206 protein-coding genes, 2 tRNA genes, 1 other RNA gene and 2 pseudogenes (1 of these 211 only partly in view) are annotated in these 226,415 nt (G+C 66.4%); 91 read left to right on the forward strand and 120 right to left on the reverse strand.

Features of this window, described 5'->3' with window-relative positions; all coding sequences use genetic code 11:
• Positions 1-88: 88 nt before the first annotated feature.
• The 6 genes from ACW179_RS18840 to ACW179_RS18865 form a co-directional block, all read right to left on the reverse strand.
• Positions 89-385: a UvrB/UvrC motif-containing protein gene (locus ACW179_RS18840; protein WP_492060983.1), complete on the reverse strand. Its 297-nt coding sequence runs from the start codon at positions 383-385 to the stop codon at positions 89-91.
• Between the two features lie 48 nt (positions 386-433).
• The gene (locus ACW179_RS18845; protein WP_492060984.1) at positions 434-1,495 is read right to left on the reverse strand and encodes a Leu/Phe/Val dehydrogenase; all 1,062 of its coding nucleotides are present in this window, start codon (positions 1,493-1,495) and stop codon (positions 434-436) included.
• 60 nt (positions 1,496-1,555) lie between these two features.
• A complete protein-coding gene (locus tag ACW179_RS18850) occupies positions 1,556-2,593 on the reverse strand; it encodes an alpha/beta hydrolase (protein WP_492060985.1) in 1,038 nt (345 codons plus the stop codon).
• Entirely contained in the window at positions 2,590-3,174 is a 585-nt protein-coding gene (locus tag ACW179_RS18855; protein ID WP_492060986.1) for a uracil-DNA glycosylase family protein, read from the reverse strand. Before ACW179_RS18855 ends, ACW179_RS18850 begins: the two co-directional genes overlap by 4 nt.
• Before the next feature lie 158 nt (positions 3,175-3,332).
• Positions 3,333-3,965 carry a glutathione S-transferase family protein gene (locus ACW179_RS18860; RefSeq protein WP_492060987.1) on the reverse strand — a complete coding sequence of 211 codons (633 nt, stop codon included), beginning with the start codon at positions 3,963-3,965 and terminating at the stop codon, positions 3,333-3,335.
• Between the two features lie 73 nt (positions 3,966-4,038).
• Entirely contained in the window at positions 4,039-4,341 is a 303-nt protein-coding gene (locus tag ACW179_RS18865) for a DUF3253 domain-containing protein (RefSeq protein ID WP_492064355.1), read from the reverse strand.
• Between the two features lie 120 nt (positions 4,342-4,461).
• Here ACW179_RS18865 and ACW179_RS18870 point away from each other — a divergent pair, with 120 nt between their 5' ends.
• Complete coding sequence (locus ACW179_RS18870; protein WP_492060988.1) at positions 4,462-4,911, forward strand: PaaI family thioesterase; 450 nt, start codon at positions 4,462-4,464, stop codon at positions 4,909-4,911.
• Positions 4,912-5,045: 134 nt separating this feature from the next.
• On the opposite strand, the gene ACW179_RS18875 is transcribed toward ACW179_RS18870, so the two are convergent.
• The 3 genes from ACW179_RS18875 to ACW179_RS18885 all read right to left on the reverse strand — a co-directional run bounded on the left by ACW179_RS18875 (position 5,046) and on the right by ACW179_RS18885 (position 8,098).
• Positions 5,046-5,663 (reverse strand): glutathione S-transferase family protein, encoded by a 618-nt coding sequence (locus tag ACW179_RS18875; protein WP_492060989.1) that lies wholly within the window; start codon positions 5,661-5,663, stop codon positions 5,046-5,048.
• Positions 5,664-5,725: 62 nt separating this feature from the next.
• The gene (locus ACW179_RS18880) at positions 5,726-7,006 is read right to left on the reverse strand and encodes a NupC/NupG family nucleoside CNT transporter (RefSeq protein WP_492064356.1); all 1,281 of its coding nucleotides are present in this window, start codon (positions 7,004-7,006) and stop codon (positions 5,726-5,728) included.
• A gap of 210 nt (positions 7,007-7,216) precedes the next feature.
• The gene (locus ACW179_RS18885) at positions 7,217-8,098 is read right to left on the reverse strand and encodes an EF-hand domain-containing protein (RefSeq protein WP_492060990.1); all 882 of its coding nucleotides are present in this window, start codon (positions 8,096-8,098) and stop codon (positions 7,217-7,219) included.
• 227 nt (positions 8,099-8,325) lie between these two features.
• Here ACW179_RS18885 and ACW179_RS18890 point away from each other — a divergent pair, with 227 nt between their 5' ends.
• From ACW179_RS18890 to ACW179_RS18915, 6 genes are all read left to right on the forward strand, one after another.
• Positions 8,326-9,540 carry an ABC transporter permease gene (locus tag ACW179_RS18890; protein ID WP_492060991.1) on the forward strand — a complete coding sequence of 405 codons (1,215 nt, stop codon included), beginning with the start codon at positions 8,326-8,328 and terminating at the stop codon, positions 9,538-9,540.
• Positions 9,537-10,286, forward strand: a complete 750-nt coding sequence (locus tag ACW179_RS18895; protein ID WP_492060992.1) for an ABC transporter ATP-binding protein — start codon at positions 9,537-9,539, stop codon at positions 10,284-10,286. Before ACW179_RS18890 ends, ACW179_RS18895 begins: the two co-directional genes overlap by 4 nt.
• A gap of 19 nt (positions 10,287-10,305) precedes the next feature.
• Positions 10,306-11,310: an HlyD family secretion protein gene (locus ACW179_RS18900; RefSeq protein WP_492060993.1), complete on the forward strand. Its 1,005-nt coding sequence runs from the start codon at positions 10,306-10,308 to the stop codon at positions 11,308-11,310.
• Between the two features lie 126 nt (positions 11,311-11,436).
• On the forward strand, positions 11,437-12,711 hold the full coding sequence (locus ACW179_RS18905) for a hypothetical protein (RefSeq protein ID WP_492060994.1): 1,275 nt from the start codon (positions 11,437-11,439) through the stop codon (positions 12,709-12,711).
• Positions 12,712-12,788: 77 nt separating this feature from the next.
• Positions 12,789-13,694, forward strand: a complete 906-nt coding sequence (locus ACW179_RS18910; protein WP_492060995.1) for an SDR family NAD(P)-dependent oxidoreductase — start codon at positions 12,789-12,791, stop codon at positions 13,692-13,694.
• Between the two features lie 234 nt (positions 13,695-13,928).
• Positions 13,929-15,218 (forward strand): outer membrane protein transport protein, encoded by a 1,290-nt coding sequence (locus ACW179_RS18915; RefSeq protein ID WP_492060996.1) that lies wholly within the window; start codon positions 13,929-13,931, stop codon positions 15,216-15,218.
• A 39-nt stretch (positions 15,219-15,257) separates the two neighbouring features.
• Here ACW179_RS18915 and ACW179_RS18920 read toward each other — a convergent pair whose 3' ends face one another.
• A complete protein-coding gene (locus ACW179_RS18920) occupies positions 15,258-16,370 on the reverse strand; it encodes an Mrp/NBP35 family ATP-binding protein (protein WP_492060997.1) in 1,113 nt (370 codons plus the stop codon).
• 101 nt (positions 16,371-16,471) lie between these two features.
• On the opposite strand from ACW179_RS18920, the gene hflK reads away from it, so the two are divergent.
• The 3 genes from hflK to ACW179_RS18935 are packed head-to-tail and all read left to right on the forward strand — an operon-like array spanning position 16,472 to position 19,511.
• Positions 16,472-17,569 (forward strand): FtsH protease activity modulator HflK, encoded by a 1,098-nt coding sequence (gene hflK / locus ACW179_RS18925; RefSeq protein WP_492060998.1) that lies wholly within the window; start codon positions 16,472-16,474, stop codon positions 17,567-17,569.
• Complete coding sequence (gene hflC / locus ACW179_RS18930; RefSeq protein WP_492060999.1) at positions 17,566-18,417, forward strand: protease modulator HflC; 852 nt, start codon at positions 17,566-17,568, stop codon at positions 18,415-18,417. Before hflK ends, hflC begins: the two co-directional genes overlap by 4 nt.
• Positions 18,418-18,470: 53 nt before the next feature.
• Entirely contained in the window at positions 18,471-19,511 is a 1,041-nt protein-coding gene (locus ACW179_RS18935) for a purine nucleoside permease (protein WP_492061000.1), read from the forward strand.
• A 55-nt stretch (positions 19,512-19,566) separates the two neighbouring features.
• Here the strand turns inward: ACW179_RS18935 and ACW179_RS18940 are convergent, their stop codons facing one another.
• The 3 genes from ACW179_RS18940 to ACW179_RS18950 form a co-directional block, all read right to left on the reverse strand.
• Positions 19,567-20,232, reverse strand: coding sequence for an HAD family hydrolase (locus tag ACW179_RS18940; protein ID WP_492061001.1), 666 nt, complete (start codon positions 20,230-20,232; stop codon positions 19,567-19,569).
• A complete protein-coding gene (serB, locus tag ACW179_RS18945) occupies positions 20,229-21,089 on the reverse strand; it encodes a phosphoserine phosphatase SerB (protein ID WP_492061002.1) in 861 nt (286 codons plus the stop codon). The genes ACW179_RS18940 and serB overlap by 4 nt, the downstream gene beginning before the upstream one ends.
• A gap of 62 nt (positions 21,090-21,151) precedes the next feature.
• A complete protein-coding gene (locus ACW179_RS18950) occupies positions 21,152-21,607 on the reverse strand; it encodes a hypothetical protein (RefSeq protein ID WP_492061003.1) in 456 nt (151 codons plus the stop codon).
• 57 nt (positions 21,608-21,664) lie between these two features.
• Between ACW179_RS18950 and miaA the strand changes: the two genes are divergently transcribed.
• The 4 genes from miaA (at position 21,665) to ilvN (ending at position 25,710) form a co-directional block, all read left to right on the forward strand.
• Positions 21,665-22,564 (forward strand): tRNA (adenosine(37)-N6)-dimethylallyltransferase MiaA, encoded by a 900-nt coding sequence (miaA, locus tag ACW179_RS18955; protein ID WP_492061004.1) that lies wholly within the window; start codon positions 21,665-21,667, stop codon positions 22,562-22,564.
• Positions 22,565-22,568: 4 nt separating this feature from the next.
• Positions 22,569-23,054, forward strand: a complete 486-nt coding sequence (locus ACW179_RS18960; protein WP_492061005.1) for a CinA family protein — start codon at positions 22,569-22,571, stop codon at positions 23,052-23,054.
• A gap of 261 nt (positions 23,055-23,315) precedes the next feature.
• Positions 23,316-25,121, forward strand: a complete 1,806-nt coding sequence (locus tag ACW179_RS18965; RefSeq protein ID WP_492061006.1) for an acetolactate synthase 3 large subunit — start codon at positions 23,316-23,318, stop codon at positions 25,119-25,121.
• Between the two features lie 43 nt (positions 25,122-25,164).
• The gene (gene ilvN / locus ACW179_RS18970; protein WP_492061007.1) at positions 25,165-25,710 is read left to right on the forward strand and encodes an acetolactate synthase small subunit; all 546 of its coding nucleotides are present in this window, start codon (positions 25,165-25,167) and stop codon (positions 25,708-25,710) included.
• A 233-nt stretch (positions 25,711-25,943) separates the two neighbouring features.
• On the opposite strand, the gene ACW179_RS18975 is transcribed toward ilvN, so the two are convergent.
• Entirely contained in the window at positions 25,944-26,606 is a 663-nt protein-coding gene (locus ACW179_RS18975; RefSeq protein WP_492061009.1) for an aquaporin, read from the reverse strand.
• Positions 26,607-26,828: 222 nt separating this feature from the next.
• On the opposite strand from ACW179_RS18975, the gene ssrA reads away from it, so the two are divergent.
• The 5 genes from ssrA to ACW179_RS19000 all read left to right on the forward strand — a co-directional run bounded on the left by ssrA (position 26,829) and on the right by ACW179_RS19000 (position 31,635).
• Positions 26,829-27,194: a transfer-messenger RNA gene (gene ssrA, locus ACW179_RS18980) on the forward strand.
• Between the two features lie 414 nt (positions 27,195-27,608).
• Entirely contained in the window at positions 27,609-28,091 is a 483-nt protein-coding gene (locus tag ACW179_RS18985) for an SspB family protein (RefSeq protein ID WP_492061011.1), read from the forward strand.
• Positions 28,092-28,094: 3 nt separating this feature from the next.
• Positions 28,095-28,565 carry a PaaI family thioesterase gene (locus ACW179_RS18990; RefSeq protein ID WP_492061013.1) on the forward strand — a complete coding sequence of 157 codons (471 nt, stop codon included), beginning with the start codon at positions 28,095-28,097 and terminating at the stop codon, positions 28,563-28,565.
• Positions 28,566-28,574: 9 nt separating this feature from the next.
• Entirely contained in the window at positions 28,575-29,345 is a 771-nt protein-coding gene (locus ACW179_RS18995) for a C13 family peptidase (RefSeq protein ID WP_492061015.1), read from the forward strand.
• Between the two features lie 109 nt (positions 29,346-29,454).
• Positions 29,455-31,635, forward strand: a complete 2,181-nt coding sequence (locus ACW179_RS19000) for a serine hydrolase domain-containing protein (RefSeq protein ID WP_492061017.1) — start codon at positions 29,455-29,457, stop codon at positions 31,633-31,635.
• Between the two features lie 3 nt (positions 31,636-31,638).
• On the opposite strand, the gene ACW179_RS19005 is transcribed toward ACW179_RS19000, so the two are convergent.
• The gene (locus tag ACW179_RS19005) at positions 31,639-32,025 is read right to left on the reverse strand and encodes a RusA family crossover junction endodeoxyribonuclease (protein WP_492061019.1); all 387 of its coding nucleotides are present in this window, start codon (positions 32,023-32,025) and stop codon (positions 31,639-31,641) included.
• A gap of 84 nt (positions 32,026-32,109) precedes the next feature.
• Here ACW179_RS19005 and fumC point away from each other — a divergent pair, with 84 nt between their 5' ends.
• From fumC to ACW179_RS19030, 5 genes are all read left to right on the forward strand, one after another.
• Positions 32,110-33,501, forward strand: coding sequence for a class II fumarate hydratase (gene fumC, locus ACW179_RS19010; protein WP_492061021.1), 1,392 nt, complete (start codon positions 32,110-32,112; stop codon positions 33,499-33,501).
• The gene (locus ACW179_RS19015) at positions 33,501-34,187 is read left to right on the forward strand and encodes a phytanoyl-CoA dioxygenase family protein (protein WP_492061023.1); all 687 of its coding nucleotides are present in this window, start codon (positions 33,501-33,503) and stop codon (positions 34,185-34,187) included. Before fumC ends, ACW179_RS19015 begins: the two co-directional genes overlap by 1 nt.
• 62 nt (positions 34,188-34,249) lie before the next feature.
• Entirely contained in the window at positions 34,250-34,990 is a 741-nt protein-coding gene (locus tag ACW179_RS19020) for an AAA family ATPase (RefSeq protein ID WP_492061025.1), read from the forward strand.
• A gap of 14 nt (positions 34,991-35,004) precedes the next feature.
• A complete protein-coding gene (locus tag ACW179_RS19025; RefSeq protein WP_492061027.1) occupies positions 35,005-35,247 on the forward strand; it encodes a type II toxin-antitoxin system CcdA family antitoxin in 243 nt (80 codons plus the stop codon).
• Position 35,248: 1 nt separating this feature from the next.
• Positions 35,249-35,557, forward strand: coding sequence for a CcdB family protein (locus ACW179_RS19030; RefSeq protein WP_492061029.1), 309 nt, complete (start codon positions 35,249-35,251; stop codon positions 35,555-35,557).
• Positions 35,558-35,651: 94 nt separating this feature from the next.
• On the opposite strand, the gene ACW179_RS19035 is transcribed toward ACW179_RS19030, so the two are convergent.
• The 3 genes from ACW179_RS19035 to ACW179_RS19045 form a co-directional block, all read right to left on the reverse strand.
• Positions 35,652-36,053, reverse strand: coding sequence for a YccF domain-containing protein (locus ACW179_RS19035; protein WP_492061031.1), 402 nt, complete (start codon positions 36,051-36,053; stop codon positions 35,652-35,654).
• 106 nt (positions 36,054-36,159) lie between these two features.
• Positions 36,160-36,693 (reverse strand): hypothetical protein, encoded by a 534-nt coding sequence (locus tag ACW179_RS19040; protein ID WP_492061033.1) that lies wholly within the window; start codon positions 36,691-36,693, stop codon positions 36,160-36,162.
• Positions 36,694-36,743: 50 nt separating this feature from the next.
• Entirely contained in the window at positions 36,744-37,754 is a 1,011-nt protein-coding gene (locus tag ACW179_RS19045; protein ID WP_492064357.1) for a polyprenyl synthetase family protein, read from the reverse strand.
• A gap of 130 nt (positions 37,755-37,884) precedes the next feature.
• Between ACW179_RS19045 and ACW179_RS19050 the strand changes: the two genes are divergently transcribed.
• Positions 37,885-38,628 carry a tRNA1(Val) (adenine(37)-N6)-methyltransferase gene (locus tag ACW179_RS19050; RefSeq protein ID WP_492061035.1) on the forward strand — a complete coding sequence of 248 codons (744 nt, stop codon included), beginning with the start codon at positions 37,885-37,887 and terminating at the stop codon, positions 38,626-38,628.
• Positions 38,629-39,352: 724 nt separating this feature from the next.
• Here the strand turns inward: ACW179_RS19050 and ACW179_RS19055 are convergent.
• On the reverse strand, positions 39,353-39,616 hold the full coding sequence (locus tag ACW179_RS19055; RefSeq protein WP_492061037.1) for a hypothetical protein: 264 nt from the start codon (positions 39,614-39,616) through the stop codon (positions 39,353-39,355).
• A gap of 251 nt (positions 39,617-39,867) precedes the next feature.
• Here ACW179_RS19055 and ACW179_RS19060 point away from each other — a divergent pair, with 251 nt between their 5' ends.
• On the forward strand, positions 39,868-40,353 hold the full coding sequence (locus ACW179_RS19060; protein WP_492061039.1) for a hypothetical protein: 486 nt from the start codon (positions 39,868-39,870) through the stop codon (positions 40,351-40,353).
• 63 nt (positions 40,354-40,416) lie between these two features.
• Here ACW179_RS19060 and ACW179_RS19065 read toward each other — a convergent pair whose 3' ends face one another.
• The 3 genes from ACW179_RS19065 to ACW179_RS19075 form a co-directional block, all read right to left on the reverse strand.
• Positions 40,417-42,744 (reverse strand): methyl-accepting chemotaxis protein, encoded by a 2,328-nt coding sequence (locus ACW179_RS19065; protein WP_492061041.1) that lies wholly within the window; start codon positions 42,742-42,744, stop codon positions 40,417-40,419.
• Between the two features lie 241 nt (positions 42,745-42,985).
• Positions 42,986-45,352 carry a glucan 1,4-alpha-glucosidase gene (locus ACW179_RS19070; protein WP_492061043.1) on the reverse strand — a complete coding sequence of 789 codons (2,367 nt, stop codon included), beginning with the start codon at positions 45,350-45,352 and terminating at the stop codon, positions 42,986-42,988.
• A 46-nt stretch (positions 45,353-45,398) separates the two neighbouring features.
• Complete coding sequence (locus ACW179_RS19075) at positions 45,399-46,916, reverse strand: MFS transporter (protein ID WP_492061045.1); 1,518 nt, start codon at positions 46,914-46,916, stop codon at positions 45,399-45,401.
• A 503-nt stretch (positions 46,917-47,419) separates the two neighbouring features.
• On the opposite strand from ACW179_RS19075, the gene ACW179_RS19080 reads away from it, so the two are divergent.
• Entirely contained in the window at positions 47,420-48,433 is a 1,014-nt protein-coding gene (locus tag ACW179_RS19080) for a LacI family DNA-binding transcriptional regulator (RefSeq protein ID WP_492061047.1), read from the forward strand.
• A 169-nt stretch (positions 48,434-48,602) separates the two neighbouring features.
• On the opposite strand, the gene ACW179_RS19085 is transcribed toward ACW179_RS19080, so the two are convergent.
• The gene (locus ACW179_RS19085; protein WP_492061048.1) at positions 48,603-50,249 is read right to left on the reverse strand and encodes an alpha-glucosidase; all 1,647 of its coding nucleotides are present in this window, start codon (positions 50,247-50,249) and stop codon (positions 48,603-48,605) included.
• Entirely contained in the window at positions 50,225-52,039 is a 1,815-nt protein-coding gene (locus ACW179_RS19090; RefSeq protein ID WP_492061050.1) for an alpha-amylase family glycosyl hydrolase, read from the reverse strand. The genes ACW179_RS19085 and ACW179_RS19090 overlap by 25 nt, the downstream gene beginning before the upstream one ends.
• 311 nt (positions 52,040-52,350) lie before the next feature.
• Between ACW179_RS19090 and ACW179_RS19095 the strand changes: the two genes are divergently transcribed.
• From ACW179_RS19095 to kynU, 3 genes are all read left to right on the forward strand, one after another.
• A complete protein-coding gene (locus ACW179_RS19095) occupies positions 52,351-55,119 on the forward strand; it encodes a TonB-dependent receptor (RefSeq protein ID WP_492061052.1) in 2,769 nt (922 codons plus the stop codon).
• Between the two features lie 103 nt (positions 55,120-55,222).
• Positions 55,223-56,740, forward strand: a complete 1,518-nt coding sequence (locus ACW179_RS19100) for a tryptophan halogenase family protein (RefSeq protein ID WP_492061054.1) — start codon at positions 55,223-55,225, stop codon at positions 56,738-56,740.
• A gap of 107 nt (positions 56,741-56,847) precedes the next feature.
• Positions 56,848-58,077, forward strand: a complete 1,230-nt coding sequence (gene kynU / locus ACW179_RS19105) for a kynureninase (protein WP_492061056.1) — start codon at positions 56,848-56,850, stop codon at positions 58,075-58,077.
• 135 nt (positions 58,078-58,212) lie between these two features.
• Here the strand turns inward: kynU and ACW179_RS19110 are convergent, their stop codons facing one another.
• From ACW179_RS19110 to ACW179_RS19120, 3 genes are all read right to left on the reverse strand, one after another.
• A complete protein-coding gene (locus tag ACW179_RS19110; protein WP_492061058.1) occupies positions 58,213-60,600 on the reverse strand; it encodes an arylsulfatase in 2,388 nt (795 codons plus the stop codon).
• Between the two features lie 31 nt (positions 60,601-60,631).
• Positions 60,632-61,015, reverse strand: a complete 384-nt coding sequence (locus tag ACW179_RS19115; RefSeq protein WP_492061060.1) for a DUF4345 family protein — start codon at positions 61,013-61,015, stop codon at positions 60,632-60,634.
• Positions 61,016-61,082: 67 nt separating this feature from the next.
• Positions 61,083-62,237, reverse strand: a complete 1,155-nt coding sequence (locus ACW179_RS19120) for a glutathione S-transferase N-terminal domain-containing protein (RefSeq protein ID WP_492061062.1) — start codon at positions 62,235-62,237, stop codon at positions 61,083-61,085.
• A 95-nt stretch (positions 62,238-62,332) separates the two neighbouring features.
• Here ACW179_RS19120 and ACW179_RS19125 point away from each other — a divergent pair, with 95 nt between their 5' ends.
• Together ACW179_RS19125 and ACW179_RS19130 are read left to right on the forward strand one after the other, a co-directional pair.
• Positions 62,333-62,998 carry a 2-hydroxychromene-2-carboxylate isomerase gene (locus ACW179_RS19125; RefSeq protein ID WP_492061064.1) on the forward strand — a complete coding sequence of 222 codons (666 nt, stop codon included), beginning with the start codon at positions 62,333-62,335 and terminating at the stop codon, positions 62,996-62,998.
• A 72-nt stretch (positions 62,999-63,070) separates the two neighbouring features.
• Positions 63,071-64,741: a sulfatase-like hydrolase/transferase gene (locus tag ACW179_RS19130; RefSeq protein WP_492061066.1), complete on the forward strand. Its 1,671-nt coding sequence runs from the start codon at positions 63,071-63,073 to the stop codon at positions 64,739-64,741.
• 55 nt (positions 64,742-64,796) lie between these two features.
• On the opposite strand, the gene ACW179_RS19135 is transcribed toward ACW179_RS19130, so the two are convergent.
• From ACW179_RS19135 to ACW179_RS19145, 3 genes are all read right to left on the reverse strand, one after another.
• Positions 64,797-65,198 (reverse strand): DUF2442 domain-containing protein, encoded by a 402-nt coding sequence (locus ACW179_RS19135; protein WP_492061068.1) that lies wholly within the window; start codon positions 65,196-65,198, stop codon positions 64,797-64,799.
• Positions 65,191-65,439: a DUF4160 domain-containing protein gene (locus tag ACW179_RS19140; protein ID WP_492061070.1), complete on the reverse strand. Its 249-nt coding sequence runs from the start codon at positions 65,437-65,439 to the stop codon at positions 65,191-65,193. The genes ACW179_RS19135 and ACW179_RS19140 overlap by 8 nt, the downstream gene beginning before the upstream one ends.
• 187 nt (positions 65,440-65,626) lie before the next feature.
• Entirely contained in the window at positions 65,627-66,532 is a 906-nt protein-coding gene (locus ACW179_RS19145) for a haloalkane dehalogenase (RefSeq protein WP_492061072.1), read from the reverse strand.
• Positions 66,533-66,640: 108 nt separating this feature from the next.
• On the opposite strand from ACW179_RS19145, the gene ACW179_RS19150 reads away from it, so the two are divergent.
• The 5 genes from ACW179_RS19150 (at position 66,641) to ACW179_RS19170 (ending at position 70,754) form a co-directional block, all read left to right on the forward strand.
• A complete protein-coding gene (locus tag ACW179_RS19150; RefSeq protein ID WP_492061074.1) occupies positions 66,641-67,735 on the forward strand; it encodes an MBL fold metallo-hydrolase in 1,095 nt (364 codons plus the stop codon).
• A gap of 72 nt (positions 67,736-67,807) precedes the next feature.
• The gene (locus ACW179_RS19155; RefSeq protein WP_492061076.1) at positions 67,808-68,419 is read left to right on the forward strand and encodes a TetR/AcrR family transcriptional regulator; all 612 of its coding nucleotides are present in this window, start codon (positions 67,808-67,810) and stop codon (positions 68,417-68,419) included.
• A 1-nt stretch (position 68,420) separates the two neighbouring features.
• On the forward strand, positions 68,421-68,768 hold the full coding sequence (locus ACW179_RS19160) for a MazG-like family protein (protein WP_492061078.1): 348 nt from the start codon (positions 68,421-68,423) through the stop codon (positions 68,766-68,768).
• A 3-nt stretch (positions 68,769-68,771) separates the two neighbouring features.
• Positions 68,772-69,431 (forward strand): SOS response-associated peptidase, encoded by a 660-nt coding sequence (locus tag ACW179_RS19165; RefSeq protein ID WP_492061080.1) that lies wholly within the window; start codon positions 68,772-68,774, stop codon positions 69,429-69,431.
• A 186-nt stretch (positions 69,432-69,617) separates the two neighbouring features.
• Positions 69,618-70,754: a calcium-binding protein gene (locus ACW179_RS19170; RefSeq protein WP_492061082.1), complete on the forward strand. Its 1,137-nt coding sequence runs from the start codon at positions 69,618-69,620 to the stop codon at positions 70,752-70,754.
• Between the two features lie 256 nt (positions 70,755-71,010).
• On the opposite strand, the gene ACW179_RS19175 is transcribed toward ACW179_RS19170, so the two are convergent.
• The 5 genes from ACW179_RS19175 to ACW179_RS19195 all read right to left on the reverse strand — a co-directional run bounded on the left by ACW179_RS19175 (position 71,011) and on the right by ACW179_RS19195 (position 74,040).
• Positions 71,011-71,703 carry an FkbM family methyltransferase gene (locus ACW179_RS19175; RefSeq protein WP_492061084.1) on the reverse strand — a complete coding sequence of 231 codons (693 nt, stop codon included), beginning with the start codon at positions 71,701-71,703 and terminating at the stop codon, positions 71,011-71,013.
• A 315-nt stretch (positions 71,704-72,018) separates the two neighbouring features.
• Positions 72,019-72,219 (reverse strand): hypothetical protein, encoded by a 201-nt coding sequence (locus tag ACW179_RS19180; protein WP_492061086.1) that lies wholly within the window; start codon positions 72,217-72,219, stop codon positions 72,019-72,021.
• Between the two features lie 88 nt (positions 72,220-72,307).
• Positions 72,308-73,162, reverse strand: coding sequence for an FkbM family methyltransferase (locus tag ACW179_RS19185; RefSeq protein ID WP_492061088.1), 855 nt, complete (start codon positions 73,160-73,162; stop codon positions 72,308-72,310).
• Positions 73,163-73,284: 122 nt separating this feature from the next.
• Positions 73,285-73,740 (reverse strand): hypothetical protein, encoded by a 456-nt coding sequence (locus ACW179_RS19190; protein ID WP_492061090.1) that lies wholly within the window; start codon positions 73,738-73,740, stop codon positions 73,285-73,287.
• Positions 73,741-73,964: 224 nt separating this feature from the next.
• Positions 73,965-74,040, reverse strand: a tRNA-Ile gene (locus ACW179_RS19195).
• A 143-nt stretch (positions 74,041-74,183) separates the two neighbouring features.
• Between ACW179_RS19195 and ACW179_RS19200 the strand changes: the two genes are divergently transcribed.
• Positions 74,184-74,927 carry an SIMPL domain-containing protein gene (locus tag ACW179_RS19200; RefSeq protein WP_492061092.1) on the forward strand — a complete coding sequence of 248 codons (744 nt, stop codon included), beginning with the start codon at positions 74,184-74,186 and terminating at the stop codon, positions 74,925-74,927.
• Positions 74,928-75,102: 175 nt separating this feature from the next.
• Here the strand turns inward: ACW179_RS19200 and ACW179_RS19205 are convergent, their stop codons facing one another.
• On the reverse strand, positions 75,103-75,567 hold the full coding sequence (locus tag ACW179_RS19205; protein ID WP_492061094.1) for a hypothetical protein: 465 nt from the start codon (positions 75,565-75,567) through the stop codon (positions 75,103-75,105).
• Between the two features lie 2 nt (positions 75,568-75,569).
• On the reverse strand, positions 75,570-75,926 hold the full coding sequence (gene panD / locus ACW179_RS19210; RefSeq protein ID WP_492061096.1) for an aspartate 1-decarboxylase: 357 nt from the start codon (positions 75,924-75,926) through the stop codon (positions 75,570-75,572).
• 184 nt (positions 75,927-76,110) lie between these two features.
• Here panD and ACW179_RS19215 point away from each other — a divergent pair, with 184 nt between their 5' ends.
• Both ACW179_RS19215 and ACW179_RS19220 read left to right on the forward strand, forming a co-directional pair.
• A complete protein-coding gene (locus ACW179_RS19215; protein ID WP_492061098.1) occupies positions 76,111-76,764 on the forward strand; it encodes a hypothetical protein in 654 nt (217 codons plus the stop codon).
• Positions 76,765-76,768: 4 nt separating this feature from the next.
• Complete coding sequence (locus ACW179_RS19220) at positions 76,769-77,668, forward strand: M23 family metallopeptidase (RefSeq protein WP_492061100.1); 900 nt, start codon at positions 76,769-76,771, stop codon at positions 77,666-77,668.
• 9 nt (positions 77,669-77,677) lie between these two features.
• Here ACW179_RS19220 and ACW179_RS19225 read toward each other — a convergent pair whose 3' ends face one another.
• The 10 genes from ACW179_RS19225 to glmU form a co-directional block, all read right to left on the reverse strand.
• Positions 77,678-78,466, reverse strand: coding sequence for an alpha/beta hydrolase (locus ACW179_RS19225; protein WP_492061102.1), 789 nt, complete (start codon positions 78,464-78,466; stop codon positions 77,678-77,680).
• Positions 78,467-78,611: 145 nt separating this feature from the next.
• Positions 78,612-78,911 carry a winged helix-turn-helix domain-containing protein gene (locus ACW179_RS19230; protein ID WP_492061104.1) on the reverse strand — a complete coding sequence of 100 codons (300 nt, stop codon included), beginning with the start codon at positions 78,909-78,911 and terminating at the stop codon, positions 78,612-78,614.
• Positions 78,912-79,147: 236 nt separating this feature from the next.
• Positions 79,148-79,771 (reverse strand): hypothetical protein, encoded by a 624-nt coding sequence (locus tag ACW179_RS19235; RefSeq protein WP_492061106.1) that lies wholly within the window; start codon positions 79,769-79,771, stop codon positions 79,148-79,150.
• A 64-nt stretch (positions 79,772-79,835) separates the two neighbouring features.
• Positions 79,836-81,626 carry a long-chain-acyl-CoA synthetase gene (locus tag ACW179_RS19240; protein ID WP_492061108.1) on the reverse strand — a complete coding sequence of 597 codons (1,791 nt, stop codon included), beginning with the start codon at positions 81,624-81,626 and terminating at the stop codon, positions 79,836-79,838.
• A 92-nt stretch (positions 81,627-81,718) separates the two neighbouring features.
• Positions 81,719-82,621 carry a retroviral-like aspartic protease family protein gene (locus ACW179_RS19245; RefSeq protein ID WP_492061110.1) on the reverse strand — a complete coding sequence of 301 codons (903 nt, stop codon included), beginning with the start codon at positions 82,619-82,621 and terminating at the stop codon, positions 81,719-81,721.
• 90 nt (positions 82,622-82,711) lie between these two features.
• On the reverse strand, positions 82,712-84,091 hold the full coding sequence (locus tag ACW179_RS19250; protein WP_492061113.1) for a class II 3-deoxy-7-phosphoheptulonate synthase: 1,380 nt from the start codon (positions 84,089-84,091) through the stop codon (positions 82,712-82,714).
• Positions 84,092-84,174: 83 nt separating this feature from the next.
• Positions 84,175-85,419 (reverse strand): O-antigen ligase family protein, encoded by a 1,245-nt coding sequence (locus ACW179_RS19255; RefSeq protein ID WP_492061115.1) that lies wholly within the window; start codon positions 85,417-85,419, stop codon positions 84,175-84,177.
• Positions 85,416-86,813, reverse strand: coding sequence for a glutathione-disulfide reductase (gor, locus tag ACW179_RS19260; protein ID WP_492061117.1), 1,398 nt, complete (start codon positions 86,811-86,813; stop codon positions 85,416-85,418). Before gor ends, ACW179_RS19255 begins: the two co-directional genes overlap by 4 nt.
• A 49-nt stretch (positions 86,814-86,862) precedes the next feature.
• Positions 86,863-87,543 (reverse strand): ribose-5-phosphate isomerase RpiA, encoded by a 681-nt coding sequence (gene rpiA, locus ACW179_RS19265; RefSeq protein ID WP_492061119.1) that lies wholly within the window; start codon positions 87,541-87,543, stop codon positions 86,863-86,865.
• The gene (glmU, locus tag ACW179_RS19270) at positions 87,540-88,922 is read right to left on the reverse strand and encodes a bifunctional UDP-N-acetylglucosamine diphosphorylase/glucosamine-1-phosphate N-acetyltransferase GlmU (RefSeq protein WP_492061121.1); all 1,383 of its coding nucleotides are present in this window, start codon (positions 88,920-88,922) and stop codon (positions 87,540-87,542) included. Before glmU ends, rpiA begins: the two co-directional genes overlap by 4 nt.
• Positions 88,923-88,991: 69 nt before the next feature.
• Between glmU and ACW179_RS19275 the strand changes: the two genes are divergently transcribed.
• From ACW179_RS19275 to ACW179_RS19285, 3 genes are all read left to right on the forward strand, one after another.
• Positions 88,992-89,705, forward strand: coding sequence for an HAD-IA family hydrolase (locus tag ACW179_RS19275; RefSeq protein WP_492061123.1), 714 nt, complete (start codon positions 88,992-88,994; stop codon positions 89,703-89,705).
• A gap of 48 nt (positions 89,706-89,753) precedes the next feature.
• Positions 89,754-89,828 (forward strand) — tRNA-Val (locus tag ACW179_RS19280).
• Between the two features lie 363 nt (positions 89,829-90,191).
• Entirely contained in the window at positions 90,192-90,326 is a 135-nt protein-coding gene (locus ACW179_RS19285; protein WP_492061124.1) for a hypothetical protein, read from the forward strand.
• Here ACW179_RS19285 and ACW179_RS19290 read toward each other — a convergent pair whose 3' ends face one another.
• Together ACW179_RS19290 and ACW179_RS19295 are read right to left on the reverse strand one after the other, a co-directional pair.
• A complete protein-coding gene (locus ACW179_RS19290) occupies positions 90,327-90,884 on the reverse strand; it encodes a sugar transferase (RefSeq protein WP_492061125.1) in 558 nt (185 codons plus the stop codon).
• Between the two features lie 146 nt (positions 90,885-91,030).
• On the reverse strand, positions 91,031-91,906 hold the full coding sequence (locus ACW179_RS19295; protein WP_492061127.1) for a LysR family transcriptional regulator: 876 nt from the start codon (positions 91,904-91,906) through the stop codon (positions 91,031-91,033).
• A 149-nt stretch (positions 91,907-92,055) separates the two neighbouring features.
• Here ACW179_RS19295 and ACW179_RS19300 point away from each other — a divergent pair, with 149 nt between their 5' ends.
• Positions 92,056-93,225, forward strand: coding sequence for a CaiB/BaiF CoA transferase family protein (locus ACW179_RS19300; protein WP_492061129.1), 1,170 nt, complete (start codon positions 92,056-92,058; stop codon positions 93,223-93,225).
• Positions 93,222-95,534 (forward strand): enoyl-CoA hydratase-related protein, encoded by a 2,313-nt coding sequence (locus ACW179_RS19305; RefSeq protein ID WP_492061131.1) that lies wholly within the window; start codon positions 93,222-93,224, stop codon positions 95,532-95,534. Before ACW179_RS19300 ends, ACW179_RS19305 begins: the two co-directional genes overlap by 4 nt.
• A gap of 2 nt (positions 95,535-95,536) precedes the next feature.
• Here the strand turns inward: ACW179_RS19305 and ACW179_RS19310 are convergent, their stop codons facing one another.
• From ACW179_RS19310 to ACW179_RS19320, 3 genes are all read right to left on the reverse strand, one after another.
• Entirely contained in the window at positions 95,537-95,701 is a 165-nt protein-coding gene (locus tag ACW179_RS19310; protein ID WP_492061132.1) for a hypothetical protein, read from the reverse strand.
• A gap of 119 nt (positions 95,702-95,820) precedes the next feature.
• On the reverse strand, positions 95,821-96,978 hold the full coding sequence (locus ACW179_RS19315) for a hypothetical protein (protein WP_492061133.1): 1,158 nt from the start codon (positions 96,976-96,978) through the stop codon (positions 95,821-95,823).
• Positions 96,979-97,059: 81 nt separating this feature from the next.
• Complete coding sequence (locus ACW179_RS19320) at positions 97,060-97,848, reverse strand: TOBE domain-containing protein (protein ID WP_492061135.1); 789 nt, start codon at positions 97,846-97,848, stop codon at positions 97,060-97,062.
• Between the two features lie 94 nt (positions 97,849-97,942).
• On the opposite strand from ACW179_RS19320, the gene modA reads away from it, so the two are divergent.
• Positions 97,943-98,701, forward strand: coding sequence for a molybdate ABC transporter substrate-binding protein (modA, locus tag ACW179_RS19325; RefSeq protein ID WP_492061137.1), 759 nt, complete (start codon positions 97,943-97,945; stop codon positions 98,699-98,701).
• A gap of 3 nt (positions 98,702-98,704) precedes the next feature.
• The gene (gene modB, locus ACW179_RS19330; RefSeq protein ID WP_492061139.1) at positions 98,705-99,364 is read left to right on the forward strand and encodes a molybdate ABC transporter permease subunit; all 660 of its coding nucleotides are present in this window, start codon (positions 98,705-98,707) and stop codon (positions 99,362-99,364) included.
• A gap of 7 nt (positions 99,365-99,371) precedes the next feature.
• On the opposite strand, the gene ACW179_RS19335 is transcribed toward modB, so the two are convergent.
• The 4 genes from ACW179_RS19335 to ACW179_RS19350 form a co-directional block, all read right to left on the reverse strand.
• Complete coding sequence (locus ACW179_RS19335) at positions 99,372-101,669, reverse strand: glycoside hydrolase family 3 N-terminal domain-containing protein (RefSeq protein ID WP_492061140.1); 2,298 nt, start codon at positions 101,667-101,669, stop codon at positions 99,372-99,374.
• A 68-nt stretch (positions 101,670-101,737) separates the two neighbouring features.
• Positions 101,738-103,078 (reverse strand): dicarboxylate/amino acid:cation symporter, encoded by a 1,341-nt coding sequence (locus ACW179_RS19340; RefSeq protein WP_492061141.1) that lies wholly within the window; start codon positions 103,076-103,078, stop codon positions 101,738-101,740.
• Between the two features lie 100 nt (positions 103,079-103,178).
• Positions 103,179-103,946: a hypothetical protein gene (locus ACW179_RS19345; protein ID WP_492061143.1), complete on the reverse strand. Its 768-nt coding sequence runs from the start codon at positions 103,944-103,946 to the stop codon at positions 103,179-103,181.
• Between the two features lie 120 nt (positions 103,947-104,066).
• Positions 104,067-105,416: a sugar MFS transporter gene (locus ACW179_RS19350; protein WP_492061145.1), complete on the reverse strand. Its 1,350-nt coding sequence runs from the start codon at positions 105,414-105,416 to the stop codon at positions 104,067-104,069.
• Positions 105,417-105,667: 251 nt separating this feature from the next.
• Between ACW179_RS19350 and ACW179_RS19355 the strand changes: the two genes are divergently transcribed.
• A complete protein-coding gene (locus tag ACW179_RS19355; RefSeq protein WP_492061147.1) occupies positions 105,668-105,793 on the forward strand; it encodes a hypothetical protein in 126 nt (41 codons plus the stop codon).
• A 22-nt stretch (positions 105,794-105,815) separates the two neighbouring features.
• Here ACW179_RS19355 and ACW179_RS19360 read toward each other — a convergent pair whose 3' ends face one another.
• From ACW179_RS19360 to ACW179_RS19390, 7 genes are all read right to left on the reverse strand, one after another.
• The gene (locus tag ACW179_RS19360) at positions 105,816-107,729 is read right to left on the reverse strand and encodes a hypothetical protein (RefSeq protein ID WP_492061149.1); all 1,914 of its coding nucleotides are present in this window, start codon (positions 107,727-107,729) and stop codon (positions 105,816-105,818) included.
• Complete coding sequence (locus tag ACW179_RS19365) at positions 107,726-108,154, reverse strand: GtrA family protein (protein WP_492061151.1); 429 nt, start codon at positions 108,152-108,154, stop codon at positions 107,726-107,728. Before ACW179_RS19365 ends, ACW179_RS19360 begins: the two co-directional genes overlap by 4 nt.
• Positions 108,155-108,156: 2 nt before the next feature.
• Positions 108,157-109,656, reverse strand: a complete 1,500-nt coding sequence (locus ACW179_RS19370) for an NAD(P)/FAD-dependent oxidoreductase (protein WP_492061153.1) — start codon at positions 109,654-109,656, stop codon at positions 108,157-108,159.
• Positions 109,657-109,758: 102 nt separating this feature from the next.
• On the reverse strand, positions 109,759-110,688 hold the full coding sequence (htpX, locus tag ACW179_RS19375) for a zinc metalloprotease HtpX (RefSeq protein WP_492061155.1): 930 nt from the start codon (positions 110,686-110,688) through the stop codon (positions 109,759-109,761).
• Positions 110,689-110,699: 11 nt separating this feature from the next.
• Positions 110,700-111,044: a TFIIB-type zinc ribbon-containing protein gene (locus tag ACW179_RS19380; RefSeq protein ID WP_492061157.1), complete on the reverse strand. Its 345-nt coding sequence runs from the start codon at positions 111,042-111,044 to the stop codon at positions 110,700-110,702.
• Positions 111,045-111,281: 237 nt separating this feature from the next.
• A complete protein-coding gene (locus ACW179_RS19385) occupies positions 111,282-113,066 on the reverse strand; it encodes a DUF885 domain-containing protein (RefSeq protein ID WP_492061159.1) in 1,785 nt (594 codons plus the stop codon).
• Positions 113,067-113,341: 275 nt separating this feature from the next.
• The gene (locus ACW179_RS19390; protein ID WP_492061160.1) at positions 113,342-115,279 is read right to left on the reverse strand and encodes a M61 family metallopeptidase; all 1,938 of its coding nucleotides are present in this window, start codon (positions 115,277-115,279) and stop codon (positions 113,342-113,344) included.
• 242 nt (positions 115,280-115,521) lie between these two features.
• Between ACW179_RS19390 and ACW179_RS19395 the strand changes: the two genes are divergently transcribed.
• From ACW179_RS19395 to ACW179_RS19415, 5 genes are all read left to right on the forward strand, one after another.
• Positions 115,522-116,145, forward strand: a complete 624-nt coding sequence (locus ACW179_RS19395; RefSeq protein WP_492061162.1) for a PepSY-associated TM helix domain-containing protein — start codon at positions 115,522-115,524, stop codon at positions 116,143-116,145.
• Between the two features lie 10 nt (positions 116,146-116,155).
• Positions 116,156-116,668: a DUF2271 domain-containing protein gene (locus ACW179_RS19400; protein ID WP_492061164.1), complete on the forward strand. Its 513-nt coding sequence runs from the start codon at positions 116,156-116,158 to the stop codon at positions 116,666-116,668.
• Positions 116,669-116,679: 11 nt separating this feature from the next.
• Positions 116,680-117,558, forward strand: coding sequence for a DUF4198 domain-containing protein (locus tag ACW179_RS19405; protein ID WP_492061166.1), 879 nt, complete (start codon positions 116,680-116,682; stop codon positions 117,556-117,558).
• Between the two features lie 159 nt (positions 117,559-117,717).
• On the forward strand, positions 117,718-118,710 hold the full coding sequence (locus tag ACW179_RS19410; RefSeq protein ID WP_492061168.1) for an FAD:protein FMN transferase: 993 nt from the start codon (positions 117,718-117,720) through the stop codon (positions 118,708-118,710).
• Entirely contained in the window at positions 118,707-120,230 is a 1,524-nt protein-coding gene (locus tag ACW179_RS19415; protein WP_492061170.1) for a sulfite reductase subunit alpha, read from the forward strand. Before ACW179_RS19410 ends, ACW179_RS19415 begins: the two co-directional genes overlap by 4 nt.
• Here the strand turns inward: ACW179_RS19415 and mobA are convergent.
• The 7 genes from mobA to ACW179_RS19450 form a co-directional block, all read right to left on the reverse strand.
• The gene (gene mobA, locus ACW179_RS19420) at positions 120,224-120,757 is read right to left on the reverse strand and encodes a molybdenum cofactor guanylyltransferase (RefSeq protein WP_492061172.1); all 534 of its coding nucleotides are present in this window, start codon (positions 120,755-120,757) and stop codon (positions 120,224-120,226) included. The genes ACW179_RS19415 and mobA overlap by 7 nt on opposite strands.
• Positions 120,758-120,843: 86 nt before the next feature.
• A complete protein-coding gene (gene rpsD / locus ACW179_RS19425) occupies positions 120,844-121,461 on the reverse strand; it encodes a 30S ribosomal protein S4 (protein WP_492061174.1) in 618 nt (205 codons plus the stop codon).
• A 151-nt stretch (positions 121,462-121,612) separates the two neighbouring features.
• Positions 121,613-121,918: a hypothetical protein gene (locus ACW179_RS19430; RefSeq protein ID WP_492061176.1), complete on the reverse strand. Its 306-nt coding sequence runs from the start codon at positions 121,916-121,918 to the stop codon at positions 121,613-121,615.
• Between the two features lie 38 nt (positions 121,919-121,956).
• Positions 121,957-122,331: a hypothetical protein gene (locus ACW179_RS19435; RefSeq protein WP_492061178.1), complete on the reverse strand. Its 375-nt coding sequence runs from the start codon at positions 122,329-122,331 to the stop codon at positions 121,957-121,959.
• Positions 122,332-122,429: 98 nt separating this feature from the next.
• Positions 122,430-122,702: a hypothetical protein gene (locus tag ACW179_RS19440; protein WP_492061180.1), complete on the reverse strand. Its 273-nt coding sequence runs from the start codon at positions 122,700-122,702 to the stop codon at positions 122,430-122,432.
• Positions 122,703-122,859: 157 nt separating this feature from the next.
• The gene (gene fghA, locus ACW179_RS19445; protein WP_492061182.1) at positions 122,860-123,693 is read right to left on the reverse strand and encodes an S-formylglutathione hydrolase; all 834 of its coding nucleotides are present in this window, start codon (positions 123,691-123,693) and stop codon (positions 122,860-122,862) included.
• 229 nt (positions 123,694-123,922) lie between these two features.
• Positions 123,923-125,032: an S-(hydroxymethyl)glutathione dehydrogenase/class III alcohol dehydrogenase gene (locus ACW179_RS19450; RefSeq protein ID WP_492061183.1), complete on the reverse strand. Its 1,110-nt coding sequence runs from the start codon at positions 125,030-125,032 to the stop codon at positions 123,923-123,925.
• A 116-nt stretch (positions 125,033-125,148) separates the two neighbouring features.
• Between ACW179_RS19450 and ACW179_RS19455 the strand changes: the two genes are divergently transcribed.
• The gene (locus ACW179_RS19455; protein WP_492061185.1) at positions 125,149-126,027 is read left to right on the forward strand and encodes a LysR family transcriptional regulator; all 879 of its coding nucleotides are present in this window, start codon (positions 125,149-125,151) and stop codon (positions 126,025-126,027) included.
• A gap of 203 nt (positions 126,028-126,230) precedes the next feature.
• Here ACW179_RS19455 and ACW179_RS19460 read toward each other — a convergent pair whose 3' ends face one another.
• From ACW179_RS19460 to ACW179_RS19470, 3 genes are all read right to left on the reverse strand, one after another.
• Positions 126,231-127,508, reverse strand: coding sequence for a DUF1254 domain-containing protein (locus tag ACW179_RS19460; RefSeq protein ID WP_492061186.1), 1,278 nt, complete (start codon positions 127,506-127,508; stop codon positions 126,231-126,233).
• Positions 127,509-127,587: 79 nt separating this feature from the next.
• A complete protein-coding gene (locus ACW179_RS19465; RefSeq protein ID WP_492061188.1) occupies positions 127,588-128,004 on the reverse strand; it encodes a host attachment protein in 417 nt (138 codons plus the stop codon).
• Positions 128,005-128,111: 107 nt separating this feature from the next.
• Positions 128,112-128,894, reverse strand: coding sequence for an RNA methyltransferase (locus ACW179_RS19470; protein ID WP_492061191.1), 783 nt, complete (start codon positions 128,892-128,894; stop codon positions 128,112-128,114).
• Between the two features lie 114 nt (positions 128,895-129,008).
• Here ACW179_RS19470 and bla (ACW179_RS19475) point away from each other — a divergent pair, with 114 nt between their 5' ends.
• Complete coding sequence (bla, locus tag ACW179_RS19475) at positions 129,009-130,049, forward strand: class A beta-lactamase (RefSeq protein ID WP_492061193.1); 1,041 nt, start codon at positions 129,009-129,011, stop codon at positions 130,047-130,049.
• Here bla (ACW179_RS19475) and ACW179_RS19480 read toward each other — a convergent pair.
• Complete coding sequence (locus ACW179_RS19480) at positions 130,046-132,562, reverse strand: ATP-binding protein (RefSeq protein ID WP_492061195.1); 2,517 nt, start codon at positions 132,560-132,562, stop codon at positions 130,046-130,048. The genes bla (ACW179_RS19475) and ACW179_RS19480 overlap by 4 nt on opposite strands.
• 202 nt (positions 132,563-132,764) lie before the next feature.
• Between ACW179_RS19480 and ACW179_RS19485 the strand changes: the two genes are divergently transcribed.
• Positions 132,765-133,976 (forward strand): NADP-dependent isocitrate dehydrogenase, encoded by a 1,212-nt coding sequence (locus ACW179_RS19485; protein ID WP_492061197.1) that lies wholly within the window; start codon positions 132,765-132,767, stop codon positions 133,974-133,976.
• A 231-nt stretch (positions 133,977-134,207) separates the two neighbouring features.
• On the opposite strand, the gene ACW179_RS19490 is transcribed toward ACW179_RS19485, so the two are convergent.
• Positions 134,208-135,080: an alpha/beta hydrolase gene (locus tag ACW179_RS19490; protein WP_492061199.1), complete on the reverse strand. Its 873-nt coding sequence runs from the start codon at positions 135,078-135,080 to the stop codon at positions 134,208-134,210.
• Between the two features lie 341 nt (positions 135,081-135,421).
• Between ACW179_RS19490 and ACW179_RS19495 the strand changes: the two genes are divergently transcribed.
• The 5 genes from ACW179_RS19495 (at position 135,422) to ACW179_RS19515 (ending at position 139,979) form a co-directional block, all read left to right on the forward strand.
• Entirely contained in the window at positions 135,422-135,994 is a 573-nt protein-coding gene (locus ACW179_RS19495; RefSeq protein ID WP_492061201.1) for a DUF2939 domain-containing protein, read from the forward strand.
• A gap of 79 nt (positions 135,995-136,073) precedes the next feature.
• Complete coding sequence (locus ACW179_RS19500; RefSeq protein ID WP_492061204.1) at positions 136,074-137,564, forward strand: esterase-like activity of phytase family protein; 1,491 nt, start codon at positions 136,074-136,076, stop codon at positions 137,562-137,564.
• A 69-nt stretch (positions 137,565-137,633) separates the two neighbouring features.
• Positions 137,634-138,397 (forward strand): IS5 family transposase gene (locus tag ACW179_RS19505; RefSeq protein WP_492059466.1). Its coding sequence is split into 2 segments (ribosomal slippage): positions 137,634-137,969 and positions 137,972-138,397, totalling 762 coding nucleotides; the frame shifts between segments, so codons are not numbered across the junction.
• 197 nt (positions 138,398-138,594) lie between these two features.
• On the forward strand, positions 138,595-139,539 hold the full coding sequence (locus tag ACW179_RS19510) for an AEC family transporter (RefSeq protein WP_492061206.1): 945 nt from the start codon (positions 138,595-138,597) through the stop codon (positions 139,537-139,539).
• Positions 139,540-139,601: 62 nt separating this feature from the next.
• Entirely contained in the window at positions 139,602-139,979 is a 378-nt protein-coding gene (locus ACW179_RS19515; protein ID WP_492061209.1) for a VOC family protein, read from the forward strand.
• A gap of 64 nt (positions 139,980-140,043) precedes the next feature.
• On the opposite strand, the gene alaS is transcribed toward ACW179_RS19515, so the two are convergent.
• Together alaS and recA are read right to left on the reverse strand one after the other, a co-directional pair.
• On the reverse strand, positions 140,044-142,689 hold the full coding sequence (gene alaS, locus ACW179_RS19520; RefSeq protein WP_492064358.1) for an alanine--tRNA ligase: 2,646 nt from the start codon (positions 142,687-142,689) through the stop codon (positions 140,044-140,046).
• A 265-nt stretch (positions 142,690-142,954) separates the two neighbouring features.
• Complete coding sequence (recA, locus tag ACW179_RS19525; RefSeq protein ID WP_492061211.1) at positions 142,955-144,022, reverse strand: recombinase RecA; 1,068 nt, start codon at positions 144,020-144,022, stop codon at positions 142,955-142,957.
• A 677-nt stretch (positions 144,023-144,699) separates the two neighbouring features.
• Between recA and ACW179_RS19530 the strand changes: the two are divergent.
• Both ACW179_RS19530 and ACW179_RS19535 read left to right on the forward strand, forming a co-directional pair.
• A pseudogene (locus ACW179_RS19530) lies at positions 144,700-145,629 on the forward strand (beta-1,6-N-acetylglucosaminyltransferase); the annotation flags it as partial.
• Positions 145,630-145,736: 107 nt separating this feature from the next.
• Positions 145,737-147,341: an EAL domain-containing protein gene (locus ACW179_RS19535; protein WP_492061213.1), complete on the forward strand. Its 1,605-nt coding sequence runs from the start codon at positions 145,737-145,739 to the stop codon at positions 147,339-147,341.
• A gap of 37 nt (positions 147,342-147,378) precedes the next feature.
• Here ACW179_RS19535 and ACW179_RS19540 read toward each other — a convergent pair whose 3' ends face one another.
• Both ACW179_RS19540 and ACW179_RS19545 read right to left on the reverse strand, forming a co-directional pair.
• A complete protein-coding gene (locus ACW179_RS19540; RefSeq protein WP_492061215.1) occupies positions 147,379-149,199 on the reverse strand; it encodes a DUF885 domain-containing protein in 1,821 nt (606 codons plus the stop codon).
• 113 nt (positions 149,200-149,312) lie between these two features.
• Positions 149,313-149,699 (reverse strand): nuclear transport factor 2 family protein, encoded by a 387-nt coding sequence (locus ACW179_RS19545; protein ID WP_492061217.1) that lies wholly within the window; start codon positions 149,697-149,699, stop codon positions 149,313-149,315.
• Positions 149,700-149,768: 69 nt separating this feature from the next.
• On the opposite strand from ACW179_RS19545, the gene ACW179_RS19550 reads away from it, so the two are divergent.
• On the forward strand, positions 149,769-150,299 hold the full coding sequence (locus ACW179_RS19550) for a GNAT family N-acetyltransferase (RefSeq protein WP_492061219.1): 531 nt from the start codon (positions 149,769-149,771) through the stop codon (positions 150,297-150,299).
• Here ACW179_RS19550 and ACW179_RS19555 read toward each other — a convergent pair.
• Positions 150,271-153,345, reverse strand: coding sequence for a DUF2339 domain-containing protein (locus ACW179_RS19555; RefSeq protein WP_492061222.1), 3,075 nt, complete (start codon positions 153,343-153,345; stop codon positions 150,271-150,273). The two genes, ACW179_RS19550 and ACW179_RS19555, sit on opposite strands and share 29 nt — an antisense overlap.
• 271 nt (positions 153,346-153,616) lie before the next feature.
• Between ACW179_RS19555 and ACW179_RS19560 the strand changes: the two genes are divergently transcribed.
• Entirely contained in the window at positions 153,617-154,042 is a 426-nt protein-coding gene (locus ACW179_RS19560) for a hypothetical protein (protein WP_492061224.1), read from the forward strand.
• 121 nt (positions 154,043-154,163) lie between these two features.
• Here the strand turns inward: ACW179_RS19560 and cckA are convergent, their stop codons facing one another.
• The 6 genes from cckA to ACW179_RS19590 form a co-directional block, all read right to left on the reverse strand.
• Positions 154,164-156,251, reverse strand: coding sequence for a cell cycle histidine kinase CckA (cckA, locus tag ACW179_RS19565; protein ID WP_492061226.1), 2,088 nt, complete (start codon positions 156,249-156,251; stop codon positions 154,164-154,166).
• Between the two features lie 104 nt (positions 156,252-156,355).
• Complete coding sequence (gene flhB / locus ACW179_RS19570; RefSeq protein ID WP_492061228.1) at positions 156,356-157,441, reverse strand: flagellar biosynthesis protein FlhB; 1,086 nt, start codon at positions 157,439-157,441, stop codon at positions 156,356-156,358.
• A gap of 9 nt (positions 157,442-157,450) precedes the next feature.
• A complete protein-coding gene (gene fliR / locus ACW179_RS19575) occupies positions 157,451-158,206 on the reverse strand; it encodes a flagellar biosynthetic protein FliR (protein ID WP_492061230.1) in 756 nt (251 codons plus the stop codon).
• 16 nt (positions 158,207-158,222) lie between these two features.
• On the reverse strand, positions 158,223-158,486 hold the full coding sequence (gene fliQ, locus ACW179_RS19580; RefSeq protein ID WP_419317750.1) for a flagellar biosynthesis protein FliQ: 264 nt from the start codon (positions 158,484-158,486) through the stop codon (positions 158,223-158,225).
• Positions 158,487-158,632: 146 nt separating this feature from the next.
• A complete protein-coding gene (locus tag ACW179_RS19585; protein ID WP_492061232.1) occupies positions 158,633-158,932 on the reverse strand; it encodes a TonB family protein in 300 nt (99 codons plus the stop codon).
• 95 nt (positions 158,933-159,027) lie between these two features.
• On the reverse strand, positions 159,028-160,404 hold the full coding sequence (locus tag ACW179_RS19590) for a hypothetical protein (protein ID WP_492061234.1): 1,377 nt from the start codon (positions 160,402-160,404) through the stop codon (positions 159,028-159,030).
• 414 nt (positions 160,405-160,818) lie between these two features.
• On the opposite strand from ACW179_RS19590, the gene ACW179_RS19595 reads away from it, so the two are divergent.
• A complete protein-coding gene (locus tag ACW179_RS19595) occupies positions 160,819-161,298 on the forward strand; it encodes a ribonuclease H family protein (protein WP_492061239.1) in 480 nt (159 codons plus the stop codon).
• Between the two features lie 99 nt (positions 161,299-161,397).
• Here ACW179_RS19595 and ACW179_RS19600 read toward each other — a convergent pair whose 3' ends face one another.
• Both ACW179_RS19600 and ACW179_RS19605 read right to left on the reverse strand, forming a co-directional pair.
• Positions 161,398-161,826 (reverse strand): hypothetical protein, encoded by a 429-nt coding sequence (locus tag ACW179_RS19600; RefSeq protein WP_492061243.1) that lies wholly within the window; start codon positions 161,824-161,826, stop codon positions 161,398-161,400.
• Between the two features lie 85 nt (positions 161,827-161,911).
• Positions 161,912-163,372, reverse strand: coding sequence for an alpha/beta hydrolase (locus ACW179_RS19605; RefSeq protein WP_492061246.1), 1,461 nt, complete (start codon positions 163,370-163,372; stop codon positions 161,912-161,914).
• A gap of 106 nt (positions 163,373-163,478) precedes the next feature.
• Here ACW179_RS19605 and ACW179_RS19610 point away from each other — a divergent pair, with 106 nt between their 5' ends.
• Positions 163,479-164,930, forward strand: a complete 1,452-nt coding sequence (locus ACW179_RS19610) for a LytR/AlgR family response regulator transcription factor (RefSeq protein ID WP_492061248.1) — start codon at positions 163,479-163,481, stop codon at positions 164,928-164,930.
• A 60-nt stretch (positions 164,931-164,990) separates the two neighbouring features.
• On the opposite strand, the gene ACW179_RS19615 is transcribed toward ACW179_RS19610, so the two are convergent.
• The 3 genes from ACW179_RS19615 to ACW179_RS19625 form a co-directional block, all read right to left on the reverse strand.
• On the reverse strand, positions 164,991-167,192 hold the full coding sequence (locus ACW179_RS19615) for a tetratricopeptide repeat protein (RefSeq protein ID WP_492061250.1): 2,202 nt from the start codon (positions 167,190-167,192) through the stop codon (positions 164,991-164,993).
• Positions 167,193-167,337: 145 nt separating this feature from the next.
• Complete coding sequence (locus ACW179_RS19620; RefSeq protein ID WP_492061252.1) at positions 167,338-168,936, reverse strand: peptide chain release factor 3; 1,599 nt, start codon at positions 168,934-168,936, stop codon at positions 167,338-167,340.
• 24 nt (positions 168,937-168,960) lie between these two features.
• Positions 168,961-170,583, reverse strand: coding sequence for a tetratricopeptide repeat protein (locus ACW179_RS19625; protein WP_492061255.1), 1,623 nt, complete (start codon positions 170,581-170,583; stop codon positions 168,961-168,963).
• A gap of 179 nt (positions 170,584-170,762) precedes the next feature.
• Between ACW179_RS19625 and ACW179_RS19630 the strand changes: the two genes are divergently transcribed.
• Positions 170,763-170,897, forward strand: a complete 135-nt coding sequence (locus tag ACW179_RS19630) for a hypothetical protein (protein WP_492061256.1) — start codon at positions 170,763-170,765, stop codon at positions 170,895-170,897.
• An 8-nt stretch (positions 170,898-170,905) separates the two neighbouring features.
• On the opposite strand, the gene ACW179_RS19635 is transcribed toward ACW179_RS19630, so the two are convergent.
• Together ACW179_RS19635 and ACW179_RS19640 are read right to left on the reverse strand one after the other, a co-directional pair.
• The gene (locus ACW179_RS19635; RefSeq protein WP_492061258.1) at positions 170,906-171,286 is read right to left on the reverse strand and encodes a hypothetical protein; all 381 of its coding nucleotides are present in this window, start codon (positions 171,284-171,286) and stop codon (positions 170,906-170,908) included.
• Between the two features lie 132 nt (positions 171,287-171,418).
• Positions 171,419-171,748 carry a DUF1491 family protein gene (locus ACW179_RS19640; RefSeq protein WP_492061260.1) on the reverse strand — a complete coding sequence of 110 codons (330 nt, stop codon included), beginning with the start codon at positions 171,746-171,748 and terminating at the stop codon, positions 171,419-171,421.
• 122 nt (positions 171,749-171,870) lie between these two features.
• On the opposite strand from ACW179_RS19640, the gene ACW179_RS19645 reads away from it, so the two are divergent.
• Positions 171,871-172,785, forward strand: a complete 915-nt coding sequence (locus ACW179_RS19645) for a hypothetical protein (RefSeq protein WP_492061262.1) — start codon at positions 171,871-171,873, stop codon at positions 172,783-172,785.
• A 50-nt stretch (positions 172,786-172,835) separates the two neighbouring features.
• Here ACW179_RS19645 and ACW179_RS19650 read toward each other — a convergent pair whose 3' ends face one another.
• Entirely contained in the window at positions 172,836-174,578 is a 1,743-nt protein-coding gene (locus ACW179_RS19650; RefSeq protein ID WP_492061266.1) for a sensor histidine kinase, read from the reverse strand.
• A gap of 199 nt (positions 174,579-174,777) precedes the next feature.
• Between ACW179_RS19650 and ACW179_RS19655 the strand changes: the two genes are divergently transcribed.
• Both ACW179_RS19655 and ACW179_RS19660 read left to right on the forward strand, forming a co-directional pair.
• On the forward strand, positions 174,778-175,563 hold the full coding sequence (locus ACW179_RS19655; protein ID WP_492061271.1) for a sensor histidine kinase: 786 nt from the start codon (positions 174,778-174,780) through the stop codon (positions 175,561-175,563).
• A 40-nt stretch (positions 175,564-175,603) separates the two neighbouring features.
• Positions 175,604-176,029 (forward strand): SufE family protein, encoded by a 426-nt coding sequence (locus tag ACW179_RS19660; protein WP_492061275.1) that lies wholly within the window; start codon positions 175,604-175,606, stop codon positions 176,027-176,029.
• A gap of 12 nt (positions 176,030-176,041) precedes the next feature.
• Here the strand turns inward: ACW179_RS19660 and ACW179_RS19665 are convergent, their stop codons facing one another.
• A complete protein-coding gene (locus ACW179_RS19665; protein ID WP_492061277.1) occupies positions 176,042-176,203 on the reverse strand; it encodes a hypothetical protein in 162 nt (53 codons plus the stop codon).
• Positions 176,204-176,268: 65 nt separating this feature from the next.
• Here ACW179_RS19665 and trhO point away from each other — a divergent pair, with 65 nt between their 5' ends.
• From trhO to ACW179_RS19680, 3 genes are all read left to right on the forward strand, one after another.
• Complete coding sequence (gene trhO / locus ACW179_RS19670; protein WP_492061279.1) at positions 176,269-177,246, forward strand: oxygen-dependent tRNA uridine(34) hydroxylase TrhO; 978 nt, start codon at positions 176,269-176,271, stop codon at positions 177,244-177,246.
• A gap of 66 nt (positions 177,247-177,312) precedes the next feature.
• Entirely contained in the window at positions 177,313-177,618 is a 306-nt protein-coding gene (locus tag ACW179_RS19675; RefSeq protein ID WP_492061281.1) for a hypothetical protein, read from the forward strand.
• 74 nt (positions 177,619-177,692) lie between these two features.
• Positions 177,693-178,145, forward strand: coding sequence for a PA2169 family four-helix-bundle protein (locus tag ACW179_RS19680; protein ID WP_492061283.1), 453 nt, complete (start codon positions 177,693-177,695; stop codon positions 178,143-178,145).
• A gap of 159 nt (positions 178,146-178,304) precedes the next feature.
• On the opposite strand, the gene ACW179_RS19685 is transcribed toward ACW179_RS19680, so the two are convergent.
• The 4 genes from ACW179_RS19685 to ACW179_RS19700 form a co-directional block, all read right to left on the reverse strand.
• The gene (locus tag ACW179_RS19685) at positions 178,305-179,048 is read right to left on the reverse strand and encodes a DUF6456 domain-containing protein (RefSeq protein WP_492061285.1); all 744 of its coding nucleotides are present in this window, start codon (positions 179,046-179,048) and stop codon (positions 178,305-178,307) included.
• On the reverse strand, positions 179,048-179,416 hold the full coding sequence (locus tag ACW179_RS19690; RefSeq protein WP_492061287.1) for a helix-turn-helix domain-containing protein: 369 nt from the start codon (positions 179,414-179,416) through the stop codon (positions 179,048-179,050). The genes ACW179_RS19685 and ACW179_RS19690 overlap by 1 nt, the downstream gene beginning before the upstream one ends.
• Positions 179,417-179,553: 137 nt before the next feature.
• A complete protein-coding gene (locus ACW179_RS19695; protein ID WP_492061290.1) occupies positions 179,554-180,486 on the reverse strand; it encodes a sugar kinase in 933 nt (310 codons plus the stop codon).
• 187 nt (positions 180,487-180,673) lie between these two features.
• Positions 180,674-181,126, reverse strand: coding sequence for a hypothetical protein (locus tag ACW179_RS19700; protein WP_492061292.1), 453 nt, complete (start codon positions 181,124-181,126; stop codon positions 180,674-180,676).
• Between the two features lie 191 nt (positions 181,127-181,317).
• Between ACW179_RS19700 and ACW179_RS19705 the strand changes: the two genes are divergently transcribed.
• The 5 genes from ACW179_RS19705 to ACW179_RS19725 all read left to right on the forward strand — a co-directional run bounded on the left by ACW179_RS19705 (position 181,318) and on the right by ACW179_RS19725 (position 188,313).
• Positions 181,318-182,517, forward strand: coding sequence for an IS256 family transposase (locus tag ACW179_RS19705; RefSeq protein ID WP_492059584.1), 1,200 nt, complete (start codon positions 181,318-181,320; stop codon positions 182,515-182,517).
• A 1,571-nt stretch (positions 182,518-184,088) separates the two neighbouring features.
• The gene (locus ACW179_RS19710) at positions 184,089-185,597 is read left to right on the forward strand and encodes a spinster family MFS transporter (RefSeq protein ID WP_492061294.1); all 1,509 of its coding nucleotides are present in this window, start codon (positions 184,089-184,091) and stop codon (positions 185,595-185,597) included.
• Between the two features lie 172 nt (positions 185,598-185,769).
• Complete coding sequence (gene purB / locus ACW179_RS19715; RefSeq protein ID WP_492061296.1) at positions 185,770-187,080, forward strand: adenylosuccinate lyase; 1,311 nt, start codon at positions 185,770-185,772, stop codon at positions 187,078-187,080.
• Between the two features lie 2 nt (positions 187,081-187,082).
• Positions 187,083-187,823 (forward strand): 2OG-Fe(II) oxygenase family protein, encoded by a 741-nt coding sequence (locus ACW179_RS19720; protein ID WP_492061298.1) that lies wholly within the window; start codon positions 187,083-187,085, stop codon positions 187,821-187,823.
• Positions 187,813-188,313 (forward strand): DNA-deoxyinosine glycosylase, encoded by a 501-nt coding sequence (locus ACW179_RS19725; protein WP_492061300.1) that lies wholly within the window; start codon positions 187,813-187,815, stop codon positions 188,311-188,313. Before ACW179_RS19720 ends, ACW179_RS19725 begins: the two co-directional genes overlap by 11 nt.
• 1 nt (position 188,314) lies before the next feature.
• On the opposite strand, the gene ACW179_RS19730 is transcribed toward ACW179_RS19725, so the two are convergent.
• The 3 genes from ACW179_RS19730 to ACW179_RS19740 all read right to left on the reverse strand — a co-directional run bounded on the left by ACW179_RS19730 (position 188,315) and on the right by ACW179_RS19740 (position 191,221).
• Positions 188,315-188,893 carry a YceI family protein gene (locus ACW179_RS19730; protein ID WP_492061301.1) on the reverse strand — a complete coding sequence of 193 codons (579 nt, stop codon included), beginning with the start codon at positions 188,891-188,893 and terminating at the stop codon, positions 188,315-188,317.
• Between the two features lie 136 nt (positions 188,894-189,029).
• The gene (ilvC, locus tag ACW179_RS19735) at positions 189,030-190,049 is read right to left on the reverse strand and encodes a ketol-acid reductoisomerase (RefSeq protein WP_492061304.1); all 1,020 of its coding nucleotides are present in this window, start codon (positions 190,047-190,049) and stop codon (positions 189,030-189,032) included.
• A gap of 254 nt (positions 190,050-190,303) precedes the next feature.
• On the reverse strand, positions 190,304-191,221 hold the full coding sequence (locus tag ACW179_RS19740; protein WP_492061306.1) for an RcnB family protein: 918 nt from the start codon (positions 191,219-191,221) through the stop codon (positions 190,304-190,306).
• A gap of 100 nt (positions 191,222-191,321) precedes the next feature.
• Between ACW179_RS19740 and ACW179_RS19745 the strand changes: the two genes are divergently transcribed.
• From ACW179_RS19745 to ACW179_RS19755, 3 genes are all read left to right on the forward strand, one after another.
• Positions 191,322-191,876 (forward strand): DUF924 family protein, encoded by a 555-nt coding sequence (locus ACW179_RS19745; RefSeq protein ID WP_492061308.1) that lies wholly within the window; start codon positions 191,322-191,324, stop codon positions 191,874-191,876.
• A 119-nt stretch (positions 191,877-191,995) separates the two neighbouring features.
• A complete protein-coding gene (locus ACW179_RS19750) occupies positions 191,996-192,835 on the forward strand; it encodes a thymidylate synthase (protein ID WP_492061310.1) in 840 nt (279 codons plus the stop codon).
• 83 nt (positions 192,836-192,918) lie between these two features.
• The gene (locus ACW179_RS19755; protein ID WP_492064359.1) at positions 192,919-193,263 is read left to right on the forward strand and encodes a PaaI family thioesterase; all 345 of its coding nucleotides are present in this window, start codon (positions 192,919-192,921) and stop codon (positions 193,261-193,263) included.
• A gap of 102 nt (positions 193,264-193,365) precedes the next feature.
• On the opposite strand, the pseudogene ACW179_RS19760 reads toward ACW179_RS19755, so the two are convergent.
• Positions 193,366-194,389 (reverse strand): annotated as a pseudogene (locus tag ACW179_RS19760) (zinc-binding dehydrogenase).
• 94 nt (positions 194,390-194,483) lie between these two features.
• On the opposite strand from ACW179_RS19760, the gene ACW179_RS19765 reads away from it, so the two are divergent.
• The 3 genes from ACW179_RS19765 (at position 194,484) to ACW179_RS19775 (ending at position 197,340) form a co-directional block, all read left to right on the forward strand.
• Positions 194,484-194,996: a dihydrofolate reductase gene (locus tag ACW179_RS19765; protein WP_492061313.1), complete on the forward strand. Its 513-nt coding sequence runs from the start codon at positions 194,484-194,486 to the stop codon at positions 194,994-194,996.
• Between the two features lie 88 nt (positions 194,997-195,084).
• Complete coding sequence (locus ACW179_RS19770) at positions 195,085-196,245, forward strand: DUF3667 domain-containing protein (protein WP_492061315.1); 1,161 nt, start codon at positions 195,085-195,087, stop codon at positions 196,243-196,245.
• A 183-nt stretch (positions 196,246-196,428) separates the two neighbouring features.
• Positions 196,429-197,340, forward strand: coding sequence for an SMP-30/gluconolactonase/LRE family protein (locus ACW179_RS19775; protein WP_492061317.1), 912 nt, complete (start codon positions 196,429-196,431; stop codon positions 197,338-197,340).
• A 303-nt stretch (positions 197,341-197,643) separates the two neighbouring features.
• On the opposite strand, the gene ACW179_RS19780 is transcribed toward ACW179_RS19775, so the two are convergent.
• From ACW179_RS19780 to ACW179_RS19800, 5 genes are all read right to left on the reverse strand, one after another.
• A complete protein-coding gene (locus tag ACW179_RS19780) occupies positions 197,644-198,735 on the reverse strand; it encodes an NADH:flavin oxidoreductase (RefSeq protein ID WP_492061318.1) in 1,092 nt (363 codons plus the stop codon).
• Between the two features lie 170 nt (positions 198,736-198,905).
• Positions 198,906-200,117 carry an acyl-CoA dehydrogenase family protein gene (locus ACW179_RS19785; protein WP_492061319.1) on the reverse strand — a complete coding sequence of 404 codons (1,212 nt, stop codon included), beginning with the start codon at positions 200,115-200,117 and terminating at the stop codon, positions 198,906-198,908.
• A 5-nt stretch (positions 200,118-200,122) separates the two neighbouring features.
• Entirely contained in the window at positions 200,123-200,413 is a 291-nt protein-coding gene (locus tag ACW179_RS19790) for a putative quinol monooxygenase (RefSeq protein WP_492061321.1), read from the reverse strand.
• A 96-nt stretch (positions 200,414-200,509) separates the two neighbouring features.
• Complete coding sequence (locus ACW179_RS19795) at positions 200,510-200,803, reverse strand: hypothetical protein (protein ID WP_492061322.1); 294 nt, start codon at positions 200,801-200,803, stop codon at positions 200,510-200,512.
• A gap of 166 nt (positions 200,804-200,969) precedes the next feature.
• The gene (locus ACW179_RS19800; protein WP_492061324.1) at positions 200,970-201,665 is read right to left on the reverse strand and encodes a TerB family tellurite resistance protein; all 696 of its coding nucleotides are present in this window, start codon (positions 201,663-201,665) and stop codon (positions 200,970-200,972) included.
• 287 nt (positions 201,666-201,952) lie between these two features.
• Here ACW179_RS19800 and ACW179_RS19805 point away from each other — a divergent pair, with 287 nt between their 5' ends.
• Complete coding sequence (locus ACW179_RS19805) at positions 201,953-202,720, forward strand: hypothetical protein (protein WP_492061326.1); 768 nt, start codon at positions 201,953-201,955, stop codon at positions 202,718-202,720.
• Between the two features lie 4 nt (positions 202,721-202,724).
• Here the strand turns inward: ACW179_RS19805 and ACW179_RS19810 are convergent, their stop codons facing one another.
• Both ACW179_RS19810 and ACW179_RS19815 read right to left on the reverse strand, forming a co-directional pair.
• Complete coding sequence (locus tag ACW179_RS19810) at positions 202,725-204,179, reverse strand: GH1 family beta-glucosidase (protein ID WP_492061328.1); 1,455 nt, start codon at positions 204,177-204,179, stop codon at positions 202,725-202,727.
• 198 nt (positions 204,180-204,377) lie between these two features.
• A complete protein-coding gene (locus tag ACW179_RS19815) occupies positions 204,378-206,576 on the reverse strand; it encodes a bifunctional diguanylate cyclase/phosphodiesterase (protein ID WP_492061330.1) in 2,199 nt (732 codons plus the stop codon).
• Between the two features lie 927 nt (positions 206,577-207,503).
• Here ACW179_RS19815 and ACW179_RS19820 point away from each other — a divergent pair.
• A complete protein-coding gene (locus ACW179_RS19820) occupies positions 207,504-207,758 on the forward strand; it encodes a type II toxin-antitoxin system HicA family toxin (RefSeq protein WP_492061332.1) in 255 nt (84 codons plus the stop codon).
• Positions 207,755-208,102, forward strand: a complete 348-nt coding sequence (locus ACW179_RS19825; RefSeq protein ID WP_492061334.1) for a type II toxin-antitoxin system HicB family antitoxin — start codon at positions 207,755-207,757, stop codon at positions 208,100-208,102. The genes ACW179_RS19820 and ACW179_RS19825 overlap by 4 nt, the downstream gene beginning before the upstream one ends.
• 237 nt (positions 208,103-208,339) lie before the next feature.
• On the opposite strand, the gene ACW179_RS19830 is transcribed toward ACW179_RS19825, so the two are convergent.
• From ACW179_RS19830 to ACW179_RS19870, 9 genes are all read right to left on the reverse strand, one after another.
• Positions 208,340-209,842: a DUF1570 domain-containing protein gene (locus ACW179_RS19830; protein ID WP_492061336.1), complete on the reverse strand. Its 1,503-nt coding sequence runs from the start codon at positions 209,840-209,842 to the stop codon at positions 208,340-208,342.
• Positions 209,843-209,977: 135 nt separating this feature from the next.
• On the reverse strand, positions 209,978-212,659 hold the full coding sequence (gene metH / locus ACW179_RS19835) for a methionine synthase (protein ID WP_492064360.1): 2,682 nt from the start codon (positions 212,657-212,659) through the stop codon (positions 209,978-209,980).
• 162 nt (positions 212,660-212,821) lie between these two features.
• On the reverse strand, positions 212,822-213,223 hold the full coding sequence (locus ACW179_RS19840) for a DUF4259 domain-containing protein (RefSeq protein WP_492061338.1): 402 nt from the start codon (positions 213,221-213,223) through the stop codon (positions 212,822-212,824).
• A gap of 2 nt (positions 213,224-213,225) precedes the next feature.
• Positions 213,226-214,305 carry a homocysteine S-methyltransferase family protein gene (locus tag ACW179_RS19845; protein WP_492061340.1) on the reverse strand — a complete coding sequence of 360 codons (1,080 nt, stop codon included), beginning with the start codon at positions 214,303-214,305 and terminating at the stop codon, positions 213,226-213,228.
• Positions 214,302-215,171, reverse strand: a complete 870-nt coding sequence (bla, locus tag ACW179_RS19850) for a subclass B3 metallo-beta-lactamase (RefSeq protein ID WP_492061342.1) — start codon at positions 215,169-215,171, stop codon at positions 214,302-214,304. Before bla (ACW179_RS19850) ends, ACW179_RS19845 begins: the two co-directional genes overlap by 4 nt.
• Positions 215,168-216,130: a methylenetetrahydrofolate reductase [NAD(P)H] gene (metF, locus tag ACW179_RS19855; RefSeq protein WP_492061344.1), complete on the reverse strand. Its 963-nt coding sequence runs from the start codon at positions 216,128-216,130 to the stop codon at positions 215,168-215,170. Before metF ends, bla (ACW179_RS19850) begins: the two co-directional genes overlap by 4 nt.
• Positions 216,127-217,104: an ArsR/SmtB family transcription factor gene (locus tag ACW179_RS19860; RefSeq protein WP_492061346.1), complete on the reverse strand. Its 978-nt coding sequence runs from the start codon at positions 217,102-217,104 to the stop codon at positions 216,127-216,129. Before ACW179_RS19860 ends, metF begins: the two co-directional genes overlap by 4 nt.
• Before the next feature lie 64 nt (positions 217,105-217,168).
• A complete protein-coding gene (locus ACW179_RS19865; protein WP_492061348.1) occupies positions 217,169-217,546 on the reverse strand; it encodes a VOC family protein in 378 nt (125 codons plus the stop codon).
• A 3-nt stretch (positions 217,547-217,549) separates the two neighbouring features.
• Positions 217,550-218,509 (reverse strand): 2-hydroxyacid dehydrogenase, encoded by a 960-nt coding sequence (locus ACW179_RS19870; protein WP_492061350.1) that lies wholly within the window; start codon positions 218,507-218,509, stop codon positions 217,550-217,552.
• 265 nt (positions 218,510-218,774) lie between these two features.
• On the opposite strand from ACW179_RS19870, the gene ACW179_RS19875 reads away from it, so the two are divergent.
• A complete protein-coding gene (locus tag ACW179_RS19875; protein ID WP_492061351.1) occupies positions 218,775-221,108 on the forward strand; it encodes a tetratricopeptide repeat protein in 2,334 nt (777 codons plus the stop codon).
• A 66-nt stretch (positions 221,109-221,174) separates the two neighbouring features.
• On the opposite strand, the gene ettA is transcribed toward ACW179_RS19875, so the two are convergent.
• On the reverse strand, positions 221,175-222,842 hold the full coding sequence (gene ettA / locus ACW179_RS19880) for an energy-dependent translational throttle protein EttA (RefSeq protein ID WP_492061353.1): 1,668 nt from the start codon (positions 222,840-222,842) through the stop codon (positions 221,175-221,177).
• 305 nt (positions 222,843-223,147) lie between these two features.
• On the opposite strand from ettA, the gene ACW179_RS19885 reads away from it, so the two are divergent.
• Together ACW179_RS19885 and ACW179_RS19890 are read left to right on the forward strand one after the other, a co-directional pair.
• Positions 223,148-225,502 (forward strand): TonB-dependent receptor, encoded by a 2,355-nt coding sequence (locus ACW179_RS19885; protein WP_492061355.1) that lies wholly within the window; start codon positions 223,148-223,150, stop codon positions 225,500-225,502.
• A 153-nt stretch (positions 225,503-225,655) separates the two neighbouring features.
• A protein-coding gene (locus ACW179_RS19890; RefSeq protein ID WP_492061357.1) for an alkaline phosphatase D family protein crosses the window boundary here: on the forward strand, positions 225,656-226,415 show its 5' portion. 353 nt of this gene lie beyond the right edge of the window; the window shows 760 of its 1,113 coding nt (coding positions 1-760); its start codon is at positions 225,656-225,658; its stop codon lies off the right edge, out of view.

Genomic DNA, 226,415 nt, shown 5'->3' on the forward strand with positions numbered 1-226,415 from the left:
TCAGGCGTATGACCCTGCTGGCCATGCCGTTGTTTTTGGCGCTGAACAAGGACGCCGGCACCAACCTCAGCGGACGCACCGCGAGGGACTAGGGCTTGCGCCGCCGTGCCCCCCTGGAGTGGCCGGCGGTCATAGGATCAGGCTTCCGGGGCGCAATCCAGCCGGCCGGCGGGGTATAGACCTGCTGGTCGCTGCCAAGGCCCATCTTTCCCGGGACCTGCCGCTGGAAATAGGAGGCCTGAGGAGGGTGCTCAACGCCGCGCACAAGGTTGTCGTGCCGCACGCCCTCGATCTGGTCGCGAAGCTTGCCGGCGGTTTCGAAATCCTGGGCCGCGACAGCCTCTTCCATCTGGCGCTTCAGGTCGTCTAGGTACGGCGTGGGCATGGCGAGGCTCCCGGGTTGCCCTGGGAGAACGCGCGAGACGGCTTAAGGTCAGCCCCGCGCCGCCGCGATCCTGGCCCGGGCGATCTCGTCGGCCACCAGGTTGGCCGGACGCTTTTCAGCGATCGACTGGTCGATCACCTCACCCAGGGTCTGGGCCAGGCGGTCCAGCTTGGTGGCTACCCACTGGCCGTCGAACGAACCGCCCGCTTCCAGCGCCCGAATCTCGGCCGCCACATTGATGATGCCGCCGCCATTGATGACGTAGTCGGGGGCATAGAGAATGCCGCGATCAAACACGGTCTGGCCAATCATGGCGTCGGCGAGTTGATTGTTAGCGCCGCCGGCGATCACCTTGACCTTCAGGCGCGGCAGGGTCGCGGCCGAGACCGCGCCGCCCAGGGCGCACGGGGCGAAGACATCGGCCTCGACGTCAAAGATCGCGTCGGTTGAAACGATGGTTGCACCGGTCAGGGCCGCGACCTCTTGCAGGGCCGCCTGATTGACGTCGGCGATGGTCAGGACCGCGCCGGCCGCATGAAGCTTTTGCGCCAGATAGGCGCCGACATGGCCCACGCCCTGGATCGCCACATGCGCGCCCTTGAGGTCGCGATTCAGCGCCCGTTCGACGCAAAGACGTACGCCGCGAAACACGCCCTCGGCGGTGACCGGCGACGGGTCGCCTGAGGCGGCCGCATGGCCTTCAAGCCCGGCGACATAGCGGGTGGTCTTGCGGGTGCTTTCCAGATCGGACGGCGAAACGCCGACGTCCTCGGCGGTCCAGTAACTGCCGTTCAGGCTGTCGACGGCCCGGCCGAAGGCCTCAAACAGTTCCGGCGTCTTCTGGCTGCGGCTGTCACCGATGATCACGGCCTTGCCGCCGCCGAAATCCAGATCGGCCATAGCGTTCTTGTACGACATGCCGCGCGACAGGCGCAGAGCGTCAGTCAGGGCGGCGTCAGCGCTGGCATAGTCCCACATTCGACACCCACCGGCAGCCGGGCCGCGGGCGGTGGAATGGACGGCGATGATCGACTTTAGACCGGATTTTTCGTCGAAGAAGGAATGAACGCCTTCATGTCCCTCGAAATCGGGGGAATCGAACAAGGTCATGCCGCAGGTCTCGCCGAAGACAGGAAGAATGCACCGGGGTGTACGCTCACCGGCGCAACCTCACAACCCCGAAGCCGCCTTGCGCGGTTTGGGGACCATCGCCTCCATCGCCTTGACGTTGCGCGGAATGGCCGGAACGCCAGACGGCCAGGGCGCGGCGGGGTCGCGCAGGAAGCTTTCCGCATCACGCCAGACCACCGGCGCCTGTTGGTCAACCAGCAGCAGATGCCAGCCCTGGGCATAGAAGGCCGTGCGATCGCCAGCCTTCAGGCGAGCGGCAGCGTCAACCGTCGCGGCCTTGGGGATGATATGGTCGTTGGCACCGTAGAAGTACCCCGTGGGCACGGGAATCCGGTCGGTCGCCCGCGAGGCCCTCTCCATCAGGCCGACCAGGCCGTAGATGGTGTCGGACCGCGCGCCCCAGATCATCATCGGATCGCGGCCCATGCGGCGAAGTTCGTCGAGATTGTCGCTGGGCATGACGCTGCGCACCAGCCATTCGGGCGGCTCCACCACCCAGCCGCCGACCATGTGCGAGGTTATCCACAGGCTGGCGCGGTTGGGCAGGGGCTGCTCGGACCAGCCCCAGACAGCGGGCGCGAACAGCAGCAGGCGATCCACCTTGGGCGGATCGGGGTCGGTCATGGCCACGATCGCCAGGCCACCGCCCATGCTGATCCCCGCCAGGGCCACCTTGGCCCGAGGATGGCGCTCGCGCACCAGGGCCACGCAGGTGCGGATATCCTCGACCACCATGCCTATCGGTGCCCAGACCCCGCGCTCGGGCGAGCGGCCAAAGCCCCGCACGTCGAAAGCATAGGTCGCGATCCCCTGCCCCGCCCACCAGCCGGCGGCCAGGTGAAAGCTGTTGGAATAGTCGTTCATGCCATGCAGGCCGACGATCACCCACTCGGGCTCGCCATCCCTGGGCATCCAGGTCTTCAGGCCCAGCCGCGCGCCGTCGAAGCTGACGAAATCGTCGCCCTCGAAGCGCGGCCCACGAAAGCCCAGCGGAGCCAGGTCCAGTGTCTGGGTGAGAGGTGCGCAGCCCGAAAGCGTGGCCGCCGAGGCGGTGAAAAGGAGGGCCCTGCGATTCATGCGCCCAGAATGCCCGCCACCCTCTGGCGAAGATAGGGTGTGACCTCTTCCTCAAACCAGGGATTGCGCTTGAGCCAGGCGGTGTTGCGCCACGACGGATGCGGCATGGGCAGGACCTTGGGCCCGAACGTGCGCCAGGCCGCGACAGTGTCGGTCATGGTCTTGCCGACCCGCTCGCCCAGCGCCCAGGCTTGCGAATAGCTACCGACCAGCAGCGTCAGCTCGACGTTCGGCAACTGCTCCAGCAGTTGCGGCCGCCACAGCGCCGCGCAGCGCGGTGGCGGCGGATAGTCGCCGCCCTTGGGATTGGTGCCTGGAAAGCAGAAGGCCATGGCCGCCACCCCGATCTCGGGCCGGCCATAGAAGGTCTCGCGGTCAATCCCCATCCACTGGCGCAGGCGCACGCCGGACGGATCATTGAACGGCAGCCCAGTCTCATGAACCAGCCGCCCCGGTGCCTGGCCGGCGATCAGGATGCGTGTCTGCTGACCGACCCGCGTCACCGGCCGGGGCGTGTGCGGCAGGTACGGCGCGCAGGCCCGGCAGGCGGCGATGTCGGAGAGGAGCGCGTCGAGGGACATGGGGCGAACTTAGGGAACCGCTTGCAATATCCAAGCTGCCCCCGAAACTGTCATCCTGGGCGAAAGCCCTGGAAAGACCCGGGACCGCGACAAGCTCTGAGCTTCTGACGGTCCCGGCTAGCCGCGCTTCGCGCTTGGCTGGGATGACAACCGTTGGGTCAGCCGCCCAGGAAACCCCGCTCCTTGGCGATCACCGCCGCGAACGAGGGCCGGGCCAGGATGGCGTCAGCCCAGGCCTTGGCCTTGGGCCAGTGGGTGAAGTCAAAGCCCGCGTGCATAAGGTTGGCGAACGGGCTGGCCACGGCGATGTCGGCCAGGGTCAGGCGCTCCTCGATCAGGAAACCGCTCTGCGGCGCGATCTTCTCCAGATAGTCGAGCACCGGCGGCATCTCTTCCCGAGTGGCCTTTTCGACGGCCGCCATATCGCTTTCCACGCCCATGAATCGGGGACCGACGACCAGGTTGAAGAAGATCTTGCCCGCCGCCCCGACAAAGATGCTGTCGGCGAACTCTTCGAACCAGATCGTCCGGGCGCGAGCCTTGGGCTCAAGCGGGATCAGGTTGGGCTCGGGATAGGCTGCCTCAAGATAGGTGACGATGGCGCTGGAGTCGGAGATCTTGAAGTCGCCGTCCTGAAAGCCGGGGATCTTCTTGAACGGACTGATCTCCAGGAACTCTGGATCAGGCGAGCCGGGTCGCGCGACCTTGTTGTCGAAGGTCAGACCCTTTTCCGTGGCGAAGGCCATGGTCTTGCGCACGAACGGCGACAGCGACGAGCCGTGAATCAGCATCGGTGAACTCCCCAAAATGTTGGGGCTCATAGTTCACCGATTAAGTTTCGATTCAAGACCTAGTCGTGCCCGATCAGATATCGTCGTCCGCGCCGTCGTCCTTGACTGCGGCCTCGAAGCTGGTCGGATCGCCCGGAAGGCGGGTGCGCAGGCGATAGACACCGCGGAATTTCTCGGGATCGACCGGCTTGTTGTGGCGCAGGATCACGATGGTCCCGGCCTTGGCCAGCTCAATGGCATTGGTGCGCACGTGACCCAGAATCTGCTGCCAGCGCTCGGGCTGCACCGCCTTGGCGACGTTCATGGGGTCGATGGACTTTCCCTCCGGCAGGCCCGCCAGCTGGGAAAGGATGGTCTCTTGAATAGGACTGGTCATGGGGATCGGGGTCGTCATGGACGGTTCCATGCCACGGATCGTCGCCTTACGCGAGGGACGGCTTGCGCACCTTTCGACGCGGCTCTAGCTCAGGCCCGAAGACTTTGAGGGGACAAGCATATGGATGGCGGCAACGACGCGCCCGGCGGACCACGCCTGGTCGAGACCGGCGACTGGGCCGGCTGGCGTACCTGGTCGGGCCTGGACCCGTTCGAGGATCAGTCCGGCCCCTTCTACTTCAAGGACGAAGACGGCGCCGTAACCACCGCTTTTCGCGCAGAGACCCGCCACATGAACGGCGGCGGCTTCATGCACGGTGGCTGCATGATGACCTTCGCCGACTTCTCGCTGTTCGCCATCGCCTGGAAGGAACTGGCCGGACAGCATGCCGTGACCGTCAGCCTGAACGGCGAGTTCATGGGCCCCGCCCGTCCGGGCGATCTGGTGACGGCGACGGGCGAAGTGACCAAGGCCGGCGGCTCGCTGCTGTTCGTGCGCGGGCTGGTCTCGACGGGCAGTTCGCCGATGCTGGGCTTTTCAGGGGTGATCAAAAGGATCAGGGGGCGGTAGGTATTGGGTAGATGCTCCCCCTCTGGGGGAGCTGTCGCGGAGCGACTGAGGGGGCCAATGCGGCCTAGGCAGAGCTGCCCCCCTCCGGCCCTCTAGGCCACCTCCCCCAGAGGGGGAGGATCTACATTGTCTCGCTAAACCCCGGCCTTGGCCGCCGGCCGCTCCATCATCGCCTTAAGCCACCGCCCCACATTCACCAATTCGGCGTCCGGCCGGAACCGCACCATACGTGCGAAGTCGATGCCGGTGACCGCCAGGATGTCGGCGATGGTCACACGGTCGGCGGCGATGAACGCGCTCTCGCCCAGCCGGCGGTCGAACACCTTCAGCGCCCGCTCTGCGGCCTTGCGATTGGTCTCGGCAATCTCGGGCACCTGGGTCTCGATCGCGGCCAGGGCCGGATGGCCATGCCGCACGGCCATCATCAGCGGCGTCGACAGCAGCATCTCGGCCCGCCGCGTCCACATCTCGATGATCGCGATCTCCAGCGGATCGCGGCCAAACAGATTGGGCTCGGGATAGACGCTTTCCAGATAGCGGCAGATCGCCACTGACTCGGTGATCGTCGTGGCTTCGTCGATCTCAAGCGCCGGGACATTGGGCAGGCCGGCCCTGGCCAGATAGTCGGGGGTGCGATGCTGGCCGCTGAAGATATCGATGTCGACGATCTCGACATCCTCGATCCCCTTCTCGGCCATGAACCAGCGGACCCGGCGCGGATTGGGCGCGCGGCGGCTGTCATAGAGCTTCATACGAAAATCCTCCCGGCTTTTGACCGGGAGGATGATCGCGTTTCCCAGGGGAAAGGAAGGGCCTAAAGCCCGAACAGGGACCGGGGCATCAGGCCGATCAGCGAGCCGGTCAGGCAGGTGGCCAGGAATCCGGCCATCATTGCCTTCCAGACCAGGCCCAGCACTTCCTGGCGACGCTGGGGCACCAGAACGCTGAAGCCGGCCACGTTCATGCCGACCGAGCCGATATTGGCGAAGCCGCACAGGGCGTAGGTCATGATCATCCGGGTGCGTTCGTCCAGCAGGGCTCCGCCGGTCTTGGACATCTGGATAAAGGCCGTGAACTCGGTGAGGATCAACTTGACGCCCAGCAGGCCGCCGGCCGTGCCGGCTTCTTTCCAGGGCACGCCCATCGACCAGGCCAGGGGCGCAAAGACCACGCCAAGGCCGCGGGCGATGCTCAGCGGCTGGCCGCCGACGTCGGGCAAGGCGCCCAGGGTCTTGTCGACCATGGTGGCCAGGGCCACGAAGACGATCAGGGTGGCACCGACGTTCAGGGCGATCTGCAGACCGTCGGTCGTGCCCTTCATCACCGCGTCAATGGCGCTGCCATAGGTCTTGTCCTCAGTGGTGAGGTCCAGATCAGCGGCCTTCTCCATCGGGTCAGACGGCACGATGATCCGGGCCAGCAGCACGCCGGCCGGGGCCGAGATGATCGAGGCGGTCAGCACGTGGGCGGCGGCGTTAGGCAGCACGTCGGCCAGGATGGTGGCGTAGGCCACCATGGTCGAGCCGCTGACGCAGGCCATGCCGACAGCGATCAGCATGAACAGCTCGGACCGCGAAAGCTTGTCGAGATAGGCCCGGATGAAGATCGGGCCCTCGATCTGGCCCATGAAGATGGTGGCGGCGGTGGCCAGGGCCGGCGGGCCGCGCAAGCCCAGGGTCTTCTGGAAAACGAAGCCAAAGCCCTTGGCTGCCAGCTTCAGTATGCCCCAGTGCCACAGCAGCGCCGACAGCGCGCAGACCACCAGGATCACCGGCATGACGCGGAAGGCGAACACAAAAGCCGCGCCCGGATTGGCGGCGTTAAAGGCCGTGTCGTTGCCCGACAGAAAGCCGAACACAAACGCCGTTCCGGCCTGGGACGACGCGGCAAGACCTTCGACTGCGCCATTGACGCCGCGCATCATGGCCTGGGCCTGCGGCAGGCCAAACAGCAGCAGGACAAGGCCGACCTGCACGATGACGGCCCCGATGGCGAGCTTCCAGGGGAAGCGCTTGCGATTCTCGGAGACCAGCCAGCAGAGGCCGAGGGTCAGCGCCAGACCGGCAAGGGCCTGAACGTTCTCGGGACGAAACATCAAGACGGAAGAACCTCTGAACTAGGCGACGCCCCCGCGACGTCGGCCAAGCGGCGAGATTGACACCAAGTTTACCGTTAGAGGCAAGCGGCTTGCGCGCATTGCGCCGCAGGAAGGCGCTTGTGCCGTCTGGACGGCAGGGTGTCCCCCTCCCCCGACCATCCCGACGATATCCCGTATCGCCGAAAAGACCGGAGGAAGGGGATGGCCTCAGGCCGTGGCGCTGACGGAGCCGGCGGACGTGGAACCGGAGGTCATCGCGGCATTCAGCTGCGCCAGGAGCTTCTGCATCAGGTCTGAAGCGACGCTGGGCCTGGAGCCGCCGGCGCCAGATGCGCCGGTGTCGCTCTTGGCGCTCGCCTGGGCGCTGTCGTTCGAGTCCTGCACCGCGCTCAGGGCGTCCATCAACACGTCGAACTCGGACGTCGAAAGCGATCCGTCTTCATCGGTGTCCAGAGAGGCCAGAAGTTCGCTGGCCGAGACGGTTCCGTCTTCATTGGTGTCGCGGGTGTCATAGGATGTGCTGGAGCCGCTGGCGGAGGACGACGCCGACGCGCTTTCGCTGGCAGTTTCCGACGGCGTCGGGCCACCCAGCGGCGGGCCCCGCATGCCCTGCATGGCCGATTGCGCGGAAGACAGGCCAGAGGCGATCTCGTCGGTCGACAGCGCCCCGTCGGCGTCCGAATCGAGGGCGGTGATCATGTCCTCGGCCATCTTGCCTTCCAGGCCCAGCCCCTTGGCCTGCTCCGGCGCATTGGCGGCCAGGGCGCTCGAAATCTCGTCAGCCGACATCAGGCCGTCGGCGTCGGTGTCGCCGCTGCTGAGGATCGAACCGGCGTCCGAGCCCAGCATCTGCACCGACATCAGCGAGCGCAGTGTGTCGCCGCTGAAACTCGCGCCGGGCCCGCCCCGCCCGCCCATGGGCGGCGCAGGGGGACGTTCGTCGCCGCCCTGCACATTCTGCCCAATGGATTGGAACTCGCTGAGCGACAGCGACCCGTCGGCGTCGGTATCGGCCGTAGAGAACATTGACTGCTGAAGCTGGCGTAATTGCTGCGTCAGCGTGGATGAACCGACACTGGAAACGGTCATTGGATGCTCCTTGTGTGCTCAGAGCGTCTTGGCCGAAGGACCAGATCGCCCGCTCCGGAAGCCCGGCGCACGAAGCAGCAAGCGAAAAACATTCCACATTTCAGCATGTTGCCGCATCGAAATGTTTCAACAGGGGCGAGACGCAAATTGCCTTACCCCGATTTAACTTGGCCGCTGGCCGATCGCCGTTCATTGCTGCAACCCTTGATTGGGGGAGCATTGTTCGCATGTCGCTGGCCTTGGCCACCTTGTTGTACGAGTGGCGTCGTTATATGGCCGCCGTGGTCGCTCTGGCCTTCTCGGGGCTGCTCGTCCTTGCCCAGGTCGGGATGTTTGTTGGGATCGGCAAGGGCTTTACCGCCCAGATCGACCGGGCCCGCGCCGACATCATGGTGCTTGGCCCCGGGGCCAAGGCCCTGTTCGGCGGCGGCCAGTCGGGCCTGCCACGCCGGATGATCCCCCTGGTGTATAGCCATCCTGAAGTCACCCAGGTCGCCCCGCTGGACGGGTCCGGTGGTCGCTTCCAGAACATCCTGACACCAGAAGAACAGGCCAAGATCGACGCGCGCGCCAAGGCTGCCTCCAAGGGCGAGAAAAAAGGCCAGGGCCGTGAGACCGGCGGGCGGAAGACTGAATTCGTCAACGTCACCGTTGTCGATGCCATTCCGGGCTATGTCACGGTCCCGACGGACTACACCCAGGACATGATCGAGGCCCTGCGCCAGCCCTATGCTGTCGCTGTCGACCAGACCGCTCTCAAGCGTCTCGGCGTCAAAAAGGGCGACAAGGCCATCTACAACGGCAAGACCATCACCATTGCTGTGGTCACCACCGGCTATCCCAACATCATTCAGCCGACCCTGGTGATGTCGCGGGACACGCTGCGGATGCTGGGAGAGGCCGATACAGGACAACGCGTCGGCCCCCTGATGGTGCAGATCCGCGACCCGGCCCGCGCCGAGATCGTCGCGGCCCAGATGAACAAGAAGGCCAACGGCAAGTTCCGGGCCTGGACACGTCAAGAACTGGCCGACGCTAATTCCAGCGCCATGCTGGACGATCAGATCATCGGCATCATGCTGGGCTTCTCGGCCTTCCTGGGTCTGCTGATCGGTGTGGCCATCACCTGGCAGACCCTGCGCGGGGCCATCATGGCCAATATCAAGGAGTTCGCCTCCTTGCGCGCCCTGGGCGTGTCGATGGGCGACCTGCGTAATATCGTCATGGAGCTGAGCTTCTGGGTCGGCATCGTCGGCGTCGGCGCGGCCGGTCTGCTGACCTGGCTGGTCACCCTGCTGGCCAGCGCGGGCGGCGTACCGATGTTTTTCCCGCCCAGCCTGATCGTCATCGTCGCCGTCTTCCTGGTGATCATCGCCATGCTCTCCGGCTTCCTGTCGCTGGGCGTCCTGAAGAACAGCCAACCTGCGGACCTGCTGCGATGAGCAATGATCACAGCCACCTGCGCGGCCAGAGCGCCCTTTCGGCCCACAACCTCGTCAAGCGCTTCAAGACCGGCCGCACCTTCATCGAAGTGCTCAAGGGCGTGGATTTCGACGCCAAGCACGGTGACGTGACCATGGTCATGGGTCCATCAGGTTCAGGAAAGTCGACCCTGGTCGCCGCCCTGTCGGGCCTGCTCAAGCCTGATGAGGGCAAGGTCACGGCGCTGGAAGCCAACGATCTGTGGTCATTGTCGTCCGGCAAGATCGACAAGTTCCGTCTCGATCACTGCGGCTTCATCTTTCAGGGCTTCAACCTGTTCCCGGCCCTCACGGCCAAGCAGCAGGTCATGACCGTGCTGAAGTATCAGGGTGTCGGCCCCGGCGAGGCGGCGCGGCGTGCCCAGGCGGCGCTGGAATCGGTGGGCCTTGGCCCGCGCGTCAACCAGCGCCCGTCCGAGCTGTCGGGCGGTGAGAAGCAGCGGGTCGCCATCGCCCGGGCCCTGGCCAAGAACCCCAACCTGATCTTCGCCGACGAGCCCACCTCGGCGCTCGACGGCAAGAGCGGCGAAACCGTCATCAAGCTGCTGCGCGCGGCGGCGACCGAGCGCGGCGCGGCGGTGATCTGCGTGACCCACGACCCGCGGTTGGAGGCCTATGCCGACCGCGTCATCCACATCGAAGACGGCCGGATCCTGGACGACGTGCGTAGAACGCCCGACGCCAATCCCGTGCCGCTCAGCCACTGAACTTTTGGGGAAAACTGACATGCCCGGCTTTTTGCGGCGTCCCGCCTTCTGGATCGTCATCGTCGTAGTCGGCCTGCTGGTCGGCGGCTTCTTCTATTCGAAAGGCCAGCAGGCCGAGAAAAAGAAGAAGCTTGAGGCGGCTGCCGCCCAGGAGGAGCCCTCCCCCTATGCGGCCATCGCCAACGGCAAGGCTGACGTCGAGGGCGGCATCATCCAGGTCGCCGCACGCCGCGGCGGCGTGGTCGAGGCCGTTTATGTGCAGGAAGGCGATGTGGTCGTGAAGGACCAGATCCTGGCGCGCCAGCAGAGCGACGAGGGTCGCCTGGCCGTTGAACGCGCCACCGCCGAGGTCGCCCAGGCCCGCGCGGCCCAGGCCTCGACCCGGGTGCAGCTCAAGACCGCCCAGCGCGAACTGGACCGGCTGGGCAAGCTGGTCAGCGACAACTATGTGGCCGGCACGCGTCTGGATGCCGCTCGCGACGCCGTCGACCAGGCTCGCGCCACCCTCGCCGCCCAGGACGCCCAGATCGCCACCGCCACGGCCCGCAAGAACGAGGCGCTGTTCAATCTCGAACTGACCGTGATCCGCGCGCCGATGAACGGCCGTATCGCTCGCCGCTACGCCAACCCGGGTGCCGGGGCCTCGACCCTGAACGTGTCCAACATGTTCGACCTCGAGCCCGACACCCAGCGCATCGTCCGCGCCGAAATCGTCGAGGCCGACATTCCCAATGTCGCCATCGGCCAGGAAGTCGAGATCGCCCCGGAGAGCGATCCGGACAAGGTCTATATCGGCAAGGTTCTGCGCCGCGCCGCCGTGTTCGGGGCCCGCAAGCTGGCCTCGGACGATCCCAGCCAACGCAGCGACGAGCGCGTGGTCGAAGTGGTGGTCAGCGCCGACGGCGCCCCGCTGCTGGTCGGCCAGCGCGTGCTGGTCAAGTTCATGAAGCCCGGCAAGAAGGCCGGCGTGAAGCGCGACAAGCCGACCTCGCCGGTGGCGGGTGGAATGACGAAGCCGAAGTAGGACCGAAGATGCGGCTAGCGCCGCGCTAGGTCTCCCGGAACTCGCCGCGTCCAGCCTGACCGCTGGGCGCGGCGATTGTCGTTTGGGCGCACTATTCTGGATAGCAACACGTGGTTAGATTGCCCAATGAGCGTAACGCGAGAAGAATTCACATTGGCCCTGGCGAAAGGATCAGGCCGGGCCATGGTTCTTCTCAGACAGGCTTCCGACAGCAGCATCTTCAGGGAAGACCTCCTACGCGCCTGCGAGAGCAATCTGGCCTATGACCCTCAGTGCGAAAGCGAGCGCAGTGGGTACTTGGCGAGGCTGATATCGGCTACAGGCGATCAAGGGGCGTTCTTCTTGGCTTTGCTGCCTCGGCTGCTAGAGACGCCAGATGATCGGGAGGCGTTGAACCTTCCACAAATCTTCTCCGTGTTGGCTCTGCTGGCGGCCGAATGCAGCGACGTTGACGGCGCGACGCTGCGAGAAACCTTCGCCAAGTTGGGTGACGAAGACCGGCTGGATTGCATGAAGGCGTTGGTCCAATTGGATGGCCTGCCCGCGTTTCTGGACTGCGTTACGTTGCTAGCTCAGCATCTGGACGAAGACGGCTGGAGGGCCGCCGGCTTGCTCGACGCCATTCGAGCCCGCGAGAGTTTGGAGATCGACAGAACCCTCTCTGAACTTCGCCAGCGGCAGCCAACCCTCGAACGCCTTCTGGCCTATGTAGAAGCCGAAAACAAACCATCGCCACGACAGGTAGAAGCCTACGACTTCACAGACATCCGCTCGCGGCTTCTACGCGGAGCAATGCCGGAGAGATCAGGGCTTTGGCTGCGTCAGCTAACAGATGCGGAATGGCTTCTGCTCGCCGACGACCTGACAACACGGATCGATGAGAAGCAGGCAGCGCACTATTTGCAACTGTTCGGACGACGCGCCTTTCCCGGCAATCCGGAGCATCTGATCCGCTGGATGGATAGTCAGGCACCGCGTGTGTCTTGGCTCGCGGTGAATGCCCTGGGCAGGGTTCAATCATCCGTCGTCAGGGCGATGGCGCTGCAGAAGATAGAAGCTGGTAGCCCAAACGGCGTGCGTCTGCTGAGAGCCAATTTCGAACCAGGCGACTTTTCAAAAATAGAGCTATTTCTGGACGCTACCGTTGAGGAAGAGGCGGCACACGATTTAGGCTTGTCCGTCTTGGATCTTGTCGGCGAACACGATCACCCGCCGGAAGCCCACGCCTCGCTACTGCTGCTCTATGAGCGGACCCCTTGCAGCATGTGCCGCCACGACGCCGTCTCAGGGCTGATCAAGATTGGGCAAGTTCCGGAATGGATGGCCGAAGAATGTCAGTTCGATGCTGATCCGGATACCGCCCCGCTATTCATGAACCCAGCTCAAGAGGGAAACTCCTGAGTTCACGAGCTTGACGCCTCCCCTCCCGCGCCGCACAAACGCGCCAAACCAAACACGTGTTTGAGGGAGATCAGGGCATGTCGGACATCCGTTTTGACGGCAAGGTAGCGATCGTTACGGGCGCGGGCGGCGGGCTTGGCCGGCAGCATGCGCTGGAACTGGCCCGTCGCGGCGCCAAGGTGGTGGTCAATGACCTGGGCGGCAGCGTCGACGGCTCGGGCGGCTCGTCCGAAGCGGCCCTGAAGGTCGTCGAGGAGATCAAGGCCTTTGGCGGCGAAGCCATCGCCCACGGGGCTTCGGTGACCGATGACGCCGGCGTCGCCGATCTGGTCAAGACCACAATGGAAACCTGGGGCCAGATCGACATCCTGATCGCCAATGCCGGCATCCTGCGCGACCGCACCCTGACCAAGATGGAACTGGCCGATTTCGAGGCGGTCATGCAGGTCCACGTCTGGGGCACCTTCAAGCCGATCAAGGCGGTCTGGGATATCATGAAGGCCCAGAACTATGGCCGCATCGTTGTGACGACCTCGTCCTCGGGCATGTACGGCAATTTCGGCCAGTCCAACTACGGCGCGGCCAAGATGGCGGTACTGGGCCTGATGAACACGCTGAAGCTGGAAGGCGCCAAGAACAACATCAAGATCAACGCCATCAGCCCGGTCGCCGCCACCCGCATGACCGAAGGCCTGATGCCGCCGGAAGTGCTGGCCAAGCTGGCCCCCGAGGCCGTGACGCCCGGCGTGGTCTATCTGGTCTCAGAAGACGCGCCGACCGGCGCGATCCTGACCGCCGGAGCCGGGGCGTTTGCCCTGTCGCGCATCTATGAGACCGAAGGCGTCTATCTGAGCGACGGCGACCTGTCGGCTGAGGGCATCCGCGACCACTGGGACCAGATCACTGCCGAGGACGGCCAGAAGGCCTATTTCAACGGCGGCGAGCAGGGACAGAAGTTCTTCCGCAAGATGGCCGGCGGCTAACGACAACCTCACAGTGAAAGCGACGCCTACACCGTCACATTCACGCCATTACTGACAGAACAGTGATTGAAACGGGGCCCTCGCGGCCCCGTTTCTTTGACTTCTGCAACAAAATTGACACCAGACAGCAGAAATAGCGACGGTTTCTGACGGGATAGTTTAGAGGCGCGCCCTCCTACAGCGCTGCAAGGCGTTCTGGGCGCATATCCTCCCCAAGAAGGTCTCGTCAGTTTCATGACTTTTTCGCGTAACCGCCTCGCCACCGGCGTGGCTTTCGGTGTGCTCCTGGCCGCCACCCAGGCCTCGGCGTCGGCCTTCTATCTCCAGGAGCAATCAGTGCGCGGCGCGGGCCGGGCCTATTCGGGCGAGGTCGCCGACCGCGGCGCCGCCAGCCTGTGGTGGAACCCCGCCGCCATAGCCGGACTTGAAGCCAACGAAGTCTACGGCGGACTGCACGCCATCCAGGTTGACTCGGACGTCACCAACAACGGCTCGACCATCACGCGCCCCGTACCCGTGACGACAGCTGTCGGCGGCGCATCGCGCGCCTCCAAGCCGATCAATGACGGCGTCGTTCCCAACTTCGCCAGCGCATGGCGGATCAACGACCAGCTGACCCTGGGCCTGTCGCTGGCCGCGCCTTACAACTTCACCACCGAATACGACGCCAACAGCTGGACCCGCTACGACGCCCTGAAGTCGCGCCTGACCACGGCCGACCTGCAGGGCACGGTCGCTTGGCGCCTCAACGAAAAGCTGGACCTGGGCATGGGCGTCAGCGCCGTCTATGCCGACGCCGAACTGACCAACGCCCTGCCCAACATCTCGCCGCTGCAGCCCGACGGCCGGCAATCTCTGAAAGGCGACGGCTGGGCCTATGGCTGGACCCTGGGCGCGCAGTACCATCCCACCCCCGCCCTGACGGTCGGTGCCAGCTATCGGTCGAAGGTCGAACACACGCTGAAGGGCGAGGTTGCGGTTTCGGGCCTGCTTGCGCCGATCCCCACCGCCAGCAACTTCAAGGTCGACGGCGGGGCCAAGATCACCACGCCGTGGATGGCCACCCTGGGCGCCCGCTGGGCGTTAAACGACCGCCTCACCCTGAACGGTTCGGTGAGCCGCATCGGCTGGAGCGAGTTCGACGCCATTCGCGTCACGTTCGCCACCTCGGCTTCGACCAGCGTCCAGGACTACAAGGACATCACCACCGCTGCAGTCGGGCTGGACTATCAGGCGAGCCCGCGTCTGACCCTGCGCACCGGCGTGCAATATGACCCGACCCCGACACCGGACTTCGGTCGCACGGCCCGCGTGCCGGACGGCGACCGCATGATCTACGCCGCCGGTGCTACCTGGGCCGCCCGCCCACAGCTGAAGCTGGACGCGGCGATCAGCTACATCGGGTTCGACGACAACCGCATCAATCGTACCGACGTCACCGCAACGGGCTCGACGGTAAACCTGCGGGGCGACGTGACTGGCTCGGCCGTGGTGCTGTCGACGGGCGTCCGCTACAGCTTCTAGTTCCTCTAGACACCCTTCCCCCTTTGATGGGGGAAGGGTTTAGCCCTTCACCACGTCCCACAACGTCTTCGCTGCCCCGGCGAATGCCCTGGCAGCCGCGCTCTCCGGCTTGCCCAGCACCACCGGAACGCCGCCGTCACCGCCCTCGCGCACGGCCAACTCAATGGGAACCTCCGCGAGCACCGGCACGCCCAGCGTCCTGGCCTCAGCCACACCCCCGCCCGAGCCGAAGATCGGGATCGGCGCGCCGGTCGACGGATCGGCGAAGAAGGCCATGTTCTCGATCAGACCCAGGATCGGCGTTGCGGTCTTGCCGAACATGATCGCCGCGCGACGGGCGTCGATCAGGGCGATCTCCTGCGGGGTGGTGACCAGAACCGCGCCGTCAATCCGCAGCTTCTGCACGAGGGTCAGTTGCACGTCGCCTGTGCCAGGGGGCAGATCGACCACCAGTACGTCCATCGGCTCGGCTTCGGAGCCCCAGGCGACGTCATGGATCATCTGGCGAACGGCCGACGAAGCCATCGGCCCGCGCCAGATCATCGCCTTGCCTTCGTCGACCAGAAATCCGATCGACATGATCTTGATCCCGTGGGCTTCCAGCGGCTGCAGCTTGCCGTCTTCAAAGCTGGGTTCGCCGTCAACGCCCATCATGCGCGGGGCCGAGGGGCCATAGATGTCGGCATCCAGCAGCCCAACGCGAAGGCCCATGGCGTGAAAGGCGCAGGCCAGGTTGGTGGCGACCGTGGACTTGCCCACGCCGCCCTTGCCCGAGGCCACCGCGATCACGTGCTTCACATGAAGCGGCTTTTCGGCCTCGGGCGGCGGAACCATGCGCGCCTTGGGATCCTCACTGACGCGGGAGCCCCTGCGCACGCGCGTTGCCCCCTCGGCGGCCTGGGCCGTCAGCACGACCTGGGCCACCTCGATCCCTGGCAGACCGCCAAGCACCTTCTCGGCGGCCTCGCGCACGGGCGCATAGGCGGCGGCGTTGGCGGCGGGAACCTCCAGCATGAAGCCGGCCCGGCCGTTGCGGACCACCAATCCCTGCACGAGACCAGCCTCAACCAGCCCCTGCCCGGTGACCGGATCGGCGATGCGGTCGAGGGCCGCGCGGGCATCGTCGAGGGATACGGAAACAGCGCCAGTCACGTCTATGTCTTGCCTTGTGGTGCGAGGCTCCTCATATCCGCGTGGAGGGGCCGCATTACAAGCCCACCCATAAGCAAGACGACGGGAAGACGACGCCGCCCATGCCGTGGAACGACAATACTGGCCCAGGTCCCTGGGGTTCACCGCCTGACGGCGACAAGGACAAGACCAATGGCCCCGCACAGGGCCCACGCCGCCCGACCGGCGGCCCCCGCGATCCCCGGGACCAGATCCCGATCGATGTGAATCAGGTGCTTGAAGACCTGTCGGCCCGTGTCCGCCGCTTCTTCGAGGGGCCTGACCGTCCACGCGCCATCGCCATGACCGCCGGAGCCGTCGTGGCCCTGTGGGGCCTGACGGGCATCTATGTGGTTCAGCCCAACCAGCAGGGCGTGGTCAGCACCTTCGGTGCCTATTCGCGAGTCTCGGGTCCGGGGCTTCGCTACCATCTGCCCCTGCCTCTGGAGTCGGTCGAGAAGGTGGCGGTCACCGAGATCCGCACCACCGACATCGGCGGCCTGGGCACTGAAGGCGGCGACGAGCGCCTGATGCTGACCAGCGACGAAAACATCGTCGATCTCAGCTTTTCGGTGCAATGGCGGGTCTCTGACGCGCCCAAATACCTTTTCAATGTCCGCGAGCCGGAAAGCGTGATCCGCGCGGTCGGCGAAAGCGCCATGCGCGAAGTGGTGGGCAAGACGGCCCTGACCCCGATCCTGACCACTGGCCGCGGCCAGTTGCAGGCCGAGGTCGAACGGCTGATGCAGCAGATCCTGGATCGCTACGACGCCGGCGTGTTCGTCGAAAGCGTGCAGATTCAGGCCGCAACGCCGCCGCCGCCGGTCATCGACGCCTTCCGCGACGTGCAGCGCGCCAGCCAGAACGCCCAGTCCGCCGCCAACGTGGCGCGCGGCCAGAGCGCCCAGATCGTGCAGCAGGCCAAGGGCTATCGCGAGCAGGTCGTGCGCGAGGCAGCGGGTGAAGCCGCCCGCTTCAACCAGATCTATGACCAGTACAAGCTGGCCCCGGCCGTGACGCGCGAGCGCCTCTATATTGAGACCATGCAGCGCGTTCTGGCCAATTCGAACAAGGTGGTCATCGACAGCAAGGGTGCCAGCGCTCCGGTGATCCTGCCGCCCGACGCCTTCCGACCCAAGACCGCCACCGTCATCAAGTCCGTCGATGGAGCCGTCCAATGATCGCCAACCAGAACCGCCTGGCGGCCATGGCCGCGATCGCCGGTGCCGTGCTCGTCCTGCTGGGCTCGACCGTCTTCAAGGTGGACCAGCGCCAGCAGGCCCTGGTCGTGCGCTTCGGTGACCCGATCCGTGTCGTCCGGACTCCCGGCCTACACCTGAAGGCCCCGTTCCTCGATCAGGTGATCCGGTTTGATAACCGCAACATCGCCCTGAACGCCGATCAGGAAGAAGTCATCGCCGCCGACCAGGAGCGCCTGGTCGTCGACGCCTTCGTCCGCTACCGGATCACTGACCCGCGCCAGTTCTACAAGACCCTGCGCGACGAGACGGTGGCCCGCGACCGCCTGGAGCGGATCGTCAACGCCTCGCTGCGCCAGACCATCGGCCGCGCCAATTCCGAGGAAGTCATTGCCGGCAAGCGCGCCGTGGTGATGGCGGCCATTCGTGACGAGGTCGGTCGCCAGGTGAAGGCCTCCGACCTGGGCGTGCAGATCATCGACGTGCGCATCCGCCGCGCCGACCTGCCCGAGGCCAACCAGAAGGCCGTGTTCGAGCGCATGCAGACGGCTCGCCAGCAGGAAGCCGCCCAGCTTCGCGCCATCGGCGAGCAGCAAAAGCGTGAGATCGTCGCCACGGCCACCGAGGAAGGCGAGAAAATCCGGGGTGAGGGCGACGCCCGCCGCGCCGAACTGTTCGCCTCCAGCTTCGGGCGCGATCCCAACTTCGCGGCCTTCTATCGCTCGATGCAGGCTTATGAGGCGTCACTTGGCCAGGGAGACACCACCCTGGTGCTTTCGCCAGACAGCGCCTTCTTCAAGTACTTCCAGCGCGGACCGCAAGCGCAGTAAGAGCAAGGGCCGCGAGATTCTCTCGCGGCCCTTTTTCTGTTCGGGAAGCTCCCATGCGTCGCCTCGCGGTTCTCGCCAGCCTGTTTGCGTGCCTGATCGCCGCGCCCGCCGTCGCCGCGACGATCGAGGTGCGGGTGGTGGTGGTCACAGCCTTCGAGATCGGCGAGGACACCGGCGACAAGGCGGGCGAGTTCCAGGCCTGGGCACAGGTCATGCCCCAGGTCCTGCCCTTCCCGGCCGGTTACCGGAATCTCCGCTACGATCCCGTTCGCAAGGTCCTGCTGGTCTCCACCAGCATGGGCACGGGACGCGCGGCGATCTCGACCATGGCCCTGGGCCTGGACCCGCGTTTTGACCTTTCGAAGTCCTACTGGCTGATCGCAGCCATCGCCGGGGTCAATCCCAACCAGGGCTCGGTCGGCTCCGCCGCCTGGATCGGCGCTGTGGTCGACAGCGATTTCGGTTACGCTATCGACCCGCGCGAAACGCCCAAGGGCTGGAGCACGGGCCTGATCCCGTTCGACCGCAAGGCACCCTACCAGGCCCCTGCCCCAGCCGCGCCGAACTACAACCTCTTCCCGCTCAACACCGGCCTGCGTGACTGGGCCTTCGACCTGACCCGCAACGCCGCCATTGCCGACAATGACGCCCTCAAAGCCCTGCGCGCGCCCTATGTCGGCCAGCCCAAGGCGCAGACACCGCCGGTGGTTCTGAAAGGCGACGAGGTCAGCGGCCAGTCCTTCTGGCACGGCGTAATCCTGAACCAGCACTACGAGGCCTGGGCCGACTACTGGACCGGCGACCAGGACGGCTTCGTGATGACCGGCATGGAAGACACCGGCGTGCTGGCCGCCATCGACGCCCTGGGCCGGGCTGGCCGGGCCGACCCCAGGCGCGTGCTCGTGCTGCGCACAGCCAGCAACTACACCACCCAGCCTGCGGGCGGCGACGCGGCCACCAATCTGCTGGGCGATCATACCGGCGTGCCGGCCCTGCAGTCGTCTCTGGACGCCGCGTTCAAGGCCGGGAACATTGTCGTGGAGGAGCTGTCACGCAACTGGCCGCGCTATGCCGACACGGTTCCGGGGAAGTGAACTGTCGTTCCAGCTGGGCGCGTAATGCCCCGAGCCGGGCCTAAGGCTCAAACGGTCAAACCGACGCCTTCAGCAGATCCAGAACCACGTGCAGGCTGTCGGCGATGTGGACGCACTTGTCGTGCATCTCTTCGTTGGGATCGAGAATGTCGGGCACCATCACCGTCATCATGCCGGCCGCGTGGGCGGCGCGAACGCCGGGGTGGGAGTCCTCCAGCGCCAGGCACCGGGCGGGATCTATCCCGATGCGGCGCGCCGCTTCCAGATAGGGATCGGGGTGGGGCTTGTGCCGCGTCACGTCGGCATTGGCGACGACCGCATGGAAGCGGCGCTGCAGGTCGAAACGGCCCAGATACTTCTCGACCGAGGCGATGCCGTTCGAGGTAGCGATGGCGCGCGGCAGAGCCATGTCGTCAAGATAGTCGAGGATCTCGATGACGCCTGCCTTAAGACGGGTCTCGGCCTCAAGCAGGTCCTCGACATCGCTCCAGACCCGCTCGAAATAGGCCTGGACGGGGAAGGTCTCACCAAACAGCCCCCGCAGCATCACGGCAGATTCGGGCGAAGTCTTGCCGACCATGGCCGCATAGATCTCGCCCGTGAAACCGATCCCAAATGCACCGCCCGCCTCGATCATGGCGGCGCGATAGACGATCTCGGTGTCCAGCAGCAGGCCGTCCATGTCGAAGACCACCGCCTCGACGCGACGGGGAAAGCTCAAGAGACGAACTCCGAAGCCGTATAGCCCTGGAAGTAGAGCAAGGCGGTGAGGTCGGCGTAGTCGACCTTGGCGTGGGCCTGGGCGGCCACGATGGGCTTGGCGCGATAGGCTACCCCCAGGCCGGCGGCCTCGATCATCGCCAGGTCATTGGCACCGTCGCCCACGGCCAGAGCATCGGCCGGCGTCAGGCCCAGGGCGGAGGTCTCCTCGCGCAGGGCGGTCAGCTTGGCCTCCTTGCCCAGGATCGGGTCGCCGACCTGGCCGGTCAGCTTGCCGTCCGCTTCGATCAGGGTATTGGCGCGGTTCAGGTGAAAGCCCGCCGCCTTCGCCACCCGACTGGTGAAGAAGGTAAAGCCGCCCGAGACCAGGGCGCAGCGCGCGCCGTTCTCGGCCATGGTGCGCACCAGGGTGCGGGCCCCGGGATTGAGCCGCACGCGGTCATCATAGCAGGACTGAAGGGCGTCGACCGCCAGGCCGGCCAGCATGCCGACCCGCTCGCGCAGGGCCCCCTCAAAGGCCAGCTCGCCGCGCATGGCCCGCTCGGTGATCTCGGAGACCTGGGCTTTCACCCCGGCAAAGTCGGCAAGCTCGTCCAGGCATTCGACGTCGATGATGGTGGAGTCCATATCAGCGATCAGCAGGCGTTTGCGGCGGTTCTCGACCGGCTGCACCGCGAAATCGACGGGTCGGTCACCAACCAGCCCGGCGACAGGGACGGACGGTTCGGCGTCGATAAACAGGTCGACCGCTCCCGCGCCCAACGTGGTTTCGGCGGTGACGGCCAAGGCGGCGCGCACAGCAGCGGCCGCCTCCGCCAGGGCGGCAGGATCGGGCGAGACGAGCGTGATGACGAACATGACCGGGCGGCTATTTGAGGAAGCCGCCCGCGTCAACCTTATAGAGACGCCAGGCCTGTCGTTCAGGACTTCGGCGCGGCGATCGAGACGCAGCGCGTGAACATGGCCACGGCCTGTTCCTTGACCTGATCGCCGTCGGTCGAATTGATGCCGGCGAGGGTCGCTGACAGGTTGGCTACGCCTCGACGATAGAGCGCCGTGGGTTTCAGCCCCTGGGTGCCGCCCTCTTCATAGGCCTTGTCCAGCATCACCTCGCCGCTTGCGCCCAGCATGCGGATCAGCGGAACCATGGCAGCGCTGCCGTCGGTCTTGGACATCTTGCCGACCAGTTGCGGATTACGCTGCAGAACCTCGTCCAGCGTCACCAGCATGACCCCGCAGCCCAGCCGCTCGTCGAGCGACGGCGCGCCGGCAACAGGTGCCTGTGTCGGGGCCGTGCGGTCGCCTGAAGCGGCGAAAACTGGCGATGCCGACAGAACGGCGATACCAACGAGGATGGCGCTGACGGTGCTTTTCATGGTTTCTCCCCCTGGTGACGCAACACCTCTCGAGGTCAAAAGGGATTCGACCTGAGATTGTCCAGTTCAGAGATTTTCCTCATCGCGGGCCCGACCGCAAGCGGCAAGTCAGCCCATGCGCTGGCGCTTGCTGAAACCACGGGCGGCGAGATCGTCAATGCCGACTCGATGCAGATCTATGGCGGTCTGCGTATCCTGACGGCTGGCCCGTCAGCCGATGAGATGGCGCGCGCGCCGCACCACCTGTTCGGCGTCGTCGACGCGGCCCAGGGCTGGTCGGTCGGTCGCTGGCTGGAAGCAGCCTCAGGCGTCCTGCGCGACATCGCCCAGCGCGGACGCCCCGCCATCGTGGTCGGCGGAACGGGCCTCTATTTCCGCGCCCTGACCCATGGCTTGGCCGAGGTGCCGCCGGTGTCGGAAACCCAGCGCGAGATCTCGGGGCTGCTGTATGCGGCGCAAGGCGAGGCCGAATTTCGCGAGGACCTGCGCAAGCTCGACCCCGACGCCGCGGACCGCATCGAGGTCGGGGACCGCCAGCGCCTGCTGCGCGCCCATGCCGTGGCCGTGGCCACCGGCCGCTCGCTCAGCGCCTGGCAGGCCGACACCCGCCCCACCCTGGCACCGGGCAGTTGGCAGGGCTTCGTGCTCGACCCACCCCGCGCCGAACTCTACGCCCGCTGCGATGCGCGACTTGGCCTGATGGTCGAGAACGGCGCGCTCGACGAGGTAGCGGCGATGCAGGCGCGAGGCCTCGATCCCGCCCTGCCGGCGCTGAAGGCTGTCGGCTATCGCGAATTGGCCAGCTATCTGCGCCGCGAAACCACCCTGGCGGCCGCCCTCGACGCTGCCCGCCAGGAAACCCGCCGCTACGCCAAGCGCCAGCTCACCTGGTTCCGGAACCAGACGCCGGACTGGGAGCGAGTCCCTGCTGCGGCGTCAAAAGACCAAGGACACTAGCCCCATGACCGACCTTTCCACCCTCGCCGAAGCCGTCGCCGAGCGCCTGATCTCCCGGGGTGAAACCGTCGCCATCGCCGAGTCCTCCTCCGGCGGGTTGATATCGGCGGCGCTGCTGGCCGTACCGGGGGCGTCGAAGTTCTATGTGGGCGGCAGCGTCGTCTATACGGCCCGGGCTCGCATGCGGTTGCTGGACATTCCGCACAAGGCCACCGAAGGCATGCGCTCTTCCAGCGAACCCTATGCCGCCCTGCTGGCCAGGGTGACGCGCGAGAACCTCAAGGCCACCTGGGGCCTGTCGGAAACCGGCGCGGCGGGACCAACGGGCAACTCCTATGGCGACGCTGCAGGCCACACCTGCCTGGGCGTGGCCAATGCCGAGGGCGAGACCACCTTTACCCTGGAAACCGGCAGCGACGACCGCGCGGCCAACATGCAGGCCTTCGCTGGCGCAGCCCTCGAACGGCTGCTTGAGGCACTGAACGGCTAAACCTGGGGCAAAAAGGCACATCCTTGCCGCCAACCCCGCCTTGACGCCCTTCCGAACGCATGGCATCACCCTTTCCATAGCTTTGGAGCAAGACTCGTGCGCAAAACCATGAACGTACTTATGGAGCGGCTGTCCGCGATGTGACCTCGAAGTCACGTCGTAGTTCAGTCGCGCGCGCAAAGGTCCTTCGGGACCTTTTTTCTTTTCAGCCTACCCCTTCCCGCCCCCCCCTACGGACCGCCCCTTTTTCGGACCCCTGCCATGACCGCCCACCAGACCATCGAGAGCACCGCTCCCGCCGAAACCGCCGACCGCGCCATGACCGGCGCCGAGATCGTGGTTCGCGGCCTCGTGGACCAGGGCGTCGAGGTGCTGTTCGGCTATCCAGGCGGCGCGGTGCTTCCGATCTATGACGCGCTGTTCCATGAGCCGCGCCTGCAGCACATTCTGGTTCGCCACGAGCAGGGCGCGACCCATGCCGCCGAGGGCTATGCCCGCAGTTCGGGCAAGCCGGGCGTGGTTCTGGTCACCTCGGGGCCGGGTGCCACCAATGCCATCACCGGGATCATGGACGCGCTGATGGACTCCATCCCGATGGTCGTCATCACGGGCCAGGTCCCGACCCATCTGATCGGCACCGACGCCTTCCAGGAAGCCGACACGGTCGGCATGACCCGCTCGTGCACCAAGCACAACTATCTGGTCAAAGACGTCCGCGACCTGCCCCGGATCATCCACGAGGCCTTCAAGATCGCCACGACCGGTCGCCCCGGCCCGGTGCTGATCGACATCCCCAAGGATATCCAGTTCGCCAAGGGTGAGTATTTCGGCCCGAACGAGGTCGCTTCGACCCACGCCTACAGCCCCCGCACCAAGGGCGAGGCCGGCCGCATTGCCGAAGCAGCAGCGATGATCGCCCGGGCGCGCCGGCCGATCTTCTATACCGGTGGCGGCGTCATCAACGCCGGCCCGCGCGCCAGCCAGCTGCTGCGCGAGTTCCAGGCCCTGACCGGCGCGCCGGTCACCTCGACCCTGATGGGCCTGGGCGCCTTCCCGGCTGCGGATCCGGCGTGGCTAGGCATGCTGGGCATGCACGGCACGTTCGAAGCCAATAACGCCATGCATGACTGCGACGTGATGATCTGCGTCGGCGCGCGCTTCGATGACCGCGTCACCGGCCGGCTGGATGCCTTCTCGCCGGGCTCCAAGAAGATCCATATCGATATCGACGCCTCGTCGATCAACAAGAACGTCCGGGTCGACCTGCCGATCATCGGTGACGCGGCCAGCGTGCTGGAAGACCTGATCGCCGCCTGGAAAGCCGCCGACCATCAGCCCAACAAGGCTGCCCTGACCGACTGGTGGGCCCAGATCGACACCTGGCGCGCCCGCCAGTGCCTGAGCTATCGGGCCTCGGAAACCACCATCAAGCCGCAGTACGCCATCCAGCGCCTGTACGAGCTGACCAAGGGCCGCGACACCTACATCACGACCGAGGTCGGCCAGCACCAGATGTGGGCGGCGCAGTTCTATCGCTTCGAGGAGCCCAATCGCTGGATGACCTCAGGGGGCCTGGGCACCATGGGCTACGGCCTGCCCGCCGCCCTGGGCGTGCAGATGGCCCATCCCGGTGCCCTGGTCGTCGACATCGCCGGTGAAGCATCGATCCAGATGTGCATCCAGGAACTGTCGACGGCGATCCAGTTCGACCTGCCGGTCAAGATCTTCATCATCAACAACGAGTGGATGGGCATGGTCCGCCAGTGGCAGCAGCTGCTGCATGGCGAGCGCTACAGCCACTCCTATTCCGATAGCCTGCCCGACTTCGTGAAACTGGCCGAGGCCTATGGCGCGGTCGGCATCCGCTGCAGCGACCCGGCCGAGCTGGACGCCAAGATCCTGGAGATGATCAACAGCGACAAGGTCGTGGTCTTCGACTGCCGCGTCGAGAAGCACGAGAATTGCCTGCCGATGATCCCCTCGGGCAAGGCTCACAATGAGATGATCATGGGCGAGGTCGAGGACATCGGCAACGTCATCGGCGAGGCCGGGGCGGGGCTGGTTTAAACCCGCACTCGCTCTTCGATTCCTCTTTGCTTAGAAACGAGCCATGACCACGCAACACGCCTCCGCCTATGACATGCCACCCGCCTCGCAAGCCGAGCAGACTGCGACCTTTGCCCTGCTGGTCGACAACGAGCCTGGTGTGCTGCACCGCGTGGTCGGTCTGTTCGCTGCGCGCGGGTACAATATCGAGAGCCTGACGGTCGCCGAAACCGACCACAAGGCCCATACCAGTCGCATCACCGTGGTGACGCGCGGCACGCGCCAGGTGCTGGACCAGATCGAGGCCCAGCTTCACAAGGTGGTCAATGTGCGCCGCGTGCATGACGTGACCCGCGACCCCAACGGCGTCGAACGTGAGCTGGCCCTGGTCAAGGTGCGCGGCTCGGGCGCCGAGCGGGTCGAGGCCCTGCGTATCGCCGACATTTTCCGCGCCAAGCCGGTGGACACCACGCTTGAGAGTTTCGTGTTCGAGATCTCCGGTGCGCCGTCCAAGATCGACAAGTTCCTCGACCTGATGCGCCCACTGGGTCTGGTGGAACTTTCCCGCACGGGCGTGCTTTCCATCGAGCGGGGCGTCGAAGGCATGTAGCGGAGATTGGGCGATGAGCCTTGTTGGTCTGATGGCGGGGTTGGCCCTCGCCGGCCAGCAGGCTTCGCCGCCCACCGCGACGCCATCGCCCGATCCCGCAGCCTGGTGGGCTCCGGAAACACCAAGACCACCGGCGCAAACCGATCCCTTGTACGGCCGGCTCAGGCCCGCCACCAGCGGCCGCAGCCAGCCGCCGGTGGTTCCTGCGCTGCCCGAGCCGGAGCCAGGCCCCGTCAGCCCACCTTCAGGATATTGAAGCGATAGAGCAGCGCGCCCAGCACTGCACCGATGGCCGGGGCCACGAAAAACAGCCACAGCTGGGCCATGGCCTGGCCGCCGACCAGCAGGGCGGGTCCAAAGCTGCGGGCCGGATTGACCGACACCCCGGTCACCTGGATGCCAACGATATGGATAACGGCCAGGGCGATGCCGATGCCCAGGCCCGCAAAGCCCGGCGCAGCACCCGAGCCCGTAGCGCCCAGGATCACGATCACGAAAATGGCGGTCATCACCACCTCGAAGACAAAGGCCGCCTGCAGGGAGAACTCTCCCAGATAGCCCGGTCCCCAGCCGTTCTGACCCAGACCCTTGGCGAGCCCCCCGGCGATGACGCTCAGCACGGCAGCGCCGGCGAGCGCGCCGGCAAACTGGGCGATCCAGTAAAGGCCCATCTCCTTCAGACCCATCCGCCCCGCCACAAAGGCCGCCAGGCTGACGGCCGGATTGACGTGACAGCCCGATACCGGACCGATGCCATAGGCCAGGGCGATGATCGCAAAGCCGAAGGCCAGGGCAATGCCCAACTGCCCTACATGCTCGCCGCCCAGTACGGCTGCGCCGCACCCAAACAGGACCAGGGTGAAAGTGCCGATGAACTCGGCCACAAGTTTGGACATATCGCCGCCTCCCATGCGTTGCGCGCCGGCCCTTGTTAAGGATCGGGCCAGTTCGAGAATGCAAGTTTTCCCGAGACGGCGAAACCCGATTGTATCGCGCCGGACCTCAACCGGGGAGGCGCTGCAAAGGGCGCTGATCCGCGAGCCCTTCGAGGACCGAGAACCGCCTTCAAGAGCCGCAGGGCCAAGACCGGTGCGGGATCGGCTTCGAAAAGAACGCCGAGCCTTCCCTCGCCGGGCCATACCCCCTATATTGGAAATGTCCGGTCTCGGCCGGACTATGGGGATAAACGCGCACGTAATAAGCGGACTGGACCCGGGTGCGATTCCCGGCGGCTCCACCAATCTCTCCCGAGTTATCGCGGGACTGCATGGGGCCGATCAGCATCGACAGACGTGTAAAGGTGTTATGCTTTCTCTCGGCGTGGCTCACCGTATCGGGCCGCTAAACTAACTGCGAACGATAACTTCGCTGAAGAGTTCGCTATCGCCGCGTAATGCGGTGCTAGTGAATTCGCGCCTTAAGTCCTAGGGGTTCAGATCCTTAGGCGGGGCCCGGAGGGAGCCTGCCAACAGAATCCCTCCACTTCAAAACTGGTAGCCGAGGCTCCCTCCGCTCTTTGCGAGAGGAATGGGGGAGCCTGCCAACAGAATCCCTCCACTTTCAAAAGTGGTAGCCGAGGCTCCCTCCTCTCTTTGCGAGAGGAGTGGGGGAGCCTGCCAACAGAATCCCTCCACTTCAAAACTGGTAGCCGAGGCTCCCTCCGCTCTTTGCGAGAGGAATGGGGGAGCCTGCCAACAGAATCCCTCCACTTTCAAAACTGATAGCCGAGGCTCCCTCCTCTCTTTGCGAGAGGAGTGGGGGAGCCTGCCAACAGAATCCCTCCACTTTCAGCCTTTGCGAATTTTGTGCGCCTCCTGACGCCCCCGCCATCTTTGCCGGAGGGCCGTGACAGGCTAGGCTGGGAGTCCTGTTTCAGTTCCCTGTTTCTGATGGACCGCATGGCCCAATCCAATCCGCCTGAAGATCTTATGCAATATGAGGCCATGGCCCAGGACGCCCTTCGGGGTGTCGTGAAGGCGGCCCTGAAAAAGGCGGCCGCTCCGGGTGGTCTGCCCGAGCCTCATCACCTGTACATCACCTTCAAGACCCAGGCGGCCGGCGTGTCGGGCCCCCAGGACCTGTTGGGCAAGTATCCCGACGAGATGACCATCATCCTGCAGCACCAGTACTGGGACCTGGCGCCGGGCGAGACCTTCTTCTCGGTCACCCTGAAGTTTGGCGGCCAGCCCAAGCGCCTGTCGGTTCCCTACGCGGCGGTGACCCGGTTCTATGACCCCTCGGTGCAGTTCGCCCTGCAGTTCGAGGCGCCCGACATCGTGCCGCCAGAGCCGACGGTCGAGCCGGAGCCTGAAGCTCCCACGGAAGGCGGCGGCGAGGATGCGCCCAAGATCATCTCTCTCGACCAGTTCCGGAAGAAGTAGCGCATGAGCGACGTCACGGCGGACGAGCCTCAGGCCCTGACCGACGAGGCGATCCTCGCCCGTTTCCGCGCGTCCAAGAACGCGCCCTCTGGCTCGCTGACCGTTGGCTTCGAACTGCTGGCGGTTCGTCAGGCCGACCGCGAGGTTGAAGCCAGTTTCACGGCCCGCGCCGACCTGCTGTGTAACCCGATGGGCCAGATTCAGGGTGGCTATGTCTGCGCCATGCTGGACGAATGCATGTCCGTGGCCGGCATGATCAGCTCCGGCATGACGCATGTCGTGCCCACGCTTGAGATGAAGACCAGTTTTCTGCGTCCGGCCTTGCCCGGCGTGCTGCGTGGGGTCGGTCGGGTGGTCAAGTGGGGCAGGACGGTCTGCTTTACGGAAGGCGAACTGTACGACGCGGAGGGCCGCCTGCTGGCCAAGGCCAGCGGCACGGCCCTGCCCACGCCGTTCGCCCGGTTCAAGAAATAGGAAACGGCGATGCGGGGCGCGGCGGGCATTGTTGTCGGCTTGATCCTGCTCTGCCTCGCGCCGCCCACCCATGCCGAAGGACCGTTTTCGCGCTGGTCCGCCGTCGTCGTCGCCGGTGATTGGCACGCCCAGTCCGGCGGACCGACCGAGGCCTTCGACAACGCCCGTCGCGATGTCGCCACCGCCCTGGCCCAGATGGGCTTCGACCAAGGCGCTGTCCGCCAGTATTCCGTGCGACCAAAGCGCTATCCTGCCCAAGCGCCCGGCCCCGCCGACGTCACCGAAATCTACAAGGGCCTGAAGGAAAGCGCCCGAACCGCGTCCGCCGGCTGCCTGTTCTACATCAGCAGCCATGGCGGACCTGATGGCGCGCTGCTGGGCGAGGCGACCCTGCGCCCCCAAATGCTGGCAGCCCTGATCGACGACGCCTGCCCGTCGCGCCCGTCCGTCGTGGTGATCTCGGCCTGTTTCTCGGGCGTCTTCATCCCGGCGCTGAAACGGCCCGACCGCATGATCCTGACCGCCGCCCGCCCCGATCGCGCCTCGTTCGGCTGCGGGGAAAGCGACAAGTATCCTTTCTTCGACGACTGCTTCCTGTCATCGGCGCCCAAGGCCCGGGACTTCATCGCCCTGGGCGCGGCCGTTCAGGGCTGCGTGGCACGCAAGGAGATTGAAGTGGGGGCTCAGCCCGCCTCGGAGCCCCAGGTCTGGATCGGTCCGGCGCTGCGCCCCTTCCTGCCGCTTTACAGGTTTGATCAGGGCAAACCGCGCGCGCCCTGATGATGGCCCCACTATTGTGTGGCCACGGAGCACGCCGCTCTTTGAACGCCGTGCGAGGCGCCCTAGAAGTCGCTCCGAGCTCCGCTGTATTGTCCCAGAGGTCGGCCCCTTGACGTCACGCCTTATGTCCGGTGCCGCCCTCGTGGCGGTCATGATCGGTCTCCTGACTCCGGCCGGCCTGGTCCAGGCCCAAGACACCGCGCCACAGGGCGTTGCGCCACCCGCCGTGGCCCAGCCGGTTGCCCAGGAGGCGACCGCGACGCCGTCGACCGGCGGCCCGCGCCCCTATTCCAGCCTGACCCGACCTGTCCGCCCCCGTCCCCGCGCCGTGACGAGCAGCACGGCGACGGCTGTGCTGCGACCCGTCGCAGCTTCGACGCTTCCGGGTGCAATCGCTCCGCCGGTAGCGCCGCAGCCCGGCGTGACGCCCCTGCCCGCTCCCGAACTTGAGGCCTTCGTCGACGGCTTGATGCGGCGGGGCATGACTGAGGACCACATCGCCGGCGCCACAATCTCGGTGGTCCAGAACGGCCAGGTCATCCTGAAAAAGGGCTATGGCGTCGCCAGCCTGAAGCAGCGCCGTGCGGTCGACCCCGACAGGACCCTGTTCCGTGTGGCATCGATCTCCAAGACGTTCACCTGGATCACTCTGATGAACGAGATCGAGGCCGGCCGCATGCGACTGGACGGCCCGGTGAACCTCTATCTGCCCGAGGCGATCCAGATCCGGGGCAAGAACATGGCGCCCGTGCGCCTGCGCGACCTGATGACCCATACGCCGGGCTTCGAAGACCGGGCCCTGGGCCAGTTGTTCGAGCAAGACTGGCGGCGGGTGCGGCCGCTGAACGAATACCTGCGCCAGGAACGCCCGCGCCGTGTGCGCGAACCGGGCGCACTGCCCTCCTACTCCAACTACGGTGCAGCCCTGGCTGGCGCGGCGGTGTCCAATGTCACCGGCAAGCCGTTCGAGGAGCTGGTCGCCGAGGAGATCCTGTTTCCCGCCGGCATGACCCGCACGACCTTCCGCGATGCCCGACCGTGGCGCAACGACCTGCCCGCGCCGATGGCACCGGCCCTGGCCGCCGACCGCTCCGACGGCTTCCGCTGGACGCCGCTGGGTTGGCGCGAAGAGCCCCCGGAAATGACCGGGCAGATCGCCCCTGCCGGCGGTGCCTCGTCGACCGCCGCCGACATGGCCCGCTACATGATGCTGTTGCTGGGCAACGGAACCCTCGACGGCAAGACCATCTATTCACCGCGCACCGCCAAGGCGTTCGAGACCGTGATGTATCGCCCGGCCCCCGAAGCGGCGGGCTGGAACGCAGGCTTCCAGGACATCCCGCTCCCCGGCGGCCGCCGCGGCTTTGGCCATGCCGGCGATACGCTGTGGTTCCACTCCAACCTCGTCGTGGTTCCGGACCTGGGTCTGGGCATCTTCATCGCCGTCAATACCGACACCGGCGCCGAGCTGCCGGGCGTGGTTCCATCGGCGATTGTCGAGCACTTCTACGCCAAGGCGCCGGCCGTGCCCGTGTTGCGCCCCATGAGCGCCGAGACGGCCCGGCTCTATGTCGGTGACTATCTGGGCACGCGCCGCGCCTATCACGGTCTGGAAGGCTTTGTGGGCCGCATCATCCGGCTAGCCAAGGTGCGCGCCACCCCGGATGGCCAGCTGGCGATCCTGTACGACGGCAAGTCGACCCTGTGGAACGCCACCGATAGCCCCGGCATATTCAAGGCCGTCGATGGACCCGAAGTGGTGGCCTTCGAAACAGCCGGCGGCCGCGCCACGCGCTTCTATCCGGCAGGCGGCTGGGCGGCGTTCGAGCGCGTAGGCTTCCCCTATGGCTCGGGCCTGCTGACCTGGGTCGTGACACTGGCGGGACTGGCCTCCATCGCCACCCTGGCCGGTGTCTTCATCCGTGACCGCCGCGAGACCCGCCAGACCCCGACCCAGACCCGCGCCAACCTCCTGCAAACCACTCAGGCAGCGCTGTGGATCGTGGCTTTGGGTTGCGTGGGCGTGTTCGCTTCCAAGAGCAACGACATCGCCGCCGTCTTCTACAACTGGCCCAGCGGCTGGCTGGTGACGGGCTCGGCCTGCGCCCTGGTGGCCAGCGTGCTGGCGGCCGTCACCCTGCTGATGGTTCCCATGGTCTGGAAAGGCGGGCGCCGGGTCGACAGCTGGACCACCCTGCGCAAGCTGGCCTTCACCTATACGACCTTGCTCTATATCGGCCTGGCGGTGTTGCTGGCGCTCTGGAACTTCCTGCTGCCCTGGAGCGGCTGAGTCTCAACCCTCCAGGTTGCGCCGCAGGACGCCGGAGTCGCGTTTGCGCACGACGATGATAATCCGCTCGCGCTCACCCGGCCGGCGCTCGACAAGCAGGCGTGCCACCTGGGCGTCGTCGTGGAAGGCATAGCCCTTGATCGAGTCCAGCAGGGCCTTGGCCAGGTTATCGAGGTCCATCCACGGCGGCTCGCCGACATAGTCCATGACGATGTCGACCTCGAACTCGCCCCAGGCCGGACGGGAGCCGCGCCAAACCTTGCGGAAGAACTCGTAGATCAGGGGCTTGTAGTACTTGGCCTGGGTGGTGAGGCCATCGACCTCGAGGGTCAGTTCACCGTTCGCCTCGCGGGCGCGCACCTTGCCGTGATGGGTCCAACCGTCGTTCATCAGGGCCTCATAAGGCCTTACGGCTTTGCAGTCTTCCTCGCCATTGGCTAAACCCGCGCCAACAGAACGCGAGGGACCTGCTCCATGACCGCCACCCGCATCGAGACCGATACGTTCGGCCCCATCGAAGTCGCCGCCGACCGCTACTGGGGCGCTCAAGCCCAGCGCTCGCTGGGCAACTTCAAGATCGGCTGGGAGAAGCAGCCCCTGCCGGTCGTGCGGGCCCTGGGCATCGTCAAGCGCGCCGCCGCCGAGGCCAATCTGGCCCTGGGCAAGCTGGACCCCAAGATCGCCGAAACCATCGTCGCCGCCGCCAATGAAGTGATCGAAGGCAAGCTGAACGATCACTTCCCGCTGGTGGTCTGGCAGACGGGGTCGGGCACCCAGTCGAATATGAACGCCAACGAGGTGATCTCCAACCGCGCCATCGAGATGCTGGGCGGCGAGATGGGCAGCAAGAAGCCCGTCCACCCCAATGACCATGTTAATATGAGCCAGTCGTCGAACGACACCTTCCCGACGGCCATGCACATCGCCTGCGCCGAGCAGGTGGTCCACGATCTGCTCCCGGCCCTGAAGCACCTCCACAAGGCCCTGGCCGCCAAGGCCGCCGAGTGGAAGGACATCATCAAGATCGGCCGCACCCATACCCAGGACGCTACGCCCCTGACCCTGGGCCAGGAGTTCGGCGGCTACGCCCAGCAGATCGAGAACGGCATCGCCCGCATCGAAATGACCCTGCCGATGCTGATGCAACTGGCCCAGGGCGGCACCGCCGTCGGCACCGGCCTGAACGCACCGGTTGGCTTCGCTGAACTGGTCGCCGAGAAGATCGCCGGCGTCACGGGCCTGGCCTTCACCACCGCCCCCAACAAGTTCGAGGCCCTGGCCGCCCACGACGCCATGGTCTTTACCCACGGTGCCATCAACACGGTCGCCGCCAGCCTGTTCAAGATCGCCAACGACATCCGCTTCCTGGGCTCTGGTCCTCGCGCCGGTCTCGGTGAACTGTCCCTGCCGGAAAACGAGCCCGGCTCATCGATCATGCCAGGCAAGGTCAACCCGACCCAGTCCGAGGCCCTGACCCAGGTCTGCGCCCAGGTGTTCGGCAACCACTCGACCCTGACCTTCGCCGGCAGCCAGGGCCATTTCGAGCTGAACGTCTTCAACCCGGTGATGGCCTACAACTTCCTGCAGTCGGTGCGTCTGGTGGCCGACGCAGCCATCAGCTTCACCGACAACTGCGTGGTCGGCATCGAGCCGCGCGTCGACAATATCAGGAAGGGCGTCGAGAACAGCCTGATGCTGGTCACGGCCCTGAACGGCAAGCTGGGCTATGACGCCTGTGCCAAGATCGCCAAGACCGCGCACAAGAACGGCACCACCCTGCGTGAGGAAGCCGTCGGCGGCGGCTATCTGACCAACGAAGAGTTCGACGAATATGTGCGTCCGGAGAAGATGATCTCGCCGGGCTGATGAACGGTCTCGATTTCCGGCGCGACGGGGCGGCGCTGTTTGCCGCCGTCCTGTTGCCCCGTGACCTGGAAGACCTGCGCGCACTCGCCGATACCAGCGTCGGGGCGCGACCAGGCGCACGACTGAGCGGCGCGGCAGACCTCTCCAACCGCCTTGCCGCGACGGGCGTCATCGGTTCTGTCGCGGCACGCCTGAGCTCATCGGCGGCCCGCCCCGTGCGGGCGGTGATCTTCGATAAGTCTCACGCCGCCAACTGGGCGGTGGCCTGGCATCAGGATCGGGTGATCCCGGTGCGCGAGCGGCGCGATGTCGAGGGGTTTGGTCCCTGGACAACCAAGGACGGACTGACCCACGTCGCCCCACCCTTCGACCTTCTGGCCCGCATGGTCACCCTGCGTGTGCATCTCGACACCGTGGAGACCAACAATGCGCCGCTGCGGATCGCGCTGGGCTCTCACCGGCTGGGTCGGGTCAGCGCCGATAGGGTGGCTGTGCAGGCGCAGGGGATGAGGAGCGAAATCTGCCTGGCCCAAGCCGGCGATGTCTGGGCCTACTCGACGCCCATTCTCCATGCCTCGGATCGCGCAGAGCTGCCGAGTCGGCGACGCGTGTTGCAGGTCGACTATGCCGACTTCGATCTGCCCGGTGGGTTAGACTGGCTCGGACTAAACCCGCAGGAGTTGTGAAGCTTCACACTTCACCGCTGGAGTGCTACGCAAGCTAAAGGAACATACCGGGAACCAACCCAATGGCCGCGCTCGACCGCCCCTACTGGATTGAAGCCCTGATCCAGCCCCGTGAGGGCTGGGATGACAGGGTCTATCCCTTCAACCTGCCGGTTCTGCGGGGGCTGGACAGCCTGAAGTTCCATCCCCGCGTCACCTTCCTGGTCGGCGAGAACGGTTCGGGCAAATCGACCCTGATCGAGGCGTTGGCCGTGGCCTGGGGCTTCAACGCCGAGGGCGGATCGCGGGACCACAGCTATTCGACCCGAGAGTCGCACTCACCACTTCATCGCTTCGTGAGGCCTGTCCGCGCCCCGATGAAGGCCCGGGATGGCTATTTCCTGCGCGCCGAAAGCTTCTTCACCACGGCCAGCTATCTGGAAGCCTCGGGGACGAGCCGGCGAGGACAGGCCGGTTTGCATGAGCGCTCTCATGGTGAGGCCTTCTTTGACCTGTTCGACCATCGCTTCGAGGGCGATGGTCTCTACATCCTCGACGAGCCCGAAGCGGCCCTGTCGCCTAGCCGGCAGCTGTCGTTCCTGGCCAAGCTGCACCAGCTGGTGCTGGCCCGCTCGCAGCTGATCATCGCCACCCATTCGCCGATCATCCTGGGCTATCCCGACGCCTGGATCTACGAGACCTCAGAGCGGGGCCTCAACCGGGTGGAGTATGAGAATCTCGACCACGTGCAGGTCACCCGCAGCTTCCTCAACCGCCGCCAGACCTTCCTGGACGTGCTGCTGTCGGAGGATGACGAGGAATGATATCGTTCCACCCAATGGACGCTCCCGCCCCCACCGGTGAAATCGATCCCGAACTGCTGGATCAGGCCCGGCGGCTGGGGATTCCCATCGTCGGCATGGGCGAAACCCAGCTTCGCCTGCACCTTCAGAAGGTAGATCCCGCCGGCGCTGAAGACCGCGCCCGGCGCTGGGCCGAAGAGAACGCCGAGGCCATCGCGGAGCACAACGCTAGGATCGAAGAGCGAGGCCTGATCTCGGACCATTTCAGGAAGTGGTGAGTTGCGGCAGTTCGACGCCTATCTGAACCCTTCGCCGACAAGCCGTGATATCGCGCCGTTTCTGGTGGTGCTGTCTTCGCACCATCTGCGCAACCTGACCGATGTGATCGTCGCGCCTGCGGTATCCGACGCCACCCGTGTGGTCGGAGAGGTTGAGCTTGAGGTAGAGGTCGATGGCCGGGCTTTGGTACTGGTCCTGTCCGACCTGTTCAGCGTGTCCCTAAGCCAGCTTCGAAAACGCGCAGGCTCCCTCGCCGGCCACGAAGACGCCATCCGTCGCGGGCTCGACCGGCTGTTCACCGGCTTCTAGAGCGGGTAGCGATCTGATGGAATCAGATCGCCCGCTCTGGTCTTTTGTCTTCACGCGCGTTCCGAAAACCGGTTCCCACTTTTCGGAACGCGCTCTAGCGCTTGCGGACCACCTCGCGGCCGATCGGGGCCAGGGCGATCAGGGCCAGCTGGAAGTCCTTGATGGCGAAGGGGATGCCGATGATCGTGATGGCTTCGGCAAAGGCGATCAGCAGGTGGCTCAGGGCGATGTACCAGCCGCCCAGCAGGAACCAGATGATGTTGAGCACAAAGCCCAGCGGGCCGGTGCCGATGTCATGCTGGCCGGTGACGATCTCGCGGCTGACGACCTCCTTGCCGAACGGCCAGAAGGCAAAGCCCGCAATCCGCCAGGCCGCGCCCGTATAGGGCAGGCCGACGATGGTGATGGCCAGCAGGGCTCCGCCCAGCAACCACAGCAGGCCGGAAATCCAGCCGCCCAGGATAAACCACAGGATGTTCAGGATCAGTCGGATCATCGGGATGGTCTCTCCAGCACGTGCCTAGAGGTGGTGGGGTTTGGCCTGCTTGTCGAGACCGGCGCAGCAGCCTTACCGCGAATTCACCCGGCCCTGGCCCGCCAGCCTATTTGATCAGCTGCCAGCGGCGGGTCCAGCGCCCCTTGCCCACCTGGCTCAGGGCCAACAGGTAGAGGCCGGCATAGATCACCGTGCCCACGCCGATCAGGGCCCAGCTCCAGGGGCCAGGCATGTGCAGGGCCGGGGCGGTGTCGATCCAGTCATGACGCGGCGCGGTCAGCTCCAGCCATAGGCCGCCCACCCAGGCGATCGAGAACAGGGCCACGACGGGATAGCGCAGGACCGGGCTTTTCTGGATCAGCAGCAGGGCCTGGAGCACCGCAGCGACAATGCCGACAGCCACGCCCAGCAGCCAGGGCTGCCAGGGCCCCTCGACCAGCCGCGCCACCCTCAGTCCGGCCCAGAGCGGTGCCCACAGAACCGGGCCAAACAGCAGGAGCAGCAGCACCAGGCCCAGCAGCACGCCCAGCCCGCCGCCGATCACCTTGCCGGCTGCCTCGCCGGCCTCATGGGCGCGGATATTGGGATCGCCGCCAGGATTGGCCGGCGAGGTCGCGATCACGGTGTCCAGGCGCGGCAAGGGCGCGTCCGGGGAAAGGCCAGGGCGAGGAGGCGTCGGCCGCCGCGCCATCAGGCTCTCCGGCTGACCGCGAAGTCGGCCAGGCTTTCCAGCGCCTCGCGCCAGTCATTGGCCGGGAAGATCGCCAGGGCCGCCTTGGCCTTGTCGGCATAGTCGGCGGCCAGATCCAGCGTCGCGTCCAAAGCGCCCGAGCCGATGATCAGCTCGCGGGCCCGGCGGAAATCGGCCTCGGTCTGTTCGCGGCGACCGATGGCCCGCTCCCAGAACTCTGCCTCACGGGGGCCCGAACGGGCGATGGCCAACAGCAGCGGCAAGGTGGCCTTGCCTTCGCGGAAGTCGTCGCCGGCGTTCTTGCCCAGCGTTTCGGTGGCACCGCCATAGTCCAGGGCGTCGTCGGCCAGCTGGAAGGCGAGGCCCAGATTGAGGCCATAGGCCCGCAGGGCCTGGGAGCGCGTCGCATCCACTCCGGCCGATACCGCGCCGGCTTCAGAGGCGGCAGCGAACAGCTCGGCGGTCTTGGCGGCGATGATGTCCAGATAGACGGCCTGGGACAGGTTCAGGTCGTGGCTGCGAGTCAGCTGCAGCACTTCGCCCTCGGCGATCACGCGGCTGGCGCGGGCCAGGATCGCCAGAGCCTGCATCGAGTCGGTCTCGACCATCAGCTCGAAGGCCCGGGCGAACAGGAAGTCGCCGACCAGCACGCTCTGGGCCGCGCCCCAGATCAGGTGAGCGGCCACCTTGCCCCGGCGCAGCTGGCTGCCGTCGACCACGTCGTCATGCAGCAGGGTGGCGGTGTGGATGAACTCGACCGAAGCGGCCAGCTTGCGGCAGGAATCATTGTCCGATCCCGACAGCCGGGCGGCGGCCACGGTCAGCAACGGCCGCAGGCGCTTGCCGCCGGCCGCGATAAGGTGCTCGGCCAGGGCGGGAATCACCGGCACGTCGCTCTGCATGCGCTCGGTGATCAGCTGGTCGATCCCGGCCATGTCGGCGGCGGCCAAACGCACGAGACGATCCACCGATCCCGGTTGACGGGCGAGGGTCGCTGCTGCTGCGTCCAAGACCATGCTCTCCTTGACCGACGCCCCGTGGCGTCAGGATCTGACATCCGCCCCCCAGCGGGATCAGCCGTTGCGAGGGACAATGGTGGCGGGATAGGTCAGGGTCAAGGCGAGCACAAGGCTTGATGCGTTGGACGAAGCGAAGGTCACCGAAGATCGTGTGCTGAACGGCCAGATTCGTCTGCGCCAGACGGTGGGCGGATACCGCGCCGGGCTGGATGCAGCCCTGCTGGCGGCCGCCTGCGACTCTGCGCCGGGGCAGCGGGTGCTGGAGGCCGGCTGCGGCGTCGGCGGCGCCCTGCTGGCGGCGGCGGCCCGGCGTCCGGCCAGCCGATTCGTCGGCGTGGAGCGCGATGCCCAGGCCGCCGAACTGGCGCGGCAGAATGTGGCGCTGAACGCCCTGTCCGACCGCGTGGAGATCGCCCAGGGCGATGTGCAGGCCGGCTTCAGGGCGCTGGACCTGCCGCCCTTCGACGCGGTGATGGCCAACCCGCCGTTCTTCGACGATCCCGCCGCCCTGCGCGCCCCCGCCCCGGCCAAGACCGGTGCCTGGATGGCCGACGGCGGCCTGGCCGCCTGGACCGGCTTTCTGCTGAAGGCCGCGCGCGAGGGCGGGACCATCACGATCATCCACCGCGCCGACCGCCTGGCCGACATTCTGGCCCTGCTGGCCCCCAAGGCCGGCTCGTTCCGTATCCGCCCCGTCCAACCCTTCGCCGACGCCCCGGCCAAACGGGTTGTGGTGCGGGCGATCAAGACCGGCAAGGCCCCGCTCGTCCTGCTGCCGGCCCTGGTGCTGCACGAACGCGACGGCGGCCAACATTCGGCGGCGGCCGAGGCTATCCTGCGGGGCGATGCGGCGCTGGACTGGTGAAGTCCTGCTCCCGATCAAGGGGGCGTGAAAAAACACGAGTTCTCTGCCTCACGCGGCGCTGGCCGCTGAAGGGGTTGGGGAGGCGCGAAGCGGCCGGAGCGAACCCGGGGACCGTGATGGTTTTAGTGTGCGTTTCGGCTCGTCTCTTCCGCTTCGCAGAAGCTGTTCTGACCGTGAGGATGGCGAGCTCGCGAGCGCTGTTTCAGCTCTGGCCCCCAATTGTCCCCCGGACGGGCGCGCCCAACCCCTGCGGTACAGCCGTGAGGGGTCCGACGGGTCGCGATAGACGGCTTTACGATCACCGCCCTGTCGTTCCGCGCTGTCTCAAAAGCAAGACCTCCGGTGGCCCCGGATCAATCCAACGAACAGGCCACTTTCATTCTCGCTGCGTGACCGCGCGGCCCCGCTCAGCTTCATCCCCATCGCCGCTTCGGGCCGGTACCGAGCGCCCTCCCCCTGCGACGGGGACAGCTGTGATTATGGGGGTGGTTTTGAGCGCGTCTGACGGCGCGGTGCGAGATTTTTGCAGGGCGTTGAAGTTGTTGGGGTTTGTCGGCGATGCGCCGGGGATGGAGGGCGCTCTATCCCCGTACTTGCCCCCTACGGGCTGCTGCGCAGCCGTCTTCCCCCAGAGGGGGAAGATGATTTCATCCGCCCCCGTTGGGGGCGGACGAGCGGCGACAGCCGGTCAGGTGGGGGCCTGCGGCGCTGGCCGTTGCGCCCCCTACTTCGCGTAGACCACCCGGCACTCGCCCTCGACCGTGGTGTAGCGGCCATTGGCGGCGTCGACGAACGATAGCCGGCCGCCGCGATCATACTCGACCTTGCCGGTCGAGCGGCCGGCGAAGACCTGGGTTCCATAGGTCCAGCAGGTGATATCGGCCGGCTTGTCGCCCCAGGTCGTTTCGCGGCTGGCCCGCTTGCTGTCGGTGCAGGCGGCCGTCGCGACCGTGATCAGGAGGATGGAAGCAACGAAGGCCAGGCGCATGGGGTGGGTCTCACAGGTGCAGGGTCATAGTACCGACTGCGAGTTCCCGCTATTCGCCGGCGCTCGCCAATGTTTGTGCGGCTCGGCTCGCCCCACCTTGCAGTATAAGCACGAATGCGCTAACAGCTAAATTGGCTGCATGGGCTTGGACGGCCCCAAACTGTTCCAGCGTCTTTGGCGACGATAACGCCTCGGGAGTCCGGTGCCCTAAATGCCGGTGCAGCCACAATTCAATCAATGGAGAATTGTGGATGACGCATGAGCGTGATTTCGCGCAAGACGCGCGCCGGTATGGCTTCCAAAATGTTGGTCTGTATCAAGACGGTAAGTTTATCATCGATGCGGAGTGGCGCCCCGTCACCGCCGTCTACGCTTGGATCAGTGAAGATGTTGAGCACCCAATGCCGATCCGGGTTGGTGAAACACTCAGGCTCGGTAGTCGCTTTTCTTCATATAACGGCTGGCTGAAGGGCAAGCAGTGGACAGGTGAACGGCGGAACGCCCGAGAGCAAGAGAAAGCGCGCTTGACGCGGCTGCGCTTGGGCCCCGCAATGCGCGTTATTGCAACTCGCGTTGCCGACAAGCAGACCGGGCTGTCCATCGAAGCTGACCTTCTTCGGCGCTGGGAACCGGCCTTGGATCTGAACTTTGAGCTAGCGGGAAGCTGGGCGCGAGCACGGATGCGTGAATGGGCTGCAGCTTACGATCTGAAACAGGCCAGCAGCCGCAGGACGTGACAAGGGACTACCTGCCCCCCCCTCAACGCGTAGCTTCAACCGACTCCATCACCCGCCCGCCGCCTAAAACTCCTCCCAGGCCCCCGGCCGCGACGCCGGCGTGACCTTCAGGGCGTTGGCGCCGGACACGTAGCGCTGGCGGAACGTCTCGCGCGTCGGGGCGGTGGTCGGGCGGCGGGGCTGGCGGGCATGGAGGTCGTGGACCTGCGCTCCCACCTGGAAGCGGCTGACCAGGCGTTCCAGTTCGGCGGCCTCGCTGGACAGGGCGTGGCTGGCGGCGGTGGACTGCTCGACCATGGCGGCGTTCTGCTGGGTAACCTGGTCCATCTGGTTCACCGCCTGATTGACCTCGGCCAAGCCGACGGCCTGTTCCTTGGACGAGGCGGCGATCTCGCCGACCAGGTCATTGATCTCGGCCACCTGAACCAGGATCTGGTCGAGGGTCTCGCCGGTTTCGCCCACCAGCTTGACGCCCTTGCCGACCTGTTCGGTGGAGGTGCGGATCAGGGTCTTGATCTGCTTGGCCGCATCGGCCGAGCGTTGGGCCAGGGCCCGCACTTCCTGGGCCACCACGGCAAAGCCGCGACCGGCGTCGCCAGCGCGGGCCGCCTCGACCCCGGCATTGAGGGCCAGCAGGTTGGTCTGGAAGGCGATCTCGTCGATGACGCCGATGATGTTGGTGATCTCGCGCGACGAGTTTTCGATGCCGCCCATGGCCAGGACGGCCTCCTTGACCACAGCGCCGCTGCGCTGGGCATTGGTCTTGGCGCTTTCGGTCACGCGGCGGGCGCGCTCGGCCCCTTCGGAGCTGCGGCGGACGGTGGCGGTGATCTGGTCGAGGGCGGCGGCGGTCTGCTCCAGCCCCGCCGCGCCACGCTCGGTGCGCTGGGCCAGATCGTCGGAGGCCTTGCTGATCTCGGCGCAGCCGTTGCGGATGCTGCGGGCGGCGTTGAGGATGCCCGACATCGTGGCCTGCAGGCTTTCGACGGCGGCGTTGAAGTCGCTGGGCATCTTGCGGGCGTCGGGCGCAAAGGCGTCCTCGCGCATCCGCCAGATCAGGTCGCCGTCGGCCAGCCGCTCCATGCCCTCGCCCAGGGCCGCGACCGCCCCGGCCTGGGCCTTGGCGAAGGCGGCGGCGTCCTGTTCGTGGCGCAGGCGGGCGGCCTCGGCCACGGCGCGCTCGGCTTCCTGCTCGGCCCGGCGACGCTGGCCGTCGGCCAGGTCGTGGCGGAAACCATCGAGCGCGCGGGCGATGGCGCCGATCTCGTCGCCGCCCTCAATGCCGGGCACAGCCTGGTCGTAGCGACCGGCGCTGAGCGTATCGACCGAGCGGCTCAGGCCTGCCAGAGGCGCGCGCACCAGTGTGGCGCTGGCAAAAAACAGGGTGGCCAGCACGGCCAGAGTGATCAGCACGCCACCGATGAACAGGATGCGGGCGAGATTGTCGGCCGGCCCGGTGATGGCCGCCACCGGCACGTCCATGATCAGGCCCCAGGTGGTATTGAGGCCGGGCATGGCAATCGGGCGGACGATGCGGATCATCGGCACGTCGCCGGCCACGATGCCCTTGATCTCAACCGCTTCGCCACCGCCCAGCACGCCGCGCACGGCATCTGCGCCAGGGTCGGAATAGGGCTTCATGCGCAGGTCGGCGTCGGGGTGGGCCACCCATTGCCCTCCGGCCGAGACCAGCATCACCCGGCCGCCCTCCAGCGGATGCAGAGCGCCCAGGGCCTTGGACAGGTTGTCCAGCGACATATCCAGGCCCGCAACACCGATCTGCTTGCCGCCCGACATCACCGGCAGGGCCACCGATGACATGGCGACCTGGGCGCCGGCGACCGTCTCGAAATAGGGCTCGGTCAGCAGTGGTTTCCCAGACCGCGCCACGTCGGTGTAGTAGCTCTCGGCGAAATCAGAGCCGTCGGCTTCGGACTCCAGCGAGGCCGCGCCGTTCTGGTTGACCCAATAGACCGAGAAGCGGCCATCCTTGTTGGAGGCCATGGCCGGGTTGGCGATGAACTCGGCGTCCTTGCCGTCCAGGGCGTTGGGCTCGGCCATGAACCAGGCGCCCATGACGCTGCTGGTCGCCAGGGCGTTGGGCTTGACCAGGGCCATGAACTTGTCGCGGTCGGTCAGGCCCGCCTCGTGGGCCGAGGCGACAGCGCCGCGCATCGAGCGCGTTGCCGCTGCGGCCTGGTCGATATCGGCCCGCACCTGCTCGATGGCATCGTCGGCCACGGCCCCGGCATACTGGTTGGTCAGGCCCGCCACGATGGTGCTGGTGTGCGACGAGACCGCCACGGCGGCGGCGATCAGCAACATGCCGATGGCCAGGCCCGCGACCAGGATCAGCTTCCAGGCGATCGTCAGGCGACGGAACGCGGACATGCGGGGCAGTCTCCAGGGCGCGTAGGGCGTTAACCTACCCATCGCAGCCGAATCCTGAATCTCCCGTTAACCATGCTGAAAAGCTGAGCCCGTGCGACGTTTTGGCGTCGGAGGTGGCGGGGAAGATGCTCCCCTATTGGGGGAGCTGTCGCGAAGCGACTGAGGGGGCCATCTGGGCAGATGCCGCGTAGCCCCCTCCGGCCCTGCGGGCCACCTCCCCCAAAAGGGGAGGATCTATTTCCTACCGTCCAAACCGCGCCTTGACCGGGGCGTAGCTGTCCCAGACCTCGCCGTCGCTGACCGAGCGCAGCAGCTTGACATATTCGGCATGTGACCAGGCCAGCGGGGTGGCCGAGTTTGTGCCCTCGCCGCGCACATAGGGATGGGCGCTGTCGGCGCCGACGCCGTCCCAGACCTGTTCGGGGATCAGCAGGCCGTCATTGGCGAACAGCTCCATGCCCTTGACGTACTGGGCGCGGACCCGGTCGAGGGCGGCCTTGTCGGGCGCGCCCTTCAGGCCGGCCAGGGCCAGTTCGTAATGGCCGCGCTCGCCGGTGAAGATGGGCCACACCCGGCCACGCCCGCCGCGCGGCAGGGGATCGATAGCGCCATAGTTGGCACCGGTCTGGGTGTCTTCGCCATAGCCGTCGACGCCGTAGCGCCGCCAGCCGGCATAGGTCCCCTGCACGCCCGGGAAGGTGAAACTGTAGCGGACGCGGTAGAGGTCCTCCACCGCCTCGTCGTCCAGCTCCGGCAGGCTGGCCAGGATGGCGGGATCGTCGGCCCGGCGCACGCCGTAGCGGACCAGTTCCAGGAAGCCGCCGTCCAGCATCTTGTCTTCGGCGACCGTCTCCTGGCCGTTGCGGGCCTCGACGGTGCTCTTGTTGTCGGCGTCCTGGTCGCTGTTGAGGCGCAGATAGTAGTGGCCGTCGCCCAGCGAGCCCTTGGTGGTGACCATCAGGCGCTCGACCTTCGAGGAATAGTCGTCGGCGGTCTTGCGATAGCGAGCGGCCGAGGCCGTGTCGCCCGACAGCTCGGCGATGTCGCCGGCCACGACCAGACCGGCGATCACCGCGGCCGTAGTCGAGGGCGAATAGCCGCCCTGCTCTTCCCAGCGTTCCTGCTGGGTGAAGGGGGGAACGATGGTGGCGCTGTTCCAACCCAGACCCACCTTGCCGCCATCGACCAGGAAGTCGGCGGCCGGCTTGATCATCTTGCCGTAATAGGCCTTCAACTCGACCTCGGGCAGCCAGCCCTGCTTCCACAGCTTCCAGCCCAGCATGATCGGCATGGCGGTCTGGTCCAACTGGACCCCGACCCATTCGGGCGTGCCGTCCACCTCGGACTTCTGCAGGAACCAGCCTCCGGCCCCGGTATTGCCCTTGGTCTTGGTGCCCACCTGCACGGTCGGCAGGTAGTGGAAGGCCGCCAGCGGGGTCTCGATATCGCCCAGGGCCGCCAGGGCCATGGCGCACTGGTAGAAGTCGCGCGGCCAGACGGCCTTGTAGCCGGTCGAGGGCTTGGAGGCGTCCACCGTGTCGCCCCACGGGTTCGAGAGCGAGGCGATCAGGGCACCGGCATAGGTGCGGTCTTCCTGCACCTTCAGCATCAGGGCGCTGGCCTGGACCAGCTTGCCGTCGTCCATCGAAGCCTGGCGCAGGCGCGGCAGCTCGGTGAGCGAGGTCAGATAGTCCTCCCAGCCCACATGCGCGCCTTCGCCGTTGTAGCGGGCCAGAACCTGCGCATAGCCGGTCTTCAGCGTGCCGTCGGCCGCAGCGGCGCTGGCGGCGGCGGTCTTGCCAAAGCCGATGGCGTAATCGACCGTCACCGACTGCGCGGTCGCGGGCAGTTGGCCGGTCAGCATGATCGCGCCGCGCTCGGCCCCGGTGCCGGCATACAGCGTGTCGAGCTTGCCGTCCTTCAGGTCGGTCAGGCCGTCGGACGCGCCTAGGAAGCCGGCGCTGGCGGCGACGAAAGGCTTTGAGCCCTTCAGGGTGAGGAAGGTGTCGCCTTCATTGGCGGTCAGGGCCGTCTTGCTGGCCGCGCCGGCGTCGCCTGCGCCGGTATTGGCCATGTGCGGCTCCAGCAGCAGATAGGGCGTCACCGGACCCTTCAGCGCCGTGACCGTGACGCGGACCATCAGGCTCTGGCGGTCGGGATCGGTGAAGATCCGCTTCTCGATGACAAAGCGGCCCAGCCTGTCGGTGGTGGTGATCTTGTAGGCCGGCGACAGCGGACGGCCGGCGGCGTCGACGTGCAGATATTCGGTCCTGGCCGTGGTGTCGGTGCCCTCGATGGCCAGGCCGGTCGCGGTCGAGACAGCGAACCGAAGTTGCTTGATCTGGGCCTGATGGATCAGGCCGTACATGGTTTCGGTCAGCACGCCGTCGGCGACTGAGAACCAGACCTTGGAGACCACGCCCGTCCGACCGCCGTCCTTGTAGGCGCCGTCCGTATAGGCCTCGTAGGATGCGCCGACTCCGGTCTTTGCCGCATAGGCCCAGGTGGGGCGAGCGCCGGGCGCGCCGGGCGCGGTCTGGGCGGCAGCAACACCGGCAAGGGCGCAGGCGGCGGCCGTGGTCAGGGCGATGGTCTTGAGCATACGCATGGCGTGAACCTCACGAAGGTCGGCGCGTTCGGCGACGCGCGGGAAATCAGGCGGATTTGATGTCTTCTGGGTCGCGGACGGCGAAGACGCTGATCGCCGCGATGAAGAAGGCCCCTGCCCCCAGCACCAGGGCGAAGATCGCCTGGCCGCCGAAGAAGGTCTTGAGCAACAGGCCCAGCACAGTGGCAGCCAGCAGCTGGGGGATGACGATGAAGAAATTGAAGATGCCCATATAGACGCCCATCTTCCGGGCCGGCAGGGCTCCGGCCAGGATCGAATAGGGCACCGACAGGATCGAGCTCCAGGCAAAGCCGACGCCGATCATTGAGATCCACAGCAAAGTCGGATCCTTGATGAACAGGAACGACAGCAGGCCAAGGGCGCCCAGTGTCAGGTTCAGGGCGTGGCTGGCGCGGCGACCGATCACCTTGGCCATCTGCGGGATCAGCAGGGCGGCGATGGCCGCGACACCGTTATAGACGGCGAACAGCACGCCCACCCAGTCGGCCCCGGCATTGTAGGCGACCGAAGTCGCATCCACCGACCTGTAGTGGAAGGCGGCCACGGCGGGCGTGGTGTAGATCCACATGGCGAACAGGCCAAACCACGAGAAGAACTGCACCACCGCCAACTGCTTCATGGTGGAGGGCATGGCGAACAGGTCTTCCACCACCTCGACAAAGCCGTTCTCGGTGCGCCCGCTGCGCTTGAGCATCGCGGTGGCGATCTGGCACAGGCCAAAGCCGCCGACCATGGCGGCCAGCACGTAGAGTTCCTTCTCCAGCTTCAGGGCTAGGATCAGGGCGGCGGCGACTGCGCCGATCACGGCGCAGACCCCGCCCCAGGTCATCAGGGCGGAAACCGGGCGGTCGGGCTTGGCGGCCGGTGCCACGTCGGGGCCCAGGGTGGCCAGCCGCGCGGCCTCAAAGGCCTCGACCTGCTGGGGGCTGTATTCGCGGGTGGTGAAGACGGTCCACATCACCGCCAGCAGCAGGCCCGCCGCGCCGGTGTAGAAGGCGATCCGCACCGAGTCAGGCACCACGCCCGGGGCTGCGGTATTGGCCACGTCGAACCAGTTGGTCAGCATCCACGGCAGGGCCGAGGCCAGCACGGCGCCGACGCCGATGAAGAAGGTCTGCATGCCATAGCCGGCCGTGCGCTGCTCCTCGGGCAGGTTGTCGCCGACAAAGGCGCGGAACGGCTCCATGGTGATGTTGATCGAGGCGTCCATGATCCACAGCGCCGCCGCCGCGATCCACAGCACGGGCGCATTGGGCATGACCACCAGGGCCAGGCTGGTCAGGATGGCGCCCCAGAAGAAATAGGGCCTGCGGCGACCCAGCCGCCCCCAGGTCTTGTCGCTCAGATAGCCGACGATCGGCTGGACCAGCAGGCCGGTGGCCGGCGCCGCGATCCACAGGATCGCCAGATCGTCCACGTCCACGCCCAGGGTCTGAAAGATCCGGCTGGTATTGGCGTTCTGCAGGCCAAAGCCGATCTGGATCCCGAAGAACCCAAAGCACATGTTCCAGATCTGGAAGACATTCAGCCGAGCCTTGGTCATCCGCTTCCCCCGATCGCCCACCGGTTGGCCCGATGATGCGCAAGTTTTTTCATAACTTCCCGCGACGGGCATTTGCGCACGTCGGCTAGCGCCGCGCAATCCGGATTTCCAATATCATTAGGAAATTCATCGAAAACTTGCCCAGAATTGCTGGGTCAGCGTGACAGATCCGAGCACATGACTGAACCTGCAGCTTGATAGATCCGGCCAAGATCTTCATTTTTTGCGTAAATTTGCAAAGCGCCATCCCGGTCAGCCCACCGCTCTCTGACCAGAGGGCGATCCGCCCCCGGCCCAAGGTCCGCTTGCCAGAGATGGGGTCAAGCCTGGGCGTCAAACAGGACGACAAGGAAAGCGCCCGATGGGCCTTTGGGGACGAGCTCTTCACCTCCTCGTCTGCGCAGGCGAACAACCCGGCCTGGACTTGCCAAGCGCGGCCGGCGATGCCTTAAGGGGCTTATGAAAACTTTTGCGGCAAATTTTGCAGCCGGGATCAGCCGGTCGTGAGCAAGGGCGTCACCCGCCTGGAAGACCTGGCCAAGATGGCCGGCGTGTCGATCGCTACGGCCTCGCGCGCCCTCAACGACAGCCCTGCCGTCAACAAGCGCACCAAGCAGGCGATCTGGAAGCTGGCGCGCGAGATGGACTATCCGTTCCGCCGCTACATGCCCGCCGGCCCGATCGGGGCCGAGGCGACGATCGCCATCGTGGTGCCCCGTCCGCAGGGCCGCGAAGGCCGGCTGTCCGACCCCTTCTTCCTTGAGCTGTTCGCCGGGGTCGGTGAAGCCGCCCGCGAGCGGGGCTGCGATGTGCTGGTCAGCCACATCGCCCCGGCCAATTTCGAAGACCTGTCGGTGGCCATGACCACCAGCCGGGCCGAGGGCGTGATCTTCCTGGGGCAAAGCTCGCTGCACGCCGCCTTCAACCGGCTGTCGGAAACCGAAGGCCGGTTTGTGGTCTGGGGCGCGCAACTGCCCGACCAGAACTATTGCTCGGTCGGGTCGGACAACCCCCAGGGCGGTCGCCGGGCGACCCTTCACCTGGCGCGCCTGGGCCGCAAGCGCATCGTCTTCCTGGGCGACACCGAGGCGCCCGAGGCCATGCAGCGCCATCGCGGCTATCTCGACGCGCTGGAGCACCAGAAGCTGGGCGTTGATCCCGACCTGATCGTGCCGGCCCATTTCGAAGTCGAGTCCGCCGAGGCGGCCATCGACTCGCTGATCCATCGCGGCGTCAGCTTTGACGGGGTTGTGGCCGCGTCCGACCTGATCGCCCTGGGGGCCATCCGCGCCCTCAAGCATGCGGGCCTCAGCGTGCCCGGCGACGTCTCGGTGGTGGGTTTCGATAACGTGCCGTTCAGCCGCTACAGCAGCCCCGCCCTCAGTACGATCAGCCAGGACACCGCCAAGGCCGGCCGACTGATGGTCTCCAAGCTGCTGGACGCCAGCGGCGAAAAGGCCAGCCGGTCGGAGCGGGTGCCGACCGATCTGATCATCCGCGAGAGCTGCGGGGGCTGAGCCGCCGAATGCTCCGCTCACCCCGGCGAAAGCCGGGGCCCAGATCGAACCCAAGGACGCGGTCGATTCTGGCTGAAGCGGAAGGCGCGTCACCCCAAAACGCTCAGGCTGCATCTGGACCCCGGCGTTCGCCGGGGAGAGCGGGTTCTGAGCGACACGTGGCAGGCCCCTAGACCCGCCGCGCCATCAGTCCGCCGCACGGCGGCATCACGCCGTCCTGCGCCAGGTTGACGCTCTCAATCACGCTCCAGCCCTCCGGCACCGACCAGGCCACCGCCTCATGGCCCAGATTGAAGGCCAGCAGCAGCGCCTCGCTCCCCTCCCCGCGCTGGAAGATCAGCAGCGGCGTATTGGTCTCGACAAAGGTCACGTTGCCGGTGCGCAGGACTGGCCAGGCCTTGCGCAGCGCGATCAGCCGGCGGGCCACGTTCAGGGTCGAGGCCGGATCGGCCTCCTGGGCGTCCACCGCCAGCGGCAGGTGGACCGGATCAACAGGCAGCCAGGGCTCGACCTCCGAGAAACCGGCGTTTGCTGCGGTCGAGACCCACGGCATGGGCGTGCGGGCCCCGTCGCGGCCAAGCGTCTGGGGCCAATTGGCGATGGCCTCGGGATCCTGCAGGCGTTCGAACGGCACATGGGCCTGGGGCAGGCCCAGTTCCTCACCCTGATAGACGAAGACATTGCCGCGCAGCGCCACCAGCAGCAGCAGGGCCATTTCGGCGAAGGCCTTGCGGTCTCGGCCCTCGGCCCAGCGCGACACGGCGCGCGGCGCGTCGTGGTTGGAGAAGGTCCAGGAGGGCCAGCCCTCGGCGTCGTCCTCGCCCGTCCACATGGCCTCGCCCCGGCGCACCATGTCGGCGGTCAGCGCGTCGGCATAGAGGTAGAGGAAGCCATAGGCGCTGTTGAGGCGATCCTCGCCACGCGTGAACAGCTTCATCTCGCGGTCGGCATGGTCGCCGCCGACCTCGGCCACCGAGAACCGGCCGCCATGGGCGTCGGTCAGGGCGCGGATGCGCGACAGGAAGGCCGGGATTTTCGCGTGGCTCTGGTTGTGGATCTTGTCCTGGAAGTCGAAGGGCCGGGTGCGCTTGCCGCCGGGCGGCAGGGGCGGATTGTCGGTGAAGGCCGGGTCGTGCATCGAGAAGTTGATGGCGTCGAAACGGAAGCCGTCGACCCCGCGATCGATCCAGAACTTGGCCGTGGCCAGAAGGGCGTCCTGCACAGCAGGGGAATGCACGTTCAGTTGCGGCTGCGAGGCCAGGAAATTGTGCATGTAGTACTGGCCGCGCCGGGCGTCCCAGGTCCAGGCCGGGCCACCGAACACCGACTGCCAGTTGCTGGGCGGCGAGCCGTCCGGCTTGGCATCAGCCCAGACATACCAGTCTGCATGGGGGTTGGTGCGGTCCTGACGGCTGGCCTCGAACCAGGGGTGTTCGTCGGAGGTGTGCGAGAACACCTGGTCGATGATCACCTTCAGGCCCAGGGCGTGAGCCCTGTCGATCAGCCGGTCGAAGTCGTCCAGCGTGCCGAAGATCGGGTCGACATCCAGATAGTCGGACACATCATAGCCGAAGTCCTTCATCGGCGACTTGTAGAACGGCGACAGCCAGATGGCATCGACGCCCAGCGAGGCGATGTGCTCCAGCCGGCCGGTGATGCCCGGCAGGTCGCCGACGCCGTCGCCGTTGGAGTCGGCGAAGCTGCGCGGATAGACCTGATAGATCACCGCGCCGCGCCACCACTGGGCGTCCGTCTGGGCTTTGAGCGCCGGACGTGAAAGAACCTTGACCGTCACTTTAGCCCCTCGGAAACGCAAATCATGTAGTCCAGCGGGCCGATCTCGACCCGATAGCTGCCGGGGGCCGATGCTGCCCCGGCGCAGGCACCGCGCACCGGCCGCCAGACGCGCGAGGTCGTCTCGACCTCGACATTGGCGGTGATGGGCGTGATCCCGGTATTGAAGACGACCAGATATTCGGCCTGCGCGTCCAGACGTGAAAAGGCCAGCAGGCCGGGTTTGGCAGACTCAGCCCGCACGACCTGTCGGCCAGACCGCAGAGCCTCGTGCGCCGCGCGGATCCGGGCCATCTGCGCGATCGCCTTGTAGAGCGGCCCCTCGGTGCGGAAGCTGTCAGTGGCCGTGGTGGCCCTGGTTCCGACCAGCCGGTTGTCGTTATAGCTGGCGACCTGGCTGGCGAACATGTCCTCGCGGCTGTCGGCATAGTCGCCATCGCCGGTGAAGCCCTGCTCGTCACCATAATAGATCGTCGGCACACCGCGCGAGAACATCATCAGGGCATGGCCCAGGGTGACGCGGTCCAGCAGTTCGGCATCGGAAATCTTCGGATTGGCCTTCAGCACGAAATGACCAAAACGGCCCATGTCGTGATTGCCCAGGAAGGTGGGCAGTTGCACCGCCGCCTCGGCTCCGCCCTGATAGAGCGCGTCGCCGGCAAACACCCGCGCCAGCCGGTCAGTGCCTGCCCTGCCGGCGATCATGTTGGTGACGGCCGATTGAAAGGCGAAGTCCAGCACGGCCGGAAAGCCATCCACCCGGGTGTGGCGCGCCAGGACGGCGACGTCGGTGTCATACACCTCACCAAAGATGTGGAAATTCTCGATGCCCTTGGCCCTGGCCCGCGCCTTCATGGCCGGGATGAAGGCCTGCCAGAACTCGGGGCTCACATGGCGGGCAGTGTCGATCCGGTAGCCGTCGATCCCGAAGTCGTCGATCCACTGACCATAGATCTCGATGAAACCCTGAACCACGCGCGGGTTCTCGGTATAGAGATCGTCCAGCCCGGCAAAGTCGCCCAGCAGCGAGCTTTCGCCCGCAAAGGTGCTGTCGCCGCGATTGTGATAGTAGGCCGTGTCGTTCAGCCAGGCGGGAACCTTCACGGACCCTTCGCCGGCCGGGACATAGGGCGTGTAGCTGTGATCGGACCGGGTCAGGCGGGAAAAGTCCTTGCCGTCGAAGCCGTCATTGATCGCCGCACCCGTCAGCCCGCCGCGTCGTGAATAGGGATAGTAGGCCTTGCTGCGATAGCCGCAGTCGTTGGCCGGGCACTCGCGATAGCGGATCACGTCGGCCGTATGGTTGGCGATGATGTCCATATAGACCTTCATGCCCCGAGCGTGGGCCGCATCGACGAAGGCCCTGAACTGCGCCCGCGTGCCGAAGTGCGGATCCACGTCAGTGAAGTCGGTGATCCAGTAGCCATGGTGCGCGGCGGATTCGTGACCCGGCGCGCCCTGCACCGGCTTGTTCCTGAAGATCGGCGCCAGCCACACGGCCGTCGCGCCCAGACCCTGGATGTAGTCCAGCCGCGCAGTCAGTCCCGCAAGGTCGCCGCCATGGTAGAAACCGGCGCGCGAGGGGTCAAAGCCGGTGACCAGCGATCCGCCCTCCAGGCCGCCGCGATCATTGGCCACGTCGCCATTGGCGAACCGGTCGGGCAGAACGAAATAGATCACCTCGTCCTGCGGCTTGCGCTGGAGATAGGGCGCATCAACGCCGGCGGCGAAAGCTTCGCCACCCGCCGTCATCAGCGCGCCACAGGCCGTCATGGCCATCAGTGCGCGTCGCCAGGATACCCAGGCCGACATCGCTCCCCCCCCTACAGCTTGACCGGCCCGATCACCGAACCGCAACACTGCAATAATTTGCATAAATTTGCAGCCGCTTGAGCGCTGCGTCAATCGTGAAAAGCGCGCCGTTTTCGCCACACCCATCGCAAAGCCAAGCGCCATAGGGGATAAGTCGTACTAAAGGATCTCATTTTTGAGGCAAATCGCATGCCGTCGAAATGTCCCGCGACATTTTCCTGTTGATTACGGCGCGTTAATTTGCAGTAATTTGCGTATCGGCTCCGATCGCAGCGTCAGAAACGCGCAGAGCCGTCCAGGGAGGGTGAGACATGGACTCTAATTTTCAACGCCGCCGCGCGCGGTTGATGAGCGGTGCGGCGACCAGCCTGGCGCTCATTTTCGCCTCGGCCAGCATGGCCCAGGCTCAGGAAACGACCACAAAGCCGGCCGATGAGACCGCCGTCGAAGAGATCGTGGTCACCGGCATCCGCGCCGGTATCGAAAACTCCATCGCCTTGAAGAAGACCTCGACGTCGATCGTCGAAGCCATCTCGGCCGAAGACATCGGCAAGCTGCCAGACACCTCGATCGCCGAGTCGCTGGCCCGCCTGCCCGGCCTGACCGCGCAGCGCCTTGACGGCCGCGCCCAGGTGATCTCGATCCGTGGCCTTGGCCCGGACTTCACCTCCACCCTGCTGAACGGCCGCGAGCAGGTCTCGACCGGCGACAACCGCGGCGTCGAGTTCGACCAGTATCCCTCAGAAATCCTGTCGGGCGTGGTGGTCTACAAGACCCCGGACGCCGCCCTGATCGGCCAGGGCCTGTCGGGCACCGCCGACCTGCAGACGATCCGCCCGCTGAAGTACGGCAAGCGCATTCTCTCGGCCAATGCCCGCTACGAGATGAACAGCGAAGACAAGCTGAACCCGGACGCCAAGGACAAGGGCCACCGCTTCAGCGCAACCTATGTCGACCAGTTTGCGGATGACACCGTGGGCGTGGCCGTCGCGGTGTCGGACATCTCGACCCCCACCCAGAGCCGCCGCTTCAACGCCTGGGGCTACCCGACCATCAACGCGGCCAATGATCGCGTGATCGGCGGCGCCAAGCCCTATGTGCAGTCCAACAACCTCGAGCGCTTCGGCGTCATCGGCGTGCTGGAATACAAGCCCAATGACAAGCTGACCTCGTCGGTGGACCTGTACTATTCGGAGTTCGCCGAAGAGCAGATCCTGCGCGGCATCGAGCTGCCCCTGCAGTGGTCGTCGGCGACGCTACAGCCTACCCGCACCACCGAAGGCGGCCTGATTACCCAGGGCACCTTCGCAGGCGTCAAGGGCGTGATGCGGAATGACCTGAACACCCGCGACACCACGCTGAAGTCGGCGGGCTGGAACCTGAACTACCTGACCGACAACGGCTGGTCGCTGACCACCGACCTCAGCTACTCCTCGGCTGACCGTACGGACGTGATCTTTGAATCCTATTCGGGCACCGGACCGAACGGCGTCGGTGCGACCGACACCCTGGGCTTCACGACCACCCCGGGTGCCGGCACGGTGTTCAGCTCGACCCTCGACTATACCGACCGCAACCTGTTCAGGCTGACCGACCCGCAGGGTTGGGGTGGCGGCGCCTCTGGCGGCGCCCTGACCCAGGCCGGCTTCTACAACACCCCGTCGATCACCGACGAACTCAAGGCTGCCCGGTTCACCGCCAAGCATGACCTGGAGTGGGGCCCGATCAGCCACGTCGAGGTGGGCTTCAACGCCAGCCGACGCGAAAAGGAAAAGGAAGTCCACGAAAGCTTCCTGACCTTCGGCGGCCGCATCGCCGATGGCGCTCCGACCAGCCGCGCCATCCCGACCGAAGCCATTGTCGGCGTCGCCAAGCTGGACCTGATCGGCATCAAGGCCATGCTGGCCTATGACCCGACCTACCTGCTGAAGAACGGCTTCTATACCCTGATCGCGGACGCGAACCCGGCCGTTCAGACCCGCAACTGGTCGGTCCGTGAAGACGTCCAGGTGGCCTATGCCAAGTTTGACGTCGACACCGAGGTCGGCGCGATCCCGGTTCGCGGAAACTTCGGCCTGCAGGTGGTTCACACCGACCAGTTCTCGAAGGGCGTTGCGGTCAACCCGACCACCCCGGCCAGCCCGACGGTCACTGATGACGGCGCCAAGTACACCTACGCCCTGCCCAGCCTGAACCTGACCTTCGACATGGGTAACGAGCTGTACGTTCGCGTCGGCGCGGCCCGGACCCTGGCCCGGGCCCGGATGGACGAACTGCGCGCCAGCCAGTCGTTCAACCAGAACACCTCGCGCCTGACCTCGACCGATCCGAACAACTCGTACTTCAGCGCCAACGGCGGCAACCCGAACCTGCGGCCCTATATCGCTGACGGCCTCGACCTGTCGGTGGAAAAGTATTTCGGTCGTTCGGCCTACCTGTCGGCCGCCGTGTACCACAAGGAGCTGTCGAACTTCATCAACTCCAACTCCTCGTCCTACAAGGACTTCTCGGACTTCCTGTTCCTGTTGAGCTCCACGGACCAGGCTCGGCTGGGCACCAAGATCGGCCTGGTCTCGGGTCCGGAAAACGGCGACGGCGGCTTCATCCGCGGTCTGGAACTGTCGGCCTCGCTGCAGGGCGACCTGCTGTGGGAACCGCTCAAGCCCTTCGGCCTGATCATCAGCGGCTCGTTCACCGACAGTGAAGTGACACTGGAAAAGGGCACCAGCCCGATCACCATCCCCGGCCTGTCGAAGAAGGTCGTCAACACGACCTTCTACTACGAGAAGAACGGCTTCAACGCCCGGATCAGCAACCGCTATCGCGGCAAGTTCCTGGGTGAAGTGGCCGGCCTGAGCGCGAGGCGGGAATTCCGCACGGTGAATGAGGAATCGGTGCTCGACGCCCAAATCGGCTACGAGTTCCGCGATGGCCCTCTGAACGGCCTGTCGCTGCTCCTGCAAGCCAACAACATCACCGACGAGCCCTTCAAGACCTACGACAACAACGATCCGCGCCAGACCATCGACTACCAGAAGTACGGCGCGACCTACATGTTCGGTGTTTCCTACCGGTACTAAACCCTGCGATCTCCTCCTGTCTGCGACCCCCGCCGGATTCATTCCGGCGGGGTCTTTTTTGTGAGAGCCTTGTTCAACGAGGCCAGGAACGGGCGGAACAGCAATGGCAGACGCGGCGATCAAGGCCCTGACCATCGTCGGCGGCGGAACCGCCGGCTGGATGAGCGCCGCCCTGCTCTCGCGCGTCCTGGGTCCAGGCGTCGCCATTACGGTGGTGGAGTCCAACGAGATCGGCATTGTCGGGGTCGGCGAGGCCACCATCCCGGCCATCAAGCTGCTGAACGGCCTGCTGGGTCTGGACGAGAACGACTTCCTGGCCGCCACCAACGGCACCATCAAGCTGGGGATCGAGTTCGTCGACTGGCACACCCTGGGCCAGTCCTACCTGCACGCGTTTGGCCCTGTGGGCCGGCCGCTGGGCATGGCCCCGTTTCATCACTACTGGATGCGCCGCAAGCTGGCGGGCCACGTCGAGAGCCTGTGGGACTATTCCCTCAATGCCCGCGCCGCCCAGGCGGGCAAGTTCGACCGCATCGCCCAGGTCGGGGGCGGCTATCTGGAGGGTCTGGTCCACGCCTTCCACTTCGACGCGGCGCTCTACGCCCAATATCTGCGCCGCTATAGCGAGGCCCACGGGGTCAAGCGCATCGAGGGCCGCATCGTCGGCGTCGACCAGCACGCCGAGACCGGCTTCGTAACGGGGCTGACGCTGCAGGACGGCCGCAAGGTGGGCGGCGAGCTCTTCATCGACTGCTCGGGCTTTCGCGGCCTGCTGATCGAGGAGACGCTGCAGACCGGCTATGAGGACTGGAGCGGTTGGCTGCCGATGGACAGCGCCATTGCCGTGCCCTGCGCCAGCGCCCCCCCCCTGACGCCCTATACCCGCGCCATCGCGCGCGAGGCCGGCTGGCAGTGGCGGATCCCGCTGCAGCACCGCACCGGCAACGGCCATGTGTTCTGCAGCCAGTATATCGACGCCGACCGAGCGACCGACGTGCTGATGGCCAATCTGGACGGCGCGCCCCTGGCCGAGCCCCGCCAGCTGAAGTTCACCACCGGCCGGCGCAAGCAGGTCTGGAACCGCAATGTGGTGGCCCTGGGTTTGGCCAGCGGCTTCATGGAACCGCTGGAGTCGACCAGTATCCACCTGGTGCAATCGGCCCTGAACCGCCTGATCGCCCTCTTCCCGGACCGCAGCTTCAACCCAGTCGAGATCGCCGAATACAATCGCCAGACCGCGCTGGAGTACGAGTACATCCGCGACTTCCTGGTGCTGCACTACAAGGCCACCGCGCGCGACGACACGCCGTTCTGGCGCGCGTGCCAGGCGATGGATGTGCCCGATACCCTGAAGGCCCGCATCGAGCTGTTCGCCCAGTCGGGCCGAATGTTCGGCCACGAAGACGACCTCTTCAAGGAGGCCAGCTGGGTGCAGGTGCTGATCGGCCAGGGCGTGATCCCCGGTGCCGCCCACCCGCTGACCGGCGTGGTCACCGACGCCCAGCTGGATGAGTACCTGGCCAATCTGCGCCAGATCATGGGCCGTGCGGTCGACGCCCTGCCCAGCCATGCCGACTTCATCGCCAGGACCTGCCCGACGCGCGCCCGCCCGGCAGCCTGACACCCGGTTTATCCCCAACTGAAGCCCCCGCCGGACCTGCCCGGCGGGGGCTCCTTTTTTGGCGGGCTGCCGCTGCAAAGCCGCCGGGAAGCGACTACAGATCGGTCATGACCCTCGACGACATCCAGCGCCGCGATGCCACCGACCCGCTCGCCGGCTTCCGATCCGAGTTCACCCTGCCCGAGGGGGTGATCTATCTGGACGGCAACTCGCTGGGCGCCCTGCCCCGCGCCACGGCGGCGCGCCTGGCCGACACCGTCACACGCGAATGGGGCCAGGACCTGATCCGCAGCTGGAACAGCGCCGACTGGATCGGCGCTCCGCAGCGCGTGGGCGGCAAGATCGCCGGCCTGATCGGTGCTCAGCCCGATGAGGTGGTCGTCGCCGACTCCACCTCGGTCAATCTCTTCAAGCTGCTGGCCGCCGGCCTGAAGGCCAGGCCAGGCCGGACGGTGATCCTGACCGAGCCCGGCAACTTCCCCACCGACCTCTATGTCGCCCAGGGCGTCCAGGCCCTGCTGCCGGACGTGACCGTGCGCACTGCGCCGCGCGAGGCGATCCTCGACGCCATCGACGAGGACGTGGCCGTCGTTATGCTGACCCATGTTCACTACAAGAGCGGCGCACGGTTCGACATGGCTGCGATCACCGCCGCCGCCCATGCCCGGGGCGCGCTGGTGCTGTGGGACCTCAGCCACAGCGTCGGGGCCGTCGAGATCGACCTGAACGGGGCCGGGGCGGACCTGGCCGTTGGCTGCGGCTACAAATATCTTAACGGCGGCCCGGGAGCCCCGGCCTTCCTGTTCGCGGCCCGCGCGCTGCAGGCCGATCTCGCCTCACCCCTGACCGGCTGGATGGGCCACGCTGCGCCCTTCGCCTTCGACGACGACTATGCCCCCGCCCCCGGCCTCGACCGCTTCCTGTGTGGCACGCCGCCGATCCTGGGACTGGCGGCCCTCGAGGTTGGGGTCGAGATCGCCCTGCGCGCCGACATGGCCCTGCTGGCCGAAAAGTCCCGCCAGCTGACCGCCCTGTTCATCGACCGCGTCGAAGACCGCTGCGCCGGCCTTGGCCTGTCGCTCGCCTCGCCGCGCGCGCCCGAGCAACGCGGCAGCCACATCGCCTTCACCCATGCGGCGGCCTATCCGGTCATGCAGGCCCTGATCGCCCGTGGCGTGATTGGCGACTTCCGCGCGCCGAACATCCTGAGGTTCGGCTTCACCCCGCTCTATCTTCGCCACGAGGACGTCTGGAACGCGGTGGAGATCCTGCGCGAGGTGCTGGTCAGCGAGGTCTGGCGCGAGCCGGAATATCAGGTGCGTGGGGCGGTGACCTAGCAGCGCAAAGATCCTCCCCCTTTGGGGGAGGTGGCCCGGAGGGCCGGAGGGGGCAAGCTCCGCAAAGGCCGTTGAAGCCCCCCCTCAGTCGCTCCGCGACAGCTCCCCCAGAGGGGGAGCATCTGCTTCCCAGATCTAAACCGTGATCCGCATCTCCTTCATGAAGCGCATCACCTCCAGCGGCTTCATGGCGGCGGTGTCGACGTCGATCAGCACGCGGGCGATCTGGCCCTGGAAGGGGTTGGGTCCCTGATAGGTGCGCGACACCCGGTTGCCGTAGTCGGCCCCGATGCAGAAGCCGTCATAGCCCGGCGCGAACAGCACCCGGTCGAACTTGCGCTCGGCCACCTTGGTGCCATTGACGAACAGTGCCCCGCGCCCCTCGAACGGCCGCGAGGTCATGGTCTGCTCGTAGCGCACCTTGATCTTGCCGCGAGGCAGCCTGGCCGGCGCGGCGATGACCTCGGTCCAGGGGATAAGGCTGGTCTGGTAGATCAGCCGGCCCTTGTCGATGAACAGCACATAGCCGGCCGGCATCGACCCGTGGGCCACCAACACCCCGTCCTCGTCGCCGTTCGGACGCGACAGCTCCACCTCGATGGAATGCGAAAGCCCGCAGACGATGGGCGAGACGTCGGTGGGGATCGGGTCGATCGGCGGACGAATATCCCAGCGTTTTCTGAGCTTTCCAGCCCGCTGCTGGACCAGTTTCAGCAGCAGGGGACGGTCATCGAGCGGCAGGACGTCATGGGCGACGGCGGCCTTGTTCCATTTGTCCAGAAGGCGGGCCACGACCTCGGGATTCATGGCCGAGACGTCGCGCATTTCGTTGGGATCAACGGCGGTGTTGTAGAGGCCCCAGTGGTCGTCCTCGAAAGGCTTGCCGCGCTGGTGCTGGGCCACCAGTCGCCAGTCGCCCTCCTGATAGGCCCGGTAGCCGCCCAGTTCGTAATACTGCTCGCTGCGGGTCGGTGCGGCCGGATCGGCGAAGGTCCTGACCGCGCTTGCGCCTTCCAGCGGCTTTTGCGCGCCGCCGCGATAGAGCTCGGGCCGCGTGACGCCGCAGGCCTCCAGCAGGGTCGGATAGAGGTCGACCACATGCACGAACTGCTTGCGCACCCCGCCCTTGTCCTCGACGCCCTTGGGCCAGGAGACAATCAGCGGATCGGCGACCCCGCCCAGGGCGGTGTTCTGCTTGTAGAGCCGGTAGGGCGTGTTCGAGGCATTGGTCCAGCCGATCGGATAGTGCGGGAAAGTGCCGTCCTCGCCCATCGTGTCGTACAGGGCCAGGGCCTCGGCCTCCGAGGCCGGACGCCCGAACGCCGGTCCAAACAGGTTGGGCGTGCCGGTCTGGGTGCCCTCGGCCGAAGCTCCGTTGTCGGAGAACAGCACCACCAGGGTGTTTTCGCGCAGGCCCATCACCTCGAGCTCGGCCATCACCCGGCCGATGGCCCGGTCCACGCCGGTGATCATGCCGGCATAGACTTCCATATAGCGGGCATAGAGCCGCTGCTGGTCCGGCGTCAGCTCGGCCCAGGGCTTTGCCCCCGGGGATAGCGGCGGAAGTTCGGTGTCGGCCGGCATCAGGCCCTTGGCCTTCTGGCGCTCCAAACGCTGCCGGCGGATCTCGTCCCAGCCGGCGTCGAACCGGCCCTTGTAGAGGTCGCGATCCGCAGCCTTGGCCTGCAGGGGCGAATGGGCCGCGCCGAAGGCCAGTTGCATGAAGAACGGCTTGTCCGGAGCCATGGCCTTCTGTGTGTGCAGATAGGTCACCGCCCGCTGCGCCAGATCATCGGACAGGTAGTAGTCACCCCCGCCTTCGACCTCGACCTGGCTTGTGCCCTCATAGAGCGCGCCAGGATGGAAGTGGTCGCAGGAATGGCCCTGGTACCAATAGGCCCGCTCGAAGCCCCGCGCGGTCGGCCAGTTGTGGAAGGGCCCGGTCGGCCCGGAGTGATCGGCGTTGTTGACGTGCCACTTGCCCAGCAGGAAGGTCGACCAGCCCGCCTCGACCAGCACCTCGGCAAGGGTGGCGTTCTCCTGGGTCAGGTCGCCGCGATAGCCCGGATAGCCGCTGTCGATATCGGCCAGCCAGCCCATCCCCGCTGAGTGGTGATTGAGCCCGGTCAGCAGTGCTGCCCGCGTGCAGGAGCACATCGCCGTCGTGCGGAAGTTGGTATAGCGCAGCCCCTGCCCGGCCAGGGCATCGAGCGCCGGGGTCTGCAGCTCGCCGCCATAGCAGCCCAGATCGGCCACACCGACATCATCCAGGATGATGACGACGACGTTCGGGGCCCCCTTTGGGGCCCTGGCCTCCTGGGCCTGGGCCGGGCGCGAATCCTTGAACGACAGGCCGATCTTCGCCGACTTGCCCGGGGCCATGGCCTTGGGCGTGATGATCGTGCTGGTCGCCGACTTGATCGCCGCGCCACCGGCCGCCACCGCGCCGGTGCCCACGACCCCGAGTCCGGCCCCGATCAGCAGCGAGCGGCGATCGATCTTCGGCTTCTTGTCGCTGTCCATCGGAGGTCTCCTGCAGCGTTGGGATCGGAGGTCAGGCTTTGGGCGACGCCAAGGTCCGGCGGCCCAGCAGCAGGATGGCCAGGGTCACGGCCTCGACCACGATCGGCGGCAGCTGCTCCGGCGACGGACCGGCCAGGACCAGCGACAGGCCACGACCGGCCAGGGCCAGGCAGATCAGAATCAGCGGGGCCAGCAAAAGGTCGCGCCGGTCCTTCACGGCCGCCCAGAGCATCAGGGCCCCGACGCCGGCGAAGAAGCCGCCCAGATCCGCCCGCAGCGAGGCCTGGCCGAGGGCCCCGATCCCGCTCAGCCCGAACTTGCCGGAAATCTCGAGCGGCCGCAGCCAGAAGAGCATTGCGATCAGGATGGCCGATGTCCCGCTGAACCCGACCAGTCCCCGCACCAGAGTTTTCATGTCCGCCCCGTTTCGTTGTTATAGTGGCAGTATAAATGCCACTTTGTCGTTGTGGCAAGCGGGCGCTTCAGGAAGCCCCCTCCAGCCAGGGTCCCCAGACCTCCAGATGGCCCAGCCGCTCGACCCGGCGCTGGGCCTTCAGGTCGACCAGCGGGCTCAGGCCGGTCGCCTCCAGCATGGCCCCGACCGAGGCGTCCCCGGCAGCGGAGACGGCATCCTGGACCTTTTGCAGCAGGTAGAGCCGGTATGGCAGGACGCCGACCTCGATCGGGATGCCGCGCCACTCAAGGGCCACCTTGCCGATCACCCGGTCACCGGGCCTCGCCAGGCCGTTGGTCCCGGGCTCCAGATCCGGGCGCTCGGCCAGCCACTGGCGCACGAACCCGACCTGGGCGGTGATGTCGGGCAGATAGTCCTCGGCGATGAACTGAAGCAGGGCCATCAGGGTGTCGGGAACCCCGTCGTCGGCGAACAGCGCCGGCTCCGGATGGCCGTATTCGACGGTGTCGAGATCGGCGGCCTGCATCCGCTCGACCCAGCGCCAGACCCGCCAGGCCCGCTGCTTCATGATCTGGCCGGGATGGGTGTCGCGCGACAGATGGGCAAAGAGCGGCCCGATCAGGCCATAGTCGCCGATCGTCGGATAGCCGCCCAGCAGATAGGGCGCATGGGCCAGGTGCGCGTCGAACAGGTCGAGGAAGCGCTCATAGGCCGCTTCGATGGCCGGGATGGAGGCTTCACTGACCCCGAACGAGGCCATGGCCGCCCGCATGCGGCGGCTGGCATTGGCATAGACGGCCTCGCCCTCCTCTCCGGACACGCCGGGGGCCAGGGTCGCGATGAAGTCCCGCTTCAGGAAGGGCTGGTTGATCGCATCGAAGTTCCAGCGGTAGTGCATGGCCGGCCGCAGCAGGCCCTCGCCGCCGAACAGTTCGAAGATCTGGCCGATCACCCGGTGCCGGGGCGTCTGGGGGAAGGTCGGCCAGCGCCCCTGCCCCATCGCCTCCAGCGTGGCGATGATCACCGACCCGTCCTGGATCAGGGTGCCGTCGGGCGCTTCCAGCACCGGCATGATCCAGCGCCCGACCTGCGGCATGATCTGCTGCCGGTAGTGGGCATCGCCGACCGAGCGGTTCTCGAACGCCAGGCCCTGCTTGATCAGATAGGACCGTGCCTTGGCCGTGTAGAGCGAGCCCGGCGTGCCGTAGAGCTTGTAGACCATTGTCGCCTCCCCGTGCGGGAACGGTGGACCGCGCCCAATTTCGCGATATGGTCGCACTGTTAATGCCACTATTTCAAGATGGCGGGAGGAAACCCATGACCCTGGCCTACGACCTCTACTGGTCCTTCCGCTCGCCCTATTCCTACATGATCACCCATCGCCTGATGGCCCTGGAGGCGGAGTTCGACGTGGTCGGCAATATCCGGCCGGTCTATCCGCTGGCCGTGCGCACGCCCGAGTTCTTCGAAACCCGCGATCCATTGTGGTTCAGCTATTTCATGCAGGACATCCACCGCGAGGCGGCGTTCCTGGGCCTGCCGTTCCGCTGGCCGATCCCGGATCCGGTCAAGATGGACTATGCCACCCGCACCTATCCCAAGGAGCAGCCGCACATTCACCGGCTGACCCATCTGGGCGTGGCGGCCGCTGAGCTGGGCCGGGGCCTGCCCTTCCTGCACGCGGTCGGCCACGTGATCTGGAGCGGCGAGGTCGACAACTGGCCCGAGGGCGACCACATCGCCCGCGCCGCCGAACGGGCCGGGCTCGACTGGGACACCCTGTCGGCCATGGCCGACCAGGAAGCCGAGCGGCTGGCCGGCGTCGTCGAGACCAGCCAGGTCGCCCAGCGCGCGGCCGGTCACTATGGCGTTCCGATGATCGCTTTCAACGGCGAGGCCTTCTTCGGCCAGGACCGCTTCGACCAGTTCAAGTGGCGGCTGGACCAGCAGGGCCTGAAGGCGCGCAAAACACTATCGACATAATGCGTGCCACTATGTAGCCTCCTCCCATCGGCGCATGGGCGAAAAGTCCGGCGCAGCGGCGGGGAGGCCGGGATGCGGGTTCTGAAATGGGCGGGCATTGCCCTGGGCGTTTTGGCGACGGTCCTGGCCAGCGCGTGGCTCGGCCGCGACTTCCTGATCTACCATATCGGGCGGATGATGGTTCCCAAGGGTACGGAGAACAAACCCGTGGCCTGGCAGGAGGGCCCGGCTCAGCCTGCCATACCGGCGGACCAGCGGCCTCCCAATGTCATCTTCATCCTGGCTGACGACCTGGGCTATAACGACGTCAGCCTGAACGGCGGCGGCATTGCGGGCGGTCTGGTCAAGACGCCCAATATCGACTCGATCGCCCAGGGCGGGGTCGACCTGACAAACGGCTATGCCGGCAACGCGACCTGCTCGCCGTCGCGCGCGGCCATGATGACCGGCCGCTACCCCACCCGCTTCGGCTTTGAGTTCACCCCGACCCCGGTCGGCTTCTCGCGGCTGGTCGGCAGCTTTCGCTCGCCGGGCGCGCTGCACCCGCCGCACTTCAACAAGGCAGAGGCCAGGGACATGCCGCCGATGGACGAGCTGGCCGTCCCGACCTCGGAAGTGACCATTGCCGAGGTCCTCAAGACCCGGGGCTACCACACTGTGCACCTGGGCAAGTGGCACCTGGGCGGCTCCAAGGGTTCAAGGCCCGAGGATCAGGGGTTCGACGAAAGCCTGGGCTTCATCTCCGGCGCCTCGATGTTCCAGCCCGAGACCGACCCCGGCGTCGTCAACTCCAAGCAGGACTTCGACCCGATCGACAAGTTCCTGTGGGCCAACCTGCCCTACACCGTGCAGTACAACGGCCAGCCGATGATGCAGGCCCAGGGCTTCATGACCGACTATCTGTCGGATCAGGCTATCGCGACGATCAAGGCCAACCGCAACCAGCCGTTTTTCCTCTACCTGGCCTACAACGCCCCCCACACGCCGCTTCAGGCCCCCAAGGCCGACTATGACGCCCTGCCCCAGATCAAGGACCACCGCCTGCGGGTCTATGGGGCCATGGTTCGCAACCTCGACCGCAATGTCGGCCGGGTGCTGCAGACGCTGAAGGACCAGGGACTGGACGACAACACCCTGGTGGTCTTCACCAGCGATAACGGCGGCGCTCACTATGTGGGCCTGCCGCAGATCAACAGCCCCTATCGCGGCTGGAAGGCCACCTTCTTCGAGGGCGGCGTGCGCGTGCCCTACTACATGAAATGGCCCAAGGCCCTGCCGGCGGGGGCGAAGTTCAACAGCCCCGTGGGCCATATCGACATGTTCGCCACCGCTGCCGGGGCGGCCGGCGCGGCCGTGCCGACCGATCGGCCCATCGACGGCGTCAACCTGATCCCGCACCTGACCGGCCAGAACACCGCCCGGCCCCATCAGGCCCTGTTCTGGCGCTCGGGCGACTATCGCATGGTGCGGGCGGGCGACTGGAAGCTGCAGCAGCTGACCCTGCCAGACGGTGCCGGCGAAAAGCTGTGGCTGTTCGATCTGGCCACCGATCCGACCGAGCAGAAGAACCTCACCACCGCCAATCCGGCCAAGGTGGCCGAGTTGAAGGCCCTGCTGGTCCAGCGCGACAAGAGCAATATCAAGCCGACCTGGCCCTCGCTGCTGCGCGGCGCGATCAGCATCGACCACCCCCTGAACGCCGCCGATAAACCGACGGACGAGTTCATCTACTGGAACAATTGACGGCAACAGGGCGCGTCACACGGCTCCAATAGCTTTGGCGCGCCCATCCCTAAGGTTAGGGGACAAGCTCCGGACTTTGACGACGCGGGCGACCACCCAGCTTGCCGTTATTGCGCGATGCCAGGGCGCGGCTTTCACGGCGCGCCCAGTCAAGCTGGCCGACAAAAGGCTCCAAAAGACCCGCCACAGAAAAATCCGCATCAAGATCTGGGAAATGCAAGCTGCTCCCCAGGCCCTGCACCGATACGCCTGTCAGCTCTTCGGGCGTAGCCGTTGCCAGAGCCGGGACGTCCTTTGGGTCAATGCCGAAGAAAATTCCGGTATTGAGCGTGATGATCACGCGGCAAGACCGCTTGTCGAACCGCGCAGCAACGGCGTGGGGACGGCTCAAGGCCGCCTTGCCGCGACGAGCACTTGTCTTGAACGCGATTTCATCCAGGGTTTTGAATTCAGCCATGGATCTTGCTCCAACTGTCGCAGCAACCGGCAATGTTATCAGCGATTTCCCGCCCCAGTTCATTGAGCTGAGCCAGGGTCCAACCGCCTGCATGATCCCAAAGCTCGACGGGTCCGTCAGGGCAGACAAACCTGAATCGGGCTTCCCGGCCCTTGCCAAAAGCATGGACGTGGGGCGGCGGATGATCGTTCGAATTGACCGCCACCCTGTATCGGCGACGGCTGTAGAAAACGGTTGCCATGACACCCACTAGCACAAACCTAGACAACCATCTAGGTTTGCGCCCAATCCCATCACCGGCCGGCTAGAACCCCTCCTTGGTCCGGATGTTCAGCTGTCGCGCGGGGCCTTCCTCCTCCGCGCTGAAAACGCCATGGCCTGTGGACCGGGCGGGTAGACAGCGTTCTTGACCTGCATCTTCGGCCTCCTCAGGCCTGGGCGCGACGGACGAGGCCGTCGATCAGGTCGGTGATGGCCTCGGGGCTGTCTTCCTGCAGGAAGTGGCCGCCGGGCAGGATGACGTGCGGCTGCCCCGCCGCGCCAGGCACCTTGTCCTTGAAGATGGCCTCGCCGCCCTTGGTCACGGCGTCGCCGTCGCTGAAGGCGGTCAGGAAGGGCTTGTCGAACTGCGCCAGCACCGTCCAGGCGGCCTTGTTCTCCGCCACCGAGCCGTGCTCGGGCGTCACCGGCACCAGGGTCGGAAACTGCCGCGCGCCCTCCTTGAAGGTCTCGTCGGGGAACGGCGCGTCATAGGCGGCGATTTCCTCGGGTGACAATTCACGGCCCGTGCCCATGTTGACGATCAGGCCGATCGGCATCACCGGGGTGTTCTGGCTGAAATCCAGCCAGGCCTTGAAGCCGTCGGTCATGCCCGAGCCGATGGGCAGGCCTGTATTTCCGACCGCCACGGCCGCGAACCGCTGTGGGAAGGCTGCAACCAGCCGCAGGCCCAGCAGGCCGCCCCAGTCCTGGCAGAACAGGGTGACCCCCGTCAGATCCAGGTCCGTCAGCCACTGGCTCATCCAGGCCACGTGCCGCTCATAGGTGTAGTCGGCGCGGGCGGCGGGCTTGTCGGAGCGGCCAAAGCCGATCAGATCGGGCGCGATCACCCGGTGCCCCCTGGCCACCAGCCCGGCGATGATCTTGCGATACAGATAGGCCCAGGACGGCTCGCCGTGCATCAGCAGCACCACGGGGGCGTCGGGCGCCCCCTCGTCTACATAGTGCAGGCGCATCTCTGTGCCGTCGGCGTCGGTGATCGTGGCGTAGTGCGGCGCAAACGGCCAGTCCGCCAGCGCCTCGAACCGGTCGTCGGGTGTCCTCAGTACCTGCATTTGCATGCCTCCCATTGACAATCTGCCGGCAAGCGCCAAGCATATTGGCAATATGCGTGTCACTACATCGCAGCGGGGTCAAGCCCGCCCTCAGAGGGAGAGCCCGGGATGAAAACCGGAACCAGGATCATCCTTGCCGTCCTGTCGGCCGCTGTCCTGCTGGGGGCCGGTGCCTGGCTCGTACGCGGACGGCTGGCCACGACCGCCATCGAGAAGCTCTACGTCAAGGCCATGGCCCGCGCGCCCGATGATGGGCTGCCTGACGGGCTGCATGTCGGCCTGTGCGGAGCCGGCGGCCCGCTACCGGACCCCAAACGCATGGGCCCATGCACGGCCGTCCTGGCCGGCAAGCGGCTGTTCGTCATCGATGCGGGCAGCGGCGCGGCCCGCAACCTGGCCATGATGAACCTGGCCCCTGCCCGCATCGACGGCGTCTTCCTGACCCATTTCCACTCGGACCATATCGACGGCCTGGGCGAGGTGCTGCTGCAGCGCTGGGCCGGCAGCGGCAACCCGGTTCCCGTGCCCGTCTACGGGCCCGAAGGCGTCCAGACGGTGCTGGACGGCTTCATGCAGGCCTATCGCCAGGACCAGGGCTACCGGGTGGCCCATCACGGCGCCGCGACGATCCCGCCCTCGGGCTTTGGCGGCACGGCCATGCCGTTCACCGCCGGCCAGGACCAGCCGGACCTCGTCCTGATCAACGAACCCGACCTGAAGGTCACGGCCTTCCCCGTGCATCATGACCCGGTCAGTCCGGCTGTGGGCTATGCCTTCACCTACAAGGGCCGCACCGTCGTGATCAGCGGCGATACCGCGCCCTCGGCCCGGGTCGAAGCCGCCGCCAAGGGGGCCGATCTGCTGGTGCACGAGGCCCTGTCGCCGGAACTCACCGCCCTGCAACAGCGGGCCGCCCAGACGGCAGACCGTCCGCGCCTGGTCAAGATCTTCAGTGACATTCCCGGCTATCACACCAGCCCCGAACAGGCGGCCGAGCTGGCCCAGCGGGCCGGCGTCCGCTACCTGCTGCTCAGCCACATCGTTCCGGCCCTGCCGGTCGAGGCCCTCGAAGGCCCGTTCCTGGGCCGCTCACGGACCCTGTTCAAGGGCGAGTTGCGCATCGGGCGTGACGGTGATTTCATCAGTCTTCCAGCGGGTTCGGACAAAATCACGCGTTCGGATCGCCTGAAAATGATCCGCTGACCCCGTAGCGCTGGCGTGCCGGATCAGGCACGCCTATGGGTTCAGATCCATCAGGCATGCAGGTGATATGGCGTGATCCAGGAAACAGGCGCTCCGGCCGAGGAGTCCGTCGAAGAGACCGACGGTCGCCGTCGTCGCGGTCAGGACAACCGGGCCCGCATCGTCACGGCCATGCTCGAGATCATCCGGTCCGGCGACATGTCGCCCAGCGCCGAGCAGGTGGCGGCCCGCGCCGATGTCGGGCTGCGCACCGTGTTCCGGCACTTCAAGGACATGGACAGCCTCTACAGCGAGATGTCCCAGGTCATCGAGGAACAGCTGCGGGCCGTGATCAAAACGCCCTTCCGCTCCACCGACTGGAAGGACCGGGTGCTGGAACTGGTCGACCGGCGAGCCTTCGGCTTTGAGAGGATCGCGCCGTTCAAGCATGCCTCGGAGGCCTATCGCCACCGCTCACGCTTTCTCGACGCCGACAGCGGCCGGCTGGTCAAGGCGCTACGCAAGATCCTCGACCGCGAACTGCCGGCCGCCGTTGCGGCCGACACCCTGACAGTCGAAACCCTCGACCTGCTGCTCAGCTTCGAGGCCTGGTCGCGCCTGCGTCGCGAACAGGGCCGCTCGGTCGAGGAAGCCATCGCCATCCTCCGCGCCGCCGTAGGCCGGCTGCTGGAACAGGCGCGCTGAGATGAACCCGGCCGAGCCCCACCCCACCCTGCGCGCCGCCAATATCGCCCGCCAGGCCGAGTGGGACACGGACAGCCAGATCAGCCTGTCCTATCGCGGCAACGAACTGGCCGGCGAGGTGGGCGAGGCCTGTAACCTGATCAAGAAACTCGAGCGCGAGCGGATGGGCATCGCCGGCTCGCGCGCCTCGCTGGCGGAGCTGGCCGAGGAACTGGCCGACGTGATCATCTGCGCCGACCTGATCGCCATGCAACTGGGCATCGACCTGCAGGCCGCCGTGGCAGCAAAGTTCAACAAGACCTCGGAAAAGGTCGGTCTTGCCACCCGGATGGCCACCGGAGCCGACTGAGCCGTGTGCAACCTCTACGCCATGCGCCGCACCCAGGCCGAGGTCGTCGCCCTGACCCGGGCCCTGTTGCAGCCCATCAACCAGCCGGACATGCCGGGCATCTTCCCGGACTATGCCGCCCCGATCGTGCGCCAGACGCAGGCGGGCGAGCGCGAACTGCTCCAGGCCCGCTGGGGCATGCCCTCGCCGCAGTTTGCCCTCGAAGGCAAGAAGACCGATCCCGGGGTCACCAATATCCGCAACACCAAGAGCCCGCACTGGCGGCGCTGGCTTGGGCCGGAACACCGCTGCCTCGTGCCCTTCTCCAGCTTCAGCGAGTTCAACAAGGCCGAAGGCGGCGACATCTGGTTCGCCCTTGGTGAAGACCGCCCGCTGGCCGTCTTTGCCGGCCTCTGGACCCGCTGGACCAGTGTGCGCAAGCTGAAGGAGGGCGAGGTCACTGCCGACCTGTTCGGCTTCCTGACCACCGACCCCAGTGCCGAGGTCGCCGCCATCCACCCCAAGGCCATGCCCGTCATCCTGACCACGGCCGAGGAACGCGACACCTGGCTCCGCGCGCCCTGGTCCGAGGCGACCGGACTGCAGCGCCCCCTGCCCGACGGCGCGCTGCAGATCGTCCAGCGCGGTGGCAAGCGGGACGAGGCGGCGGCGCTAGCGCTCTGATCCGTCCAGCCAGACTTTCCCGCCCGTCGCGAAGGCGTGGTTAAATTTCCCCAAATACGAGACGCGTTTACCAACCTACGCGCCCGCACGGTGAAACCCAACCGCAAAGGTTGAGGCTCGTGGCAATCAAGAGGCAGCTCCGCCCAAAAATGTGGCGGACCTACTTGACCTGCTCCGGAGAAAACCATGGTCGACGTTACCGTTCTCACCGGCACCAACCGGACAGACCTGCTGGTCGCCGCAACTGGCCCGACCTGGATGTATGGCGGCCGGGGCTCGGACTTCTATGTGGTCGACAAATCGACCGACAAGGTCATCGAGGTCGCCGGCCAGGGCTTTGACACCGTCACGACCAGCGTCAGCTTCGATGTGGGCGACCAGTCGATCGAGGCCCTGATCGGGCGCCTGAAGTCACAGGGCCTGCATCTGACGGGCGGCGCCTCCACCGTGGCCATCACCGGGTCGCTGGGCCACGACGTGATCTCCGACGGCTATTCGACCGGCGTGGCCATCCTGATGACCGGCGGCGCAGGCAACGACACCTATGTCGTCTCCACGACGAGAAACCTCATCATTGAGGGCGGCGGCGCACAGTCGGGCTTCGACACCATCCGCTCCAGCCTGTCATTCTATGTCATGCCCAAGAACGTCGAGGCCTTCCGCGCCACCGGCGAAGGCGCAACCTATGTCCACGGCAATGCCCTGAACAACGCCATCTATGGCAGCTACGGCCACGACACCCTGGACGGCGGCGCGGGCGTTGACCTGCTGTTCGGCGGTTGGGGTGACGATGTCTATGTGTTCGACAACATCGGCGACTATGCCTTTGAAGACGCCAAGGGCGGCGGCTTCGACACCATCCTGACCGACCTGAACACGGCAGTGGCGTCGAAGAACGTCGAGGCCCTGATCTTCACCGGCGAAGGCGCCTTTACCGGCTTCGCCAGCAGCACCGGAACCGCCATCCGAGGTGGGGCGGGCAATGACACCCTGTGGGGCGGCGCAGCCGACGACGTGCTCAACGGTCAGGGCGGCGGCGACCGTCTGACCGGCAAGGGCGGCTCGGATCTCTTCGTGTTCGACACCCTCGGCGGCGCCGCCGACCGGATCACCGACTTCACCCACGGCGAAGACCTGATCGTGATCAAGAGCAGCACCTTCGGCGGCGTCAGCGTCTTCGGCGGCGTCGAAGGCGCCATGATCGGCTATGAGGCCGGCGTCGTCTTCTACGACGCCAACGGCGGCGACCACGCCGACCGCGTCGTCATCGCTACGCTCGACGGCAAGCCCTCGGTGACGGCGGACGACTTCATGTTCATCTAGGGGTCGCTTGGCCTGCGCTGGCGACCTGAAATGCCAGCGCAGCCCCCCCTCAATCGCTCCGGGCGGGCCTCCCCTAGGGGGGAGTAGCCCGGTGGGGTATGGGCAAGGCAGAACGACAGCAACGCTGAAAACGCCAGCGTTGCCGTCGCAAGATGGACCGACTGACACAGAAATCAGCGTGTGTGTCTATTCAACATAGAACTCGGCTCAGGCCGCTAAGACTGCGCCCGAGACCTCCAGCAGGGCAAAAGCTGGTTTAAGTGGCCCTAACCCAACGATCATATACGTTTGGCGGCCTGGTAAACGCATGTCCGAGATCTTTCACGCGCTCGCTCGCAAGGTAAAAGCGGTTTAGACCGTCGTCGTAGACGAAGCTGTAATCCTGGGCTTGGATCAGGTCGTCCCAAGGCTTGTAGTGTGTCGCAGTAAAGTCTTCGCTGTGGGCCTCTGCGACGATGATCCAGGGCCGCCACCGCATCAGGTCAACGCCTTCAAACACCGCGCATTCGTGCCCTTCGACGTCGACCTTAAGGAAGTGGACATCCCGCCCTCCGGCATGGGCTTCGGCTACGTCCTGAAGGCGCACCACCTCGACCCGGTGGCTAGAGTTTGTGGTCCGCCCGGCAAAACGATGCAGCTCCACCATCGCTGGCTCGATCGTAGCGAGCGCCTCGTTTTCATCCGCGATCACCAGATCGGCGAAACCACTGGCGCGGCCGCAGGCTACGTTAAGGTTCAGGTCCCTTGGCCGCTTGGCGACCAAAGCCGCATATGCCACAGGGCTTGGCTCGATGTTCACGCCACTCCAGTCACGCTCATAGAAGGCTCGCGTGACAGACTCGTTGTCAGGGTCGTTCGCCCCGACGTCAATATAGAAGCCTTGGTGAACATGGCCCAGGGCCCGCCACAGCATAACATCTTCGAAGTTTTGCGCGTAAGTGACGAACATATCAGGCACCCTGACCTAAGTGTGATTGAACTTAAAGACTTTCGAGGCGCAAAAACCAACGATACCGTTCACCGCGCCGGACAGATTACTGCGTAGGTCATACAAAACGATTTTGATAGTTCACCAATGAACGGCGATATTGCCCCACAGCTTACTGTAGATAATACAGCAGGGGCGTGATGCTTGATGGCTTAGCCGAATCGGTCACACGACTCCGAAGGGCAGGTTGACGAGGGCATCATCGCTCAACTGCACGACACTTTCTATGGTCGTCTGTAGCACCCACTGTACGGCCCATCAGAACCCGCGCAAGGGTCAGTCGTCGAGGTGTCCGGTCAGGTGCAGGACCTCCCCGGCAGGCCGACAGGAAGCGCCCTGGTCCTGATGCGGCAGGCGGATCAACTGTCTCGAGGCCCAGGACTGGCCGGTCAGGCCACGGTGCGCGCCGCTCGGCCCTGCGGCCGCCGCACAGCCATACGAGATCGCAAGTTCGTCGGCATGACGGGGCTCTGGCACCAGCGCCTCGTCCGATCGGCTCTAAAAAGAGTCCGGACCACGGCCGAGGCGGTGGCCGCCGCGGCCTGGAGCCGGCCCAGCCGCTGGTTCAGAGGTCGGCGATCGCCGACTGCTTGGTCCTGTGCACCAGCAGCAGGTCCGCCAGCTTCACGCTCCGATCCAGGGACTGCAGGGTCTCGGGATCGAGGCTGACATAGCCGATCTCGTCGATCGCCGCGAAGAAGTCGTCATGATCCTCCATGGCGGGGAACAGGTCGAACCACTCAACGAACAGATAGGGCTTGTACTCCACCAGGAAGTCCTTGGAGGCCCGCAGGATCTCCTTGTCGTAGCCTTCGCAGTCGGTCTTGATGAACGTCAGGGTCGAAAGCTCGGCGCTGGTGAAGTGCTTTTTGGCGAGGGTTTCCAATCGCGCGCCCTCCACCAGGGTCCGCGTCGTCGCCAGGCCGCGCATCTGGGCCTGGAGGGCCTCGGAGAAATTGGCGTCCACCAGGCCGCCGTTGCAGTTCTCGTTGTCGTGGTCGAGCAGTTCGACCATCTCGCCGTCTTGCTTGGTGATGGCGTTGGTCGACAGCCGAAAGTCCGCCCATCGGCTGTTCAGGGCGGTGTTGATCTCCAGCACGGGAAAGACGTCGCGATTGGGCTCAACCGCCAGAACCTTGCCGGGCCGGCCGGCCGCGTGGTCATAGGCGTAGACGCCCATCGGAATGGTTGTGTCGCCGCAGTGCGCGCCGACGTCGATGCACAGCGAGCCCGGCGTGATCAGCCGATCCCAGTGGTAGGTGCGGCTGTAGCGATCCAGCAGGTAGTCGATCGGCTGTTCATGGACCATCGGGTGGTTCCAGTCGCAGAAGACCACCTCGGTTCCGCGCCACTGGGTCACGTGGCGGGATTTGACGCGGCTCATGTCCAGGCCGGCGGTGAGGGTGGTCGCTTCTTGCATCACTCAATTCCTGGTCCTGGCGACCGCCCATGGTCGATTTCTCTTCTGTAGACGAAGCCCTGAGAGATCGGAAGTCCGCACCGCAACCGCTGGTCGGTCATTCAGGCTGCGGACCATGCCCGTCAGAAGCCGAGACCGGCCAGCAGTACCAGAAGTCCCCAGACGCTGCAGAGGATCGCAGCGGTCCATCCCCCAACAGCCAGCAAGGCGCTGCGGCGGCCGGTGCCCCCCGCCACCAGCAAGCCTGCGGCCGCCCCGAACGTCAGGGCCAGGAACAGGGCAAGACCCGTGCGCGCCAGCCCCTCCACCGCCGGGGTCGGAGCGCGTTCGATCTGGTCGTCGGCATCCAGGGGCAAAGGCTCCCCGTGGCGAAGGTCCGCGACGACACCCCTCGCCGCCTCGGCCTCGCTGGCCGGCGCCCACAGCGGAAACCCGCCCATGGCGGTGCTCATCAAGACATTGGCGGAGCCCCAGTGCTCGTTCTGCACCAGTACAGTGAACCCCTCGGCACGCAGGCGCGACGCCGCGATCTGGGCCTCGGTCAAGTCGGCGAAACAGGCGATTTGCGTCAGGCTCATTCAGCGCTCCCGTGAACAACCTGCACGGGAACCTTTCCAAAAGCAAAGAGGCCTGCTTGCGTGGCCCCGTCAACGTTCGACAGTGCGTCAAGACTGGCGCTTCAGCAGCATGGGCTGCGGATTCCGGGCGAATGATGCCTGCCACTGGAAAAGCGAGTCACGAGGCGCTGACCTGCACCTCGCCACAGGGACACAAACCCATTTCCACCACGCCAAAATAGATGTGGTAGGCCCGGAGGGACTCGAACCCCCAACCAGACCGTTATGAGCGGTCGGCTCTAACCATTGAGCTACAGGCCCCCGGGGCCGCGACGGGCGGGAGGAAGCGGCAGTTAGCACGGGGACAACGCGGCTTAAAGGTCCCGTTCAGGTTGGACTTGTCATCAGGGAACCCTAAGCGGGCCGGCGAGCTTTCCGACCGACCCTAAAGGAGACTTGCAGCCATGACGTCCTTGACCGCCCGCATCGCCGGCGCCGCCTTTATCCCCGCCGCCTTCTTCGGCGCGATGGCCGCCGCCCCTGCCATGGCCCAGAGCGCGCCGGACGCGGCCTTCCGCGCCACCACCTTCAGCCTGGCCGCCTTTGGCGAGACCCGCATCGCGCCCGACATGGCGACGATCTCGCTGGGGGTGCAGACCGAGAACGCCACCGCCGCCGAGGCCCTGAAGGCCAACAGCGCGCGCATGACCCAGGTAATCGCCGCCCTGCGCAAGGCCGGGATCGCCGAGCGCGACATCCAGACCTCGGGCCTGAACCTCAATGCCCAATATGCCTATGAACAGAACCTGCCGCCCAAGCTGACCGGCTATCAGGCCAGCAACCAGGTGACAGTGACGGTGCGTGAACTGGCACGCCTGGGCCAGGCGGTGGACGCTACGGTCAGTGCCGGTGCCAACACCATCGGCGGCATCAGCTTTGGCCTACAAAATCCCCAGGCCGCCGAGGACGCTGCCCGGCTGGAAGCGGTGAAGGCCCTGCAGGCCAAGGCCGACCTCTATGCCAAGGCCACCGGCTACAAGGTGGTGCGCCTGGTCAATCTGGGCGAAGGCGGCGGCTATAGCCCCGCGCCCCAGCCCCTGGCGGTCTTTGCCATGGCCAAGCGCGAGATGGCCGACTCAACCCCCGTGGCGAGCGGTGAGCTGAAGGTGCGGATCGACGTCTCGGCGACCTACGAGATGGCGCGGTAAAGCATACAGGCGTTCAGACCTGCCCCCCCCCCCCCCGCGTTGCCCCCTCCGGCCCTTTGGGCCACCTCCCCCAAAAGGGGAGGATCTAACGAACGCCGAGCAAGATGCTCCCCCACTGGGGGAGCTGTCGCGGAGCGACTGAGGGGGCAGCGCGGCGGGTCAACGCCCTCTCTGCCTAGAACCCAGCCTTCTTAAACGCCCGCTCGACGCGGTCCTGCACTTCGCGGCCCGGCAGGGCGCGTTCGCCTTCCATGACGGCCACATAGGTCAGGTTGCGCGGTGGCTGGCCTTCGCCGGTGGGCACCGGGCCCATGGCCCAGCCTACGGTCGTGGCGCCGTTGGCGCTGGTGGGGCAGCTGATGAAGCGGGCCGGCTTGCCAAGCGCGGTCTTCAGGACCGTCTCGGCCGTCACCTCGGCACCGCCGGCGCAGGTGGGCAGGTTGCGCGAGCAGGTCACATAACCCCCGCCCCGCCAGACCAGCTTGCCACCTGCATCCGTGATCAGCACGCAGGTCGAGGGCGAGCCGATGGCCCGGCCGACGGCGGCGGTCAGGACGCTCTCGTCCACCCCGTCGGGCAGCTTGGGCGAGCAGCCGGCCAGCAGGCCGGCGATCAGGATCAGGCCGGCCAGGCGACGCATGGTCAGGCGGCCGACTTGATGCGGTTGCCGTCGTCCAGCAGGACCACGGTCGGCGCATAATTACGGGCCTCTTCGGCAGCCAGCTGGCAGTAGGTGACGATGATGACGGTGTCGTTCTTCTGGACCAGCCGGGCGGCGGCACCGTTGACGCCGATCACCTTGGAGCCGCGCGGCGCCTCGATGGCATAGGTGGTGAAGCGCGCGCCATTGGTGATGTTCAGTACATCAACCTGCTCGTTGGGCAGGATGCCCGAGGCGTCCAGCAGGTCGCGGTCGATGGCGATCGAGCCTTCATAGTCCAGATCGGCCTGGGTCACGGTGGCCCGGTGAAGCTTGGCCTTGAGCATGGTCAGAAGCATGGCGTTACCTGCATCCCCTTGAAAAAACTGGGTCTATTCGGAGCCGCCACACACAGGGCCCAAATCCGTCCGGCCATATAGACACGAACCCCTTGTCGTTCAATCGCAGGGAGAGACCCGAAAAGGTTAACAACGTCACAGATCCGGTCTAGGGTTGGCCGAACGAGGTTATGCGGTGGGGGCCATGCGTAACGGACGATGGATACTGGCGGCGGCCGTGCTGGTCGCCACGACGGGGTTGGGGGCAGCCATCGTCACGGGCGTCACCGCCCAGGTGCGCACCGAAGACGGCGCTTCGGCGCTGACGGCGGTGCGCGCGCCGACGGCGGCCTTCGTCCGGCAAAGGGCCCAGGGCCGGGTCGACTGGCAGGGCGCGGTGGGCGGCCTGCGCCAGAGCGGCGGGGCCTCAGACACCCTGGCAGGTAATCTGGACAAGGCCGAGGTGGACGCCACCCGGGTGCCGATCCTGCTGCCCAACGACGCCAAGCTGACGGGCGGAGCGCGAATCTACAGCTTCGGCGACTATTACACGATCACCGCCGACGCGCCGGGCGCGGGCATATCGCTCAGTGGAACCACGGCTGTCGTGCCCCTGCCCTCGACCACACCGCTGAAGATCGAGGCTGCTGCGCCGGAGTTTCTGACCGTGCAGCGCACGGTGGACGGCCAGCTGGCCAGCTTCGTGCGCTATGGCGTGCTCTACACCGTCGAGATCCGCTGCGACGCGCCGGGCGACCTGCGCTGCACCGACGACAACTATGTGCTGGGCCTGGTGGGCAAGACCACCACGGTGGTGCTGGGCGCAGCGGCCCGCGCCGAAGCCGGTCTGGGGGGCTGAGCCGATGGCCGCCGCCCCCCTCCCCCGCCTGCTCCTGCTGCTGACAGCGACCCTGGCCCTGTCGGCCTGCGATCCCAAGACGCCCAAGCCCGCCGACGGCCCGCCCAAGCCGCCGTCAGCCGAGCCGGGTCCGCCCCAGGCCGAAGACACCCCCGCCGACGGCGGCGCCGAGCAGGAAGCCTCCGAGCCCCTGCCGCCCAGCCCCGGCCCTCCGGTGCAGCCCGAGACCCCGCCCGCGCCCTCGCCCGCCACCTTCGACCACAGCCCGGCCGGCGTTCTGCCATCAGGCCAGGGCTCGGGCTATCTTGACCGCACGGTCTGGGCGCCGGGCATGTGCTGGCCATTGAAGGACGCCGGCTTCGCCAATTCCCAGGTCTATGGCCCCGGCGGCGGCATGGGTCCGGCCGGCAAGCCCAGCCAGTGCGACAGCCTCAACTACAGCCTGCCCTGGCGCGACAATTTCTGCGAGGCGCGCTCGCGGTCCAACCCGCTGTGCGGATCGGGAACCGGCCACCAGGGCCAGGACATCCGCCCCGCCGCCTGCAAGAAGAATGAGCACTGGGCCGTGGCGACCGAGGCCGGCACCATCACCGACGTCGGGACCTACACCGTCACCCTGGTGGGCAAGGCCGCCCCGCACTTCACCTATCGCTACCTGCACCTGCAGATGAGCACCCTGGCGGTGACGGAAGGAACCAAGGTCGTGGCGGGCCAGAATATCGGCAAGGTGTCCAACGACTTTGGCGGCACGCCCACCACCATCCACCTGCATTTCGAGATGCGGGCCGGCGTGGCGGGCCAGACCAGCGATGGCCGCCCGGTGGCCTTGCAGACCTTCCTGCCGCCCTATCTGAGCCTGGCCGAAGCCTATCAGCGCAAGTTGAACGGCGGGACCTGCAGCTAACGGCCTGCGTCAGGCCACGGCGGCCTTGAGGAAGGCCGTCATCTCGGCCAGCAACGGGGTCTTGCCCCGGAACGGCCGCGACAGGGCCAGAACAGTGTCGGCGTGGTTCAGGCCGGCATAGTGCCGTTCCTCGACCTTCACCCCAGCCTCGCGCAGGGCTGAGGCGAGCTTGCGGGTGTTGCGCGGAAAGACGGTAGTATCGGCATCGCCCGTGGCCAGAAAGGCCGGCGGGGCATCGGAACGGACCCGGCGGATCGGCTGGGTCGCCAGCAGATCGGGGGCCTCGCCGAAGGTTTGGCGCGTGATGGGCCCGTCGAGCGGCAGGAAGTCATAGGGCCCTGACAGGCCGCCCAGGCCACGCACCACGCCCGGATCGACCCCTGCAGCCTTCAGAAAGGTGGGGTCCAGCGCCAGCATGGCGGCATTGTAGGCACCGGCCGAGTGGCCGATCAGAACGACCCGGCGCGGGTCTCCTCCCAGCGCCGCCGCATTGTCGACCACCCAGCGCACCGAGGCGGCGCAGTCTTCCAGAAAGTCCGGAAACCGCACCTGCGGGAACAGGCGGTAGTCGGGGACGACAGTCAGGAAGCCTTGCGCGGCCAGGGCCCGACCGGCCCAGGCATAGTCGCTGCGGCGGCCAGAATCCCAGGAGCCGCCATAGAAGAAGACGGCGACCGGTTCGGAGCCTGCCGCCTCGGGCGGCGCAAACACGTCCAGTTTCTGGCGCGGTCCGGGACCGTAGGCCTGGCCCTGCAGCGGGACCCGCGCGGCGTCCTTCGGCGTCAGGGTCGCAAACATGGAGAGAGGCGAACAGGCCGCCGCGAAGGACCCCGCAAGGGCGGTAAGCCCTACCCGTCGCGTCATCGACCGTTCCGACATGCCCTGCTCCACCCTGCCCACTGAACCAAGATACGGGCAAAAGGCGGCTCGGGACGATCTGTTTTCAGCGGGCCTCGACCAGTTTGCCGATGGCGTCGAGATAGAGCCCAAACGCCGTACGACCGCTCTCGGTCAGACCGACCCGCGTCAGGGGCTTGCGACCAACAAAGCTCTTCTCGATGGCCACATAGCCGGCGTCCTCGAGCTTGCGCAGGTGAACCGACAGGTTGCCGTCGGTGACCGACAGCTTGGCCTTCAGGGCGTTGAAGTCGGAGACCTCGGCCCCGGACAGGAAGGCCATGATCCCGAGCCGTACCCGGCCGTGGATGACGTCGTCGATGTGGTCGATTTCAAAATCGTCCATGTCGCTCTCCTGGAGTGTTCGCTGCCCCGCGCCAAACAGCGAGCGGGTCATGAAACGCCCTCAACTTCGGATATTCAGCCCGTCCACGACGGCCCGTTCGCGGTGCCGGCAGGATGGGGGCCTAGAGCATTTTTCCGATAAGTGTGAAACGGTTATCGGATCGAAAAATGCTCTAAACTTCTGATTTAGAGCCCTTTTCGCCCGACCATGATGAAGCCATCAGGTCGGAAAGGGCTCTAGACGATGTCGGATGGCTCCTGGCGCATCAGCACCAGGCCCGGAACCATCGCCAGCAGATAGAGGGCTGCGGCATAGGCCAGCCAGATCCAGGTGCTGCCCATCATCCCCGCCATCAGGACCGCGCCAACAAAGGAGGCGATCGCGACAAACTTCAGCCAGGTCGCGCGAGACATTGCCGCAGCGACGGACCAAGCCGAGCCGTAGAGCGCCAGAACGATCGACGGCGAGAAGTTGATCAGGTTGATGTCGCGGGTCTTCCAGCTGGCCACGCCCAGGGCGAAGAAGATGACGAAACAGCCCCAGCCCACGCCCATCCAGGCATTGCGCATCGCGCGATTGCCCGTCGAGCCCGCACCGGGCTTGGTGGTCATGCCCCGCTTCAGCACGTTGATCATGATGATGTGCAGCACGAATGCGGTGATCCACACCACCAGCAGCGCAGCCGAAGGGACGTGTAGGACCTCGGCGAGGATCGCCCACTGCGCAAGGCTCGCCGTTCCATAGACGGCGCCTGCGGTGACCAGCATGGAGCCCCCGAGCAAGGGCGCCTGACGCCCCTCTTCTGCCAGGGCCCGCATGAACGCGATATCGTCGCGAATGGCCTTCATCTCGTCGGTCATGGCAAATCCTCAGCCTCGATGGGACTGGAGATAGGCCATTCACTTTAAGATGTAAAGTTCTTTTTCAGAGCTTGTAGCCGCCTGCCATCAGCTTGGTGTGGACCGCCTTGGTGATCTTCACATAGCCCTTGGCCGGGTCGCGGAAATAGAGCGGGTCCTTGACCAGGGCGGGGTCAAAGCCCTCGGTGACAAGGTCGATCTTGCGGTATTTGAAGGTGCCAGTGGTCTCGATCTCGCCCTGCAGACGCACAAAGATAGGCCGGGCATAGGAAGGAATCTCGCGGTCGACATGCTCGGCCAGGGTCGAGATGTCGAACTCGGGCCCGACCACCAGCGAGGCCATGCCAGCCTTGCCGTCCAGGTCGCCGATCTTGACGCCATAGACATTGATCTCCAGCACGCCCGGCACGCTGGCCAGGCGTTCGGCCACCTCGCTGGTAGCGACATTCTCGCCCTTCCAGCGGAAGGTGTCGCCGATGCGGTCGACGAAATAGATATAGCCGTCGCCGTCCATACGCATCAGGTCGCCGGTCCGGAACCAGGCGTCGCCCTTGTCGAACACGTCGTGCAGCACCTTCTTCTCGGTGGCCGCCTTGTCGGCGTAGCCGGTGAAGTTGGAGCGGGCGTCGTTGGCGATATGGCCGATGCACTCGCCCACCTCGCCGGGGGCCACTTCGATGCAGCAGCCGTCGGTACCCCGGATCGGCATTTCGGTTTCGACGTCGAACTTGACGATCCTGATGTTGAACTTCTTCTTCAGATAGCCCGGCAGACGCCCGATGGCCCCGCGACGGCCGTCGAAGTTGAAGAACGAGACATTGCCCTCGGTCGCGCCATAGAACTCCAGCACGCCGCCCACCTTGAAGCGATCCATCATGTCGTCCCAGACGTCGGGACGCAGACCGTTGCCGAAGATCAGGCGGATCTTGTGGTTGCGATCCTCGTCGCTGACGGGCTGGTTGGCCAGGTAGCGGCACAGCTCGCCGATATAGACGAACATGGTGCAGTTCTCGGCGCGGATATCGCTCCAGAACTGGGTCGCGGAGAACTTCTTCTTCAGGACGATCGAGCCGCCGTTCAGCAGGCCCGCCCCCATGGCGCACAAGCCGCCGGTGGCGTGATACAGCGGCAGGGTCACGTAGATGCGGTCACTGGCCCTGGCGCCGGTCGAACCGGCAAAGCCGCGCATATAGAGCTGGGTGCGCATGTGGGTGATGCGGGCCGCCTTGGGCAGGCCCGTGGTGCCGCTGGTGAAGATGTAGAGCGCTGTGTCCTTGGCGGTCAGGCCGTCGCGCGCCGTCACACGGTCAGGACGCAGATGGCTGCAGCCCTTGAGCGCCTTGACCAGGTCGCGCTGTTCGTCGTGCACCGGCCCCAGCACCCACTGCTGGACGTGCCGCTCCAGGCTGGACTTGACCGCCTCGAAACAGGGCGAGGTCTCGGGATCGACGATGCAGTGCAGGGCCTGGGAGATGTTGAGGCAGTGGGCCAGGGCCGGGCCGGTCAACTGATTGTTAATCAGGGCCGTCGCGACGCCAACCTTCGACAGGCCATACCAGATGGCCAGATATTCGATACGGTTGGGCATGAACAGGGCCACGGTCTGACCGCGCGTGATCCCCAGCCCCTTGGCCCAATGGGCGTAACGATTGGCCATGACGTCCAGTTCGCCATAGGTGATCGTCTTGCCCTCGAAGGTGATGGCCGGGCTGGCCGACCAGCGGTCCACCGCCGCCTCAAGGTCGTCGCAAATCAGGTTGGCGCTCTCGGGAGCGATGGACTTCACGCGCTTGAGCGTGCGGGTCAGCCCCTTCAGGAACTGCCATTCGCGCTTCAACCTAGCCTGCAACCGCATTGGAGCCCTCCATTCAAACAACCATTGGAGAGCGCCGCGCGGCGGGTCAAGACGCGGTGCAGGGTTTGTCGAAACTGGCTTGCGCGCTCGGTTCAGCCGCGCTTGGCGATCCGGAACCTTACTTCGCCTCGCCGGAAATCCAGGGCTACGGTCTGGAATTTCTGCAGAATGTCTGCGCCGATCAGGATCGCCGGCTGCTGTTGCATGCCCCAATAGTCAAATGTGTGGACGGGTCCGACGACAAGCGGCACGTTGCGCAGCGCTATCTTGCCCAAGGTGAGTTTGCTGAGGACCGCAAGGCGTCCAGTCAGCGTCTGACCTGTCACGCTACGCAACTCGATTTCTACGACGTCGCCGACAATAGCCCGCTCGCGCCGGGCCGCCTCCAGCAGGGCCAGGTTGCCAACCGTGGTGGTCGAACCGCTGTCCAGGAACGCCAGAACGCGAGCCCCGGGAATGAGCGCGTCGATCAGTGTCAGACCGCCGCCACGGGTGCGCGTCTTCACCACGACGGTCTGGGAATCCGGAAAGGGCAGCGCTGCGCCCACCCGCATCTTGCGACCCTCGAAATCCAGCACCAGGCTGCTGTCGCCCAGCCATTCCAGCCCCAGCAAGCCGGCTGCGCCGAGGTGATTGGCTGGTAGAACCGACATCGTCATCGCCCTGCGCGAACGGCGCCCTACCGCCAGGGACTGGATCTGGACAGTGTCGACCGTCTGCACCCCTGCGATGCTGTGAACCGTCACCCGCCCCTGGCGCGCCAGCCCCAGGGCGTCGGCCAGATCACTGGAAATCGCGGAACGGTCGGCACCGGTGTCCACCAGAAAGGCATACGGCCCCTGCCCGTTGACCATGGTCTGCACGGTCAGGCGGCGCGACGGGTCGAGATAGCGCAGACTGTCTGGCGGCGGCGCGGCTTGCGAGGCAATCTCGGACGCCCAGGCGGGTGCCGAAAACAAACTCGTCGCCAGGGCAGCTAGGCCCCTGCGAGACATGGTGAGCCCCGACATAGGCCTTCGCCTCCTCACAGAATGACGAGGCTATACCCAGCGATGACAACGCGCCAGAGCGGCGCGGTTTCAGGCTCAGCCCGCCGCCTGACGACGCTGATCGTCGCGATCCGACTTCAGCTTCTCGGCCACCAGGAAGGCCAGTTCCAGGGCCTGCTCGCCGTTCAGACGCGGATCGCAATGGGTGTGGTAGCGGTCGGCGAGATCGCCTTCCGACACCGCCCGCGCGCCGCCCAGGCACTCGGTGACGTTCTGACCGGTCATTTCCAGATGGACGCCGCCGGGGTGAACGCCTTCGGCATGGGCGATCTCGACGAACGACTTCACTTCCGAAAGGATGCGGTCGAATGGCCGGGTCTTGTAGCCGGTCGAGGCTTTCAGCGTGTTGCCGTGCATCGGATCGGTAGCCCAGACCACTGAACGGCCGGCAGCCTTGGTCGCCTTCATCAGGCGCGGCAGGCGGTCAGCGATCTTGTCGGAGCCAAAACGGCCGTACAGGGTCAGGCGGCCCGGCTCGTTGTGCGGGTTCAGCACATCGATCAGGCGCAGCAGATCGTCGCCTTCCATGGTGGGACCGCACTTGAGGCCGATCGGGTTCTTGACGCCGCGCATGAACTCGATGTGCGCGCCGTCCAGCTGACGGGTGCGCTCGCCGATCCACAGCAGGTGGGCGCTGGTGTCGTACCAGTCGCCCGAGGTGCTATCGACGCGGGTCATGGCCTCTTCAAAGCCCAGCAGCAGGGCTTCGTGGCTGGTGAAGAACTCCACCTGGTGCAGACCCGGATGGCTCTCGGGCGTGACGCCGATGGCCGCCATGAAGGCCAGGCTTTCGCTGATCTTTTCGCTGAGCTCGCGGTAACGCGCGCCCTGCGGGCTGTCGCCGACGAAGCCCAGGGTCCAGCGGTGAATGTTGTGCAGGTCGGCATAGCCGCCGTTGGCGAAGGCGCGCAGCAGGTTCAGGGTCGAGGCCGACTGGCCATAGGCTTTCAGCAGGCGATCCGGATCGGGCGCGCGCTCCTCGGCGGTGAAGTCCATGCCGTTGATGTTGTCGCCGCGATAGGACGGCAGGGTCACGCCGTCGATGGTCTCGATCGGCTCAGAACGCGGCTTGGCGAACTGGCCGGCGATCCGGCCCACCTTCACCACCGGCTTGCCGCCGGCAAAGGTCAGCACCACCGCCATCTGCAGGATCAGACGGAAGGTGTCGCGGATATTGTCGGCGTGGAATTCCTTGAAGCTCTCGGCGCAGTCGCCGCCCTGCAACAGGAAGGCGCGGCCTTCGGCCACATCACCCAGCAGGCTCTTGAGACGGCGCGCCTCGCCCGCAAACACCAGCGGCGGCATCTGGCGAAGCGTCTGCTCGACCCGTTCCACGGCACCCGCATCCGGATAGTCGGACGGGATGTGCTTGGCGGGTTTTGCTCTCCAGGTGGCGGGGGTCCAACGCGTGGTCATGACAGGCTCGATAACTTCAAAGGGAGCGGCTTTTACCGCAACGAGATGGAAAAGGCAAAATCATGCGGCGATAAGGCTGCACTTTAGCTCAGCGGGGCAAGTTCGTCCTCATCCAACCCGGATGTGACCGTAACCTTCTGCGCCAGGTTGCAAGCGATCAGGGTCAAGGCGCCCAGCGCCAGCCACCACTCCTGCCAGACCCCGAAACTCAGTCCGCCGATGACGATATAGGATGTGAGGGCGGCCGCCGCCATCGCCCCCAGCGCCCGGGACTGCTCGGTCAGGCGAACGATCCCGTAGGCCAGGACGGCGAAGAAGACGCCGACCAGCGCGGCCCCCACCGCGCCCAGTTCCAGCCAGATCTGAAGGGCCGCATTATGGGTGTGCAACGGGATGGCCGGACCGAACAGGCGGCTGGCGTCCAGCCCCCAGCCGCGGATCGGGTGCAGCTGGATATTGCCGGCCGCGAACGCCCAGATATCCAGACGGGCGTCCCACGAGGCGGGAACCATGCGGTGCAGGGTCGCGAAAACACCCTGCCTGACGCCGGTCACCACCAGCAGTGGCGCGAACACGAAAGGTGCCGCCACCAGCGCCACAAGGACGCGGGCCCCGAACTTGCCGGTAAACCGAACCAGCATCCAGACCAGTGCGCTAGCCGCCAGAGCCGCCAGAACGGCGTCCGAGCTGAGGGCGAAAGATCCCCCCGCAATGGCGATCAGCAGAATAAAGCCCAAGCCCGCCCAGCCGCGCCACACCAGGATGCGCGCCGCAGGCCAGAACAATAGCGCCAGGGCATAGGTGGCGATGGACACCTTGACCCGCGCCAGGTCGGGACGGATCGGGTCGCCGATCATTTCGCGCAGACGCTGATAGAACGCAGCGCCGCTGGCGCCGTCCAGACCCACCAGCAGGCCCAGCACCAGAACGCCGATGGCCAGGGCCATGGCACCGCGCTCTGCCGCGCCTTGCGACAGATAGCCCATGCCCGCAACAGCCGCGCCATACAGGGCCAGTTGCAGCAACAGCTTCATACCGGTGATCGACTCCAGGTCGCCATAGTCCTTGATGTCGGCCAGCCCGTGCGAGGCTGGGCTCCAGGCGAGACTGATCAACGCCCAAAGGGCCAGCAACACCAGCACATGCGACGGCGGAGAGATGTCACGATGCTGGGCAAGGGCCGGCGCGGCCAGCAGACCGCACAGGGCCAGCAGAGGTGCAAAGCCCAGCGGCGCCAGATAGCCGACCAGCGGCGTCATCACCGCAAGAAAGATGACGACGCCACCAAGCCACGGCTCGCGGTAGCGTCCCAGAACGTCAGGCTTCATCCGGCGCCGCCGACGTCGGCGGGGACATACTTCTCGCGCATCGTCACCAACTCTTCAGCTAGGGTGGGATGTACCGCGCAGGTCGAGTCCCACTGGGCCTTTGTCACGCCCATCTTCACGGCAATGGCGGCCATCTGGATGATCTCGGGCGAGTCAGGCCCCACCACATGCACACCGACCACCGTCTGGTCGTCCTGCTTGACCACCAGCTTGATCAGGCAGCGCTCCTGCCCACCATAGAAGGTGACCTTCATCGGCCGGAAGACCGAGCGATAGATGTCGACCTTGCCGAAAGCGTGGCGCGCCTCGGCCTCGCTCATCCCCACTACCCCGACCGGCGGCTGCGAGAACACGGCCGAGGCGACCAGGTCGTGATCAAAACTGGTCGGGTTGTTGTAGAATTCGGTCTGGGCGAAGGCCGCGCCCTCGCGAATGGCCACCGGCGTCAGGTTGATCCGGTCGGTGACGTCGCCGACCGCCCAGATGCTGTCGACACTGGTCCTGGAGTGCTGATCCACCACGATGGCGCCGCGCTCATTCAGCTTCACGCCCACGGCGTCCAGGCCCAGCCCCTCGACATAGGGCTCGCGCCCCGTGGCGAACATCACCGCGTCGGTCTCGAAGGTCAGGCCGTTGTTGAGATGGCTGACGAGGCCGGCCTCGGTCTGCTCGAGGCTCTCGTGCGAGCAGCCCAGCACCACCTTGATTCCGCGCTTTTCCAGTTCATCGGCCAGATGCGCACGCACGTCGTCGTCGAAGCCGCGCAGGATGTTGGCACCGCGATAGAGCAGCGTCGTCTCAACACCCAGGCCGTTATAGATGCCGGCGAACTCGACCGCGATATAGCCGCCGCCCACCACAAGCACCCGCTTGGGCAGGTCGGCCAGGTGGAAGGCCTCGTCCGAGGTCATGCCCAGCTCGGCGCCCGGAAAGTCGGGGCGGGTCGGACGACCGCCCGTGGCGATCAGGATCTTGCGGGCGGTGTAGCTTCCCCCGTCCGGGCTACCCTCCTTGGCCAGCACCTCGACGGTATGGGCGTCGATCACCACCGCCTTGCCATGCAGCAGGTGCGCCCCGGCCTTTTGCAGGTTGGTGACATAGATTCCCGACAGGCGGGCGATCTCAACGTCCTTGTCGTGCAGGAAACGTGTCCAGTCGAACGACGCCTCGCCGACGCTCCAGCCATAGCCCTTGGCGGTCTTCAGTTGGCTGGAGACCTCGCTGGCATAGACCATGAACTTCTTGGGCACGCAGCCGCGCACCACGCAGGTGCCGCCCACGCGGTACTCCTCGGCCACGGCGACCTTGGCACCCGACAGCGAGGCCATCCGCGCGGCGCGCACACCGCCAGAACCAGCGCCGATGACAAACAGGTCGAAATCATAGTCAGCCATCGGGGGCTCCATTGAAGCGGGAGTACAGGTCGGCGCTCTATCTAGGGACTCAAGGCGTCAGACGCACGATCCCATTGTCAGTTCCGATCAGCGCCTGGTCAGCCAGGTCAAGGAACAGGCCATGATCGACCACGCCGGTCACAGCCTTGAGCGCCGCCGCCAGGGCCGCCGGCTCCTCGATCTTGCCCGACGCCATGTCGTAGATCAGGTTGCCGCCGTCAGTGACCACCACGCCGCGATCAGCCATGCGCAGGCGCGGCGGCGGCAGGTCGAACTCGGCGGCGATATCGGCCAGGCGCTGGCCGGTATGGACGTGGCCAAAGCGCACCACCTCGATGGGCAGGGGGAACTTGCCCAGCACCTTCACATGCTTGGCCGCGTCGGCGATGACCACGCAGCGCTTGGAGGCCTCCCAGACCAGCTTCTCGCGCAGCAGGGCCGCGCCGCCCCCCTTGATCAGGCTCAGGCCCGGACCGATCTCGTCGGCACCGTCCACCGTCAGGTCCACCGACTTGACGTCGTCCAGCGCCGTCAGGGCGATGCCCAGCTCGCGGGCCAGATTGGCGGTGGCGTCCGAGGTCGGCACGCCCCGGATATCCAGTTTGCGCGCCGCCAGGGCCTTGACGAACCAGGCGGCCGTCGAGCCGGTGCCCAGCCCCACCACCATGCCGTCTTCGACCAGCTCTGCGGCGGCTTCGCCCGAAAGGCGCTTTTGATCGTCGGCGCTCATGCCTTGTTGTCCTGCTTGCTGTCTTTCCTGGCCCGCTTCAGGGCGCGGAACTTGTTGGCCCAGCCGGGCCGGTTATCCTGCGGGGCGCGCGACAGCGCCAGGGCGCCGTCCTCGACGTCGCGGGTGATCACCGAGCCCGAGCCCGTCATGGCTCCCTCGCCGATCCGCACCGGCGCGACCAGGGCACTGTTGGAGCCGATGAAGGCGCCGGCCCCGACATGGGTCTCGAACTTGTCGAAGCCGTCATAGTTACAGAAGATCGTACCGGCCCCGATATTGGCCTTCTCGCCCACCGAGCCATCGCCCAGATAGCTCAGATGGTTGGCCTTGGCGCCCGCGCCGACCTTGACCTTCTTCACTTCCACGAAATTGCCGATGTGAGCCTGCGGCCCGATTTCGGCGCCGGGCCGCAAGCGGGCATAGGGGCCGATCAGGGCACCCTCGCCGACGGTCGCGCCTTCCAGATGGCTGAAGGCCTTGATGACCGCGCCGGTGGCGACGCTGACGCCCGGACCGAACACCACGAACTGCTCCACCGTCACCCCGGCCGCGATCTTGGTGTCCCAGGCCAGATGCACCGCATCGGGCGCGGGCATGGTGACGCCCTCGACCATCAGGGCTTGGCGGCGGCGCTTTTGCCAGACAGCCTCGGCGGCAGCCAGTTCAGCCTGGGAATTGACGCCCTGCACCGACGCCTCGGCCGCGAAGGCGGCTCGGGTCGACAGGCCGCGACCATGGGCGATACCGACCACATCGGTCAGATAGTATTCGCCATTGGCATTGCTGTTGCCGACGTGGGCGAGAATATCGAACAGCGTGGCCCGGTCGGCGGCCAGGACGCCTGAATTGCAGTGCTTGACCTGGCGAACGCTGTCGTCGGCGTCCTTGGCCTCGACGATCCGCAGCAGCACGTGGTGCGGGGCCAGGATCAGCCGGCCATAGGCACCGGGGTCAGCGGCCTCAAAGCCCAAAACCGCCACATCGGCGCCGGCTGCGCGCAGGTCAAACAGTGGCGCGATCACCGGCGCGGTCAGCAGCGGGCAGTCGGCGAAGGTGACCACCACATCGCCGTCGAAATCGGCCAGGGCGTCCCTCGCGGCCAGTACGGCATGGCCGGTGCCCAGCGGCGGATCCTGCACCACCACGGCCGCCTCGCCCAGACGCTGGCGGGCGTGGGCCCCGACGGCGGGACTGTGGGCCCCCACCACCACGATGATCCGCGCGCAGCCCAGGGCCTGCGCGGCGTCAATGGCATGGTCCAGCAGGGCCCGGCCGGCGATCCTGTGCAGCACCTTGGGCGTGGGCGACTTCATCCGCGTGCCCTGGCCGGCGGCCAGAATCACGGCGGCCCGAGGGCGGCTTGAGAGGGCGGTGCTCATGGTCCTGGCGACTCCCTGCGGACGAACCCAAGTTGCATTAGCCGGCCGTTTAGCCGAAAGGCCAGATCAATGCATGACCTTCAAGCCCTGAACGGCGCCACGATCGCCTTCGACCTCGACGGCACCCTCGTCGACACCGCCCCCGACCTGGTCGGGGCGCTCAATATGATCCTGCGCGAAGAGGGCCTGCCCGCCCTGCCCTTCGACGAGGTGCGACTGATGGTGGGACGCGGGGCGCGCGCCTTGCTCGAACGCGGCTTCGCCGCTGCCGGCCACCCGCTGGACGCCCAGACCGCTCCGAAACTGGTCGAGCGCTTCATCGCGGTCTATCTGGATCGCATCGCGCAAGAGAGTGCGCCCTTCCCCGGCGTGGTCGAGGTTCTGGCCGACCTGCGCCAGGCCGGCGCCAGGCTGGTGGTGTGCACCAACAAGCTGACCAACCTGTCGGTGGCCCTGCTGGACGCCCTGGACCTGTCAAAAGCCTTCGACGCCGTGATCGGCGCCGACCTTGCGCCCGCGGCCAAGCCCGATCCCAGCCACGTCCTGGCGGCCATCACGGCCGTGGGCGGCGACCCCGCCCGTGCGGTCATGGTCGGCGACAGCATCAATGACGCCCTGGCCGCTGTCCGCGCCAGGGTGCCGGCCCTTCTGGTCAGCTTCGGCTACACCGAGGAGCCGGTCGAGACCCTCGGCGGTGATCGGGTCATCCACAGCTTTTTAGACGTACCCCAGGCCTGTATCGACCTCTTGGCCTCTTGCCCCCGGCCAAACACCGGGCTATAGGCCCGCTCCTCTCGCGGATCGGTCCTTCAACGGCCGGCCCCACAAGGCGGATGCTTAGCTCAGCGGGAGAGCACCTCGTTCACACCGAGGGGGTCGCAGGTTCAATCCCTGCAGCATCCACCATTCCTCCCCAAAACCATGTTGCCGTATTGGCCCCTCCTCTCTCGAAGGGGTCCCAAGCACGTCAGAGTTCGGCTGAGTCGAACCAGGACGATGCCAGGCGCCCGCCTGCGCCGCGCAGTGCCCCGCCCCAAAAATGTGCAACAGGAACGTGACAGCGCGTCCCGCCGTGCAATTTTTGACCAAGCCGTCAAATAAATCGAGGTTCAGTCAATATCCTTACCCTGAATGATCAGAAATTCGCTCCCTGCGCCAATTTATCGCGCCACAGGCGAGTGACATTGGAAACCAAATTCGCCAGCATGCGTATCTAATCATGGGCGCAGCTGGAATTTTTCCGGTCGCGTCAAAATTGAGGACGATAACGTGGCCCATTTTGAAAGCACTGCTGGGCGCACCCATCATGGCGCCCGCATCTCGGTCTCAAAGGTCAGTGTTCTGGCGATGAACATCCTGCTGTGGGGCGGCCTGCTGTTCGCGGCAAAGGCGATCTTCGGCTGATCAGCGGCACTTGGCGTCTGGAGATTCCAGCAAGGAGGACGCCAGCAATCGGGCAAGGATCGCGAGATCGCGCGCCAGGCTCCAGTTGGCGATGTAGGAGGCCTCTCTCCAGGCCTGATCCTCGTTTAGGGCGGATCCGAATCCGAACAGTCCGGGCCTGATCGCCGGGCCGGCGAACACGCCGCGCGCCCGATGAGATCCATGCCCGCCCTGCCTGGCCTTGCGCGCGACGGGGCCGACCAGTGACATGTCACCGACCAGCACGTTCAAGGCTGACGGCACACAATGCAGGCCTGAGGCCGCCACAAACAGGTCGGTTCGTCGATTTCCATCGAGCGCTGCAAACGCGAATTTCTTGAAGGGACGCCCGCCGACACCGGCGATGCTTTCCGTCGTGAACACCCGCCCGGCTCGCGAAAAGCGCAGCAGGATCACCGCCACAATCAGGATGGGCAGGTACCAGACGATAAGCACGAGGGCGCCCGACACGTCGAGAAGACGCTTGGATACACTGCGAAGGGGTTGGGCAGGCTTTCGGATTGGTTCCCCACTCTCCACTATCCCCAGACGGCGGCTCTCGAGGCCTCTCGTCTCCCAACTACAGAATGCAGCTTTGGTAACGAAGTTCCAAGGCCAACTGCGACGGGGTGCCCAGGCCTGGTCGTCCGGCGGCAGGATGCGGCAGCATAGCGCTCCGGCCGAGGTTATCCCGCCGCCCTGACCTGCGCAGCCTGCCAGAACCGCTCGACGTCGGGACTGGACGCACCCGCAGGCACAAACAGGCTGAACGGGATCGAGAGCGAGTCGTCCAGCCAGGGGCCGGCGCCGCCCGGCCTGCCCTGGACGCGAAACTCCGTCACGATCAGTGGCGGGGCGCCGCCGTCGTCGTCGATCATCCCGTCGTGGAACTCTGGCGTCTGGACCAGGATGACACCCTGCCAGGCCGCCGAGGCGAACAGGGTATCAAAGAGCTCGGGATAGAGCCCCCGCGTAAAGACCGCGACGCGACGCCCCTTCACGGCCTCGATGGCGACGCGATCCTGGTTGGCCAGGGGGTCGTGCGGAGCCACTCTGAGCTTGAGCTGCAGATGACAGATGGTCAGCCGGCGCAGCGGCGGCTCCAGCCAGCCGATGCCGAAGGCGCCGTCCAGATCGCCGCTGACCACGCGTTCCAGTAGGCGGGGTGTCCAGCCGATCTCCAGCTCCAGGGCGACATCGGGATTGTCGGCGATGAAGCGGCGGGTCAGTTGCGCCCGCGCCGGGATCTTGTCGCCATAGGGCGGAACGCCGATGCGCAGGCGCCGCTGCTCGGCCCGGCCCAGCATTCGGGCCGTCTGGGCCGCTGAGGCCGCCGCATAGGCCAGGGGCCGTGCTGCGGCCAGGAAGGCCTGGCCCTTTTCCGTCAGCTCGATCCGCCGCGTGGTGCGCACGAAAAGCCGAAAGCCCAGTTGCGCCTCCAACAGCTGGATGCGGCGCGACAGCCAGGGCTGGGCGATGCCCAGCCGCGCCGCCGCCCGTGTGAACGACAGTTCCTCGGCGACGGTGACGAACTGAACGGCGGACAGGATATCGAAGGCCATGGAGCGTCCCGAGGGATTCCGACTGAGCTGAAGATATAGACGAAATTCGCATCAATAGCGCCAAATCCCTATTTGACGTCGCTGCGCCACTCGCGCTCCATGGTGGCCAAGACCAGCCGCGTCCAAGCGGCGGACAGGGAGCCAAACACATGGGCGAGCCAGCGCCCCGAATGCTTGAGGGCATTCGGGTCATCGACCTGACCTCGGTGGTCTTTGGGCCCTACGCCACCCAGATCCTGGCCGATCTGGGTGCCGACGTGATCAAGGTCGAGCCACCGATGGGCGACGCCTTCCGCTATTCGGCCAAGCCCGCCCACACGATGGGCATGAGCCCCAGCTTTCTGGCGCTCAATCGCGGCAAGCGCTCCATCGCGCTGGACCTGAAGGCTGCGGCCGACATCGAGACGATGCGCGACCTGCTGAAAACGGCAGACGTCTTCATCCACAATGTGCGCGACAAGGCCATCTGCCGCCTGGGTTTCGGCTATGAGGCCGTCAAGGCGATCAAGCCGGACATCATCTATGTCCATTGCGTCGGTTTCGGCTCGGACGGTCCCTATGCCGACCTGCAGGCCTATGACGACGTGATCCAGGCCGCGACCGGAACCACCACCCTGGCGCCGCGCGTCGATGGCGATCCGCGGCCGCGCTATATCCCCTCGCTGATTGCCGACAAGGTGGCCGGGCTGCACGGCGCGCAAGCGGTGCTGGCCGCCGTGATCCACCGCCTGCGCACGGGCGAGGGCCAGAGGGTGGAGGCGCCGATGTTCGAGGCCTTTGCCCACTTCATGCTGCAGGAGCATCTGGGCGGCCTCACCTTCGATCCGCCGGTGGGACCCGTGGGCTATGCCCGGCAACTGGACCCCAACCGCCAACCCTTCCCCACCGCTGACGGCTATATCAGCATCGTGCCCTATACTGATGCCAGCCTGGTTCAGCTGTTCACGGTGCTGGACGGCGCGGAGGTCCTGCAAGACGAGCGGTTTTCGACAGGGCCCGACCGCGTGGCCAACGCCACCGCCCTCTATGGCCAGATCGCACGCCTGACCCCCGCCCGCACCACTGCCGACTGGCTGGCCCGGCTGGCGGCGGCAAGGCTACCCGCCATGGCCGTGCGCGACCTGGCCGACATTCTCGACGATCCGCACCTGAGCCAGACCGGCTTCTTCGAGCGCAAGATCCACCCCACCGAAGGCGCCTACCATCAGATGCGCGCACCAATCCGCTATGGCGCCTACACCGATCATGACCCCTGCCCTGCGCCGCTGGTCGGCCAGGACGGGGACGCCGTGCGCGCCGAACTGAAGGACTTCCAATGACCGACGCCACCCGCATTCCCGTTATCATCGCCACCGGCGAGATCCTGCATCGGCCCGAAGACGTGGCGCTGAGCCTTGAGCCCGTGGTGCTGATGGCCCAGGCGCTGGAACAGGCCAATGCCGAGGCCGGCGGCAGCCTGCTGGCCGACCTCGACTCGCTGGACCTGGTGGGGCAGATCACCTGGCGCTACGCCGATCCCGTGGACCTCCTGTGCGAAAAGCTGGGCGTGAAACCCGCCCGCGCGGTCAATGCCAGCATGGGCGGCGAAACGCCGATCCGGCTGGTGCATGAAGCCGCCCTGCGCATCGCGCGCGGCGAGGGCCAGGTCAGCGCCATTGTCGGCGGCGAGTCGATGCACGCCCTGGGCAAGGCCAAGAAAGCCGGCGTCGCCCTGTCCTGGACACCGCCGTCCAGGCCGGAAGACACCGTCAAGCTGGCCGGCTCGCGCCTGGAGCTCAGTGACGCCGCCCGTGCCCAGGGGCTGTCGGATCCTTCGCAGCTCTATCCGCTCTATGAAAACGCCTTCCAGAGCAGCGAGGGGCAGACGCCGGGACAGGCGCGCGCCGCCTCCGCCGCCCTGTGGGCGCGGTACGCCGCCGTGGCCGCCGACAACCCCTATGCCTGGATCCGCACCAGCCCCCCGGCCGAGCAGATCGCCACGGTCACGCCCGACAACCGCCTGATCGCCTGGCCCTATCCCAAGCTGATGGTGGCCAATCCCATGGTCAACCAGGCCTCGGCGATCATCGTCACCAGCCTGGCGCGGGCCCGCGCCGCCGGGATTGCCGAAGATCGCCTGATCCATATCTGGGGCGGGGCGGCGGCCAAGGAGCCGGGCGATTTCCTGCAACGCGACCGCTACGACCACTCCACCGCCCAGGAGGCCGTGCTTGAACGCGCCCAGGCCATCGCCCAGGGCGAGCGCTTCGACCTGCTGGAGCTCTACAGCTGCTTCCCGGTCGTGCCGAAAATGGCCCTGAAGGTGCTGGGCGAGACCCAGGCCGAGCCCACCGTGACCGGCGGCATCACCTTCTTCGGTGGGCCGATGAACAACTATATGAGCCACGCCGTCTGCGCGATGGTGCGCCGCCTGCGCGAGACCCCGGGCAGTGTCGGCCTGCTGTATGGCCAGGGCGGCTTCGTCGACAAGCACCATGCCCTGGTGGTCAGCACCCGGCCCGCCCCCGCCGAACTGGCGGCTGACTATTCGGTACAGGCACAGGCCGAGGCGGCGCGCGATCCGGTTCCGACGGTGCTGGAGGCCTATGAAGGCCCGGCCGCCATCGAGACCTGGACAGTGCTGTACGGTCGCTCGGGCGAGGCTAGCCAGGGTGTCGTGGTGGCCCGCACGCCCAAGGGCGAGCGCGTCCTGACCACGGTGGATCGCGCCGACGCCGAGAGCCTGGCCGTGCTGAACGATCTGGACCGCTCGCCGGCCGGCACCGTCGGTCAGGTGCGTCGCGACGTCTATGGCCAGCTGGTCTGGGAAGCCGGCGAGGCGGTTCGCCCCCGCGCGCCCTACCAGTTCTGCTCGGTCGAGCGCGAAGGGCCGCTGACCCTCGTCACCATCAACCGGCCCGAGGCGATGAACGCCCTGCACGCCGCCGCCAATGCCGAACTGGCCCAGGTGTTCGACGCCTTCGCCGCCGATCCCGAACAGTGGGTCGCCATCCTGACCGGGGCCGGAGAGCGGGCCTTCTCATCGGGCAACGACCTCAAGGGCAGCGTCGAGGCCTTTGCGCGCGGCGAGGCGGTGAAGATCCCCCTGACCGGCTTTGCGGGCCTGACCTCGCGCTTTGACCTCAACAAGCCGGTGATCGCGGCGGTCAATGGCGTGGCCATGGGCGGCGGGTTCGAGATCGCCCTGGCCTGCGACCTGATCATCGCCGCCGACACCGCCGTCTTCGCCCTGCCCGAGCCCAAGGTCGGTCTGGCGGCCCTGGCCGGCGGACTGCACCGCCTGCCGCGCCAGATCGGCATGAAGAACGCCATGGGCATGATCCTGACCGGCCGCCGCGTGCCGGCCGCAGAGGGGCAAGCCCTGGGCTTCGTCAACGAGGTGGTCGCGCCGGGCGAGCTGATGGCGACGGCCCGGCGCTGGGCGGCCGACATCATCGCCTGCAGCCCCATGTCGATCCGGGCCTCCAAGGAGACCGTGCAAAAGGGCCTGACCGAACCGACCCTTCAGGCCGCCATCGAGGGCCAGGGCCGCTATGGCGCGGTCAAGGCCCTGTTCAAGTCGGATGACGTCCGCGAAGGCCCGCTGGCCTTCGCCCAGAAGCGTCCGCCGCAGTGGAAGGGGCGCTGAGCCTAACGGACGGGGGTGACGGGGGCCGTCCCGGCGGCCCCGGCCACGGGCCGAGGGGCATTCTGCGGCTCGGGCGACGGCTGGGGCTCTGTCGGGCGGGCTGAGCAGGCCGAGACCAGCAGCAGGCCGGCGACGACTAGGTTACGAACGTGCGGGCTGAGCGCCATGACAGGGTCTCCGGGCTCGAACAGGTCGCTGGGCTCAAGCCTTGAGCCGCGGCAAGGTTCCGTCCGGGGGCGATGAAGCGGCCTGTCAGGCCGGGGAGGGATTACCTAGTCCCCCCAGTCTATGCCCCCCGTCCGATCCTGGAGGTGCCCAGGAAGGTCTCGAAGCCCCGCAGGTCTTCGGCCAGATGCTCCGGTGTGGTGACGATATAGGCCTCGTAGAGGACCGCAGGCGCGCGCTGCGACTTCGAGAGCGATGCCGCATGGGCATAGACGCTGATCTGGATCTGGCCGGACATGCGCAGCTCGCACACCCGGGCCGGGTGACCACCTAGTTGCAGGGATCGCCCCCTCAGCAGCTTGAGAGTCTCCGGAGACAGGGGACGCCAGGGCAGCGACCGGGCCTCGACGACCGTGCAGCCCTCCATTCGATAGGGCGCAACCTGCAATCCCATTTCGCGGTCAGGCGTAGCAAACTCGCACGGCATGTCTGCCGTACGTCGATCGCCGAAAACTCCACGCGGTTCATCGTCTTCCCCTCTCAGGGTGCAGACCGGGAGGTCGTCGGGAAAGATGGCGGCAAGACCCAGGTCCGGGTTTCGGAAGGGCCTCCGACCATCGGAGAGGACCGGCCTTTCCATGCCACACAGCATGGCCTTGGCCGGGCATGGCACAAGACGGGTCGCCGCCGTGCGGATGTCGATGGCCACCGCATGGGCCCCCGGCCATCCGTCGTCGGTGATGCTAGAGACAATCCAGTCTTTCGCGAAGCGCTTGGCCTTATAGGGCCCGTCACTCGAGCCGGCGTTCTGAAGGGCGGCCGATGCCAGTTTCAGGGCCTCTTTGGCCTCGGTCACCGGGCGGATGCGAACCTGCCAGGCGAAGGCCTGATGTGGCAGGGCGGCCCAACCCATGAGCAGGCAGGATGCGCCGGTATCGCAGCGGCTGCCTTCGATCACCAGCATGCCGGGCCAGGCGAGACAGCACAGCAGCAACGCGCGGAGCGCTTTTCTCCGGAAGAGCGCATAGAGCGTTCCGGCGATGGCGGTAAGTGACAGGAGCGCCGAGATCAGGCTCAGGACGGCCCAGGTATCGACGGTCGTGGCGTCCCGGGCAACATAGGCAAGATAGTCAAACGCCCCGCTCAAAGAGCCGAGGGCGACGAGCAGACTCAAGACCATGAAGGGCAGGCCAAAGAGGCCGAGGATGACCTGGCCTGTCGTCACGCTCCGTTTGCGTCCGGGCGCGCGCAACCCCTCTGTCAGCGGCCCGTCGGCCATGATTGAAAAGACTCCTGCTTCAGCGCGAAGCTGAGCCTCGCGTCTCGCGGGCCGTCCGTCAATTCCATCACCCCCGACCCATCACTCGACCGCGAGAATGATGTCGGCGGGATCGAGGCTGGCCAAGAGGGCTGTGCCGATCTCCGGGCACGGCGTTGCCGAGCGCGGCACGGTCGCCACCAGGGTCTTGCCGCCGCCCAGGGCCAGGGTCAGCTCGCTGGCGGTCTCGCCGTCTTCGCGGCCGGTGACGACACAGGACAGCCGATTAGGACCCTCGCCCACGCCCGGCCCCACGGCCACAACGCTGGACTTGATCAGAGCCATGACGGGACTGCCGATCCGCAGGCCAAGGTCCCCGGCGCTGCGCCGGGTGATGGTCGAGACGATCTCGAGACCTTCGCCGAGCGCCAGGGTGACCTCGGCGGTGACTCTGTCGCCCGCAAGGCCACTGACGGTTCCGCGCAGGGCGTTGCGGGCACTGGTCCGCAGACCAAGGCTCCAGAAGATCTGGCCGAGTTCCGGCTCTGCGGTGGCCGATAGCTCGGCCTCGAGCCGCGCCACTACTGCGGCAATCTCGCGCTCGACCTCGCGAAATGCCCGGATCACGGTCTGGCCCCGGGCCGTGATCTCGGCCGTTCCGCCGGCCCGGCCGCCGGGGCTGGCCAGGATCAGGGGGCCGTCGAACAGGTTGTTCAGGGCCTGGATCGCATCCCAGCCCCCCTTGTAGCTCAGCCCCAGGGTCCGGGCGGCGGCCGTGATCGAGCCCTGCGTCCCGACCGCTTCCAGCAGGTCGATGCGGTCCAGCCCGACCCGCGCCAAAGCGCCCCGCCGCAGGATCAGTGAGGCTCGCAGTTCACCGTCCGCCGACATGGATCCACTCCCTCACGCTTGGCGAGACAGCGATATGCACTCTTGCTACATAACGCTACCGGATCATCGCTTGCCAGCCGATTGGAGAACGATCATGCCCCCTCGCCGTTCGTTCCTCGCGGTCGTCTTCGCCGGATTCCTGTCACTGCCTGGGACAACAGCCGCCCTGGCCGCCGAAACCCGCGTGGCGGTCGCCGCCAATTTCACCGCGCCGGCCAGGGCGATCGCCGCCCGCTTCGAGGCCAGGACAGGCCACAAGGTCGTGCTGAGCTTTGGCTCGTCGGGCCAGTTCTATACCCAGATTGCCAACGGCGCGCCGTTCGAGGTGTTTCTGTCGGCGGATGTCGAACGCCCCCTGAAGGCCGAGGCTGAAGGCCTGGCGGTGGTCGGCACCCGCTTCACCTATGCCACAGGCCGGCTGGTGCTGTGGAGCAGGACCCCGGGCCTGGTCGACGACAAGGGCGCGGTGCTGGCCAGGGGCGGCTTCGAGAAACTGGCCATCGCCGACCCCAAGATCGCGCCCTACGGCCAGGCTGCGGTCGAGACGCTGGTCAAGCGCAGGCTGTACGACACCCTCAAGCCCAGGATCGTCACGGGCGCGTCGATCACCCAGGCCTTCCAGTTTGTCCAGACCGGCGCAGCCGAACTGGGCTTTGTCGCCCTCTCGCAGGTGATCGACGAGAAGGGCGGCTCGCGCTGGGTCGTGCCGGCCGACGACCATACGCCCATCGACCAGCAGGCGGTGCTGCTGAAGACCGGTGCCAATAACGCGGCCGCCAAGGCCTTCATGGCGTTCCTGAAGGGTCCTGAGGCCAAGGCCATAATCCGCCGCTATGGCTACGAGGTTCGCTGAACCATGCTTGAAGTGCTGTGGCTGACGGTCAAGCTGGCGGGGATCACCACCGCCCTGCTGCTGGTCATGGCCACGCCCCTGGCCTGGTGGCTGGCGCGGGGAACCTCTCGGTGGCGGCCCGTGGTCGGTGCCGTGGTGGCCCTGCCCATCGTGCTGCCGCCGACGGTTCTGGGCTTCTATCTGTTGATCGCGCTTGGCCCGCACAGCCCGCTGATGGCCCTGCTGCAGCCCTTCGGCATCCGCACCCTGGCCTTCACCTTCGAGGGGCTGGTGATCGGTTCGGTGATCTATTCGCTGCCGTTTGCCGTACAGCCGCTGCGCAACGCCTTCATCGCCATCGGCGACGAGCCGCTGGAGGTCGCCGCCACCCTGGGGGCCTCGGCGCGCGAGCGCTTCCTGCGGGTGGCCCTGCCCCTGGCCGCACCGGGCTATGTGGTGGCCGCCCTGCTGGCCTTCGCCCACACCATCGGCGAGTTCGGCGTGGTGATGATGCTGGGCGGCGGCATACCGGGCGAGACCCAGGTGCTGTCGGTCGAGATCTACCAGCTGGTCGAGGCGCTGGAATGGAGCAAGGCCCACACCCTGGCGGGCCTGCTGCTGACCTTCGGCTTTGCGGTGACCCTGACCCTGCTGCTGCTGGAACGGCGGGCGACGCGGGGATAGGCGCCCCCTACCCCGCCAGCAGCTCGAAGCTACCCACCAGGCCATCCACCGACGAATTGGCCACCCACACATCGAACAGCCCCGGCTCGACGGTCCAGCGGTCGCCTTCGCCGACGAACATCAACTGATCGCGCTTGATCTCGAACTTCACCTCACGGCTGGCACCGGGGGCCAGGGCCACGCGCTGGAAGCCTTTGAGCTCGCGCGAGGGCCTCGTGCGGCTGGCCACGCGATCACGGATATAGAGCTGAACCACATGCTCGCCATGCACCGCGCCGGTGTTGGTCAGGCGAGCGGCCACGTGCAACGTGTCGTCCCAACGTAGTTGGGGCGCGCTGAGCTTCAGGTCGCTGAGCCCGAAGGTGGTGTAGCCCAGGCCAAAGCCGAACGGATACAGGGCCTCATTGCGGATCGAGCGCCAGCGGGCCTTGTATTCCTGGCCGTTCGGATCGGCCGGCGCCGGGCGGCCGGTGGGGCGGCCATTGTAGAAAAAGGGCTGCTGGCCACTTTCCAGCGGAAAGCTGACCGGCAGGCGCGCCGACGGATTGACCGCCCCGAACAGCACGTCGGCCACGGCATTGCCCATTTCGCTGCCCAGAAACCAGGTGGCCAGGATGGCGCGGGCGTCGCGCACAACGCCCTCCAGCGCGATGGCCCGGCCATGGCGCAGCAGCACCACGACAGGCTTGCCGGTGGCGGCTATGGCTTCTGCCAGGCGCTGCTGGACGGCCGGGATGCGGATGTCGGTGCGCGACTTGGCCTCGCCGGTCATGTCTTCGCTTTCGCCGACGGCCAGCAGCACGATATCGGCGGCCTGGGCGGCGGCCACCGCCCGTTCGAACCCGCCGGCCAGGGTGGTTTCCACCTCGCAGCCGCGCTCGACGATCAAGCTGGCCGGATCAGCCAGGGCGGCGCGAACGCCGGTGGCAAGATCGACGTTCAGGCGACGGTCAGCGAAAAAGCCGCCCCAGGCGCCCAGCACATTGTCGCGGTCATCGGCGAAGGGGCCGATCAGGGCCAGACGCTTGCCCGCGCGCGGCAAAGGCAGGATCGCCCCCTCATTGCGCAGCAGCACGATCGACTTGGCGCCGGATTCCCGGCTCAACTGGCGCAGGGCCGGCGTTGCCGTGCGGGCGGCCTCGGTCTTGGGGTTGATCGAGCGATAGGGGTTGTCGAACAGGCCCAGGGCTTCCTTGATCGCCAGCACCCGGCGCACCGACGCGTCGACCCTGGCCATCGGAACAGCCCCTGAAGCGGTCAGTTCGGGCAGGTAGCGCAGATAGAGGCCGCTCTGCATGCTGATGTCGATGCCGGCCAGGATCGCCAGCCGCGCCGCGTCGCGCTCATCCGTCGCATAGCCGTGGGCCACCAGTTCCTGGTCGGCGGTGTAGTCGGAAATGACCACGCCCTTGAAACCCCACTCGCCGCGCAGCACGTCGGTCAGCAGCCGCCTGTCGGCGGTGGCGGGCACGCCGTTGATGTCGTTGAACGCCGACATGGTGGCCAGGGCACCGGCGGCAAAGGCCGCCTGGAACGGCGGCAGGTGCACCTCGCGCAGCGTGGCTTCCGACAGCTCGACCGAGTTGTACTCCATGCCCGCCGTCACCGCGCCATAGGCGGCGAAGTGTTTGGGCGTGGCCAGCATGGCATCGTCGGCCTTGAGGTCCTTGCCCTGGAAGCCTCGCACCCGGGCCTCGGCCAGCACCTGGCCCAGATAGACGTCCTCGCCCGCGCCCTCGGCCACCCGGCCCCAGCGCTGGTCGCGGGCCACGTCAACCATCGGCGCGAAGGTCCAGTGCAGGCCAGAGGCGCTGGCCTCCGAGGCCGCCGCCCGGGCCGTACGCTCGCACAGATGCGGGTCAAAGCTGGCGCTTTCGCCCAGCGGGATCGGGAACACCGTCTTGAAGCCGTGGATCACGTCGGCGGCGAAGACCAGCGGGATCTTCAGGCGCGAACCTTCGACGGCGGCCCTCTGGGCCTCCAGCGCCCCGGCGGTCCCCATGCCGTTCATCAACACCCCGATCCGGCCGGCCCGGATCTCCGACAGCAGCGTCTGGGCGTTGCGGATATTGACCAGCGGGTTCATGTCGCCGAACGGCGGGCGGATCATGTCGGCAAAGCAGGATAGCTGTCCCGCCTTCTCCTCGATGGTCATCTGGGCCAGCAGGGCCTCGATCCGGTCGGAGGCGCGGTTGGCGGCGTGGACCGGACCGGTGATCGAGAAGCCGGCCAGGGCTGCGGCCCCGGCGAGCATGGACCGACGGCTCGGCCCATCGCGGCCGTCTTCACTCGCCTTCGACACCATCGATTCCCTTTGCCACGCCCGGAAACGGCAAACTCGCCGCTAAAGGCCGGGCGCGCAACAGGGCTCGCCTATTCGGTGGCCGCCAGCGCCTCGGTGGGAACGCGGCCCGCATTATAGACTTCAAGATCCAGAATGCCCTCGCGCTTGGCGACGATGGTCGGGACAAGGGCCTGACCGGCCACGTTCACCGCCGTGCGGCCCATATCCAGGATCGGGTCGATGGCCAGCAGCAGGCCAACGCCTTCCAGAGGCAAGCCCAGGGTCGACAGGGTCAGGGTCAGCATCACGGTAGCGCCGGTCAGACCCGCCGTGGCGGCCGAACCGATCACCGAGACGAAGACGATCAGGAAATAGTCGGAAAGGCCCAGCTGCAGGCCGAAGAACTGGGCCACGAAGATTGCCGAGATGGCCGGGTAAATGGCTGCGCAGCCGTCCATCTTGGTGGTCGCGCCCAGGGGCACTGCAAAAGCCGAATAGGCGCGCGGCACGCCCAGGCTGTGCTCGGTCACCGCTTCGGTCACCGGCAGGGTGCCGACCGACGAGCGCGAGACAAAGCCCAGCTGGATCGCGGGCCAGGCACCGGCGAAGAACTTCAACGGATTGAGGCCGTTGGTCGCCAACAGCACCGGGTAGACGACGAACAGCACCAGGGCCAGGCCGATATAGATGGCACCGGTGAAGGCCCCCAGCTGGCCCAACGTGGTCCAGCCATATTGCGCCACGGCGTTGCCCAGCAGGCCGATGGTGCCGATGGGCGTCAGGCGGATCACCCAGGACAGCACCTTGCGCACGACGACCAGGGCCGAGGCGTTGAAGGCCAGAAAGCCCTTGCCCGCCTCGCCGGCCTTCAGCGCCGCGACGCCGGCCACCAGGGCGATGACCAGGATCTGCAGCACATTGAACGACAGCGAGGTCTTGGCCACGCCCGCGTCATTGATCGAGGTCGAGGCGTTCAGGCCCAGGATGTTGGAGGGCACCAGCCCTGTCAGGAAGTCGAGCCACGAGCCATTGGTCTTGGGGGCATGGGCTGCGGTGGCGGCGACGCTGGTGTGCAGGCCCGGTTGCAGGATCAGGCCCAGCGCAATGCCGATCAGCACGGCGATCAAGGCGGTGACCGCGAACCAGAACAGGGTGCGCCAGACCAGCCGGGCGGCGTTCTGAAGTTGAGCCAGATTGGCGATGCTGGCGACGATGGCCGTAAAGACCAGCGGCGGCACCAGGGTGCGCAGCAACTGCACGAAGATCGAGCCGATCTGGCGCAGGGTCTCTGCCAGAACGAAACCCGCCTCGCCCTTGGCCGGACCCAACTCGCGGGCCAGCAGGCCCAGGCCCAGGCCGATGACCATGGCGATGAGCACCTGGAAGCCGAAACCGCTGATGAAGCGGGTCTTGGTGGGAGCGGCGGCCATGATCGATCCTGGAACGAAATTCAGCAGGCAATGTCGTGCGGATAGGTGGGAATTTCCAGCACGCTTTTCCGAGATCGTCTTCAGGAAAGCTACAAGCCTGCTATCTGGCGAAAACGAGATCGGACCAGCGCCAGTCGCGGGCGCCCAGCACAAGGCGCGGCGCGCTGGCCCCGTCTCTCAAGGACAGAACCACCAGACCCCGAACGCGTTCCTGGCGACAGGCTTCGGGGGCGAAGGCGATCTCCAGGATGATCACCTGCCGCACGCCCGCCAGACCCTTGCCGTCCTGGCTGCCGCCCCGGATCCAATCGCCGTTCCAGACCATCACCGCCTTGCCCGCCGCATTGGCCTGGGCGTGGGCCTGGGCGACGGCGGCCTGGACGCGGGCGTTGCGCCGAAGGGCGGCCTGGATCAGGCCCGGCATGTCGCAGGCACCCTCGCCGCGTCCCTCGCCCTGCCCGGCTCCGGCTGATCCGTTTCCCGCGGTCGCCGCCCCAACCAATTCGGAATCGCCCAGCGCCAGAATGGGGGCCGGCACCGGCCTGGGACTGGCCGGAAGCGGCTCGACATCGGTTGGAACGAAGGTGGGGCGCAACGGACTGCGCGGCGCAGGCGCGGGCGCTGAAGGCGGTTGGGCGTTCGGTCGCGGCGCGGGCCGGATGACGGGGGGCAAGGGCGGCGGCGGATCCGGCGTCATCGACACCAGGATCGGCGCCGAGGCCCGCTCAGGGCGCGGATCAGCCTGCGCGCCGAGCAGGGCCGCAACCAGCAGGCCGTGGGCGAGAAGACTGACGGCCGTGGCCCGCCACCAGACGCGCCTCACCTTGCGAGGGGGCGCGACGGTGCTCAGGGGTTCATCCAGACGCATTGAGGCAAAGGCCCACGGCTCCGCGTCAGGATCGTGGCGCCCGTTCAAACAGCAAGACGCCCGCCAACACGCCAGGAAGGCGCGCGGGCGGGCGTCCGCTAGAGCGTCAGGTCAGGGCGGTCAGTGACCGCTGGAGACCCCCTCGGCGATTTCATGCACCGGTGCCTTGCGGGCCGCGAAAGCGAACCACAACACATAGACGTAGCAGACCAGCGCGGCGATGAAGCCCATCGAGATCGAACCGGTCATTTCCTCAAGCTTCGCGAAGGCCAGCGGCAGGATCGCACCGCCCGCAATGGCCATGCACAGCAGGCCGGAGGTCGCCGAGGTGGGCGCCGACGAGCGTTGCAGCGTCAGGGTGAAGATGGTCGGGAACATGATCGAGTTGAACAGGCCGATCAGCAGCGCCGCGAAGGCCGGGATCAGACCGCTGGTCATCGGCGCAGAGGCCAGCAGCAGATTGATCGTGCCGGCGTGGGGGGTCGGGACCATGTCCTTGGTCAGGATCACGACCAGACACAGGGCAATGGCACCCACAGCCACGAAGGCCAGCAGGAGGTAGTCCTTCACCACCTTCAGCAGGGCCGAGCCGCCAAAGCGGCCGATCATCGCGAACACCATGTAGAAGGTGGTCAGCTTGCCGGCCTGTTCGGACGAGATGTCGAGGATGCGGGTCTGCTCCAGGAACAGCAGCAGGTGCAGCGAGATCGCGACTTCAGCGCCGACATAAAGGAAGATGCCGATGGCACCGAGGTTGGCCCACTTCGAGGTCAGAGCGGTGAAGGGGTTGACCAGCTGGCCGGTCTTGGGCGCGGCGTCCGTGATCTTCTGGCGAACCATGAAGATCAGCAGGATGAACAGGGCCAGGCCGAGGCCGATGGCCAGATAGACGTTGGACACAAAGCCCAGGGCCTGCTCGCGCATGGCCTGGGTGATGACGACGTCCTTCTCGAAGATCTCGCCCTTGAGCAGGAAGTTCGCGCCGAACCAGAGCCCGCAGGCGGCGCCCAGCGAGTTGAAGGCCTGGGACAGGTTGAGGCGGAACGACGCCTCTTCCGGCTTGCCCAACGAGGCGATCAGCGGATTGGCGGCCACTTGCAGCAGGGTGACGCCGGAGGCCATCACGAACAGGCCGACCAGGAACACGCCGAAAGTGTGCAGCTTGGCCGCCAGAATGGCGATGAAGCAGCCGGCGACGATACCGCCGAGGCCGACCATCACCGACTTGGCGTAGCCGATCTTCGACAACAGCGCCGCCGAAGGCATGGACATCACGAAATAGGCGATGAAGAAGGCGAAGCCCGTCAGGCTGGCCTCAACGGGAGTCAGGGTGAAGACCGTCTTCATGGTCTTCAGCAGCGGGTCCAGCAGGTTGGTGACCAGCGCCCAGATAAAGAACAGGCAGGTGACATAGACGACGGCCAGGAGAACGCCCTTGCCCGTCTTGGTGGAGATGGCGGAGTCAGACATCAATCAGCCCTCGTTCCGCTGCGACCGGCGATCCGCCGGCCCGTTGAAGCGCGCGCCAAGCTTTCGCGCACCGACACCCATGCCTGTCATTTTTTCACTCCCTATCCGTCTTAGCAGAACGGTATATTATATTCCGCTCAAACGTGACAACGTTGTCAACAGAAAGTGTCGAAAAAGGGGAAAACAGAGCACTATCAGACGGGAACTAAGATGTCTCCCGGGCCTTCCAGGACTAGATGGGGAGAGCTGTCATGACGTCGTTGTTCATCATCGTCACATCAGGACTTTTCGCACTTGTCGCCCTGATCGGAGTGCTCGATCTGCTCGTGCATCTGGCCAGCAAGGCGGCCAAAGTTCTACTTGCGTCAAAGGCTTGAAGACGCCGGACAGCCCGGCGCTTCAGCCTCCTGCGCAGGGAATCACGGCGTAGCGCTGCGCCGTCAGCCAGCCGGTTCCCTGGGGTCCGACCAGCTCAAGGGCGTAGGGCGCGCCAGGGGTCCATTCCCGCGCCTTGAGGGCCGGATCCATCGGCGCCGGGTCGGTCCTGGGCCAGACGATCCAGGCCGGGGCGTCGGCATATTCGCAAAACCCCTCGATTCTGGCCCAGCTGGGCCTGGCCGGACGCGAATCGGCCATCGTCTGAGGCTCGAGCCAGTCCCGCCCGATCAGGCCGGTCTGCCCAAGGCGGTCGACGCGGTCCTTCAGCGACACCGCCAGGGGTCGCGAGAAGACGACGCCGGCGCCCTGCATCTTGCTGGCCCAGCTGGGGCGTCCCGCCAGAACCCACGGCTCCATGTCTCCGGCCAGCCAGAGCACCTCGCCCGGACGTGAGGCCATCAGGGCGCGCAAAGCCGGGTCCCCGCCCCTGTCGCGAAACTTCACATAGGCGGAGCGATCATCCCACAGCCCCGCCGCCAGCACCGCCAGGGCCAGGCTCAGCGTGACCAGCACGGCCGGCCGAGGCGAAGCCAAGCCTCGCGCCAGCCAGACGCCGACCGTCAAGGCCACGACGACACCGGGCAAACCGCTATTCCAGACCAGGCCCAGACTAAACGGCCAGGCCGGCGGCAAGCCGCTCATGGCCGTGTGGAGGGCAAAACTGCGCGTGAGCAGACAAAGCCCAACCGCAACGAGGATCACCGCGATTGCGACACGCGTGATCACCAGCGGGCGGCTCCAGTTGATCCGGGGGGCAAGCGCCAGATAGGCCGCGACGACCGCCGCGACGCCCAGACCGACAACACCGCGCTCCATAAACAGCCAGCCGCTAACCAGCGCGGCAAGCGCGATCATCCCCCAGGCACCGCGCCTTGGCAGCTCGACCACCGCCAGGGCCAGACTGCCCGCCGCCAGCAGGGCCATCGGCTCCAGCATCCGCCAGGTCTGGACCTGAAGCACCAGCAGCAGGGACGCGCCGTCGCCCAGGACAGCCAGAACAATCACGCCCAGCGCGCCGGCCAAAAGGGCACCGACGGCCAGTGATCGGGCCTTGCCCGTCAGCAGGCTGACACTGACGGCCAGGGTCGCCATCTGGACGGCCAGCCGGGTCCAGGTCTGCAGGGGCCAATGGGCCGTGAACAGGATCGGGCTGCGCGCCTCGACCAGGGCGCGCCACACGGGGTCCATCGGGACCAGCAGGCGGTCGGCCAGCGGCAGCTTGGCCACTGCCATGGCCAGCACCGCCACACCTCCCGCAAGGCCGGCCCACAGCCAGCGGCGATCCTCGACACACAGGGCCAGATACACCGCCGCCAGGCCGCACAGGCCCATGATCGGATGGAAGACCATCGCCAGCCCATGCAGCGCGAAGGCCACGAGGCGCCGGTTCACCAGGAACGCGGCCATGCCCGCCATGCTCGCCGCCTCGGCCAGACCTCTGGGAACCGCGAAGGGTTCGCCAAAACTGATGACGTTCAGGGGACCGTAATAGGGCGGCAGCACGACGATGAAGACCAGAACCGCCCACCGCACGCCCGGGCTTCTGTCGGCCACCAGTCGGCTGACCAGAAGGGCCAGCGCCGCAAACCACAGGGTCAGCGTCAATCCAACCGTGAGCAGAGAGGCGTTCGAAAGCCCCAGCAGCGCGATCAGGCGACTGAGCAGCGGCGTGTAGATGCTGAAGCCAAACTGCCCATCGTGGATGAACATCAGATCCCGGCCGATCCCGGCAGGATCCAGCTTGGCCAGGGCGTCAGCGACATAGAGCCGCCCGTCATGCCGCACGCCCTGATAGGCGCGGCTGAGCGCAAACAGACTGAAGGCCGCCAGGATCGCCCACCAGGCCTGGCCGGCCCCGGCACTCCGCCTGTTCAAGGCCGGTGATCGGGCGCGCTGAACAGCAGGCCCCGTCGCACAAAAAAATTGAACAGAAAGACCAGTCCCGCCGTCGGAAGCTTCGCCAGCGGCGGCTCAAGGCCGATCAACGACACCCAGAACGCCATCAGCACCTGGGTCAGGATCAGGCCGGCAAGGCCGATGGCCAGAAAGCCGGCGAACTCGCGCCGCCGGTCATCGACCACCCGGTTCTGAAATACCATCGAGACGCTGAGACCATAGGCCACCGCGATGCCGGCGCAGAAGCCCACAGCAGTGGCCACCAGATAGTGCGCCCCCAGGTCGATCAGAACCACCATCAGAGCCGCGTCCACCGACAGGGCCGCCGCGCTGGCCAGGCCATAGGCCAGCAGTTCGCGCAGGCTCAGCGGCAGGCGATGATACAGGCCCAGCAGCCGGTTCATGATCAGGCGGCGACCTTGCGTGGCACGGCGCGCTCGCTGCGCAGGGCCTCACGGGCGCCCGAAACGCCAGCCTCGCCATATTCGGCGTCTTCGTTGACGTCCCAGACATTGTGGACGGTCTCGCCGGCCAGGATGTTCTCGGCGGTCAGGATGCCCGTCATCATGGCGTGGTCCTGATTGTTGTACTTGTGCATGCCGTTGCGGCCCACCAGGTGCAGGCCCGGGAAGTGCATCTTCAGGTCCATGCGGATCATCTTGATGTGCTCGGCATAGGCGTCGTCATAGACCGGATAGGCCTTGTGCTGGCGCACCACGCAGGCGTCATAGACATCCTCCGGCGCCATCAGGCCGATCTTGCCGATCTCGCGCTTGGCCTGGGCCACCAGGTCCTCGTCGCTCGACACCCACAGGCCGTCGCCCTCAAAGCAGAAGTATTCGAGACCCAGGCAGGTGGAGACGCCGTCCGGGATCATTTCCGGCGACCACGAGCGGAAGTTCTGCACCCGGCCCACCTTCACCGACGGGTCGTGAATATAGATCCAGTTGTCGGGCAGCTCCTTCTGCGGCGAGCCGATCAGGACCACCGTGATGAAGTCGCGATACATCAGCTCGCCGGCATGGAAGAGGCTGATCGGCGTGGGGCTGATCGCGCTCATCAGCTCGCGGATCGGGGCCGAGGAGACCACGTCGCTGGCGGTGAAGGTCTCGCGGGTCCCGTCCTGGCAGGCCACATTGACCGTCCAGATTCGAGCCACCTTGTCGTAATGCAGACCTTCGACCTTGCGGCCCATCAGGACCTCGCCGCCCAGGGCGGTGATCTTTTCGGCGCAGGCCTCCCACATCATGCCGGGGCCCTTGCGGGGGTAACGGAAGCTTTCGATCAGGGTCTTGGGCGCGCCCTCGCCGGTCCTGGCGCGGATCCCCAGCGAGCGCTTGACGCCGTCGATGATCGCCGCGCCCAGGTCCAGCCCCTTGATGCGCTGGCTGGCCCAGTCGGCCGAGATCTCGTCGCAGCTCATGCCCCACACCTTTTCGGTGTAGGTCTTGAAGAAGATCGAGAACAGTTTCTCGCCGAACTGGTTGCGCACCCACTGGTGGAAGGTGGCCGGGTCCTGGATCGGCTTGAACTTGGCCCAGCCGAACGAGGCCATGCACTTGGCCGCCGTCCAGACGCCCAGATTGCCCAGGGCCTCGAAGGCCTTCAGCGGATAGGCGTAGAACTTTTCGCGGTAATAGATGCGCGACAGGCGGGGCCGGTCGATGAAGTCGTCGGGCAGGATCTCGTTCCAGAGGTCAACGACCTCCCTGGACTTCGAGAAGAACCGGTGGCCGCCGATATCGAACTTGAAGCCCTTGTAGTCCACCGTGCGGCTGATGCCGCCCACATAGACCGGGTCCATTTCCAGCACGGTGACACCCCGCCCGGCCTTGGCCAGGGTATAGGCGGTGGTCAGCCCTGCGGGGCCGGCTCCAATCACCAGGGTCTCGACGTGCTGGGCCATGTCCATTCCAATCCCGTTTCGGAACAGAATGGCGGCCTGTGGTTAAGGCTGGGGCGCCAGACATGGTGAATCGGCGTTAATTATGAACGCCGGGGACGGCCCCTAGCTCCAGGGACCTACTCGGCGCGGCGCGCTGACCGGAACAGCCGTGCGGGCGCCCGCCCGGCGCGTCCCCTGCCCCACACCCAGCGCCAAAAGCGCCTCGACGCGGTTGTGGGTGGCCGGGTGGGTCGAGAACAGGTTGTCGGCACCCTGGCCGTTCAGCGGGTTGATGATGAACATGTGGGCCGTGGCCGGATTGCGCTCGGCCTCGTGGTTCACCGCCCCGCCGCGGGCATAGGCCTCGATCTTCTGCAGCGCGCGGGCCAGGGCAGCGGGGTCGCCACCGATCTGGGCGCCGACGCGGTCGGCCTCATATTCGCGCGAGCGGCTGATGGCCATCTGCACCAGCATGGCGGCGATGGGCGCCAGGATGGCGATGGCGATGGCGCCGATGATGCCGCCGGGGCGATCCTCGTCGCGCGAGCCGCCGAAAAAGAACGCAAAATTGGCCAGGGCCGAAATAGCGCCGGCGATGGTGGCCGTGACCGTCATGGTCAGGGTGTCGCGGTTCTTCACGTGGGCCAGCTCATGGGCCATGACGCCGGCGATCTCGTCGCGGTCCAGCATGGCCAGCAGGCCGGTTGTGGCGGCCACGGCGGCGTGGTCGGGATCACGCCCCGTGGCGAAGGCGTTGGGCTGGTCGTTGTCCATCACGCAGATGCGCGGACGCGGCAGGCCCGCCCGGTCGGCCATGGCCTTCACGTCGATCACATAATCGCGGATGCGCCGGTCAGGGTGGGTCTCGTCGACCTCGACCGCGCCATAGGTACGCAGCACGATCTTGTCGGCGTTCCAGTAGGAATAGGCGTTCAGACCCAGGGCAAAGACCAGCGCGACCAGCATGCCGGTCGCGCCGCCGATCAGGAAGCCCGCCCCCATGAACAGGGCCGTCAGCCCGGCCAGCAGCATGTAGGTCTTGAGGTGGTTCATGGCCGTGTCTGTCAGTCGAAGATGTCGAACAGGTCGAAGCGCTTCTTCTTGTGGTGACCGTGCTGGCCGTAGCGGTGACGGTCGTCGTCGTCCTTGTAGCGGCGCGGTTCGTCATAACGATGCTGCGGCGGCGCATAGCTTGGCTGCGGCGGGGCCTGGTACTGGGTTTGCTGACGCGGCGGCGGCTGGGGCGCGGCCGAGGCCTGCGCGTCCTCACGCTCCAGCGCCATCAGCTTTTCAAGCTCACCGCGATCCAGCCACACGCCCCGGCACTTGGGGCACATGTCGAACTCGACGCCGGCGCGATTCACGGCCTGCATCGAACCATCGCAGTTGGGGCACATCAGAAGCGGCATACGGTCGTTTCCCTATCCAGACTGGATGGGTGTTCTCGACATCGATTCCGGCACCGAGGGGGGGGGAGGGGGACAACCGGACCCAGACATCGAGAACACCCGATGCGGTCCGACATCACGAGTGCTTGCTTCACTCGTCAGAGGGGCCCGGCCCGCGACTAAGCAGTTGGGAACCCGCCAAACCGGTTTCAAGGGCTCTCGTGGCAAGTTTTTACGTGAGAGCCCTCTTTTTTCAGATCAGCCCTGCCAGGCGTCGAGCACACGATCCAGAACCGTCAGCGGCACGGGGCCGACCAGCAGGCCCGCGTCGTGGAACCGGCGGATATCGAACCTGGCCCCCAGCCGGGCCTGGGCGCGCTCGCGAGCCTTGACCCAGACGGTATGACCCACCTTGTACGAGCAGGCTTGGGCCGGGTTGGCGCAATAACGCTCGACCTCGCTGGTGATCCGGCCTTCCGGCTCGCCGCCGGTGTCCATCATGTAGGCGATGGCCTTCTCGCGGCTCCAGCCCTTGGTGTGGATGCCGGTGTCGACGACGCAACGGGCAGCGCGGAACAGGCGGGCCTGATACATACCCAGCAGACCCAGCTCGTCCTGGTCATAAACCCCCATCTCCATGGCAACCTGCTCGGCATACAGCGCCCAGCCCTCGGTATTGGCCGAGAAGCCCATGTTCTGGCGCAGGCGCGGCAGGTTGCTTTCGGCCACCAGGGCCAGCTGGAAGTGATGGCCGGGTGCCGCCTCGTGATAGGTCAGGGTCGGCAGCGACCAGCGCGGACGGTCAGCCGTGTCGCGCAGGTTGATGTAGAAGGCTCCGGGCCGCGAGCCGTCCAGGGCCGGGCGTTCGTAATAGCCCCCTGCCGCGCCCGCCTCGGTATAGGCCGGGATGCGTCGCACCTCGACGGGGGTCTTGGGTGTCACCCCGAACCATTGCGGCAGCTTGGGCGCGAGGTCGGCAATCAGCCTGTTGCAGTAGGCCAGCATCTGGGCGCGGCCTTCGTCATTATTGGGATAGGTCTGGGTCGGATCGGTGTTCAGCGAGGCCACGCGCGCGCCGACGCTGCCCTGGGTCAGGCCGCGCTTTTTCAGGATGGCGTCCATCCTGGCGCTGATTTCGGCACCCTCCTCCAGCCCCAAACGGTGAACCTCGTCGGGGGTCTTGTCGGTGGTGGTGTAGATCTTCAGCGCCGCCGCATAGAACGCCTCGCCGTCCTTCAGGCGTCCGATCCCCGCCTCGTGGGTGGCCTTGGCGCGCGCGGCCTTCAGCACCTCGATCTGGCGGTCCAGTGCCGGATGGACCGTGCCGCTCAGCACCGCCGCCGCCCTGCCCTCATAGTCGCCGTAGGGCTTGGCGCGACGGACCAGGGACGCCACCAGCACATTCCTGTCGGCCGGCAGGTCGCGGAACTTGCCCAATTGGGCGATGGCCTTGTCCAGCATGAAGTCCGCCGGGATCACGCCCTTGCCGGCGTCAGCGGCGAACCGCTCGCTCTCCTGGTCCAGCACGACGGCAAAGGCCGCCATGCGGGCCAGATAGGTCTCGGCATCGGCCGACGATTCGATCTTGTGCTTGGTGTCCAGGAAGCCCGGCGTCGACGAATAGGCCCCGTAGTACTGGGTGACGACATAGGGCTGGTTGATGTTGCCAAAGTCGAACACCCCGGCCGCCGCCCGGCTTTCGTACTGGAACATCGCGGTGTCGTAGTTCACCGCGTCGTCGCCGGAGAGCGCCTTGCGGTCGATGGCCTTCAGGCGCTTGACCCGCTCGGCGGGCTTGGCGCGATCCCTGATCCAGCCGGCGATCGAGCGATCCCCCAGCTTTGAGCGGGCGTCAGCGTGGGCGCCGGTGTCCAGGCCCAGATTGGTGGCCTGGACGGGGCTGTCGGTCAGGTCTTCATCGAAGAAGGCGTCAAACAGCGTGTACAGCTGGGTCTTTGCGTCGGCCGCCTGGGCAGGCAGCGCGGTCGAGAACGCGGCTGCCGCGCCTCCCATCATGATCTGACGACGGTCGAACCTGGACATAACGCCCCCTTGCACCGATGCGTCCCGCGCGGTGGCGCAGGTCAGGCAGGATCAGTCGCGCGCTACGGGTGATGTCGTCAAGGCGGGCGAGCGGCGCTTGCGCCAACAGAAAAGGGCCCGCTCGGACAAGCGGGCCCTTCCTTTGAGGGCGTTCATGGGTGGGGGGACCCGAACGCCTTGAGACTAGGGCGAAGCTTTTGGCCGCGCGACGCGCGTTTTGCCGCAGGCGCCCCGTTTGCGCTGCGACAAAACGCCCGGGCTCGCGATTTCCCAGCCTATTTGCGGGCCGCCAGGATGTCGTCCAGCCGCGCGGGCGTCCCGGCGATCCGCTCCAGGCGCGGATAGCGAAGTCCGCCGCGCCAGTCGATCTTGACCATGCGATAGCGGTCGCCGTCCTTGATCAACAGTTCAACCAGCGGATTTTCCGGCTTGGCGGCGGCCTTGATCGCGTCCTTCAGTTTGTCGGCGTCGTAGGTCTCGCCATTGACGGCCACAACGGTCACGCCCTGGGTCAGACCCGCCTTGAAGGCCGGGCCGCCCCATTGCACGTCCGACAGCACGCCCGCCGCCCCGACCGTCAGGCCCAGCGAATAGGCCAGGTTGGTGATCTTGCCGCGGGTCTCGGCCGACTTGAAATAGTCGGTCGCGGTGTCGGTATAGATCAGCTTGTAACCGCCCCGGGTCAGGCCATCCAGCGGCGCGCGTTCCGACAGGCCCTCGATGCGCACCTTCAGGAACCCCGTCCAGTCGTGGGCGACCACGCCATTCAGCGTCGCGGCCACATCCTCGAACGTATAGGTGCGCGGCACATAGGAGCCGCTGTCGACGCCAAAGAAGGCCTTGGCGAAATCGTCCAGGGACTTCTTGCCGCCGGTCTTCTCGCGGATCAGCGTATCGGCGTCCAGCCAGACCAGCTGGCCTTCCGAATAGTAGTCCTCGCTGCGCTGGTAGCTGACCCAGGACAGCGGCTTGCGCATGGCGATGATCGGATCGTTGGTGGTGTCGGCCACGCTGCGCCAGTCGCGGCCCCGCCGAGTGTCATAGAGCGCCGCCGTCATGGCCAGGGAGTCCAGGCTCTGCTGCTTGGTGTGCAGGTTGGAGCGCGCCGACAGCACATTGCCCCAGTACTGGGTCTGGCCCTCATAGACCCACATCAGGCTGTCGCGCATCGGCTCGTTCAGGGTCGGGGTCCACAGGTCGGCCCCGCGGCGGAACTTGCCGTTCCACGAGTGGGTGAACTCGTGAGGCAGCAGGTCACGGCCGACATAGGTCTTTTCCCAGTCGGTGAAGTACTTGGGCGCGACGCGGTTTTCGCTGGACCGGTGGTGCTCCAGGCCAATGCCGCCCAACTGATCCGACAGGGCGACCAGGAAGTCGTAGTGGTCGTAATGATACGAGCCGTACAGCTTGTAGGCCTGCTGCACGAGGTCCTTGTGGGCCTGGATGTGTTCGGGCTTGAACTCCAGCAGTTCGGGCTTGTCGGCCACCATGTTCAGCCGAACCCGGGCCGGACCGTTGGGGTCAAGGTCGACCGACTTGAAGTAGCGGCCCGCGAACATCGGCGAGTCGACCAGGGTCTCGAAGGGCGTGACCTTGAAGGTCGTGACCTGCCCCTCAGTCTCGGCGACCTCCAGGGCCGAAGCGAACTGCCAGCCCGCGGGCAGCTTCACACTGGCCTCGACCGGGATTTGCCGCGTGTAGTAGCCGGCCGGATAGAAGCCCATCTGCAGCCATTGCAGGTTCAGCATGTCGGGGGTCATCACCTGACGACCGACCCGGCTCTCGACGGGCGACAGGAACTGGTAGCTGAGCTCCAGCTCCGAGACGCCCTCTGGAACCTCGACATGGAAGGCGAAGACCTGAACCGGATCGCGCGTCCAGGCCAGGCGCTGACCCTTGGCGGTGATCACCAGGCCGGCCAGCTTGTCGATGTCATTGCGCGGCGAGTGGCCGCCGGGCACCCATTGCGGGTACAGGATCGTGAACTTGCCGGGCTTGGCCACGGGAATGGTCTGGCGGATCTCGAAGATCTTGCGTTCCAGATCGGTGGCATCGACCGACAGCTTCAGTGTGCCCGGATAGGGAATATCCTGCGCCGCCACGATCGGCGGGGTCGGTGCCGAGGGCTGCGGCAGGGTCTGGGCGACAGCACTGGTGCAGGCCAGGGCCAGGACCGAGACGGAAAAGAGCAAGGTTCTCACGAAATACCCCAAAGCGGCTCGCTGGCATGCGCCCAGCGGTCAGAGGCCGGAATGTTTCTTGTGTTGAGGGCCGATTGTCGAGGCCAAGTTGCCCGAACATCGTGATCTGATTTCAGGCCAGCGGCTCAGCCAACGGCGCACTGTTGCGATCCGCAATCATTCAGCAACATCGGAATGCGAACTCGCACTTGTAATTGCAATTCGTTCTCAAGTATGGACGAGCCGTTCTCTTCCCCCAGGGTTTCGCCGCCGCCGTGTCGACCACTTCGCATCGCCGCTCTTTCTGGCTCAAGCAGCTGCACCAGTGGCACTGGATCAGTGCGGCCCTGTCGCTGATCGGCATGCTGTTGTTCGCGATCACCGGGATCACCCTGAACCACGCCGGCAAGATCGAGGCCGAGCCCGTCGTGGTCAGCCGCAAGGCCACCCTGCCGGCCGACCTGATCGCCGACCTGACCAAGGGGCCGGTCGAGGGCAAACGCCCCCTGCCCCTGAAGCTGCAGCACTGGCTGGACAAGGCGGTCGGGACCGACATCGCCGGCCGCGAGGCCGAATGGTCCGACGCAGAGGTCTATGTCGCCCTGGCCCGCCCCGGCGGCGACGCGTGGCTGTCCATCGACCGCGAGACCGGCGCGGTCGAGCACGAGAAGACCACGCGCGGCGCGGTGTCCCTGCTCAACGACCTGCACAAGGGTCGCAACACCGGCGTGGCCTGGTCGTGGTTCATCGACATCTTCGCCGGCGCCTGCGTGATCTTCACGGTCACCGGCCTGATCCTGCTGCAGTTCCACGCCCGGGCCCGGCCCCTGACCTGGCCGCTGGTCGCGGCGGGCCTGGCCGCGCCGGTCATCCTCGTCATCCTTTTCGTCCACCTCTGAGGTGTCTTCCGTGAAGCGTTCCATCTCCCTGCTGACCTTCGCCGGCGCCGCCGTCGGCGCTCCGGCCATGGCCGCTGATCTCAACGTCACCGTCGAGATCCCGCGTCTGTCCGTGGCCGAGTACCACAAGCCCTATGTCTCGATCTGGATCGAGAACCCCGACGCCACCGCCGCCGGCACCCTGGCCGTCTGGTATGATCCCGACTCCAAGGAAGACCACGGCACCAAGTGGCTCAAGGACATGCGTCAGTGGTGGCGCAAGGCCGGCCGCGAGATGAAGTTCCCGGCCGATGGCGTCAGCGGCGCCACCCGCGCGCCGGGTCCGCAGAAAATGATGTTCAGCGGCACCAAGGGCGCTCTGAAAAACCTCAAGCCCGGCCAGTACACCCTGGTGGTCGAAGCCGCGCGCGAAGTGGGTGGCCACGAGGCCGTCCGCGTGCCGTTCACCTGGGGCAAGCCCGGCAAGCCCGCCACCGCCAAGGGCTCGGCCGAGCTGGGCGCCGTCACCGTTTCCGTGAAGTGAGAGACAAAGCCATGACCCTCAAGACCCGCCTTCTCGCCGTCGCGGCTGCTGGCCTGGCCCTGGCCCTGCCCCTTTCGGCCAGCGCCCACCGCGCCTGGATGGTGCCCTCGTTCACCGTGCTTTCGGGCGACGGCTCGTGGGTGACGGTCGATGCGGCCATCTCCAACGAGCTGTTCTATCCCGACCACCGCGCCATGCGGCTGGACGGCGTCAGCGCCCTGGCGCCCGACGGCTCGACCCAGAAGCTGCAGAACACCGCCACCGGCCAGTATCGCTCGGTGTTCGACGTCCAGCTGAACCAGGCCGGCACCTGGAAGATCTTTTCGGCCAGCAACACGGTCCAGGCCAGCTGGACCGAAAACGGCGAGATCAAGCGCTTTCGCGGCAGCCCCGAGGACTTTGCCAAGCAGGTTCCCGCCGGTGCCGCCGACCTGAAGACCATCAAGAGCAGCAGCCGCAACGAAACCTTCGTCACGCGCGATAAGCCCAGCACGGAAGTCTTCAAGCCGACCGGCCAGGGCCTGGAGCTGGTCCCGGTGACCCACCCCACCGACATCGTCGCCACCGAGCCGGCGACCTTCAAGTTCCTGCTCGACGGCAAGCCGGCCGCCGATCTTGAAGTCACCCTCGTGCCCGGCGGCGCCCGCTGGCGGGCCACGCCCGGCGACATCAAGGTCAAGACCGGCCCGGACGGCACGGTGAAGTTCACCCTGCCCGACGCCGGCATGTACTGGGTCAATGCTTCGGTGCGTTCGGGCGAAACCGGCCGCGGCGGCCCTCCCGGCGGCGGCATGGGTGCCCCGGGCGCGGCTCCGGCGCCCGTCACGGCCCTGGCCGGCAACGGCGTCTCGGCCAGCTACACCGCCGTGATCGAAGCCCAGCGGCCGTAAAGAGAAGCTCCCTTCCCCCTTGATGGGGGAAGGGTCGGGGATGGGGGTGACGGCGTCGCAGGATGTGGCGCGGCCTAGGCTTAGGTGGCCAGCTCCCGATCACCCCCAACCCTGCCCTTCCCCCATCAAGGGGGAAGGGTTCTGATGTGCGACCTCCCCATGACCCGCGTCCTCGTCCCCCTCCTGACCACGCCCCCTGCCCGGCCGCTCGGCGGGGTGGTTCACGCCGTCTCCGGCAAGACCATGGGCACAAGCTGGTCGGCGCGCTTCGTGGCCCATAGCGGGGCCGACCTGCCGGGCCTGAGCGCCCAGGTGCAGCGTGCGCTCGACGCGGTCGTGGCCCAGATGAGCGCCTGGGAGCCCCTGTCGGACCTGTCGCGCTACAACCGGTCGGCCGCCGGCAGCTGGACAATCCTGCCCCCGGAAATGGCCAAGGTGCTGCGCCGGGCCATCGAGATCGCGCAAGCCACCAACGGCGCCTTCGATCCGACCCTGGGCGCCCTGACCGACCTCTGGGGCTTTGGGCCGCGCCCCTTCAGCGGCGAGCCGCCCCCGCGCCAGACCGTTGACGCCGCCCTGCAGACCGGGGGCTGGACGCGCCTGACCCTGGACGGCGACGCCCTGTTCCAGCCGGGCGGCCTGCGCCTGGACCTCAACGGCATCGCCAAGGGTTTCGGCGTCGATCAGGCCGCCGCGGCGCTCGAACGGGCCGGGGTGCGCAGCTATCTCGTCGAGGTCGGCGGCGAACTGCGCGGCACGGGCGCCAAACCTGATGGTCAGCCCTGGTGGGTGGAGCTGGAGCGTCCACCGGCTGCCAACGACGCCCTGCGCACCCTTGTCGCCCTGCACGACCTGTCGGTCGCCACCAGCGGCGACTACCGCCGGTTCTTCGAGCATGACGGCCGCCGCTACGCCCACACCCTGGACCCGGCCTCCGGCGCGCCCAGCATGCGCGATGTCGTCAGCGCCACCGTGCTGGCCAGAACCTGCATGGACGCCGACGCCTGGGCAACGGCCCTGACCGTGATGGGTCCGCAGGAGGCCCTGGCCTTCGCCACGACCCACGCCCTGCCCGCCCTGATCGTCAGCCGATCGGCGACAGGCCTGCAAGAGCGCCTGTCGCCCGCCCTTTCGGCGATGCTGGACGCATGATCGACCTCTCCGCCCTTGATCCCGAAGCCCGTCGCCAGATCGCGGCCGGCGGGGTGGCCCTGGCCTGGATCGCCTTCAGCGGGTTGATCGCCGCGCGCGAGGCCGCGCGCCGCCGCGCCGGACGGCGCGAGGCCGCCGCCTTGGCCAGCGGATCGGGCGAGCCCGTGCTGGTCGCCTATGCCAGCCAGACCGGCTTTGCCGAAGAGCTGGCCCTGGCCACGGCCAAGGCCCTGACCGCAGCGGGCGCACCCGTCACCCTGCGCGACCTCTCGACCGTGACGGCAAGCGATCTGGCCACCGCCGGCCGCGCCCTGTTCCTGGTCAGCACCACCGGCGAGGGCGACGCCCCCGATCCGGCCCGCGCCTTCATCCGCGACGTGATGAGCACGACGCCGGACCTGTCGGCCCTGCGCTATGGCGTGATGGCCCTGGGTGACAGCAGCTATTCGCAGTTCTGCGCCTTTGGCCGCACGCTCGACGCCTGGCTGGCCCATCAGGGCGCCGCGCCGTTGTTCGACCGGGTCGAGGTCGATGACGGCGACGAGGCCGCCCTGCGCCACTGGCAGTCGCAGATGGCCGTCCTGACCGGTGTCACCGACCTGCCCGACTGGAGCCGCCCGGCCTACGGTCGCTGGATCCTGACCGAGCGTCGCCTGCTGAACCCCGGCAGCCCCGGCGGCGAGGCCTGGCATGTGCGGCTGGAACCGCTGGACGGAACCGCGACGTGGCAGGCCGGCGACATCGTCGAGATCGGCCCCCGCAATGATCCCGCCGAGGTCGCCGACCTTGTCGCGCGTCTGGGCCTGGACACGGCCACGGCGCAGGCCCTGGCCTCACGCCGCCTGCCGCACGCGCCGGACGCGCTCGACGCCCTGGCCGGACTGCCCGGCGACGCGGTGCTCGACCGCCTGACCACCCTGCCCCACCGGGAATACTCCATCGCCTCCCTGCCGGGCGATGGCGGGATCGAGCTGATCGTGCGGCTGATGCCTCGCGCAGACGGCAAGCCGGGCCTGGGCTCGGGCTGGCTGTGCCACTTCGCGCGAATCGGCGAGGTGCTGGACGCCCGCGTGCGGACCAATCGCAGCTTTCACGCCCCCGAAGGGAACGTGCCGCTGATCCTGATCGGCGCTGGAACGGGCCTGGCCGGACTGCGTGCCCACCTCAAGGCCCGCGCCGCCGCCGGACAGGGGCGCAACTGGCTGGTATTTGGTGAACGCACCGCCGAGCACGACTATTTCCACCGTCCGGAAATCGAGGCCTGGACGGCGTCGGGCGTGCTGGATCGCCTGGACCTGGCCTTCTCCCGCGATCAGGGCCAGCGAACCTATGTCCAGCACCGCCTGCTTGAGGCCGCCGACACCGTGCGCGCCTGGGTGGCCCAGGGCGCCGCGATCCTGGTCTGCGGATCGCTGGAAGGCATGTCGCGCGAGGTTCATGCCGCCCTGGTCGAGATCCTGGGCGCCGAGGCGCTGGAACGGCTGACGGATGAAGGCCGGTATCGGCGGGACGTTTATTGAGGCGGTAGAAGCCGCGCCCGCTCCTCGGGCGTATTAGCCCCGCGCAGCCGCGCCTCGGCCTCCATCGGAACCGGCAGCACCGCCAGGCCTGCCCGCTCGACCAGCCGTCGCAGCGGCCACCCGGCCTCTACGTCGGCAGGTAGGGCCGACAGCTCCAGCATCATGGGCAGCGGCAAGCCGTCATAGGTCGCGCCAGGGGCCGGTGCGGCCACCAGAGGGGCCAGATCCTCAGCGGTGAGGGTCGGGGCGTCCACCGCCAGCACCAGCGCCCGGATCAGACCCTGGGCCCGCAGCGCCGCGACCCCGGCGATCACCCCGCCCACCGGACCCGCGCCCGGCTGCGGATCGGCGATCCACGACAGGCCGAGATCTGCGCCGACGGTCAGCACGCTGTGCGCGCCCACGTCCCGCGCCAGGGCCGCCAGGCGGTCAACCGCCCGCACCCCGCCCCAGTCGAGCGCGGCCTTGTCGCAGCCCATACGGCGCGAACCGCCGCCGGTGAGGATCAGGGCACCAAAGGATGTCATTGCGAAGCTCTAGCCCGCCCAGCGACCAAAGAAAAAGGCCCCGGATCGCTCCGGGGCCTTTTCCGTATCGGTATCGAAGTCGGTTCTTACGAAGCGTAGAATTCGACGACGAGGTTGGGTTCCATCTTCACCGGATACGGCACTTCCGACAGTTCCGGAGCGCGCACGAAGGTGGCCGACAGGCCCTTCACGTCGACGGTGATGTATTCGGCGAAGTCGCGTTCGGCCGAGACGACGGCTTCCAGCACCAGAGCCATGTTGCGCGAACGCTCGCGGACGGCAATCACGTCACCGGGCTTGCAGCGGTAGGAGGCGATGTTGACGCGCTTGCCGTTCACGGTCACGTGGCCGTGGTTCACGAACTGGCGGGCGGCGAACACGGTCGGCACGAACTTGGCGCGATAGACGATGGCGTCCAGGCGCGACTCGAGCAGCGAGATGAGGTTTTCCGAGGTGTTGCCCTTGCGGCGGGCGGCTTCCTCGTAGGTGCGCGAGAATTGCTTCTCGGTCAGGTTGCCGTAGTAGCCCTTCAGCTTTTGCTTGGCGCGCAGCTGCAGACCGAAGTCGGAAACCTTCTGCTTGCGGCGCTGGCCGTGCTGGCCGGGGCCGTAGGACCGCTGGTTGACCGGCGACTTGGGCCGGCCCCAGAGGTTTTCGCCCATACGGCGATCGATCTTGTACTTGGCGCTATGGCGCTTGGACATGTGTAGCTCTTCAGTTCGATCCGGGCCGGCACCTCAAGAAGTAGAGGCGCGATCTCAACGGCGGCGTCGCATCAGTCCGTCATATGATTCCACGCCACACGGCGAGCCGGCGGCGGGAAGGCGCGGTTTATGACGGAGGGGCGACGGGGAGTCAATCACCCGGCGGGCGGACGTCTCTGAGAAGTCTTTCGCGCAGGGCCCGCGACCTCTGCTGCTGTTTCCGATGACCGATCCGCCAGACCGTCCAGAAGACCAGGTACAGCGCCACGGCCAGAACCGGGAACAGCAGAGTCAGGGGTTCAAAGCCGTCCCTCCGGCCCCATCGTCCGATAATGGGCAGGTCCAGAACATCGCCCAGCACCGCCGCACCGCTCAGCAGGAACACCACCACCGCCGACCGCCAGGGCGTAAACGGGTTGATGATGTCGTCGTAGCGGTCGGGGTCTTCGCGGAACATGGCCCGAATCTAGACCATGTTCCGCTACTACAAACAACCTATGGCCGCACGATCGGGTTGCGCACCCGCACCTTGGCGCCGCGCTCGACGCCAAAGGCGTCCAGCGGGAAGCGCAGATCAGTCCCCTCGGCGATCAGAGCGCGGCAGAGATCAGGACGCTTGCGGGTAAAGACGAAGCTGGCGACGTCATCGCGCCGGACGCTCTCGACCGCGAAGTCATCATTGCGGGTGCAGCCGTTGGACGAGACCCGGATAACGAGGTCGCCCTTGTCGACCGTCGCCCCATAGATGGGCTCAAGGTCGGTCTTGGTGATGTTGATCGAGGTGTCCGGGCGATCGTCGGCGTCGATGATCACGCAGGCGCTGGTCGACAGGGCGATGGCGACGACGGCGGCGAGCGATGCGAGTTTCATGTGGGTTCCCCTCCAATGGGTCAGCTTGACCTTGGAGCCAGATGCGCAGCGCCTGCCTGAACCCGGGATGAATTACGGAAAGTTCACAACTGTAGGGTTCATCCGAGGTCGATTCGGCGGACGGACTTTTCACGCTTAAGGTGTGTGCGCCGTCGATGCTCCCAGACCCGCCAAAGGCAAAACGGCACAATCAGAAAGATCGAAGACAGCACCGCAGGGAACCACCAAAATCCTTCGATGCTGCCATCGCGCCAGTCGAAGTAGAAGAACCCGAGAAACAGTCCGGCCACGCCGATCCAAAGACGGATCCACTGGCCGCGAGCCCCCTCGCCGTGAGAGATCCATTCGATGAAGCGGACGTAGAGGTTCATTCTAGCTCCTAACGGGCGCTCCTCAGGTCTTGAGCCCAGGCGAGACGTCCGCAGCCTCTTCGCTGGCGGCGTCCACATCATCGAAGATGGAAGACTTGGGAACCATGATGCCAGACTACCACACTCGTCGTCTGCGACAACGGGTGTGGTCAGTGAATTACAATTTCAGCGCGTGCCAATCCACGTGCTCGCCGATAAACGACGTGATGAAGAAGTAGCTGTGGTCGTAGCCTAGCTGCCGCCGCACCGTGACCTTGCGACCGGCGTTCGTGGCGGCGGCCTCGATCAATTCAGGCTTGAGCTGATTCTCAAGGAAATTGTCGGCCAGCCCCTGGTCGATCAGGATGTCGTCGAAGGCCTCGCCCGCTCCATCCTCGATCAGGGCGCAGGCGTCGTGGGCGCGCCACAGGCTACGGTTCTCGCCCAGATAGGCGGTCATGGCCTTGTCGCCCCAGGGACAGTTCAGCGGTGAGACGATGGGCGAGAAGGCGCTGACCGACTTGAAGAGCTCAGGATTGCGCAGGGCGATGGTCAGGGCCCCGTGGCCGCCCATCGAGTGGCCGAAGATCCCCCGGCGCGATCCGTCCAGCGGGAAGGTGCCGTCGACGGCCTCCAGCAGGTCCTTGGTCACATAGGAATACATCTGGAAGTGTGGTGCCCACGGCGCTTGCGTGGCGTCGACATAGAAGCCCGCCCCCTGCCCCAGGTCATAGGCCGAATCATCGGCGACGCCGTCTCCCCTCGGCGAGGTGTCGGGCGCGACGATGGCGATCCCGTGCCGGGCGGCGTGCTCATAGACGCCCGACTTGACCGTGAAATTGTCTTCCGTGCAGGTCAGGCCAGACAGCCAGACCAGATAGGGAAACGGCCCCTCGCCGTCTGGCGTCCACACCGTGAACTTCATCGGCGTTCCGGTGCTGGCGCTGGCGTGCTTGCCGTAGCGCAGGGTTCCGCCGTGGACGCGGTGGGTGGCGGTGATGTCGACGGTCATGCTTCGAGCTCTTCGAAGAGGCCTTCCTCTTCCCAGGGATATGAACCGGTCCAATTGCTTTGTAGGCAAAGGAAATGCGCCCAAAAACTCTGCGCTCGCGGCTCTGGAGCGTCGTCACGCCAATCTGCGAAATTCTGTCCGGTCAGCACAACCGCCGACTGCTCCTGTTCAGGGCTAATGGCCCTGGAGCAGAAGCAGCACTGATAACCGGTGTCGTTCGCAGCGCTCACTAGAACGTCACCACCGTCCGGATGCTCTCGCCGGCGTGCATCAGGTCGAAGGCCTTGTTGATGTCTTCCAGCGGCAGGACGTGGGTGATCATCGGGTCGATCTGGATCTTGCCGTCCATGTACCAGTCGACGATCTTGGGCGTGTCGGTGCGGCCGCGCGCGCCGCCGAAGGCGGTGCCCTTCCAGACCCGGCCGGTGACCAGCTGGAACGGACGGGTCGAGATCTCTTTCCCCGCCTCGGCCACGCCGATGATGATGCTCTCGCCCCAGCCCCGATGGCAGGCTTCCAGCGCCTGGCGCATGACCGTGGTGTTGCCGGTGGCGTCAAAGGTGTAGTCGGCCCCGCCGTCGGTCATGGCCACCAGATGGGCCACCACGTCGCCGTCGATGGTCTTGGGGTTCACAAAGTGGGTCATGCCGAACTGCCGGCCCCAGGCTTCGCGGTCGGGATTGATGTCAACGCCGATGATCATGTTGGCGCCGACCAGCTTCAGGCCCTGGATGACGTTCAGGCCAATGCCGCCCAGGCCGAACACCACCGCATTGGCACCCGGCTCGACCTTGGCGGTGTTGGTCACCGCGCCGACGCCGGTCGTCACGCCGCAGCCGCAGTAGCAGGCCGACTTGAACGGCGCGTCCTTGCGGATCCGGGCCACGGCGATCTCGGGCAGGACCGTGTAGTTCGAGAAGGTCGAGCAGCCCATATAGTGGTGGATGGTCTGGCCCTTGTAGGAGAAGCGGCTGGTGCCGTCCGGCATGAGCCCCTTGCCCTGGGTCGCGCGGATGGCCGTGCAGAGGTTGGTCTTGCCCGAGAGGCAGCTTTTGCACTGGCGACATTCGGGCGTGTAGAGCGGGATCACATGGTCGCCGACCGCCAGGCTGGTGACGCCGGGGCCGACCTCGACCACCACGCCCGCGCCTTCATGGCCCAGGATCGAGGGGAACAGGCCCTCGGAGTCCAGGCCGTCCAGCGTATAGGCGTCGGTGTGGCAGACGCCGGTGGCCTTGATCTCGATCAGCACCTCGCCCGCCTTGGGGCCTTCCAGGTCGACCTCGACGATCTCCAGCGGCTTCTTGGCTTCGAAGGCTACGGCGGCGCGGGTCTTCATCGGGTGTGTCTCCGGAACAGGGGCTGGCCTTTGGTACGCTCATGCCCCGCAAACGATAATCCCGTCGCGCGCAAAACATTGTTGCAGATCTGGGATAATCATCGCATCACGCGGCCATGAGCCGATGGGACGGGATCGACGAGTTTGTGGCGGTGGCCGAGGCCGAAAGCTTCTCGCGCGCCGCCCAGCGTCTGGGCCTGTCGACCTCGGGCGTCAGCCGCGAGGTGGCCCGTCTGGAAGACCGGCTGGCCACCCGCCTGCTGTATCGCACCACACGGCAGGTCAGCCTGACCGATGCGGGACGGTTGTTCCTGGCCCGCTGTCGCGGGCTGATCCAGGAGCGCGACGCGGCCATGCAGCTGGTCGGCGAGGACGAGGCCGAGCTGAAGGGTCAGCTGCGGATGACCTGCTCGTCGGCCTATGGCGAGCGCTATGTGGTCCCGGCGGTCAACGCCTTCGCCCTGGCCCATCCGCGCCTGTCGCTGCACATCGAACTGGACGACGGCATCCGCGATCTGGTCAGCGACGGCTTTGACCTGGCCATCCGGTTTGGGCGTCTCAGCGACAGCCGGCTGATCGCCAAGCGGCTGGCCTCGCGCACCCGTCGCCTCTGCGCCTCGCCGGCCTATCTGGACCGGGCCGGCGCGCCACAGACCCTGGCCCAGATTGCTGACCATGCCTGCGTGATCGGGGCCAGCGAGACCTGGATGTTCAGCGATGGCGGCTCCGAGGTGCTGGTCCGCCCCAAGGGACGCTGGCGCTGCAACAGCGGCCAGGCCGTGCTGGACGCCGCCCTGGCCGGGCTGGGCCTGTGCCAGTTGCCCAACTTCTATGTCGACGCACCGATCGCCGCCGGGGTCTTGGTGCCGCTGCTGGAAACGCATCGACCGGCCGACGAGGGCGTCTGGGCGGTCTATCCGCACCTGCGCCACCTGCCGGCCAAGGTCCGGTTGCTGGTAGAACACCTTGAGGCCGAACTGGCCGTCCGGCGCTAGAGCGTTAGTCGGCGAAGTGGATACCGGTTCGCCGCCGAAATAACGCGTCAAAACAAGAATCTAGAGCAAACGACATGATTCAATCATGGCGACCTTTGCTCTAGAGCGGGTTGTGATCTGATGGAATCAGATCACTCGCTCTAGTCTTTTGTTTTCACGCGCGTTTCATTCCGAAAACCGGTTCCCACTTTTCGGAACGCGCTCTAGACTTGGACGATCGGATCGAAGCGGAACCGCCCCTCCAGCAGTTCGGCCCGGGGCAGATAGGTCCGCAGGGTCATGGAGAACGGGCCGGTCCTTGGGGCCGGCAACCAGTTGGCGCTGCGCTCGCCACCGGGATCGGTGCGGCTGATCCACAGGTCCAGGGTGCCGTCCGCATTGCGCTTCAGGCCCGGAGTGCGGTCGCCGATGGCATAGCGCCCCAGCGGGTTCTGCGTGAAGAAGTACTGGCCGTCCGGTGTCGCCTCGTACATCGACAGCGACCAGAAACCATCCAGCGGCAACCGCGCCGGCAGGGTCAGGCGGTAGAGGCCATCTCCGTTGAACAGGCCGCTGTCATTGTCACCGGCGGCCTTCATGTACATGGCTTCGACCACCGGCAGGGCCCCCAGACCCTGCAGGGCGACGATGGCGCGATAGCCATAGTCGACGCCGTGATAGCCCAGATTGGGCTTGGGATAGGACCAGCCGTTGACGAAGGCGACCCGGCCCGAGGCCAGCTTGGCAATCGCTCGGGCCTGGGCCACCCCGGCCGCCATCGCCGCGCGATCGAAGGCCCCCTCGGTCAACAGCCCGGCCGACCGTTGCACAAGGGCGGCGTCTTCGGCGCGCGGCGGGTCTGCGGCCAGCAGAGCCCGGGCCGTCGCGAAATAGGCTTCGGGCTCGGCATCGCGCTCGAGATAGGCCGGGGGACGCTCGACCTTCGGGCCGCTGACCTTGAAACCGCTCTGCACCTTGCGGGCGGCCGCTAGGTCGCCGGGACCGTCGACCAGCGTCCGGATCAGGATCCAGGCATGGGGCGTGAGAACGCGCACCACGTGGTCGCCCGCCGCAGACTGGCCCGGCCCGACCACCGTGAACACGCCCCCTGCCCCGCCATTGACCCGCGTGCCCAGCACGGCGTCGTTGTCGGTGAACATGTTGAGGATGGCCGCCGAGACATAGCGCTTGCCGCTGGGCGGGATCGTCAGGGTCACCGGCCCCTTCGTCAGGTCGATCCAGGCCAGCGAATAGAGGGTGTCGTTGTTCGGCGTCGTAACGCTGCGATCGTTGTGATCGGAGAGGTTGCGGCGGTGATAGATGGCGTTGGGTCGGGCCCCGCGCTTGAACACGCGCGCCCGGGTGGTGGCCATCTCGATCCACGGCAGGGAAAACAGGAAGGCGTCCCGCGCCAGGGTCGCGGGATCGCTGCCCTGGCCAAGGGCAGCGGCCGGCGCCAGACCCAGGGCACCGGCCATGACCAGCAGGTTCCGACGGTTCATGAGCATTCTCTCCCACACGTTTTGCGGCGCAGGCTAGACTGCTGACACGGTCCCTGTCTTTAAATTTCGTCCCTGGCGGTCAGGCCGCCACGGCGTGGCGCGCGCCGTGGACGACGTCCTGCAGCGTGATCAGGGTTGCATCCAGTCGTTCATGCGGGTCGGCCCCCGTGACCTTCCGTTCAAGGTTGCTCGACAGCGCCTCGCGGAGCTTGCCCAGCGCCCGGGGCGGCAGGATCAGGATCATCTGGTCGAACGGGTGGGCGCGGGCGACCTCGTCCAGCTTGTGAGCCAGATCCTTGATGAAGACGGCCTCGGCGCGGTCGCGCAGGTCGCCGTCATGCGGGATATGGCTGTGCGGCGCGCGGTCCTGATGCTGCTTCAGGCCGGCAAGCCATTCCGGGCGATCGTGCAGAGGGCCGTCAAGGCGCGGCTGCTCCAGAAGTCGGGCGCGGCGGCCGTCAGCCACCACCACAAGGGTCTTTGCATCGGGGATCATGGCGAAACTCCAAAGGTTCACGACCCTGACCCTGCGCCCGGCCGAACACGGGCGACATGATGTGGATCAATCCGAACCTGCAGACCTTATCGATCAACCGCCCCGCATCAGGCCTCAGGCTTGATCGCCTTGGCCGCCAGCTTGGCCAGGACCCGGCCACGGCCGCGCGACAGGGCCGTGATCACACCCCGGAACGTCCGGACCTCCTGTTCGGTCAGGCGGGCCCGGGCCAGGGGCACGCGCAGGTTCCTGACCATAGAGGGCTTCTTTTCGGGCGGATGATAGAAGCCGGCCTTTTCAAGCTCGTCTTCCAGCTGGCCATACAGGCCCAGCAGACTGGACTGGTCGGCCGGGTCCTCGACGTTTTGCTCGAACTTCACCCACGGCCGGTCATTGACCGTCATCATCCACTCATAGGCGTTGATCGACACGGCCTGGGCCAGGTTGAGCGAGCGGAAGCGCTCGTGGATGGGGATGCTGACAATGGCCTGGCACAGGGCGATGTCGTGGGTTTCCAGCCCGGCGCGCTCGCCCCCAAACAGCAGGCCCACCGCCCGGCCCTGGGTCACATCGTCCGACAGCTGGGCGGCGGCCTCACGCGGGGTCAGCACCGGCAGGCGGGTCTCGCGCGGACGGGCCGTGGTGGCGAACACCAATTTCAGGTCGGCGATCGCCGCTTCCAGCGTGTCGAACACCTTGGCGTCGTCCAGCGGCCAGGTGGCACCCGAGGCGCTGGGCCAGGCGCGTTCCTGCGGCCAGCCGTCGCGCGGACGCACCAGGCGAAGGTCGTAGAGGCCGAAATTGGCCATGACGCGGGCGACCGCGCCGATGTTCTCGGCCATCTGCGGTTCGTTCAGGATCACGCAGGGCGGGGCGAAGGAAGAGCTCATGACGTCCCTTTGCCGCCGCCGCGCGTTCCGATGCAAGCCCCCTGTTGCCCCCCTGTTGCCCCGCGTCGGTTCTCGCCGGCTCTTCGGCACCCGCCGGCCCCATGAGAACGCCCGATGCACCGACGCGCCTTCCTGATCTCCGCCGCAGCCCTGACGACGCCGCTGGTCGCCGGCTGCCAGCCCAAGCCCTCGGCGGCAGACAGGCCTGACCCGGTGTTCGACCAGAAGGTCTTCCAGGCCCAACTCCAGACCCTGGCTGATCGCGCTGCGCCCGGACTGCTGGGCGTGGGCGTTCTGGACGCCCAGACCGGCCAGACCCTGGCCTTCAACGGCGTCCGTCGCTTTCCGCTGCAAAGCGTGTTCAAGGCGGCGCTGGGCGCTGGCGTGCTGGCCCAGGTCGACGAGGGCAAGCTGCGACTGGACGAGACGGTCGCGATCCGCGACATCGACCTGTCGCCGCCCTTCAGCCCGATCGCCGAAGCCTGGCCCGCGCGCACGGACTATACACTGGGCGAACTGCTTGAGCGCGCCAGCGGGGCCAGCGACAACACCGCCGCCGATGTGCTGCTGAAAAGGATCGGCGGTCCCGGGGCCCTGACGGCCTGGCTGGTCCAGAAGAAGATCGAGGACTTCCGCGTCGACCGCTATGAGCGCCAGCTTCAGCCCGAGATCATGGGCATGGCTTCGTTCCGCGCCGACTGGAGGGGCGAGGCGACCTATAGGCGCCGGATGCTGGCCGTGCCGCAGGCCATTCGTCGGGCGTCTACGGCGGCTTATCTGACCGATCCGCAAGACACCGCCACGCCGGTTGCCGCTGTGCGGTTTCTGGAAGCGCTGCGGTCAGGCGAACTGCTCGAACCGGCCTCGACCCAGAGGCTTCTGGGGATCATGACCGCCACGACGACGGGCCAGAGCCGGCTGAAAGCCGCCCTGCCCGCCGGTGCCGTCCTGGCGCACAAGACCGGCGGCGCGCGCACCGACCTGGGCATGACTCCGGCCAGCAATGATATCGGGATCATCACCCTGGGCGACGGCCGGCAATATGCGGTGGCGGTGTTTCTCAGCGGCTCAACCGCCCCGGACGCCGAGCGCGACGCCATCATCGCGCAAGCGGGGCGGATCGTGCTCAACACGGCCGTGGCGTCCAGGGCCTAGCCTCCCGCGATGGCCGCCCCTTTCGCGGCGCCCGTGCGGACGCCCGCCAGCGCTTCCAGCAGTTCGGCCGGATGCAGGGGCTTGGCCAGGTGCAGATCGGCGCCCGCCGCCTTGGCCGAGGCCACGTGCTCTTCCATGGCATTGGCGGTCAGCATGATGACCAGCACCCGTTGCGCCCCCAGGGCGACCTCGCGGGCGCGGATGGCGCGGGTGGCCGACAGGCCGTCCATCACCGGCATCTGCATGTCCATCAGGATGGCATCAAAGGTGTCGCGCTCAATGGCGGCCAGGGCGGCGGCGCCGTCCTCGACCATGGTCAGGTCTACGCCGAAGGGACCCAACACGATCTCGACCACCTTGCGATTGGTCGGGTGGTCCTCGGCGACCAGCACCCGCAGGCCTTCCAGAGACACTTCGGCTTCGTCCTGCGAGCCCGTGTCAGCCTCGGCCTCTTGCGAGCGTGGCAAGGGCAGTTCGACCTCGAAGGTGGCCCCCGCCCCCAAGACGGCCCGTCCGTCGATACGGCCGCCCATCATCTCGGCCAAAGCTGCCGAGATCGACAGGCCAAGGCCTGTGCCGCCGAACTGCCGCGTGATCGACTGGTCGGCCTGAACAAAGCGCTTGAACAACCGCTCGCGCACCGTGTCGTCGAAGCCGACGCCCGTGTCGGCGACCGTGAAGGCCAGGGCCTCGCCCCGGCGTGTGACGGCCAGGGACACCGTGCCATGCCGGGTGAACTTCACGGCATTGCCCAGCAGGTTGGACAGGATCTGGCTGATCCGCCCGGAGTCGCCCAGATAGCGGCCCGCCGCCTCGGGCGCGACCGACCAGGAAAAGTTGAGGCCCTTGGCTTCGGCCGCAGCAGCGTGCAGCTGCGCCATGCCGCGCACCAGCCGCTCCAGATCGAACGGCGCAGGGTTCAGCTGGAACTGACCGGCCTCGATCTTCGAGACATCAAGAATATCGCCCAGAACCTGTTCCAGCAGCCGCCCCGACGAGGTGACCAGCGCGCCCAGTTCGCGGCGCACGGCCGGATCGGTCTCTTCGGCCAGCCGGTCGCCGATGGCGATGACCCCGTTCAGGGGCGTGCGCAGTTCGTGGCTCATATTGGCCAGGAAAAGCGACTTGGCCTGGTTGGCGCGCTCCAGTTCAATCGTGCGCTCGGCGACGCGATCTTCCAGCGACCGCAACAGCTCCTCATTGCCCTCGCGCTGCTGGCGCAGGGTGCGGGCCAGGGCGCCGATCTCGTCGTGGCGAGCCTCGACCGGCAGGGTCGCCTCGCGGTCGCCCGTGCGCTGCGCCTTGGCCAGAACGCCCAGCGGCCAGGCCACCGCCCGGCTGACCACGCGATAGACCAGCATCACCTGGATCGCGACGCCCAGCACACCAAACAGCAGCACCCATGAAGCGGTCTTGATCGACGACCAGATCAGGTCGCCTGACGGGAAGATCATCAGGAACCACCAGTTGGGCTCCTTCAGGTGGCCATAGGCGATCACCCGGTCGCCACGCGTGTCGCGGATGGCGCCCACATCGCGGTCGGCCTCGCGGATCTGCGTCATGATCTCGGTGAGGCGCTCCTGCGTCTCCACCTCCCGCAGGCGCCCCGCATCGACCACCCCGTCGCGGGCCAGACCCTGGGCTGCGATGAGCTCGCCCTCAGACGAGACGATCATGTTGCGGCCACCCGGCAGGGCCTCGGCCACGGCCCGCAGCAGATAGGAGTCCAGTGACAGGCTGGTGCCCCAGGCCCCGATGAACTGATCGTTCAAATAGAAGGGCGTCACGCAGGCGGCGTTCAGGCGCCGCCCGCTGGGATCGGAGATCAGCCGCCGCAACTTGGTGCATTTCATCACCCGGTCGGGATTGGTCTTCGGCAGGGTCAGCTGCAGCATCTCCTCGCCGGAGATGTCCAGGTTCGGCGGCGCGTCACGGCGGTAATAGAGCAGCTTGTCGGCCCGCTTGGGCCCGAACATCACAAACCGGGTCTCGGGCGTGAAGAAGTAGAAGTTGTCGTAGTGATGGATTTCGGTCTCGCCGGTATTGGCCACCACCTCCGTCGCGGAAACAAACAGGGCGCGCTCGTTCATGCTCAAGGTCGCGGCGCGCGGCAGAAAGGCACCGACGCCATAGATGAAATGGGCACTTTTGCGAGCGCCGTCGTAGAGGTGCGGGGCGGAGCGACGGGTGCCGTCGCCGAAATCGGGAAACATGGCGTCGAACTCGCCCTTGGCGTCGACCGCGTCGCGACTCTCCAGACGCCTGATCAGCGCCTGGCTGGCGGCGTCGTGAACCTTGACCAGATCCGAAAACAGACGGTCCTCGGTCTTGACGCGCTCGCCGACATACTCCGCCAGATGCCGCATCTGGGTGTCGGCGGCGCTCTTCTGAACAAAGACAAAGGCGACCGCTGTCGCCACCCCGGTCACGGCGATCGACAGCACGGCGACAATCGCCAGCAGGCGACGCGCCAGCGGCGAAGAGACCTCCGTGATCGGTCTGGGGCTGTTCACGCCTCTATATGCCTCCACGGCCCTGAGCCGACCCGCACACTCAAGCTCAATTAGCCCTAACAGCGCCTGAAGACCGCGCGAACCAACCGATGCGCTTTTCCCCTGCGATGCAACAGTCTATAGCCACGTCGTCCGCGCCCGCGACTTGGCCCTGTGCGCCAGATCGCCACAGGCGCGCCACCGCCGGAGGAAAGACCCCGCAATGGCCAAGATCAAAGTTGCCAATCCCGTCGTCGATATGGACGGCGATGAAATGACCCGCATCATCTGGAAGCTCATCAAGGATAAGCTGATCTTCCCGTATCTGGACCTGGAACTGGACTATTACGACCTGTCGGTCGAGAACCGCGACGCCACCAACGACCAGGTGACGATCGACGCCGCCGAGGCCACCAAGAAGCACGGCGTGGCCGTCAAGTGCGCCACCATCACCCCCGACGAACAACGCGTCGAGGAATTCAAGCTCAAGAAGATGTGGAAGTCGCCCAACGGCACGATCCGCAACATCCTGGGCGGCGTGATCTTCCGCGAACCGATCATCTGCCAGAACGTGCCGCGCCTGGTGCCCGGCTGGACCCAGCCGATCATCGTCGGCCGTCACGCCTTCGGCGACCAGTACAAGGCCACCGACTTCCTGTTCCCCGGCAAGGGCACCCTGACGATGAAGTTCGTCGGCGAGGACGGCACGGTCATTGAGCACGAGATCTACAAGGCCCCGTCGGCCGGCGTGGCCATGGGCATGTACAATCTCGACGAGTCGATCCGCGACTTTGCGCACGCCTCGTTCGCCTACGGCCTGGGCCGCGGCTATCCGGTCTATCTGTCGACGAAGAACACCATCCTGAAAGCCTATGACGGCCGCTTCAAGGACATCTTCCAGGAGATCTTCGACGCCGAATACGCCGACAAGTTCAAGGCCGCCGGCATCCACTACGAGCACCGCCTGATCGACGACATGGTGGCCTCGGCCCTCAAGTGGTCGGGCGGCTATGTCTGGGCCTGCAAGAACTACGACGGCGACGTTCAGTCCGACATCGTGGCTCAGGGCTTCGGCTCGTTGGGCCTGATGACTTCGGTGCTGATGACCCCAGACGGCAAGACGGTGGAAGCCGAAGCCGCCCACGGCACCGTGACCCGTCACTATCGCCAGCACCAGAAGGGCCAGAGCACCTCGACCAACTCGATCGCTTCGATCTTCGCCTGGACGCGTGGCCTGGCCCACCGCGCCAAGCTGGACGACAACGCCGAACTGGCCGCCTTTGCCCTGACCCTCGAAAAGGTCTGCGTGGACACCGTCGAAAGCGGCTTCATGACCAAGGACCTGGCCCTGCTGGTCGGCGACAAGCAGTCGTGGCTGACCACCGAAGGCTTCCTCGACAAGATCGACGAGAACCTGAAGCTGGCCATGGCTTAAGGCACACCCTGCGAGATGCTCCCCCCCTGGGGGAGCTGTCACGACGTGACTGAGGGGGCATCTGGGCTTAGGCCGAGCTAGCCCCCTCCGGCCCCTTGGGCCACCTCCCCCAAAGGGGGAGGATCTAGAAGACCAAAACGCCCCTCGGCAAACCGGGGGGCGTTTTTCGTGCAGGCGAGGAACTGACGCCTTCTCAATCCGGCCCGCTCCGGCCCGATCGACGGGAGCGGATCAGAGTTCCCGATGCAGGTGCTCTGCGAGGATATCAGCGGCGCGGGAGACCAGCTCCGGTCCGTCATAGAAAGCGACCTGGTTCTCGCCTTCGAGCCAGGTCAGCGATTTGTGCCCCGACAGGTTGGCGTAGAACGTCTCTGCCGCATCGGGACTGAGCGCCTTTCTCGAATGCACCATGCAGACGGGAAGCTGGATCTGCGGCGCCGCCGCCTGCACATCGAAGGGCAGGAAGTGTTCACGAGACATCACGGCGAACCCATTGACATAGTTCGGGACCGCTGCGCGCGGCGTCGCATAATAGTCGAAAAGGTAGGGGGTCTGCATGGCGGCATCACCGGTCAGTGAGACGGCGGGGATGGTGATGACCTCGCCGGTCTTCTCATAGGCAAGCCGCGCGTCGCGGCCTTGGGCGACCTTCGCGTCGAAGCCCTCAGGATCAGCCGCGCGCATGCGGGGCGGGTCCCGGTAGTAGCCGACGACCAGCCCCAACGCCTTGACGCAAGGGTTTAGCAAGCTGGCATGGGCTGCGTAGCCTGCGCCCAGACAGACCCCGGCCAGGCCCAATCGCTCGCTATCGAGGTCGGAACGCGACGAGAGGAATTCCAGGGCCGCTCCGAGGTCCTCGATCTTTCGGCCGGCATGCTCGTATTGACGCGGCGCGCCTCCACTCTGTCCGTAACCTCGGTGATCGAACGCCAGGGCTGCGATTCCGCGCTGGGCGAGAGCGGCGGCATAGACGCCTGTGACCTGTTCCTTGACGCTGGTCATCGGGCCTGCCACGACCACGGCCGGATGCGGACCGTTGCCGGGCGGGACATGGAGATGGCCGACCAGGCCATCTCCGGCGATCGTGAACTCGACCTGCTCCATGAGGATGTCCCTTTCGTTTGGCGATCAGATTGCCCAAGTTGTCGAGAGCACTCAACGTCAGCTGTTGGCGCAAAGCCGCCGTAACCGGGTTTGCCGCTCGACCTTGCAGCGCAAACGCAACAGATCCTGCCTCCATCAAGGGCCTGATCGAGAAAAGTTTGCGGTCTCACCAACCAGATCGCGTGCAAGCCCCCCGCGGGACTGGCGGGAGCGGCAGCCGCAATTGCCGCCCTTCCAGCGCATCCTGGTCCCGCCGGGCGCGAAGACCCTTGCGAGGCGGCGGCGAATAACCCTTCTATGCCGCGTTAACCTTTTGGGGCGTCTTGGCTCAAGGACCGTCTATGAGTTTGCAAAAGCGGATCTGGGACCTGATCGTTCTGGCGATCTTTGTGTTCGCCGCCGCCTTCGTCTCGGCCCCCTGGTTCGCCTTCCGCGCCCTGAAGGCCGCCGCCCAGTACGAGGACGTGCAGGCGATCAGCGAACTGGTCGATTTCCCGGCCGTGCGACGCGGTCTGACCAGTCAGCTTATGGACGCCGCGCCCGTGGCGCCCGCCGAGCCGCCCTCGATCTGGCGCGATCCGCTGGGTGCCATGAAGCGCGCGATCGAGCCGATCGCCCCGCCCGAGCCAAGAGTGGATCGCTATCTGACCATCGCGGGCCTGTCAGCGCTGATGCGCGGCTATGCGCCCGGTGCCGCCCCGCCCGCCATCGCGCCGCCCCAGACCTTCAGCGAGCAGGCCAAGGCCTTCGTTCTGGGTCCCTATCCAACCATCGTCTATTGGGACCCCAACCGCGCGCGGGTCTCGATCAGGCGCCCTGGTCCGGTGAAGCGGGCCACGGTGTTCACCTTCCAGCGTCGCGAGCTGTTCACCTGGAAACTGGTCCATATCCGCCTGCCCGTGGAAGAGCGCTGACCTGACCGCTGGCGCGGGCTGTCACCGTACCGTCAAACGCGGCTGCTAGCGAAAAGCGATCCCTCCGGAGTCGCTGTCCATGTCCCGTCTCGCCCGCCTGGCGCTCGCCGCTGTTTCCGTCCTGGCCCTGTCGAGCGCCGCCCAGGCCCAGCCGGCGGCCTTCTCGCGTCCCAATGTCAGCACGGCATCGGGCCCGGTCAGCGTCTCCTTCGAAGGCGCGACGACCATCAATCACGGGCTTGTCGGGGCAGGCCAACTGTCTGCCGCGCTGCGTGACTTCAACGGCGACACCCTGGGTTCGTTCTCGGCCATGGCGATCAGCGACTGGCGCCGCCTGCCGGACGGGACCTATGCCGGCGCCCTGACCACCCTGCCCGATCGCGGCCCCAACGGCGTGGGCACGATCGTGGGTACGTCAGACTATGCCAACCGCCTGCACCGGTTCAGCTTCGTTTTCGCCCCCTATGCCGGATCGGACGCCGTCGCGCCTGACCAACTGAAGCTCACCCCGACCGGCGGCCTGCTGCTGAAGGACGACAAGGGCCAGACCTTTACCGGCCTGGATCCGTCCGAACCCGCCGCCAAGGGTCGCATCAGCATGGACAGCGAAGGCCTGGCCCTGGCCGCCGACGGTGGCTTCTATGTCTCGGACGAATATGCGGCGGCGATCTATCGCTTCGACAAGGCCGGCGCCCTGCGCGGCGTGATCGCCCCCGTCGCCGCCGTGGCACCCGTCAAGGACGGCAAGCCTGCCCTGACCGGCGCTTCGCCCCCCGACGCCGGCCGCCGCAACAATCAGGGCCTGGAGGGCGTCAGCATCACGCCCGACGGCAAGCGTCTGGCGGCCCTGCTGCAGAGCGCCACGGTGCAGGACTCGGCCTCCGGCAAGGACGCCGACCAGAGCCGCGCCAACACCCGCCTGTTCCTGTACGACATCAGCAAGACCGCCACGCCCGCCGCCCCCGTGGCCGAGTACGTGGTGCAACTGCCCGTGTTCCGCAACAAGGGCGACGGAGCCGCGCCGGACAAGACCGCCGCCCAGTCCGAGATCCTGGCCCTGAGCGACCACCAGTTCCTGGTGCTGGCCCGCGACGGCAACGGCCGGGGCGGCGGCGCAACCCGCCCGGCCGTCTATCGCAGCGTTCTGCTGATCGACACGACCGGCGCGACCAACATCGCCGGAACGAAGTATGAGACCACGACCCAGCCCCTCGCCCCCAATGGCGTGCTGGACCCGGCGATCGTGCCCGTTCGCCAGACCGAGCTGGTCAATCTGATCAATCCCGTTCAGCTGGCAAAGTTCGGGCTCAATCTCGACAACGCAGCGACCAACGCCTTCACCCTGCCCGAGAAGTTTGAGGCCCTGGCCCTGGTTCCGGCCCTCGACCCCAAGGCCCCCAACGACGCCTTCCTGTTCATCGGCAGCGACAATGATTTCCAGACCGCCACGGGCATCGTCGGCGGCATCACCTTCGACGCCGGCGTCAAGGCCGCCGACGGCGCGCCGGCCGGTGACAATGACAACCTGATCCTGGTCTATCGTCTGACCCTGCCGGCCCCCAAGCGCTAGGAGCTGTGGACTCTAGGGATTCCCGAAGGGTGCGAAGCGTGATTCAAGACTGTCTTTTGGGAGGCGGTCTTGGGTGTGATGGATCGTTTGGTGCTGAGTGACGCTGATTGGGACCGGATGTCTGGCCTGATCATCGGGCGTCCTGACCAGAAGGGCTCGACCGGCCGCGACAACCGGATGTTCGTCGAGGGCGTGTTGTGGATCGTGAGGACGGGCTCGCCCTGGCGCGATCTGCCCGAGGTGTTCGGCGATTGGAATAGCGCCTTCCGGCGGTTCAGTCGCTGGAGCCAGAAGGGCGTCTGGCGGCGGATCTTCGAGGCGATGTCGGGCGATCCAGACTTCGAATACCTGATCATAGACTCCACCATCGTCCGCGCCCACCAGCACGCTAGCGGGGCCAAAAAGGGGGGTCTGAAGATCAAGCCCTTGGACGCTCGCGCGGCGGACTGAGCACCAAGGTCCACATGGCCGTGCGAGGCCTGGGCCAACCAGTCCGGTTCATTCTCACGGCCGGGCAACGGGGAGACGCACCTCAAGCGGGTCCGTTGATCGAAGGCTTGCCGGCCAAGGTCGTCATGGCCGACACCGCCTACGATGCAGATCATCTGCGTCAGGCGATCACCGCCAAGGGCGCCGTCGCCGTCATCCCCAACAATCCTTCACGCGCTCAGAAATATACGCTCGACCCGCACCTCTACGCCCAGCGCCACCTCGTCGAGTGCTGCTTCAGTCGCCTCAAGCAGTTCCGCCGTGTCGCCACCCGCTTCGAGAAGACGGCGAGAAACTACCTCGCCGTCCTGCACCTCGCTGCCGCAATACTCTGGATGCGATAAGTGTCCACAGCTCCTAGAGCGTGACAGCCGAAAGTGGCTACCGGTTTCGGCGCCTGTCACGCTCTAAATGTTTGAATTAGAGCCTGTTTTACCCGTTTCAAATGAGTCCATTTGAAACGGACAGGCCCTAGCCGGGTTGCCGCGCACGGACCAGCGGTGCTAGGCCTCGACGTCCCTCATCGTCGAGCGCCTGCCCCGTGATCGATCTCGTGCTCGGCGTCCTGTCGCGGGTTCTGCCCTTCTTCCTGCTGGTCGGGGCAGGGATCGGACTGGTGCGGCTGCGCCTGCTGGACGGCCCCATGGCGGCGGGCCTTTCGGCCTATGTGTTCTGGATCGGCTTTCCGGCGCTTCTGATCCACTCCCTGTCGCGGATCGGCGCACCCGGACCTTCCCTGGCCTGGGGGTTGGCGGCCTTCGCCGGTGCCGCCCTGACCCTGATGGCCGTCCTGTTGTTGCTGGGCCTGGTCTTGGGCTGGACGCGGGAAGAGCGCGCAGGCGCGGCCCTGTCCGCCGGCCTGGGCAACAGCGCCTTTCTGGGCCTGCCCATCGTGGCCGCCGTTCTGGGTCCCGAGGCTGCCCGGCTGTCGGCCGGGGTGGTGGCGGTGGACTTCGTGATCGTGGCGGCCACCGGCATCGCGCTTCTGGGCTGGGCCAGTGGACGATCAATCCTCGGCTCGGCCCTGCGCGCCCTGGCCAATCCCATTGTTGCAGCCTCGTTGATCGGCGTGTTCATGGCCCTGACAGGGCTGGCCCTGCCCGGCCTGCTGGACCGGGCGGTGGCTACGGCGGCGGGCTCGGGGAGCCCCGTGGCCCTGGTCGCCCTGGGCGCGGCCCTGGCGCTGCGTACCGACACTGACAGCCTCGCGCCGCGCCTTGGGCCGGTGCTGGCAGCGGCGGTGGGCAAGCTTGTGGCCCTGCCCGTCCTGACCTGGCTGGCCGTGGGCCTGACCGATGCGCCCCTGGCCTTCCGCCTGGGCGCAACCCTCCTGGCCGCGACGCCGACAGCGGTCAATGTCTTCATCCAGACCCGCGCGCTGGGCGTCTTCGCGCGCGGCGGTGCCCGGACAGTGGCCCTGACGACGGCGGCGGCCTGCATAACGCTGTCAGTGGTCGCCATCCTGCTGACAGCGGGTGTCAGCTAGTTCCCGCTTCGTTCTCGACATCCGGCAACGTGCCGCTAGGGTGTGCGCAGGAGGAACCCACCATGATCCGCTACGTTACGATCGGTGCCAACGACTTGGACCGCGCCCAGATTTTCTATGACGCCATCTCCGCTGTATTGGGCCAGCAACGCCTTTGGCGGCAGGGCGACTGGATTGGCTATGGCCCGGAAGGCGGCGACGCCAAGGTCTTCATCTGCAAACCCCACGACGGTCAGCCGGCGCGTTCCGGTAACGGCATCATGGTCGGGCTGCAGGCTGAAAGCCCCGCCCAGATCGACGCCTTTCACGCAGCCGCCCTGGCCCATGGCGGAACCTGTGAAGGTCCGCCCGGGCCACGCCCCGCCTATGGCGACGGCTATTACGGGGCCTATGTCCGCGATCCGGACGGCAACAAGCTGTCAGCCTTCCTCAGCAGCTGACCGCAAAAAACCCGCCGCCTCCAGCGAGACGGCGGGTTTTCATTTTCGTTCGGAGAGACAGGTCCTACCCCGCGATAAGCGCCTTGATGGCGTCCAGGCCATCCTGGGCCTTGGTTGCGTCGGGGGCACCGCCCTGGGCGAAGTCGGCCTTGCCGCCCGCGCCCTGACCGCCCATGGCCAGCACGGCGGCCTTGGCGAGTTCTGCGGCGCTGAACCGGCCCACGAGGTCGGCGGTCACGGCCACGGTGACAGCGGCCTTGCCGTCGCTGGTCCCCACCAGAGCCACGATGCCGCCGCCGGCCAGCTGCTTCTTGAACTCCTCGGCTACGCCGCGCAGTTCCTTGCCGCCGACGCCGTCCAGAACCCTGGCGATGATCGCCACGCCATTGATGTCTTCAGGCCCGGAAGCCGCGCCGCCGCCGCCCAGGGCCAGTTGCTTCTTGGCTTCGGCCAGCTGCTTTTCCAGCGACTTGCGCTCGGCGATCAGGGCTTCGACGCGGGTGCCGACCTCGCTGACCGGGGTCTTGAACTGGTCAGCCAGAGCCTTGGCGACACCGGCCTGATCCAGCAGGAAGCGGCGGGCCGCCTCGCCGGTCAGACCCTCGATACGGCGCACGCCGGCCGCCACGCCCTGCTCGGAGACGATCTTGAACAGGGCGATGTCGCCGGTGCGGGCCACATGGGTGCCGCCGCACAGCTCGACTGAATAGGCCTTGCCGGCTTCGGTCAGCGACTTACCCAGGGTCAGGACCCGGACGCTGTCACCGTACTTTTCGCCAAACAGCGCCACGGCCCCGGCCTCAATGGCCTCCTGCGGGGCCATCTCCTGGGTCTCGGTGGCGACGTTCTGGCGGATCACCGCATTGACCTCGGCCTCGATACGCTCGATCTCGTCGGCGCTCAGCGGACCGCCGTGGCTGAAGTCGAAGCGCATGCGCTCGCCATCGACCATCTGACCCTTCTGGGCGACGTGCGGGCCCAGCACATGGTGCAGGGCGGCGTGCACGAGGTGCGCAGCCGAGTGGTTGGAGCGGGTGGTGGTGCGACGCGCGGCATCAACTGAAGCGACCACGCTGTCGCCGACCTTCAGGGCGCCGGCCAGTTCGACACGGTGAACATAGAGCTCACCGGCCTGCTTCTGGGTGTCGAGCACACGGCTTTCGACGCCGCCGACCTCGATCATCCCGGTGTCGCCGGCCTGGCCGCCGCTTTCGGCATAGAAGCTGGTGCGGTCCAGCAGGACCTCAACGGTCTGGCCCGCTGCTGCGGTTTCGACCTCGGCGCCGTCTAGCAGCATGGCCTTCACGACGCCCGTGGTCTGGGTATGCTCATAGCCCAGGAATTCGGTAGCCCCGGTGCGTTCCTTGATCCCGAACCAGGCGGCGGCCGCGCCGGTCTGGCCCGAGCCGGCCCAATTGGCGCGAGCCATCGTGCGCTGGCGGTCCATGGCGACGTCGAAACCGTCGGTGTCGACCGTGATGCCCCGGGCGCGGACGGCGTCCTGGGTCAGGTCCAGCGGGAAGCCGTAGGTGTCGTAGAGCTTGAAGGCCACCTCGCCGTCCAGCACGCCGCCGGCCGACAGACCCTCAGTGGCCTCGTCCAGCAGGCCCATGCCGCGACCCAGGGTGACGCGGAAGCGCTCTTCTTCCTGACGCAGGGTCTCGACGATGGAGGCCTCGGCGCGGCGCAGTTCGGGATAGGCCTGGCCCATCTCGGCGACCAGGGTCGGGGCCAGGCGGTGCATCAGCGGCTCTTGCGCGCCCAGCAGATAGGCGTGGCGCATGGCCCGGCGCATGATCCGGCGCAGCACATAGCCGCGCCCCTCGTTCGAGGGCGTCACGCCATCGGCCAGCAGGAACGAGGACGAGCGCAGGTGGTCGGCGATCACCCGGTGCGACGGGGCCTGAGCACCTTCGGCTTTCACGCCGGTCAGGTCGACGCTGGCGGAGATCAGGGCCTTGAAGATGTCGATATCGTAGTTGTCGTGCACGCCCTGCAGCACGGCCGCGACCCGTTCCAGACCCATGCCGGTGTCGATCGAAGGCTTGGGCAGCGACAGGCGCTCGCCGCCGGCCAGCTGCTCGAACTGCATGAAGACCAGATTCCAGATCTCGATGAACCGGTCACCGTCCTCATCGGGGCTGCCCGGAGGGCCGCCGGGAATATGGTCGCCGTGATCGTAGAAGATTTCCGAGCACGGGCCGCAGGGGCCGGTGTCACCCATCGACCAGAAATTGTCATTGGTGGCGATGCGGATGATCCGGTCGTCGGTCAGGCCGGCGATCTTCTTCCACAGCTCAGCCGCTTCGGTATCGGTGTGATAGACCGTGACCAGCAGCTTGTCCTTGGGCAGGGCGAAGTCGCGGGTCAGCAGGGTCCAGGCGTGGGTGATCGCCTGTTCCTTGAAATAGTCGCCGAACGAGAAGTTGCCCAGCATCTCGAAGAAGGTGTGGTGGCGGGCGGTGTAGCCCACATTGTCCAGGTCGTTGTGCTTGCCGCCGGCGCGGACGCACTTTTGCGAGCTGACCGCGCGCGGATAGGCCGGCGTCTCGGCGCCCGTGAACGCGTTCTTGAACGGCACCATGCCGGCATTGACGAACAGCAGGGTCGGATCGTTCTGCGGCACCAGAGGGGCCGACGGCGTAATCGCGTGGTCGGCCTTGCCGAAATAGTCGAGGAAGGTTCCGCGGATCTCGTTCAGGCTGGGCATGGGCGTCTCAAGCATCTTCGAGGCAGGTCCGGCGAACCGGAGGTTGGCGCTGCATAGCGCGGTTTTCGGTCGAGTGGAAACCAAGTCCGCGCCACGACTTCCCCGCAAACGAAATCGGACGCCTGGCATGGGGTCCAGGCGTCCGGGGGATCGCGGCCCTCGCGGCGGGGATCGCCACAGGCGTCAAACTGGCGGGGGAACGCCGTAGGCGGGCGAAGGCCGCGAAACCTGTCAGGGCATCCGGACGAAACCGGCGCCCCAGACCCTATTCGTCGTCGCCCTCCGGGCCACCAACCAGCAGCTCTTCCTCGATCTTCTGGGAAGACTTGCGGACCGCAGCCTCGATCTCGTTGCAGAGATCCTTGTTGGCCTTGAGGAACTCCCGGGCGTTGTCGCGGCCCTGGCCGATGCGCTGGCTGTTGTAGGAGAACCAGGAGCCGGCCTTGTCGATGATCCCGGCCTTGACGCCCAGATCGATGATCTCGCCCAGCTTGGAGATACCCTCGCCGTACATGATGTCGAACTCAACCTCGCGGAACGGCGGGGCGACCTTGTTCTTGACCACCTTGACGCGGACGTTGTTGCCGATGATTTCGTCGCGCACCTTGACCGAGCCGGTGCGGCGGATGTCCAGGCGCACCGAGGCATAGAACTTCAGCGCATTGCCGCCCGTCGTGGTTTCGGGGCTGCCATACATCACGCCGATCTTGTGACGGATCTGGTTGATGAAGATGACGATGGTATTGGTCTTGTTGATCGAACCGGTCAGCTTGCGCAGGGCCTGGCTCATCAGGCGGGCCTGAAGGCCGGGCAGGCTGTCGCCCATCTCGCCCTCGATTTCCGCCTTGGGCGTCAGGGCCGCGACGGAGTCAATCACCACCACATCGACGGCACCCGAGCGCACCAGGGTGTCGGTGATCTCCAGGGCCTGCTCGCCGTTGTCCGGCTGCGAGACCAGCAGGTTGTCGAGATTGACGCCCAGCTTGAAGGCGTAGCCGGGATCCAGCGCGTGTTCAGCGTCGACGAAGGCGGCGGTGCCGCCGGCCTTCTGGACCTCGGCCACCACGTGCAGGGCCAGGGTGGTCTTGCCGGAGCTTTCCGGACCATAGATCTCGATCACCCGTCCCTTGGGCAGGCCGCCGATGCCGAGCGCGATGTCGAGGCCGAGCGAGCCGGTGGAGACCGACTCCATCTCGACCTTGCCCTTGTCGCCGAGCTTCATCACCGAGCCCTTGCCGAACGCCCGATCGATTTGCGAAAGCGCTGCTTCAAGTGCGCGCTGCTTGTCGCCGTCTTCCTTGCCCACGAGTTTCAACGCCGCCTGATTGCTCATCTGATCCGCCCTTATTTCATGATTCCAACCGAGAGATCGGAGGTTCGCGCCCGCCGCGCTCATCCGCCTGTGGAATGATTAAGACGTACACGCTTTGTTCCACGTTCGCAAGATGTTCTTTTCCCGTTCCGTTTCGTTCACTTTATTTCGCACTGCAGCATGTCAACCCCTGACAAATGGGCCGGGCAAGGCTTAAGTGTGGGCACTGGCCGTCGAGAACGAGCCGCGCGGCGCGCGGTGACCCGTTCCGGCTTGGCCCGCCTTCGAGACATCCGTTCCCATGCAATGGCTCTTTGAGCTGTCGGCCGCCTTCGCGTTGAGCGCGCTGGCGCTTACGCCCCTGGTCAAACTGTTCTGCAACCCGGCGGCGCACCCGCGCGCTATCACGCCACGGCTCACCCAATTCCAGGGACGGGTCTCACCCAGGGTTCGCGCCGACACACCCAAGGCGCGGTCTTGACCACCCAAATTCCGGCGCAGAGCCGCAGCACCACGCTCTGATTTCTACCCAACTCTTTGTTTTATAAGATTTTCGGACAACCGGTTCCGATTTCCTGTCCGTCTTTCTGGCCTGCGCGGTCTAACGCAACGCGCGGCCCCTCCCCCTGCCCGTCTCACCATCCCGTCGTGACCTCCGTCGCGGCGGGCGCGCTCGTCCCTACCCCAGAGCGCCCTTCAGGAGTGATAGCATGATCGCCTACCTCATCCTCGTTCATCGCTATCCCGAGCAGTTCAAGCGCCTGTTCAAGGCCATCCACGACCCGGCCAGCCACTATCTGGTCCATGTCGACAAGAACTCGGGTCCGGCTCTGGAGGCACAGATCCGCGACTTTCTGTCGGCCTATCCCAACGCTGCCGTGCTGGAGAGCAAGAAGGCCCTGTGGGGCGGCTACAGCCTGGTCGACGCCGAGCTGCGCGGGATGGAAAGGCTGCTGGAAATGGGCGCGGACTGGGAGTTCTTCATCAACCTGTCGGGACAGGACTTCCCGCTGATGACCCAGAAGCGGATCAAGGCCTTCCTGGCGCGCCATCGCGGCCAGGAGTTCATCAAGGTGATGGACCAGCTGGTGGTGCGACCCGACACCATGCACCGCGTTCGCAAGTACGTGGTCGAGCTGCGAAACCGCATCGTCGAGACCTTCCTGACCCGCAAGTTCCTGGCCGGCGCCACGCCCTATATCGGCAATCAGTGGATGATCGTCAGCCGCGCCTTCTGCCAGTTCGTCAGCCACGATCCGTCGGTGGACCGCTACAAGGCGTTTTATCGCAACACCTTCATCGCCGATGAAGGCTTCTTCCAGACCGTGATGATGAACACCACTGTCCACGGCCAGATCGTCAGTGACGACAAGCGGATGATTGACTGGGTGCCCGATGGCGACATCAAGCTGCGCCCGCGCACCTTTACGATCCAGGACGCCGCCGCCCTGACCGCCAGCGATGACCTCTTTGCCCGCAAGTTCGACATGGCGGAGGATGGCACCGTTCTCGACATCCTTGAGGCCCATCTGCTGGCCCAGGACGCCGCCAACGCTGCACCTTCCGCGGTGGGCGACAAGCGGCTCGGGATCGTCATGGCCCTGGACAAGGCACCGATCGCCGTCTGACCCGGCCAGACCCATTCCGGGTCGCTTGAGAGACAGCGTCCGGTTTGGGCGAAAGGGCTCTTTAAGATCAGTGTGCGAGGGTCTGCGCTTCTTGGGGGACATTCGCCTTGTCGATCGATCCGCGTCGCCTTTTGGGCCTGGCCTTCGCCAGCGCTGACCTGCTGGTCGAACTGCGCGACGGAAAGGTCGGACTGGCCCTGGGCGCGGCCCAACGTATTATCGGCCAGGGTGAAGCCGAGCTGACCGGCAAGGTCTGGCGCGACCTGTTCGCAGACTCAGACCAACCCTTGATGGACGCCATCCTGGCCTGCGCCGATGACGGTGCGCGACGTGGCCCCGTGGTCGCAAGGCTGGCTGGCCCTGACGAGCGCTATGTCAGCGTGGTCATGCGCGCCCTGCCCGAGAACGGCGGGCGCGTATCCTGCGCCGTCACCTCCACCCAGGCCTCGCGCCAGCCCGTCGAGAAAGACGGCCTGCAGTTGCGCGAAACCTTCGAGGATATCGCCCGGGGCCTGTTCGAGGCCGCCCGGGTCACCGGCCAGGAACTTGACCTGGCCATGATCGAGTTTTCGGGGCTGGACGCCATGCGTTCAGAGCTGGACGCGACCCAGGCCCAGGCGCTGGATGCACGATTGGCCGGGGCCATGCGGGCTGAGGCCCATGGCGGTGCGGTGGCCACCCGCCTCTCCAACGACCGCTTCGCCATCATCAAGGCCAAGGATGAAAGCGCCGAAGGCCTGGTGCGTCGGCTGAGCCGCGTCATGGACCTGGACGCCGAAGCCCATGTGGTGGCGCTGGAGACCGGCATAGCCCCCACCCGCGCCATGCGCGCCCTGCGCTATGCGCTGGATGACTTCCTGCGCGAGGGCCTAAAACAGGCACCGCCGCTGAGCCTGTCCGAGGCCATGAATCGCTCGGTGCAGCGCACCCTGGCCCGCGCCGGCGCTTTGGGCGTTGCCGTCAGCCAGCGGCGCTTCAGCCTGGCCTTCCAGCCCGTCGTCAACCTGGCCACCGGCATCGCTCACCACCACGAGGCCTTGGTGCGGTTCGAGGACGGCGCCAGCCCCTTCGCCCTGATCCGCATGGCCGAAGAATTCGACCTGATCGAAGAGCTGGACCACGCCATCGTCGAGCAGGCCGTAAAGCGCCTGGCCCAGGACCGCACCGGCGAGTTGAAACTGGCCGTCAATGTCTCGGGCCGCACCATCGTCAATGAGAGCTTCGTCGATCACGTCTCGCGCACGCTCAGCCGCTTCGAGAGCGCCAGGGGGCGGCTGATCTTCGAGATCACCGAGACCGCCGCCATCGACGACCTGCCGCGCGCCAACCAGCACATCCAGTCGCTGCGCGCCTTGGGCTCCCTGGTCTGCCTGGACGACTTCGGCTCAGGCTCAGCCTCGTTCGCCTACTTGCAGGAACTGCACCTCGACATCGTCAAGATCGACGGCCGCTATGTGCGTGAACTGGCCGCCAACGGCCGCGACGGGGCCATGGTGCGCCGGGTGGTCGAGCTGTGCCGCGACCTCAATATCCGCACCGTCGCCGAGATGGTCGAGACCGTCGAGGTCGAGGAGGTGATCCGCAAGGCCGGGGTCGACTTCGCCCAGGGCTGGCTGTTCGGCAGGCCCACAGACCAGCCCCTGCCGGCGTTGAGGCCTACCCTGATCAAGCCCGTCGCGCGCCGCGCCGGCGCCTCGGAAAGCTGGGGCTGACCCTTCTTCCCGAAGGAAGAAGGGCCGCCCGTCTGTTTTACTTCGCCGCCTTGGTCGTGGCGATGTAGTCGTCAACCACGCTTTCCAGCACGGTCAGCGGCGTCATGCCCGACAGCAGGCCCGCATCGTGGAACTTGCGGATGTCGAACTTTTTGCCCAGCGCCTTCCTGGCCTTCTCGCGGGCGCGCAGCCAGACGATCTTGCCGATCATGTAGCTGCAGGCCTGGCCCGGCCAAACGCAGTAGCGCTCGATCTCGGTGATCGCGCCGCTTTCCTCGTCGCCCATGGTCTCGGCCATATACTTGATGGCCTGCTCGCGGCTCCACTTCTTGTGGTGCATGCCGCTGTCGACCACCAGGCGCACGGCGCGGAACAGGGCGTCGTGCAGCATGCCGATATGACCGCGCGGGTCGGCCTTGTAGATGCCCATCTCGACGGCCAGCTCTTCGGAATAGAGCGCCCAGCCTTCGGCATAGCCGGAGAAGCCGATCACCTTGCGGATCAACGGCAGGCCCTGGGCCTCGTTCGAGAGCGACAGCTGCAGGTGGTGGCCCGGAACGCCTTCATGCACCGTCAGGGTGGTCAGGGTGTACTTGGCCTGTTCCTTGGTGTCGCGCAGGTTGATCCAGTAGATGCCCGGACGCTTGCCATCCAGCGAGGGCGAATTGTAGTAGCCGCCCGGTGCTCCGGCCTCGATGGCCTTGGGCACGCGGCGGATCTCCAGCGGGGCCTTGGGCAGTTGGCCGAAATAGGCCGGCAGCTGCTTTTCGATCCATTTGGCCTTGACGTTAAGGTCAGCGATCAGCTGCTCCTTGGCCGCGTCAGTGTTCTCGTAGATGTCCTTGCCCAGCTCGGCCATGCGCTCGCCGACGGTGCCCTTGGACATGCCCATGGTCTTGAAGATCTTGTCGGCCTGAATCTCGATCGACTTGACCATGTCCAGACCCAGCTGGTGGATCTCGTCAGGGGTCAGATTGGCGGTCGTGTAGTTCTTGAGTGAAACGGCGTAATAGTCACCGCCGTCCTTCAGGCGCCAGACGCCGGCGTCATGGGTGGCCTTGGGGCGCACGCTCTCCAGCAGGGCGATCTGGCGCTTCAGGGCGGGCAGGACCGCGTTCAGATAGACCTTGGTCGCCTCGCCGGCCCAGTCACCCTCGATCTTCTTCTCGCCGGTGCGGCGCACGATCGACTTGATCAGCGGGGCCTCGGCCGTCGGGGTGTCGGCGAAGGCCTTCATCTGGACCAGGGCCTTGTCGATGACGAAGTCAGGCGGGATCACGCCGTCGGCATAGTCGCGCTTGGCGATCAGGGTCTCCTGATCCATCAGGCGGGCGAAGCCTTCCATGCGCTGCAGATAGGCGTCGGCGTCGGCCTTGGTCTCGATGGCGTGCTGGGTGTCGAGGAAGTCAGGCATCTGCTGATAGCTGCCCGTCAGCTGGCTCAGCACATAGGGCGCGCCCGAACCGCCGCCAGCATAGGTGAACTTGCTGCCCTCGTCCTGCACCGCCAGGGTGAACTCGACGGTGTCGTAGTTGATGGCGTCCATGCCCGACATCGACTTGCGGTCGATGGCGCGCAGGGCCTTCAGCTGTTCGCGGGTCTGGGCGGCGCCGGCGGCCAGGGCTTCAAACGAGCGGTCGCTGAGCAGACCCTTGGTCCAGGCCAGGTCGCCGCTGTCCAGGCCCAGGCCCGTCGCCAGTTCCGGAGCCTGGCGCAAAAGCTTGGCCATGGCTTCGTCGAACAGGGCGTTCATCTTGGCGACTTCGCCATTGGCCGCCTGGGCCAGGGCAAGCGACGGTGCCGTCACGGCCAGGCCGGCGGCGACGGTGGAAAACAGCATCTGGCGGCGAGTTTGCAAGGCGAGACCCCTAAGGAACGATTTGTTGGGCGAATGCGTAGGCCCTGCCCTGGATAGGCGTAAATTAATTTCTCTTAATCCGATGGCCCCCGCCGCTCCTGACGACGAAACCGTCAGTCGCCGCGCTGCAGGGTCACATAGAGCTCGCTCTCGATCACCCATTGGCCGGTCACCACCTTCCAGGTCGCCAGATAGGTCCCAGACTGCTCCGGCGCGCCGCGCCATGATCCCGTCCAGCGCCCCCGCTCAGCGGCGCGCAGGCCGGCGTTGTCGATTTCGATCACCTCGGTTGTGCGCACATAGGCGATGAAGTCGGGGTCGCGGAACTGCGCGTCGAAAGCGGCGATCACCTCGCCTGCCCCCATCAGCACCGAGCCGTCTCCGGCGATCAGGGTCACGCGCGGATCGAAGAACGGCGTCAGACGCGCCGCCGCCTTGGCCGCGATCAGCTTGTTGGTCAGCTTGCGGCGGGCAGCGATAGCATCAACAGGCATGGTCATCGGAGAGTCTCGCCAACACGATGCTGCGGTGTAGCCTGCGCCCGCCCGTCGCCGCAAACCCGAGTCGTCATGTCCGCCCACGCGCCCGTCCTGATCACCAGCCGTCTGACGCTTGGTCCACCCGAGATCAGCGACTTCGACGACAGCGCCGCCATGTGGGCCGACCCGGTGGTGACACGGTTCGTCGGTGGCCGCGCCTTCACCGCCGAGGAAAGCTGGGCGCGGCTGCTACGGGCGCGCGGCCTGTGGGCGCTGCTGGGCTTCGGCTATTGGGCCGTGCGCGAGACAGCCACGGGACGCTATGTGGGCGAGATCGGCTTTGCCGACTTCCGCCGTGACCTTCAGCCCTCCCTGGCCGGTCTGCCCGAGATGGGCTGGGTCTTGACGGCGTGGTCGCACGGCCACGGCTTTGGAACCGAAGCCGTCACCGCCGCCCTGGCCTGGATCGACGAAACCCTGAAGCCGCCCGTCGTGCCGTGCATCATCGATCCCGGCAACGCCGCAAGCCTGGCCCTTGCGCGCAAGATGGATTTCCGGGTGACGGCGCACACTACCTACAAGGACGCGCCGATCATGCTTCTGGAGCGGCGGCGGGGCTGACCTGCGCCTCCCCGGTTTGAGCGCGGGCGTTCAGACGGCGGGCCGCCAGGGCACCCACCAGGAACAGGGCGCCGACCGCAAGGAACGAGGCGGCCCGGACCACGCCCTCCAGCCGCGCCAGATCGAACAGCATCACCTTGACCGCAGTGATCAGCAGCACCGCCAGGCCGGCCCAGCGCAGGGTGGCGTCCTTGTGGGCCGCGCCCAGGCTCAGAACCACCAGGCCAAACACCGCCCACAGGGCCGAGAAGGTCCAGGTCTCCAGCGCGCCGCCGCGATCAGGCGAACTCATGTCCGCGCCGTGGAAAGCCCAGCGGATCAACAGGCTCATCAGCGCAAACAGGATGCCGACCGCCAGACACAGGGCGGCCTTCGAGAACGGTGTCTCGCCGCGGCGCAGGCCCAGAGCCGTTGCGGCGCCCAGACCATAGAGACCAAACAGCAGCAGGCCGGCCCCGAACGACGCCAGCGGCTGGTCCAGAGGCCCCCACCAGGGGCTGGCATAACGGCCAAAGACCAGGGCCGCCGCGACCAGGGCGACCCAGCCGGCCGCTGGCGCGACCTGCTTCAGCCACTGCATCCGCCGGCTGGCGGCGTTCACGCGATCCGACAGCAGGGCCCGGACCGCCAGAAGGCCCAGCACGGCGTAGGCGCAGGCCTCGGCCCGATCGATCACGGCGTCGAACATGGCACCGCCCTGGAAGATGTGGCGCAGGGTCAGTACGATCCACAGCAGGGCGAAGACGACAGCCGCCGCCAGCCAGGCCCGGCTCCAGTCGTCCTGCGGCCTGGCGCGCCGCCGAACGGTGGCTGCCAGCAGCAGGGCCGGCGCCAGGAACGACAGGATCAGGCTGTTGAACACCGGCAAGCCCGCCGGTGCCTCGCCCACGCCCCACCACGGGTTCAGGACCAGCCCTTGCCCGATCAGCCCATGCAGCACGCCCACACCGATCACGGCCACCGTGCGCCAGCGGGCGATAAGCCCGTCATCCTCGCGCTGGCGCGCGACCAGAAGCAGGCCTGCCGACAACAGCAACAGGGTGCGCAAGCTCGCCTCGAACAGCGGGCCGGAAGCGTCGTGCGGACCCGAAAGCACGATGTGCAGACCCGTGAACATGCCCAGCAACAGGGTCAGCAGCGCCGCCGTCGAAAGGGCTTCGGACTCGGCGCGGTTGGTCATCAGGCGGCTGCGCACCAGCCTGGCCCCGGCAAACAGCAGGGCCGAGGCCAGGGCGGCCACGCCAAGCATCGAGGTCAGGGCCAGGCGTCCGTCCAGCGCGTCGCCGATGAAACCTTGTCTCAGCATCACGGCCAGGGCCATCAGGCCGCCCGCCACGGCGGCGGGCGCAAAGCCCCGCCAGGCCAGACGTCCGGCCGCGACCGCCAGGGCCAGCGCCGCCAGAGCCTGGGCGGCGGGCTCCACGGCGACGGGCGTCGCCGCATGGATCGCCAGGAAGACCATTTCAGCGGCCGCCGCCAACCACAGGCCCAGTCCCGCATCGGAGGCCGCGCTGGCCCCGCTGGCCTCGACCTTGCGGGCCACCAGAAGTGCGGCGGCGAACATCGCGCCCGAGATCAGGGCGGCCGGCAGCCAGGCGGGCTCGATCCCGGCGTCGCGTAGCAAGGGCCAGGCGAAGCTGGCCAGCGCCGCCGCACCCAGACCGCCGATGGCCAGCAGCAGTATACGCGGCTTGGCCTCGCGGATCCGAAGCGCGCCCAGCAGGCCGGCGGCCGGGATCAGGCCCGCCAGCACAAAGATCCACGGAGTCTCGGGCTCGCGCCCGTTCATCGCCAGCACCATCAGGGCGGCCAGGGTCGCCACGGCCACCGGCGCGGCGAACACCAGTGCCGGGATCAGGCCGGCCACCACCCCTGCCGCGCCCAGAACCACCAGGACCGACGCCAGAACGATGGCGATCGGCAGCTCATGACCAGACCCCATGGCGTGCAGCCAGACCCCCATCGAGGCCAGGCTGACAAGGCCCAGGGCCACGGCTGGCTGATTGTCGAACACCTTGTCGACGCCCGGCTGTCCCCCGCGCGCCCGACGCCAGGCCGCCCCGCAGAAGGGCCCCAGAACGGCAATCAGCAGAAGGACAGCGGCGTCCAGTACGCGCCTGTCCATCACCAGAACGGCGCTCCAGAGCACCAGCGCGGCCAGGGTCAGGCGCCCGGCCTTGCCCCAGTGGCGCACGGCGCTGATGGCGCTGCCGGTCACACCGATCACAACGAGATAGGCCTCCAGAACGGCTGGCGACCAGGTGTCAGCGCCGGTCACGAACGGGGCCAGGGCCGCGCCAAAGATGGCCAGCAGCGCCAGGGGCTCGCCGTGCCTCAACGCCAGGCCCAGCAAGCCAAACGAGATGGTGGCGGTCAGCACGCCGGCGACCGGCAGGGGGATCAGATGATAGAGGCCATGGGCCGCGCAGACCGCGCCATACAGGGTCACCGCCCCCGCCCCGGCCGCCACGGCGGCGGCCAGCAGGTGACGACCGCCCACGACCAGCTTCTGGCGCAGGATCCACTCGCTGGCAGCGATCATCCCGCCGCCCAGCAGCACCGCCATGGCGATCCGCAGCGGCGGGGTGAAAACACCGCGCTGGGCCGCGTACATGACCAGCAGCAGGCCGCCCAGGGCCAGGCCGCCGCCCCCGATCCAGGCCAGCCCGTTCTCGGCCAGCCAGGTGGAGATCGCAGGCCAGGACAGGGCAGGACGGGCCTGTACGGCCGGTCGCGGCGGAGGCGGCGGAGGCGGCGCGAACACCGGCTCTGGCAGAGGCGCGGATTCGGCGATGGCGGGGCTGGCATCCGGGATCGGGGGCGGCGCGAGCTCCAGCGAAAGGGCTTCTGACTCGACCACAGGGGTCGGGTCGATGACCGCCGAGGATCGCGCGGCTTCGACAGGTGGCGTCAATGGCGAAGCATCAAAATGCCGGACCGGCTCAGGCCGCCGCAGAAGCTGATCCAGCCGGGCTTCCAGCGCCTTCAGCCGACGGTCCTGGCGATACAGAACCACCGCCAGCACGAGGATGATCAGCCAATGCACCCGGTCGATTCCCTGAAAGCCTCAAGCGTCACCGGATTGATCCATAGCACGGCGATCCCGGAAAGGTTGCGCGCTGTATGGGCCGCCGGCTGCGACGCAAACTGCCGATGGCCCAAAGCCCGGTGTTGGGCGCCGTGCGCATTTTCAATCCCGCCCCAGTCGGACGGAAAAATGGCGGCTGCGCACCGAGCGGGATTGCGCTCGCGCAAAAAGCGCCGCCAGATATCCAGCAACGCATGAGGGCATCAGCTATTGGATCCTGGGGTGAGGAATGCCGGCCGACATTGCATTACTGGTGAAAAATCGGATCGCTTCACTCAAGAGTGACGAGCGGCGACTCAAGCGCAAATATCAAATCTACTGGACATTCAGCGGCCTCGCCGTTTGCCTCGGGATCGTTGCGCCGATATTGGCGGGCTCGGCTTTGCTACAGACGCTTCCTGGTACAGCCAGCTGGTGGCCTACCTTCGCCGGTCTGTTAGCTCTGGCCGCTTCGATTTCAACAGCCATCCACAAGGGGTTCAACTGTGACGCCTATCAAGGCCTCTGCAGAAAGACCCTGGCAGATCTCCGCGCTCTAATGATCCGCTATGAAGGGATCGAGCACGGAATAAACGCCGGCGCTGCAGAGGCCTTCTCTTCTGCGGAAGAGGATCTCGCCGCGTTCTACCGGGACGCGGCGAACGCTCTGGCCTAGATGTGACCCATACATCTGTTGTGCTGCAATAAGCCCGCTACCCCCTTCTCCGCCCTTCGCGAAGTCCGTCTGGGGAAACCTGCCGCCGCCGAACAGTCGCGTTCCCCCCGGGCCCCGTCCCCTAAGCCGCCGCGATCTGCTGCTTGACCCGCTCGGCCAGGGTCTTGATGTCGATCGGCTTGGGCAGGAAGGTGACGCCGGTCTCGCCTTCCAGCAAGTCGCTGAACTCGGCCTCGGCATAGCCGCTGATGAACATTACCGGCGCATTGCCCAGATAACCGCGCGCCTTTTTCAGCAAGGTGGGGCCGTCGATGCCGGGCATGATCACGTCGCTGATCAAGAGGTCGATGGTGCCTGCATGCTCCTCGGCGATCAGCAGGGCCTCTTCGCCGTCGCAGGCCTCCAGCACCTCGTAGCCGCGGGCCCGCAGCAGGCGGGCGGCGACGCCGCGAACGGCGTCCTCGTCCTCGACGAACAGGATGCGGCCGGCGCCCGAGAGGTCGCGGGGCGGGCGGGCCTTGGGCGGCGCAGCGGCTACGGCGGCGGCCTCGGCGACGGCGGCCGCCGTCGGTATGTGCACCGGCAGGAAGATGCGGAACGCCGCGCCCTCATTGGGACGGCTATGCACATGGATCCAGCCGTCGCTCTGCTTGACGATGCCGTAGACGGTAGCCAGGCCCAGGCCGGTCCCCTCGCCCACCGGCTTGGTGGTGAAGAACGGGTCGAAGATCTTGCCCATCACTTCGGGCGGGATGCCCGGGCCGTCGTCGCTGACCTCGATGAAGGCGGTGTCGCCCTCGGCCCCGGGGAAGCCGAGACTGACGGCCTCTTCCTGGGTCAGGCGGGCGGTGCGGATGCGAACCACGCCACCGCCCTTGGCGGCCCGCACCGCGTCGCGGGCGTTGACGGCCAGGTTCATGACCGCCGTTTCCAGCTGGCTCTTGTCGGCCCGCACCTGTGGCAGGTCACGGCCATAGTCGGTGATCAGCTTGACGTCTTCGCGCAGCAGGCGGCGCAGCAGCACCTCGAACTCGCTGATCAGCTCGCCCAGATCCAGCACCTCGCGCTGCACGGTCTGCTTGCGCGAGAAGGCCAGCAGCTTGCGCACCAGGTCGGCAGCCCGCACGCCGGTCTGGCGGATCTCGTTGAGGCCTTCATACGAGGGATCGCCCACCGGGTGACGGTGCAGCAGTTCGTCCAGGCGCAGCTGGATGGCGGTCAGCAGGTTGTTGAAGTCGTGAGCCACGCCGCCGGCCAGCTGGCCGATGGCCTGCATCTTCTGGGCCTGGGCCAGCTGCAGCTCGATCTGCTTCTGCTCCGACACGTCGATCAGATAGACGACCAGACGTTCCTCGGCCTTGTAGAGATAGAGATGCACGATGCGGGTGGGATCACGCGACAGCCGCACCTCGAAAGGCCCGGCCTTGCCCCCCGCCAGGCGGGTTTCGGCCTCGGTGCGGGTGACGGGCTCGATCATCTCGCCAAACACCACGCCGGCGCGGGCATTGGCGCCGCCCATGGCCAGCAGGGCGGGATTGGCTTCGAGGATGCGCGACGTGAACGGGTCCAGCCCCTCCAGCAGGGCCGCGCCAAACGGCGAGGCACCGGAGAAGGCATCCAGGGATCCGGGCGGCGGGGCGCGGGCCTCGATCCGGGGCACCAGCGGGGCCTCGTCGGCCAGGGTCGGCGCGACGGCGGGCGGAGCCAGGCGCACCATCAGGCGACCGCCCGACAGCCGCGAGACCGTGGCGACGCGTTCGCCGTCCTCGACCCGCAGCACGCCCTGCGCCACCTCGCCCTTGCGGGCCAGGACCAGGGCCGAGAACAGTCCGGCACCGGCCGCGCCCTTGGGCAGGCTGCGCGCTTCGCCCAGCAGGCCACGCCAGGGACCGTTGGCCGCCAGCACCCGCCCGTCGGCGGCCACCAGGGCGCTGGGCTCGGGCAGGGCCTCGATAAAGGTTTCGGCTGCGTCGGTGTCGCTGTCGTGATGGGTAGAGGCGCGAATGGCCACCAGGCCCAGGATCGCAACGCCCGCAACACCGCCCAGCAGCAGCAGGCCCGCCAGGGTGACGGGACCGGCGCGCAGAGCGGGTGCCGCAGCCAGGGCGGCGGCGGCGACAAAAAACAGGGCCGCGCCCCAGATCAGGGGGTCGAAGCGACGGGCCGTCACGCCGGTCTCGGCGATGTTCTGGACGGGCGTTTGCGCCATGGACCAGACAATTCCTTGTTCAACGAGCGAGCCGCGACTCACTTTGGGCTTGGTCAAGCATACTCTTTCTATAAGGCAAGGTCAGAGGGCGTCAGAATCAAGGCCTAAAGCGGCCTCGCCCGTGGCTTGGGCTTCTTGCCGTTCATGATGAAGCCGATGACCTTGGCCACCGCCTCGAAATGTTCGGCGGGAATTTCCTCGTCGACGTCGACGGCGGCATAGAGGGCGCGGGCCAGGGGCGGGTCTTCCAGCACCGGCACGCCGTGCTCCTCGGCGACGGCGCGGATCTTCAGGGCCAGGTCATCCATGCCCTTGGCCACGCACAGCGGCGCAGGCGTCTCGCCGGCCTCATATTTCAGCGCCACGGCATAGTGGGTCGGGTTCATGACCACCACAGTGGCCTTGGGCACAGCCTGCATCATCCGCTGCCGCGAGCGCTGCATCTGGATCTGACGGCGCTTGGCCTTGATGTGCGGGTCACCGTCCGACTGCTTGTACTCGTCCTTGACCTCCTGCAGCGTCATGCGCATGCGCTTCATGAAGCGCTGGCGCTGCCAGAACCAGTCGAAGCCGGAGGTCAGGACCAGCAGCAGGATCACGGCAAAGAACAGCTTGGTCGCCAGCTTCATCGAGACCGGGATCATCGCGGCGGGATCCATGCCCACCATGTTGATCACCTCGCCGGTGTGCGGCTTGAGCACGAAATAGGCGATGATCCCGGTGACGACGAACTTCAGGGCCGACTTGGCGAACTGAACCAGCCCGTCAACGCCGAACAGCCGCCCCATGCCCTTGATCAGATCCAGCTTGCTCATGTCCGGCTTGATCTTTTCCGGCGTCAGCATGAAGCCGGTCTGGGCGACGTGGGCCACAAAGCCGAACAGGGCCGTGGTCAGCATCACCAGCACCAGGGGCGGCATGGCCGCGAGGATCGCCTGACGGGCGATGATCACCGCGCCGCCACTGCTCAGGTCCATCTGGCCGGCATGGGCCAGGAACGGCGTCAGGGCGGCACTAAGATCCCGGGTCAGCCAGCCCCCCGCCATCAGCACCACGCAGACCGCGCCGAGCAGCGAGGCCAGTTGCGGGATGTCGGCGCTCTTGGCCACGTCACCCTTGGCGCGGGCGTCCGACAGCTTCTTGGCTGATGGTTCTTCGGTTTTCGAGTCGTTGTCTGTGTCTTCTGCCACGGCCCGCCCCTAGTTGAAGATCAGGAGCAGGTCGCGATAGCGCTCAGTCCAGACCATGGCGATGCCGCCAAGGCTGAGCGCCAGCAGGGAAAGACCCAGGATCACGCTCAGCGGCGAGGCCACGAAGAAGATCTGGAAGGCCGGCATCACCCGTCCCACCAGGCCGACGGCCAGGTTGAAGACCAGGGAAAACACGATCACCGGGGCGGCCAGCTGCACGCCCAGCGAAAAACTGTCGGCCACGGTACGCACGGCCAGGGTGGCGGCGTCCTCGACCGGTACCGCGCGGCTGAACGGGAAGATGTCGTACGACTTGACGATGGCCCCGATAAACAGGTGATGCAGGTCCGTCGCCATGATCAGGGTCAGGCCCAGCATCGACAAGAAGGTCGCAACGGCCGTGCTGGACTGCTCCATCGACGGATTGGTGGTCTGGGCAAACGACAGTGTGGTCTGCATCGAGATAATCTCGCCCGCCGTCGAAAGCGCGGTGAAAAACAGCCGCAGGACCGCACCGATCATCAGGCCGATCAGGATTTCGTGGATCACCTGGCCCGCCAGCCCGCCTACGCTCGAGGGCACGGGGCCAACGCTGGCCTGGACCAGCGGCGTCAGGATCAGGGCCATCAGCAGGGCGAAAGACAGACGAATGCGCGGCGGCACCGAATTGTCGCCGATGCCGGGCATGAGCATGACCATGGCCCCGACCCGCGCAAAGACGAGGCCGGCGACATAGACCTGGGCCGCTGTGGCGTAGGAGTCCAAGCGGCCCTCGCCTCCCCTACATGCCTGCGATGCGGGCGGCGATCTGGCGCATGAAGCCCGCCATCAGCGCGCCCATCAGCGGCAGGAAGATCAGCAGCGACACAAAGATGGCCACGATCTTGGGGGCATAGACCAGGGTGGCTTCCTGGATCTGGGTCAGGGCCTGGAACAGGCCGATGGCCACGCCGACCACCAGGCCGACGATCAGCACGGGCGCGCACAGCTGAAGGGTCAGCCAGATCGCATCGCGACCGACATCAAGAACTTCCGCGCCGGTCATCCAGGGCCTCTCGCACGCGCCCGAACAGGGCTGGGAATCGAGGCGTCAGGATGCGGCGGGTATGGTTAATGAGGCGTTAGGAGTTGCCATTTCAGCAGGGCCGAAAGGCGGCCGCGACCCTGGGTCGCAAGCCGCCGTCGTCAGGTTCAGCGAATACGAATCCGCACCGGCACCTGGATGTACGAGCCCGCGCGGCTCTTGCCGTCGGGGCCCAGCAGGTCGACCTGGAACTGGGAGGCCATCTTCAGGGCGGCGTCGCCAACGCCCAGTTCGGGATCGCTCTCGCCCAGAACGGTGCAGGCGGTCAGGCGGCCGTCGGTCTTGACCAGGCAGTTGAGGACCGCGACGGCTTCAGCCGGCTGCGACACGGGGGTCAGCATGTCCGAGGGCGCCTTGGCCGGGGCGGTGTTGGCGATCATGGCGGCGAGGGCAAGCGAAGCGATCACGATAACGTCCTGTCGGTCCTGGTCGAGGCCGCCGTGTCCGCGACGCCTCGAATTGCTGTTTCAGCGCCCCTGCGCAGCCTGTGTCCCGATCCGGGTCAGACCGCGTGGGTCGCCTTCAACCTTTGCAGGCCCTGTGCCGCCAGGTCAGTCAGGGAGCGAAGACCCAGTTCCGAAAACACGTCGAAGGCGCTGGCCAGGGCCACGGCGGCGCGGGTCAGACGGCCATCGTCGCGGCCGGTGATCTCGACCCGCGCTTCATACAGACGGGCCAGGTTCAGTTGCGCCACGGCCCAGGCGGCGGGGTCGCGCGCGCCGGGACGGGCCGAGAGTTCGGACTTGAAGGCCATCTCGGCGGCGTCCAGCACCGCCAGGTCGGCGGTCAGCTCGGCGCAGCGGGCCAGGCTGAGGGCGCGGTTGTTGGCGACCACGGCGCGCAGGGCCAGGGCCGGCTGGACCTTGAGCACCTGGGTGGCGCGATCATAGCAGGTGACGGCCCGCTCAAAGGCGCGGTCGCAGGTCGTGGCCTCGCCCACGGCCTGCAGGCCGGCACCGAGCGCGGCCTGGGCCCGGGCCCAGTCCATCGGGCTGTGCTCCATGGAAAGCGGTTCAAGTGCGGCCGTCAGGGCCTCGACCCCGTCGGCGATATGGGTCAGTTCACCGTCCAGATCCCCCAACTGGATCAGGGCCGAGCCGCGCAGGCCTTCAAGCCGCGCCCAGGCCAGGGGTTCGAAATCCTGGTCCAGATTGGCGGCGGCCGTCGTCGCCTCGGACACGGCCAGTTGGGCCAGGGTGCGGTCTTTCAGACGGATCGCGCAGGTCAGGATCAGCTCGATGCGGGCCGCGCGCTGGTCAGCCAGCAGCAGGCGGGCGCCGCCGCCCTTGGTGCGCTTGGCGGCCGCCAGGGCGCGCAGCGGCGCTTCATAGCCCTGCACCGCCGCCAGGGCGCGATCCAGATTGTTCTCGGCCAGACCTGCGCGGCCGTCCAGGCCGGCGATCAGGGCCATGGCCAGGCCGCAGCGCTGGCTGGGCGCGGTACGGGCCAGGGTAAGAGCCGCGCCGGCGGCGGCGTGCAGGCCCTCGTCGCCGAACAGGTCGGCGCCCAGTATGGCCAGAACGGCCTGCTCGCAGCGGGCAGCGGCCAGGGCGTCGAGGCGACGTTCACTTTCAAAGACCTTCGTAGCCGCCTCGGCATGCGAAGCGGCCTTGCGCAGGGCGGCGGCGTCACCTGAGCGGCGGGCCAGTTCGCGCCAGACCACGGCCGCTTCCAGCAGGCGCGAGCCGCGATCCTTGCAGCCGATCCGGCCGGCGGCGACGTCGGCCGAGCGGGCCTCGTTGGTCAGCAATCTGATGTCGAGCAGTTCAAGAAGCGAGGTGTCCCCGCCCGTCAGCCCATCGCGGTGCGCCGCGCCCTTGGACTCCGCGCCAGCGTCGACGCCGAACAGACGCTTCAGGTCCCGACCGAACTCGAACATCGATCCGTACTCCGACAACTGTCCCGCACCGAGACGTTCGGCGGGGTTCAGCCAGACAGAAGCAAAGCCGGAGCCAAGCGCTTTAACAAGTGGTTAATAGGTGTTTACGGGCCGTTAACCATAAATAGTCGCAACCCTTAAGAAATACCGACTTTTCCAGCGCTTCGTCTGCTTTTTGGTCCAATCTGGCACAGTTCTTGCCCTACCCCGCTCCCACCCGACCCCGCGCTAACCCTGCTTCTTAGAACGACGTTCACACTTCTAAAGATGACGTTAACCATCAAATTTAACGCTCCGTTTACTTTTTGTTCATGACTCCAGCGCGGCCGACGCATCTTTTCCGCCCTTTACGACCCCGCTGCCTCGTCGGACAAAACAGGCTAGAAGGTTGGCCCACCCTTCGCGAGCGCCGCCATGACCGCCATCTCCCTGTGGATCGCCAGCGTCTGCCAGCCCGACCCCGGCTATGGCGGCTATGGCTTTGTGCGCCTGGAGGGCGAGACACGCGCCGGCCAGGCCGGAGGCGACCGGCGCACTACGGGCCTGAAAATGGCCCTGACCGGACTGATCCGGTCGCTGGAGTCCCTGGCCGATAGCCCGGCCAGCGCTCTGGTCACCCTCAATGTCGCCGATCCCGATACGGCGCTGGGCCTGCGCCGCCTGCTGGCCGCCGACCCGGACTTCGCGCCCGAGGATGAAGCAGAACTGTGGGCCCAGCTGGCGGCCATAGCGCGCCCGCGCGCTGCCCGCATCGGCGTGGTCGCCCTGCCCGCCAACGCGCCCGCCAACGGCTTCGTCAGGGCCTGGGCCGATTTCGGGGCCGACGCCGCCAAGACGCGCGGGGCCTTCAAGGCCGCAATCCCGCGCCCCAACCTGCTGAAGTTTCCGGTTTAGAGCGCGTTCCGAAAAGTGGGAACCGGTTTTCGGAATGAAACGCGCGTGAAAACAAAACACTAGAGCGGGTGATCTGATTCCATCAGATCGCAACGCACTCTAGGGTTTGGCCGCCGCCGGCGGAGCAATGGCAAAGCCCGGAACGCTCGCAGGCTCGACATGGCCGGGGTGGTACATGTCCATAAAGACCTCCCGCTCCTTCAGTTCGGCGACCGCGCAGGTCACCCGATAGCCGTCGATGATCGACCCGAACGGCCCGGGTCCGTAGCTGCCCATACGCTCAGAGGTCGGCGGTGCCCCGTCGCCACAGCGCAGCCGCGCCAAATAGGCCCGCTGGCCTGCGGGACTATCGGCCCGCACGGGATTGGCACGACTGCCCAGGGGCGACAGCGCCGCCGTCTTCAGCCTTGCCTCCAGGGCCTTCCCCCGGACGCCGCTGCCGGACATCAGATCCAGCCCGCCGTCCGCCCCCGCACCGGCGCAGGCCGACAGGGTCAGCATCAGGCCCAGAATGGCGATCACCCGCATGTCTCGTCCCCCAGAGGTTCAGCCTACAGGCTCAACGGTTTCGGGGGCGGGATCAAGCGCTCAAGGCTCGGACACCTGAAGCGGCTCACCCCAGCTTAAACTTCGGCGGCGGCAGGCTAAGCCGGGTATCGGCCACGGCCTCGCCCCGGAAGAACCGCACCAGCAGGGGCTGGACATCGGGATGGGCCTCAAAGACGTTGTGGCCGGCGTTCTCGACGATCACCCGGGACTTGCGCCGGAACTGGGCGGCCACCTCGTCCTGCTCGGACATCGGCGTGCGACCGTCCAGCGTGCCGGCCAGCAGCAGGGCGGGATGGTCGATACGCAGCGGCGCGCGGAAGCCCTCGCCCAGATCAGCGCCCGGGACCACACCCAGCAGCTGCGGCATCGGGAAGTTCAGCGCCTCGCCCAGCACAGCGGTCTTCGCTTCGCGTCGCATCAGGGCCAGCCGGCCCGGCGAGATCCCCGAGGCGAGGTCCATCGCTTCGGGCATGCCGGCAATGCCGAGCAGGTTGGCAAACTCGCCCATGAAGGGCTTCAGCACATCGGTCTGGCCGGCATCGAGCGCCAGATAGAGCCCCGGCAGCATGACCAGGGTCTGGGGATTGGCGATCAGGCCACCCGACATGAGTTGGATGGCGAAGCCGCCGATCTTCAGGGTGACGGGCGCGCCGTTCAGCGTCGCGGTCATGCTGACCGGCGCCGCCTCCATCCTGGCATGCACCCGCCGCATCAGGGCTGGCAGGTCCGGAATGGCCGCCCGCACGGCCGGGTCGGCGGCCAGCAGGCTATCCACGTGGCTCAACAGGGTGTCGACGGCGGAGGGCCGCTTTACGGTCTGGTCCTGCCCCTCAAGACTGGCCAGGGCCACACGGTTCACCCGGTCACCGTGGCGCTTGAGCATGCTCAGCGCCAGGTGCGTACCGTAGCTGATACCCCAGAGGTCGACCGTTTCCGCGCCCAGCTGGCGACGCAGGTCGTCGATATCGTCGGCATTCTGTTCGGTATTGTAGCCGGTCATGGCCACGCCGGCCCTGGTCCAGTCGACCCAGGCCTCCTGGAAATCGGTGCGGAAATAGGACGTCAGTCCGGCTTGGGTGAACGGCGGCGGCGGGCGCGTCGAGGGCGGCCGCTCGGGGATATGGTTGGACAGACCGGTACCGCGCTGGTCGAAGGCGATGACGTCGGCCACCTCGCGCAGGGCCATCATGATCGGAAACCGCGGCCCGGCCAGCGCCCGGGTCGCCAGGCCGCCGGGGCCGCCGGACAGGTAGATGATCGGTGGGCCGGGCTTGGCCGCTGTCGAAGCGAACCGGACATAGCTCAACCGGATCTTCCGCGAGCGGGGATCGCGACGGTCCTCGGGAACCTCGAAGAAGCCCCGCTCGGCATCGGTGTCCTTGCCCTGCCAGCCCTTGAACCGGAAGGGGCCGGCCTGGGTCGGCGATGCCGGGGGCGCGGTCTGCGCGAAGGCAAGGGCGGGAAGGGCGAGGCCGGCGGCGGCGAGCAGGGCGCGGCGATGAAGTGATGTCTGGGTCATGGCCATAGCTGAACCGCCGGCCGTGCGCTCCGCCACCGCCCTTCGGTCAAATGCTTGCCCTGATCGGCGAATGGCAGAGCCTGTCGGCCAGCGGCGCCCTATGAGTACGGACATGTGGCGAATCCTGTTTCTCACCCTTGTCCTGACCAGCCTCGCGCCCCTGGCCCGCGCCCAGGACCTGTCCTGGCAGGCCTGCCAGGGCGTCGCCGGTCCCAGCGGTCCGAGTCTGAGCGACTGCCGGCCGGTTGAGGGTTTCGTCAATCCGCAGGGCCGTGAGCTGTGGATCCGGTCCACGATCGCCGCCCCGAGGGACGCAAGTCCCCGCGCCCTCTATCTGGCGGGCGTCGCGTCATCGGAAGCCTGGCTCAACGGCCGCCCGCTGGGCGTGAATGGCCGCCCCGGCGCCACCAAGGGCCAAGAGGTCCCCGGACGCTACCAGGCGATCCTGCCGATCCGCGAGACGGCCTGGCAGCCCGGCGACAACACGCTGGTCCTGCACCTGTCATCCTTCCACGGCGGCCTGCCGTTCGCCCGGCCGATGAGTGCAATGGTCGTCCTGCCGCATCCCTATCCGCAGCGCACCGCCCTGCTGGCCATCACCTTCGTGGCCGCCGGGACGCTGCTGGCGGCAGCCTTCGGGTTTGGTGTCATCCATGCCCTGCGCCGCACCGGGTCGAGCCTTGTGCTGGCGGCCATGGCCGGGGTCGCGGCCCTGCAGGCTGTCGTTGAAAGCCTTCGCGTGCTCTTCAACTATCCCTATCCCCTGCACGCCTGGCGCATGAGCGCCATCTGGCTCCTGGCCGCCACCTTCGCCGTGCTGCTGGTCGGCTATGTCGCCACGCGGTTCTTGCCCAAGGAGCGCAAGCTGATGGTCGGCCTGGCCCTGGGCCTGGTCGGCGCCACGGTCCTGCTGCCGGGCTTTGACATCAAGACGGTCTGGGCCCTCATCCTCGGCGTGGCCCTGTCCGCCCTTCCGGCCGCTGTAGGGGTGTGGCGGCGTCTCCCCGGGGCACGGCTGACCCTGGCCTATCTGGCCCTGTTCCTGGCCGTGGCGGTCGGGTTCCCGGAATGGCTGGCCGACTTTTCCTTCTTCCTGCTGGCCACCAGCCTGGTGCTGCCATTGCTGATGGTCGAGGTCGTTCGGCTGGGCCGCGACGATCGCAGCCGCGAGGCCGCCCTGACCGCCGCCGCCAGCCGCCCCGACCGCCTGACCGTGGCCTCGGCGCGCGGGGTCGAGCTGGTGCCCCTGGCCGATATCCTGGCCGTGGTGGGGGCCGACGACTATGCCGAACTGCGGCTGGCCGGGGGCCGCAGCCTGCTGCACGCCGCCCGGCTTGATGGCCTGATGGAGGAGCTTCCGGAGACCTTCCTGCGCATTCACCGGTCGGTGATCGTCAACCTGGCCCACGTGCAGCGGCTGGAGCGCGACGGCGACCGCTGGCGCCTGCATCTGGCCGAGGGCGCGCCCCTGCCCGTCAGCCGCTCCCGCCAGCCGGCCCTGCGCGAGGCCCTGGACGTGCCGCGAAGCGGGACGGCTATACCCCGGGACTTGGTCCCGAGGTGACGGGATGTTTTTACATCCCAACCCTCTGAGGTCAGGATCAACGGCCGTTGGTAACAGGGATCAGGACTTGGCCTCGAGCCGACCGATCAGGTCACGGCATTTCGTGACGTAATATTGCGCATCGGTCGCCTCATAGATTTGCAAGGCTTCGCGCGCCGCCGCCAGGGCTTGAACGCGCCAAGACGGTTGTTCTGTCTTGTCAAACAGAGCCTCGAAAGCCAGGGCGAGATTTTCCAGGGTTTGCGCCCAGAGGAAGGGTACGCGATCGCGGGTTCGCTCCTGCAGGGCGTCGCGATAGGCGGTGACGGCCTCTTCCAGGCGCGCGGTACCGCTCTCGCGCTCGCCCAGGGTCGCAAGGGCGATGGCGAGATTGTTCTGGGTCATGGCCCAGTCGAGGGGCGCGCGGTCGCGGGTGAATTCCTCCAGGGCGTCGCGATAGGCGGTGACGGCCTCTTCCAGGCGCGCAGTGCCGCTCTCCCGCTGGCCGAGGGTTGCAAGGGCATTGGCGAGATTGTTCTGGGTCATGGCCCAGTCGAGGGGCACGCGGTCGCGGGTAAATTCCTCCAGGGCGGCGCGATAGGCGGTGACGGCCTCTTCCAGGCGCGCGGCACCGCTCTCCCGCTCGCCCACGGTCCGGAGGGCGGCGGCGAGATTGTTCTGGGTCATGGCCCAGTCGAGGGGCACGCGGTCGCGGGTGTATTCCTTCAGGGCGGCGCGAAAGGCGGTGACGGCCTCTTCCAGGCGCGCGGTGCCGCTCTCCCGAAGGCCCAGAGTCGCAAGGGCGATGGCGAGATTGTTGTGGGTCGCAGCCCAGTCGAGAGCGGCCTCGTCGCGGGGCACCAGGGGCAGGGCTTGATCGCGCAGAACGGCTATGGCTTTGACCAGAGCGGCGTTGTCACCGAACTCGCGTCCCAGATCGTCAAGGATCGAGCCTTGCGAAACGGTCCAGCGCCATCGCGCCGCGCGATCTTCGGCGGGTTCCGCCCTGGCGGCCCGGGCATAGAGGGTTGCGGCCTCGGCATAGCGCAGGCGGGTCTTGGCGATCTCGGCGCGTTCACCCAACAGCCGGGCTTCCTCGCGACCGGCCTGATCGAGCATTTCCCGCTGCTCGCGACGCCAGGCGGCGATGCGATCGGTCAAGGCGGCGAGGATGGTTTCGGCGGTATCAAGATCGCCGGTCTCGGCCGCTCTTGCAGCGCGGGCGCGTTCGGCCTCCAGGTCGGCGGGCAGATTGGTTCGGCGGGCCAGCTCATCGACCAGGCGGCGGAACCGCTCAGCGAAGGCCCGCAACTGGTCGGGCCACTGGTCCGGTGACAGCGGCGTTTCGCCGACGTCGCTCAGGAAGGTCTCGATGGCGCGGGTGGTCAGGGCACCGTCTTCGCGGAGGCGAGTGATCTCGGCTTCGATCGCCGCCCGGTCGCCTGCCCCGCCACCGCGATCGGCGACCAGAAGGGCGACCATGGCATGCAGGTCGTCGACCTTGCGCTCGACCCGCTCCATCCCAGCTAGGATGAGGTCTGTCTTGTCGCGCAGGTCTGCCCAGATCGGTGCCTGTTTGGCCACCAGGTCCTCGATCCGCCGAACGCCCGCCCCGATCTCGGCCAGCCGCGCGGCTGTCAGTACAGACCTGAAACGGTCATTGGTCTTGATCTGCTCGGCGAGGAAGGCGCCGAAGGCGTCCAGCCAGGGCGGGCAACCGGCGTCGCCTTTAAAGAACAGTGTCCTGAACTCATCCGGCGCGGCCACGCCGGCCCCGGCCTTCAGCTCGTCGAACGCCGCTGTCAGCGCAAGGTCGGCCGCCGCCGTCAGGCCCGGATCGTCCTTGACCATCGGTGCCTCAAGCGCGGCGATCACCTGTTCAAGCGCCGTATCGGCGACGGTGAGGGTCGCGATGGCCTGGGTTTGGGTCTCGATCCAGGCCAGGGCTTTTTTGGCGAAGGCGATGTTCGAAGGCTGGTTGCGGCGTTCTGCCCGCTCGCCGAAGCTTGCAACCAACACCTTGTCGGCGGCCAGTTGCGCGCTGCGGACCGCCCGCTCGACATCATGATTGCGCGGCAGCGAGCCGTCTTGGCCCCTGAAGTGCGCGACGAAGGAGCCGCGCAGGCGACGACAGACGGGGTCGAAAAGCTGGCTGCTGGCCACATTGGTGATGATCGAGGCTGCGCCCTCGACGCTGAGCAACTTGCCCGAGACGTCGGTCAGCTGTTTGGTGATCCAGTTGGCGCCGGTCACAAGCAAAAACGACAGAACAGGATCGATCACCGCATCCCCCGAAGCGTCATCTCGACTATGCGTGAGCGTTCAGGGCTCGTCCAGATTGAGTCTTCTTTGCCTGGCGGGCGCATTTGAACCGCCTCGTGATCCCGCCCCCGAAACCGTCGCCTAGCCCGGCAAGATCAGGTCGCTCCTAACCCCGTTCCTTGGTCCGCTCGAACTTCACCTTGGCGAACCGTTCGGCGACATAGCCGATTTCCCAGGACGACTTGCCCAGGAAGACCGGCTGGCTGTCGATGTCCTCGCCCATCTGGGTGCGGTGCTTGCCGATGAAGTCCTCGACGTCGGCGCGCTCGCCGGTCAGCCAGCGGGCCTCGGCATAGGGGCTGGGCTCGAAGATGCAGTCCAGCTGGTATTCGTTGGCCAGGCGGTCGGCCATGACCTCGAACTGCAGCTGGCCGACAGCCCCGACGATGAAGTCCGAGCCGATCATCGGGCGGAACAGCTGGGTGACGCCTTCCTCGGCCAGGCCTTCCAGCGCCTTCTTCAGGTGCTTGGCCTTCAGCGGATCCTTGACCCGCACCCGGCGCAGGATTTCCGGGGCGAAGTTGGGCAGGCCGGCAAAGCGCAGGGTGCCGGTTTCCGACAGGCTGTCGCCGACCCGCAGCACGCCGTGGTTGGGGATGCCGATCACGTCGCCGGCAAAGGCGTCTTCGGCCAGTTCGCGATCGCTGGCGAAGAACATGATCGGCGCATTGACGCTCATCGACTTGCCGGTGTTCTGGGCCTTCAGCTTCATGCCGCGCGTGAAGCGGCCGCTGGTCAGGCGCAGGAAGGCGATCCGGTCGCGGTGATTGGGGTCCATATTGGCCTGGACCTTGAAGACAAAGCCCGAAACCTCCGCGTCGCCCGGGGCCACGTGGGTCTCGGCGCCCGAGCGCAGGGCCTTGGCCGGCTTGGGCGGCGGGGCATAGGCCCCGATGCCGGCCAGCAGTTCAGCCACGCCGAAATGGCGAAGGGCCGAACCGAAGAACACCGGCGTCATGTGGCCTTCGAGGAAGCTCGTCACGTCGAACGGCTTGGCGGCCTCGGAGACCAGCATGGCGCCCTCTTCCACCTCGGCCTGCTCCTCGGGGTCGAGAAAGCGGCTGATGGCGTTGGAGTTCAGGGCCACCGGATCGGGATGGCCCTCGTCGTCAGTCGAGCTTTTCTTGGCATAGGGAATGAAGGTCTGCTTGCGCAGGTCCAGCATGCCCTTGAACCGTCCGCCCGAACCGGCCGGCCAGAACAGCGGCGCGGGATCCAGGGCCAGCTTGGACGACACCTCATCGAGCAGCTCGAACGGGTCCTGGGCCTCGCGGTCCATCTTGTTGATGAAGGTGATGATCGGGATGTCGCGCAGGCGACAGACCTCGAACAGCTTCAGGGTCTGGGGCTCGATGCCCTTGGCGGCGTCCAGCACCATGATCGCCGCATCGGCGGCGGTCAGGGTGCGATAGGTGTCTTCCGAGAAGTCCTCGTGGCCCGGCGTGTCGAGCAGGTTGAACATCAGACCGTCGTGGTCGAACGTCATCACCGAGGCCGAGACCGAGATCCCCCGCTCGCGCTCGATCTTCATCCAGTCGGACTGGGTGCGGCGGGTCTGGCCGCGGGCCCGCACCGCGCCGGCCGCGCGGATCGCCCCGCCGGCCAGCAGCAGGTTTTCGGTCAGGGTCGTCTTGCCGGCGTCAGGGTGGCTGATGATGGCGAAGGTGCGCCGACGGGCGGCCTGAAAGACGGGGGAAGTGCTCATCGCGCGGGGTTAGCCGTCCGGACGCTATTTGTCACCCTCGCCCTTCGCCTTGCGCTCGGACAAGGTCTTGAGCATGGCCCTGGCACGGGCGGCTTCCGCCCCGCCGTGCGGGCTGTTGGCGACCGGCCCCAGCAGGGCGGCGGCCTCATCGTCGCGATCACGAAGCATCATCGCCTGAGCTGTGGCCAGGGTGATTTCCGACACCTGGGGTGCCAGGGCCTGAGCCTCTTCCAGCGCCGCCATCACATTGGGGGTCGGATATTTCGGGTCCAGTGTCCGGCTGCGCGCATAGCCATAGAGGGTCTGGTAGCGGGTGGGATCCAGCTTGTAGGCCTTGGCCAGCAGTGGTCCGGCCGCCTTGTACTGCTCGGACTGGCGGTCGGGGTCGGCGTCACCGGCCGCCAGCCGGGCCAGACCGGCCAGCTCGAAACCCTCGGCATCGTCCGGGCGCGCCTGGGTGAACTGGTCGATCAGGGCCAGGCCCCTGGCCTGATCACCCAGCGCCAGCTCGGCGCGCGCCAGAACCAGCTGGCCGAGGCGTTCTTCGGGATGCCGCGCGGCGCGCAGCCGGATGTCGGCCAGAAAATCGGCTCGCCACTTGGCTCGCCGGCTCCGCGCCTCGGCCCGGGCCTCGATGGAGCCGCCACTGGACTCTTCATCGTCAGGCTCGTCGCGATCCAGGCCCAGGCGTCGCAGCGAGAAATCGGCCAGCAGCAGGTCATCGGCCGCCGTGGACAGCGGCGTGACCTGGATCGGCGGCGGCGGCAGGCCCTTGAGCGTATAGGTGATGACCTGGATCTTCACGCGCATGTAGTCGCGCAGCCTGGCCTGAAGCGCCTCGGCCGAGAGACCAGAACTGGCCTGCATGCTCGTCAGCGGATCACCGCCCTCCCCGACCGCCTTCATATAGGCGTTCAGCTGCTGGTATCGGGCCGGGTCGCTCATGAAGTAGTGCGTCATCAGCCAGGCCTGGGCATAGAACATCGCCGGGTCTGTGCCCTTCAGCTCAAAGGGCCGCTTGGTGAGAACGGTCTCGATCGGCGTCCAGTCGACATATTTCAGGTTGTCGCCCCGCCCGACATTGCGACCGACCGCGATCGTATCCCGGTCAACCTCGGCGCTGCCGAAGAACTCGGCATAGCCCTCCACCAGCCAGGCCGGATAGCCATAGGGGAAGTACTGCAGCATGAAGTGGTGGACGTATTCGTGCTGCACCACGGTGTTGTCGTCGCGCGAGCGGGTGGCCATGGCGAAGATGTCGCCGACGCTGGAGGTATAGAAGCCGGCCACGCCGGACGGCATTCCAGGCCAGACCACGTCGAACTGCGCGCGCTCACGGATCAGGAAGATCGACAGCTTGCGCGGCGGTGCGCCGTCCAGCGGCATGTTGTGCAGATGACGCAACAACGTGTCGAACAGCTCCAGCTTGACCACATAGTCGCGCAGCAAGCGCTCGTCGCCATCGCTATAGACTGTGAAGCGAGGGCTTTCGGCCTTGAGCCAGCGCCCGGCCTTGGCCGGTGAGATCTGGACCTTCTCGACCTCTGTCACCTGCGCCGCGCCAGCCATTCCAGGCCAGATCGCAACGCTCAGCATCAGCCAGGCGAACATCGTTGCAGCCGCCGCGCCGCGCCCCCGGTCCGCCATACCCACCCCAACGCGAAAATCCGCAACCAAAAATTGAAAACTAGACCTAAAGCCGCCGGATTCTCAAGGTGCGGACCGCGTCAAATTAGCCCTGTCGCTACAATGAGATTGGAGTCATGCTGCGCTGGTCAGGAACGTGGCGCCCATTGAGAGCGCCCGGCCTGGAGAGGAAACAGACCATGGCTCTTTGGGACGAACCGCGGGGTTCCCAAGCTCCCCGCACTGAAGCTACCGTGCTGTGCATCACCACGACCATCGGCGGACTGATCGCCATCGCCGTCGCCATCAAGTGGCTGATGGCCGTTCTGGTTTAAAGCGACCTTCAGGCTGCGAGGCGGCGCCAGACCTGGCGGTCGGCTTCGACATTGGTCAAAGACCCGGTCTTCTGGCGTTGCAGCAGGGCGGCCATGACCTCTATCCCGATCTGGGCGTAGCGAACCTGCACCTGCTCGACCAGGCAGCCCCGCCCGGGCGCGACGAACAGCGCCGCATTCACTTCCGGGGCCTTGGCGATGATCAGGGCCGCCAGCCGCATGGCCCGTTCCGGGTCCTTCGTGTGCAGCAACGGCTCTTCGGCATACAGCTCGCGCCCCAGTTCCCCCACATAGGCCAGCGACAGCATGGCGAAACGGTCGCTGGAAACCGGCGGAGTCAGCTCCGCAGCGTCGAGGTTGAGGACCACATCGTTCATCAGGAAAAGCATGGCGGCACGGCACGGTTGTCTGGGGGCGTTGGACGTTCACGACTGTGCCGCAAGGGACTTTAGGTCCGGTTTAGGAGCGCGGTTAACGGCCCACGTCCGGGCGTTCTCCACAGGAATCCGCGCACCCGGCGCCTATTCCTCGACAGCCTCGGTGAGGAAATGCCGGCCGTCGCGATCCTCGATCTCGATCACCCAGACATCGGGATCGATGCGGGCCGCGCGCTGGGCATAGGCGTCCAGGTCGGGCTCGAAATCCGACTTGGTGGGCTGCATCCAGAAGCGCTCGCCGTCGCCCCGCGTGGCCTCCGCGAACAGGCGCGCCGTGTTCTGACGACGATCCACGGCCTTGACCAGCACGGCGCCGGCGCGCGCGTCGCCCTTGCGCACGACCATGGCGAAGGCGCCCGCCAGTTCGGCCCGGCGGATCAGCGCCCCCACCCAGATATCCGTCGACAGAAGCATGCTAACCGAACCGAAACCCTGGGCGGCTAAGCTGCCCTCAAGTCTCGACCATACGAGAAACCCCGCCCCCGGGCCTGCTCTTTTCGAGCGGGCCCTTTGCTTTCTCAAGGAGTTCCCCCGCGATGGCCGCCGAACCCGGCTTTTCCGTTCGGCGATTGCGGCGTGTCTCCTGGAGCCAGGGACGGACCCTGACCAGTCTTGCCTTGGCGGGAGCCCTGGCGGTGCCGGCAGCGGCCCTGGCGGCCAATGCCGCCGACCAGCTTTATGAGCGCACCCTGATGACCTCGGCCGACGCCCGCTGTCGGCTGTTTGCGCCCTCGGTCGGGGCGGCGCTGGATTCCGCTCGCGCCCAGGCACGCGGCGCCACCCTGCGCTCGGGTGCCGGCCAGGCCCAGGTCGAGGCGCTGGAGCAGCGGGCCCGGGCCAAGGCGTCGGCAGCCGCCTGCGATTCCGCCGACCTGACCACCGCCGCCGGCCGGGTGCGCAAGGCCTTCGAGGCCTATGCGGTGATGCAGCGGATGACCTATCCGGGCGATGTGGCTGCCTGGCAGGCCGAGCGGACCAGTTCCAGCACCATTCCTCTCTGGCGTCTGTCGCAACCGGCGGCGTTCGGCGGCGACCGACTGGTGTTTGGCCTGGCCGGACGCGGCGGGGCAGTCATGGCCGTCGCAACCTTCGCCACGGGCGAACGTCCCTATGGCGCACGGCTGGTGATCCGCGACCCGGCCCGCACCCAGGGCCCCTATATCGATCCGCGTGGCGGTCGCAGCCTGGCGGCCAAGGTCTCGCCCCGCTCGGCCAGCCTGGTGTTTACCGCCGAGGCCCGCGACGAGGCCCCCCTCACCCTTCTGCCGACCGGCGCCAAAAGCGGCCTGGCCTTTCGCTTCCCGGCCGCCACGGCCGAGGCCATCAGCCGCCTGGATCCGCGAGAGGCGGTGACCATCGAATTCAGCTTTTCCGGGCGCGACGGCGACGTGGTCCGCAAGGCCTATGTCGAGGTCGGCGACTTCGCGGCAGGCCGGGCGTTTCTGCGGTAGTCGGCCAAGGCTTCCTGTTCTCTTTTAGAGAGGGAGAACACCCTGCGGCTCTAGCGCGGGGCGAAGGCGATCACGTTGTCGCCCAGGCTGGCGGGCGGAACGGGCTGGGCCGGAGGCTCGACCGATGCGGGCGCCGGCAAAGGCAGGGGCAGCGGAGCCAGCAAGACCGGCAGTCGAACCGAAACGCTGGTACCTGCGCCCAGACGGCTTTCGATGTGCATCTCGCCACCATGCAGCTTGGCGAAGGCCCGCACCAGCGACAGGCCAAGACCCGTGCCGCGCGCGCGCTGATCGACGCCGCCGGCCTGCTCGTAGGGACGACCCAGGCGCTCGAGATCTTCCGGGCTGATGCCCACGCCCGTGTCGGCCACCACAATCTCCAGCACGCCGTCATAGCCGTCGGCCGTGACCGTCACCTGGCCGCCGCGCGGGGTGAACTTCAGCGCATTGGAGATCAGGTTCAGGACGATCTGCTTCAGCGCCCGCCGGTCAGCGTCCACCTCCAGATCGCCCGGGGGCAGAACCCCGCGCAATTGCACGCCCGCACCATCAGCCTGGACGCGCAGCAGGCGCATGGCCGCCTGCACCGCCTCGCGGGCGTCGAATACCCCGCGCGACAGCTCAAAGCGCTCGGCCTCGATCTTGGACATGTCCAGCACGTCGTTGATCAGATCCAGCAGGTGGCCGCCGCTTTCGTGGATCAGTTCGGCATACTCGCCATAGCGATCGGTCAGGGGGCCGAACATCCGCGAGCGCATGATGTCGGAAAAGCCCATGATCGCGTTCAGAGGGGTGCGCAGCTCGTGGCTCATATTGGCCAGGAACCGGGCTCGGCCGGCAGCAAGGGCCTCGGCGTCGACGCGGGCCCGGTCCAGGGCCGCCTCGCGGGTGCGCTCGGCCGTGACGTCGCGCAGCAGCCCCACCAGCAGGCCCGGCGAGACGCGTTGCAGGTCCAGCGCCACGATCCGCTCCAGCCCCAGGGCGGGGTTGAACACGAGGCTGACCTGACCCTCGCGGAAGGCCTGGGCTATGGCCCCGGTCAGGCGCTGTCGGTCGCCCGTTGCAGCGGCGGCCGACAGGCCCCGCGCCATGATCTCGTCGGTAGAGACACCCGACGGCGGCGCGCCGCGCGCGGTGACCACCTGCCCCTTGGGGGTGACGCTCATGGCCAGATGCGGCAGGCCGTCCAGCAGTCCTTCCAGCACCAGCAGGTCGGCAGCGTGGCGAGTGTCGCGCGCCCAGGCACGGCGACGGCCGATCAGCAGCCCCGAGGCCAGGCCAAGCCCGATGGTGGTCAGGGCCAGAAAGCCCAGAATGAAGGCCAGTGCGCCCGTCGGGGCGGGCGGGGCCAGACCCGACAACTGGGTCAGGGCCGCCACGCAGCCACCGATCAGCGCCAGGGCCGCGCCCTCGGCCAGGCGACGGGCCGGGGCCAGGGTGGCGGCGGCGGCGACCGGGGCCAGGCACCAGGCGCTCATCGCGCCCGAGACGCCGCCGGTCAGGACAGCTGCGGCAGATCCGCCCACCGCCCAGGCGACCAGCAGCAGGGACTGGGCGCGCTCGTCGTCTCGCAGGGCGTCGCTGGACAGGGGAAAGGACAGCAGGGCGGGAATCACGCCGGCCGCCAGAGCCCCCCAGACCGGGAGACTCACCGCGTCGGGCAACAGCGCCGTGGCGGCCGCCGCCAGGCACACGGCTGCCAGCCAACCCAGCCGCCACAGGCGCGCAGCGTCAAAGCCGCGCAAGCGATGAGCGGCGGGACGGGGCAAATCGGCGGTGGGCGTGAATTCCAAGATCTGGCAGATTCCTCGAACAGGACGCACATCAGCGTCGTCTTCAAAGCTTATCGTGACGGACCCGTTCCCTCCAGCGCGCTCAATCCCCGAGCGATCTTTCGTCGTGTAACGACTGTGGACGGAAACGGAATGGTAAGCGCGGTCTGAGAGGCTTGTGGTCGTACCTGTGCGGACAGAACGTCCGGGAGCTTACACCATGACCGAACCGGCGTCTCTGGACGCAGCGTTTCCCGCCGACAGCGCGGCCGCTCGACGTGAGCGGGCCCACGAACGTCGACGGGTCGCGCTGGACAACCGCAAGCGGTCGTTCTTGCGGATGGTCAGCCATGAACTGCGCACGCCGCTCAACGCCGTCATCGGTTTCTCGGAAATCCTCTCGCGCGAGCTCTATGGCCCGCTGGGTTCGCCGCAATATCAGGAGTACGCGCAGATCGTTCACGACAGCGGCCTGAAGCTGCTGAAACTGGTCAATCAGGTGGTCGAACTGGCGCGTCTGGAAGGTCACGTCACCGACCTGAACCTGTCGCCTGAGCCGCTGGACGAAGCCATCGAAGAGGCGCTGGAGCCGCTGCGCGCGGAAATGGCGCCGCGCGGGATCACCGTGCGGATCGCCGATCTCAGCGCGGCGTCCTGCGTGATGGCCGACCGGCGTGGCCTGCGCACCATGCTCTCCAACCTGTTGCAGAACGCCGTGACGCACTCGCCGGAACGCGGCCAGATTTTCGTGGCGGTCCAGTCGGCGGCCGGCGGCATGGTCGAGATCCTGATCGTCGACCAGGGTCCGGGTGTTGATCCGTCGGAACTGCCGCGCCTGCTGCGCCCGTTCGAACAGGGTGGAAGCACCCTGACGCGGGCCAGCGAAGGTGCGGGTCTGGGCCTGCCGATCGTGGACCTGCTGGCGCGCGCCATGAACGGTGCCCTGCGCCTGACCTCGCGGCCCGGCTCGGGCCTCGCCGCGCACCTCACCCTTCCGCGCGCCTGAACCCTTGCCAGCAGCGGGCCCGCCCCCTAAAGGGCGCGCCATGACCCGCTCCATCGACGCCGCCCTCGACGAACTGGCCGACGAGTTCGAACTGCTCGGCGACTGGGAAGAGCGCTATCGCTACGTGATCGAGCTGGGTCGCGACCTCTCGCCGCTCAGCGATGCCGAGCGGTCGGAAACCAACAAGGTTCGGGGCTGCGCCAGTCAGGTCTGGCTGGTCACCCAGCCCCAGACCGACGGCTCCATCCTGTTTCGCGGCGACAGCGACGCTCATATCGTCAGCGGCCTGATCGCCATCCTGCTGCGGCTCTATTCGGGCCGGCCGGCGGCGGATATCGCGACCTTCGACGCCAAGGCGGCCCTGGACCGGCTTGGCCTGTCCGAAGCCCTGTCTTCACAGCGCTCCAACGGGCTCAAGGCCATGGTCAACCGCATCCAGACAGACGCCGTCGCCGCCCTTAACTGAGGCGAACTGGGCCTAGAAGAAGCCTGCGCGATTGCCGATGAACAGGATCGCGACGACCACCAGCAGAAGCTGGATAATCCAGTTCACTGGCGACGGTATCGGCGACCTCTGAACGATGTAGAGGGCAAGTCCGAGAAGGACCAGGGCGATGATGATGACGATCAGGATGCTCATGGCGGGGTAACCGACAGTGTGGCGTTTTGGTTCCGCCACGCTTGAGACACGGTTCAGAAGCGCCTATGGCCACGCCCGTGACGACAAACTCCCAAGCCTTCCGCGTGGCCGCGCTCTATCGGTTCACCCGCTTCGAAGACCCGGCCGCCCTGCAAGGCCCGCTGGCCGCCCTGTGCTGCGCCAACGGCGTCAGGGGCACCTTGTTGCTGGCCCGCGAGGGGATCAACGGCACCATCGCCGGGACCAATGACGCCATAGAGACGGTGCTGGCCCATATCCGCGCCCTGCCCGGCTGCGCCGACCTGACGCCCAAGACCGCCTGGGCCGACGCCATGCCCTTCCACCGCATGAAGGTGCGGCTGAAGAAGGAAATCGTCACCCTGGGCCTGCCCGACCTGGACCCGGTCGCCAATGCCGGGACCTATGTCGAGCCCGCAGACTGGAACGCCCTGATCGCTGACCCAAACGTGCTGGTGATCGACACCCGCAACGACTACGAGGTCGCCATCGGCGCTTTCGCGCGGGCGGTCGATCCGAAGACCAGCAGCTTCTCGGCCTTCCCCGACTGGTTTCGCGACTATCGCGCCGGGCTGGAAGCGGCGCGCGGCGCGGGTGCCCCGCCACTCAAGGTGGCCATGTACTGCACCGGCGGCATCCGCTGCGAAAAGTCGACCGCCTTCCTGAAGTCCGAAGGCATCGAGGACGTCTTCCACCTGAAGGGCGGCATCCTCGACTATCTGGAAGCCGTTCCTGAACCCGAAAGCCTGTGGCGCGGCGAGTGCTTCGTGTTCGACGAGCGGGTGGCGGTGGGCCATGGCCTGTCAGCCGGGACCCATGCCCTGTGCCGCGCCTGCCGCCGACCGGTCAGCCCGCAGGATCGCGCCTCGCCGCTCTATGTCGAGGGCGTCGCCTGCCCGGCCTGCCACGACAGCCGCGATGAGGCCAGCAAGGCCCGCTATGCCGAGCGCCATCGCCAGGTCGCCCGCGCCCGCGAACTGGGCATCGACCATGTCGGGGCCAGGCTGGATACCGACCCGGACTGACGCCGGCCGACGGATCGTCCTGCGACCAGGGGCGTTATCGAGGCTCCCCTTCGCACGGAGCCCCCCATGGTCGCCCAAGACACGCCGCTGCATACGCCGGCCAACAGGCGCTCGCGCGCCGCCGCCAGGCTCTCTGGTCTGCTGGGCCGCCAGCCCGAGGCCAGCCTGCCTGAACCGGTCGCCCCGGTTCCCGACTATGCGCTGATACCCGACGAGCACGGCAAGGCTAGCTGGGCGCGCAAGGCTGCGCCCTTGGCCCTGGCCCTGATCGTCACAGGCGTGGCCGCCGTTCTGCTGATCAACAAGCGCACGCGCGGGCCGGTGCTTGCCGCCGCCACCACCGCCTGGGGCTTGCTGGGCAAGAAGGCCTGACAATTCCACGGCGCCGCTTCGAACCCCCGCAGATGGCCCGCGTTCTAGCCCTGGCAATCAAGAGAGAGGCCTCCATGTCCCATTCCAACGAAGACCACATCAAGCTCGTCAACGGCCTGGTTGAGACCACCATCGACAGCGCCGACGGCTATGCCGAAGCGGCCAAGGACGCCGATGGCTCCACCTACAAGGACCTGTTTGAACGCCGCGCCCAGGAACGCCGCAGCATCGCTTCGGAGCTTCAGGACGAAGTCCGCCGCCTGGGCGGCAAGCCCAAGGACGACGGCACCCTGATGGCCGCTGCCCAGCGCGTGTTCGTTAATCTGAAGGAAAGCCTGACCAAGGGCGACCAGGCGGTGATCAACGAGGTCGAGTCCGGCGAAGACCACATCAAGGCCAGGTTCGAAAAGGCCCTGGACGACACCGATGTCGAGGGCCACACCCGCGCCGTCATCGAAAAGGCCTGGATCTCGGTCAAGTCGGGCCACGACCAGATGCGCGACCTCAAGCACGCGCTGAAGCACTAGAGCGGGTTGCGATCTGATGGAATCAGATCGCAACCCGCTCTAGTCTTTTGTTTTCACGCGCGTTTCATTCCGAAAACCGGTTCCCACTTTTCGGAACGCGCTCTAGACAGCGCGCTGTTTTGAGGAAGGGCGGGGCCGCAAGGTCCCGCCCTTTTCGCGTCAGGCCATCCGGTAGTGCGCCGCCAGACGCTGCAGGGCCAGTTTCAGCACCGTCTTGCCGGCCCGGCGCGGCAGGCCCAGGGCCCGCTCGGCGGCCTCCAGGGCGGTGCCCGCAAGGCACACGTGCTCGAGGATCTCGCGCAGGCCCGGCCCTGCTGCTTCCAGCGCCGCAGCGATACGGTCCTTGGCGGCGCGGGCGCGTTCGACGGGCTCCACCCGGCGACCGCCGCCGCCATCGACGCGCGGCCCCGCGTCCCAGTTCATGGTCAGACGCCCCACAGATCCGGCGCGCTGAAACTCGTCGCGCAGGCGCTCGCCGGCGGCGGCCTCCACCGGGGTCAGCCAGGGCCGGCCCTGCGGATCGCGACGCCGCGCCAGCCAGGCCAGGGGCGACTCGCCCAGATTGGCCCTGAACGCGGTGCGACCAAGTCCGGGCTCCTCGATCACCCGCTCCCCCTCGATGATGCCAGGCTTGCCCGGTGGCGGCGCGGGCGGCCGGCCCATCGCCAGCGGCCGAAAGGCCATCGTCCAGCCGCCCTGGGCGCGCGGCGTCAGATCGACCATCCCCACCAGCGCGTCGAACGCCGGCTCGTCGATAACCAGCATCGGCCGGCGGCGACGGTTGGGGCCCAGCCGCACGGCATAGCCCAGGGATGCGGCCTCGATCACCGCGCCCGGACGGGCCAGCAGCCGCGCCGCCCGCACGGCCAGGGCCTCAACCGCAAGATCAACCGAAGCGCTCATCAACGCGGCTCCTCGAACTTGCGCGGCGCCTGGCGCAGGCAGTCCTCCAGCTCGACCAGACGGGAGTCGAACAGGGCGTTCTCGCGCAGGTCCTCGACCTTGTGGCAGGCATAGGCGCAGGTCGTGCGATCGCGTCCGAAGGCGAAGGCCACCCGGGCCAGCGGCCAGTGAAAGGTGACGTGCGTCAGATAGATGGCGACCTGCCGGGCCCGCGCCGCCGCCACCGAGGTGCGCTTGTGGGCCGCGATGTCGCCGGGCGACACGTCGAAGGCCATGGCCACAAGGTGGGTGACAAACCCCACCGTCAGGCGGTCACGGCGGGGGTCGGGCGTGACCGACCAGATATCCTCTAAGGCTTGAACCAGCATGGCGTCCTCTCATCGGGGTCGCAGTCCAGCGACCACGGCTCGACATTAGGTTGATTTTCCGCACATGAGGATAATTTTCCTATCGTGACGCACAAGTAGGAAAATAAGCCTTTGAAAAACCTACGACCGACTCTGTCCTATCCCCGTTCGACTACGGGCATAGAGGCCAGCGGCGCGATGGCGCCCTTGCAGGTGACGACCACGGCGGCCAGGGCGTGGGCCCGGGCCACGGCCGTCTCGATGGGCACGCCGGCCAGCCGCGCCGACAGATAGGCGGCGTTGAAACTGTCCCCGGCCCCGGTGGTGTCCAGCGCCTTGACCCGGCCCGGCGGCGGGGTGGCGGTTACGCCCTCGGGGCGATGGACGTTGACGGCGTGGCTCTCGTCGCGGGCCACCACCTCGGCCCCCAGCGCGGCCCACTGGGCGGCCAGGTCCTGCGCCTCGCGACCATACAGGGGCCGGGAATCCTCGCTGCTCAGCGACACATAGCGGCACGCGGGCACAATGCCGTCCAGGGCGGCGCGGGCGGCTTCCGGACTGGCCCACAGGGCGGGGCGATAGTTGAAGTCCAGGGCCACGGCCACGCCCAGCGAATGCACATAGGCCAGGATGTCCTTCAGCCGCGCCCGGCCGATATCGCCGATCACCGCCAGGGTGACGCCCGACAGATAGACGAGGTCACTGGCCTTGGCGGCCTCGATCAGCTGGTCGGCGGTGTGCTCGGAAAACAGGTCGCGGATCGGGGCCCGCTCACGCCAGTAGAAGAACTTCCGCTCGCCGCTGTCGTCCAGCACGATGGTGTACAGGCCCGGCAGACGGTTGCTGGCCTCGCGCACCAGCCGGGTATCCAGCCCCTCGCGCCGCATGGCGCCCAGCACGCCCTCACTGAACGGATCGCCCTGCCCCAGCGCCGTGCAATAGGCCACCGCGTCACCCAGCCGCGACATGTAGACAGCGGTATTGAAGGTGTCGCCCGCAAAGCCCATCCGGTAACGCGGCGCCCCGTCGTCGCAGACCCCCTCCGGCGACATCTCGACCATGCACTCGCCCAGCACCGTAATCCTGGCCATGACACCGGTTTCCCCTCTGTATTTTGAGGGTGATACGCGGTTTTTCGGGGTGTGGCGAGGGGTGGCGGCAGTCCGTGTCTATCCTTCTCCCCTTGCGGGAGAAGGTGGCGCGCAGCGCCGGATGAGGGGTCGAAAGCCCTGTCGGAATGCAGACAGGGTGAAGGGCGGTTGTGGGTGGGTTGCGAACTCAGCGAATGAGATGCTTGGCGATCTCCGGGCCGATCAGCGATGCGGCAACAGTTCCGCCAGCTATATCCACGCCCTCGTTCAGCGCTTTGCTTACCGCGTTGATGTCGGCGCTGCTCTCCGCGATGAGCACGTAAACGCCGTGAGCCATCACACCATTTTGGCGATGCTTTCGCGCTAGCTTTAGGCCTGCGACGTATTCGGGCTGACGCGTCAACATTGCCGTCACGCGCCGTCCGTCGGCCTTTCGCGCTGTCACGCGCATCACGAAGCGACGGACACCCAATTGCTCTAACACGGGTCGGCTGAAGGCCAGCGGTAGCAGCGTGATTATCCGCCATGCCTCGCCTTCGGTGAAGCCCTCGCCCTGGAGAGCTGAAACCTGTTCGCCTTCGCCAAGGTCAAAGGTCCGGGCGAGCGTCTCTGCGGCCCGGATAATCCGTGCCTCATGCATCTCTTCTCGTCGCCACCAGAACCCCATGAGGGTCGTGTCCCGGGACGTGGTGTAGCTCGTTGGCGATAGCGTAGCCGCTCGCGACGCGCGCCTTCCCCATGGCGCCGTAGCGAGCGAGCGGCGTAGCGGTGGTCATCCACGATCTTCGGTAGGGTTGGGTTGCGAAGCTCAACCTGAACCAAGGACCGAAGATGACCGAAGACACAATCGCCCTTCGCGGGCTGATGGAGAAGAGCGGCGACAGCGATTTTCTACGCGAGATGATCGGGTTCGCCGCCCAACGCCTTATGGAGCTGGAGGTGGGCGGCCTGACTGGGGCTGCGCACGGCGAGAAGAGCCCCGAGCGGCTGGCGCAGCGCAACGGCTACCGCGATCGCGACTGGGAGACGCGGGCGGGCACGGTGGAACTACGGATCCCAAAGCTTCGCAAGGGCTCCTACTTTCCGGGCTTCTTGGAGCCGCGGCGGCTGGCCGAGAAGGCACTGACCGCGGTGATCCAGGAGGCCTACATCCAGGGGATCTCGACCCGCTCGGTGGATGACCTGGTCAAGGCGATGGGCATGAGCGGCATCTCCAAGAGCCAGGTCTCGCGGCTCTGCGAGGAGATCGACGAGCGCGTCCAGGCCTTCCTGACCCGGCCGATCGAGGGCGACTGGCCCTACCTGTGGATCGACGCCACCTATGTGAAAGACCGCACCGCCGGGCGTATCGTGTCCAAGGCCGTCATCGTCGCCGTGGGCGTCAACGCCGATGGCCGGCGCGAGGTGCTGGGCCTGGCGGTGGGCCCTTCCGAGGCCGAGACGTTCTGGACGGACTTCCTCAGAAGCCTGGCCCGGCGCGGCCTGCGGGGCGTCAAGCTGGTGACCTCCGACGCCCACGAGGGTATCAAGGCGTCGGTCTCCAAAATCATGAACTGCACTTGGCAGCGTTGCCGCGTCCACTTCATGCGCAATGTCATGGCTCACGCCGGCAAGAGCGGTCGCGCCATGGTCTCGGCCTTCATCGGCACGGCCTTCGCCCAGGACGACGCCCAGGCCGCCAAGACCCAATGGCGCGGCGTCGCCGACCAACTGCGGCCCAAACTCCCCAAGCTGGCCGGCTTCCTCGACCAGGCCGAGACCGATGTCCTGGCCTACATGACCTTCCCCGCCGCCCACCGCACCAAGTTGCACTCCACAAACTCCCTGGAGCGGCTCAATGGCGAGATCAAACGCCGGACAGAGGTCGTAGGCATCTTCCCCAACGAGGCCGCCATCATCCGGCTCGTCGGCGCCATTCTGCTCGAGCAGAACGACGAATGGGCCGTCCAACGATGCCGCTACATGACCCTGGAAAGTGTCGCTCCCTTGAGCGATGATCCCATCGTCAGCCTGCCCATCATGGCGGCCTGACCAATCCGGCTCAGCCGGAGAGCGCGGTGATCACGCCGACGCAGTTACACCACGCGATGGGACACGACCCCCCATGAGTGAGATTTTAGTGCTGAACAGCAAGGTCCGCTACGGGTCGAAGGCCGTGTGAAAACGTCGGGGTGGATGTCGGACCACGGAGATGCTTGTCTCACGAGATGGCTTTTCGCTTTTCAGTCCAATGTTCAGCCTTCGTCGCGCTTGGGCTCGCTGCAACCCCAGCATCTCCGGTACGCGCCTTGGGTATCCAGCCACGGAGCGTCAGTTGCTCGACGACATCCGTTACTTTCGTCGGCTTCAGTGAGGTCCCTGCAGAAATCCGACAAGGTGACAAAGTGTTGTGGCGTGGGCGTTTAGCCGCCTATGCCCCCTCAACCGATCTCTCGGGGCACACTCAGATATGTGTCGACGCCAGCCAGGACATCCTCGTGCATGTGGAGGAAAAGACCTATCGCGCGTCTATTCGCGGCATTAACCCGCCTTCCTACGTCCTCATTGACTCCCGCGTTTCGGAGCCCGCCGTCCAGGACCATCCGTTTCTCTTGGATTGAGCGTCCGAGATGGGTCGAAAGGACGCTTTCGCTTCATGCCGAAAAGCGGACGCCCCGCGTCCCGCGCATCCTTAAGTTCCACGTAGGCCAAGCGTGCCGGTCTGGACAGGTCAGTCAAGGACGACGCTCGCGCGTCGCCGCCGCGCGGCCGCCGGAGGCGGTCCTTGAGTGACCTGTCCAGACCGGCGATCGTCTCGCCGTGGGATTTAGGGAGGGCTCCGGCCCGGCGGACGGGCGTCGCAACAGATCCTCCCCCTGAAGGGGGAGGTGTCGCCCCCGCGAAGGCGGGGGCGACGGAGGGGGTAGTCGCTGCTGACTCGGGGCGGTCTTCCCCCTCCGGCCTGACGGCCGCCTCCCCCTTCAGGGGGAGGATTTATGGGGATACAGTCCCCTCCATCCCCGGCGCATCGCCCACAAACCCCAACCCAATCAACACCCTGCAAAAATCTCGCACCGCGCCGTCAGACGCGCTCAAAACGCCCGGCATAATCACTTCACCGGACAGCACGGGAAGGGCGCAAGGCCAGCGACCGTTGCGGCTGTTCGGGGTGGTCGAGCGGGAAGCTCAAACGATGGCGGGTCAGAACCGCCAACCCTTTCGTGTCTGGCGGCGGTCGGCCGTGGAACACTAAAACGACGTCACGTCAGGGGTCGGGCGAGCAGCAGGCCGGTTCGGGAGAACCGGCAGTCCGGAACGGGGTCGCTCCCCGGTCCGCCCGTCGGAGGCTTCAAGGCGGCGAGGCCCAAACAGGGCTCAAGCGCCGCACGCCTCTGAAAGAACGACCGCGCGGAGCGCTCGTCTTCGTCGAAACGGTATTTTCTATCCTTCATCCGGGCGAGGCCCGGGCGCTTCGCAACCCTTCCCACCCACTCGGCGGTTCCCGCGCGAGGTCGGATCGTCATGCGAGCACCCCGCAAATTTCCCCTCTGGCGCTGCGTCTTCCCTTACGTCTACAGTCCCCTCAAGAATTAGAACAAATGTTTGAAGGGAGAGCGTCTTCGATGGCCGATGCAATCGCGTCCGGCGGGGCCAAGCCCGTCTATTCCAACGGCTACAAGGCCACGGTGCTGGGGCTGCTGCTCGCCACCTACACCTTCAACTTCATCGACCGGACGATCATCGCCACCATCGGCCAGGCCATCAAGGTGGACCTGAAGCTGACCGACACCCAGCTGGGCCTGCTGGGCGGGCTGTATTTCGCCCTGCTCTACACGATCCTGGGCATCCCCATTGCCCGGCTGGCCGAGCGCTTTAACCGCGTGACGATCATCTCGGCCTCGCTGGTCATCTGGTCGGGCTTTACCGCCCTGTGCGGCAGCGCCGCCAGCTTTGCCCAGCTGGCCGCCTATCGCTTCGGGGTCGGCATCGGCGAGGCGGGCTGCTCGCCGCCCAGCCACTCGCTGATCAGCGACTATTACGCCCCCAAGCAGCGGGCCACCGCCCTGTCGATCTACTCGTTCGGCATCCCGCTGGGCACCATGTTCGGCGCGGTGGCCGGCGGCTGGCTGGCCCAGGAGTTTTCCTGGCGCGTCGCCTTCGTGATCGTCGGCCTGCCCGGCATCCTGCTGGCGGTGATCGTCAAGCTGGTGGTCAAGGAACCGCCGCGCGGCCATTCCGAAATGAAGGAAGCGCCGCTGGAGGCTGAAGACGTGGTGGTCGAGCCGCCGAAACCGGCCTTCTCGATGGCGGGCGAGTTTCGCGAAATGTGGGCCGTGACCAAGGTGCTGTTTGGCAAATGGCCGGTGCTGCACATGGTGCTGGGCGTGACCATCGCCTCGTTCGGCTCTTATGGCTCGGGCGCCTTCGTGCCGTCCTATTTCGTGCGGGCCTTTGGCCTGGACCTGGCGCAGGTGGGCCTGATCACCGGCCTGATCGGCGGCTTCTCGGCCGGGGTCGGCACCCTGGTGGGCGGCGTCCTCAGCGACTGGGCCGGCAAGAAGAGCGCCAAGTGGTACGCCCTGACCCCGGCCCTGGGTCTGCTTATCTGCACCCCGATCTATATCATCGCCTATCTGCAACCCACCTGGCAGGCCACGGCCCTGATCCTGCTGGTTCCCGGCATCTTCCACTATGTCTATCTGGCCCCGACGTTTGGCGTGGTGCAGAACTCGGTGGACCCGCGCCGCCGGGCCACGGCCACGGCCATCCTGTTCTTCTTCCTCAATCTGATCGCCCTGGGCGGCGGACCGGTGTTCACCGGCTGGCTGATCGACCATCTGGCCCAGTTCAACTTCAACACCCCCAATGCCGGCAGCCTGATCACCTCGCTGGTCGGCTCGTTTGGACTGCCCGAGACGGCGACCAACTTTGCCGCCGCCTGCCCTGGCGGCGTGGCCCCCAAGGGCTCGCCGGCCGAGCTGACCGACCTGTGCCGCACCACCCTGGCGCTCTCCAGCCAGCAGGGCATCATCGTCTCGCTGTGCTTCTACGCCTGGGCCGGCCTGCACTACGCCCTGGCCGCCATCGGCATGGTCAAGCACATGAAGGAACGGGCGGTGGCCCAGGCCTGAGGGTTCGAAAAATCCTCCCCCAAAAGGGGGAGGTGGCGCAAAGCGCCGGAGGGGGAAGCGGTGTGAAAAGCTCGTCAATCTTCCCCCTCCGTCGACTGCGTCGACACCTCCCCCATCCGGGGGAGGATCTTGCGCTTGACTCCCCGGCCCCATCGGTCGAAACGCCCCGTCCATGATCAGCCGTTACGCCCGCCCCGAAGCCGCCGCCATCTGGTCCAGCCAGACCAAGTACAAGATCTGGTTCGAGATCGAGGCCCATGCCGCCGACGCCATGGCCGAGCTGGGGGTGATCCCCAAGCTGTCGGCGCAGACGATCTGGGAAAAGGGCCGCGACGCGGTCTGGGACAGCGATCGCATCGACGAGATCGAGCGCGTCACCAAGCACGACGTCATCGCCTTCCTGACCCACGTGTCGGAAATCGTCGGCCCCGAGGCCCGCTTCCTGCACCAGGGCATGACCAGCTCCGACGTGCTGGACACCTGTTTTGCCGTGCAGCTGTCGCGCTCCACCGATCTGCTGATCGAGGGCGTTGACCTGCTGCTGGCCGCCCTGAAGCGCCGGGCCCTCGAGCACAAGATGACCGTCTGCGTCGGTCGCAGCCACGGCATCCACGCCGAACCGGTGACCTTCGGCCTGAAGCTGGCCGGCTACTATGCCGAGTTCCAGCGCGCCAAGGAGCGCCTGGCGATGGCCAAGTTCGAGGTCGCCACCTGCGCCATCAGCGGCGCCGTGGGCACCTTCGCCAATGTCGATCCCCGCGTCGAAGAACATGTCGCCAAGATGATGGGCCTGACGGTTGAGCCGGTCTCGACCCAGGTCATTCCCCGCGACCGCCACGCGGCCTATTTCTGCGCCCTGGGTGTGGTGGCCTCGTCGATCGAGCGTCTGGCCACCGAGATCCGCCACCTGCAGCGCACCGAGGTTCTGGAAGCCGAAGAGCCCTTCGAGGTCGGCCAGAAGGGCAGCTCGGCCATGCCGCACAAGCGCAACCCGATCCTGACCGAGAACCTGACCGGCCTGGCCCGGCTGGTGCGCTCGGCCGTGACCCCGGCCCTGGAGAACGTCGCCCTCTGGCATGAGCGCGACATCAGCCACTCGTCGGTCGAGCGCGGCATCGGCCCGGACGCCACCGTCCACCTCGATTTTGCTTTGCGCCGCATGGCCGGCGTGATCGAGCGCATCAACATCTATCCCGAGAACATGGCCAGGAACCTCGACAAGCTGGGGGGCCTGGTGTTCTCGCAGCGGGTCATGCTGGCCCTGACACAGGAAGGCGTTTCCCGCGAAGACGCCTATGCCGCCGTGCAGGGCAATTCGATGAAGGTGTGGCGCGGCGAGGGCAAGTTCATCGACTTCCTGAAGGCCGACCCCGTGGTCTCCAAGGCCCTGTCGGACACCGTGCTCGAAGAGCTGTTCGACTATGGCTATCACACCAAGAACGTCGACGTGATCTTCCGCCGCGTGTTCGGCGAACAGGGCTGAGCATGAGCGAAGCGCCGGTCCTTCGCCTCAACCCGGCGCTGGATCCGGCGGACTTTGCGCCGGCCTATGCCCGTGACGGGCTGGTGCGCATCGCCGAGGTGTTCGAGCCGGCGGTCGTCGACCGCCTGGCCGGCATCCTGGAACAGACCCTCGACTGGGATGTGATCTGCTCCAACGAGGCCGGCGGTGCCGAGGTGCTCGGTCGCGCTCGGCGAGCCGAGCTTGGCCCCGACGCGGTGACCGCCCGGCTGCACGCCGCCACGCTGAAGGCCCGCAGCGGCTTTGCCTATGTCTATCTCGGCTATCCGATGATCGACGCCTATGTGGCAGGCCGCGATCCGGGCCACCCGGTCCACGCCCTGACGGCCTTTCTGAACAGTCCCGATTTCATCGCCTTCGGGGCGGCTGTAACCGGTGAGACCACGATCACCAAGGTCGACGCCCAGGCCACGCTGTACCGCCCAGCCGACTTCCTGACCCTGCACGACGACACCGGCGTGGGCGAGCGCCTGGCGGCCTATACCCTGGGCCTGACCCGCCACTGGCGGCCCGACTGGGGCGGTCAGTTGCTGTTCCACGACGCCAACGGTGACGTCGAGCGCGGCTTTGCTCCGGCCTTCAATGTGCTGACCCTGTTCAAGGTGCCCCGCGCTCACTCGGTGGCTCCGGTGGCACCCTATGCCGGCGCACCGCGCCTGACCGTCACCGGCTGGCTGCGGAACGACCCGCCCAATGGCCGCTGAGCGCAAGCACGGCTTCCCGCCCGTCGTCGACGAAAACACCCGCCTGCTGATCCTGGGCAGCCTGCCGGGCGAAGCCTCTCTGGCCGCCGGCGAATACTACGGCAATCCGCGCAACGGCTTCTGGCGACTGCTGGAGGGTGTACTGGGCGAGGCGCTGGTTTCCCTGCCCTACGACCAGCGCCTGGCCACCCTGCTGCGCCATGGCGTCGGGCTGTGGGACGTGGTGGCGGAGGCCGAGCGGCGCGGCAGCCTTGACGCCGCCATCCTAAACCCCGCCGCCAATGACCTGCTGACGCTGGTCGAGACCCTGCCCGCCCTACGCGCCGTGGCCTTTAATGGCGGAACGGCGGCAAGGCTGGGCAAGCGTCTGCTGGCGGCGGTCGCCGACCGCCTGACCCTGATCGCCCTGCCCTCCTCCAGCCCGGCCCACGCGGCGCAGAGCCTTGCGGACAAGGCCCTGGCCTGGGGCGGACTGGGAGACTGGCTCTAGGCTACTGCGCGATGCCCAGGGCCTCGATGCGGATGGCGACGCTGTCGCCGATGGCACCGGCGCCGGTGACACTGCCAAAGGCCTTGCGGCTGATCTCGCCGGTGATGGTGAAGCCGGCCTGACGCTTAGGGCTGTTGGGCGGTGAACCGATCTTGTTCAACTTCACGTCCAGGACCGTCGTCTGGGTGACACCCAGCAGGGTCAGATCACCCGTCACCTTGGCGGTCGTCGGGCTGGTCAGCTCGACCTTGGTCGACTTGAAGGTCGCGGTCGGAAAGCCCGGCGCATTGAGCCAGCGGGCAGCCTTCAAATGCTCGTCGCGGCCGGGGTGCGCCGACAGCAGGCTGTCGATATAGACCGTCGCCTCAACCCGTGACTTTTCCGGCGCGGCTTCATCCAGGAAGACCGTGCCTTCGGTCTTGGCGAACAGACCGATGACCGAATTGAAGCCGAACCGGTCGATGACAAACATGGTCTCGGTATGGGCTTCATCCAGCTTGTAGGCGACCTCGGCGGCCATGGACGGGGCGGCGGCGCCGAGGGAGGCGCAAGCGGTCATGATGGCAAGCAGGCGTTTCATCGGGCGTTCCCTCCGGTCCCCCAAGCGGGACGGAGGCAACATTCAGGGCGTCCTCTGCGAACCGCAACCCTGAAATGAAAAAGCCCCCGGCCTTGAAAGGCCGAGGGCTTCGTCGTCGCAAAGCGCGGTGCGACGCTTAGTTCTTGGCCTGGTCGACCAGCTTGTTCTTGGCGATCCACGGCATCATGTCGCGCAGACGGCCGCCGACTTCCTCGATCTGGTGCTCGGCCGCGCGGCGACGGGTCGCCTTGAAGCTGGGCTGACCGACCTGATTTTCCAGCATGAAGTCGCGGACGAACTTGCCCGACTGGATGTCTTCCAGCACGCGCTTCATCTCGGCCTTGGTTTCCGGCGTGATGATGCGCGGGCCGGTGACGTATTCGCCATATTCGGCCGTGTTGCTGATCGAGTAGTTCATGTTGGCGATGCCGCCTTCATACATGAGGTCGACGATCAGCTTCAGTTCGTGCAGGCACTCGAAATAGGCCATTTCCGGCGCATAGCCGGCTTCCACCAGCACTTCAAAGCCGGCGCGGACCAGTTCGACCGTACCGCCGCACAGAACGGCCTGTTCGCCGAACAGGTCGGTCTCGCACTCTTCGCGGAAGTTGGTCTCGATGATGCCCGAGCGGCCGCCGCCGATGGCGCTGGCATAGGCCAGGCCCAGATCGTGGGCGTTGCCGGTGGCGTTGTGATGCACGGCGATCAGGCAGGGCACGCCGCCGCCCTTTTGATATTCGCCGCGCACAGTGTGGCCCGGGCCCTTGGGGGCGACCATCAGGACGTCGATGGTGTCCTTGGGCTCGATCAGACCGAAGTGAACGTTCAGGCCGTGGGCGAACAGCAGGGCCGCACCGTCACGGATGTTGGGGGCGATGTCGTTCTTGTAGATCGCGGCCTGATGCTCGTCGGGCGCCAGGATCATGATCAGGTCGGCCCAGGCAGCGGCTTCGGCCACGGTCATGACCTTCAGGCCCTCGCCCTCGGCCTTCTTGGCGGTCGGCGAGCCGGCGCGCAGGGCGACGGCGACGTTGGAGGCGCCCGAGTCCCGGAGGTTGAGAGCGTGCGCGTGACCTTGCGAACCATAGCCTACGATCGCGATCTTCTTGTCGAGGATGCGGGCGAGGTCGGCGTCGCGATCATAATAGACGCGCATGTTTTTTCTCCAAGGACTGGTCAATCTGGCCGCACCGCGCAACAGCGGAGCGACAAAGGCCGGGCGTTTGAGCGTTTTTTTGCCGTTTCGTCAAGGCGCGGCGCGCCATTGGCAACCCTTGCGAACGACCGAGCGAAGGTTTTAGCGCGTGACGGGCTTTCGCGCCACGCCAAGTCCATGGATCGCCGCATGGATCACGACGCAAAAGGGCCCCTCCTGCGGAAGGGCCCTTGAACGCTCTGAGGCGAAAACGGCTACCAGAAGAGATCGTAGTAGACGCTCAACACCTGGCCAGACCAGACATCGACCAGGATGGCATCGTCGCCGACCCGGACCCACTCGCAGCCGATCGGCGGCTGAGGCAGGCCATAGCGATACCAGTCCAGATAGTAGGCGCTGGAGTACCAGCCGCCCGGGAGATAGTCGCCGAACGTCCAGCTGCGCACGTACCATCCGCGCGGATAGCGGTAGGCTCCCAGCCGGAACCGCTGCGAGGACCGGAAGCTGGGCCGATAATAGCGTTGGTCATAATAGGAGCGTCCGTGGTCGCGGTCGCGGTACTGGCCGCCATAGCCGGGACGGCCGCGATCCTCGTGCCGGCGATCCCAGCCCCCGGAGTTCCAGCCGCCACGATCCCAGCCGTTGTTGCGATCTCTGCCCCGTCCATCACGGTCGCGGTCACGGTCGCCACGGTTCCAGTCCTGGCCACCCCGGTTGTCGTTGCGGCTGTCGTTGCGGTCGCCGCCCGGACGCCCTTGCTCGGGACGGCCGCCGCGATCACCACGATCACCACGGTTCCAGTCCCGCCCGTCAGATGGACGCGGTTGTGGGGCTTGCGGGGCCTCAGGAGCCTGGGGAGCGGGCGACGGCACCGGAGCGGGGCGAGGGCCGCCGCCAAAATCAGGACGCCCTCCACCACCACCGCGGTCGCCGCGGTCGCCACGATCACCACGATCACCACGATCATTCTGGCCTGCGCCGTTCTGCCGGCCGCCGCCGCGATCACCCTCGCGGTCACCACGATCTCCGCGGTCGGCCCGCGCCTCGCGCGGCGCCGGCTGGCGGGCCTGTTGTTGCTCGCGCTGGGCGGCCACCGCCCCGGCGGACCCGGCTTCCGCCGCCGCGCCGCCCAGCAGCGACAGGACCATGGCGGTCGAAATCAGACGCTTCATCTCTTGCTCCAGGAGGCCTTGCACGGCCCCGGCTTTGTCCCTTGATAGCAACATCGGTCATCCTGCATGAACCGCGTTTGAACGAAGCGACGAGTCTCGGATGCCCGCCCACCCTCTCGATATCATCGGCTTCTGGCGTTCGGCCGGCCCGCGCAAGTGGTTCGCCAAGGATGCGGCCTTCGACTCCATGATCGCCCTGAAGTTCGAGCAGACCCACTATCGCGCCGCCCAGCGCCGCTATGATCACTGGATGGAGACACCCGACGGTGCCCTGGCCCTGATGATCCTGCTCGATCAGTTTCCACGAAACCTCTATCGCAACACGGCGCACGCCTTCGCCACCGATCCGCTGGCCCGCATGTTCGCCCGTACCGCCATCGCCGCCGGTTACGACCAGGCGACTGACCCGACGATGCGCCTGTTCTTCTACCTGCCGTTCGAGCACTCCGAGGCGCTGGAGGATCAGGCGTTCTGCGTGGAACTGTGCGCAGCCCTGCAAGGCGACGGCGGCGACCCACGGACGATGGCCTCGGCGCTAGAGCACCGCGACATCATCGCCAGGTTTGGCCGCTTCCCGCACCGCAACCCGCAACTGGGTCGCGAGACCACGGCCGACGAGCAGGCATTTCTGGACGAAGGCGGCTTCGCGGGCTGATTCCCAGAACGGCCGTCAGGGTTGATCACTCCGGGTCGCGATGGAAAACAGCCGCTGGCCTGTGGATGCAGCTCCGCGCCGCACTGTGCAAATCCATGATTCGCGCACAATGTGTCCTCATGAACACCGCCGTCCTAGATCAGCCCAAAGCCGCTGCCGATCATCCCGAGCGCCAGTATCTGAACCTGCTGGCCGACATTCTCGAGAACGGCGTCCAGCGCGGCGACCGCACCGGCACCGGCACCCTGGGGGTGTTTGGCCGGCAGATCCGCTTTGACCTGGCCAAGGGCTTTCCGGTCCTGACCACCAAGAAGCTGCATCTGCGGTCGATCTTCGTTGAGCTTTTGTGGTTCCTGCGCGGCGACACCAATGTGCGCTGGCTCCAGGAGAACGGCTGCAAGATCTGGGACGAGTGGGCCGACGAGAACGGCGACCTGGGTCCGGTCTATGGCAAGCAGTGGCGGTCGTGGGCCACGCCCAACGGCGGCTCCATCGACCAGATCGCCAATCTGGTCGAGGGCCTGAAGACCAATCCCAACAGCCGCCGCCATATCGTGTCCGCCTGGAACCCGGCCGATGTCGAAGACATGGCCCTGCCGCCCTGCCACTGCCTGTTCCAGTTCTTCGTTGCGGATGGAAAACTGAGCTGCCAGCTCTATCAGCGCAGCGCCGATGTCTTCCTGGGCGTGCCGTTCAACATCGCGTCCTACGCCCTGCTGACCCTGATGGTCGCCAAGGTGGTGGGGCTGGAGCCCGGCGAATTCGTCCACACTTTTGGCGACGCGCACCTCTATCTGAACCATCTGGATCAGGCCCGCGAGCAACTGACCCGTGAGCCCTTCCCCTTCCCCACCCTGACCATCGCTGACAAGCGCGACCTGTTCGGGTTCGAGTACGCGGACTTCACGCTGGCGGGCTACGAGGCCCACCCACACATCAAGGCCGAGGTTTCGGTCTGACCTGGGCCACCGATCGCCTCGATCAGCTGAAGGCCGGCGACACGGCCCTGCCGCCCGTTGTCGAGACCCTGAAACTGGGCGGACTGGATGACTGGGGTCCGGGTTGGGCCAGAAAGACCTGGAGACCTTCGCCGGAACTGCTCAACAGCGACGGCTCGATGTTTGGCGGCTATCTGGCAGCCCTCGCCGACCAGATCCTGGCCTTTGCGGCCATGACGGCGGCGCCGGCAGACGCCATGTTCCGAACCAGCAACCTGAAGATCGACTTTATCCGCGTGGGCACCGCGCAACCGCTGCGTCTGGAGGGCCGGGTCGTGGCGACGACCAAGTCGATCATCCACGTCGAAGCCGATTTCTTCCGCCCTGATGGCGAATTGATCGCCCGCGCCAGTGCTCAACAGATCATAGTTCCGTTCGGCCAGACCTAGAGTGCGTTCCGAAAAGTGGGAACCGGTTTTCGGAATGAAACGCGCGTGAAAACAAAAGACTAGAGCGGGTTGCGATCTGATTCCATAAGATCGCAACCCGCTCTAAGGCTGCAGAACGATCTTCCCCGCCACCCCGGCCGATTGCAAAAGCTCCTGCGCCTTGGCCGCCTGAGCCAGCGGGAAGGTCGCGCCGATCTGCGGATCCAGCTGGCGCGCAGCGATCAGCGCCATCACGGCCGCCAGATCCTCGCGATAGACCTCCGGCCTGGCATCACGCCACGAGGTGACGTTGTAGCCGACCACGCCCTGGCTGGCCCCGAACAGTTTCAGCGCCGACAGCCGATCCGCCAGCAGCATCCGGATCATGGCCGCCGGCCGCAACTTGCCGCCCTTGGTGGCGTCATAGCCGCCATAGAGCACTGCCGATCCTCCGTCGCGCAGGGCGGCGATCGAGGCTGCTTTCAGGTGCGGTCCGCCGACATGATCAAAGGCCGCGACCACGCCGCCGCCCGAAAGGACCCGGGCACGCTCGGCGACCGGTTCGGCACGATAGTCGATATAGACCCCGCCCTTGGCCTCAACCACGGCGCGCTTGCCCGCCGAGGCCGTGCCGATGGCCCGAACACCCGCCAGGCGGGCCAGGTCGAGCAGCAGTCCGCCGACCCCGCCGGCCGCGCCATGCACCAGCACCCATTCGCCCGCCTGGGCCGAGGCGATGCGATGAAACATCTGCCAGGCAGTGAGGCCATTGAGCACCCCGGCCACCAGCACTTCGGCGGCGACACTCTCTGGCGCAGCGACCAGGTATCGGGCCTCGACATTGCGCCGGTCGGCATAGGAGCCGGTGACCGTCAGGGCGACCACGCGCTGCCCCACCGAAAAAACCCTCGACCCCGGCCCCCAGCGCCTCGATCCGGCCGACCAGGTCATAGCCCGGCGTCACCGGAGCCTTGACCCCGGGATACAGCCCCGTGCGCATGACGATGTCGGCGAAGGCCACGCCCGACGCCTCGATGGCGACCCGCGCCTCGCCCGGCCCGGGCGGCGACAGGTCGACCTTGCGCCCCTGCAGAACCTCGACGCCGCCGGTGCGCGCCATGTGCATCTCGTAGGCTGATATGGTCATGTCGTTTTCTCCCCTTCGGCAAGTTAACGACGTCCAGATGGCGAGCAAGGTCTCTTGGCTGGCGTCGGCTGCAGGGCGGCGCTAAGCAAGGGGCATGACCCCCATTCTTTCCCTCGTCGTCGCCCGCGCCGCCAACGGCGTCATCGGCCGTGACGGTGACCTGCCGTGGCGGCTGAAGTCGGACCTGGCCCTGTTCAAGGCCAACACCCTGGGCAAGCCGGTGATCATGGGTCGCAAGACCTGGGACAGCCTGCCCAGAAAACCGCTGCCTGGCCGCACGAACATCGTGCTGTCGCGCGACGGCAGTTTCGAGCCTACCAACGCCGTGGTCTGCGAGAGCTTTCTGGAGGCCGTGCAGATGGCCAAGGAGCAGGCCGAAGACGATGGGGTTGACGAGGTCTGTGTGATCGGCGGCCGCGCCCTCTTCGAAATGGCCCTGCCCAAGGCCAAGCGCCTCTATCTCACCGAGGTGGACGCGACGGTCGAGGGCGACGTGACCTTCCCGCAGTTCGACGAGAGCGTCTGGACCCAGGTGCGCCGCGAGGAACACCCCGCCGGCGAAGGCGATGACCATTCTTTCATCTTCCGTGTGCTCGAGCGCCGCTAGAATTTGATCCGCACGCCCGGGCGCGAGGCGAATCTTTTGACGGCCTGACTGGCTAGGGGCAAAGAGGGCCGGGGACGAGGGCGTACTGATGGTCGACATGGATGCAGCCGGCGGCGCAGTTACCGGCGGACTGGTAAGCAGCGCACTGGAAAAGCCGGCCGGCAAGGCGGGCGAAGCCCATGCCGGTTCGTGCACGGATTGCGGCCAGCCCGTCAGCGGAAATTTCTGCGCCCACTGTGGCCAGCCCACCCACGTTCACCGCTCGCTGCTGCATCTGGGCGAGGAACTGCTGCACGGGGTGATGCACTTCGACGGGCGCATCTGGCGCACCGTGCCCCTGCTGTTCCTCAACCCGGGCCGGCTGACGCGCGATTGGGTGGAGGGCAAGCGCTCGCGATATGTTTCGCCGCTGGGCCTGTTCCTGTTCACGATCTTTCTGATGTTCTTCATCCTGAGCTTTGGCGGCGACAAGGCCTTCAAGATTGGCTCCATCAGCGACAGCAACACGGCGGCCCGCGAGGCGGTCGCCGCCGCCCACGAAACGGTCACCGAAGCCAAGAGTGATTTCGCCAAGGCGCAGCAGTACGTCGCGACCGCCAGCCCAGCAGAAGCCCCGCTGGCAAAAGAACTACTGGCCAAGGCCACACTGGATCTGGACGAGGCTGCCGATGATCTGGCTGAGGCCAGCAACAGGGTGACCCGCCTGCAAATGGAGGTGGCGGCCGGGCCGCGCCCGGATGGCCTGACGCCTGGCAGCTGGCAAGCCCACATGCGCGACGCCGTGACCAAAGGCGACACCAAGATTCAGGTCATTGGTGGAAAAGAGACAAACAAGAAAATCCTCAAGAAGTTGGCGAACCCCGATCTCGCCCTCTACAAACTGCAGCAGACCCTCTACAAATACTCGTTTCTTTTAGTGCCGCTTTCCATACCGTTCATGGCGGCCTTGTTTCTGTGGAAGCGCGGTTTTACGCTCTATGATCATGGCGTCTTTGTACTGTATTCGCTGACCTTCATGGCGATGATGAGTATGGTGCTGAGCCTTTTGGGCACGATCTCATGGCTGAGCAGCTTCGTGATCCTGATCGCCATCGTCGCACCGCCCGTTCACATGTTCGCGCAGCTGAAGGGTGCCTATGGCCTTTCAACCTTCTCGGCGCTGTGGCGGACCCTCTTCCTGCTGATGTTTTGCGCCATCGTCCTCGTCTTGTTCATGGCGGCGATCATTCTGCTGGGCTTCGGTGGCTGACGTTTAGCGACTAGAGCAAAGGTCGCCATGATTGCATCATGTCGTTTGCTCTAGATTCTTGTTTCGACGCGTTGTTTCGGCGGCGAACCGGTATCCACTTCGCCGAATAACGCTCTAGCCCCTTTCAAACGCCCGTTTATAGTCCCCTCACTCGCCCGTCAGAGGCGAACCAGGGAGAGACTCATGGACATCGAACTCGTCGCCGAGGGACTGCAGTTTCCGGAAGGCCCCGTGGCCATGGCCGACGGCTCGGTGATCCTGACCGAGATCCAGGGGCAGAGGATCAGCCGGATCACGCCTGACGGCCGGCGCGAGACGGTGGCCGACACTGGCGGCGGCCCCAATGGCGCAGCCATCGGGCCGGACGGCGCGCTGTATGTCACCAACAATGGCGGCAGCTTTCAGTTCATCGACATGGGCGGCCTCAATGTGCCCGGCCCTACCCCGCCCAGCCATACGGGCGGCCTGATCCAGCGGATCGACATCGCGACCGGCGCGGTGACCACACTTTACACCCAATGCGACGGCAAGCCGCTGGTGGGCCCCAATGACCTGGTGTTCGACAGCCAGGGCGGCTTCTGGTTCACCGACCACGGCTGCTCCACGCCCGACGGTCGCAAGTTTGGCGCCCTGTACTACGCCCTGCCCGACGGTTCGAAGATCGTGCGAGCCCGCGACCATTTCGTCTCGCCCAACGGGGTGGGCCTCTCACCCGACGAGAAGACCGTCTACATGGCCGACACCACGCTGGGGCGACTATGGTCGTTCGATATCGCCTCACCCGGCGAACTGGCACCGGCGGCCGGGTTCGCCCCCGGCAACGTGGTCTGCTCCCTGCCGGGCTATCAGCTTCTCGACAGCCTGGCGGTCGAGGCGGGCGGCAAGGTGTGTGTGGCGACCATCATCAATGGCGGGATCACGGCCTTTGATACGGACGGCTCGACCGAGCACTTTGCCGTGCCAGACGTGATCGTCACCAACATCTGCTTTGGCGGGGCCGACATGCGCGATGCCTGGATCACCGCCTCAGGCACCGGCAAGCTCTACAAGGCGCGCTGGCCCAGGCCGGGATTGAAGCTGAACTTCAACGGCTGAAGGCGCAAACGCCTCAGTCCCGCAGCACCGATCCCACCACCAGCAGGACAAGAGCCGACAGGCCAAACAGTCCGGCCAAATAGGGCAACAGGGTCATGACGCGCCTCCCTCGGGCGCGGCTTGATCGCGGCGGGCCCGTAGGCCCGAACCCTGTTCCAAGGCTGCCCAGCAGGACAGCCCCGGAACAGGGGGTATCGACCCTAGAGCGGGTTGCGATCTGATGGAATCAGATCGCCCGCTCTAGTCTTTTGTTTTCGCGCGCGTTTCATTCCGAAAACCGGTTCCCACTTTTCGGAACGCGCTCTAGTAGAGGACCCCGAGCGCCTCGCGCTCGAAGCTCTTCAGTTCGTCGTTGCGGCCATCGCGGATCTTCACGACCCATTCGGGGTCCTGCAGCAGGGCGCGGCCGACGCCGACCAGATCGAATTCGCCGCGCTCGAGACGCTCAAGCAGACCGTCAATGGAGGCAGGCTGGCTGCCCTCGCCGCCGAACGCCGCGATGAACTCGCCCGACAGGCCCACCGAGCCGACGGTGATGGTCGGGGCACCGGTCAGTTTCTTGGCCCAGCCGGCGAAGTTCAGGTCGCTGCCCTCGAACTCCGGCTCCCAGAAGCGGCGCTGCGAGCAGTGGAAGATGTCAGCGCCGGCATCGGCCAGGGGCTGGAGCCAGGCTTCCAGGTCCTTGGGCGTCTCGGCGTTCTTCACCGTGTAGTCCTGCTGCTTCCACTGCGACAGGCGGATGATCACCGGATAGTCGGGTCCGACGGCGGCGCGGACTGCCTTCAGGATCTCGGCGGCGAAGGTGCTGCGTTCACCGATGGTCGGGCCGCCAAAAGCGTCGCCGCGCACATTGGTGCCCTCCCAGAAGAACTGGTCGATCAGATAGCCATGGGCGCCGTGCAGTTCGATCGAGTCGAAGCCCAGCAGCTTGGCGTTGCGGGCTGCGTCGGCGAAGGCGGCGATGGTGTCGGCGACCTCGGAGTCGGTCATCGGTTCGGTGAAGGGATTGCCGCCCTTCTTGGACAGGCCCGAGGGGCTGTCGATCTTGCCCAGAACGTCCTTACCCTTGGCGGCGCCCACATGCCAAAGCTGCGGGGCGATCAGACCACCGGCGGCGTGAACCTCGTCGACCACCTTCTTCCAGGCCGCCAGTTCCTTCTCGCCGTGAAAGCGGGGAACATTGGCGTCGTTCAGTGAAGCGTCGCGGGCCACGCCCGTGCCTTCGGTGATGATCAGGCCGACCTGGTTTTCGGCGCGGCGGCGGTAGTAGGCCGCAACGTCATCCGTCGGCACGCCGCCTGGCGAGAACGACCGGGTCATGGGTGCCATCACTACGCGGTTGGGCAGCTTCAGGGACTTGAATTCAAAAGGCTTGAAGAGGGCGTCGAGAGCCATAGGGGGGCGCTTCCGGAAAGGGTCGGTGTTGGGGGAACTATGAAGCGGGTTGCGATTGTGGACGATGCAGAAAAACTGCAACCGACGCTGTATCTCGTAAGGCGGCAGACCCTTGCGCCAGCCAGGACATGGCCCGGGCACAAGGGTCCAGGTCGCAAGGGTCCCGGGCGCTAGAGTCCAAGCACCATCTTGGCCATGATGTTGCGCTGGATCTCGTTGGACCCGGCATAGATCGAGGCCTTGCGGTAGCTGAAGTACGAGGGCGCGGCAGGGGCGGCGTAGTCGGGTCCGGCCCGGCCCTCATTGGTCGGGGTCCAGGTGTCACGCACGAACGGCGCGGCATAGGTTCCGACCGCCTCCAGGGTCAGTTCGGTGATCGCCTGCTGGGCTTCGGAGCCCACACATTTCAGCATGGACGAGACAGGGCCCACGGCCTTGCCGGCGCTGCGACCCGAGAAGATGCGCAGTTCGGCCGCGTTCAGCGCCTGAACCGAGATCTCCATATTGGCGATCTTGCTGCGGAAGTCGGGGTCATCGATCAGGCGGCCACCATCATCGGCCCGTTCAAGGGCCGCGATGCGCTTGACCTTCTTGATCATGTTCATCAGGCCCGGCGCATAGGCGTTGCCGCGCTCGAATTCCAGCAGGTACTTGGCGTAGGTCCAGCCCTTGTTCTCTTCGCCGATGCGGTTGGAGATCGGCACGCGCACGTTGTCGAAGAAGACCTGATTGATCTCCTGCTCGCCCTCGGCAGGACCATCCAGGGTGGGCAGCGGCTTGATCTGGATACCGGGGCTGTCCATGCGCAGCAGCAGGAAGCTGATGCCGCTCTGCGGCTTGCCTTCGTTGGACGTGCGCACCAGGCAGAACATCCAGTCGGCCCACTGGGCCTGGGTGGTCCAGATCTTCGAGCCGTTCAGCACATAGTCGTCGCCGTCCCGCTCGGCCTTCATCTGCAGCGAGGCGAGGTCCGAGCCCGAGCCGGGCTCCGAATAGCCCTGGCACCACCAGATGTCGGACGACAGGATCGGCGGCAGATGCTGCTTCTTCTGCTCCTCGGTGCCGAACGCCAGAATGACCGGGGCGCACATCTTCAGCCCCATGGGCGAAGGATTGGGCGTCCCGGCCAGGCTCAGCTCCATGTTGAAGATATAGCGCTGCGAAGCGGTGAAGTCGCAGCCGCCCCATTCCACCGGCCAGTCGGGCGCAGCCCAGCCGCGTTCGGCCAGCTTCTTTTGCCATTTCACCTGGCCGGCCTTGTCCAGGTAGCCGTTCTTGGACTGGCTCATCTGCTTGCGCAGGTCGTCGTCATAGGCCGAGGCGATCCAGTCGCGAACGTCCTGCTGGAAGGCCAGATCTTCGGCGGAAAAGGCGAGATCCATAGGTCCTACTCCACCGCGTCCAGATATTCGATCTCGGGACGACCGGCCATGAACGGCCCCATCGCCGCGCCGCCGGCCTTGAAATAGTCGGTGCCGCCATGGGCCTTGAGGTCGTCCATCGAGGCGTAGAGTTCCAGCACCTTGTAGGTCCCGGCCTCCGTCTTGGATTTGGTGAGCTGGTACATCAGGCAACCGGCCTCATTGGCCTTCACCTTGGCGGCAAGATCGAGGAACACCGCCTCGAACTCGGACGCCTTGTCGACCTGGACCTTCAAGGTCGCAACGACACCAATCATGCTCGCCTCCCAACAATTGTTTGAATGCAACATCGACCACGGCGACGTGCGCCGCAAGGGCGACGTTAGGGAAGGCGCGTGGATCGTCGAAAGACGTTAGGGCCGGTCGTTCCAGCCATAGGCGACCCAGGAATGGCCGCCGACATTGCGCGCCTCGATCAGTGAGGGATCGCCGGTCTTGGCCTTGACCGTGCGGCGGGCCCGCATGGCCAGGGCGACCAGGCCAAACAGTGCGCTGCCCATGAAGCCGATCACCACCACTGTGGCGGCGAACACAACGGCCAGGATCGAGCCGATGACCACGGCGGCCGAGGTCGCCAGGGCACCGGCCAGCCAGGCGAGGCTGCGGAGGGCCGAAGCTCCGGCCATCGATGTCGAACGCGCGTCCATCGTCGTCCTCTCCCGGCGCGAAGGCCGCAAATCAGCTCAAGCTCACTCAGATTGGGTCACAAGGGCTGAACGTCAACTGAACACCCGTCGCATGAATCTGAAAAGCCCATTTCGTGCGCGAGATGGGGTCTCGCCCCAAATCGGGTGCCCAGCCCAGACGCCCGGTTTATCCAACAGCCACCAGGCCCAGATCGCGGCGCTCGCGCATCACGGCGGTGAAGGCTGCATTGATGGCGGCGGCCTTGGCCTCGGCCACCTCGATGAACTCGGCTGGAAGGCCCCGAGCACGAGCCCTGTCGGGGTGGGCCGAAGACAGTGCCGCCTTCCAGGCGCTGCGCACGGTCGCGTCGTCGGCGTCGGCCGGGACCTCCAGGATCATGTACGGATCATCGGCGCCGGCCCTCAGGTGCACGGCGCGCAGGCGGCGGAAGGCCAGGGGCGAGAGGCCAAACAGGTCGGCGACCCGCTCCAGATAGTCCAGCTCGTCCTGGGTCACCACGCCGTCAGCCTTGGCGATGTGGAACAGGCCATCGACCACGTCCTCCAGGATCTGCGGGCAGGTGCGATAGCGTTTGGCCAGGCGCTTGGCGTAGCTTTCAAAGCCATGCGTGGTCTGGCGCGCCAGGTCGTAGAGCCGGTGGATGTTGTCTTCCGAGGCCGGATCGGGCTGGAACACCTCGGCGAAGGCGGCGAACTCGTGGCCATCGGCGCGGCCGTCGGCCCGGGCCAGCTTGGCACCCAGGGCGGTCACGGCCGTCGAAAACGCCGGGTCCTCGCCCGGCAGACCAGCAGGACAGTCCGGGCATTCCGCCAGGTCCAGCCGGCGCGCGGCGATGCTTGCGATGTTGCGCCAGAAGGTCATTGGATCGGGTGAAGCCCAGAAGCGTGGCGGAGTGATGGCGAAGTAACGTCAGGAGAGATACGCGCGGCCAAGCCGCACGGATGACGCCCTCGGGGCTTTCTAGCATATTCCCCGGCGCGCCCCACCCTGGGAGCGTACGAATGAACTGTAATTCATGGTGGAGCTTTTCAGGGCATCGGCCGTTATCGGGCCACATCGCCATGGAGCGGCGCCACGCTGTGGTCCCATTCCGCCGCGAAATGCTCTAATCAGAGCCCGATCTTATTCCAAGAAGGACGCCCGACCGTATGGGGATCTCCCTCCTCCTCGCCCTGGCCATGATGGGCCAGGTCCCGAACACTGCGTCCCCCTCGGCGGCGCCGACCGATGATTACGGCTATGTGTCGTGGTGCTATGGCGCGCTGGGCGGCTATGTCGAGCTGTACGATCAGGTGATGCCCGAGGTGACCCGCATCGAGAAGGCCTTCCCCGGTCCCGACGGCGTCGAGGCTTCGCTGAAGTCCTATTCTGAAATACGCACTCTGGCCCGGGGGGACCTGAAGACCTTCACCGCCGCGATCACCGCCGCCGAAAAGGCCAGCCCCCGCCCTATCGCCGAATATGGCCGCGTCTCGATCAACAAGGGCCGCTCGGTCTGGGCCGGCGCCGACATCGCCAACAAGGCCCGCCTGGCCCAGGTGTGGATGAGCTGGTCGCCGCCCAACGACTGCGAGACCCGCGCCAAGGCGCTGGAAAAGCGCTCCAACATCCTGGGCAGGGCCCTGATCTATAACGCTGCCAAGCCGGTCGAGACCCCTGCTCCGGACGCAGCGCCGACCGAGGCGCCGGTGCCTGAAGCCGCCACGCCGGCCCCTGCCCCCGAACCTGTGGCCGAGGCCGCCCAGCCCGCGCCAGTCGAAACACCCGCACCGGCCCCCGCACCTGTCGCCCAGGCTGCGCCACTGACCAAGGCCGTCGAAACGATCATCGACCCGCTCGACCCCAAGCCCTGCGCCGGCCGCCTTGAACCCGGCAGGCGGGGCGGCAAGGCCGTGCTGATCTGCAAGCCAGACTAAAGCCTTACGGCTTGGCTGCTGGCAACGCACCGCTCGCCGCCAGCGCCTTGAACCAGGCGTAGGAGGCCTTGGGCGTGCGCACCCCGCTGACGCGGTCGTGCGCCACCAGGCCGAACTTGGACGTATAGCCCAGGGCCCATTCGAAATTGTCCAGCAGGGTCCAGGCGAAATAGCCGCCGATCTTCGAGCCGGCCTCGCGGGCGGCCAGCACCGCCTCCAGATGGCGGCGCAGATAGGTGATACGGAACTGGTCGTCGAGGATCGCCGGGCCCCGGCTGAAGGGGTCCGAAGCGCCGTTTTCGGTGATCAGAACCGGCGGGGCGCCATAGGCGGTGCGAACGCGCTCCAGCACCTCGAACAGGCCTGAGGGGTCGATATGGCGGCCAAAGGCGTCCAGCTCTGCGCCCTTGGGCGGATTGGCCGGGGCGATCTTGCTGGGCGAGGACAGGTCCAGCCGCACATAGGCCGGGGCATAGTAGTTCACCCCCAGGAAATCGACCGGCTGGCGGATGGTGGCCAGGTCGCCGTCGCGAACGACGCCGCCCTTGAGCAGATCGTCCATGGCCTTGGGATAGACGCCCTTGAACAGAGGATCCAGCCAGGCGCGGTTCCACAGCTCGTCCAGGCCGTCAGCCGCCAGCCGGTTCCAGAAGGCCAGCGAGCCCCCCGCAGGGCGACAGGGTTGCAGGGCCATGGTGGTGCCGACCGACAGGTCACTGTGACCCGCCCTCAGCGCCTGCATGGCCAGACCCTGACCCAGGTTCATGTGGTGGATGGTCGGCCCCAGCAGGTTGATATCCTTTAGCCCCGGCGCATGCTCGCCCAGCACATGGCCAAACACCGCATGCACCGCCGCCTCGTTCAGAACGATGTAGCGCTTGAGCCGGTCTCCCAGACGCTGGACCACCGCCTGGGCGTAGTCGGCCAGGCGCAGGGCGGTGTCGCGGTTGGTCCAGCCGCCCTTGTCCTGCAGGCCCTGCGGCAGGTCCCAGTGAAACAGGGTGGCATAGGGCGTCACACCCTTGGCCAGCAGGGCGTCGACCATGCGCGAATAGTGATCCAGCCCGGCGGGATTGATCGGCCCTGCCCCGGTCGGCAACACCCGCGACCAGCTGATCGAGAAGCGGTAGGCGTCAAGGCCCGCCCCGGCGATCAGGTCGATATCGTCGGCATAGCGGCGATAGCTGTCGGTGGCGACCGTGGCGTCGGTGCCGTCGACCACCTTGCCGGGCAGCTTTTCAAAGCCGTCCCAGACGCTGGGCCCGCGCCCGTCGGCGGTCTGGGCCCCTTCGGTCTGGAAGGCCGCCGAGGCCACGCCCCAGACGAAGTCCTTGGGAAACTGCCTCGATTTCGGGATCAGGTCGGTCTGGGGTTTTGCATCGCAGGCTGAAAGACCAAGGCCTGCCCCGCCCAGGGCGAGGGCCGCCAGCGCACGCCGGCTGACGCCGTTCCTATCCATGTCGATCCCTCCCGAGGCTCGGAGGTCATCGCCTCCGTTGGGGGCAGCATCGGCGGGAAACCAGCGGTTGGCCAGCCCTCTGTTGTGACGGGGCCTTAGAGCGCGTTCCGAAAAGTGGGAACCGGTTTTCGGGACGAAACGCGCGTGAAAACAAAAGACTAGAGCGGGTGATCTGATTCCATCAGATCGCAACCCGCTCTAGCGCCGGGTGCGCTTGCCGCCGGCCGGTTCGCGGGCCAGGGCGGCGCGGGCCTCGCAGGCGTCAGCGATCGCGTCGGCAGGCATGGGGCGACCCAGCAGATAGCCCTGGAACTCGCCGCAGCCCATCTTCACCAGGGCGTCGAACTGCGCCTGGGTTTCCACGCCCTCGGCCGTGGTCTTCAGGCCCAGCGACCTGGCCAGGCCGATGATCGCCCCCGCCACCGACGTGGTCTCGCCCTCGGCCAGGCTGGAAACGAACGAGCGGTCGATCTTCAGCTTGTCGATAGGGTGACGGCGCAGATAGGCCAGGCTGGCATAGCCGGCGCCAAAATCGTCCAGCGCCAGGCGGAAGCCCAACCGCTTGATGTGCCGAAGGGCGTCACGAACCCCGTCACTGTCCTTGAGCAGGACGGTCTCGGTGATCTCAAGCACGAAGCGCGAGGCCTTGGCCCCGGTCTCCAGCAGGATCGCCTCGATCTCGTCGACGAAGCCGTTGGCGCTCAGTTGCAGGGCCGAGACATTGACCGAGACCTCCAGTCCCGGCCAGCGAAGGCTGTCATGGCAGGCGCGGCGGAAGACGCAGCGACCGATCTCGGAGATCAGGCCCGTCGACTCGGCCAGGGGGATGAAGATGCCTGGCGCGATGTCGCCACGTTCGGGATCATGCCAGCGGGCCAGGGCCTCGACCCCCACGATGACGCCGCGCGCATCGGTCAGCGGCTGGTAAGCAACGGTCAGGCGATCCTGCTCCAGGGCCTGTCGCAGGTCGCGCTCCAGCCCTTTGCGCAGGCGCAGGGCGGCGTCCATCTCGGGCTCGAAGAAACAGAACCGGCCTCGTCCGCCCTCCTTGGCGCGATAGAGGGCCACGTCGGCCTGGCGCAGCATCTCGGCCTGCCCCTGCTCGGCATCAGAGACCACAGCCACGCCCACCGAGCACGACAGTTCGGCCCGGCCCACGCCCAGGTCCAGCTCGCCCGACAGGCCCTCGACCACACGCTGGGCCAGGCTGGCGCTGCCCTGGGGCGTGGTGTCGGGCTGGATGATGGCGAACTCGTCGCCGCCCAGCCGGCAGATGGTGTCGGTCTCGCGGCAGATGGCTGTCAGGCGGCGGGCGACCTCGCGGATCACCTGATCGCCGGCGTCATGGCCATAGCTGTCATTGACCTCCTTGAAGCGGTCCAGATCGATGCACAGCACGCCCAGATAGCCCGGCTTGCGCCGCAGCAGGGCATGGGCGTGAACCAGGCGGTCGGTGAACAGGGTGCGATTGGCCAGGCCCGTCAGCGGGTCGTGCAAGGCCAGGTGCTTGGCCTCGGCCTCACTGAGCAGCAGCTTCTTGGCGGCCCGACGCGTGATCCGAAACAGTATCAGCGCGCCGAACCCGGCGACCAGCACGGCAAGCCCCAGAAAAGGACTGGCCTGGCGCAACAGCTCGGCGCCCGGCCGACGCGGGCTCCAGCGCAACACGATGCCGCGACCGTCAGGCGCCCTGCCCAGCAGGGTCTGGGCGTTCTCGCCCTTGATCTGCTCGGCCGGCACGATCTCGATGCGCGTATCCTTCAGCAGGAAGCGTTCAGAGAAGGCCTTCACCACGCTTTTGGCCACGGGCATGCCCGAGACGATCAGCGGCGCGCGCTCGCCGCGCGTCCGGGCCTTCAGATCGGGCCGCACCAGCGAGACGGTGATCATCACCGGCTCTGTGCCGATCAGTTCCACCCGCCCCTTGTGAACGGCCCGCAGGGCGGCGACCTTGGCGGGGTCCTGCTCGATGGCCCGAACCTCGTCGATCAGGTGCTGGGTCTGGGCGGCATAGGCGTCAAAAGCCTGGACCGACACGTCAGTGCCGTTCAGATAGCCGTAGATGGGCCTGTTGTCGGCATCGAGCACGAAGACAGCATTATAGCCCAGCGCCCCGCCCACCGACGCGCCGACGTTCTGGCTGGCCCAGCCCAGGTCGAAGTCGTTGTCCAGTTTGTGGATCGCCTCGTCCCAGATGACATAGGGGTTGAGGGCCGTCTGAACTTCCTTGCCGCGCTGAATCAGGCCGTTGCTGACCATGGTCTGCTCGTACTGCCGCTCGCGCAGGTCGGCCTGCCGCGCGGCCGTGACCAGCAGCCCAGCCGCCAGCAGGACCATGACCGCCGCCATGCCCACGATCAGGCCGAAGATTTTCAGCTCGATATTGTTGCGGTTCATACGCCCGTCCCAGAAGACCCGCCCATTGGTCCACGCGACCCGTTTCCGAAGTCCTTACCCGCAGTGCTTTTCGGTCATTTTGTCGCACATTGTTATGTGGACAGTCCCCGAAAGCGGGCGCCCGCGCACAGGACAGGCTCCAGGACTGGCAGAAGCGGGCAAATCGTTACGGCGGCAATGGGCGGCAGAAGACGCGGCAGACACAGGTTCGCGCCGTCGCCGGTTTGGAGCCGGCGAGCGTGGGGAGGCGGCGGAGCGTCCGGGCCAGGCCCGGAAGTGTGTTTGTAGTGGAGTACCGTTTCGGCCTAGGCCGGAGCGCTCCGCAGGATCGGTGGACGAAAGCCTTCGGGGCGCGGGGTTTTAACCCGCTTCCAAAAGAGGCCTCCGGCGGGCGGGGAGATGGCGCTCCCCGGACCGTCCAGGCGATTTCAGCCCGGACCTGGGGCGTTTCCGACGGTCCGCCGCTCGGGGACTGATCCCTTCCCCGGCACAAGACGCTCGCCTTCCCTGGAGGGACAGACCTCGCCTCGCAACCAGGCCCCGGGGCCCTTCGCGACAGTCGCCGGGACGCTTCCCGCTCGACCCTCCCCACCACCCGTCAGGTCGCCAGCTGGACGGCCTCCCCCGTGGCGGGGCGAGGAGAACTATGCGGCAGGTTTGAGGGGGTGTGCGTCGATTTTTGATCGTGACGGTGGGTGGGGGATCAGGGCGTTGAATTCGCTGGGGTCGGGGTGCTTCAATTCCCGTTCGAGAATGGGGATAGCGGGGGTTTCCCTAGCTTTGGAAGCGTGAGGGGATACACGCCGCAAAAGCAATCCTTGCGCGATCAAAATCTTCGATAAATCTTTTGGGCGAGCCATCACTTTGAGGCAAGAGGAGCCGCCACTTGACGCTTGCGGATTTTGCAATCATATTCGATCTGCTTGCATGAACAGCAAGCAAGAAAAGACTCTGGCGACTGTTTTCGCCGATCCGGTCTCGCCGACCATCGCCTGGGCCGACATTGAAAGTCTGCTGGTCAGCGCCGGCGCGCGGGTCATTGAAGGCTCGGGGTCGGCCGTTCGGTTCGAGTGCAAGGGTGTCATCGCCCGCTTCCACAGGCCGCACCCGGACAAGGAAGCCAAGCGGTATCAGGTCAAGGACGCCCGGGCCTTCCTTGTGGCGATTGGAGTGAAGCCATGAATGTTCTGAAGCACAACGGCTACATGGCCCGCGTCGCCTTCGACGAAGACGACGAGATCTTCGTCGGTCGCCTGGCCGGGATCAACGACATCATCGGCTTCCACGCCGACACCGTCAGCGGCCTCAAAGCGGCCTTCCACGACGCCGTCGCCGACTACATCGCCACCTGCGCCAAGGCCGGCAAGACGCCCGAAAAACCCTATTCCGGCCAACTCATGGTCCGCGTCGATCCCGTCGTCCACGCCCGCGCGGCCCTGGCCGCGGAACTGGCGGGGAAGAGTTTGGCCGGCTGGACCGAGGAGACGCTGCGCGAGGCGGCGACGCGGGAGATTGAAGGGGTTTGAGGGGGTAGCGAGTTGAACTTCGCGCCCGCCTTGCCTAGGCGCTCTGTGATGTTAGAGCGCAAGAAAAGAGCGGGCCAGCTTTTCGCTGAATTTACTGCTTTTTTTGGTGAATCCATACCTGATCCGGACCAGGTATGGACGACCTTTCCCGCTTCCAAAGACAGAGGGATCGGGCCCCGGCCTTGTCGCGCCGCGTCCGGAAGAGGCTTCAGTGCGTCCCCTTTCGAAAGTCCCGCCTCAGGGCGTCTTGGCGTCGGCGGCGTCGATCTCCTTGAGCAGCGCCACGGCCGCCAGCGACTCGTCCCCGCCGTGCGGATTCCCGGCCAGCGGCCGAAGGATCAGGCGGGCCGTGTCGGTGTCCTTGACGGCAATCGCCGCCCTGGCCGCATCCATTCGGAAATGGCCGACCTGAGGCGCGATCATTACGGATTTCAGCCGAATTTCGAGGAGGTTGTCATCCACCGGTCCCGTTGCGCTGCGCGCATCGGCATAGCCGTGCAGGGTCAGGGGATTGTTCGGATTCACCTTGAAGGCCCGGGCGAACAGCTTGCGTGCCTCGTCGAAATTTCCCGCACGGATCGCAGGATCGGCGTTGTCCGCGCGAAGGCGGCTTTCGCCCAGCAGGATCAGGCACTCTTCGTCGTCGCGATTGGCCTTGAGCAACTGCTCCAGAACCGCGTCACCCGCCGATCGATCGCCATAGAGCGTCTCCGCACGCGCCAGGACGATCTGGGCGAAGCGGTCCTGCGGGTGGGCCTTTGCGACAGCCCGGACATCGGCCAGCAAGGCGGCCGGCGCGGGGCTCTCGCCCCCCAGCTTCAGGCGCTGGTTTTCAAGCAGCAGGTCATTGGCCGAGGCTGGCAGGCGCTCGATGGACATGGCGACGTCCAGCGCCGCCTGGCGCGGCAGCATGCCGCCGACCAGGGGGCGGTCCAGATAGGCCCTCAACTTGCCCGTCAGGCCCTTGATGTCATCGCCATAGATCTTCTTCCAGGCCGCCACAGGCTCTTCACCGGCGCGCAGCGCTTCCAGATAGGGCGACAGCCGGGCCCTGCGCTCAGGGTCGGAGAGGATATAGTGGGTCAGCAGCCATGACTGGGCGTAGAAGGCTGCCACATCGCCCTTTTTCAACTCGAAGGGGCGCTTGGTCAGGACGTCCGACATGGCGATCCAGCCGCCCGGCTGGGTCAGGGAATAGGCCCGTCCCAGATTGGCGCCGCCAACCACCAGCCTGCGGTTCCTGAGGTCTGCCGTCATATAGTATTCGGCATAGCCCTCGATCAGCCAGGCTGGATAAGCGTTGGCATAGTACTGCAGCATGAAGTGATGCACGTACTCATGGAAGATCGTGTCGTCTCCCAGGCTTTGGTCACTCGACTCGGCATCGCCGTCGGGGACTGCGACGACAAACACCTCGGCGACGCTGGAGAAATAGACGCCCCCGATCTGATCCGAGGCACCGGGCCAAACCCGTCGCAACTGCTTGTTGTTCTGGACGAGATAGACCGGCAGCTTGCGCAGCGGCGTTTCATCCTTTGGTCGCCCATGCAACCGCCGCAGGAGGGAGTCAAAATCCTCCAGCATGGTGGTGTATTCGCGTAGTGCCTTCTCGTTCTGGCCATAGACCTCGAAATGCTCGCTCTCGGCCCGCAGCCAGTCGGCCCTGGCCAGGCCTGGCGCGATGAGCATCAAGGTCGCGAGCAGTAGACCCCGCATGGCGTGGCCCGTCGTGCGGGTCATGGGTCTTCTCCTCGTCAATCCGTCCCGAAGGAACATTGCATGACGAGTGCCACGACTTTCAAGTGCGATCCACAGCACTCATCGCCTGCGTTGAGCGCTCCTTGCCAGGCCCTGGGCGGAAAAGGCCAGCTCCCTCTAAGCCGCCGCCTCGCGCGCCCTCGCATTCGGGTCATAGTTCAGGATCGGCGCCAGCCACTTCTCGGCCTTGGCCAGGTCCCAGCCCTTGCGGGCCGCATAGTCCTCGACCTGGTCCAGATCCACCTTGCCGACGCCGAAGTAGTGCGACTTGGGGTGGCTGAAATAGAGGCCTGAGACCGCTGCGCCGGGGCTCATGGCGTAGCTTTCGGTCAGGATCATGCCGGTCTGCTCGGTGGCGTCGAGCAAGGTGAACAGCGTGCCCTTTTCGGTGTGGTCGGGCTGGGCCGGATAGCCGGGGGCCGGGCGGATGCCCTGGTACTTTTCGGCGATCATCACGTCGGCGTCGGCCGCTTCGTCAGGCGCATAGCCCCACAGCTCGACGCGAGCCTTGTAGTGCAGCCACTCGGCGAAGGCTTCGGCCAGGCGGTCGGCCAGGGCCGAGCCCATGATGGCGCTGTAGTCGTCGCCAGCGTCCTTGAAGCGTTTGACGATCTCGTCCTCGCCATGGCCGGCGGTGACGGCGAAGGCGCCGATATAGTCGGGCCCCTGCCCGATCGGCGCGACGAAGTCTGACAAGGCGGCATTGGTCTTTCCGGCCCCCTTGTCCATCTGCTGGCGCAGGGTGTGCAGGCGCGAGAGCTCAACCGTGCGGGTATCGTCCGTATAGAGAACGATGTCGTCGCCCTGGGCCTGGGCCGGCCAGAAGCCGATCACGCCCTTGGCCCCGAACCACTTTTCAGCGACCACCTTGTCGAGCATCTCGCGGGCTTCGGCATAGAGCTCGGTGGCGGCCTGCCCGACCACGTCGTCTTCCAGGATCTGCGGGAAGCGGCCGATCAGCTCCCAGCTGGCGAAGAACGGTGACCAGTCGATGAACGGGACCAGCTCGGCCAGGGTCGGCTCGAAGGTGCGGGTGCCGATGAAGGCCGGCTTGGGCGGCGTGTAGCCCTCCCAGTCGATGGCGAACTTCTTCTGGCGAGCTTCGGCGATGCCGGTGCGGGCCTTTGCGGTCAGACCCCGCGCATATTGCTCGCGGATGCGGACATATTCGGTGCGGGTCTCGGCCTGCAGACGGTCGCGCTCGCTGGCCGACAGCAGCCCCGAGACCACGCCCACGGCGCGGCTGGCGTCGAGCACATAGGTGGTCGAGCCCTTGTGATAGGCCGGCTCGATCTTGACTGCCGTGTGGGTGCGGCTGGTGGTGGCACCGCCGATCAGCAGCGGGATGGTGAAGCCCTGGCGCTCCATCTCCGAGGCCACGAACACCATCTCGTCCAGCGACGGCGTGATCAGGCCCGACAGGCCGATCATGTCGACGTTATGCTTGCGGGCCTCATCCAGGATGCGGTCGGCCGGGACCATCACGCCCAGGTCGATGACTTCGTAATTGTTACACTGCAGCACCACGCCGACGATATTCTTGCCGATGTCGTGGACGTCGCCCTTGACCGTGGCCATCAGGATGCGGCCGGCCTGTTCCCGAGGCTTGCCGGCCTTTTCGGCCTCCATGAACGGCTCAAGCCAGGCCACGGCCTGCTTCATGACGCGCGCGGATTTCACCACCTGCGGCAGGAACATCTTGCCCGAGCCGAACAGGTCGCCGACCACGTTCATGCCGTCCATCAGGTGGCCTTCGATGACATGCAGCGGCCGCTCGACCGACAGCCGCGCCTCTTCGGTGTCTTCGTTGATGAACTCGGTGATGCCGTTGACCAGGGCGTGGGTGATGCGTTCGTTCACGCTGCCCTTGCGCCATTCCAGATTGGCGGTTTGGACCTGGCTCTTGTCGCCCTTGTAGCGCGGGGCCAGATCGACCAGCCGCTCGGTATTGGACACGTTTGTGCGCTGCGGGCGGTTGAGGATCACGTCCTCGACGGCTTCGCGCAGTTCGGGATCCAGGGTGTCATAGACCGGCAGGTCGCCGGCATTGACGATGCCCATGTCCATGCCCGCCGCGATGGCGTGGTACAGGAACACCGAGTGGATGGCCCGGCGCACCGGCTCGTTGCCCCGGAAGCTGAACGAGACGTTCGACACCCCGCCCGAGATCCGGGCATAGGGGCAACGCTTCTTGATCTCGCGGGTGCCCTCGATGAAGTCGACGGCGTAGTTGTCGTGCTCCTCGATCCCGGTCGCCACGGCGAAGATGTTGGGGTCGAAGATGATGTCTTCCGGCGGGAAGCCCACCTTGTCGACCAGGATGCGATAGGCCTTTTCGCAGATCTCGATCTTGCGGGCGGCGGTGTCGGCCTGCCCCACTTCGTCGAAGGCCATCACCACCACGGCCGCGCCATAGCGCAGGCACAGCTTGGCCTGTTCGATGAACTTCTCTTCGCCCTCCTTCATGGAGATCGAATTGACGATGGCCTTGCCCTGCACGCACTTCAGGCCGGCCTCGATCACCTCCCACTTGGAGCTGTCGATCATCACCGGCACCCGCGCGATGTCGGGCTCGGCCGCCATCAGGTTCAGGTAGGTGACCATGGCCAGCTTGGAGTCGAGCAGGCCCTCGTCCATGTTGACGTCGATGACCTGGGCGCCGGCCTCAACCTGCTGGCGGGCCACCGACAGGGCTTCGCCGTAATTGCCCTCGACCACCAGCTTCTTGAACTTGGCCGAGCCGGTGACGTTGGTGCGCTCACCGATGTTTACGAAGACGGGACGCATTTCAGATTCCAGACATAGCGATGTTTCCTTCTCCCCTTGCGGCAGAAGGTTTTTTAAATCCGTTCATCCCCGCGAAAGCGGGGACCCAAGCTGAGCTAGCCGCGCGCGCATTGGACACGCCGCCTGGATCCCCGCTTTCGCGGGGATGAGCGGTGGAGAGCCCGAGCGCCAGCCTCACGACTTACCGCCCAGCAGGCTCTGCAGCCCGGCGATCTGGGTCAGCCACGCGTCGTGGTCCTCGCCCTCCTGCCAGAGTTCGTCGAGTTCCGAGGCGGGACCGACCACGCGGGCCAGGGCCTTGCGGGCCAAGTTGGCAGCGCCTTCCGGCGGCTTGCCCATCGTCGCCTTCAGATCGGCATGGCTGTCGGGCAGCACCGAGCCGGTGCCGACGCACGAGGCGACCACCGCAGCGGCGGCCACGGCCAGTTCAGCCTCGGCCTCTTCCAGATAGCCGGAGACGCCGGCGGCGTGCTCCATCAGCGTCAACACCATGCGCCAGTCGGGTGCCTCGGTCAGGTCCTCGATGAAGTCAGCGGCTTCTTCGTTGTCGAAGGGTCCGGGAGCCCAGGCGCTCATGGTCAGCCCACCAGTTCGAAGGGTTCAAGGCCCGCCAGCCGCATGGCCTTGGGACGCTCGGGGATCTGACGCGGGGTAACCCCGGCGACGGCCTCGGCCACGTGGCGGATGTGGTCGGGCGTGGTGCCGCAGCAGCCGCCCAGGATGTTGACCAGGCCATCCGTCGCCCAGTGGTGCAGGGCGTGGCCGGTCTGGTGCGGCTCCTCGTCATACTCGCCCATCGCGTTGGGCAGGCCGGCATTGGGATAGGCGGCGACAAGCGTGTCGGCGATGCGGGCCATCTCGGCGATGTGGGGGCGCATCAGGTCGGCGCCCAGGGCGCAGTTAAAGCCCACGGCGAAAGGCTTGCAGTGCTTGACGCTGTTCCAGAAGGCCTCCGCCGTCTGGCCCGACAGGGTGCGGCCCGAGCGGTCGGTGATGGTGCCGCTGATCCAGATCGGCAGCTCTTCATGGCCCTCGTCGCGCAGGTCCAGGATCGCCTTGATCGCGGCCTTGCAGTTGAGGGTATCGGTGATGGTCTCGATCAGGAACAGGTCAACCCCGCCCTCGTACAGGGCCGAGATCTGCTGGCGATAGGCCGCATAGACCTGGTCAAAGGTCACCTTGCGCGCGCCCGGATCGTTGACGTCCGAAGACATCGACAGCATCACATTCAGCGGCCCGATCGAGCCGGCGATGAACTTGGGCCGCGCCGGGTTCTGCGCATTCCAGCGGTCGGCGACGGCGCGGCCGATGCGCGCGCCTTCGTAATTGATGTCCCAGACGTCCTGCTCGCCCAGCCGATAGTCGGCCTGGGCGATGGTGGTGCCCGAAAAGGTGTTGGTCTCGGAAATGTCGGCGCCGGCCGCGAAATAGGCGTCGTGCAGCTCGGCCACCAGATCGGGCCGGGTCAGGCACAGAATGTCGTTATTGCCCTTCATCTGGCCTTCGTAGTCGGCGAAGCGCTCGGCGCGGTAGTCGGCCTCCGACAGCTTCTTCTTCTGGAACATCACGCCCCAGGAGCCGTCGAGGATCAGCACACGCTCCTTGGCAGCGGCCTTGAGGGCGGCGATGCGGTTGCTGCGGAGGGTAAGGTCGGTCATTTGGCCGCTCCCTGCTGGCGCGCCAGCTCTTTGTTGAACGCGGCCTCAGAGGCGGCGACGAAGCGGCCAAGGTCGGTCGGGTCGATGAAGGCGTTGTTGTCGCCCTTAAGCACCCGCTGGCGCTTGGCAACGAGATCGCCCTGCTCGGGGTGGACCGGCAGGAACACGTCGGCCCGCATCGCCTTCAGCTTGGCGAAGGTGGCGCGATAGTCGGCGACGATCTTCGGATAGGTCTTGTTCCCGACCAGGGCGTTGCCGGCGACCGACACCGAGTTGAAGAACATCACGTTCAGGGGACGGCCGCGCTCGTTCACCGACATCGTCCAGGTGGTGCCGCCGATGGTGTGGCCTGGCGTCAGGTGCGCGGTCAGGGTGGTCTCGCCCAGCTTGATCTTCTGGCCGTCGCCAATGGTGCGATCCACCTTCACGGCCGGGAACGGCGTCAGGCCGTTCTCGTTGTCGCCGAAGTGGCGGCCCGCCTCCAGGGCCGGCTTGTCCAGCGACGAGGCATAGAGCCTGGCGCCGGTATCGGCCTTCATCTGGGCCAGGCCGCCGGCATGGTCATAGTGGGCATGGCTGTTGATCAGGATCTTGACGTCCGAGAGCTTGAAGCCAAGGGCCACGATATTGCTCTCGACCAGCTTGGCGCCCTGCGCCGACATGCCTGCGTCCAGCAGGACGTGACCTTCCGACGAGGTAATCAAGTAGGACGAAAGCCCCTGCGAGCCGACATAATAGACATTGCCGACAATACGATAAGGCTTGCTGGGCGCGCTCCAGGCAGCCGGCGGCCAGTCGTCCGCGCGTGCGGCGTTGACGCCGGCCAGCGACAGCACGCCGCAAAGGATCAGCGCCAGGACCTTCATGCCGCGGCCTCCGACGGCGCGGTTTCCTGCTCGCGCACGCCCAGAACCCGGCAGATGGCATAGACCAGATCGGCGCGGTTGAGGGTGTAGAAGTGGAAGTCCTCGAAGCCCTGCTCCTGCAGCTTGGCGCACATCTCGGTGGCGACCGAGCAGGCGATCAGGCGGCGGGTCTCGGCATCGTTATCCAGACCGTCGAACAGATTACTCAGCCAGGACGGGATGGCCGTACCGCAAGCGGCCGACATCTTCTGCAGGCCCTTGAAATTGGTCACCGGCATGATCCCGGGCAGGATCGGAATGGTGATCCCGGCGGCGCGAACCTTGTCGACGAAGCGCAAGAAGGCGTCGATGTCGAAGAAGAACTGGCTGATGCCCAGGGTCGCTCCGGCATCGATCTTGGCCTTCAGCACGTCGATGTCGTGCTCGATCGACGGACTTTCGGGATGCTTTTCGGGATAGACGCCGACCAGCACCTCGAACGGCGCGATCCCCCGCAGGGCGCGGGTCAGTTCGGTGGCGTTGGCATAGCCGTCGGCGCGCGGCACATAGACCCCGCCGATACCGCCCTCGGTCGGCGGAGGATCACCGCGCAGCGAGACGATGTGGCGAACGCCAGTCTCCCAATATTCGCGGATCACCTCGTCGACCTCTTCGCGGCTGGCACCGACGCAGGTCAGGTGGGCTGCGGGCTTGAGGCTGGTCTCATCCAGGATGCGCTTGACGGTGCGGTGCGTGCGCTCGCGGGTCGAGCCACCGGCGCCGTAGGTCACCGAGACAAAGGCCGGGTCCAGCGGCGCCAGGCGGGTGATGGCCTGCCACAGGCTTTCTTCCATCGCCGGGGTCTTGGGCGGAAAGAACTCGAACGAGACGCGCGGGCGGCCGCCGGCCTGGCTTTGGCCGCGCTCGCCGGCGCGGGCCACGGGGCCGATCACCCGGCGCGAAAGGGGCGGAAGAGTCATGCGGCGCTCCTTTGCGCGGACCGCTCTGCCGAACGGCGCGCCGTCCAGATCTTCACGGTCAAGCCCTGCGACGAAGACGGCGGCAGGGCGATGTTGCTTTCCAGGCCAAGGCCTGCGGCCTCCAGCCAGGGGATGATCTCGGAATCGGCAAAGCCCAGCCGGCGATGCTGGTGGGCCTCGCGCAGGAACTCGTGGTCGTGCGGGGCGAAGTCGGCGATCAGCAGCAGGCCGCCGGGGGCCACCAGGCGCGCGGCCTCGGCCACGGCGGCGGCCGGATCGCCCAGATAGTGCAGCACCTGATGCACGGTCACCAGATCGGCGCAGCCGCCCGGCAGGCCGGTGGCGAAGATGTCGCCGTGGCGCAGTTCGCACTGCGCCAAGCCGGCCTTGGCCACCTCGTCGCGAGCGATGTTGAGCATCTGCTGCGACAGGTCCAGCCCCAGGGCGTTGCCCGCCCGGCCGCCCAGCAGGGTCAGCATCCGCCCTGCCCCGGCGCCCAGATCGACCAGTTCGTCGAAGGGCCCATCGCCCGCCGCGCGCAGGATGGCGGCCTCGACCTCGGCCTCGTCGACATAGAGCGAGCGGATCTCGTTCCAGCGCGCGGCGTTGCGGGCGAAATAGGCCTGGGCTCCGGTCGAGCGCTCGGCCCGCACGGCATTCAGCTTTTCAGCGTCGGCCCGCACCGCCGGATCGGCCTCGTCGATCAGGCCCAGCGCCTGGCTGACGAGATGACGGCCCAGCGACTTGCCGGCCAGGCGATAGAACACCCAGGCCCCGTCCGGGAACCGTTCGACCAGCTCGGCCTCGGCCAGCAGCTTCAGATGACGCGAGACGCGCGGCTGGCTCTGGTCGAGAATACGGCACAACTCAAGCACCGAGAGTTCTTCCCGCGACAGCAGCGCCAGAAGCCGCAGACGGGTAGACTCCCCCGCCGCGCGCAACACCTCGACAACCTGTTCAGCCGATAGCCTCATAGGGACATAAAGATATCTTTATGTCCGATTTGGCAAGTCGATTTTCGTCACAACGGCGACAAACCTATGCCCCGGGAGGGCCCTCAACAGGCTGCCAGAGCTCGATCTTGACCCCGGCCGGATCGATCAGCCAGGCAAAGCGCCCCATCGCCTCGTCGTCCTGACGGCCGGTGGGCTGGGCCCCCTCCGAAGCGGCCCGCGCCAGTACGCCGTCCAGGTCATCGACGATGAAGTTCACCATGAAGGCCGCGTCCGACGGCGCGAAATAGTCGGTATCGGCCTTGAACGGTGCCCAGTTGGTCTTGCCGACGGCAGGGTGATCAAAAACCGCCCCGCCCCAGTCACTGATCGGAAAGCCCAGCACCCGATCGTACCAAGCGTTGATGGCCGCGGGGTCGGCCGCCTTGAAGAACACCCCGCCCAGACCCAGAACCCTGGCCATGCCTCAGCCTCCTACCGGCGAGGCCAGCGGCTCGCCGTTGAAATAGCAGCGCAGGTTCTCGATCGTCAGCCCGACCATGGCCGGGATGCTGTCCAGTGTCGCGCCAGCCAGGTGCGGCGTCAGCACCGTGCGGGGCACGCCCTCCCAGCGCGCCGGCAGGGTCGGTTCCTGCTCGAAGACATCCAGCGCCGCCATGCCCAAGCGGCCGTCCTTGAGGGCGGCGATCAGGGCGTCCTCGTCGACCAGCGAGCCGCGCGCCACATTGACCAGCAGGCCCTGCGGCCCAAGGGCCTCGATCACCGCCTGACTGATCATGTGCCGGTTGGTGTCGTCGGGACGGGCGCAGACCACCAGCACGTCGCTGTCGCGGGCCAGGGCCATCAGGCTCTCGGCGCGGGGCCGGTCGGTTTCCTTGGGACGCGGGGCCCACCAGGCGACCTTCATCTCAAAGGCCTCGCAGCGACGGGCCACCGCCTCGCCGATATGGCCCAGACCGACGATACCCACCTTGCGGCTGCGCAGGCCATGGCGGGGTGCCATGCGCTCGGCATGGCTCCACCGCCCGGCCCGCAGGCGGTGATCGCCCTCGACAATGCCCCGCCACGCCGCCAGCATCAGCCCCACCGCATGGTCGGCCACGTCACCGGCATTGAGCCCCGTGGAGTGCGTGACGGAAATGCCGCGCCCCTTGCACCAGAGCACGTCAACGCCGTCATAGCCGACGCTGACGCAGGCGATCAGGCCCAGGCGGGGCATTTCCGACAGCATGTCCTTGCCCAGGACCATCTCGCCGGCATGGACGATGGCGCGCACCGACTGGCCCGGCCCCTCCAGAAAGGCCAGGGGATCGGGATAGTCCCACAGCCGATGCACCGTATAGGCACCTTCCAGCAGGGGCTGCAGCGGCATCAGCATCTCGTGCGAGATCAGGATGTCGGGTTTGTCGGTGGGGGTTTGCGGCATCCGGCGACTCCATCCTGGCCCGATCTCGGCTCGATCCCGGCGCCATGCCCGATCACGCCTCGATCTTGTGAGAGCAAGCTACTCCAGTTGCAGCCGGGCTGCCATCGGCTACTGGTGGGCGGCCTTCAACGAACTTCCGATGAGTTTCCCGCTCGATGGTCAAGCTGTGAACGCCGGATGGCACGGAGGGGCCTAACTGTGGTGCCCCGCCTAGACTTCCCGCATGCGGTGAGTACCATCGTCCGCTCATATCTTGGGGCGAGACGTGGCACGACCAAACCTTATCAAGGCGCGGATCATCGGCGCGCTAGAACGGGCGGGGGTTTTCCTGGCCCTCTTCCTCGTCGGCGGCTGCGCAGCCAGTGCCGTCGTCTATGTCAGCCCGGATCGACCGCCTGACCTGCTCTATTTTCCCATGTGGCTGGGCTGGATGGCCGCCAATCCCGGCAACGCTGCGGCGGTGATGGTCAGCGCGCTCGCCAGCGCGGCGGGCCTGGGACTGTCGATCTTCCAGGTGTTCTTTTCCAAGGCCGCAGGTAGAGCCGAAGCAAGGATTAGAAGCCAGGTCATCCTAGCTGAAACAGCGATCACGTCTGTTGTGCGGAGCGAAGGCGCGGCCAGCGCTCTCCGGGACGGCCAAACGCATCAGGCCATGGCTGACATGGCCCGTGAACTGGCGGACATCAAGGCTTCGCTCACCGCCCACCAGGGACCAGGTGCGCCCGCGCCGTCGCCGCAGTCCGAAGCCGCCATCGACCAAGCCGCTCGCGAAATCCTCACCGAAGGCAGCGCGGCCGAACAGGCTGCGGCGCGCCTGATCGCCGACGGCCGGGTCGAGGAGGGCTTCGCGGCTCTGCGGGCCGACGCCCAGTCCGCCGAACGTGCGACCAGCCGGGCCCTCGCCGAAAAGTGGCGGCGCCTCGGTGCCCTGGCCTATGGCGTCAATGTCGCCGAAGCGCTGGCGGCCTATGAGGAAGCTGCGCGGCTGGATCCTGCGGACGTCTGGAACCACATCTATCTTAGCCGTCTTCACACTGCGCACGGAGATCTCGCGGCGGCCAATAGGGCAGCTCGGATGGCGATAGCCCGCTCTGCCGACGAACGGGATCGCGGTTGCGCGCTTAACGATCTTGGTGACGTGCTAGCTGCACAGGGCGACCTTCCCGCCGCCCGCAAGGCTTTCCAGGACAGCCTGAAGACCGCAAAGGCCCTCGCCGAACGCGACCCCAGCAACACGGAGTGGCAGCGCGACCTGTCAATCAGCTACAACAAGCTCGGCGACGTGGCTCGCCGGGAGGGCGACCTGCCCGCCGCCCGCAAGGCTTTCCAGGACAGCCTGACGATCGCAGAAGCCCTCGCCGAACGCGACCGCAGCAACACGCAATGGCAGCGTGACCTGTCGATCAGCTATGAGAGGCTCGGCGACGTGGCTCGCCGTGAGGGCGACCTGCCCTCTGCCCGCAAGGCTTTCCAGGACAGTCTGCAGATCGCAAAGGACCTTGCCAAACGCGACCGCAGCAACACGCAGTGGCTGCGCGACCTGTCGATCAGCTACAACAAGCTCGGCGACGTGGCCCGCCAGAAGGGCGATCTGCCCGCCGCCCACAAGGCTTTCCAGGACAGCATGGAGATCAGAAAGGCCCTCGCCGAACGCGACCCCAGCAACGCGCAGTGGCAGCGTGACCTGTCGATCAGCTACAACAAGCTCGGCGACGTGGCCCGCCAGGAGGGCGACCTGCCCGCTGCCCGCAAGGCTTTCCAGGACAGCCTGACGATCAGAAAAACCCTCGCCGAACGCGACCCCAGCAACACGGAGTGGCAGCGCGACCTATCGATCAGCTACGACAATCTCGGCGACGTGGCTCGCCGGGAGGGCGACCTGGCCGCCGCCCGGATGGCTTTCCAGGACAGCCTGACGATCGCAAAGGCCCACGCCGAACGCGGCCCTAGCAACACGCAGTGGCAGCGCGACCTGTCGATCAGCTACGATAGGCTCGGCGACGTGGCTCGCCGGGAGGGCGACCTGCTAGCCGCCCGCAAGGCTTTCCAGGACAGCCTGACGATCGCAAAAGCGCTCGCCGAACGCGACCGTAGCAACACGGAGTGGCAGCGCGACCTGTCGATCAGCTACAACAAGCTCGGCGACGTGGCCCGACAGGAGGGCGACCTGTCCGCCGCCCGCAAGGCTTTCCAGGACAGCCTGGAGATCAGAAGGGCCCTCGCAGAACGCGACCACAGCAACACGGAGTGGCAACACGACCTGTCGATCAGCTACAACAAGCTCGGCGACGTGGCCCGCCAAGAGGGTGACCTGCCAGCCGCCCGCCAGGCTTTCCAGGACAGCTTGGCGATCGCAGAAGCCCTCGCGGAACGCGATCGCAGCAATACGCAGTGGCAGCGCGACCTGTCGATCAACTATGAAAGGCTCGGCGACCTTGATGACGCTATAGGTGCCCCCTCGGCCGCACTGATCCGTTACCAAGATAGCTTGCTGATCGCGGGGAGGCTCGCGACAAAGGATCCCAGCAACGCGGAATGGCGAAACGATCTGGCCATCACCCGCCGGCGGATCGCAGAGCTGGAGGCCAAGCTGGCCTGACCGCGATCCGCCGGCGAGAGTCTTTGGCTGGACCCCGGCTCGAAGGCCGGGGTTCGCGCGCTGAAATCAGCGCGCGAACTTCTGGAACTTGATGCGCTTGGGAATGAGGCTATCCGCCCCCAGGCGGCGCTTCTTGTCTTCTTCGTACATCTCGAAGTTTCCTTCGAACCATTCGACGTGGCTGTCGCCCTCGAAGGCCAGGATGTGGGTGGCCAGGCGGTCGAGGAACCAGCGATCGTGGGAGATGACCACGGCGCAGCCGGCGAACTCTTCCAGCGCCTCTTCCAGCGCCTGCAGGGTTTCGATGTCCAGGTCGTTGGTCGGTTCGTCGAGCAGCAGCAGGTTGCCGCCGGTGGCCAGGGTCTTGGCCAGGTGGACGCGGTTGCGCTCACCGCCTGACAGCAAACCAACCTTCTTCTGCTGGTCGGCGCCCTTGAAGTTGAAGCTGCCCACGTAAGCGCGGCTGTTGATTTCGCGCTTGCCGACGATCATCACGTCAGTGCCGCCCGAAACCTCTTCCCAGATGGTCTTGTTGGGATCGAGCGCGTCGCGCGACTGGTCCACGTACGAGAGCTTGACCGTCTCGCCGACCTTGACCGTGCCGTTGTCGGGCTGTTCGCGGCCGGTGATCAGCTTGAACAGGGTCGACTTGCCGGCGCCGTTGGGGCCGATGACGCCGACAATGCCGTTGGGCGGCAGGCGGAACGATAGGTCCTTGAACAGCACCTTGTCGCCATATTCCTTTTCCAGGCCCTCGACCTCCAGCACCAGATTGCCCAGGCGCGGGCCGGGCGGGATCTGGATGTGGGCCTGGGTCTGGGCGGCGCGGGCGTTTTCCTGCGCGGCGACCATTTCCTCGTAGCTCGCCAGACGGGCCTTGGACTTGGACTGACGGGCCTTGGGGCTGGACCGCACCCACTCCAGCTCTCGGGTCAGGGCGCGCTGGCGGCTGTCGGACTCAGACTGCTCCTGCACGACGCGCTTGGTCTTCTGCTCCAGCCAGCCGGAGTAGTTGCCCTCATAGGGCACGCCCTTGCCGCGATCGAGTTCCAGCGTCCACTTGGTGACCTGATCCAGGAAGTAGCGATCGTGGGTGACCAGGATCACGCAGCCCGGGAAGTTTTCCAGGTGGTGCTGCAGCCAGGCCACCGACTCGGCGTCCAGGTGGTTGGTGGGTTCGTCCAGCAGCATGATGTCAGGCTTGCTGAGCAGCAGGCGGGCCAGGGCGATGCGGCGCTTTTCACCGCCCGACAGGGCTTCGATATTGGCGTCGTTGGGCGGGCAGCGCAGGGCGTCGATGGCCATCTCGACCTTGGAGTCGATGTCCCACAGGTCGCGGGCGTCGATGATCTCCTGGAGCTTGGTCATCTCCTCCATCAGCTCGTCGGAATATTCCTCGCCGAGCTGGTTGGCGGCCGCGTTGTAGCGGTCGAAGATCTGCTTGTCCTCGCAGTCGGCGATGACATTGCCCCAGACGTCCAGCGACGGGTCCAGCACCGGCTCCTGCGGCAGGTAGCCCCGGCGGATGCCCTCGGCAGCCTTGGCCTCGCCCGAGAACTGGTCGTCCAGGCCGGCCATGATCTTCAGCAGGGTCGACTTACCCGAACCGTTGACGCCGACGACGCCGATCTTGGCGTCGGAATAGAACGACAGCCAGATGTTCTCGAAGATCTTCTTGCCGCCCGGGAACGCCTTGGTCAGGCCTTGCATCTGGAAAATATACTGCTGGGCCATGGGGGCGTTCATCTCGCTGTCGAAGTTCGGGGGAGGACGGGCGCTGAAATAGCCCCCGGGGGCGCTTTGCGCAATGTCGGCGGGTGTCTTCGGTCACCGGAACGCCATGCCGGGCCCTGCAGCCAGACGGCTCGCCTCCGCTCCGGGCCGCCTGCACGCAACGCGCGCATCGCCAGCGGGCGTCATCAATCCGTCGCCCATCTGTCTGAAACCCGACGCAGAAACGTCGCCTTACGGTTACCGAGCCCTGTTACCCGGACCCCAATCCGGCCCAGCTCCCGCGAGGTCGGCAAGGGGATAAGACCATGAAACACCATCTGATGCTGGGTGCCGCTTCGGCCGCCCTCCTCCTTCTGGCCGCCGCGCCTTCGCTGGCCGCCGAAACCGCACCCGCTGCGCCTGCCGACAGCACCGCAGTCGACGCCGTCATCGTCATCGGCCAGGGCCAGAGCCGCCAGGTCCAGACCCTGAAGGACGACGCCATCTCGCTGGAAGCCGCCGGCACCAGCCCGCTGAAGGCGATCGACAAGCTGCCGGGCGTGACCTTCCAGTCGTCGGACGCCTTCGGCTCCTATGAATGGTCGACCCGCATCTCGATCCGCGGCTTCAACCAGAACCAGCTGGGCTTCACGCTCGACGGCATCCCGCTGGGCGACATGAGCTATGGCAACCACAACGGCCTGCACATCAGCCGCGCCATCACCAGCGAAAACATCGGCCGTCTCGAGCTGGCCCAGGGCGCCGGCGCCCTGAGCACCGCCTCGACCAGCAACCTCGGCGGCACGCTGGCCTTCTTCTCGCGCAACCCGTCGGAAGCCTTCGGCGCCCAGACCAATGTGACGGCCGGTTCGAACAACATGTACCGCCTGTTCGGCCGCGTCGACACCGGCGCGATCGAGGCCCTCGGTGGCCTGCGCGGCTATGTCTCGGTCGCTGACCAGAGCACCGACAAGTGGAAGGGCGGCGGCGAGCAAAAGCAGCGCCAGTACGAAATCAAGGCCGTTCTGCCCCTGGGCGAAGGCAACCTGACCGCGTTCTACAATCGCTCGGAACGCCGCGAACAGGACTACCAGGATCTGTCGTTCGACATGATCAAGCGCCTGGGCCGCGACTGGGACAACTTCCAGCCCAACTGGAGCGCGGCTGTCGCGACCGCCGCCGCCTATCTGAACCCGGCCAACTACACGACCGGTTCGGCGCGTCTGGACGGCAATGGCTGCTACACCGGCACGGGCAGCAACCCCTTCCCCGCCCCGGTCAAGTGCGTTGACGACGCCTACTATGCCGGTGCCGGCATCCGTGACGACAATCTCTACGGTGCCAGCCTGAACCTGCCGATCAACGACATGGTCAAGCTGAACGCTACCGCCTATGGCCACACCAATGAAGGCCAGGGCCTGTGGTACACGCCCTACGTGCCCAGCCCCGGCTACGGCACGGCCGGCTCGACCGCCGCCCCGCTGTCGATCCGCACCACCGAGTACGACATGGACCGCAAGGGCCTGATCGGCGGCCTGACCATCGACCTGGGCACCCACGAAGTCACCACCGGCTTCTGGACCGAGAAGAACGACTTCAACCAGGCTCGCCGCTTCTACGCCGAAACCGCCGCCGCCCCGTCGCGCGATCCGCTGGACTTCCAGTCCAACCCGTTCTTCACGCAGTGGCAGTACAAGTTCGAAACCAAGACCACCACGGGCTATGTCTCGGACGCCTGGACGGTCAATGACGCCCTGAAGGTCAATTTCGGCTTCAAGGCCATCAAGGTTGAGAACAGCGTCACCCGCATCGAGGGCAACCCGCTGGCCGGCACGATCGAAAGCAAGGACAGCTTCCTGCCGCAGATCGGCTTTGTCTACAAAGCCACGCCTGACGTCGAAGTGTTCGGTGGCTATACCGAAAACATGGCCGCCTATGTCTCGGCCGCCACGGCCGGTCCGTTCGCCTCGCAGAACCAGGATCGCGTCAACTACATCGCCCAGACCCTGGAACCTGAAAACTCCAAGACCTTTGAAGGCGGCCTGCGCTATCGCAACGACCGCTTCCAGGGCGTCGCGGCGGTCTATCACGTGACCTTCGAAAACCGCCTGCTGGCTATTGCCCAGGGCTCGAGCATCCAGGGCAATGCCCCGGTGCTGTCGAACGTCGGCTCGGTTGAGACCAACGGTATCGAACTGGCCGGCACCTATGATCTGACCGACGCCTGGAGCGTCTACGCCTCGTACTCGTACAATGACTCGCAGTACAAGGACGACGTCGTGGCCGCTGACGGCACGGTTCGGGCCCGCACCAAGGACAAGACCGTCGTCAACACGCCCAAGAACATCTTCAAGGGCGAGATCTCGTTCGATCAGGGCGGCTTCTACAGCAAGCTGGGCCTGGCCTATACCGGCGAGCGTTACTACACCTACGAGAACATCGGCGGCCTGGCACCCTCGACCACGGTGGCTGACCTGACCCTGGGCTATCGCTTCGGTGACGACAACGCCTGGACCAAGGGCCTGGAAATCCAGGCCAACATCACCAACCTGTCCGATGAAGACTATGTTTCGACCATCGGTTCGGGCGGCTTTAGCAACAGCGACGCCGCCGGTACGGGCCAGACGGTCCTGACCGCCCCGCCGCGTCAATTCTTCGTCTCGGTGAAGAAGGCGTTCTAGCAAAGCCCCCTTCCCCCTTGATGGGGGAAGGGCCGGGGATGGGGGTGACGCGGCGCTGGACAATACACGGCGCGTCACCCTTCAATCCCGCAATACACCCCCAACCCAACCCTTCCCCCATCAAGGGGGAAGGGCTTTTTTGTGGATGCGTCCATGACCGATCTCTCCCGCCGCTCGGCCCTTGGACTGTCGGCCGCCGCCCTGGCCGTCGCCCCCGCCGTGAGCGCCGCTGTCCTCGACGCGCCGCATCCGGCGCTCGACAAGACCCTGACCCGCATCGCGTTTGGCTCGTGCGCCAAGCAGGACAAGGATCAGCCGATCTGGGAGGCGATCTTCGCCGCCAAGCCCGATCTGTTCGTCTTCCTGGGCGACAACATCTATGCCGACACCCGCGACCCCAAGGTGATGGCGGCCAAGTACGCCACCCTGGCCGCCAAGCCGCATTTCAAGCGGCTGCGCGACACGGTTCCGGTCGTGGCGATCTGGGACGATCATGATTTCGGCGAGAACGACGCCGGCACCGACTATCCGATGAAGGCCGAGAGCCGCCGCCAGTTCTGCGACTTCTGGGGCGAGCCGGCCGAGTCCGTGCGCCGCACCCGCGACGGGGTCTATGCCGCCTATGTGTTTGGCCCCCAGGGCCAGAGGGTGCAGATCATCCTGCCCGACCTGCGCTGGAACCGCACGCCGCTGGTCGAGAAGACCTTCAAGGGCGGCTACAAGGCCTTTGCCGTGGCGTCCGGCCTGTCGGGCAAGGAGACGCCCGGCCCCTATGACCGCATTCCCGACCTGACGGCCACCATGATCGGCGAGCCGCAATGGACCTGGCTGGAGCAGCAACTGGCCCAGCCCGCCGACCTGCGCATCTTCGGTTCCAGCCTGCAGGTGCTGGCCGACTTCGCCGGCTGGGAGA

The organism is Caulobacter sp. AVps18 (assembly GCF_058681425.1).

What these genes read in the sequence shown, in the direction of transcription:
- ACW179_RS19370 (WP_492061153.1), bottom strand. Translation starts at nt 109,656, where the DNA reads ATGGCCCAGCACGTCGAGACCCTGGTGATTGGAGCCGGCCCCGCAGGG.
- ACW179_RS19250 (WP_492061113.1), bottom strand. Translation starts at nt 84,091, where the DNA reads ATGACCACGCGTTGGACCCCCGCCACCTGGAGAGCAAAACCCGCCAAG.
- ACW179_RS19630 (WP_492061256.1), top strand. Translation starts at nt 170,763, where the DNA reads ATGGCTCTTTGGGACGAACCGCGGGGTTCCCAAGCTCCCCGCACTGAA.
- ACW179_RS19065 (WP_492061041.1), bottom strand. Translation starts at nt 42,744, where the DNA reads ATGTCCGCGTTCCGTCGCCTGACGATCGCCTGGAAGCTGATCCTGGTC.
- ACW179_RS19750 (WP_492061310.1), top strand. Translation starts at nt 191,996, where the DNA reads ATGAACACCGCCGTCCTAGATCAGCCCAAAGCCGCTGCCGATCATCCC.
- ACW179_RS19785 (WP_492061319.1), bottom strand. Translation starts at nt 200,117, where the DNA reads ATGGATCTCGCCTTTTCCGCCGAAGATCTGGCCTTCCAGCAGGACGTT.
- ACW179_RS19200 (WP_492061092.1), top strand. Translation starts at nt 74,184, where the DNA reads ATGACGTCCTTGACCGCCCGCATCGCCGGCGCCGCCTTTATCCCCGCC.
- fumC (WP_492061021.1), top strand. Translation starts at nt 32,110, where the DNA reads ATGACCGCCACCCGCATCGAGACCGATACGTTCGGCCCCATCGAAGTC.
- ACW179_RS19255 (WP_492061115.1), bottom strand. Translation starts at nt 85,419, where the DNA reads ATGAAGCCTGACGTTCTGGGACGCTACCGCGAGCCGTGGCTTGGTGGC.
- ACW179_RS19145 (WP_492061072.1), bottom strand. Translation starts at nt 66,532, where the DNA reads ATGCAGGTACTGAGGACACCCGACGACCGGTTCGAGGCGCTGGCGGAC.
- ACW179_RS19765 (WP_492061313.1), top strand. Translation starts at nt 194,484, where the DNA reads ATGACCCCCATTCTTTCCCTCGTCGTCGCCCGCGCCGCCAACGGCGTC.
- ACW179_RS19125 (WP_492061064.1), top strand. Translation starts at nt 62,333, where the DNA reads ATGACCCTGGCCTACGACCTCTACTGGTCCTTCCGCTCGCCCTATTCC.
- ilvN (WP_492061007.1), top strand. Translation starts at nt 25,165, where the DNA reads ATGACCACGCAACACGCCTCCGCCTATGACATGCCACCCGCCTCGCAA.
- panD (WP_492061096.1), bottom strand. Translation starts at nt 75,926, where the DNA reads ATGCTTCTGACCATGCTCAAGGCCAAGCTTCACCGGGCCACCGTGACC.
- ACW179_RS18905 (WP_492060994.1), top strand. Translation starts at nt 11,437, where the DNA reads ATGAGCGTAACGCGAGAAGAATTCACATTGGCCCTGGCGAAAGGATCA.
- ACW179_RS19465 (WP_492061188.1), bottom strand. Translation starts at nt 128,004, where the DNA reads ATGATCCCCGATGCAAAGACCCTTGTGGTGGTGGCTGACGGCCGCCGC.
- ilvC (WP_492061304.1), bottom strand. Translation starts at nt 190,049, where the DNA reads ATGCGCGTCTATTATGATCGCGACGCCGACCTCGCCCGCATCCTCGAC.
- ACW179_RS18935 (WP_492061000.1), top strand. Translation starts at nt 18,471, where the DNA reads ATGCGTCGCCTCGCGGTTCTCGCCAGCCTGTTTGCGTGCCTGATCGCC.
- ACW179_RS19470 (WP_492061191.1), bottom strand. Translation starts at nt 128,894, where the DNA reads ATGAGCTCTTCCTTCGCCCCGCCCTGCGTGATCCTGAACGAACCGCAG.
- ACW179_RS19340 (WP_492061141.1), bottom strand. Translation starts at nt 103,078, where the DNA reads ATGGCCGCCGCTCCCACCAAGACCCGCTTCATCAGCGGTTTCGGCTTC.
- ACW179_RS19700 (WP_492061292.1), bottom strand. Translation starts at nt 181,126, where the DNA reads ATGCATGAGGCACGGATTATCCGGGCCGCAGAGACGCTCGCCCGGACC.
- fghA (WP_492061182.1), bottom strand. Translation starts at nt 123,693, where the DNA reads ATGACCGTCGACATCACCGCCACCCACCGCGTCCACGGCGGAACCCTG.
- ACW179_RS19020 (WP_492061025.1), top strand. Translation starts at nt 34,250, where the DNA reads ATGGCCGCGCTCGACCGCCCCTACTGGATTGAAGCCCTGATCCAGCCC.
- ACW179_RS18860 (WP_492060987.1), bottom strand. Translation starts at nt 3,965, where the DNA reads ATGCTGATTCACGGCTCGTCGCTGTCGCCGTTCGTGCGCAAGACCATG.
- ACW179_RS19005 (WP_492061019.1), bottom strand. Translation starts at nt 32,025, where the DNA reads ATGAACGACGGTTGGACCCATCACGGCAAGGTGCGCGCCCGCGAGGCG.
- ACW179_RS18990 (WP_492061013.1), top strand. Translation starts at nt 28,095, where the DNA reads ATGAGCGACGTCACGGCGGACGAGCCTCAGGCCCTGACCGACGAGGCG.
- ACW179_RS18915 (WP_492060996.1), top strand. Translation starts at nt 13,929, where the DNA reads ATGACTTTTTCGCGTAACCGCCTCGCCACCGGCGTGGCTTTCGGTGTG.
- ACW179_RS18895 (WP_492060992.1), top strand. Translation starts at nt 9,537, where the DNA reads ATGAGCAATGATCACAGCCACCTGCGCGGCCAGAGCGCCCTTTCGGCC.
- cckA (WP_492061226.1), bottom strand. Translation starts at nt 156,251, where the DNA reads ATGGCGCAAACGCCCGTCCAGAACATCGCCGAGACCGGCGTGACGGCC.
- ACW179_RS19185 (WP_492061088.1), bottom strand. Translation starts at nt 73,162, where the DNA reads ATGCAAGAAGCGACCACCCTCACCGCCGGCCTGGACATGAGCCGCGTC.
- ACW179_RS19240 (WP_492061108.1), bottom strand. Translation starts at nt 81,626, where the DNA reads ATGCGGTTGCAGGCTAGGTTGAAGCGCGAATGGCAGTTCCTGAAGGGG.
- ACW179_RS19625 (WP_492061255.1), bottom strand. Translation starts at nt 170,583, where the DNA reads ATGGCGGACCGGGGGCGCGGCGCGGCGGCTGCAACGATGTTCGCCTGG.
- ACW179_RS19435 (WP_492061178.1), bottom strand. Translation starts at nt 122,331, where the DNA reads ATGAAACTCGCATCGCTCGCCGCCGTCGTCGCCATCGCCCTGTCGACC.
- ACW179_RS19865 (WP_492061348.1), bottom strand. Translation starts at nt 217,546, where the DNA reads ATGGCCAGGGTTCTGGGTCTGGGCGGGGTGTTCTTCAAGGCGGCCGAC.
- ACW179_RS18865 (WP_492064355.1), bottom strand. Translation starts at nt 4,341, where the DNA reads ATGACCAGTCCTATTCAAGAGACCATCCTTTCCCAGCTGGCGGGCCTG.
- ACW179_RS18870 (WP_492060988.1), top strand. Translation starts at nt 4,462, where the DNA reads ATGGATGGCGGCAACGACGCGCCCGGCGGACCACGCCTGGTCGAGACC.
- ACW179_RS19455 (WP_492061185.1), top strand. Translation starts at nt 125,149, where the DNA reads ATGAGCCGATGGGACGGGATCGACGAGTTTGTGGCGGTGGCCGAGGCC.
- ACW179_RS19230 (WP_492061104.1), bottom strand. Translation starts at nt 78,911, where the DNA reads ATGGACGATTTTGAAATCGACCACATCGACGACGTCATCCACGGCCGG.
- ACW179_RS19815 (WP_492061330.1), bottom strand. Translation starts at nt 206,576, where the DNA reads ATGAACCGCAACAATATCGAGCTGAAAATCTTCGGCCTGATCGTGGGC.
- ACW179_RS19015 (WP_492061023.1), top strand. Translation starts at nt 33,501, where the DNA reads ATGAACGGTCTCGATTTCCGGCGCGACGGGGCGGCGCTGTTTGCCGCC.
- ACW179_RS19515 (WP_492061209.1), top strand. Translation starts at nt 139,602, where the DNA reads ATGATCCGCTACGTTACGATCGGTGCCAACGACTTGGACCGCGCCCAG.
- ACW179_RS19680 (WP_492061283.1), top strand. Translation starts at nt 177,693, where the DNA reads ATGTCCCATTCCAACGAAGACCACATCAAGCTCGTCAACGGCCTGGTT.
- ACW179_RS19845 (WP_492061340.1), bottom strand. Translation starts at nt 214,305, where the DNA reads ATGACCGACCTTACCCTCCGCAGCAACCGCATCGCCGCCCTCAAGGCC.
- ACW179_RS19495 (WP_492061201.1), top strand. Translation starts at nt 135,422, where the DNA reads ATGAGTTTGCAAAAGCGGATCTGGGACCTGATCGTTCTGGCGATCTTT.
- ACW179_RS19110 (WP_492061058.1), bottom strand. Translation starts at nt 60,600, where the DNA reads ATGGACAGCGACAAGAAGCCGAAGATCGATCGCCGCTCGCTGCTGATC.
- ACW179_RS19350 (WP_492061145.1), bottom strand. Translation starts at nt 105,416, where the DNA reads ATGTCTGACTCCGCCATCTCCACCAAGACGGGCAAGGGCGTTCTCCTG.
- ACW179_RS18995 (WP_492061015.1), top strand. Translation starts at nt 28,575, where the DNA reads ATGCGGGGCGCGGCGGGCATTGTTGTCGGCTTGATCCTGCTCTGCCTC.
- ACW179_RS19500 (WP_492061204.1), top strand. Translation starts at nt 136,074, where the DNA reads ATGTCCCGTCTCGCCCGCCTGGCGCTCGCCGCTGTTTCCGTCCTGGCC.
- ACW179_RS19550 (WP_492061219.1), top strand. Translation starts at nt 149,769, where the DNA reads ATGTCCGCCCACGCGCCCGTCCTGATCACCAGCCGTCTGACGCTTGGT.
- ACW179_RS19655 (WP_492061271.1), top strand. Translation starts at nt 174,778, where the DNA reads ATGACCGAACCGGCGTCTCTGGACGCAGCGTTTCCCGCCGACAGCGCG.
- ACW179_RS19730 (WP_492061301.1), bottom strand. Translation starts at nt 188,893, where the DNA reads ATGAAACGCCTGCTTGCCATCATGACCGCTTGCGCCTCCCTCGGCGCC.
- ACW179_RS19310 (WP_492061132.1), bottom strand. Translation starts at nt 95,701, where the DNA reads ATGGCGCTCAGCCCGCACGTTCGTAACCTAGTCGTCGCCGGCCTGCTG.
- ACW179_RS18840 (WP_492060983.1), bottom strand. Translation starts at nt 385, where the DNA reads ATGCCCACGCCGTACCTAGACGACCTGAAGCGCCAGATGGAAGAGGCT.
- ACW179_RS18960 (WP_492061005.1), top strand. Translation starts at nt 22,569, where the DNA reads ATGACCGACCTTTCCACCCTCGCCGAAGCCGTCGCCGAGCGCCTGATC.
- ACW179_RS19870 (WP_492061350.1), bottom strand. Translation starts at nt 218,509, where the DNA reads ATGCCGCAAACCCCCACCGACAAACCCGACATCCTGATCTCGCACGAG.
- ACW179_RS19640 (WP_492061260.1), bottom strand. Translation starts at nt 171,748, where the DNA reads ATGCTTCTGTCGACGGATATCTGGGTGGGGGCGCTGATCCGCCGGGCC.
- ACW179_RS19070 (WP_492061043.1), bottom strand. Translation starts at nt 45,352, where the DNA reads ATGCGTATGCTCAAGACCATCGCCCTGACCACGGCCGCCGCCTGCGCC.
- ACW179_RS18965 (WP_492061006.1), top strand. Translation starts at nt 23,316, where the DNA reads ATGACCGCCCACCAGACCATCGAGAGCACCGCTCCCGCCGAAACCGCC.
- ACW179_RS19825 (WP_492061334.1), top strand. Translation starts at nt 207,755, where the DNA reads ATGAATGTTCTGAAGCACAACGGCTACATGGCCCGCGTCGCCTTCGAC.
- bla (WP_492061342.1), bottom strand. Translation starts at nt 215,171, where the DNA reads ATGAAGGTCCTGGCGCTGATCCTTTGCGGCGTGCTGTCGCTGGCCGGC.
- ACW179_RS19235 (WP_492061106.1), bottom strand. Translation starts at nt 79,771, where the DNA reads ATGACCGACGAGATGAAGGCCATTCGCGACGATATCGCGTTCATGCGG.
- trhO (WP_492061279.1), top strand. Translation starts at nt 176,269, where the DNA reads ATGGCCACGCCCGTGACGACAAACTCCCAAGCCTTCCGCGTGGCCGCG.
- ACW179_RS18900 (WP_492060993.1), top strand. Translation starts at nt 10,306, where the DNA reads ATGCCCGGCTTTTTGCGGCGTCCCGCCTTCTGGATCGTCATCGTCGTA.
- hflC (WP_492060999.1), top strand. Translation starts at nt 17,566, where the DNA reads ATGATCGCCAACCAGAACCGCCTGGCGGCCATGGCCGCGATCGCCGGT.
- ACW179_RS19675 (WP_492061281.1), top strand. Translation starts at nt 177,313, where the DNA reads ATGGTCGCCCAAGACACGCCGCTGCATACGCCGGCCAACAGGCGCTCG.
- ACW179_RS19355 (WP_492061147.1), top strand. Translation starts at nt 105,668, where the DNA reads ATGACGTCGTTGTTCATCATCGTCACATCAGGACTTTTCGCACTTGTC.
- ACW179_RS19060 (WP_492061039.1), top strand. Translation starts at nt 39,868, where the DNA reads ATGACGCATGAGCGTGATTTCGCGCAAGACGCGCGCCGGTATGGCTTC.
- ACW179_RS18910 (WP_492060995.1), top strand. Translation starts at nt 12,789, where the DNA reads ATGTCGGACATCCGTTTTGACGGCAAGGTAGCGATCGTTACGGGCGCG.
- ACW179_RS19740 (WP_492061306.1), bottom strand. Translation starts at nt 191,221, where the DNA reads ATGAAGCGTCTGATTTCGACCGCCATGGTCCTGTCGCTGCTGGGCGGC.
- ACW179_RS19840 (WP_492061338.1), bottom strand. Translation starts at nt 213,223, where the DNA reads ATGAGCGCCTGGGCTCCCGGACCCTTCGACAACGAAGAAGCCGCTGAC.
- recA (WP_492061211.1), bottom strand. Translation starts at nt 144,022, where the DNA reads ATGAGCAATCAGGCGGCGTTGAAACTCGTGGGCAAGGAAGACGGCGAC.
- ACW179_RS19335 (WP_492061140.1), bottom strand. Translation starts at nt 101,669, where the DNA reads ATGGTGTCGAAGGCGAGTGAAGACGGCCGCGATGGGCCGAGCCGTCGG.
- ACW179_RS19830 (WP_492061336.1), bottom strand. Translation starts at nt 209,842, where the DNA reads ATGACCCGCACGACGGGCCACGCCATGCGGGGTCTACTGCTCGCGACC.
- ACW179_RS18950 (WP_492061003.1), bottom strand. Translation starts at nt 21,607, where the DNA reads ATGAAAAGCACCGTCAGCGCCATCCTCGTTGGTATCGCCGTTCTGTCG.
- ACW179_RS18855 (WP_492060986.1), bottom strand. Translation starts at nt 3,174, where the DNA reads ATGTCCCTCGACGCGCTCCTCTCCGACATCGCCGCCTGCCGGGCCTGC.
- ACW179_RS19170 (WP_492061082.1), top strand. Translation starts at nt 69,618, where the DNA reads ATGGTCGACGTTACCGTTCTCACCGGCACCAACCGGACAGACCTGCTG.
- ACW179_RS19720 (WP_492061298.1), top strand. Translation starts at nt 187,083, where the DNA reads ATGAGCGAAGCGCCGGTCCTTCGCCTCAACCCGGCGCTGGATCCGGCG.
- ACW179_RS19695 (WP_492061290.1), bottom strand. Translation starts at nt 180,486, where the DNA reads ATGGCCAGGATTACGGTGCTGGGCGAGTGCATGGTCGAGATGTCGCCG.
- ACW179_RS19140 (WP_492061070.1), bottom strand. Translation starts at nt 65,439, where the DNA reads ATGGCAACCGTTTTCTACAGCCGTCGCCGATACAGGGTGGCGGTCAAT.
- ACW179_RS19115 (WP_492061060.1), bottom strand. Translation starts at nt 61,015, where the DNA reads ATGAAAACTCTGGTGCGGGGACTGGTCGGGTTCAGCGGGACATCGGCC.
- ACW179_RS19095 (WP_492061052.1), top strand. Translation starts at nt 52,351, where the DNA reads ATGGACTCTAATTTTCAACGCCGCCGCGCGCGGTTGATGAGCGGTGCG.
- htpX (WP_492061155.1), bottom strand. Translation starts at nt 110,688, where the DNA reads ATGAACCACCTCAAGACCTACATGCTGCTGGCCGGGCTGACGGCCCTG.
- ACW179_RS19385 (WP_492061159.1), bottom strand. Translation starts at nt 113,066, where the DNA reads ATGTCCAGGTTCGACCGTCGTCAGATCATGATGGGAGGCGCGGCAGCC.
- ACW179_RS19790 (WP_492061321.1), bottom strand. Translation starts at nt 200,413, where the DNA reads ATGATTGGTGTCGTTGCGACCTTGAAGGTCCAGGTCGACAAGGCGTCC.
- ACW179_RS19690 (WP_492061287.1), bottom strand. Translation starts at nt 179,416, where the DNA reads ATGCTGGTTCAAGCCTTAGAGGATATCTGGTCGGTCACGCCCGACCCC.
- ACW179_RS19135 (WP_492061068.1), bottom strand. Translation starts at nt 65,198, where the DNA reads ATGGCTGAATTCAAAACCCTGGATGAAATCGCGTTCAAGACAAGTGCT.
- glmU (WP_492061121.1), bottom strand. Translation starts at nt 88,922, where the DNA reads ATGAGCACCGCCCTCTCAAGCCGCCCTCGGGCCGCCGTGATTCTGGCC.
- ACW179_RS18885 (WP_492060990.1), bottom strand. Translation starts at nt 8,098, where the DNA reads ATGACCGTTTCCAGTGTCGGTTCATCCACGCTGACGCAGCAATTACGC.
- bla (WP_492061193.1), top strand. Translation starts at nt 129,009, where the DNA reads ATGCACCGACGCGCCTTCCTGATCTCCGCCGCAGCCCTGACGACGCCG.
- ACW179_RS19795 (WP_492061322.1), bottom strand. Translation starts at nt 200,803, where the DNA reads ATGGACGCGCGTTCGACATCGATGGCCGGAGCTTCGGCCCTCCGCAGC.
- ACW179_RS19220 (WP_492061100.1), top strand. Translation starts at nt 76,769, where the DNA reads ATGGCCGCCGCCCCCCTCCCCCGCCTGCTCCTGCTGCTGACAGCGACC.
- purB (WP_492061296.1), top strand. Translation starts at nt 185,770, where the DNA reads ATGATCAGCCGTTACGCCCGCCCCGAAGCCGCCGCCATCTGGTCCAGC.
- ACW179_RS19215 (WP_492061098.1), top strand. Translation starts at nt 76,111, where the DNA reads ATGCGTAACGGACGATGGATACTGGCGGCGGCCGTGCTGGTCGCCACG.
- ACW179_RS19610 (WP_492061248.1), top strand. Translation starts at nt 163,479, where the DNA reads ATGTGGCGAATCCTGTTTCTCACCCTTGTCCTGACCAGCCTCGCGCCC.
- metF (WP_492061344.1), bottom strand. Translation starts at nt 216,130, where the DNA reads ATGACTCTTCCGCCCCTTTCGCGCCGGGTGATCGGCCCCGTGGCCCGC.
- ACW179_RS19450 (WP_492061183.1), bottom strand. Translation starts at nt 125,032, where the DNA reads ATGAAGACCCGCGCCGCCGTAGCCTTCGAAGCCAAGAAGCCGCTGGAG.
- ACW179_RS19315 (WP_492061133.1), bottom strand. Translation starts at nt 96,978, where the DNA reads ATGGCCGACGGGCCGCTGACAGAGGGGTTGCGCGCGCCCGGACGCAAA.
- ACW179_RS19645 (WP_492061262.1), top strand. Translation starts at nt 171,871, where the DNA reads ATGGCCGCCGAACCCGGCTTTTCCGTTCGGCGATTGCGGCGTGTCTCC.
- ACW179_RS19130 (WP_492061066.1), top strand. Translation starts at nt 63,071, where the DNA reads ATGCGGGTTCTGAAATGGGCGGGCATTGCCCTGGGCGTTTTGGCGACG.
- ACW179_RS19245 (WP_492061110.1), bottom strand. Translation starts at nt 82,621, where the DNA reads ATGTCTCGCAGGGGCCTAGCTGCCCTGGCGACGAGTTTGTTTTCGGCA.
- ACW179_RS19805 (WP_492061326.1), top strand. Translation starts at nt 201,953, where the DNA reads ATGGGGATCTCCCTCCTCCTCGCCCTGGCCATGATGGGCCAGGTCCCG.
- ACW179_RS18845 (WP_492060984.1), bottom strand. Translation starts at nt 1,495, where the DNA reads ATGACCTTGTTCGATTCCCCCGATTTCGAGGGACATGAAGGCGTTCAT.
- mobA (WP_492061172.1), bottom strand. Translation starts at nt 120,757, where the DNA reads ATGACATCCTTTGGTGCCCTGATCCTCACCGGCGGCGGTTCGCGCCGT.
- ACW179_RS19365 (WP_492061151.1), bottom strand. Translation starts at nt 108,154, where the DNA reads ATGAACCGGCTGCTGGGCCTGTATCATCGCCTGCCGCTGAGCCTGCGC.
- ACW179_RS19205 (WP_492061094.1), bottom strand. Translation starts at nt 75,567, where the DNA reads ATGCGTCGCCTGGCCGGCCTGATCCTGATCGCCGGCCTGCTGGCCGGC.
- ACW179_RS19175 (WP_492061084.1), bottom strand. Translation starts at nt 71,703, where the DNA reads ATGTTCGTCACTTACGCGCAAAACTTCGAAGATGTTATGCTGTGGCGG.
- ACW179_RS19090 (WP_492061050.1), bottom strand. Translation starts at nt 52,039, where the DNA reads ATGTCGGCCTGGGTATCCTGGCGACGCGCACTGATGGCCATGACGGCC.
- ettA (WP_492061353.1), bottom strand. Translation starts at nt 222,842, where the DNA reads ATGGCCCAGCAGTATATTTTCCAGATGCAAGGCCTGACCAAGGCGTTC.
- ACW179_RS19860 (WP_492061346.1), bottom strand. Translation starts at nt 217,104, where the DNA reads ATGAGGCTATCGGCTGAACAGGTTGTCGAGGTGTTGCGCGCGGCGGGG.
- ACW179_RS18875 (WP_492060989.1), bottom strand. Translation starts at nt 5,663, where the DNA reads ATGAAGCTCTATGACAGCCGCCGCGCGCCCAATCCGCGCCGGGTCCGC.
- serB (WP_492061002.1), bottom strand. Translation starts at nt 21,089, where the DNA reads ATGTTCGTCATCACGCTCGTCTCGCCCGATCCTGCCGCCCTGGCGGAG.
- ACW179_RS19300 (WP_492061129.1), top strand. Translation starts at nt 92,056, where the DNA reads ATGGGCGAGCCAGCGCCCCGAATGCTTGAGGGCATTCGGGTCATCGAC.
- ACW179_RS19035 (WP_492061031.1), bottom strand. Translation starts at nt 36,053, where the DNA reads ATGATCCGACTGATCCTGAACATCCTGTGGTTTATCCTGGGCGGCTGG.
- fliQ (WP_419317750.1), bottom strand. Translation starts at nt 158,486, where the DNA reads ATGACCGGCGCGGAAGTTCTTGATGTCGGTCGCGATGCGATCTGGCTG.
- ACW179_RS19885 (WP_492061355.1), top strand. Translation starts at nt 223,148, where the DNA reads ATGAAACACCATCTGATGCTGGGTGCCGCTTCGGCCGCCCTCCTCCTT.
- modB (WP_492061139.1), top strand. Translation starts at nt 98,705, where the DNA reads ATGCTTGAAGTGCTGTGGCTGACGGTCAAGCTGGCGGGGATCACCACC.
- ACW179_RS18850 (WP_492060985.1), bottom strand. Translation starts at nt 2,593, where the DNA reads ATGAATCGCAGGGCCCTCCTTTTCACCGCCTCGGCGGCCACGCTTTCG.
- ACW179_RS19775 (WP_492061317.1), top strand. Translation starts at nt 196,429, where the DNA reads ATGGACATCGAACTCGTCGCCGAGGGACTGCAGTTTCCGGAAGGCCCC.
- ACW179_RS19595 (WP_492061239.1), top strand. Translation starts at nt 160,819, where the DNA reads ATGACCGCCATCTCCCTGTGGATCGCCAGCGTCTGCCAGCCCGACCCC.
- rpsD (WP_492061174.1), bottom strand. Translation starts at nt 121,461, where the DNA reads ATGTCCAAGCGCCATAGCGCCAAGTACAAGATCGATCGCCGTATGGGC.
- ACW179_RS19100 (WP_492061054.1), top strand. Translation starts at nt 55,223, where the DNA reads ATGGCAGACGCGGCGATCAAGGCCCTGACCATCGTCGGCGGCGGAACC.
- ACW179_RS19665 (WP_492061277.1), bottom strand. Translation starts at nt 176,203, where the DNA reads ATGAGCATCCTGATCGTCATCATCATCGCCCTGGTCCTTCTCGGACTT.
- ACW179_RS18985 (WP_492061011.1), top strand. Translation starts at nt 27,609, where the DNA reads ATGGCCCAATCCAATCCGCCTGAAGATCTTATGCAATATGAGGCCATG.
- ACW179_RS19590 (WP_492061234.1), bottom strand. Translation starts at nt 160,404, where the DNA reads ATGTTCGAGTTCGGTCGGGACCTGAAGCGTCTGTTCGGCGTCGACGCT.
- ACW179_RS19305 (WP_492061131.1), top strand. Translation starts at nt 93,222, where the DNA reads ATGACCGACGCCACCCGCATTCCCGTTATCATCGCCACCGGCGAGATC.
- ACW179_RS19430 (WP_492061176.1), bottom strand. Translation starts at nt 121,918, where the DNA reads ATGTTCCGCGAAGACCCCGACCGCTACGACGACATCATCAACCCGTTT.
- ACW179_RS19800 (WP_492061324.1), bottom strand. Translation starts at nt 201,665, where the DNA reads ATGACCTTCTGGCGCAACATCGCAAGCATCGCCGCGCGCCGGCTGGAC.
- ACW179_RS19415 (WP_492061170.1), top strand. Translation starts at nt 118,707, where the DNA reads ATGATCGACCTCTCCGCCCTTGATCCCGAAGCCCGTCGCCAGATCGCG.
- ACW179_RS19025 (WP_492061027.1), top strand. Translation starts at nt 35,005, where the DNA reads ATGGACGCTCCCGCCCCCACCGGTGAAATCGATCCCGAACTGCTGGAT.
- ACW179_RS19780 (WP_492061318.1), bottom strand. Translation starts at nt 198,735, where the DNA reads ATGGCTCTCGACGCCCTCTTCAAGCCTTTTGAATTCAAGTCCCTGAAG.
- ACW179_RS19660 (WP_492061275.1), top strand. Translation starts at nt 175,604, where the DNA reads ATGACCCGCTCCATCGACGCCGCCCTCGACGAACTGGCCGACGAGTTC.
- ACW179_RS19710 (WP_492061294.1), top strand. Translation starts at nt 184,089, where the DNA reads ATGGCCGATGCAATCGCGTCCGGCGGGGCCAAGCCCGTCTATTCCAAC.
- ACW179_RS19685 (WP_492061285.1), bottom strand. Translation starts at nt 179,048, where the DNA reads ATGAGCGCTTCGGTTGATCTTGCGGTTGAGGCCCTGGCCGTGCGGGCG.
- ACW179_RS19820 (WP_492061332.1), top strand. Translation starts at nt 207,504, where the DNA reads ATGAACAGCAAGCAAGAAAAGACTCTGGCGACTGTTTTCGCCGATCCG.
- ACW179_RS19745 (WP_492061308.1), top strand. Translation starts at nt 191,322, where the DNA reads ATGCCCGCCCACCCTCTCGATATCATCGGCTTCTGGCGTTCGGCCGGC.
- kynU (WP_492061056.1), top strand. Translation starts at nt 56,848, where the DNA reads ATGACCCTCGACGACATCCAGCGCCGCGATGCCACCGACCCGCTCGCC.
- ACW179_RS19150 (WP_492061074.1), top strand. Translation starts at nt 66,641, where the DNA reads ATGAAAACCGGAACCAGGATCATCCTTGCCGTCCTGTCGGCCGCTGTC.
- ACW179_RS19485 (WP_492061197.1), top strand. Translation starts at nt 132,765, where the DNA reads ATGGCCAAGATCAAAGTTGCCAATCCCGTCGTCGATATGGACGGCGAT.
- ACW179_RS19075 (WP_492061045.1), bottom strand. Translation starts at nt 46,916, where the DNA reads ATGACCAAGGCTCGGCTGAATGTCTTCCAGATCTGGAACATGTGCTTT.
- ACW179_RS19635 (WP_492061258.1), bottom strand. Translation starts at nt 171,286, where the DNA reads ATGCTTTTCCTGATGAACGATGTGGTCCTCAACCTCGACGCTGCGGAG.
- ACW179_RS19410 (WP_492061168.1), top strand. Translation starts at nt 117,718, where the DNA reads ATGACCCGCGTCCTCGTCCCCCTCCTGACCACGCCCCCTGCCCGGCCG.
- ACW179_RS19405 (WP_492061166.1), top strand. Translation starts at nt 116,680, where the DNA reads ATGACCCTCAAGACCCGCCTTCTCGCCGTCGCGGCTGCTGGCCTGGCC.
- ACW179_RS18975 (WP_492061009.1), bottom strand. Translation starts at nt 26,606, where the DNA reads ATGTCCAAACTTGTGGCCGAGTTCATCGGCACTTTCACCCTGGTCCTG.
- ACW179_RS19190 (WP_492061090.1), bottom strand. Translation starts at nt 73,740, where the DNA reads ATGAGCCTGACGCAAATCGCCTGTTTCGCCGACTTGACCGAGGCCCAG.
- ACW179_RS19560 (WP_492061224.1), top strand. Translation starts at nt 153,617, where the DNA reads ATGCCGGCCGACATTGCATTACTGGTGAAAAATCGGATCGCTTCACTC.
- ACW179_RS19320 (WP_492061135.1), bottom strand. Translation starts at nt 97,848, where the DNA reads ATGTCGGCGGACGGTGAACTGCGAGCCTCACTGATCCTGCGGCGGGGC.
- ACW179_RS19605 (WP_492061246.1), bottom strand. Translation starts at nt 163,372, where the DNA reads ATGGCCATGACCCAGACATCACTTCATCGCCGCGCCCTGCTCGCCGCC.
- ACW179_RS19345 (WP_492061143.1), bottom strand. Translation starts at nt 103,946, where the DNA reads ATGCGTCTGGATGAACCCCTGAGCACCGTCGCGCCCCCTCGCAAGGTG.
- ACW179_RS19490 (WP_492061199.1), bottom strand. Translation starts at nt 135,080, where the DNA reads ATGGAGCAGGTCGAGTTCACGATCGCCGGAGATGGCCTGGTCGGCCAT.
- alaS (WP_492064358.1), bottom strand. Translation starts at nt 142,689, where the DNA reads ATGCCCAGCCTGAACGAGATCCGCGGAACCTTCCTCGACTATTTCGGC.
- ACW179_RS19545 (WP_492061217.1), bottom strand. Translation starts at nt 149,699, where the DNA reads ATGACCATGCCTGTTGATGCTATCGCTGCCCGCCGCAAGCTGACCAAC.
- ACW179_RS19295 (WP_492061127.1), bottom strand. Translation starts at nt 91,906, where the DNA reads ATGGCCTTCGATATCCTGTCCGCCGTTCAGTTCGTCACCGTCGCCGAG.
- ACW179_RS19225 (WP_492061102.1), bottom strand. Translation starts at nt 78,466, where the DNA reads ATGTTTGCGACCCTGACGCCGAAGGACGCCGCGCGGGTCCCGCTGCAG.
- ACW179_RS19460 (WP_492061186.1), bottom strand. Translation starts at nt 127,508, where the DNA reads ATGAACCGTCGGAACCTGCTGGTCATGGCCGGTGCCCTGGGTCTGGCG.
- ACW179_RS19380 (WP_492061157.1), bottom strand. Translation starts at nt 111,044, where the DNA reads ATGCCGCTTCTGATGTGCCCCAACTGCGATGGTTCGATGCAGGCCGTG.
- ACW179_RS19160 (WP_492061078.1), top strand. Translation starts at nt 68,421, where the DNA reads ATGAACCCGGCCGAGCCCCACCCCACCCTGCGCGCCGCCAATATCGCC.
- ACW179_RS19620 (WP_492061252.1), bottom strand. Translation starts at nt 168,936, where the DNA reads ATGAGCACTTCCCCCGTCTTTCAGGCCGCCCGTCGGCGCACCTTCGCC.
- ACW179_RS19120 (WP_492061062.1), bottom strand. Translation starts at nt 62,237, where the DNA reads ATGGTCTACAAGCTCTACGGCACGCCGGGCTCGCTCTACACGGCCAAG.
- ACW179_RS19055 (WP_492061037.1), bottom strand. Translation starts at nt 39,616, where the DNA reads ATGCGCCTGGCCTTCGTTGCTTCCATCCTCCTGATCACGGTCGCGACG.
- modA (WP_492061137.1), top strand. Translation starts at nt 97,943, where the DNA reads ATGCCCCCTCGCCGTTCGTTCCTCGCGGTCGTCTTCGCCGGATTCCTG.
- ACW179_RS19725 (WP_492061300.1), top strand. Translation starts at nt 187,813, where the DNA reads ATGGCCGCTGAGCGCAAGCACGGCTTCCCGCCCGTCGTCGACGAAAAC.
- rpiA (WP_492061119.1), bottom strand. Translation starts at nt 87,543, where the DNA reads ATGAGCGCCGACGATCAAAAGCGCCTTTCGGGCGAAGCCGCCGCAGAG.
- ACW179_RS19440 (WP_492061180.1), bottom strand. Translation starts at nt 122,702, where the DNA reads ATGAACCTCTACGTCCGCTTCATCGAATGGATCTCTCACGGCGAGGGG.
- gor (WP_492061117.1), bottom strand. Translation starts at nt 86,813, where the DNA reads ATGGCTGACTATGATTTCGACCTGTTTGTCATCGGCGCTGGTTCTGGC.
- hflK (WP_492060998.1), top strand. Translation starts at nt 16,472, where the DNA reads ATGCCGTGGAACGACAATACTGGCCCAGGTCCCTGGGGTTCACCGCCT.
- ACW179_RS18890 (WP_492060991.1), top strand. Translation starts at nt 8,326, where the DNA reads ATGTCGCTGGCCTTGGCCACCTTGTTGTACGAGTGGCGTCGTTATATG.
- ACW179_RS19705 (WP_492059584.1), top strand. Translation starts at nt 181,318, where the DNA reads ATGACCGAAGACACAATCGCCCTTCGCGGGCTGATGGAGAAGAGCGGC.
- ACW179_RS19770 (WP_492061315.1), top strand. Translation starts at nt 195,085, where the DNA reads ATGGTCGACATGGATGCAGCCGGCGGCGCAGTTACCGGCGGACTGGTA.
- ACW179_RS19275 (WP_492061123.1), top strand. Translation starts at nt 88,992, where the DNA reads ATGCATGACCTTCAAGCCCTGAACGGCGCCACGATCGCCTTCGACCTC.
- ACW179_RS19600 (WP_492061243.1), bottom strand. Translation starts at nt 161,826, where the DNA reads ATGCGGGTGATCGCCATTCTGGGCCTGATGCTGACCCTGTCGGCCTGC.
- ACW179_RS18880 (WP_492064356.1), bottom strand. Translation starts at nt 7,006, where the DNA reads ATGTTTCGTCCCGAGAACGTTCAGGCCCTTGCCGGTCTGGCGCTGACC.
- ACW179_RS19810 (WP_492061328.1), bottom strand. Translation starts at nt 204,179, where the DNA reads ATGGATAGGAACGGCGTCAGCCGGCGTGCGCTGGCGGCCCTCGCCCTG.